We start from the raw sequence: 229927 nt of genomic DNA on the forward strand, positions 1-229927 counted from the left end.
CCTGCTCGGGGGACGCAGGCGCGCCGGTCGCCCCGCGGAGGTGGGCGAACTCCAGAACGCCTGACCCGCAAGTCCGTGAAGGCCTCCTTACCGGCTCTTATGGCCGGGAAGGAGGCCTTCACGGCTTTTACGCCGGGAGGTCGGCCGTGGTGCGTTCGGCGTCGCGGCGGGCGCCGAGCTTCGACGGGTCCGCGTTGCTCACGTGGACGAGGTGGGCGCCCGCGGCCAGGGGGACGAGCAGGCCGTCGAGGATCCCTTCCGGGCCGTCCCAGTCCCGGGTGGACAGTACGCGGTCGTCCGCGGTGAGGCCCAGCTTGGCCGCGCGCGCCCTGGCTTCCGCCAGTACCTCGTCCACAGTGGACTCGAAGAGTGCCGCCGTCGTGCCGGGGATCCGGAAGAGCGGGCTGAACTGGTCGCCCGCGGCCCGGGACTCCGTCAGGTAGTCGAACGCGCCACCGCCCGGCGGCTCGGCCAGCCCGCGGCCCATCGGGTCCAGCGTCACGACGGCGGTCGCGGCCGCGCCGGTCGGCTCCGGGTCGTCCGGCCCGACGAACGCCAGCCGTGCGCCGGCACCCTCGGACACCACGCGTGCCCCGCACCACCAGGACCCGAGCAGGACGCCGACGGTCTGCCAGTGCGCCGGGAGCTGCACGGCCACGGCGTCGCCCGGTTCGACGTCGAACTCCTCGGTCAGCCAGTTGGCCGTCTTCGCCGCCCAGTTGGCGGTCGTCGCCACGGACAGCTCGACGCGGCTGCCCAGCTGGTCGTCGTAATGGGTGATCAACGGTTTGGCGGGCGAGGCCAGCAGCGGCCGCAGCAGCTCGTCGGTCAGGCTCATGGGGACAAGGCTAAGGCGCGGACCACGGGCTTCGCCGGTTGACACCGGATCGGCGACCTGAGTAGCTTTGCTTTGCAAGCAAATCTATCTCGGAGTGGGGGTCTGCCATGACCGTTCTCGTCACCGGCGCGCGCGGGCACGTCGGGCGAGCCGTGCTCGACGCGCTCGTCGCCGCAGGTCAGGACGTGCGTGCCTCGAGCCGCGACGCCACGACGCTCGACGTCCCGGAGGGCGTCGCCAAGGTCAGCGCCGACCTGGAGGATCCGTCGACGCTGGACGCCGCGCTCGACGGCGTCACGTCGGTGTTCCTGTACACGCAGCGGCAGGGCATCGACGGCTTCGTGAAGGCGGCCGAAGCGGCCGGGGTGCGGCACGTGGTGCTGCTGTCGTCGAGCGCGACGCTCGAACCGGACGCCGCTCGGAGCCCCATCGCGCGCCTGCATCGCCTGGTGGAGGAGGCGCTGATCGCGGCGCCGTTCGGGGAGACGCTGCTCAACCCGGGGGCGTTCGCGACGAACGTCTTGGGCTGGCGCGCGGACATCGCCGAGGGTGTCGTCCGCACCCCGTATGCGGACGCCCGGATCGGTGCCATCCACGAGCAGGACATGGGCGACGTCGCGGCGAAGGTGCTCGCGGACGGCTCACATCTCGGAGCGGCGCTGCACCTGACCGGACCGGAGCCGATCAGCTTCCGGGAGCAGGCGGCCGTCCTCGCCGATGTCCTCGGCCGGCCGTTGCCGGTCGAGGAACTGACGCCCGAGCAGGCCACGGCGCGGATGGTCGCGCTGGGCTGGCCGCCCGAGGTGCCGCCAGGGGTCCTTCGGGCGTGGGAACGGACGACGCGAGAGCCGTCGGCGGTCACCGACGTCGTGCGCGAGGTGACCGGGCACGCGCCGCGGACGTTCCGGCAGTGGGTGGAGGACCACCGCGCCGACTTCAGTTGACGCAGGGGACCCCGGGGGAGTCCTGGAGCAGCGGCGCCGCGTCGGGGGCGGCGCCGCTGCCGGACCCGCCGCCGCCCGGGGCTCCGGCCGCCGCCGAGGCCGTGCGGCCCGCCAGGCTCGCCACGAAGTCGCGGACCGCCTTCGGGTCGATCTGGACGATGCTCTGGCCGTCTTCGCTCCGGCCGTTCGCCGTGATCACCGGGATCGTCGCGAACGTCAGGTCGCCCGAGGCGAGGCCCTTCGCCTGCTGCGCGAACTGGAGCAGGTCGAGACCCGGGTCCACGGTCAGCGACCGGTGCACCGCGTCCATCAGGTCGTTCAGCATGCCCGGGTCGGCCAGCGTGCCCGCCGACAGCAGCTGGTGCAGCGCCGACGACAGGAACGCCTGCTGCCGCACGATCCGGTCCAGGTCGCCGCGCGGCAGGTTCTTGCGCTGCCGGACGAACGACAGCGCTTCGCCGCCCGACACCGTCTGCTCGCCGCGGCGGAAGTTCGCTCCCGAGTCCTTGTCCTCGGTCGCGTGGTTCAGGCACACCTTGACCCCGCCGAGCGCCTCGGTGAGCAGGTAGAAGCCCAGCAGGTTGATCTCGGCGTAGTGGTCGATCCGCACCTGCGTCAGGTCCTGCACCGTCTGCACCAGGACCCGCCGGCCCTCGGTGTCGGAGTCACGCTCGATCTTCGCCTGGTCGCGCTCGCCCTGCGCGCGCAACGCCTGCGCGAAGTGCGCCTTCGCGATGCCGTACGCCGAGTTGATCTTGGCTTGGCCTCGGCCGGGGATGGCCGTCCACGTGTCGCGCGGGATCGAGACCGCCGACGGCTTGCCGCCGTTCTTCGGCACCCGCAGCAGCATCACCGTGTCGGTGTTCACCGCGCCGTTGTTCGCCTCGGTGCGCAGCTGCCGCAGCATCTTCGCCGGCAGCGGGTTGCCCTGCGCGTCCGTCCGCGCGTCGCTGCCGACGAGCAGGATGTCGTCCGCGCCGTCGTCCGCGGGCGGTGGCGCGGGCTCGCCGGCCCGCGGGGTGAGGGCGTCGGTCGTCGGGACCGTGCTCTGCAGCTGGTCCTTGGTGACGTAGGCGTAGCCGCTGGCGCCGAGCGCGAGCACGGACACCAGGCCGACGGCGACCCGGCGGGTCACCCGGCCGACGCGCCGCGCCCGGGAAGGGACCGGCGACGGCTCGTCGCTCTCAGTCACCGTCTCGGTGGCCGCGTCCGGCTCTTCCTGGTCGTCTTCCACGCTGGTTCACCCTCCCCGGCCACCCTGCGTACGCAGTCTAGTTGACGCAGGGCACGTCGCCCGCCGTGATCGGCGGCGCGGCGGGGGCGGTGGACGCGGGTGGCGAGGATGGCTTCGAGGCCGTCGACGCCGGCGCGCCGCCCGGTGCGGCGGCCGAGCTGCGGAAGTCCTTGCCCAGCAGGACGCGCACGTGCCCGGCGGTCACGTCCCGGTCCGGCTCGGCCTGGACCGTGGTGCCGAGGGCCTGCTTGACCAGGGCCAGCGCGGTGTCGTCGGCCGGGTTGTAGCGGACCACGGTGGTGTTGCGGGTGCTCAGCCGCTGGTCGGCGGCCAGCGTGAAGCCCTTGCCCTGCAGCATCGTGTGCGTCTGGCCGGCCAGCGACGGCGACCCCGAGCCGTCGAACAGCTCGATCGTGACGGCCTTCGCGCCGGGCAGCTGCGTCGACGTCGGTTCGGCTGGGCTGTCGCCGTCCGACGTCAGCCGCGCCACCTCCGCCGCCACCTGGGCCGGGTCGACGCGCAGCACGTCGGCGCCGCCGATGTTCGCGTTGCCGAGGGTGGGGATGGTCTGGAACTCGATGTTGCCGCCGGTCAGCCCGCGCATCTGCTCGGCGAACTCCGTCAGGTCCCAGCCCTGGGACAGCACGACGGACTTCTTCACCGCCGCGACCAGGTCGGCGATCTTCACCGGGCTCGTCAGCACGTCGGTCGAGATCACCTTGCGGGCCAGCCCGGAGAGGAACGCCTGCTGCCGGGCGATCCGGTCGAGGTCGAATCGGGGCAGGCCGTAGCGCTGGCGGACGAACGCGAGCGCCTGCACGCCTTCGATCGTCTGGCGCCCGCCCGGCAGGTCGACGCCGGACTTCGCCTCCTTGACCGGGCCCTTGAGACAGACCTCGACGCCGCCGATCGACTTGGTGATCTCGTAGAAGCTCGCCAGGTTGACCTCGGCGTAGCGGTCGATCATGCCCGGCTTGCCGATGAACTTCTCGATCGTGGCGATGAGGTTCTTCCGCCCGGCGACCTTCGCCTGCGCGTCGGCCTCCTTGAGGTCGGTCATGCCCTTGCGCTGCAACGTCCGGTAAGTGTCCGTGTACGCGTAGACGAACGCGCTGTTGAGCTTGTGCTTGCCGTAGCCGCCCGCCAGCTCCACCCAGGAGTCGCGCGGGAACGAGATCGCGATCGCCTGCTTCCCGTTCTGGGGGATGTGCACGAGGATCATCGTGTCGGTGTTCAGCTCGCCGTCGGAGACGCCGGCGTGCAGCATGTCCAGCACCTCGCGGGGCAGGGGATTGCCCTGCGCGTCGGTGCGGCTGTCCTGGCCCACCAGCAGGATGTCGACCGCGCCGTCGAGCGGTTTCGCGTGCGCCTCGGTGTCGGCGAAGACGTTCGTCGTGGTCAGCCCGCTGTTCGGGTCGCCGATGAAGTTCCAGCCGTACCAGGTCACGGCGAGGACGGCGACCGACAGCGCGGAAAACAGGACCTTGCCGCCGCGGCGCGCGAAGGTCGCGCCGCTGTGCTTCCGGCGCGCCGGGACGGTCGGCGCAGCCTCTTCGGTCACGCGCTTCCTCCCCTGTGAACCCCGTGCTTCCCCCAGGACACCCATGTGCGTCCAACCAGACTCTACTGAGACTGGTGTGGGACCTCCGTAGGCTGGGGGGCGAACGGCCCCGCCCGGGGCGTGAGGAAAGGCGGGATTATGCGGGTCCTGGTCACCGGTGGCGCGGGCTTCATCGGGTCGCACTACGTCCGGCAGGTGCTGACCGGTGCGTACCCGGCGCTGGATGACGCCGGGGTGGTCGTGCTGGACAAGCTCACCTACGCGGGCAACGAAGCCAACCTGGCCCCGGTCGCCGCCGACCCGCGCCTGGAGTTCGTCCGCGGCGACATCTGCGACACCGCGCTGGTCGCCGACGTGATGCGCGGGGTCGACCTGGTCGTGCACTTCGCCGCCGAGTCGCATGTGGACCGCTCGATCCTCGGCGCCGCCGACTTCGTGCTGACGAACGTCCTCGGCACGCAGAATCTGCTGCAGGCGGCCCTGGAAGCCGGGGTCGGCAAGTTCGTGCACGTGTCCACCGACGAGGTGTACGGCTCGATCGAGCACGGATCGTGGACGGAAGACCACGTCCTGGAGCCCAACTCGCCGTACTCGGCGTCGAAAGCGTCTTCCGACCTGGTGGCGCGCTCGTTCTTCCGCACCCACGGGCTGCCGGTGTGCGTCACTCGGTGCTCCAACAACTACGGTCCGTACCAGTTCCCGGAAAAGGTCATCCCGCTGTTCGTGACGAACCTGCTCGACGGCCGGAAGGTGCCGCTCTACGGCGACGGGCTCAACGTCCGTGACTGGCTGCACGTGGACGACCACTGCCACGGCATCCAGCTGGTCGCCGAATCGGGCCGCCCCGGCGAGATCTACAACATCGGCGGCGGCACCGAGCTGACCAACCGCGAGCTGACGGAGAAGCTGCTGGAGGCGGTCGGCGCGGGCTGGGACAGCGTCGAGCCGGTCGAGGACCGCAAGGGTCACGACCGCCGGTACTCGGTGGACATCACCAAGATCACCGAGGAGCTGGGGTACGCTCCGCGCGTGTCCTTCGAGGACGGTCTGGCCGCGACAGTGGCCTGGTACACGGAAAATCGCGCGTGGTGGGAGCCCTTGGCCGGGCGGGCCGCGCTCAAGAAGTAGAGGAAGTGCCTGTGCGGCTGACGGTGCTCGTGCCCGGGGGTTCCGGGCAGCTCGGCCGGGATCTCGCCGCGCTGGCGTCCCCTTCGGTGGACGTCGTGGCTCCGGGTTCGGCCGAGCTGGACGTCACCCTGACCGGCCAGGTGCTGGCGTCGGTCGGCGCACTGGCCGAGCGGGCGCGCGAGACCGGCTCGGCGCCGGTGGTGATCAACGCGGCGGCGTACACGGCGGTCGACGCGGCGGAAACCGACGAGGAGCGCGCGTTCGCGGTCAACGCCGACGGCCCGCGCGTGCTCGCGGCGGCCTGCGCGTCCCGGCGGGTGCCGCTGATCCACGTGTCGACGGACTACGTGTTCCCGGGAGACGCGGCACGGCCGTACGAGCCTTCCGACGAGCTGGGCCCGCGTTCGGCGTACGGCCGCACGAAGGCGGCGGGCGAGGACGCGGTGCTCGGGTCCGGCGCGTCGTCGTGGGTGGTGCGGACCTCGTGGCTCTACGGCAAGTCCGGGGCGAACTTCGTGAAGACCATGGCGCACCTGGAATCCACCCGGGACACCTTGTCTGTTGTGGACGATCAGGTCGGTGGTCCCACGTGGACCGCCGACCTGGCTTCCGGGCTCATGGAGCTGGCTTCCCGCGTCGCCGCCGGGGACGGGCCGGAGCGGCGGATCCTGCATTGCACGAACTCGGGTGCGGTGAGCTGGTGCGGCTTCGCGAAGGCGATCTTCACCCGGCTGGGCGCGGACCCGGACCGGGTGAAGCCGTGCACGACGGCGGAGTTCCCGCGCCCGGCACGGCGTCCGGCGTACTCGGTGCTGTCGCCGAACTCGTGGCGTGAAGCCTGGCTGACCCCGCTACGCCCGTGGGAAGAAGCGTTGGACGGCTACTTCGCGGCCGGTTCAGTGACGGCCTGAAGCGAGCCGGTACGCGCCGACCGTCAGTTCCGCGCACGTTCGCCACGTGAAGTTCGCCGCGTGGGCGCGGCGGGTCGCCGACGTCGACACCGCGTGCGGGTCCGTCACCGCCGTGCGCAGCGCCTCCGCCAGGCCGTCCACGTCGCCGTACGGGACCAGGCTCGCGCACTCGCCCGCCACCTCGCGCAGGGCCGGGATGTCCGTGCACACCACCGGGACGTCCGAAGCCATCGCCTCCAGCACCGGCAGCCCGAACCCCTCGTCGCGCGAAGGCAGCACCAGTGCCGACGCTCCCGCGACCACCGTGCGCAGGTCCACATCGGACAGATAGCCGGTCTGGACCCGCCGGGCTCCCCGGGGGAACGGGCCCGGGCCCGCGAACACCAGGTCCGGCAGGTCGGGCGCGGACTCGTGGGCGCGGGCCAGCCAGTCCAGGCCCTTCCGCGGCCCCGCCGCGCCGGCGAAAAGCAAGTAGCGAGCGGGCAAGCCGAGCCGTGCCCGGCGCTCGTCGTCCGGCGGGCGCGCGGTGAACCACGCCGGGTTCACGCCCAGGGGCGTGACCACGATCTTGTCGCGCGAGACGTCGAGGCGCTCGGCCACCGCGTCGGCCACCGCGGCCGTCGGCGTGCAGATCACGTTCGCCCGGCGTGCGCCGCGGCGCACGAGCTGCGGCAGGTCGCGGTCGCTCGGCGCCAGCTCTTCGGGATTGTCGAAGAAGGCCAGGTCGTGGATCGTCACGACGCCGGCGGCGCGGAACCGTCCCGGCAGCACGAAGTTCGTGCCGTGCACGACGTCGGTCGGGCCGGCGAACAGCTCCACCGGCGGGAAGTCCGAGCGCACCCACGCCATCCGCAGCAGCCGCGCCGCGACCGGCATCCCGCGGGCCTGCGCGCCGTACGGCAGCACGTGCCGCAGCCGCCGCCAGCCGCGCAGCGTGAACGCCACCGCGCGCGTGTCCACTTCCGGGATCGAGACCAGTTCTTCGCTCAGCGCGGCCGTGTACCGGCCGATCCCGGTGCGCGCGCCGAGGAGCGGGGTGCCGTCGAGGAGAACACGCAGGGATCTAGCCACGGCGGAGCCGTTGCTTGGCGACCTTCAACGCCCGGCCGCCGACGCGCCGCGCCAGCTCGCCGGGACCGCCCGCCGCGAGGTACTCGCGGACCAGGTCGACGTCCCGCCGCAGCAGCTCCCGGCCGCGCACCGCCGGCGTCTTCACCAGGTCCGCCGACCCGGGCAGCCGGTCGGCCGCCGGCCGCGGGTCCCGGCAGAACTCGACCAGCGGCTTCAGCGCTTCCGGCCACGCGTACCGCTGCGCGACGACGGCGATCCGCTCGACGCAGCCCGCGGCGAACTCCTCGTCGTACAACGCCTTTTCGAGCGCCTCGGCCAGCGCAGCGTCGTCCTCGGCCGGGACGACGACGCCGAGCCGCTCCGCCCGTACCAGGTCGGCGAAGGCGTCGCCGTCGGTGGTGACGATCGGCAGCCCGGCCCACAGGTAGTCCAGGACGCGGGTGCGGAACGCGAAGGTCGTCTCGACGTGCTCGTAGTGGGTCGTCACGCCGCAGTTCGCGTCGAGCAGCCAGTTCTGGCGGTCGTGGTAGGGCACCCACTGCTCGTTGAAGTAGACGTGCTTGCCGGTCAGCCCCAGCGAGTCCGCCAGGCGGATCGTCCGCGTGCCGATGTCCATCTCGGCGACCTCGGGGTTCGGGTGCTTCATGCCGAGGAACACGAGCCGGACGTCGCCGCGGTTCCGGCGCAGCCGGTCGATGGCGCGGACCAGCGTCAACGGGTCGAACCAGCTGTACACCCCGCCCGCCCACAGCACGACGTGGTCGGTCCCGCCGATGCCCAGCGACGACCGCAGGCCCGGCCCGGTGCGCACCGGCGGCTCGGGCGAGAGCCCGAAGGGGACGACCGCGAGCAGCGACTGCGTCGTCGGGTCGGCGTCGTAGAGGCGCGGCGACAGCCGGCCCATCGCGGCCAGGTGGCCGAGCCAGAAGTGGCGCTGCCGCTCGGACGCGCAGAGGAAGAAGTCGCCGCGTTCGAGCTGGGCGTCCAGGACGCGCGTGACGCCGGCGAGGTCGGCCGCGCGCTTGTCGTCGGCGACGCCCTTGCCCTGCTCCAGCAGCTCGAGGTGCATCGGGTCGTAGAGGTCGGCGACGACGATCTTGCTCGCGTGTTCCTTCTTCAGCGACGGCGCCAGTTCGAGCACGTGGCCCTGCAGGACGACGATGTCGGCCCAGGCGATCGGCGCCTCCAGCTCGCGGAACTTGCCCGCGCTGACCCGGAACGGCGCGGGCGGCGGCGTCGCGAGCGGGTTGGTGGTGACGAGGTGGACGTCGTGCTCGGCGGCCAGCGCGAGGGCGATGTTCCAGGCGCGGATCGCCGGGCCCGCCATCCGCTCGGTGAGCGCGTCGCCGGTGATCACGAGGATCTTCCGGCGCTGTCCGAAGGCCTTCTCGATGCCGAACGCCTCGACGAGGATGTCGTGCGCGGCGAGGTAGCGCGGCAGCGGGTACGCGGGCTCCAAAGCCTTGCGCAGCAAGGGAAGCAGGTCGGCGTCGGTCCGGACGCGGGCGGCCTGCTCGACGGCGCGCGCCTGGGCCAGCGACGGCAGCTGCTCGACGAACTGGTCGATGGCCAGGATCCCGGCGAGGGTGGTCCGCGGGATGGCGACGGCGCCGGACTCGATCGGGCCGACGCCCTGCTCGAGGTCCAGCTGGGTGGCGTCCAGCTCGCCGCGGGCGGTGGCGCGGCGCACGGCCAGGGCGAGTGCCGCGGGCAGCGCGCGGGCCAGGGTCTCGTCGGAAAGGTTCTTGTAGAGCGCGGCCAGGGCGTTGCGCTCCAGGAGGAAGGTCTCGCGGCCGGTCTCCGGCGCGTCGACCGCCGCCATCGTGCCGTGGTGGCGGTGGAACGCCCGCGACTCGGGCACGTACCGGACGCGCCAGCCGCGGAGGTTGAGCCGCCAGCCGAGGTCGACGTCCTCGTAGAACATGAAGAACCGTTCGTCGAAGCCGCCCAGCTCGGCGAACACGCTCGCCCGGACGAACATCGCCGAGCCGGTGCCGAACAGGACGTCCTTCGCGACTTCGTGCTCGGCCGCCGGGACGTCGGCCAGGGGCGAGCCCGCGTGGCGCTTGTAGCCCATACCGAACCAGGTCAGGCCGCCGTCGACGAAGTCGGTGCCGGTGCCGTCCCAGTCGAGGACCTTGCTCGCCACGGCGGCGACGCGGGGCTGCGCGCGCAGCTCGGCGACCGCGGTGGAGACCCAGCCCGGCGCCGGGCGCGCGTCGTTGTTGAGGAAAGCGAGGACAGTGCCCTTCGCGTGCTTCGCGCCGAGGTTGCAGCCACCGGCGAACCCGAGGTTGCACCCGGCCTCGATCACGCGGGCCTGGGGAACGGCTTCGCGCAGCCGCGCGGCCTCGTCGGAGTTGTCGACGCAGATCAGCTCGAGCTCGGGGTAGTCGTGCTCGGCGAGCGCGCGCAGGCAGGTGATCGTGTCGTCGGCGCCGCGGTAGTTGACCACGATCACCGAGACGAGCGGTTGCGGATCCCCCTGCGCCAAAGCCTGCTCCTCGTCGTTGATCCTGGCGCAAGCTTAAAGGCCTGCCCATGCCTCCCAGACCGCGCCTCGGCCCAGCGTCGCGCGGCGGGTGATCTTGCGACGGGCGAGCAACGTCCCGGGTAGCCGGACGGCCACTTCGACCAGTACGCGGGAGCGCAGGCCGAGCCGGAAGTTCGCCGCTTCCGGACGTCCCGGCCGCAGGGGCAGCACCGCCGTCAGCACGGCGAACTTGACCAGTTGCTTCACCGCGACGTCGAGCGGGGCGCAGCGCAGCAGCATGAGCAGGCGGTTGCGCTCGTTCCAGCGGTGGAACAGCGGCGAACCCAGTTCGCTGCTGACGCCGTGCGCGTGCCGGACGCGGGCGCCGGGCACCGCGACGACGTCCCACCCGGCCAGCCGCAGCCGCCAAGCCGTGTCGGTGTCTTCGTAATAACAGAAAAACCGGGCCGGGACGCCGCCGACGGCACGCAGGGCGTCGGTGCGCAGCAGGGCCGCGCCACCGCAGAAGCCGAACACCTCGCCGGCGGGCTCGGTGACGTCGGCGCCGTGGCCGTCGGCGGTCAGCCGCACGCCGGCGGACTGCGTCGTGCCGTCGGGCCGCACGAGCAGCGAGGTCGAGGCGGCGGCCAGCGGTGCCTTTTCGAGGGCGTCTTCCAGCGTGGCCAGCCAATCCGGTGACGGTTCGGCATCGTCGTTCAGCCACGCCATCAGCGGGGTCCGGACCATTTCGAGCGCGGCCGCGAGCGCGCCCGCGTAGCCGGTGTTGCGGGGCAGCCGGACTACTTGCGGGTGCGAAGGATGGGCCGCGAGCAGGGCCGCGGTGCCGTCGTCGGAGGCGTTGTCCACCACGAGCGTCCGATGTGGACGCGTCTGCGCGGCGAGCGCGTCGAGGCACGCCGTGACGTGGCCGGCACCCCGCCAGGTCACGACTACCACCGTGGTGGCGGGATTCGCGGTCACGTCCCGCACAATAGCCGCGTGCCCGAACTGGTCGTGCTCGCCGAGCAGCTCCTCGCGCCCGTGCCCGGTGGCACCGGGCGCTACACGGCCGAGCTGCTTCCCGCGCTCGCGAAGTCCGCGCCGCCGGGCTGGACGGTGTCCAGCGTCGTCGCGCGGCACGCCGACGTCGGCGCGGCCAGGCTGGACGGCGTCGACGGCCCCCGGGTGCTGCGGATCCCGCCGCGGGCGCTGGTCGCCGCGTGGCAGCTGGGCCTGCGCTGGTGGCCGGGCGGCGACGCGGTGCACGCGCCGACGCCGTTCGCGCCGCCGCGCGCCCCGGCCGGGCGGACGCTGAGCGTGACCGTCCACGACACCGTGCCCTGGACCCACCCCGAGACGCTGACCGCGCGCGGGGTGAGCTGGCACCGGTCGATGATCGCGCGGGCCGCGCGCCGCGCGTCCGGGCTGGTCGTGCCGACGCGGGCGGTCGCCGACGAGCTGGCGGTCCTCATCGACGTCGACGTCCCGGTGCGCGTGGTGCCGCACGGCGTGCGCGTCCCTTCGGGCTCGGCCGAGCTGGACCTGCCGGAGGAGTACGTGCTCGCGGTCGGGACGATCGAGCCGCGCAAGGGGATCGACGTGCTGGTCGACGCGGTCGTGGCGCTGGAGGGCACGGTGCTCGTGCTGGCCGGGCAGCCCGGCTGGGGCGGCGTCGACCCGGTCGCGCTGGCGGAGGAGCGCGGCCTGCCCGCGGACCGGCTGCGCGTGCTGGGGAAGGTGTCGGACGCCGAGCTGGCGACCGCGTTGCGCCGGGCGAGCGTGCTGGCGGTGCCGAGCCTCGCCGAGGGGTTCGGGCTGGGCCTGCTCGAGGCGATGGCGGCGGGCGTGCCGGTCGTGCACACCGACGTCCCGGCGCTGGCCGAGGTGGCGGGCGGGGCCGGGGTCATGGTGCCGCGGGGCGACGCCGCGGCGCTGGCTTCCGCGCTGCGTGAGGTGCTCGGTTCGCCGTCGAGGGCGGCGGAGCTGGTCAAGGCGGGGCGGGAGCGGGCCCGGGCCTTCACCTGGCGCCGTGCCGCGGAAGCCGTGTGGGCGATCCACCGGCGCGTGCACGACTAGGCCCGGTTTGCCAGTTCCCCACCATGACGCAGGGTCGCCGCCGTACCCTGCAGGGGTGAGCGATGATCCCCGGGTGCTGATCGACGCGACCGCGGTTCCCGCGGACCGCGGCGGCGTCGGCCGGTACGTGGATTCGCTCGTCGCCGCCCTCGACGCGGACGGGGCCCGGATCACCGTCGTCTGCCAGCCACGGGACCTGGGGCTGTACGACCGGCTGGCGCCGCACTCGCGCGTCGTGCCCGCGTCACCGACGACGACCACCCGCACCGCGCGGCTGACCTGGGAACAGGCGACGCTGCCGCGGCTGGCGCGCCGCCTCGGCGCGGACGTCGTCCACTCGCCGCACTACACGATGCCGCTGGCGACGTCGGCGGCATCGGTGGTCACGCTGCACGACGCGACGTTCTTCACCGACGCGGTCCTGCACTCGTCGGTGAAGGCCCGCTTCTTCCGCGCGTGGACGGCAACGGCGCTCCGGCGGGCGACGCTGTGCGTCGTCCCATCGGCGGCGACGGCCGCGGAGCTGGCCCGGGTCGCCCCGGTGCGGCACGCGTCGCTGGAAGTCATTCACCACGGCGTCGACAGCGAGCGCTTCCACCCGCCGTCTCCTGCGGAGGTAGCTGCGGCCCGGTCTTTTGTCGGGCTCGGGCGGACCCCGTACGTGGCTTTCCTGGGGGCGCTGGAGCCGCGCAAGAACGTGCCGGCGTTGATCCGCGGCTTCGCCCGGGCGGTGGCCGGCCAGCGGGACGCGCCGGCGTTGGTGCTGGCGGGCCAGCCGGGCTGGGACACGCAGGTGGAGCGGGCGTTGGACGCGGTCCCGCACCGGCTGCGCGTGATCCGGGCGGGCTACCTGCCGTTCGGGACGCTGGCGGGGTTCCTCGGCGGCGCGTCGCTGGTCGCGTACCCGTCGCTGGGCGAGGGCTTCGGGCTGCCGGTCCTGGAGGCGATGGCGTGCGGCGCGTGCGTACTGACCACGCGCAGGCTGTCGCTCCCGGAGGTGGGCGGCGACGCGGTGGCGTACTGCGGAGTGGGCGCGGGCGACGTGGCGGCGGCGATTTCGGAGCTGCTGGCGGATCCTTCGCGCCGGGCGGAGCTGGCAACGGCGGCTCAGCAGCGGGCGAAGGAGTTCTCGTGGGCGACGACCGCGGAGCGGCATCGGGAGGCGTACGCCAAGGCCTGGTCCCGCCACCTCCGCACCCGCTGAACGCTGTCGGCCCGGGCAACGGCTGTGGTGAGAGTGGTAAGATTGCTCTGCGAGGTCCCGGTGGGGCCGAGTATGAAAGCCCGTGACGCGTCCGGACGGTCGTCTCGCGGGCTTTTCGCTGTTCTAGGCTTCGATCGGTTCCGTGATCAGCCGGCCGGCGCGGCGCCTCCAGTCGCCACCGGCTCCGAAGCACCAAGCCACCGCGTCGGATACCCACAGAAGGGGCTCTGCCGTGGAGTCGACGTGCTCGTAGATCAGTTCGGTCTTGGACGGGCGGACGCCCAACGCTCGCTGCAGGGTATGGCGATCGTGGCTGTCGCGGTGGTCGCGTGTGTCGAGCACCAGCCGGTGGGCTCGCAGGGTGAGCAGATCTTCGGTGAGCAGGGCAAGACAGCGCTGTCGGGCGGATTCTTCGGTCTTGGGTGAACACGAGCCGAGGTAGAGCCGCGAGGTAACGGGCAGCGCGGCCATGCGGTCGATGAGCATCCTGCGGCGGGGTTCCTTCTCTTTCTTGAAGTGCAGTTCGCGTGCACCGCGGAGCAGGAGCGACATCAAGGCGCGCCTCGTCGGGGTCAGGTGCGCCGGTTCCACGATCGTCGCGCACAGCAGGTAGGCGCCGGGGCGTGCTGACTCGTCGACGAAGGCGTGCACCGTCATCACATCATCATCGCGCGGGTGATCGCGCTCTCCGCAATCGGGTGCATACTTACTGTGACATAGCGATCCGCCTGACCGGGTACGCCCTGTGGGGTGGCGGGGTTGCCCTGCGTGACGAGTGGACAATGGCCGGGTGACTGAGCACTCCCGCTATGGCGACGATGTCGGCGTCGTGACCGTGACCTACTTCTCCGAGGACACCATCGAGCGGTTCCTCGACACCCTCGAGAAGGCCACCGAGCGCGAGGTCAAGGTGGTCGTCGCGGACAACGCGTCCGTCGAAGGTGCCCTCGAGCGGGTCGTCGCCGAGCGGAAGAACGTGCAGCTGCTCGACATCGGGGAGAACGTCGGCTACGGGACCGCCGCCAACCGGGGCGTCGCCGAGCTGGACGACCGCTATGGCTGGGTCGTCGTCGTCAACCCGGACCTCGAATGGGAGCCCGGGTCGCTCGACGCGCTCCTCGAGGTCGCGCAGCGGTGGCCGCGCGGGGGTGCCTTCGGGCCGCTGATCCACGATCCCGACGGCACCGTCTACCCCTCGGCGCGGCTGCTGCCGTCCTTCGGGCGCGGGATCGGGCACGCCGTTTTCGCGAAGGTCTGGCCCGGCAACCCCTGGACCAAGCAGTACCGGCAGGAGACCGGCACCCCGGTCGAGCGCGTCTCGGGCTGGCTCTCCGGCTCGTGCCAGCTGATCCGGCGCGAGGCGTTCGACTCCGTCGGCGGCTTCGACACGCGCTACTTCATGTACTTCGAGGACGTCGACCTCGGCGACCGGCTGGCGAAGGCCGGCTGGCTCAACGTCTACGCGCCGTCCTCGCGGGTCACGCACGAAGGCGGCCACTCGACGTCGCAGGCGTCGGAGAAGATGCTCGCCGCCCACCACGCCAGCGCCTACCGCTACCTCGCCGACCGCCACCAGGGCCTCGCCTGGAAGCCGGTGCTGGCCGCCGTGAAGCTCGGCCTCGCGCTGCGGCTGAAGCTGGAGACCCGCTAGATCCCGTCGAGCCGGCGCGAAAGGTCGGACTTGCCGTTGTTCTGCGTCACCGTCGGCACCAGGCCGGTGTCCTCCGGGTCCGGCTCCTTCAGCGGGCTCGTGATGGGCTCGGCCTGGGGACGGCGGGACAGCGGAGCCGTGACCTGCGGCGCGGGCGTGCTCAGCGGTGTCGTCTGCTGCGGGCGGCGGCCGCCCGGGACCTCCAGCCGCCGGGTCGGCGACGAGCCGGCCAGCGGGTGGTCGTTCTCCTCGATCAGCGACGCCGGCAGCTGCGTCGTCGTGTCGGGATCACTGCTGCGGTCCAGCCCGTCGATCTGCGCTCGCGGGATCTGCTGGGTGTTCGACGAGTCCATCGGTGACGTCGCGCTGTCGGGTGTCACCACGAACACACCGCGCGCCTGGGCTCGTGCGAGCAGGGCGTCCGCCCGATCGCGGGGGTCCATCCCCTCGGCCTCCCGACTGACCCGGGGCCCTCTGGGGAAAGGCCCGCCTGTTTCCTGTCTAGGGTAGGCCCTCGGGGCGACCTCCGTCAGGGTTTCCCACGGCTTGTCGCTCAGCGGTGCGTGATACAAGAGGAGATTTCCGTGACGTCCGAGGTCCAGACCGACGCGGTCGATGCCGTAGTGCTCGTCGGGGGCAAGGGCACGCGCCTCCGGCCATTGACGCTGTCGGCGCCGAAGCCGATGCTCCCGACAGCGGGGACGCCGTACCTGAGCCACCTGTTCTCCCGCATCCGCGAGGCCGGCATCCGGCACGTCGTGCTGGGCACGAGCTACCGGGCGGAGGTGTTCGAGGAGTACTTCGGCGACGGCAAGTCCATCGGCCTGGACCTCGAGTACGTCGTCGAGGAGGAGCCGCTCGACACCGCGGGCGCGATCCGGAACGTGTCCGACAAGCTGCGCGCCGAGCAGGTGATCGTCTTCAACGGCGACATCCTGTCCGGCGCGGACCTGGGCGAACAGCTGCGGGTGCACCGCGAATCCGAGGCCGATGTCACGCTCCACCTGCAGCGCGTGCCGGACCCGAGCCGGTTCGGGTCGGTGCCCACCGACGAGACCGGCCGCGTCCAGGCGTTCCTCGAGAAGTCGCCGAACCCGCCGACCGACCAGATCAACGCCGGCTGCTACGTCTTCCGCCGCCCGGTGATCGAGGCCATCCCGGCCGGGCGGCGCGTGTCGGTGGAGCGGGAGACGTTCCCGCAGCTGCTGGAGCAGGGCGCGCACATCCAGGGGTTCGTCGACGCCTCCTACTGGCTGGACGTCGGCACCCCGGAGGCGTTCGTGCGCGGCTCGGCCGACCTGGTGCGGGGCGTCGCGCCGACGTCGGCGCTGCCCGGCCGGCCCGGTGAGTTCCTGGTGCTCGACGGCGCGTCCGTGGCCGAGGACGCCCAGCTGTCCGGCGGTTCGACCGTCGGCGTCGCGGCCGTGGTCGGCTCGCGCGCGAAGATCCACGGCTCGGTGCTGTTCGACGGCGCCGCCGTGTCGGAGGGCGCGGTGGTCGAGCACTCGGTGCTCGGGCACGGCGCGCGCGTCGGCGCCGGCGCGGTGCTGCGCGGCGTGGTGCTGGGCGACGGCGTGTCCGTCGGGGCCGGCTGCGAACTCCTCGAAGGCGCCCGCGTCTGGCCCGACGTCGTGCTGCCCGACGGTTCCGTCCGCTTCTCGAGCGACGCTTAGCCGATGTTCTGGCGTCCCGCGTTCGAGGTCGACCTGGGCCGGGTCCTGGGTCCGCTGAAGCGCGGCCGCGGGTCGCTCAACATCCTCACCGACGAGCGCGGCATCACCTGGCTCGCGTCCAACACGCCCGACGGCCCCGGCACCCTCGCCCTGCGCCGCCACTCGGACGGCCGCATCGAGGCCGCGGCCTGGGGAGAGGCGAAGGATCGCCTGCTCACCGGGGTGCCCGCGCTGTTGGGGGCGAACGACGACGACTCCGGGTTCGTCGCGCACCACGACGTCGTCGCGCGGGCCCGGCGGGCGAACCCCGGCCTGCGGCTCGGCGCGACCGGGGTGGTGTGGGACTGGCTGGTGCTCGCCGTGCTGGAGCAGAAGGTCGCGGGCAAGGAGGCGATCCGCTCGTGGGCGGAGCTGTGCCGCCGGTTCGGCACGCGCGCACCCGGCCCGGCGCCCGAGCGGCTGCGGGTGCCGCCGACGCCGGTGGCGCTGCGGTCGTTGCCGGAGTGGCACTGGCACCGCGCGGGCGTCGACATCAAGCGCCGGACGGCCCTGCTCAACGCCGCCCGCGTCGCGCCCCACCTGGAACGCGCGGTCGAGCTGGGCGGGCTCGAGGGACGGCACTGGCTGCGCCAGGTCCCGGGCATCGGCGTGTGGACGGCGGCGGAGATCGGCCAGCGCGCCTGGGGCGACCCGGACGCGGTCAGCTTCGGCGACTACAACATCCCCTCGATGGTCGGGAACGCCTTGCTGGGCACCAAACTCGACGACGCGGGCATGGCGGAGCTGCTGGCACCGTACGCGCCGCAGCGGCAGCGAGCGGTGCGCTACCTCGAGGCGGCTGGCCACACGCGCCCGCGGTTCGGCCCGCGGATCGAGCTGCGCGACTACCGCGCCATGTGAGGGCCGGGAAAGTCCATGAAGGGCACCTTCATGGCGTTCGGCTACTGCTGCGGCGGGGGATAGCCGCCCGGCGGGGGCGGGTACGGCGGCTGCTGGCCCGGGAAGCCCTGCTGCGGGTAGCCCGGCGGAGGCTGCTGGCCCGGGTAACCCGGCTGCTGCCCCGGAAAGCCTTGCTGCGGCGGATATCCGGGCTGCTGGTACTGCGGCGGGTACGGCGGCTGCTTCGGCTTGTTCGAGTTCACGACGAGCAGCACCACGCCGACGATGCCGGCGATGACCACCAGCCCGATCAGCAGCATCAGGACCGAAACTCCGAGCATCAGGCGGTTCCCTCGTCGAGTGCGGCGCGGACGATGGCCAGCGCCTCCGTGTCGGCCAGGCCCAGCTTGCGCGTGAGCGCAGCGTACTCGGCCGCGGCCTGCTGGGCTCGTCGGCGGCTCTGGTCACCGGACGCGGCGACGAAACTGCCCGCGCGGCCGCGGGTCTCGATCAGCCCCGCCTCCTCGAGCTCGCGGTACGCCCGCGCGACCGTGTTCGGGGCGATGCCCAGGTCGGCCGCGAGCTGCCGGACCGTGGGCAGTTTCGTGCCCACGGCCAGGCTCCGGTCGTTGATCCGCGTCGCGAGCCCGGACCGGACCTGCTCGAACGGCGGCACCGGCGAGCTGCTGTCGAAAGGGATGATCACCAGCTCTGCGGACCCGCTCCCGGACCCGGCGCCGGCTGCTGGTAAGGGCCCTGCGGCGCGTACTGCTGCTGCGTCGGCTGCGACGGCGGGAACCCCGGCTGTGGCGAAACGGCGGCTCCGGGCTGCTGCGGGAAACCGTGCTGCGGCGACGCCGGGAAGCCCGGCTGCGGCGGGAACCCTTGCTGCGGCGGCGCGAACCCCTGCTGCTGAGGCGGGAAACCCTGCTGCTGGGGTGGGAAACCCTGCTGGAAGCCCTGCGGCGGGAACTGCCCGCCGTTCTTCATCGCCTCTTCCCGGCGCATCTTCGACACCCGCACCGCCACCACGACGATGAACACGATGATCGCCAGGATCAGCAGGCCGACGACGATGTAGCCGAACACCCCGTCGCCGCCGCCGCTGCTGGTGTGGATGTGCACCCGCTCGGGGAACTGCGTTGCCATGTGGTCCCTCCCTGTCCGCGCTCCAGGTTAGTGACCGGCACCGACAGGAACGGCCGCTTTCACCGGATCGGCCAGATCTTCGGAGCCGGCCGGGAGCGCGTCGACCGGCCACCACCGCAGGTCGTCGGATTCGGCACTGCGCACCGGCGAGGCCCCGGGCGGGGCGTGCACCGCGAACCGGACGTCGAAGTGCCGGGTCGGCACCCCGAGCGAGCACGTGATCGGGTGGACGTCCAGGTGCACCGGCTCGGCGGAGATCCGCAGCCCGGCGATGCCGGACTCCTCGGTGGCTTCCCGCAGGGCGGCTCCGGCGAGCGAGACGTCGGAAGGCTCGCAGTGCCCGCCGAGCTGCAGCCACCGGCCGACCCGCGGGTGCAGCGTGAGCAGCACCCGCGTGCCCGTGTGGTCCAGCACGACCGCCGACGCCGTCAGGTGCCCGGCTTCGCACGACCGCTGACAGCTGTCCGGACGAGCGGCGAGGAACCCGAGGAACGCCTGCCGCAGCGACTCCTGGGACGAGACAGCGGGCCGCCACGCGGAAAGCGACGCGACGGCGTCCGTGTGCAGGCTCACCGCTCCAGCAGCCCTTCGCCGGGCGAGACCGCACCCCGCGGGGCCGGCGACTCCAGCGGCACGCCGATCGCGACCGAACCCAGCGGTTGCCAGCGTTCGTCGAGGCCCAGGACGTCCCGGACGATGTCCGCGGCGAAGATCGTCGACCCGATCCAGCACGAACCCAGGCCCTCGGCCGCCAGCGCGACCAGCAGGCCCTGCACCGCGGCCCCGCCGGCGACGGTGAACATCGTCTTCTCGCAGTCGTTGCGGCGGTCGTCGCGGTAGGTGTGCGCGCCGTCCGGCACGAGGAACGGGATGACGACTTCGGGCGCCCGGTACAGGATGTCGCCGCGGCTGAGCCGCTTCGCGATCTGTTCCTCGGTGAACTCGTCCCCGGAGAGGTCGGCCCGCCACGACTCGCGCATCGCGTCCAGGAGCTGCTTGCGCGTCCCGCCGTCGCGCAGCCAGACGAACCGCACCGGGTGCGTGTGGTGCGGCGCGGGCGCGGTCAGCGCGGACGCCACGGCGCGGCGCATCGCGGCGGGATCCACCGGCTCGTCCGCGAACTGCCGCACGGAACGCCGGGCCGGGACGGCTTCCCGCCGGCCCTGCGCGATGGCTTCTTCGGTGCCCAGCCGGAAGAGGTCCTCCTCCAGCGGACGCACCAGATCGCGCGCGGTCGAGCCGTCGTCCTCGAGGAAAAGCCCGCGGACGACGGCGACCGGCGTGCCGCCCAGCTTGCCCTTGACCAGGTCGGCGGCCGCGGCGACCTCGTCGGCGACGGCGACCTCGGTGACGGCCAGCTCGTTGCCCTGCCCGTCGACCTGCCCGCGGTAGGCGTGCAGCACGCGCAGCCCGGACGCGCCGATCGCGGCGTCGGTCTGCCCGACGCGCCAGGCTCGGCCCATGGTGTCCGTGATCACGACTGCCACCTCGACGCCGAGCCGCTCCCGGAGGCCGTTGCGCAGCGCCAGCGCCGAAGCGTCCGGGTCGGCGGGCAGCAGCGCGACCTCGTCACCGGCCACATTGGACGCGTCGATCCCGGACGCGGCCTGCACGATCCCGAGGTGGTTCTGCGTGATCACCGTCCGCGCGATCCGCGCGACGACCCGCACGGCCTCCTGCTCGACGAGCTTGCGGCGCTCGGCGTCCCGGACCTCGGGGTCCGTCGGCACGCGCACGAGCCTGCCTTCGGCCTTCGAGACGATCTTGCTGGTCACGACCAGGACGTCGCCGGACCGCAGCCAGGGCGCGGCGGCCACGATCGCGCCGGTCAGGTCGTCGCCCGGGCGGAACTCCGGGAGCCCGGTGACGGGCAGGATCTCCAGCTTGGGGGAAGCGTGGTCAGACAACAGGGGCTCCAGCCAGTTCGAGGGCGGCGCGGGCCATCGCCGCGGTCGCGTCCACATCGGACATCAGCAGCGGCACGTCCCGGACGGTCACGCCCGGCACATCGGCGGTCTCGCCCTCGGCGATCAGCCAGCCGTCGAGCACGCCGCCGTCCTTGCGCGAGCCGTAGTGGCGGCCTACCGCCTCGGCCGACGTCTCGACGCCGATCGCGGTCAGGCACGCGTCGGCCATCCCGCGCAGCGCCTTGCCGCCGATGATCGGCGACACCCCGACGACGCCGGCGGACGTCTTGCGCAGCGCGGCCCGGACTCCCGGCACGCCCAGCACGGTCCCCACGGAGACGACCGGGTTCGACGGCGCGAACAGCACGGCGTCCGCGTCCTCGATCGCTTCCAGCACGCCCGGCGCGGGCTTGGCCTCGTCGTTGCCGACGGCGACGATCGAGTGCGCCTTCGGCTCGGCGCGGTAGCGCACCCACCACTCCTGGAAGTGGACGGCCTTCTGCTGCCCGTCCTGTTCCGGGTCGTCGATCACGACGTGCGTCTCGACGCGGTCGTCGGACATCGGCAGCAGCCGGACGCCGGGCTGCCAGCGGTCGCACAGGGCCTCGGTGACCGCCGACAGCGGGTAGCCCGCGCGCAGCATCCGCGACCGGATCAGGTGGGTGGCGATGTCCTTGTCGCCGAGGCCGAACCAGGTCGGCTCGGCGCCGTAGGCGGCCAGCTCCTCCTTGACGACCCACGTCTCGCCCGAGTGCCCCCAGCCGCGTTCCTTGTCGATCCCGCCGCCCAGGGTGTACATGCAGGTGTCCAGGTCGGGACAGATCCGCAGCCCGTGCATCCAGACGTCGTCGCCGGTGTTGACCAGCGCCGTCACCTCGTGCTCCGACTCGGACGCACCCTCCGGGGCCATGCCCAGGGCCGCCTTGACACCCAGCAGGAAGCGGGCCCCGCCCACTCCGCCGACCACTACCACGATCTTCACGACGTCGAATCCTCGCACGAGCCGGGTGCGGGCACCCAGTACCGGTATCTGTGGTGCGGGGCGTAGCCGAGCCCCGCGTAGAGCGCGAGCGCGCCCGAATTCCCCTCCGCGACTTCCAACACCGCGCGGTCGGCCCCGTGTTCCGCGCCCCAGGTGTGCACCGCGGCCATCAGCGCTTTGGCCAGGCCACGGCGCCGGAAGGCGGGGGCGACCTCCAGGCGGCCGACGTGCAGCCAGCCGTCGACCAGGGCCCCGCGGACGGCACCGGCCGTGACGCCGTCGAGCGTCGCGACGCCGTAGCCGACCTTCCCGCCGGTCACGACGGCCCGCGCGGCCTCGCTGTCCTCGTCGCGGCCCAGCGTGAGCTCCCACCACTCCGGCGTCGGCTCGTCCGCCACTTTCACGTGAAAGCTCCCACCTGGGGGCCGAGCTTTCACGTGAAAGCTCGGCCTGGTGAGCACGACGACCTCGTGGCCGCGGCGGTGGCCCTTCGCCTCCACCCAGCCTTCGGCGGCGATCGCGCGCTCGGTCGGGCTGTCCCGGACCACCTGCGCCATCGGGGTGATCCCCCGATCGTGGGCGAAGTCACACACCGTCCGCAGTGCCTCCGGCACCGGGCGGCCGGGGTCGCCGACGGCGAGCACGCTGTTCGCGCGGCCGGTGAAGCCGTCCGCCCAGCGCAGGCGCCACTCGCCCAGGAGTTCCACGACGGGTGGTGGCCAGGCTCGGCTGCAGGCGACCTGGAGCGTTTCGGGGGCGTTCACGGCTAGATTGTCCCCAAGGCGGTGAAAGTCGCGGAGCGGATTTCGGCAGGAGGTGGCCGTGGGCATCCAGCGCAAGGACGAGCGGCACAACGAGAAGCTCGTCGACGAGATCTCCGAGGGTTTCAACCGGGCCGTGGGGGAGAAGAAGCCCGAAAGCAACACGGACGAAGCGCCCAAGCCGCGTTTCGTCATCACCGGCGACGCCCGGGCGACCCCGCCCCCGCGCCGCCGGCAGAGGTGAGCACTGGGACATACCTCGGGTATGGCTAAGGCTTGCCTCACCAACCGAACGGGTGCCCGAACCGCGTAGTGTCGGCACCGACTGGCTGTTTGCAGAGAAAAGCAGGAGTGCGCAGTGACCTACGTGATCGCCGAGCCCTGCGTCGACGTGCTCGACAAGGCGTGTATCGACGAGTGCCCCGTGGACTGCATCTACGAGGGCGAGCGGATGCTGTACATCCACCCGGACGAGTGCGTCGACTGCGGCGCCTGCGAGCCGGTCTGCCCGGTCGAGGCGATCTACTACGAGGACGACGTCCCGGACAACTGGTCGGACTACACCAAAGCCAACGTCGACTTCTTCGACGAGCTGGGCTCGCCCGGCGGCGCGTCCAAGGTGGGCAAGACCGCGCACGACCCGGCGTTCATCAAGGCGCTGCCCCCGCAGGGCGAATGAGCCACCTCGCCCTGCCCGACTTCCCCTGGGATTCGCTCGCCGAGGTCAAGGCCACGGCGCAGGCGCATCCCGGTGGGGTCGTCGACCTCTCCATCGGCACCCCGGTCGACCCGGTCCCGGCCGGCATCCGCGACGCGCTCGCGTCGGTCTCGGAGATCCCGGGGTACCCGACCACGCACGGCACCCCGGCGCTGCGCGCGGCCGCCATCGCCGCGCTCGGCCGCCGGCACGGCGTCACCGGCATCGAGCCGGACGCGGTGCTCCCGACGATCGGGTCGAAGGAAGCCGTGGCCTGGCTGCCGCGGCTGCTCGGCTTCGGTGCCGGTGACCTCGTCGTCATCCCGGAGCTGGCCTACCCGACGTACGAGGTCGGGGTGCTGCTGGCGGGCGCGACGCTCCTGCGGACCGACAGCACGATCGCGCTGGGCCCGCAGCGGCCGTCGATGATCTGGCTGAACTCGCCGTCCAACCCGACCGGCAAGGTGCTGCCCGTCGAGCACCTGCGCAAGGTCGTCGAGTGGGCGCGCGAACGCGACGTCGTCGTGGTCTCCGACGAGTGCTACCTGGCGCTCGGCTGGGAGACCGAGCCGCTGTCGATCCTGCACCCGGACGTCTGCGACGGCCGGACGGACGGGCTGATCGCCGTCCACTCGCTGTCGAAGTCGGCGAACCTGGCCAGCTACCGCGCCGGGTTCCTCACCGGCGATCCGCGGCTGATCAAGCAGCTGCTGGAGATCCGCAAGCACGCGGGCATGATCGTGCCGCGCCCGGTCCAGGAGGCGATGGTAGCCGCCCTGACCGACGACGAGGCGCTGGCGGCCCAGCGCGAGCGCTACGCCCGCCGCCGGCTCGCCCTGCGGAAGGCGTTCGGCGACAACGGGTTCCGCATCGACCACTCCGAAGCGGGCCTGTACCTCTGGGCGACCCGCGACGAAGACGCGCAGACCACGCTCGCCTGGCTCGCCGAACGCGGCATCCTCGTCGCTCCCGGCACCTTCTACGGCCCGCAGGGCGGCAAGCACGTCCGCGTCGCGCTGACCGCGACGGACGAGCGCGTCGACGCCGCCGTGGAGCGCTTGAGTCAGTAGTCGCGGCCGGTCAGCCCCCGGTAGACGAACCGGGTGAGCAGTTCGATCGCTTCCTCGTCGGTCGGCGGTGTCCAGTCCGGCGGTGAGCCGTGCAGCCACGTCGCCGCGAACGAGTCGACCAGGCCGTAGATGAGCATGCCGCAGCGGTCGGGGTCCGTCGGCAGGTGCAGGCCGGCGCGGGTGATGTACGCGAGGTGGTCGTCGAGGTCGGCCGCCTGTGTCGCCCCGAACTTCGCCACCGTGCGGGCGAACGACTCGCTGACCATCGCCGCCTGGCGCAGGGCCAGCATGGTCGCGGCGTTCTCCCGGTAGAAGGTCCAGTACTGCCGGACGTGCCAGCGCACGGCCGCCGGATCGCTGAAGTCGGTCAGGTGATCTTCGCTGTCCGCGCTCTCGTCGCCTGACGCGGCGATGTCCTGGAGCAGGGCTTCCAGGAGCTCTTCCTTGCCCGCGAAGTGGTTGTAGAACGACCCCGCGGCCCGGCCCGCCTCGGCGGTGATGTCGGTGATCTTCGTGTTCAGGTAGCCCTTCCGGGCGAAGACGCGCTTGGCCGCGGCCTTGAGCGCGCTCTCGGTCTCCGCGGCCTTCTCCTTGCGGTTCACCGCCACCTCCTTGACAGGGGACGCTAGCAGCGTCATTCTGAATCCAGATTCACTGAATCTCAATTCACTGGGAGGACGACATGGACACACGGGTGCTGATCGCGGGGGCGGGACCGACCGGGCTGACGCTGGCCATCGAGCTGGCGCGGCGGGACGTCCCCGTGCGGATCATCGACAAGGCCGAGACGTACTTCGCCGGCTCACGCGGCGATGGGCTCCAGCCCCGCACGATGGAGGTCTTCGAGGACCTCGGCGTGCTCGACGCGGTGCGGGCGCAGGGGGCGCCGCCGGTCCCGACGCGGGTCCACGTCGGCGGCGAGGTGGTCGACGAGCGCTTCATGTTCGACGTGGTCGAGCCGACGCCGACCACGCCGTACCCGGGCGCGTGGTTCCTCGGCCAGTCGCAGACCGAGGGCATCCTGCGCGACCGGCTGGCCGAGTTCGGCGTCCGCGTCGAGCTGAACACCGCGCTGACCGGGTTCGAGCAGGACGCCGACGGCGTCACGGCGACCTTGAGCACCGGCGAGACCGTGCGGGCGGAGTATCTGGTCGGCGCCGACGGCGGCAAGAGCTACGTGCGCAAGGCACTGGGGATCGCGTTCGAGGGCACCACGGACGAGTCGATCCGGATGCTGCTCGGCGACGTCCGGGCCGACGGACTCGACCGCGGCTACGGGCACTGGTTCGGGGCGGCGGACAACCCGATGCGGGGCATGATGTTCAGCCCGCTGCCGGGCACCCCGCACTTCCAGTTCGGGTCCCCGCTCGGCGACGGCGACCTCGACGCGGAGACGGCGCTGCCGGCGATCCAGGCCCGGCTCGACGCGCTCACCGGCGGCGGCGTCACGCTGTCCGACCTGGCCTGGTCGACGGTGTGGCGGCCGAACGTCCGGCTCGCGGCGCGGTTCCGCGAGGGCCGCGTCTTCCTGGCCGGCGACGCGGCGCACGTCCACCCGCCGACCGGCGGCCAGGGGCTGAACACCGGCATCCAGGACGGCTACAACCTGGGCTGGAAGCTGGCCGACGGCTCGCCCGAGATCCTCGACAGCTACGAGATCGAACGGCGGACCGTCGCGGCCCGGGTCCTGGGGGTCACGACGGGCCTGCTGCAGAAGTACGTCGACGGCGACGAGGACGCGCATCGGCGCGGCGAGGAAACCCAGCAGCTGGACATCACCTACCGCGGTGGTCCGCTGTCGCCGTCGGGCACGGGGTCGTTGCGGCCGGGCGACCGTGCGCCGGACGCGCCGCTGGTGGACGCGAACGGCAAGCGCGTCCGGTTGTTCGAGCTGTTCCGCGGCCCGCACGCGACAGCGCTGGTCTTCGGCGACGGTCCTGGCGAGGGCTACCGCATCCTGCCCGCGGGCAGCGTCGCGACGGGCACGGACCTGGTCGACGAGGGCGGCCACGCGTACGCGGCCTACGACGTGCAGCCGGGCGCGCGGGTGCTGATCCGCCCGGACAACTACGTCTGGTCGATTTCCCGCGGGGTTCTGACGTCTTGAACGACTCGTTCAGGACATCCGACGTCCTGAACGAGTCGTTCAAGACGTCCGGTCAGGCGTGCAGGGCCTTGGCGGCGGCGTCGACCGCTTCCCAGGAGCCCCGCCAGGCCGCGCGGGCTTCGGCGCGGCGGGCCAGCTCGCGCTCGGCGATCCGGCCGGCGACGAACCCGACCGGGCCGTCGACGGACTCCAGCACCGCGCGCATCCGCTCGGCGGCGATCACCGCGTCCTGGTGGTCGCCCAGCACGGTCTGGAAGTCTTTCGTCGCCTTGAGCAGGTCCTTGATCCGCGCGGCCTGCTTCTTCTTCGCCGACGTCTGGGCCAGCTCGGCGGCGTAGCGGAGCTTCTTGCCGTGGATGCGCAGGGCGTGCAGGTCGTCGTCCGGCGGGTCGGCGGGCAGCGCGCGGACGGCCTTGGCGAGCTTGCGATGCGGCTTCGCCAGGCCGGCGATCAGGTCGTGCTCGGCCGCCGCCTCCGCTTCGACCGCCTCGCGCTCCCGGGTCAGCAGGCTGACCTCCCGCAGCAGCGTCGAGTAGCGGGCACTGGACAGCGCCCGGGTCAGCCGCCGCTTCGCCGTCGCGCGTTCGGCGACGAACCGGGACACCAGACGGCGGCCGGGGGCCTGGTCGCGGACCTCGAAGCCGGCGATGACCTCGCGCAGGTGTCCGATGAGGACGTCGTAGTCCCGCACCTCGCCGAGGGACTGGCCGAGCCAGCCCAGCTCCGCGCGCACCGGCTCGGCGCCGTCCCCGACCAGCGAACCGGACAGCTTCAGCACGCTGCGCATCCGCCGCAGGGCGACGCGCATCTGGTGCAGGTCTTCGGGGTCGGCGCCCGAGCGGGTGCCGGACTCGTGGGCGAGCAGGGCGCGGATCTCCCGGTCGAGCTTGGCCCGCACGTGGTGGACCGCCGGATCGGCCGGGCGCGCCTCGATCGGCGCGTCCGGCAGGCCCAGCTCAGCGGGAGTACGAGGCAACGATCCGGTGGTCACCTCATGAATAGTAGGTGAACAAACCTCAGTCGTTGGCGTGCAGCATCGCGTTCAGCTCGACGCCGGTGCCGGTCCGCGGCACGACCTCGACCGCGCCGGTGGCCGAGTTGCGGCGGAAGACCGCGCCCGTGATGCCGTTGAGCTCGCGGGCCTTGACGACCTTGCCCTCGACGACGACCTTCGTCCCCGCCGTCACGTACAGGCCGGCCTCGACGACCGAGTCGTCGCCCAGCGAGATCCCGACGCCGCCGTTCGCGCCGATCAGGCAGCGCTCGCCCAGCGAGATCGTCTCCTTGCCGCCGCCGGACAGCGTGCCCATGATCGACGCGCCGCCGCCGACGTCCGAGCCGTCGCCGACCACCACGCCGGCCGAGATGCGGCCCTCGACCATCGACGCGCCGAGCGTGCCGGCGTTGAAGTTGACGAAGCCCTCGTGCATCACGGTGGTGCCGGAGGCCAGGTGCGCGCCGAGCCGCACGCGGTCGGCGTCGCCGATCCGGACGCCCGCCGGCACGACGTAGTCGACCATGCGCGGGAACTTGTCGACGCTGTACACGGTCACCGGGCCGCGCGCCCGCAGCCGCAGCCGCGTGGTCTCGAAGCCCTCGACCGGGCACGGGCCGTGGTTGGTCCACACGACGTTGGCCAGCAGGCCGAACATCCCGTCGAGGTTCTGGCCGTGCGGGCGGACCAGCCGGTGCGAGAGCAGGTGCAGCCGCAGGTACATGTCGTGCGTGTCCGCGGGCGCGTCGGCGAGCCTGCCGATCGTGGTGCGGACGGCGACGACCTCGACCCCGCGGTCGGTGTCCGGGCCGAGCAGCGCCGCGGCGGCCTCGCCGAGCAACTCGGTGGCCTCTTCCGCGCTGAGGCGCTCGGTGCCGGACGTCCCGCCCTCGGTCAGCTTGGGGTGCGGGTACCAGGTGTCGAGGACCGTCCCCTCGGGGGTGACGGTGGCCAGCCCGACGCCGCTGGCGCCGGTCGTTTCGGGGTTCGGGCTCTGCTCGCTCACGGCCCTCACCGTAGTGGAGTGACGCGGATCAACCACTCGTGGGCCGCGCGTCTACCTGCTTCTTCAGGCGCGAGAGCGCCCCGGCGATGTCGACGAGCGCCTGCGAGCACGGGCCGCCCGCGGCCGGCACGGTGGTGCAGCTCGCGCCGCGGAACTCCCCGACGGCCTTCTCCAGCCCGTCGGCCTCGGCGACCAGCTGCGGGTCGCGGTCGTCCGCGCGCTTGCGGGCCGCGCCCGGCACGTTCGCGACCTCGGTGACGTACTTCTCACAGCCCTTCGGCAGCTGGGTGCGCGGGCTCGCGTAGCACTGGTCCGCGGTCAGCGCGTCCAGCTTGGTCGGGAGCGCGTCCGGGCCGGGCTCGCCGCCCTGCTTGGGCGTCGGGCCCGCCTCGCTTCCGCAGCCGGACAGGACCACGACCAGCAACGCGCCGCCCACGGCGACCGGGAACCTACGCACACCCTCACGGTAGCGTGCCGGTCATGAGCCTCGACCTGCACGCCGATCCCGTGGACCTGACCGCAGCGCTGGTGGACGTCTTCAGCGTGTCCGGCTCGGAGGCCGAGCTCGCGACCCTCGTGCAGGAGGCGCTCGAGAAGCAGGCGCCGCACCTCGAGGTCGTCCGCAACGGCGACGCCGTCCTCGCGCGGACGAACCTCGGCCGCGCGTCGCGGGTCGTGCTCGCCGGGCACCTCGACACCGTGCCGGAGAACGGCAACTTCCCTTCGCGGCGCGACGCCGAGTTCCTGCACGGCCTCGGCAGCGTCGACATGAAGGGCGGCGACGCGGTCTTCCTGCACCTGGCGGCGACGCTTCCCGAGCCGAAGCACGACGTCACCTTCGTCTTCTACGACAACGAAGAGGTCGAAGCGGTCAAGAACGGCCTCGGCCGGATCGAGCGCGAGCTGCCGGAGTGGCTGGCCGGGGACCTGGCGATCGTCGGCGAGCCGTCGAACGGCGTGATCGAGGCCGGCTGCCAGGGCACCATGCGCGTCGAGCTGCGGTTTTCCGGCAAGCGGGCGCACACCGCGCGGGCGTGGATGGGCGAGAACGCGATCCACGCGCTCGCCGAGCCGCTGCGGCGGCTGGCGGAGTACGAGCCGCGGATCGTCGACATCGACGGGCTGACCTACCGCGAGGGCCTGCAGGCGACGGCGGTCAGCGGCGGGGTGGCGGGCAACGTCGTCCCGGACGCGGCGGTCCTGACGGTCAACCACCGGTTCGCCCCGGACCGCGACCCGGCGGCGGCCGAGCGGCACCTGCGCGAGGTGTTCGACGGTTTCGAACTGTCCGTTGTGGACCTTTCGCCGGCGGCGCTGCCGGGCCTGTCCGCCCCGGCGGCGGCGGAACTCGTGGCGGCGGCGGGCGGCCGCGCGGCGGCGAAGCTGGGGTGGACCGACGTCGCGCGCTTCGCGGCGCTCGGCATGCCGGCGGTGAACTTCGGCCCCGGCGACCCGACGCTGGCGCACACGCAGCAGGAGAACGTCCGGATCGCGGAGATCCGCCAGGTCGCCGACGTCCTCCGCAAGTTCCTGGCCTGACCTCTTAGTGGCGGTCGTCACACCGGACGGTGCTGAGCTGCGGTGACGCTCCGAGGTCGGACGTCGCCGCAACTTTTTCCCGCGGCGGGCCGTATTCCCTGGGGAAACGTGCAGCCGGGGGAGGATCCATGCCGAAAACCGCGAGACGGGCCGCGGCCGTCGCCGTGCTCGCCTTGGCGGTGGGCGGATGCGGTGGGGAAAGACAGCCCGTGGCCGCGCCGGCGGCCGGTCCGGTCGTCACCGCCATCGGGGACGCCACCTCGGTCCCGCCGCCGCCCGCCGAACGCGAGCCCGTCGTGCGGCCCGCGCCCGTCGAGGTCGCCATCACGTTCCCGCGGACCGGCTCCGGCCAGTGGATGTTCACCCCGGGCAGCGACGAGGTCGCCGGCACCCGCGGCAGGCTGATGCGCTACCGGATCGCGCTGGAGACCGACATCGACGGCGTCGGGCCCGCCGACTTCGCGCGGCAGGTCCGCGGAATCCTCGGCGACCCGCGCGGCTGGACCGGCGGCGGCCAGTGGCGGCTGCAGCAGGTCGGCCCGCAGGACGACGCCGAGTTCACGATCTACCTGGCCACCCCGGCCAGTCGCGACAAGCTGTGCGGCGGCACCCCGGACGGCTACACCTCCTGCCGCAACGGCAGCAACGTCGTGCTCAACGTCGCCCGCTGGGCCAACGCCGTGCCGAACTACGGCGCCCCCCTCGACGTCTACCGCCAGTACATGGTCACCCACGAGACCGGGCACCGGCTGGGCCAGGGCCACGAGCTGTGCCCGGGCCCGGGCCGCCCGGCGCCGGTGATGGAGCAGCAGACGCTCGGGCTGCACGGCTGCGTCCCGAACCCCTGGCCGTTCCCGGACGGCGACCGCGAATACGCCGGCCCGCCGGGCGAGTACAACGACCCGATCCCGGCGGGCGACTCCTAGCGCCCCTGCAGGGACTTGACGTTGGTGCCGAACGTCCAGCCCTTCGAGCCGTCCCAGTTGATCGACCAGTCCATCAGGCCCTTCAGGCCCGGAACCGAGCGCCACGCCTGGGAAACCAGGCTCGGCGACAGGTACCCGCCGCCCGCGCCGGGCTGCGCCGGCAGGCCGGGGACCTGCTTGTCGTAGGGAACGCGGATCGTCGTGCCCTGCACGACCAGGCCCTGGTTCAGGCACTGCGTCTGCACGGTGAAGCCCTGCACGGTCCCGGCCTGGTACGAATCGCCGTTGCAGCCGTACATCGAGCCGTTGTAGTACTGCATGTTCAGCCACCACAGGCGGCCGTTGTCCGCGTACTTCTTGATGATCGGCAGGTACGCGCCCCAGATCGAGCCGTAGGCGATGCTGCCGCCGGTCACGTACGCGGTCTCGGGCGCCATCGTCAGCCCGAAGTTCGGTGGCATCTTCGCGAGCACGCCGTCGATGATGCGGATCAGGTTCGCCTGCGACGCCGAGAGCGTCTTGATGTTCCCGCTGTTCGTCAGCCCGGTCTCGATGTCGATGTCGATCCCGTCGAAGTTGTACTGCTTGAGGATCGGCACGACCGTGGCGACGAACTTGTCCGCCACCGCCGAGGAAGACAGGTCGATCCCGGCGGCCGCACCGCCGATGGAGAGCAGGATCGTCGCGCCGGCGGCCTTCGCCGCGCACATCTCGGCGGGCGTGGACACCTTGACTCCGGCGTCCATCCCGTTCTCCCACAGCGCGGTCCCGTCGGAGCGGATCACCGGGAAGGCGGCGTTGACGACGTTGTAGCCGTGCTGCGCGATGCGGCTGTCGGTGATCGGGACCCAGCCCAGGCCGGGGTGGACGCCGTTCGCGGCGCCGTCCCAGTTCTCCCAGTACCCCTGCAGGACCTTCCCGGCGGGCCGCGACTTCACCGCACATGTGTCGGCCTGCGCCGCCCCCTGTGCGGGCGCAGTCCCGATCAGCGGAACGGCGAGCAACGCCGTCAGAAGGGTTCCGAGCCAACGGGTTCTCATTCCGGCTCCCATCATCGTCGAGGGGCGTCCGCCCAACATAAGCGCCGCACTCGACCCGCGACTACCGACGAACGGGTGGTCTAGACAACCCGAGCTTTCACGTGAAAGCTCGGGCCCCAGGTGGGAGCTTTCACGTGAAAGCTCCCACCTGGGGGTTGGTCAGACGGTCAGCGTCCAGGAGGACAGGTAGCCGGTGTCGGCCGGGCCGACGTCCTTGATCTGCAGTTTCCAGGCGCCGTTCGCGGCCTCCGACGAGGCGTTGACCGTGTAGGTCGTGTCGATGTTCGGCGTCGAGTCGCTGCTGGAGTTCTTCAGCCGGTACGCGGTCCCGTCCGGGGCGATCAGGTCGAGGACCAGGTCACCGCGGTAGGTGTGGGTGATGTGGACTTCGACCTTGGTGGTGCCGGACGCGTTGCGCGCGCAGCCGACGTTCGCCGTGCTGCTGACCGCGGCGCCCGGGTAGTCCGGGATGTCGAGGCGCGTCGAGTTGGTCACCGGCGCGCACGACGTGCTGCCGACACCGAGCGAGAACGACGCCGTGTGGTCGGCGTTCGCGCCGTCGGCCGTCACGGTGAGGGGGAAGGTGCCGGTCGGCGTGCTCGACGACGTCGTGATGGTCAGCGTCGAGGAGCCGCCGGAGGAGATGGTGGCCGGGCTGAACGTCGCCGTGGCGCCCGCCGGCAGGCCGCTCGCCGACAGCGAGATGGACTGCGCCGAGCCGGACGTCGTCGTGGTGTTCACCGCGACCTGGAGCGACTGTCCGGGTTGGACAGTGCCGGCCGCCGGGTTCACCGCGACCGAGAAGTCGTTGCCCTGCGGCGTGGCGACGGCCAGCTTCCAGAGCGCGTAGCCGATGGCGTCGCTGTTCTTCTCCAGTGGCGCGTCCGGGATGTTCGCCGTCGTGTCGCAGGCGCGGTGGTAGCAGTTGTCGAACGGCGAACCCGCGGTGCCGCCCCACTTCTGCGCCTGTGCCGAGCTCTTGATGTCGCCGGCGCCGGTGGCGAGGCCGCCGACCGGGATGCCCGCGCTCTTGAAGGACGCGTGGTCGGACCGGCCGTCGCCTTCGCTGTCGCCTTCGGTCGGGATGCCGATGGAGGTGAAGTACTCGTCGAAGATCGCCTTGATCGAAGCGACGTCGTCGTAGACGAAGTAGCCCCAGTTCTTGGAGCCGATCATGTCGAAGTTGAGGTAGGTCTTGATCTTCGTGCGCTCGGCGCTCGGCAGGTTGTTGACGTAGTACTTCGAGCCGACCAGGCCGGACTCCTCGTCGGCCCACCAGCCGAAGCGGACGCGCTTGGCCATCGCCGGGTTCGTCCGGGCCAGCGTCAGCGCGACCTCGAGGATCGACGCGCTGCCCGAGCCGTTGTCGTTGATGCCCGGGCCGGCGCTCACGCTGTCGAGGTGCGCGCCGAGCATGATGACCTGGCTCGCGTCGCCCTGCGGCCACTCCGCGATCAGGTTCTGCGACTGCCCGAGGCAGCTGGTGCAGGTCTGCCGGGTCGTCGTGTAGCCGGCGTTCTTGAGCAGGTTTTCCACATAGGACACCGAGGCCGCGTAACCGCCGCCGCGGGCCGAGCGTGTCCCGCCGTTGTTGTTCGCGATGGTCTGCAGCTGGGCGAGGTGGGTCTTGATGTTGGCCAGCGAGATGTCCGGCGCGGCGAGCGCGGTCGCACTTGCCGCGGGCGTGCTCATGACACCCAGCACGGCGGCGAAGGCGGTGACCCCGGCGCCGAGTCGTGTCTTCCACTTCATGGCGGTGAATTCCTTCGGTGGGGTGAGGAGATGGCCGTGAAGGACTCCTTACCGGCTTTTAAGGCCGGTAAGGAGTCCTTCACGGACTTGGGGTCAGACGGTCAACGTCCAGGAGGAGAGGTAGCCGGTGTCGGCCGGGCCGACGTCCTTGATCTGGAGTTTCCACGTGCCGTTCGCGGCCTCGGAGGAGGCGTTGACGGTGTAGGTGGTGTTGATGTTCGGCGTGGAGCTGCTGCTGGAGTTCTTCATGCGGTAGCTGGTGCCGTCGGGGGCGATCAGGTCGAGGACCAGGTCACCGCTGTAGGTGTGGGTGATGTGCACCTCGACCTTGGTGGTGCCGGACGCGTTGCGCGCGCAGCCGGCCACGGTGTTGGTGCTGCTGACGGCGGCACCCGGGTAGTCCGGGATGTCGAGCCGGGTCGAGTTGGTCACCGCCGAGCACGACGAGCTGCCGACCGTGAGCGCGAACTGCGCGGTGTGGTCGGTGCTGGCCCCGTCGGCGGTGATGGTGATCTGGCTGGTGCCGTTCGGGGTCGACGCGGAAGTCGCGATGGTCAGCGTCGAGCTGCCGCCGGAGGAGATGGTGGCCGGGCTGAACGTCGCGGTCGCGCCGGCGGGCAGGCCCGAGGCGGACAGCGTGATCGACTGGGCCGCGCCGGAGGTGATCGCGGTGCTGATCGTGGTGGTCGTCGAGGCACCCGGCTGCACCGAACCCGACGCCGGGTTCAGCGCGACCGAGAAGTCCGGCCCGCCACCGCTGCACGAGGTCGGCTCACCGCTGACGGTGGTGACCGAAACGGCGTCCCACGCGGCCTTGGTGGCGTTGTACTCGGCGCAGCTGCCGGGGAAGAGGGCGATCGCGGCTTCGAGGGTCGCCTTGCGGGCGGCCTTGTGGTTCCACGACGAGGTCTTCTTCAGCAGGCCGTTGTAGAAGATCTTGCCGGCCTTCTGGATGCCGATGCCGGTGACGCTCGAGTTGTTGCACGTCGGGCTGGACGGCTTGCCGCCACCCGGGTTCGAGCCCTCGGCGAGCAGGTAGAACCAGTGGTTCTGCGGGCCGGCCGCGGCGTGCACCTCGGTGCTCGGGATCGACGACGAGTAGCAGTTCGGGTCGCCGACCTTCGACGGCTGGTACATGTAGCGGATCGGGCCCTGGCCGACCAGGTTGACGCCCTCGCCGACCTCGTAGTCCGGGGTGTCCTTGGCGTTGTTCGCGTACGCCTCGGTGAGCGCGCCGAAGATGTCGCCGGTCGACTCGTTCAGGCCGCCGTTCTCGTTGCCGGAACCGGCACCGCCCGGGGTGAACTGGAAGACGCCGTGCCCGAACTCGTGGCCGACGACGTCCATCGACGTGGCCTGGCGCTGGTTGTCCTGCGAGTGCCCGAAGTGCGTCGAGGAGCCGTTCCAGTAGGCGTTGACGTCGTTCAGGCCGACGGACGCCGGGTAGCCGGTGCCGCTGCCGTTGATGCCGTTGCGGCCCAGCCAGTCGGCGAGCATCTTCCACTCGGTCTGCACGCTGTAGAGCACGTCGACGCAACCGGTTTCGAGGTCGGTGCCGGAGCCGTTGCCCCAGTTGTCGTCCGGTCCACTGTAGACCGAGCCGCCCTCGCGGCCGCAGCTGATGCCGGTGCGGCCCGGGTCGCGCATCGTGTACGTGCTGCCGGACTGCGTCGTGTCGATCGAGACGTTGCCGACGTAGTAGCTGTTGCCGGCACCGGCGAGGTTCACCGTGCCCGGCTGAGCCTGGCGTTTCGCTCCGGAGGCGAACGTCTTGACGTCGTCACGCCGGTCGAGCACCGCGCCGGTCGCCGCGTCTACGAAGACGTGCAGGTTGCTCGGTGCCGTGGCGGTGCGCCCGGCGACGACGACCTCGTAGGCCAGCTTCGGGCTCGTCCCGGCCAGCACCACCTTCTCCGGCGGGCTCACACTGTCCACAGTGGGCAGTTGAGCGCGCGCGGTGGCGGCGGCCTTCGCGGCGTCGACGAGTGCCTGCGTCCCGACGGTGATCGGCGCGGTCTCCGCCGAGCTGGTGCCGCGGACGCGCCCGGCGCCGTCGGCGACGACGACCGCGTCCCCGCCCACGACCCGCAGGCCCTGGTAAGTCCGCTGGTAGGCGCCGTAGAAGAGGCCGGCGCCGCCGGCGGTCAGGCCGATGCGCCGGAACGATTCGCCCGCGCCGCGGCGCAGGGCGTCGAGACCGCTCGCGGCCGCTTGGTCGGCGGCGCGGGCGGCGGCCGCTTCGGGAGCGGCCGGCTGGGCTTGGGGCGCTGCGCTCGCCGGGGTCACCGGTAACGCGAGCGTCATGGCGAGCCCGGCGGCGGCCGCCAAGCCCGTGCTGAACCCACGATGGGTCATCGAGGTCTTCCTTCCATGAAGGCAGAATCGAGGTCCGGTAAGGGAAAGGGGAGACGTGCCCGGGCCGCTGGCAGGGAGGTATGCGTCCGGACGCATCCGAGTAAAGGATCAGCGGATCGGGGCGTCAATGCGCCGAACGGACCAACAGTACGTTCCGGATTCAGGGATCAATTCGTACAAACCCCGCCGCAGCAGGGGATTCTCGGCGTGTTCCGCACCGAAACGACTTTCGTAGGGATTGTCCGGGACACCATCCGAACGCCGGACGATCTCGATCATCGGGATTCGTTAGTACTGCTCAGAAAAGGGTTACCCTCGGCTCGGCCTGCCTCCGCGCACCTGATCGAGCAACGCGGCCGCCGTCTCCGGCCGTCCCGCCGCGAGGTACTGCGCGGCGAGTTCGGCGGTGATCGCCGGGACGTCGTCCGGCCACGCCGTCTCCCGTGCGGCACCGAGGTCGGCCAGCGCACCCTCGACGTCGCCCGACCGGCCGCGGATCCGGGCCCTGGCCAGCAGGCAGCAGGCCACCGCCGGGTGCAGGGCCCGTTCCTGCATCAGGTCGTAGGCCGCGGCGACCGACGCGGCCGCGTCGGCGAACCGGTTCGCCGCCAGGTGGCTGCGGCACACCTCGACGTGGCCGCGGGTCAGTTCCGCCAGTACCGCCGGCCCGCCCCGGGTGAGCCGCAGCGCCGAGCGGGCGTACTCGGCCGCGCGCTCCAGGTCGCCTCGGCGCAGGTGCCGCTCGGCCAGGCAGGCCCGCAGCGTCAGCAGCATCGACGGCTGCGGGTAGCCGTCGCGCAGCAGCTCGGCGTGGCAGGTTTCCAGCAGGTGCACGGAGTGCCGGACGTCACCCCGGTCGCTGAGCACGGCAGCCCGCAGCGGGACGGTCATCGCCCGCACCGGCGGCGGTTCTCCCGACAACGTCGTCTCGGCTTCGGTGACGTAGTTCGCGCGGACGTCGCCGGTCGAGTGGCCGGCCAGCCACAGCAGGGCGATCCCGGCCGGCCGCGGCCGGCCCAGGTGTTCGGCGCGGCGCCGGATCCGCCGCATCCGCGGGATCGCGCGGCGGGCGTCGCCGGCGAGGAACCGTTCCGCCGTCTCGATCAGCTCGAGGTCCAGCTCGACCAGCTCCCGCGGGGAGCGGCCGCCGAGCAGCTCGCCGGGGTCGACGCCCAGCTGCCGGGCGAAGAACCGCAGCGCGTCCGCCGACGGCGTCCGCGCGCCGGTCTCGACCGACGACACGTACGCGGCGGAGTACCGCGGCCGGGCGAGTTCGCGCTGCGTCAGCCCGCGTCCGACGCGCAGCCCACGCAGGCGTTCGCCGACGCTTTCGCTCACACGGGTCCTTTCCGCGGGGGCGTCCAGGTTAGACACGCCCACAAGAAACCCCGACACCTACGGATGGTCTGAACCAATTCCGAACCGTGTATCGCAACACTCGTCCGGATGAATTTCCCGGCGATCCACGTTCATGGCCCCGTACCGAGCCCGCCATCGACGGCGTCGCGCCAGCGCTTCCCGCATTCTCACTGGCGCGCAGGCCGTAGCATGGCGAGGTGAGTGAACAATCCGAATGGCCGGACGGCCAGTACCCCGAACGCCCGGTAGAGCGCCACAAGGGCCCGGTGGTGCTCCGCCGCGACCGCCGCGACCAGGGCAGCACCACCGACCAGCGGCTCCTGGACTCGCGCGGCCCGAGCGACTGGGTGCACACCGACCCGTGGCGCGTCCTGCGCATCCAGGCCGAGTTCGTCGAGGGCTTCGGCGCGCTGGCCGAGGTCCCGCGCGCGGTCACCGTGTTCGGCTCGGCCCGCACCAAGCGCGACAACCCGGAGTACGAGCTCGGCCGCAAGATCGGCGGCGCGCTGGCCAACGCCGGGTTCGCGGTGATGACCGGCGGCGGGCCGGGCGCGATGGAGGCGGTCAACCGCGGCGCGGCCGAAGCCGGCGGCTTCTCCGTCGGGCTCGGCATCGAGCTGCCGTTCGAGCAGGGCCTGAACCCGTGGGTCGACCTCGGCGTCAACTTCCGGTACTTCTTCGCCCGCAAGACGATGTTCATCAAGTATTCGCAGGCCTTCATCTGCCTGCCCGGCGGCTTCGGCACGCTCGACGAGCTGTTCGAGGCGCTGACGCTGGTGCAGACGAAGAAGGTCACGAAGTTCCCGGTCGTGCTGTTCGGCAGCGCCTACTGGGGCGGGCTCTACGAGTGGATCAAGAACTCGGTGCTGGCCGAGGGCAAGATCAGCCCGCACGACCTGGACCTGCTGTACGTCACCGACGACATCGACGACGCCGTCCGCGTGGTGCAGGAGTCCTACCAGGCGTGGGAGGACACGCACTGATGCGCCGGATCTGCGTCTTCTGCGGCTCGTCGATGGGCTTCTCGCCGCGCTACGCCGAGCAGGCGGCCGCGCTCGGCAAGCTGCTGGCCCAGCGCGGCATCGGCCTGGTCTACGGCGGCGCGAGCGTCGGCACGATGGGCGTCGTCGCCGACGCGGCGCTGGCCGCGGGCGGCGAGGTGATCGGCGTGATCCCGGAGGCGCTTTCCAGCGTCGAGATCGCGCACGCCGGGCTGACCGAGCTGCACGTCGTCGCGGACATGCACGAGCGCAAGGCCAAGATGGCGGCGCTGTCCGACGGCTTCCTCGCGCTGCCCGGCGGCGCGGGCACCCTGGAGGAGCTGTTCGAGGTCTGGACGTGGGCGCAGCTCGGCCTGCACGGCAAGCCGATCGGCCTGGTCGACGTCGACGGCTACTACGCGCCGCTGCTGACGTTCGCCGACCACATGGTGACCGAGGGGTTCGTCAAGCCGGACTACCGCGGGCTGCTGCTGGCCGACGCCGACCCGGCGGTGCTGTTGGACCGGTTCGAGACGTACGAGCCGCCGGCCCCGCCGAAGTGGGCGAAGGAACCACCGGGGATCTGACCGGCGCGGCCGGACAACCCCGCTGAACTCGGAAAACCGCCCGAACGGCCTAGCCGCGTGCTCCGCGAAACGGACACTTCCGGGTGATCATTACGGGTATGTTGGGGTCTGTCGAGCCCCCGGTCGACGTGCCCGGAGTTGCTCGCGCGTCCCCTGGGTGAGACATCGTCACGTCTCTGGGGGGAGCGCATGGAAATTCGGGTACTCGGGCCGATCGCCGTGTACGAGGGCGACCGGGCGATTCCGCTGGGCGGGCCGAAACCCCGGACCCTGCTGGCCCGGCTGGCGCTGGCCGCGGGCCGGGTCGTTTCCGTCGAGGGGATCATCGAAGCGCTCTGGGGTCCCGACGCCGCGGACCGCGCGCGGGCGTCCGTGCACACCTACCTTTCGACGCTGCGCCGCATCCTCCTGCAGGGCAGTGGCGGCGAGGAGGTGATCGTGCGGGGGCCGGGCGGCTACCGCCTCGCCCCCGGCGCCGCGCGCACCGACCTGCACGTGTTCGAAACGCGCGCGCAGGAGGGCCAGGAGGCCGCCTCGGCCGGCCGGTTCGCGGACGCGGCGCCCCTGTTCGGCGAAGCGCTCGCGCAGTGGCGGGGAGCCGCGCTCGAAGGGGCCGAAGGGAGCTGGGCGGACTCGGAACGGAGCCGGCTCGCGGACCAGCGGCTCGGCGTCCTGGAGGACTGGTTCGCGGCGCGGCTCGCCGTCGAAGGCGGCGCGGAATCGGTCGGCGAGCTGTCGGCACTGGTGGCCGAGCACCCGCTGCGCGAGCGCCTGCGAGGACACCTGATGACGGCCCTGTTCCTGAGCGGGCGGCAAGCCGACGCGCTCGCCTGCTTCCACAAGGGCCGGGAAGTGCTGGTCGACGAGCTCGGCGTGGAACCCGGCCCCGAACTGCGCGCCGTGCACGAGCGCATCCTCCGCGGTGAGATCGCGCTGCCGGCCGAGGCTCGCGGCTTCCCCCGGCCGACGGCCGAGCCCGACGCCCCGCCGGAGCGCACCGACTTCGTCCCGGTTCCGCGGCAGCTCCCGCCGGACATCGCCGACTTCACCGGCCGCACGGCCGAGGTCGAGCAGCTGATGGACCAGCTGGTGAGCGACGGCGTCCCCGCCGGGCTGCGGGTCTGCGTGATCTCCGGCAAGCCGGGCTCGGGGAAGTCGACGCTGGCCGCGCACGTCGCCCACCGCCTGCGGCCGTGGTTCGACGGCGGGCAGCTCTACGTGAACCTCCGCGGGGTACAGGCGGTCACCGCCGACCCCGGCGAGGTGCTCACGCGGTTCCTCCGTGCCCTGGGGATCGCCGACCGGGCGATGCCGGCCGACCTCGACTCCCGCGTCGAGCTGTACCGGACGCTGCTGGCCGATCGCAAGGTCCTGATCGTGCTGGACGACGCCGCCGACGAACGGCAGATCCGGCCGCTGCTCCCGGGCGGCTCGACGTGCGCGGTGGTCGTGACCAGCCGCAACCGGCTGGCAGTGCTGGAAGGCGCCCGGCACGTCGACATGCAGGTCCTGGGCGAGGACGAGGCGACCGAGCTGCTCGGCAGGCTGGCCGGCCCGGAACGGATGGCCGCGCAACCGGCCCAGGCGCTGGAGATCGTGCGGCTGTGCGGGTTCCTGCCGCTGGCGGTCCGGATCGCGGGTGCCCGGCTGGCCGCCCGGCCGGGCTGGTCGTTGAACAGTCTCGCCCAGCGCCTGCGGGTCCAGCACCGGCTGCTGAACGAGCTGGCGATCGGTGACCTCGAGGTCCGGGGCAGCGTGACGCTCAGCTATGTCGGCCTCGGCGAGCAGGAGCGCGTCACGCTCCGCAGGCTCGGCTGGCTGGGCACCGGGGACTTCGCCCACTGGCTCGTCTCGGCGCTGCTCGCGGAATCGGCGGAACGAACCGAAGGAATCATCGAGAACCTGGTCGACGCGCAGCTGCTCGACATGGTCGGGGCGGCGGGCTCCGGCGCCGTGCGCTACCGGCTGCACGATCTGGTCCGTGCCTTCGCCCGTGAGCGGGCGGACGAGGAAGAGGACGACACCGAGGTCGTGGCGGCGGCCGGCCGGGTCGCCGAGACCGCGCTGCGGCTGGTGGAGCGCGCCGGCGCGAGGATTCCCAGCGGAACCACGCACGCGGGCACGCCGGCCCACCCCGCGGATTCCGCTCAGGTGCCGGGGAATGCCGTCGAGACGGTCCTGGGCGATCCCGCGGCCTGGGTCGACGCGGAGCTGACCACGCTGGTCGACCTGGTCGAGCGGTGCGCGGAGCTCGACCTCGTCGACGTGGTGACCCGGCTGACCACGGCCCTCGCTTCGACGTTGTCCGCGCACAACCGGTTCAGCGAGTGGTGGCGCACCCACTCCGTCGCGATCGAAGCGGCTCGCCGGGCCGGCGACCGGGCCAGTGAGGCCCGGCTGCTGTCGGGACTGGGCTGGCTGCGTTCCGAACAGGACCGCTACGACGAATCCGTCGAGTTCCACGAACAAGCGCTGGCGGCCTTCATCGACACCGGCGACGTCGAAGGGGAAGGGCTGACCCGGCTCGAACTGAGCCTGGTCCAGCGTGACCAGGGCCGGCTGGCCGACGCGCTCGCCTCGCTCGACGCCGCGATGCCGGCGTTGACGCGGACAGGCAACCAGCTCTACCTCGCCCGCGCCGTGCACAGCCGCGGATCCATCCTCACCGAGCTGGGCGAGCTCTCCGCGGCGGTGCGAGCCTGCGAAGACGCCGTTGCCGCGTACCGGCGGCTGGGTGACGGCTGGGCCGAGGCGCTCGCACTGCGGTCCCTGAGCGTCGCCCACCGTGCGAACGGCCGGCTGACCGAAGCCGCCGAGTACGCCGAAAAGGCGCTGGAACACCTGAAGACCTTCGACAACCCGACCATGGTGGCCTACGCGGCCCAGTCGCTGGCCAAGGTGCGGATCCGGCAGGGGCTCGGGGCGTCCGTCCGGGAGTCCCTCCACGATTCCCTGACCGCCCGCCACGAGATGCAGGACGGTTTCGGGCAGGCGCTGCTGCTGCGGACACTCGGTGAGCTCGAACTCGCCGAAGGAGAACTGACGGAAGCGCACACGTACCTCGTCCGGTCGCTGGAGTGGTGGACCGCGCTCGGCGTCCCGCTGTGGCAGGCGCGCACCCTGCGTGATCTCTCGACGGTGCTGGACGGTCTGGGCAGAACTCAGGAAGCGGACAACGCCTGGGCGAAGGCCAGGGTGATCTTCGAACGCCATGGCAGCCGGGAAGCGCGAGAACCACGGCGGCGCTATGTCGCACCGTCCGTGGCGAAGCGTTCTGCCGGCCGGAACTGAACTAGCGGGAGCAGGCCCCGGCCCCCCGGCCCGGGGCCTGCTCCCTGGTCTCAGCCGACCCGGACCATGCGGTCGCGGTTCTGGACGTGCTTGACGTCGCCGCCGCCGGCCATGGTCAGCCAGGGTCCGTCGAGGGCTTCTTTCATGCCGAAGTTGCCGTCGAGCACCGCGCTGATGTTGCTGCCTTCGAGCTGCCATTCGGTGGCGCGGCCGTCGGGGTTGAGGACGTGCCAGTTCCCGTAGACCTCGTCCTTCGCGAGGATCGCGCCGGCGCTGTTGCTGAAGGCGATCCGGTTGCCGTTCAACGCGATCTGCTTGACGTCACCACCCGTGGCCATGGGCAGCCAGCTGCCGTCGAGGGTTTCCTTCATGGCGAAGTTGCCGTCCAGGATCGCGCCGATCCGGTCGCCCTCGAGCACCCACTGCGTCGCCCGGCCGTCCGGGTTGAGCACGTGCCAGGTCCCGTAGGTGTCGTCCTTGGCGAGGATGGCGCCCGCGCTGTTGCTGAAGGCGATCCGCTTGCCCTTCAAGGCGATCTGCTTGACGTCACCGCCGGTCGCCATGGGCAGCCACGGCTCGTCGAGGTTCTCCTTCATGGCGAAGTTGCCGTCGAGGATCGCGCCGATCCGGTTGCCTTCGAGCGTCCACTGGGTGGCGCGGCCGTCCGGGTTCAGCACGTGCCAGTCGCCGTCCAGCTGGTCCTTGGCGAAGATGATCCCGGCACCGTTGCTGAAGGCGATCCGGCCGTTGTTCAGGGCGATCTGCTTGACGTCGTGCCCGTCCGCCATCAGGTGCCAGCTGTCGTAGAGACCGTTCTTCAGGAGGAAGTTGCCGTCCAGGATCGCGCCGATGCGGTCGCCGTCGAAGACCCACTGCGTGGCCCGGCCGTCGGGGTTGAGCGTCGCCCAGGAGCCGTCGCGTTCGTCCTTGGCGAGGATGACGCCGGCGCCGTTGCTGAAGCCGTAGCGGGTGACCTTCGCGTACTTCGGCGGCACGGGTGCGGCTACCTCGTTGAGCATCGAGGTCGCCTTGGCTTCCGAATCGTTGTAGCGGCCCCGCAGATCGGCCCGCGGCCGCTGCACGTCGGCGGCGACATCGCCGGCGCGGTAGGCCGGATGGGTCCGCTCGACGTTCATCGCGGCCTGGAAGAACCGGGTCGCGGCGTGGGTCACGTCGAGGATCTCGGCCGCGGTCCCCCAGCCCTGGCTGGGCCGCTGCTGGAAAACGCCCAGCGAGTCGGCGTCACCGCAGGTGAGGTTGTTCATGTGGGACTCGACCCAGCCGGTCTCGAAGCCGGCCAGCATGACCTTCGGCGAAACCCCGAGCCCGGTGCCGACCTGGTAGACCGTCCGGGTCACGTTCAGGTCCCGGTCGGACGGCACGGCGCAGACGACCGACGCGGTCGCCGCGGATTCGGCGGCGGTGGCCATCGGCGTGCCGGTCAGGGCGACGGCGACCGTGAGCCCGGCCAGGACAGCGGATCTCTTCGGGAATTGGGCAGGAAAAGACATCGGATTCTCCTCGGAAGTGTTGGGGGGAAAGGAAGTCAGCCGACCTGGACCATGCGGTCGCGGTTCTGGACGTGCTTGACGTCGCCGCCACCGGCCATGGTCAGCCAGGGTCCGTCGAGGGCTTCCTTCATGCCGAAGTTGCCGTCGAGGATGGCGCTGATGTTGCTGCCTTCGAGCTGCCATTCGGTGGCGCGGCCGTCGGGGTTGAGGACGTGCCAGTTGCCGTAGACCTCGTCCTTGGCGAGGATGACGCCGGCGCTGTTGCTGAAGGCCATCCGGTTGCCCTTGAGCTGGATCTGCTTGACGTCGCCGCCGGTGGCCATGGGCAGCCAGCTGCCGTCGAGGGTTTCCTTCATGGCGAAGTTGCCGTCGAGGATCGCGCCGATGCGGTCGCCTTCGAGCGTCCACTGCGTCGCGCGGCCGTCCGGGTTCAGCACGTGCCAGGCGCCGTCACGGTCGTCCTTCGCGAAGATGATCCCGGCGCCGTTGCTGAACGCGATGCGGCCGTTGTTCAGCGCGATCTGCTTGACGTCACCACCGGTCGCCATGCTGATCCACGGACCGTCGAGCTCTTCCTTCAGCGCGAAGTTGCCGTCGAGGATCGCGCCGATCCGGGCGCCGTTCAGCACCCACTGCGTCGCCCGGCCGTCCGGGTTCAGGGTGTGCCAGGGTCCTTCGAACTCGTCCTTGACGAAGATGATCCCCGCGCCGTTGCTGAAGGCGATCCGGCCACCGTTCAGGGCGATCTGCTTGACGTCGTGCCCGTCCGCCATCAGGTGCCAGCTGTCGTAAAGGCCGTTCTTGAGCAGGAAGTTGCCGTCCAGGATGGCGCCGATCCGGTCGCCGTCGAAGACCCACTGACCGGCCCGGCCGTCGGGGTTGAGCGTCGCCCAGGAGCCGTCGCGCTCGTCCTTGGCGAGGATGACGCCGGCGCCGTTGCTGAAGCCGTAGCGGGTGACCTTCGCGTACTTCGGCGGTGTCGGGCCGTCGTCGACGATGTTGTTGTATCGCATGGAAGCAAAGGTGTTCGCGTAGGCGACGGACCACGCGCGCTCGACCGCGACGTGGCCGTAGTCGTATTCCTCGCGGACGACGGGGCTGGTGTGGGCCGCGTCGTTCCAGCGCATGAACAAGGCGACGTGCTGCACGCTGGCGTCGCGGCGGAACAGGGCGTCCCCGGGTTTCAGGTCGGATCTCGCGATGGTGTGCATGACGTCGGGCAGGTTGCCCGTGTAACGGGGGAACCCGAGGTGCCAAGCCATGGACACGTATCCGGAGCAATCCGGCCGGTAGGAGCCGTACTGGTTGGTATGGGTTCCTGTCTGGCTGTAGGGCACTTGCTCGTCGATCCACGACTGGGACCGCGTCAAGACCTCGCTGCGGGTGATCTGGCCATCGGCCACCGAGTCGGAGGCCGCCGAGGCCGTGGACACCGCGGCGACGGCGGCGGGAGCGCTCACGACGTTCACGACCCCGCCGAGCGAGAGAGCGGTCATCGCGGCGGCGAGCACGATCTTCCGCCGGCCGAGCGAGGGGGTTCGGGGGAGTTTCATGGCCAGGCCTTTCGTCGGGGATTCCTGGTGCTCCCCAAGGTTGGGTCCGGCCCATTCGAAAAAGTTCAAACCGCAGGTCAGCGCCCGATCGCGCGGATTTCCCGCCGCACGAGCCGGGTCACGGACCCGGCAGACGGCGTCGTTCGGGCCCTGACCAGCGCTTTTGTGTGTCTTTGAGAGAGTTTTGAGACCGCCGGGACGCCCTGCTCAGGCGACGCCCTCGCTCGGGCGCTTGTGGTAGGTGTCGACGTATTCCTGGCCGGAGATCTCCAGGATCGCGTACATCACCTCGTCGGTGACCGACCGGCGGATCGCCGGCGCGTAGTCCTGGCCCTCGTAGCGGGAGAAGTCCAGCGGCTTGCCGAACGTGATGCCGATCTTCGCCAGGCGCGGGATGCGGGCGCCCTTCGGCTGGAGCTTTTCGGTGCCGGTCAACGCCACCGGGACCACCTTCGCGCCGGTCGCCAGGGCCAGCGCCGCGACGCCGGTGTGGCCGCGGTGCAGCCGTCCGTCCAGCGAGCGGGTGCCCTCCGGGTAGATCGCGAAGACGCCGCCCGCGTCGAGGACCTTCCGGGCCGCCTCCAGCGCGGCGAGCCCGGCCTGGGCGTTGCCGCGCTCGACCGGGACGTACCCGAGGCCGCCGAGGAACCCGGCCAAGGCCTTGCCCTTGAGGCCCTTGCCGACGAAGTACTCCGCCTTGCCGAGGAACTTGACCTGCCGCGGCGTCGCGAACGTGATCACGCCGGTGTCGAGCGCCGCCCGGTGGTTGGCGGCCAGGAGCACCGGACCGGTCGCGGGCACGTTCTCCACGCCGTGCACTTCGGGCCGGTACACCGCCCTGACCAGCGGTCCCAGTACGAACCGGACAAGCAGCGCGATCAACGTGTCCTCCTCCTCGGTAGCGGTGCCCCCAGCATGGCACGATCGTTACTCGTGAGTTGGTTCGAGCGGCGTACGTGGCAGGAGCCCGGTTGGACCCCCGCGGACATCGTCGCCGCGAAGGGTGACCGGACGGTTTCGGTCGTGCTACCGGCGCTGGACGAAGAGCGGACCGTCGGTGACGTCGTCGCGTCGGTGCGACCGCTGGTCGGCGGGGTCGTCGACGAGCTGGTGGTCATGGATTCGGGTTCCGCGGACGCCACGGTGGAAACGGCCGAGGCGGCCGGCGCGCGGGTGGTCCGCCGCGAGGACGTCCTGCCCGACCTGCCGCCGGTGCCCGGCAAGGGCGAGGTGCTGTGGCGGTCACTGGCCGCGACCAGCGGCGACTTCGTCGTGTTCCTCGACTCGGACCTGGTCGACCCGGACCCGGCGTTCGTGCCGTCGCTGCTCGGGCCGCTGGTCTCCGAAAGCGGCGTTCACCTGGTCAAGGGCTTCTACCGGCGCCCGCTGCGGCTGGAGAGCAGCGGCGGCGGCCGTGTCACCGAGCTGCTCGCGCGGCCGGTGCTTTCGGCGCTGCGCCCCTCGCTCGGCGGCCTGGTCCAGCCCCTCGGCGGCGAGTACGCGGGCACGCGCGAGTTCCTCGAATCGGTGCCGTTCGCCGCCGGGTACGGCGTCGAGATCGGGCTCCTGCTCGACGCCGAAGCGCGGTACGGCCTCGACGGGCTCGCGCAGGTCAACCTCGGGGTCCGCAAGCACCGGAACCGCTCGTTGCGGCAGCTGGGCGCGATGTCCCGGCAGATCCTCGGCACGGCCCTGGACCGCTGCGGCGTCCCGGCCGCCGACGCGCCGTTCACGCAGTTCGTGCAGGTCGACGAGGAGTGGCTGCCGGACGTCACGGAGGTCCGGGTCGCCGACCGGCCGCCGATGCGGGACGTACTCGCCCGTCCTCGAGGGTGAGGACCTCGTCGAAGCCGTCGAGGTGCTCGGGCCGGTGGGTGACGAGGACCACGCTGCCCTTCGCCTTCGCGAGGACCCGGGCCAGGACGGCGTCGCCGTGGGCGGGGTCGAGGCCTTCGACGGGCTCGTCGAGCACCAGAACTCGTGGCGCCGCCAGGACGGCCCGGGCGAGGATCAGCCGCTGCCGCTGACCGCCGGACAGGGCGTCGCCGTCCGGGCCGGTGTCGCGGTCGAGGGCCAGGTCGAACCCGGCGGTTTCGCAGGCTTCCTTCAGCTCCTCGTCGCTCGCTTCGGGCTTCGCGAGCAGGAGGTTTTCGCGCACCGTCGTGTGGAAGACGTGGGCATCGGCCTCGGCGCCCGAGATGACCCGGGAGAGGTCGGCGTACTCGCCGAGCGGGTGGCCGTCGAGGGTGACGCGGCCTTCGGTGGGGGTTTCGCTGCCGAGCAGGAGGCGCAGCAGCGTCGTCTTGCCGGCGCCGCTGGGGCCGAGGACGCCGACGCGCTTGCCGGGCGGGAGGTCGAGGTCGATCTCCTTGAGCGCCGGGGCCCGGCCGAGGTGGCGGACGCCGGCCTTTTCGAGCCGGAAGTGGCCTTCCGCGGTGGTGCGCGTCCCGGCCGGGACGGCGGGTTCGCTCAGCACGGCTCGCACCCGCGCGGCCGACGCGCGGATCTCCGGCACGCGCCGGGCGGCGCCGATCAGCGGGAGGACGACCTCGAAGGTGGTCATGGCGGCGAGCGTCAGCGCGGCGGTCCCCGGCACCGAGTGGTGGGCCAGCAACCCGACGGCGACGGTCGTGAGCAGCTGGACGAGCACTCCGGCGGCGGTCAGCAGGGCCGTCTTGGCGGACGTGGTGCGTTCGCCGCGGGCGAGGTCGCCGACGACTCCGGCCGCCCGGTCGCGGTGCTCGCCGAGGGCGCCCGCGGCGACGAGCTCGCGGCGCCCGGTGACGAGTTCGACGGCGCGTTCGGCCAGCTCGGCGCGTTTCGGGGCGCTCTCCCGGGCGGCGCCGCCGGTGGCGCGGACGACCAGCCACGGCAGGAGCCCGCCCGCGACGACCAGCCCGGCCGCGAGCGCCAGGGCAGCCGGAACGGACGTGACGGCGGTGGTCCCGACGGCGACGAGCCCGACGATCGCGGCGACGCCCGCGGGCAGCAGCCACCGCAGCACGGCGTCCTGCAGAGCGTCCACATCGGACACGAGCCGGGTGACGAGGTCGCCGCCGGAGTACCTCGATCCGGGCAGGAGGGCTTGGTAGACCCGGCCACGCAGGGCAGCGAGCCACCGGAGGACGACGTCGTGCCCGGCGAGGCGTTCGGCGTACCGCAGGCCGCCGCGGAGCAGGGCGAGCGTCCGGACGGCGACGATGGCGAGGGTGAGCGCGGCGAGCGGCGGCCGTTCGGCGGCCCGGAGAAGCAGCCAGGCGGCGGTGGCCATGAGCGCGAGGGCGGCGAGCTCCGCCCCGGCACCCAGGAGCGCGGCACGGAGGAGCCGGAGTACGTCCTTTGTGGACGCGGTCCACCGGGTTCGGGTCCGCTCGAGCCGGGACGCTTGTCCGCTCGCCGGAGTGTGCGGTGGTCGTTGTTGCGCGCGGCCGGTAAGTGTCCTGAACGACTCGTTCAGGACCTCGCAGGTCCTGAACGACTCGTTCAGGACATTCGGAAAGGGGGCCGCTCGGCGATCAGTGGACAACTGCCGCCTCCGGCGGGCAGATCCGGCCGCCGCGCAGCTCGATGACGCGCGAGGCCGGCGAAACCATGGCCGGCCGATGGGCGACGAGCACCGCCGTCCGGCCCGGCAGCAACCGGCGGGTCGCCGCGAGCACCGCCGCTTCCGTGCGGGCGTCCAGCCGGGCCGTCGGCTCGTCGAGCAGCACCAGCCCGGCCGAGGAACGTGCCAGCGCCCGAGCCACCCCCACCCGCTGCCGCTGACCCGCCGACAGCACCGAACCCAGTTCGCCCACCGGGGTGTCGAACCCCAGCGGCAACCCCGCCGCCACCGGATCGAGGGCCGCCGCGCGGGCCGCCGCGGCGACGTCCGCCGACGGCACGCCAAGAGCGATGTTCGAAGCCAGCGAGCCCCGGAACAACGTCGGCCGCTGCGGGACCCAGGCCACGTCGGCCAGCCAGTCGGCGGAAGACAGCGACCGCAGGTCGACGCCGTCCACCAGCACCCGCCCCGAGGTGGGCGTCACGAACCCCAGCAACACCGACAGCAACGTGCTCTTCCCCGACCCGCTCGGCCCCACCAGCGCGACACTCGAACCGGCAGGCACCACCAGGTCCACCTCGGACAAAGCCGGCACACCGTCGTAGGAAACCGAAACCCGCTCCAAGACCACCGAAGGCGCACCCCGCCGCCGGACAACCGTGCCCGAACGGGAAGCGGCCATCGGGACCGCGAGAGCCTCCCGCAACGCCGCCAGCCCCTCCTCGGCGGCGTGGAACTTCGCGCCCGCCGCCCGCAGCGGCAGGTAGGCCTCGGGCGTCAGCAGCAGAACCACCAAGGCCGTCCGCGCGTCCATGCTCCCGGCCAGCAACCGGAACCCGATCGGCACCGCCACCAGCGCCACCGACAGCGTCGCCACCAGTTCCAGCACCAACGCCGAAAGAAACGCCACCCGCAGCGTCTTCACCGTCGCGGCGGCGTGGGCGTCGGCCATGGCACGGACTGTCCGCGCCTGCGCCCGAGCCCGCCCGAACACCTTCAGCGTGCCGAGCCCGCGCACGACGTCGAGGAAGTGCCCGCCCAGCTTCGTCAGCAACTGCCACTGGACGGACGCCCGCGTGTGTTTCCCGACGAGGATCGCGAACACCGGGATCAGCGGCAGCGTGCCGACGACGACCAGCGCCGACGTCAGGTCCGTCGTGCACAGCCGCGCGATCACCGCGACCGGCACGACCACCGACACGACGAGCGACGGCAGGTACCCGGTCAGGTAGCTGTCGGTCGCGTCGACCCCGCGCGTCACCTGGGTCGCGACGACGCCGGCGCGGTCGGAAGAGGAATCGAGCAGACGTCGCCGCAACCCGGCGCGCACCGTGGCGGCGAACCGTCCACTAAGGACGCCGTGGCCTTGCGAAAGCAGCACCCGCGCCGCGATCGCCACGACCAGGAAGACCGAAACCCCGCCGCCGGTCAGCAGCGTGGCGAGACCTTCGGCCTGGAAGAGCACCGCCGAAGCGGTGAGCACCCCGAGCAGGCTCAACGCGGCGAGATACCGCCGGAGTCCGGGCAGTGCGGGCACGACGTCCTCCTAGAAGTGCAGCAGCGAGTGCTGGTCGACGGGACCGCGGTGGGCGCGCCAGGTCAGCCACTGCACCACCAGCAGCACCAGCACGGCCGGCGGCGCGAACCAGGCCAGCACCGCGAACGTCTCCGGCGCGGTCGCCGCCTGCTCGAGCGTCAGCGTGTCCCGCGCCGACACCAGCACGGCCGGGAACCGCAAGGTGCCCACGAGCAGCGCCGGGCAGGCCGACAGCACCATCGACCCGACGAGCGCGACCCGGTACCGCCGCACTGCCAGCCCGGCGCGGGTGACGGCGAAGGCCGCGAAGGCCAGGACGACCGCCCCCGAACCGAGCACCGAAACGCCGTGGAGCGCGAAGTACCCCCACACCGAGGCGATCACCAGGAACGCGAACACCGGTGCCGAGAAGGCGCGAGCCAGCCGGGCCGCCCGGCCCGCCAGTTCGGCCGGCGCCCGCACCGCCAGGAAAGCCGCGCCCTGCAAGCAGAACAACGCGACGAACCCCAGTCCCCACAGCACCGCGTACGGGGTGAAGAGGGCGAGCACGTCGCCGACCGGCGGCAGCCCGACGACCAGGTTGCCGAGGAACAGGCCCCACGACAGCGCCGTCACCAGCGCGCCGCCGACGATGCCCGCCGTCCACGCGCCGCGCCGGGCGTCCGGGCGGCGGCTGCGCAGCTGCATCGACGCCGTGAACGTCACCAGGCCGAGCAACATCGTCACGACCAGGACGTACGCCCCGGCGAACACCTTGCCCTCCAGGTGCGGGAACGCGCCGAACAGCAGGCCGACCGCGGCCACCAGCCACACCTCGTTGGCCAGGAAGAACGGCCCGAGCGCGCCGAGTGTCTGCCGTCGCCGCCGCTCGCCGGCCTCGAAGCCGGGCAGGAGGATGCCGACGCCGTAGTCGTACCCCGCCAGCGCGAAGTACCCGCAGGTCAGCAGGCCCAGCACGCACCACCAGAAGGTCGCCATCGGTCAGACTCCGCTCAGGACGGGCAGTTCGGCGGGCTCGCCGGCCGGGTCCGGGCCGCGCTTGGCGACGCGCGCCATGAGCACCCAGTCGGCCACCGCGAGCGCGGCGAACAGCAGTGAGAAAGCGATGAAGGAGAACAGGATCTGGCCGGCGGGGACCTCCGCGACCGCGTCGGCGGTGCGCAGCTTCCCCCAGACCAGCCACGGCTGACGGCCGAGCTCGCGCACCAGCCAGCCCATGATCGCCGCGGCGAACGGCAGCGGGATCGCCGCGACCATCAGGTAGTGCAGGAACCGCGCCCGGGTGAGCCAGTTCCTGATGAGCAGCAGCGCACCCAGGAGCGCGCAGAGCAGCATGAGGAACCCGAGCATGATCATGATGCCCAGCGGCAGGCCGACCCCGCCGGCCTTGAGCTTGTCCGGCTGGTACATCTTCAGCTGACCGAACTGCGCGAAGCCCTGGTTGACCACCAGGATCGAGCCGAGCAGCGCCGCCACCACGCCGATCCGCATCGAGCGGCGGAAGAACTCGACCTCGCCGGTGCGCTTGAGGAAGTGCCACGCGCTGACGCCGACGACGAAGAACCCGCCGGTCACGATCGCCGCGCCGACGACGTGCGGCAGGGACGCGGCCAACGCCGGGTTGGCGAACAACGCGCCGAAGTCGTCCAGGCGCAGCGTGCCGTTCTCGACGTGGCTGCCGACCGGGTTCTGCAGGAACGAGTTCGCCAGCATGATGAACAGCGCTGACGCGTACGCGGTCAGCGTGACCAGCCAGATCAGCGCCAGGTGCAGCCCCTTCGGCAGCCGCCCGAAGCCGAAGATCCACAGGCCGAGGAAGGTCGACTCGAGGAAGAACGCGACCAGCGTCTCGATGGCCAGTGGCGCGCCGAAGACGTCGCCGGCGAAGGCGGACAGCCCGGTCCAGGTCAGCCCGAACTGGAACTCCATGACGATTCCGGTGGCGATCCCCAGCGCGTAGTTGATCACGTAGAGGCGGCCCCAGAAGCGCGTCATCCGCAGCAGTTCCGGCTTGCCGCCGAAGGTCCAGCGCGTCTGCATCACGGCCACCAAGGTGACCAGCCCCAGGGTGAGCAGCACGAACAGGAAGTGGAACGAGGTCGTCGTCGCGAACTGGAGCCTCGCGATCGGGAGTGCGTTCATGTAGGCAGGCTACACGTAGCTCGGCTACATGTAGGGAGCCGACGTGTAGACTGCGTACCCATGAAGCCGGACACCTTGCGCGGACACCTCGACGCGTTGCTGCTGGCCGTGCTCGACGGCCGGAAACTCCACGGCTACGCCATCATCGAGGCGCTCCAGCTGCGCAGCGACGGCGCGCTCGACCTGCCGACCGGCACCGTCTACCCGGCGCTGCGCCGGCTCGAGCGGGCCGGCTGGCTCGCCAGCGAGTGGGACGTCGTGTCCGGCCGCAAGCGGCGCACCTACCGCCTCACCCGCACCGGCCAGCAGGCCCTGCAAGCCGAGCGCGCCGAGTGGCGGGAGTTCACCACGGTCATCGCGGGAGTGCTCGGCGCATGATCGACGAATACCTCGCCGACCTCGACCGTCGGCTGCACGGCTGCGGCCGCTTCAAGGCCGACCTGCTCACCGAGGCCCGCGACGGCCTGCACGACGCCGCCGACGCCTACCGCGCCGGCGGCTGGAGCGACGAGGACGCACAGCTCCGCGCGGTCGCCGACTTCGGCCCGGCGGACGTCGTCGCCCACGACTACCAGGCCGAGCTGGCCATGCTCAGCGGCGTCCGCACGCTGTGGAAGCTCGTCCTCGGCATCCCGGCGATGCAGATTTCGTGGGACTACGCGCGGATCCTCACCTTCGGCGAGTGGACGAGGCTGTCGACGCCGACGCCGGAGTGGTACCGCGTGATCGCGCACGCCACGCACGGCGCCGTGTTCGTCGTGCCGGTGATCGGCCTGATCGCCCTGGTCGGCATCCGGTGGCTCTCGCGCCGGCTCGACGCCGTCCGGCTCGCCCGGTTCTGCGGCGCGCTGATCGCGCTGGCCGTCGGCATCAACCTGGCCTCGGTCGGGCTGGTGATCGGCTCGACCGGACTCGTCGACGTCTCCCGGCTGTTCCTGAGCGTCCCGTGCGTCCTGCTGATGCTCGCCTGGGTGGCGCTTTCGATCCGGCTCGTCGTGCTCGCGAGACGTTCCTGGGGCAGGTATGCCACGATCGTCGCGTGACGACCGCGCTGATCTACCTCGTAGTCATGCTGCTGGTGGCGGCCGTGGTGTTCCTGCTCGCCGCGGTGGTGTTCGGCCGGGGTGAGGAGCTCGCCCCGCTGCCCCCGGGCAGCTCGCCCACGCGGCTGCCCGCCGAGGACATCACCGGAGAGGACCTGTCCGAGGTCCGGTTCCAGCTGGTCCTGCGTGGCTACAAGATGTCCGAAGTGGACTGGGTGATGCGCCGGCTCGGCGTCGAGATCGACGAGCTGCGCGCCCGCGTCGCCGAGCTGGAGCAGCGTGAGCACGAGCGGGAGAGCACGCCCTCGCCCGAGGCTTCCCCGTGACGGACCTGATCCTGTCGGTCGACGTCCGCGCCCCGGCCGGGACGACCTGGCTCGCGCTGACCGACTGGACGCGTCAGGGCGAGTGGATGCTCGGCACCGACGTCGAGGTCGTCGAGGGCAACGGCCGCAGTGTCGGGTCGCGGCTGGCGGCGTTCACCGGGGTGGCCGGCATCGGCTTCACCGACACCATGGAGATCACCAGCTGGGAGCCGCCGGTGCGGTGCGCGGTCCGGCACCTCGGCAGCGTCGTCCAGGGCACCGGCGTGTTCCAGGTGGTGCCGAAGGGTGCGACGCGCTCGACGTTCGTCTGGGCCGAGCACCTGCGGCTGCCGTTCGGGCCGCTGGGCAGGCTCGGCTGGCCGGTGGCGCGGCCGGTGTTCGCGCTGGGGGTGCGCCAGTCGCTGCGGCGGTTCGCGCGGTTCGCGGAGAACTATTCGGTGGGTGGGGATGAGTGAGCTTTTCGGCGCCGACGGCGTCGCGCGGTGCAGCTGGGGCAATTCGGCCCCGGACTACGTCGAGTACCACGACACGGAGTGGGGCGTGCCGCTCCACGGCCAGGACGAACTGTACGAGCGGTTGTGCCTCGAATCGTTCCAGTCGGGCCTGTCGTGGATCACGATCCTGCGCAAGCGGGAGGCGTTCCGGAAGGCGTTCAAGCGGTTCAAGCCGGCGAAGGTGGCGAAGTTCGGCGACGCCGACGTCGAACGGCTGATGCAGGACGCGTCGATCGTGCGGAACCGGGCGAAGATCCTCGCCGCGATCAAGAACGCGCAGGCCATCGCCGCATTGGACACGCCGCTGGACGACCTGCTGTGGTCGTTCGCGCCTTCGTCGCACCAGCGGCCCGCGACGATGGCCGACGTCCCGGCCGTCACCGACGAGTCCAAGGCGATGGCCAAGGAGCTGAAGAAACGCGGGTTCGTCTTCCTCGGCCCGACGACGTGCTACGCGCTGATGCAGGCCACCGGCATGGTCGACGACCACGTCCAGGGCTGCTTCCGGGCCGGCTGAGCCCGGAAGCAGCCGCGACGTCACTTGCCCTGGAAGGACGGCTTGCGCTTGCCGACGAAGGCCTCGACGGCTTCGGTGTGGTCGGCGGTCGCGCCGAGCGCGGTCTGGGCGGCGTCCTCGGCGGCCAGTGCCTCGTCGAACGTCGACTGGGCGGCCAGGGTGAGCACGCCCTTGATCTTCGCGTAGGCGACGGTCGGCCCGGCCGCGAGCTTCGCCGCGATCCGCTGGGCGCGGGCCGGCAGCTCCTCGTCCGGCACGACCTCGCCGACCAGGCCGAGCCGCAGCGCCTCGGCCGAGTCGACAGTGCGGGCGAGCAGCATCAGCTCGGCGGCGCGGCCGTAGCCGACCAGCCGCTGCAGCGTCCACGACGCGCCGGAGTCCGGGCCGAGCCCGACGTTGGCGAACGCCATCAGGAACGACGAAGATTCGGCGGCGATCCGCAGGTCGCTGGCGTAGGCGAAGGCGGCCCCGGCACCGGCGGCCGTGCCGTTGACGGCCGCGACGACCGGCTTCGGCATTTCCACGATCGTCTTGACGATCGGGTTGTAGTGTTCCTTCACCGTGTGTAGCGGAGCGGGGTCACCCGCTTGCAGCAGTCCCACGTGCTCCTTCAAATCCTGGCCGGCGCAGAACGCCTTGCCGGAACCGGTCAGCACGACCGCGCGGACTCCCTCGTCGTCCGCCGCCTCGCGCAGCGCCGCGAGCAGTGCTTCCTTCAGCTCGACGGTCAGCGAGTTGTACGCCTGGGGCCGGTTGAGGGTGAGGGTGCGCACCCCGTCGGCGTCGGCGGTCAACAGGACGTCGGATGTGGTCACGTCTTCTCCTTGCGCGGAAAACTTCGGTCGGCCGAGAGTCTTTCACCTCGCGCGGGCCGCATACCAGCACCGATACGGCGGCAAAAGATCCCCTCCGCTGATGCGCCCGGCCGCTGATGAGGGACAATGGACACCAGACCCGGCTGGCTTTCACGCGAGCGCGACCCGGGCGCGCCGGTTGAGACGGAGGGAGCACGCTATGGCGGCCATGAAGCCCCGGACCGGAGATGGTCCCCTCGAAGTGACTAAGGAGGGGCGGGGCCTCGTGATGCGCGTACCGCTCGAGGGTGGTGGGCGGCTCGTCGTCGAGCTCTCCGCGGAAGAAGCGAAGGACCTCGGCGCCGCGCTGGCGGAGGTCACCGGCTGAGCCGGCCTCCTCGATCCGTCCTTCCGTCGCACCCCGGTCTCCGTTCGGAGGCCGGGGTCGCGGTTCCTCTGCGCCCGAAGGTTGCTCACTGTGCGTAATCCGCTACCGCCCGTTCCGACTACTCTGCTCGACATCGAGGTCGTGGCGGAGCTCCGCCGCGGCGTCCCGACGGCCCGGCTGGTGGCGGCTCCCGACAACGATGACGTCGAGCCGTTGGAGATCGAGGGCGTCCGGATCAGCGGCAAGGCGGGCGACGTCCAGACGGTGCCCGGCGACGGTCCCCGCTGGGTCGCGGGGCTCGGCGGCGGTGAGCCGAAGGAGTACCGCAAGACCGGCGCGGCGCTGGTCCGCGCGGTGAACGCGGCCCTGGCCGAGGACGTCGATCACGGCGGCAAGGCGTTCCGCGCGGTGCAGCTGGCGCTGCCCGAAGAGGCGGACGGCGAGCACGTCACCGAGCTGGCGCTGGGGCTCCTGCTGGGCGGCTACCGCTACAAGGTGTCGGGCGAGAACGTGAAGCCGTCGGTGCGCACGATCCGGCTGGTGACCGAGAACGAGGCAGCGGCTTCGCTGGTCGAGCGCGCTTCGGCGCTGGCCGCGGCGACGGCGCTGACGCGCGACCTCGCGAACACGCCGTCCAACGTGAAGACGCCGGCGTGGCTGGCGGACACGGCCGCTCGCGTGGCGGGTCCGCGCGTCGACGTGACGGTCCGGGACGAGAAGTGGCTGGCGGCGCAGGGCTTCGGCGGCGTCCTGGCGGTGGGCGGCGGTTCGGCCCGGCCGCCGCGGCTGATCGAGCTGGCCTACCGGCCGCCGGGCGCGTCCCGGCATCTGCTGCTGGTCGGGAAGGGCATCACGTTCGACACGGGCGGCCTGTCGATCAAGCCCGCCGACGGAATGCACCTGATGCGCACGGACATGGCGGGCGGCGCGGCGGTGATCGCCGCGACCCGCGCGATCGCCGCGCTGGAGCTGCCGATCCGCGTGACGGCCCTGGTCCCGGCGGCGGAGAACCACGTCTCGGGATCGTCGTACCGGCCGGGCGACATCGTCCGCCACTACGGCGGCAAGACGACCGAGGTGGCGAACACGGACGCGGAGGGCCGGATGGTCCTGGCCGACGCGCTGGCGTACGGCATCGAGCGGTTCACCCCGGACTACGTGGTCGACGCGGCGACCTTGACGGGCGCGATGAAGGTCTCGCTGGGCCTGCGCACGGGCGGCCTGTTCGCTTCCGACGACTCGCTGGCGGCGCTGGTGTCCGAGGCGGGCTCGAGGGTCGGCGAGGCGTGGTGGCGGATGCCGCTGGTGGAGGACTACGCGGACAACGTCCGCGGCGAATTCGGCGACGTGCGCCAGACACCGCCGGGCCCGGGCGGCATCACGGCGGCGCTGTTCTTGCGCGAGTTCACGGCGGGCCTGCCCTGGGCGCACCTGGACATCGCGGGACCGGCCCGGTCGGAGAAGAACTACGACGACGTCGTCCCGGGCGCGACGGGCTTCGCGGCGCGGACCCTCGTGGAGCTGGCGGCTTCCCTGGGCTGAGTGCCCCTCATGGACTGGTGTCCGCTGTCGTCAGGACGTGGTCGCGGAAGCCCGTCACCGCCGGGGTCATCGGCTCGTCGGCCCGCCACGCCAGGCCGATCGTCCGGTACGGCCGCGGGCTCAGCGGCACCTCCGCCACGCCCGCCGGAGTTCCGGGTCCGAACCGCGGCAGCAGCGCCACCCCCAGCCCCGCCGCCACGAGGCCGCGTACCGTGTCCGACTCCTGGCCCTCGAACGCGATCTTCGGCGTGAAGCCGGCCGCCGCGCAGAGCTCGTCCGTCAGCGTCCGCACCCCGTAGCCCGGTTCGAGCAGCACGAACTCCTCGTCCGCCAGCTCCGCGACCCGCACCGAGCGCCGTCCCGCCAGGCGGTGGCCCGCCGGGACCGACAGCAGGATCTCCTCGTCCACCAGGCCGGCCGAGGCCAGAGCCGGCTCCACGGGCAGCGGGGCCAGCAACGCCAGGTCCAGCTCGCCGCCGGCCAACCGGTCGACCATGTCCTGCCGCGAGCCCTGGACGAGCGTGAACCGCACGCCCGGGTGCCGCGCCCGGTGGCCGCGCAGCAGCGAAGGCACCAGCGACCGCCCGAGCAGGTGCAGGAACCCGAGCACGACGTGCCCCGACTCCGGCGACACCTCCTCGCGCGCCAGCCGGACGCCGGTGTCGACCGCGGCCAGGCCGCGTGAAGCCGCCTCCGCCAGGAGTTCCGCCGCGCGCGTGAGCCGGATCCCGCGGCCGTCGGGCACGGTCAGCGGCGCTCCCAGCGCGTCGGTCAGCGCGGCGAGACGGCGGCTCACCGTCGGCTGCGGCACGCCCAGCAGCTCCGCCGCGCGTGTGATGTTCCTCGTCTCCCGCAGCGCGGCGAGCAACGGCAGGTGCGGCGCGACCTGCGCCGACAGCGAGTCATACGTCACCGTATGAATCATTCCAGACAAGCGCATTGGACGTATTGATTAGCCTTCCTTACTTTCAGGCTGTGACCACCACGCGCCGAGTCAAAACCGCTGTCGCCGCGGCCGGGATCTCGTCTTTCGCCCTGCTCTACGCCCCGCAGCCGGTGCTGCCGCAGCTCGCCGCGCAGTACCACCTCGACCCCGGCGGCGCGGCGCTGGCGATCAGCGTCGCGACCGGCGCGCTCGCCATCGCGGTCCTGCCGATCGCCGCGTTGTCCGAGGTCACCGGCCGCCGGCCGGTGATCGTGACGTCCGTGGTGGCGTCGGTGGTGTTCGGGCTGCTGGTGCCGTTGATGCCGACGTACCCCGCGCTGCTCGTCCTGCGGGCGCTGCAGGGCGTCGCCATCGCCGGATTCCCCGGGGTCGCGGCGGCCTACCTGGCCGAACGGCTCGGCCGAGCGGGCGTCGCGGCGGCGGTGGGCGCGATGATCGCGGGCAACACGGTCGGCGGCATGCTGGGCAGGCTGGCCAGCGGGTTCACCGCCGGCCCGCTCGGCTGGCGCGGCGCCCTGTACGTGGTCGTGGGGGTGGGCGCGGTGTGCTCGGCGATCACGGTCGTGACGCTGCCGCCGGGCACCAGCCGCGGCGACGTCCGGCTCAAGGCCGTCGCGACCGGCCTGGTCACGGCGCTGAGCCGCCCGGTGCTGCTGGCCCAGTACGCCGTCGCGCTGCTGGCGATGGGTTCGTTCGTCGCCCTGTACAACGCCGCGGGCTTCCGGCTGACCGGCGATCCCCTGCACTTGTCCCCGGCGGTCGCGTCCCTGGTGTTCCTGGCGTACGCGACGGGTTCGATGTCTTCGGCGGCGGCCGGACGCCTGGTGGCGCGGGTGGGCCGCCGCCGGGCGCTGATCGGCTCACTGCTGCTGACGGCGGCAGGCGCGGCGCTGACGCTGCCCGATTCGCTGCCGCTGGTGATCGCCGGTTTCCTGCTGCTGACGTGCGCGTTCTTCGCGGCGCACGCAGTCGCGAACGGCTGGGCGGCGGCCGAGGCCCCCGAGGACGCGCGTGGCCAGGTGGGCGGCACGTATACGGCGTCGTACTACCTCGGCAGCAGCGTGGGTGGCGCGGCCGGGGCGTGGGTGTACGGCCACGCGGGGTGGCCTTGGCTGATCGCCGTGGTCGCGGTGTGGCTGCTGCTCGCGGTGGCGGTGGTCGGCGCCGCGACGCGGGTGCGCGTAGTACGGCGGGAGCTGGTGAACGCGAGCTGACCCGCCCTCTCCGGCAGGCTCCAGTGCCCACCACCCCGAAGCCCGATTGTGACTACGGACGGCAGTGCCGGGTCAAGGCGGGAAAGCGTGCCTGACCCGGCACTGCCGTCCGTGTGCTGGCTTCGTATCGGGGTTGCGGGGGCCTGGGTGATCCCGGGGCCGGTCATCCCTCAGTGTGCGGTTCACGCCGTTCTGCGCCTGCGGGGCTCTGGTCGCAGCGGGGCCGGGAGGCACCGAGCCCGCGTCGCGAATGACTCATTCGGGACGCGGGAGGTCCCCAATGACTCATTCGCGACACCATGCCCGGTTGCAAACGACCGGTTGTCCACAACGCGCCAGGCCTGTGGGCAACCGCTCAAATAGCGGCCGCGACCAGCAACCCGCCACCGACCGGCAGCAGGGCCGGGACCAGGCGTTCGTCCTCCCGGAACGCCCGCGCGACCTCGCGCAGCGCGAGCGTCTCGGGATCGCGGTGGGAAGGGTCGATGACCCGGCCGCCGGCCAGCACGTTGTGGAACGCGATGATCCCGCCGCGCCGCAGGAGCGACACGCCCAGCTCGTAGCAGCCGGGGTACTCGATGTGCGCGGAGTCGACGAACACCAGGTCGTAGCCGCCCGGCGTGAGCCGCTGCAGCACGTCCAGTGCCCGGCCGATGATCAGGCGGGTGCGGCCCGGCGCGAACCCGGCCTCGCGGAACGTCGCGCGCGCGGCCCGCTGGTACTCCGGTTCGACGTCGATCGACGTCAGGACGCCGTCGGGCGCCATCCCGCGCAGCAGGCTCAGCCCGCTCACCCCGGCGCCGGTGCCGACCTCGACGACCGCCTTCGCGCACAGCGTCGCGGCCAGGAAGCGCAGCGTCGCGCCCGCGCCGGCGCTCAGCGGGGTGCAGCCCAGGTCCTCGGCCCGTGCCCGCGCCGAAGACAGCACCTCGTCGTCGGGCAGGTACCCGTCGACGAACCCGGAATCGACCGGCGCGGCCGCAGGGGTGGGCGTGTTCACGCACGGAGGTTAGCGTTGGTTGTCGATAAATCCGCGCAGGCTCCCTGGTAAGCACCCGGGAAGAAGTTCTCAGCCTGCTCTCAGTCCAGTCTCACTAGAACCATAAGGAACCCGGAGAGACTGAAATCCGAACACACGGGAACACCGTGCCGAGGACCCGCGTTGGGTGGAGCAGACAGGAGATACGCAGATGGAGGTGCCTGCTCCCGCGATGCAGAACGCCGTTGCCGATGACGCTGTCGCGGTTCAGCCCGTGACCCTGGACGAGGCGGCCTGGACGCCGCCGTCCTGGGACGAGGTCGTCCGCGAACACGGTGACCGGGTCTACCGGCTCGCCTACCGCCTGACCGGCAACACGCACGACGCCGAGGACCTGACGCAGGAGACCTTCATCCGGGTCTTCCGCTCGCTGGCGTCGTACAAGCCCGGCACGTTCGAGGGCTGGCTGCACCGGATCACCACCAACCTGTTCCTGGACATGGCCCGCCGCCGCTCGCGCGTGCGGATGGAGGGCCTGCCCGAAGACACCGACCGCATCGTGGGCGACGACCCGAGCCCCGAGCAGGTCTATTCGGACACCCACCTGGACCCGGACCTGCAGGCGGCGCTCGACGAGCTGCCCCCGGAGTTCCGCGCCGCCGTCGTGCTGTGCGACGTCGAAGGGCTGTCGTACGAGGAGATCGGTGCGACGCTGGGTGTCAAGCTGGGCACGGTCCGCAGCCGGATCCACCGTGGCCGCCAGGCGCTGCGCGCTTCGCTGGAGCGTAGGCGCGCTTACGCACCGGAGTCTGCGAAGGTGTCGGTATGACCGCACCGCGAGGCTGGGGACTCCCCGAGTCGCACCTGCTGCCGGACGTCGTGGTGGCGTTCGTCGACGGCGAGCTCTCGCACGGCGCCCGCGACCGCGCGGCGTCGCACATCACCCGCTGCCCGGCATGCGCGGCCGAAGTGCGCGCGCAGCGTCAGACGATGGAGGCGGTCCGCCGCGCGTCGGCACCGTCGATGTCGGCGGGCTTCCTGGCCAGCCTGCAGTCGATCCCGCAGCACACGGAGCTGCCGAGCACCCCGGACAACCTGGCGATCACGGCCGACGGCCAGCTGGTCGCGGTCCAGCGTCCGGACCGCGTCGCGGGCCTGCGTGACGCGGGCGTCCTGGGCGGCGTGGCACCGCTGGGCTCGTCGGCGCCACTGGGCCAGTCCCCGAACGTCCTCGGCGGCGGCCGCTTCAAGCGCCGCGCGGCGCAGGGGGCGGGCGTGGTGGTGTCCGGTCTGGTGCTGAGCGCGCTGGCGCTGGTGGGCACGTCCGCGGACGGCGGAGACGGCGTTCCGGAGACGGGCGGCGGAGTGCCCCAGCCGGCGAACCTGCTCCCGGCCCAGATGGCGGTACCCCAGCAGCAGGCACCGGCGTCGACGGCGCCGACAACCACGCCGGTCGCGGTTCCGGCCGGAATTCGCTGAGCCGGCTTAGGGATCTTTGAGGGCCGCTGTGAGGAAATCCTCGCGGCGGCCTTCGTTGCGTGCGCCTGCCGCCACGCCAAGAAACAGCCACTTCACCGGCGGACCGGCAGACTCGGAGCACTGGGCTTGGGTATCGTCACGCCCAGCCACCTGATCTTCAGCACCGGGGAATGATGACCGAGCCGAACGAGAATCCCGAGCAGCCCGGCGCGCGCGAAGCCGACCGGCTGGGTCCGCGGCCGCTCGCGCGGCCGGCTGTCGATCCGGCGCAGGCCGCCGTGTTCGGCAGGCCGCACGGGGTCGACGGGGCGTTCGACAAGCTCTACACCCCGCAGAAGACCAACGGCGTCAACCTCGCGCCGCCCGCGCCCGAGTCGCTCGCCGAGGCCTTCCGGCGGCCGCCCGGGGCCGAAGGCGTCCTCCTCGAACGGCCGCGGGAAGCCACCGGTGACGCGCCGGGAGCCGAACCGCCCCTGTGGACCGGGACCGGCGATCCGTGGCGCGATCCGGGGGCCGCCGCCGTTCTCGCCGGGCCCGCGATGCCCGCCGAGGACGAAGAGAAGCCCGCCAAACGGCCACCCGGGGCCCTGCTCAGCCTGCCCGAGGTGCTCTTCGGCCGCCGCGTGCAGCCGAAGGCTCTTGTCCTGCTCGGCGTTGTCGCGCTGCTCGTCGGTGCGGCCGGGGGACTCGTCGGCTGGTGGGTCGCCGACACCGGCAGCGAGCTCACCGGCTCCGCCACGATTTCCGAGGCCGAGGTGGGCAAGGAGCGCCCGGCCGGGTCGGTCGCCGACATCGCCAAGCGCGTCGCGCCCGCCGTCGTCTCGCTCGAGGTGTTCAAGCCCGGTGCGGACTCCGGTGAGCAGGGCTCCGGCGTGATGATCGACCCGCAGGGCTACATCCTCACCAACGAGCACGTCATCGCCTCCGCCGCCGCGGACCCGGGCGTCAAGGTCACCGCCGTCTTCATCGACGGCACCCGCACCGAGGCCAAGCTGGTCGGCGCCGACCAGAAGACCGACCTCGCCGTCGTGAAGGTCAACGTCACCAACCCGACCGTCCTGCAGATCGGCAAGTCCTCGGACCTGCAGGTCGGCGACACCGTGATGGCGATCGGCTCGCCGCTGGCGTTGCAGAACTCGGTGACCGCCGGGATCGTCAGCGCGCTGAACCGGCCGATCACCGCGGGCGGCGACAACGGCGCCCCGCCGGTCACCTACGAGGCCATCCAGACCGACGCGGCCATCAATCACGGCAACTCGGGCGGCGCGCTCGTCGACTCCACCGGCGCCCTGGTCGGCATCAACTCGTCGATCCGCTCGGCCGGCGCGGACGGCGGCAGCATCGGCATCGGCTTCGCCATCCCGAGCGACTACGCGATCAAGATCGCGAAGGCGCTGATCAAGGACGGCAAGGTCCAGCACGCCGACATCGGCATCAACGCCTCCTCGACGGTCGCCGGCTCGGCCACGATGGGCGCGCAGGTGAAGAACGTCGCGCCCGGCGGCCCGGCCGCGAACGCGGGCATCAAGGAAGGCGACGTGATCACGAAGATCGGCAACCGGCTCGTCCGCGACTCCGCCGAGCTGACGGTCGCGGTGCGCGCGCACAACGTCGGCGAAGTGGTCCCGGTGTCGCTGGCCCGCGACGGCGCGAGCTTCGTCGTCGACGTAACCCTGGCTTCCGACTGAGTTCCCGCGTTCGGCCTGCCTTTACGCGGGCCGGGGCGGGTACCCTGGGCGGGTAGGTTCCGAGCGGAGGTAGACGGGTGTTCGACAGCGTCGGATGGGGGGAGATCCTCGTCCTCATCATCGCCGGTCTCTTCATCCTCGGCCCGGAACGGCTGCCGGAGGCGGCGTCCTGGCTCGCGAAGAGCGTGAAGAAGGTCCGCGACTTCGCGACCGGTGCGCGCGAGCAGCTGCGCGAGGAGATGGGCCCGGAGTTCGACCAGCTGCGCAAGCCGCTGGAGGACCTGCGCGGGCTGCGCAACTTCGACCCGAAACGGGTGGTGACGCAGCACCTCTTCGACGGCGACGCCGACCCGCTCGGCCTGAAGGGCATCACGAACGGCAGCCCGAACCTGGGCGGGACCAACGGTTCCAACGGCTCGAACGGCTACACGGCCCCGGCGCAGTCCCAGCCCGAGCCGCTCAAGCCCGGCGAGCGCCCGCCGATCGACCCGGACGCCACGTAGTCCGGTTTCGCGAGGAGGCCGCGTTCCGCGTGGCGGCCGCTGCGATGTCCTGAACGACTCGTTCAAGTCGTCGGATGTCCTGAACGACTCGTTCAGGACATCGAGCGAGCCACCCGGCCCGGCGTGAACGGCACGTTGAGGGATGACCTGCACCCCGGACCACCCAGACCTCCCCGCAACCCCGATACGAAGCCGTTGTCACAATCCGGCTTCGGGGTGGTGGGCCAACGGGAACGCCAGCCGCTCAAGCCCGGCGGGCGCCCGCCGATCGACCCGGACGCCACGTAGCTTCCGCAGTTCTCATGCGCCCCAATGTGGCGTTGGGTGCGTTGGACGCACCGAACGCCACATTGGGTGCGTTGGACGCACCCAATGCCACATTGGGGCGCTTGGGGCTAGCGGCCGGCCGGGGTGACGTTCAGCATCATCCCGGCCAGCCCGCGGGCCCGGACCGAGAGCTTCTTCGCCACGTCGCCGAGCACCACGGAGGCCGGTGCCTCCGGCTCGGACAGCACGATCGGCGTACCCGCGTCGCCCTGGGCGACCACCCGCGGGTCCATCGGGACCTGGCCGAGCAGGGGCACCTCGGAGCCGATCGACTTCGTCAGCGAGTCGGCCACCGTCTGGCCGCCGCCGGAACCGAAGATCTCCATGCGCTCACCGGAAGGCGTCTCCAGCCACGACATGTTCTCGATGACCCCCGCCACGCGCTGACGCGTCTGCAGGGCGATCGCGCCGGCCCGCTCGGCCACCTCGGCCGCCGCCTGCTGGGGTGTGGTCACCACCAGGATCTCCGCGTTCGGGATCAGCTGGGCCACCGAAATCGCGATGTCGCCCGTGCCCGGGGGCAGGTCCAGCAGCAGGATGTCCAAGTCGCCCCAGAACACGTCCGCCAGGAACTGCTGCAACGCCCGGTGCAGCATCGGGCCTCGCCACACCACCGGGGTGTTGCCCGGGGTGAACATGCCGATCGAGATCACCTTCACGCCGTGGGCCTGCGGCGGCATGATCATCGTGTCGACCTTCGTCGGCTTCTCGCGCGCGCCCAGCATGCGGGGGATCGAGTGGCCGTAGATGTCCGCGTCCACGACGCCGACCGAGAGGCCGCGCGCCGCCATCGCCGCCGCCAGGTTCACCGTCACCGACGACTTGCCCACGCCGCCCTTGCCCGAGGCCACGCAGTACACCCGCGTCATCGAGCCCGGCTGCGCGAACGGGATCACCGGCTCCGCCGCGTCGCCCCGGAGCGACTTCCGCAGCTCCGTGCGCTGCTCGTCGCTCATCACGTCCAGCTCGACCCGGACGTCGACCACGCCCGGCAGCTTCGAGACCGCCTCGCGAGTGTCGTTGGTCAGCGTCGCCTTCAGGGGGCAGCCCGCCACCGTCAGGTAGATCCCGACCGTCACGACGCCGTCGTCGCCGACGGCCACGTCCTTGACCATCCCCAGGTCCGTGATGGGTTTCCGGATCTCCGGGTCTTGCACGCTCTTCAGCGCGCTGCGGACGTCGTCGACGCTGGGGAGCTGCTGCGTACTGGTCACCCAGTCCATGTTACGAGCCGGTAGGAGTGCGGGACTTCTTGGGCTTGACGTCCAGGTCCTCCCGCAGCCGGTCGAGTTCGCTGCGCAGGTAGTCGCGCGTCGCCACCTCGCCGATCGCCAGCCTCAGCGCCGCCAGCTCCCTGGCCAGGTACTCCGTGTCCGCCTTCGTCTGGGCCGCGCGGTTGCGGTCCTCCTCCAGGGAGACGCGGTCGCGGTCGTCCTGGCGGTTCTGCGCCAGCAGGATCAACGGCGCCGCGTACGCCGCCTGCGTCGAAAAGGCCAGGTTGAGCAGGATGAACGGGTACGGGTCCCACTGCAGCGACACCGCCGTGATGTTCAGCACGATCCACACCACGACGATCAGCGTCTGCCAGAACAGGTACTTCCCGGTGCCCAGGAACCGCGCGATCCGCTCGGTGAACCGGCCGAACGAGTCCGGGTCGATGTTCAGCTTGAACCGGGCTTGGCTGCGGGGCTGGTCGAGCCGCCGTCCCGAAGTCAGCTCAGGCACGGTCTTCCTCCAAGGTGTCGTGCAGCCCGGTCTCGCGCCAGTCCTCCGGCAGCAGGTGGTCGAGGACGTCGTCGACGGTCACGGCGCCGATCAGGTGGTCCTCGGTGTCGACGACCGGCCCGCAGGTCAGGTTGTAGGCCGCGAAGTACCGCGTGACCTCGGCCAGCGGCGCGCCCGGCTTCAGCGGCGGCAGACCGGTGTCGACGGCGCTGGCGACCAGCTCCGCCGGCGGCTCCCGCAGCAGCCGCTGGAAGTGGACGACGCCGACGTAACGCCCGGTCGGCGTCGCCGTCGGCGGGCGGCAGACGAACACCATGCTGGCCAGCGCCGGCGGCAGTTCGGCGTTGCGGATGTGCGCCAGCGCCTCGGCGATCGTCGTGTCCGGGGTCAGCACCACCGGCTCCGGCGTCATCAGGCCGCCGGCGGTGTCGGAGGAGTACTCCAGCAGCCGCCTGACCGGCGCGGACTCCTCCGGCTCCATCAGCTCCAGCAGCCGGCTCTGGTCGGCCGGGGCCAGCTCGGCGAGCAGGTCGGCCGCGTCGTCGGGGTTCATCGCCTCCAGGACGTCGGCCGCGCGCTCCTCGGCCAGGTAGGCCAGCAGCTCCTTCTGGTCGTCGTCCGGCAGCTCTTCGATGACGTCGGCGAGGCGCTCGTCGTCCATCGCGTCGGCCACCTCGTGCCGCCGCTTCAGCGGCAGGTCGCGGACCGTCGCCGCGATGTCGGCCGCGCGCATGGTGTCGAACAGCATCAGCAGCTGCCCGGCGCCCTGGGGCTGGCCGGTGAGGTCGGTCAGGCCCAGCCCGGCCACCTCCGCCCACGGCAGCACCTGCATCGCCGAGCGGCGGCGGCCCAGGCCCCCGCGCCGCTCGCGGATGGCGAGCTTGGCCAGGACCCAGTCACGCGTGCGGGTCGGTTCCATCCCGGCGTCGACGACCGTGATCCGCGTGTCCGACCCGGCCAGCGTGGCGTGCGCGTCGAGCAGCTGGCCGAGCACCAGGACCTCGTTGGGCCGCTGGTTGAACTGGCGCATGTTGACCGAGCCGGTGGCCAGCGTCACCGCGGTCGGTTCGATCGACGTGACCCGCAGCATCGGGACGAAGACGCGCCGCCGCGTGGTCAGCTCGACGACCAGGCCGAGGATCCGCGGCGGCTGCGCGTCGAGGCGCAGCCCGGCGACCAGGTCGCGGACGCGGCCGATCGACTCGCCATCGGGGCCGAATACCGGCAACCCGGACAGCTGAGCTGCGAAAACCCTGTTGACGGCGGCCATGCCGCTGACACTATCGGCTGGCCGCCCAGACAGCGATTTCCGGCACTGTGACGTAGGCCGGGTCGTCGCTGTCCGCCGACTCCTCGAGCATCCAGATCCAGTTCTGCACCGCCCGCACGAGCGTCCAGGCGCGCGCCTTCTTCGCGTCCAGTTCCTGTGAAGCGACGATGAGCGCGAACCGTTCGTCCAGTGTGGACTCCGTGAAGCGGTTCCAGAACAACGGGATGACACCCCATTCGAGGTCGCCCGCCAGGGGTTTCGGGTCGATGACGAGCCACGGCTCGCGCGTGCCGGCCAGGACGTTCTCGAAGTGCAGATCCTCGTTCACCAGCAGTTCACCCGCCGACGGCCCGAGTTCGCGGCAGATCGCGACGGCGTCGTCGACCAGCCGCCGCTCGAACGGCCCGCCGAGCGCGGCCCAGCGGAGGGGAAGCTCTTCGGTCAACCGCGCCGCTTCGTCGCGCAGCCGTCGCCGCATCGACGATGGCGCCGGGACCGCCAAGCGCCGCGCCAAGCCGCCGATGAGCGGGATCGCCGAGCGCAGCGGGAGGTCGTCGAGTGTGCGGCTCGCGTCCAGCCGTTCGAGCAACAGGACGCCGTCGTCCGGCGCGGACTCCAGCAGCAGCACCGCACCCCGACCGGCCCATGTGGACAGTGCGAGCGGCTCGTCGGCGGACTCTTCATCGCGCCAGCCCAGTTTCAGCACCACCGGTGTGCCGTCGGCGCGGCGCGCGGGCTGCACGACGCCGACGTAGCCGTGCATCGCCTCGCCCTCGAACGTCAGGCCCCACTTCCCGGCGTATTCCGCGGCGAGGTCCGGCAGGGCCGCGAGCCACGGGACGGCCTCCGCGCCGAGCACTCGCGGGGCGCGGGCGGCGAACAACCGGGGTACGCGGAGATCGTCCACCACCCCATCGTGGCGGTCGTGTCCAGTGCGTTTCGTCGGGGTCCGCACCGGCGTACGCTGGGATTTCACGGGATAACGCAACCCCGGGAGCAGTCATGGTGGTGGAGATTCTCAGCGCCGTCGTCGTCGCGGGTGGGGCCTGGCTCGCGGCCAGCGTGCGTGTGGTGAAGCAGTACGAACGTGGCCTGGTCTACCGGTTCGGCCGGGTGCGCTCGCGGATCGCGGAACCCGGCCTGATGCTGCTGGTCCCGTTCGCGGACCGGCTGCAGAAGGTCAACATGCAGATCGTGACCATGCCGGTGCCGGCCCAGGACGGCATCACCCGCGACAACGTCACGGTCCGGGTCGACGCCGTCGTCTACTTCAAGGTCATCGACCCGGTCGTCGCGGCGGTCAACGTGCAGGACTACCGGTCGGCGGTCGGCCAGGTCGCGCAGACGTCGCTGCGCTCGATCATCGGCAAGAGCGACCTCGACGACCTGCTCTCCAACCGCGAGCGCCTCAACGAGGGCCTGGAGCTGATGATCGACAGCCCGGCGCTGGACTGGGGCATCCACATCGACCGCGTCGAGATCAAGGACGTCGCCCTGCCGGAGGCGATGAAGCGCTCGATGTCGCGGCAGGCCGAGGCGGAGCGGGAACGACGCGCGCGCGTCATCTCCGCCGACGGCGAGCTGCAGGCGTCGCACAAGCTCGCGCAGGCCGCGGCGACGATGGCCGACACCCCCTCGGCGCTGCAGCTGCGGCTGCTCGAGACCGTCGTGCAGGTGTCGTCGGAGAAGAACTCGACGCTGGTGCTGCCGTTCCCGGTGGAGCTGCTGCGGTTCCTGGACGCGCAGACGCCGAAGCCCGCGGCCGCGGCACCCGCCGCCGAGGAGCCGAAGCCCGAGGTGAACGGCCACGCGGCGCCGTCGCCGCGCAGCCCCGGTGACGCGGTGCTGCCGACCGCGGACTAGTCCAGGTAGCCGTTGGCGCCCAGGATGATCAGGGTGGTGAAGAAGCCGGTCCACAGCGCGATCACGACGTAGCCGACGATCACGGCGGCCGTGGCCAGCCCGCGGCCGCCCGCTTCGCCGCGGTTCGTCTTGCTCAGCGCGATGTGGCCCATGATCAGCCCGGCGAGCGCGGTGACGAGGGAGCAGAAGCCGAGGATCGAGCAGACCAGGGCGCCGATCGCGAGCGCGTTGTCCTGCTGGCGCGGCGCGGCCGCGTACGGCTGCCCGTACGGCACTTGCGGCGGGTACGGCTGCCCGTACGCCGGTGGGTAGGGCTGCTGGTAGGCCGGCTGCGGGAACTGCGGCTGGTACACCGGCTGCGGTTCGCCCGGAGTGGCGTACGGCGTGCCGGGGATGTACGCGGCGGGCGTCTCGTACGCGCCGGGCGGCAGCTGACCGGGCTGTTCCGGGGCGGCCGTGGTGTCCTGGGCGGCCGAGGTGCCTCCGGTGCCCGGGCCGGGCGCCGCCGAGACGCTCGTGCCGGCCGCCGACGTGTCGGAGACGCCGGTGTCGGAGACGACCGTGTCGGAGGTGCTCGTGTCGGCGACGACCGTGTCGGACACCATCGTGTCGGACACCATCGTGTCGGACACCGTCGTGTCGGACGCTGCCGGCTCCGCGACCGGCGGGTCGTAGTTCTCCGGCGCGTACGGCGCCGGGTCGGCGGTCGGCGGCGGGTCGTACGGCGCGGTCGGGTCGGCGGCCGGACGGTCCTTGTCCCCGGACGGGTCGGTCATGACGGGTCCCCTCGATGCGTGCTGGGCTCCCACGTTAGCCGCCCGGCGGCGGCCGACGGCGGGAGATCCGCCGACCGTGGCCGCCGGGAGCGTGAGCGTCCTCATAGCAGGGTTTCGGCTTTCGGGTCATACTCACCGGTAACCCAGCGCCGGGAGCGGCGTCGTACTCCGGAAAGGGAGCCGTGATGGCCCGTCTCGCCCAGACCGCCGGCCTGTCCGACGTGCAGTCGGAGATCCTCGCGACCGTCCGCCAGTTCGTGGACAAGGAGGTCATCCCGCACGCGCAGGAGCTCGAGCACGCCGACACCTACCCCGCCGACATCGTCGAGGGCATGAAGGAGATGGGCCTGTTCGGGATCACCATCCCGGAGGAGTACGGCGGGCTCGGGGAGTCGCTGCTGACCTACGCGCTGGTCGTCGAGGAGATCGCGCGGGGCTGGATGAGCGTGTCCGGCGTGATCAACACGCACTTCATCGTGGCGCACATGATCTCCCGCCACGGCACGGAAGCGCAGAAGCAGCACTTCCTGCCGCGGATGGCGACCGGCGAGGTCCGGGGCTCCTTCTCGATGTCGGAGCCCGACCTCGGCTCGGACGTCGCCGCGATCAAGACGAAGGCCAAGAAGACCGACGACGGCTACGTCATCGACGGCTCGAAGATGTGGCTGACCAACGGCGGCTCGTCGAACCTGATCGCGCTGCTGGTGCGCACCGACGAAGGCGCCGAGAAGCCCCACCAGAACCTGACGACGTTCCTGGTCGAGAAGCCGGAGGGCTTCGGCGAGGTGGCGCCCGGGCTGACCATCCCCGGCAAGATCGACAAGATGGGCTACAAGGGCGTCGACACGACCGAAGCGGTCTTCGACGGCTACAAGATCGGCGCCGACATGGTGCTCGGCGAGGCGCCGGGCAAGGGCTTCGCGTACATGATGGACGGTGTCGAGGTCGGCCGCGTCAACGTCGCGGCGCGCGCCTGCGGCATCGCGATCCGGGCGTTCGAGCTCGCGGTCGAGTACGCCCAGCAGCGCAAGACGTTCGGCAAGGCGATCGCCGAGCACCAGGCCGTGGCGTTCAAGCTGGCGGAGATGGCGACCAAGGTCGAGGCGGCCCACCTGATGATGGTGAACGCGGCCCGGCTCAAGGACTCCGGCGCGCGCAACGACGTCGAGGCCGGGATGGCGAAGCTCATCGCGTCCGAGTACTGCGCGGAGGTGACGCAGGACGCGTTCCGGATCCACGGCGGTTACGGGTACTCGAAGGAGTACGAGATCGAGCGGCTCATGCGCGAGGCGCCGTTCCTGCTCATCGGCGAGGGCACCAGCGAGATCCAGAAGACCATCATCAGCCGCGGCCTGCTGCGGGAGTACAAATCGCGGTCCTGAACGGCACATGTCGCTCTGTCGACAATTCGCCGCCCGGCCTTTCGGGGTAAGCGGCTCGCACGGCCGGGGTGTTCTTGACAAGATGGACACCCAGGACCACGAGTGCGCAGGTGATGATGGTGAGTAGTCCCTTTGGCGGGGGCCGGGCGCCCGGCGGCCTGCCGCGGCTGCCGACCCCGCCGACCGGCTGGCCGATCGGGTCGTACGCGACCTACGGCGAAGCGCAGCAGGCGGTCGACTTCCTCGCGGACAGCGAGTTTTCGGTCAGTGACGTCACGATCGTCGGCGTCGACCTGATGCTGGTCGAACGCGTCATCGGGAAGCTCAGCTGGGGCCGCGTCCTCGGCACCGGCGCGGTGTCCGGGGCGTGGTTCGGCCTGTTCGCGGGGCTGCTGCTCGGGTTGTTCGTCAACCAGGGCTTCGCGCTCCAGCTGCTGACCGGGCTGGTGCTCGGCGTGCTGTCCGGGCTGATGTTCGCCGCCATCGGGTACAGCATGTCGCGGGGACGGCGGGACTTCTCGTCGGCGAGCCAGCTCGTCGCCGGCCGCTACGACGTCCTGTGCCAGCCGCGTTCGGCCGAACAAGGCCGGGAACTGCTCGCCAAGCTCGCTTTGAAACCGCCGTCCGCGAACGCCTGAAAAAGCGGGCCTCTAGCAGGGAAAAATCACGATTCGGCGCGCGGTGCGCTGAATCGTTACCGATACTGCTTGCGGGGTGTGATCGCCCGGCATAAGTTGGCCGACACCAGTCGGGCGGCCTCGCCCAACCAGCGCGGCGGCCCGAGCACTAGCACGTCGGGGTGCTGGCGCGGTTCGCCTCATCGCGTCGCGGTGCCCACCGGGGTACCGCGGTAACCGGCGTGCACGCGGGTGAGGAGGCCTGATGGGGAAGAGGATCGGCGCGGGCAAACGGGGACGCTCGCCCGGCCGCACCGCGGCCCTGCTGGGGGCAGGGGCTTTGGTGACCGGCATGCTGGCCGGGTGCGGAACGAGTTCCGGACTCAAGATCAATATCTACATGTCACCCGAGGACAACTTCCAGAAGGTTGTCGACGCCTGCAACGTGAAGGCGGCCGGGAAGTACGAGATCGTCTACAACAAGCTGCCGCGCGGGGCGGACGACCAGCGGCTGCAGATGGCGCGCCGGCTGGCCGCGGGCGACACCGCCATGGACATCCTGGGCCTCGACGTCACGTGGGTCTCGGAGTTCGCCGAAGCGGGCTGGGCCGAGGAATGGACCGGCCAGAACAAGGTGGAGGCTTCGCAGGGCGTCCTGCAGGGTCCGCTGGACACGGCGACCCACAACGGGAAGCTGTACGCGGCCACGAAGAACACCAACGTGCAGCTGCTCTGGTACGACGACCGGGTGACGCCCACGCCGCCGAAGACGTGGGACGAGATGATGCAGAAGTCCCAGGAGCTCAAGGGACAGGGCAAGCCCTACGAGATCGTGTTCACCGGCGCGCAGTACGAAGGCCTGGTCGTCTTCTACAACACGCTGGTCGCGTCGATGGGCGGGCACATCCTGTCCGACGACGGCAAGTCCGTGGTGATGGACGACGGTGCCGTGAAGGCGCTGGAGCTGCTCAAGAAGGTCTCGACCTCGGGGCTCACCGACCCGTCGCTGAGCAACATGAAGGAGGACGACATCCGGCAGGCGTTCCAGCGCGGCCAGGCGGCGTTCCAGCTCAACTGGCCGTACGTCTACGCCGCCTACGCCAAGGACAAGAAGGCGGACCTCCCGCACTTCAAGTGGGCCGTCTACCCCGAGGCCCAGGCCGGCATGCCCGCCCGGACCACGATCGGCGGGTTCGACCTGGCGGTGAGCACCTATTCGCAGCACAAGCCGGAAGCCTTCGAGGCGGCGTTGTGCCTGCGCAGCCCGGAAAGCCAGAAGACCTCCGCGATCAACGACGGCGTGCCGCCGAGCATCGAATCGGTGTACCACAACGACGTCCCGCTGGACCCGGGCAAGCCGGCGTCGGCCGACAACCCGAACATGGCGATCCAGTACCCGATGCGCGACGCGATCCTCGCCGCGCTCAAGACCGCCGCGGTGCGCCCGCTGACCCCGGCGTACCAGAACGCCTCGACGGTGATCTCGAAGATCCTTTCGCCGCCGCAGGACATCGACCCGCAGGCCACCGCGGCCAAGCTGCGGGAGCAGCTCGGTGACGCGCTCCAGTCGAAGGGAGTGATCCCGTGACCGTCCAGGACTCGACCCCGGCCACCGTCGCCGAGGAGGCGACGCCGGCCAAGCGGGGCAAACCCGCGCTCTCCGAAGGGAAGAAGGCCGAGCGCAGGCTCGGGCTGTGGCTGTGCGCGCCCGCGTTCATCGTGATGATCGCGGTCACCGGCTACCCGATCCTCTACTCGCTCTGGCTGTCGCTGCAGCGGTACGACCTGCGGTTCCCGGCGCAGCAGAAGTTCATCGGGTTCGACAACTACGCGGCCGTGCTGTCCAGTTCGTACTGGTGGACGGCGTTCGGCACCACGATGTTCCTCACCGTGGTGTCGGTGGCGATCGAGTTCGTGCTCGGCATGGCGCTGGCGCTGATCATGCACCGGACGCTCGTCGGCCGCGGCCTGGTCCGCACCGTCGCGCTGATCCCGTACGGCATCGTCACGGTCGTCGCGGCGTTCTCGTGGTACTACGCGTGGACGCCGAAGACCGGCTACCTGGCGAACTTCCTCGCCGCCGACGCGGCCCCGCTGACCCAGCAGTGGCCGTCGCTGTTCATCATCATCGGCGCCGAGGTGTGGAAGACCACGCCGTTCATGGCGCTGCTGCTGATGGCCGGCCTGGCGCTGGTGCCGGACGACCTGCTCAAGGCCGCGGCGATGGACGGCGCGACCGCGTGGCAGCGGTTCACGAAAGTGATGCTGCCGGTGATGAAGCCGGCGATCCTGGTGGCGCTGCTGTTCCGCACGCTCGACGCGTTCCGCATCTTCGACAACATCTACGTGCTCACCAACGGAGCGCAGGACACCGGGTCGGTGTCGATGCAGACCTACGACAACCTGGTCAAGGGACTCAACCTCGGCATCGGGTCGACGATGGCGGTGCTGATCTTCATCACGGTGGCGATCATCGCGTTCATCTTCATCAAGGTGTTCGGCACGGCCGCACCGGGTTCGGACGACGGGGGTAAGCGCTGATGACGATGGGAACCGTCACGACGGGCCGCAAGGTCAGGTGGGGCCTCGTCGACATCCTCGTGCTGGTGTTCGCGCTGGTGCCGGTGCTCTGGGTGGTTTCGCTGTCGTTCAAGACCAAGGACACGATCACCGACGGGGCGTTCATCCCGCAGTCGTGGACCTGGCAGAACTACGCGGACATCTTCCAGACGTCGGAGTTCCTGCTGGCGCTGGTCAACTCGATCGGCATCGCGATCATCTCGACGGTGATCGCGGTGGTGCTGGGCACGATGGCCGCGTACGCGGTCGCCCGGCTCGACTTCCCCGGCAAGCAGGTCCTCGTCGGGCTGTCACTGCTGATCGCGATGTTCCCGCAGGTGTCGCTGGTGACGCCGCTGTTCAACATCGAGCGGAACATCGGGCTGTTCGACACGTGGCCGGGGCTGATCCTGCCCTACATCACGTTCGCGCTGCCGCTGTCGATCTACACGCTGTCGGCCTTCTTCCGGGAAATCCCGTGGGAGCTGGAAAAGGCGGCGAAGATGGACGGCGCGACGCCGGCCCAGGCGTTCCGGAAGGTGATCGCGCCGCTGGCCGCGCCGGGCGTGTTCACCACGGCGATCCTGGTGTTCATCTTCTGCTGGAACGACTTCCTGTTCGCCATCTCGCTGACGTCGACGACGGCGTCGCGCACGGTGCCGGCGGCGCTGTCGTTCTTCACCGGGTCCTCGCAGTTCGAGGACCCGACCGGGCAGGTGTGCGCGGCCGCGGTCGTGATCACCATCCCGATCATTGTGTTCGTGTTGTTCTTCCAGCGTCGCATCGTGGCGGGGCTGACCTCCGGTGCGGTGAAGGGGTAACGCCATGGCAGAAATCGTGCTCGACAAGGTGTCGAAGAAGTACCCCGACGGCGCCCTCGCCGTGTCCGAAGTGGACATCACGATCAACGACGGCGAGTTCATCATCCTGGTCGGCCCGTCCGGCTGCGGGAAGTCGACGACGCTGAACATGGTCGCCGGCCTGGAGGACATCTCCTCCGGCGAGCTGCGCATCGACGGCCAGCGCGTCAACGAGAAGGCCCCGAAGGACCGGGACATCGCGATGGTGTTCCAGTCCTACGCGCTCTACCCGCACATGAGCGTCCGGGAGAACATGGCCTTCCCGCTGCGGCTGGCCAAGGTCGACGACAAGACGGTGCGGGCGAAGGTCGAGGAAGCCGCGAAGATCCTCGACCTGACCGCGCACCTGGACCGGAAGCCGGCCAACCTCTCCGGTGGCCAGCGCCAGCGCGTCGCGATGGGCCGGGCGATCGTGCGGAGTCCCAAGGCGTTCCTGATGGACGAGCCGCTGTCCAACCTGGACGCCAAGCTCCGCGGCCAGATGCGGACGTCGGTGTCGAAGATCCAGAAGCAGCTCGGCACGACGACGCTGTACGTGACGCACGACCAGACCGAAGCCATGACCCTGGGCGACCGGGTCGTGGTGCTGCGGGCCGGGTACGTGCAGCAGATCGGCTCGCCGCAGTTCCTCTACGACAACCCGGCGAACCTGTTCGTGGCCGGGTTCATCGGCTCGCCGTCGATGAATTTCGTCCCGGCGACGCTGGAGAACAACGAGCTGCGGAGCGCGCTGGGCACGACACCGCTGACGGACCGCGTCCGGCAGCTGGTGGAGAAGGCCGGCGCACCGCGTGACGTCATCGTCGGCATCCGGCCGGAGCACTTCGAGGACGCGGCGCTGGTCGCGGACAAGACCGGCGGGGGGACGTTCACCGCGCACATCGACGTGCTCGAGTCGATGGGTTCGGAGAAGTTCGCCCACTTCACCCTGGAAGGCGAGACGGCGACGTCCGAGGAGCTGGCGGAACTGGCCGCGGACAGCGGCTCGTCCGACGTCCCGGGCGCGGAGTCCCAGGTCGTGGCCCGCCTCTCGGCGGAGTCGTCCGCGACGGAGAACGCGGACCTCGAGATCTGGTACGACGCGGACAAGATCAAGCTGTTCGACCCCTCGAACGGCAAGAACCTCACCTACGAGGACTGACCGAAGTCCGTGAAGGCCTCCTTACCGGCTCTTATGACCGGTAAGGGGGCCTTCACGGCTGTCCGGGGGTCGGGAGGCGGGGGAGGATCGACGTCGCCGCCGCGCGGGCCAGGGCGCACGTGCCGTCGCCCGCGGTGCCCGCGGTTTCGACGACGCTGATCTCCGCCAGCTCGCGGCGTCCGGGCAGGCCCGGCGCCGGCTGGGTGGTGTCGACCAGGCAGAACGCGCCCGCGATGCGGACCCGGGCGTCGCGGCCGCCCAGCTTCTCGGGCGGGGTGCCCGTCGCCTCGACCGTTTCGACGGTCAGCTTCAGACTGACCTTGCCGCGGATGCAGCTGTGCCCGGTCAGGCCGGTCGTCGGCCGGCTGCCCGCCCCGGCGGCGGCGTCGAGGTCGTGGTTGTCGAGCAGGACGCACGGCGCGACCCGGCCCCACGAGCGGTCCGGGAACGTCAGCCGCCGGACCTTGCCCGCGGTGATCGCGGCCAGTGCCGAGCCGACGGTGGCGTCCGCGATGCCGCAGCGCGAGGCCTGGTCGTTGCCGGTGTCGGTGACCGACAGGTCGAGCCGGTTGCCGTCGGCGAAGGTGATCGCGCGGGTGCACGCGCTGCGGTCGTTGAAGTTCGACTCCTGGATCGCGACGCCGTCGGGCACCGTCCCGAGGTAGGCGTAGGGCTTGATGTTCGGGTCGGAGTCGAACGCCAGCGGCCCGACGAGGATCGTGCGCGGCCCGAGCGTGGCCCGGCAGCTTTCGAACGTCGGGACGGCGACCGCGCCGGGCGCCACCTCGGGCACGTCCAGCAGGCTGCAGTAGTCGACGCTCCCGAAGTCGCCGAGCGCGGCGGAGGCGGTCAGCGGGGTGGGCCCGGAACTCTGCTGGGGCGCGGCCTGGGTTTTCGCGCAGCCGGCGGCGAGCAGGGCGCAGAGCATCGCGACGACCAAGGTTTTCGAACGCGGGTACACGGGGTGCAAGTATCACCACATCGGACCGAAAAACCAGCCCTGACGGGGACATGTCTCACTATTGACCCGACATCGGGAGAAGAACGCGCAGGTCATCGGATTTCCGGCCCGATTTCGCCCGGTTCGCCGGTCGGCTGAACGATTTTCGGATTTACCCTCCCCTAAGGGAACGATCCTTCCCGCGAGCGATGCGGAAGCGGGTACTCCGGTGGTGAAGTAGCGGTATCGGAACTTCGAGGAAAGGGAAAAGACGATGAGCGCACCGGTCACGCGACGGCTGTCCCGTCCCCGCAACGGCCGCATGATCGGCGGCGTCTGCGCGGGCCTGGCCCAGAGGTACGGCATGAAGCCCGGCACGGTCCGGCTGCTGGCCGTGCTGTCCTGCCTGCTGCCCGGGCCGCAGTTCGTGGCCTACCTGATCCTGTGGGCGGTCATTCCGTCCGAGTGACCCGGGGCCAGTGTCGCGAATGAGTCATTCGGGACGTGCGAGGTCCCCAATGACTCATTCGCGACCTTTCGGAGTCCCGTCAGGGGCGCCAGCAGGACATCGCTTCTTCGATCTCTTCCTCGTCGAGCGCGGGGTGCGGCAGCTCCGACGGCTTGCCGGGTTGGGCGCGCAGCCCGTCGAGCAGCATGCCGAGGCTGCGGCGCCACAGGTCCGGGTCGACCGCGCACGTGAACTCGACCACCGAGCCGACCATCATGTGCAGCAGGGCCATGTCCGACGGGGCGAAGTCCGGCCGCAGCCCGCCCGCCTCCTTGGCCCGGTCGACCAGCTGTGTGATCAACGGCACCATGCGGGCTTTTTCGGCGGCGACGTGCTCGTGGCCGAACTGGTTGGACAGCATGATCTCGCGCAGCCCGCGGTCGGTGGAGTGCAACTCGGCCGCTTTCCACGTGAAGTCCACGAACGCCTGCCACGCGTCTTCGGCCTTCAGCGATTGCTGCGCGAGTTCGACGATCTCTTCCATCCGCTCGGCGAACATGGCCTCGACCAGGTGTTCCTTGCTGGGGAACCGGCGGTAGACCGTGCCGACGCCGAGGCCGGCGTGGTGGGCGATGTCGTCCAGCGTGGCCTCGAGCCCGCGCAGGCCGAACACTTCGCGGGCCGCCGCGAGGATGCGACGGCGGTTGAGTTCAGCGTCACGCCGCAGCGGCCGCGCCGGTGCGGCGGGACCAGCGTCCCGTGCCATGCCGTCCAGTCTAACGCCTCAAGTAGAGGCGCTCTCTCCACTTCTTGTGTACCTTGGGTCGCGTAAGGGGAGATACCTACTCCACATAATCCTGTGATCACTTTTCGTGAGGACACCCCATGACCGAGTCCACGCTCGCCGTCGCGCCGTCGGGGGACACGCGCGCCGCCGAGAACCCCCACCACGCCAGACGGTGGCTGATCCTGGTGATGATCGGGATCGCGCAGCTGATGGTCGTGCTGGACGCGACCGTCGTGAACATCGCGCTCCCGTCCGCCCAGGTCGACCTCGGCTTCTCCAACGACGCCCGGCAGTGGGTCGTCACCGCGTACGCGCTCGCGTTCGGCAGCCTCCTGCTGCTCGGCGGGCGGCTCGCCGACCTCTTCGGCCGCAAGAACGCCCTGCTCGTCGGCTTGGCCGGCTTCGCCGCGGTGTCCGCGCTCGGCGGCGCGGCGACCAACATCGAAATGCTGCTCGTCGCCCGGGCGGCCCAGGGCGTGTTCGGCGCGCTGCTCGCGCCCGCCACGCTTTCGCTGCTGACCACGACGTTCACCGACCCGAAGGAACGCGGCCGCGCGTTCGGCGTGTTCGGCGCCATCGGCGGTGGCGGCGCGGCGGTCGGGCTGCTGCTCGGCGGCGTGCTCACCGAGTACCTCGACTGGCGCTGGTGCATGTTCGTGAACATCATCTTCGCGGTCATCGCGTTCGCCGGCAGCTCGGTCCTGCTCCGCAACCAGAAGGACGACGGCCCGCGCCCGAAGCTGGACCTGCCGGGCACGATCACCGCGTCGGCCGGTCTGTTCGCCCTGGTCTACGGCTTCGCGAACGCCGAGTCGGACTCGTGGTCGTCGGTGTCGGTCTGGGGCTTCCTGGCCGGGGGTGTGGTGCTGCTGGGCGTGTTCGTGTGGCTGCAGCAGCGCGTCGAACACCCGCTGCTGCCGCTGCGCGTGCTGCTCGACCGGGACCGCGGCGGCTCGTACCTGGCGATGTTCCTGCTCGCCATCGGGATGTTCGCGATCTTCCTGTTCCTGACGTTCTACGTGCAGCAGAACCTGCAGTTCACGCCGATCCAGAGCGGCGTCGGCTTCCTGCCGATGGTGGCGACGCTGATGCTGTCCGCCACGACGGCGACGGCCGTGCTGCTGCCGCGCTTCGGCCCGAAGCCGCTGGTGCCGACGGGCATGGCGATCGCCGCCGCGGGCCTGTTCTGGCTCAGCGGCATCGGCCTCGACAGCACGTACGCCTCGGGCGTACTCGGCCCGCTGCTGGTGATGGGCTTCGGCATCGGGCTGGCGATGGCGCCGGCGATGAGCGTCGCGACGTTCGGCGTCGAGGCGCACGACGCGGGTGTCGCGTCGGCGGCGGTGAACACGATGCAGCAGGTCGGTGGCTCGATCGGCACGGCGTTGCTGTCGACGCTCGCCGGCAACGCGGCGACGGCCTACCTCGCGGGCAAGGTCCCGACGCCGCAGCTCGCGGCGGAGGCGGCGATCGAGAGCTACACGACGGCGTTCACCTGGGCCGCCGTGATCTTCGTGGCGGGTGGCGTGTTGAGCGCGCTCCTGCTGCGCCCGGGCGTCCCGAAGGGTGAGGCGGCGCCGGGCGCCGTGCACATGTAGTTCCTGGTGACGTGACCGGGTCTCCCGGTCACGTCACCAGTCCGTGGCGGTAGGCGTAGACGACCGCCTGGACCCGGTCGCGCAGCTCGAGCTTGGTGAGGATGCGCGACACGAACGTCTTGACGGTCTCCGGGCTGATCACGAGACTCGCGGCGATTTCGCTGTTGGACAGGCCGTCCGCGATGAGCCGGAGGACCTCCAGTTCGCGTGGCGTCAACGGAACCTCGGGTGTGGTGCCTGCGGGCCGGATGCGGGCCGCGTGCCGCCCCACCAGCTGGCGCGTCACCTCCGGGGCCAGCAGGGCCGCGCCGGAGGCGACGGTCCGGATCCCGTTCAGCAGCTGGTCCGGCGGCGCGTCCTTGAGCAGGAACCCGCTCGCGCCCGCGCGCAACGCCTCGTAGACGTACTCGTCGAGGTTGAACGTCGTCAGCACGAGCACCTTCACCGGGTGCGGGACACCGGCTCCGGCCAGCAGGCGGGTGGCTTCGATGCCGTCGAGCACCGGCATGCGCACGTCCATCACGACGACGTCCGGGCGCAGTTTTCCGGCGAGGTCGACGGCGGCGCGCCCGTCCCCGCATTCGCCCGCCACCTCGAAGTCGGGCTGTGCGCCGATGATCGTGACGAGCCCGGTGCGGATCAGCATCTGGTCGTCGCAGACCAGGACCCGGATCGGCGCGGTCACGACCGGTTCCCGGTGGGAATCCGCGCCCGCACGAGGAAACCGGCGCCGGCCGGCTCCGCGCTGAAGTCGCCGCCCAGGACGCGAACCCGTTCGCGGAGGCCGGCGAGGCCCCGCCCGCTCCCGCCGGGGGACGCGTCCCCCGAGCCGGAACCGTCCGTGCCGACCTCCACCTCGATCTCCCGTTCGTCGTGGCGGACCCGGACCGACGTCCGGCTGCCGTGCGCGTGCTTGAGGGCGTTCGTCAGGGCTTCCTGCACGACCCGGTAGGCGACGAGGTCGGCGCTGCCCGCCGACTCAGCCGCCGTGCCTTCCTCGGCGAACTCCACCGGCTGCCCGGCCTCGCGCGCGTGCTCGACGAGTGTGCGCAGGCCGCCGGGCGGCGGCGTGATTTCGGGGCCGTGGTCGGGGTTGAGCAGGTCGAGCAGGTGCCGCAGGTCGGCGATGGCGCGGCGGCCGGTGCCGGTGATCGCGGTCAGCGTCTCCTCGAGGCGCTCGGGCGCGGCGGTGAGGTACCGGGCCGCCTCGGCCTGCACGACCATCGCCGTCACGTGGTGGGTGACGACGTCGTGGAGCTCGCGGGCGATGCGGTTGCGTTCGGCGGCCCGGGTGTCGTCGGCGACGCGGTGACGGCGTTCCGCTTCCGCGGCCCGGGTGGCCCGCAGCCAAGCGCCGGTTCCCCAAGCGAAGACCAGCAGCGCGAAGAAACTCACGAACTCGGTGACCGGCTCCGAACCGAGCCGGGAGAGAAGGATCGCGAGCGGCACGTATGCGACGGAGAACAGCAACGCGGTGACGCGCCGTCGTCGCTCCAGGTGGGCTCCCGCGCTCATCAGCGCGACGGCCAGCGCCGCGCTCGTGACCGAGTGGTAGCCGCGGAGCTGGTCGACGGCGAAGCCGAGCGCCACCAGCGTGAGGCACAGCGCCGGCCACCGCCGTCGCCCGGCGAGCGGGAGCGATTCGGCGAGGACCACCACGATCGCCAGCGCGTCGAAGGGACGGGCCGGCACGCCGCCCAGCTGCGTCCCGTGGCTCTGCAACGCCGGCACGAACGACGCCGCCAGGAACAGCAACCCGAGCGGGAGGTCCCGGACCACGACGTCGAGCCGGCGCCACCGTGCCAGGGCCGCCCGGTGCTCGATCACCGGGAAAGTGTAGTGACGTCGGCGCGCCCGGCGTTCCGGCGAGGCACCAGATTGCCGCGCCGGCGGGCCAGCCACAGGAGAGCGCACGTCGCCAGGACACAGAACAGCACCGAGTAAAGGCTGCCCTCCGGGCCGAACTTGCCGCCGGTGATGGCGACCGGCCCCGACGTCACGGCGTCCAGCAGGCCCTGCGGGGTGCCGTTGCCCGAAACCACCGTGCCGAAGATGCCCGCCGCGGCGAAGTTCCAGCCGAAGTGCAGGCCGATCGGCAGCCACAGCTTGCGGGTGGCGACGTACGCGGCGGTCAGCATGCCGCCGGCCTCGATCGCGATGGCGATGGCGCCCCACAGCGTCGCGTCCGCGTTGAACAGGTGCACCATGCCGAACAGCACGCCGGTCAGCACCAGGGCGATCCCCGTGCCCGTGCGCTCTTCGACGATGCGGAACAGGATGCCGCGGAACAGCAGTTCCTCCGTCACCGCGGCGGCGGCCATGAAGCCGACGAGCCCCACCGCGGCCGGCACCGAGCCCCAGCCGCGGATCTCGTAGTCCCCGAGCAGGGCGATGTTCGCGATGACGAGCCCGAACATCGCGACCCCGGCCAGCGCGCCCCGGCCGAGCGCGGGCCCGGCACCCGGCCTGGCCAGCTCGACGACCGGGCGGTGCTCGGTCCGCCGCACCACCCAGCGGTAGACGACCACCGCGAGCACGGCGGTCAGCCCGCCGAAGAACAGGGTGAGCCACGGATTTCCGTCCACCGCGCTGACGCACAGCTGACCGAGGAACGCGACCGCCGCGACGGCCACCAGCTGCCACACGAGCCTCATGAGAACCCCTTTTCGCCGAATCCGCTGTTTCGCGGCTGGGAAGAACGCTAGGGATCCGGCGGCCGGGAATCGTCACCTCGCGGTGGACACCCGCGCGTAGCTCGCACGGGGGACAATCGCTTGAACCTTTCCGGCCCTCCGCGCACTAGTAAGGGGGAGAGCGGGCGAAGGAGGGCACGGTGGCGACGTCGAGAGACCTCGATTTCAGCGAGTACTTCGCCGCGCGCGTCCAGCGGTTCCGCCGCGTGGCGTTCGCCCTCTGCGGCGACTGGCACGGCGCCGAAGACCTCGTCCAGGCCATGTTCGTCCAGCTGTACCGGCGCTGGCGGCGGGTGCGGCCGGACACCGTCGACGCGTACGCGCGCCGCATCCTGCTGAACCTGTTCCTCGCCGGGCGGCGGCGGTCCGGGTGGGAGTACGTGACGTCCTTCCCACCGGACTCGGCGTCACCTCCGGGTCGGGACACGTCTCTTCGGCTCGACGTCGAGCGCGCGCTCGCCGAGCTGACGCCGCGCCAGCGCGCGATGGTGGTGCTGCGGTTCCTCGAAGACCTCCCGGTGACGGAGGTCGCGGCACTGCTGGGCGTCGCCGAAGGCACGGTCAAGTCCCAGACGGCCCGCGGGGTCGAGGCCTTGCGCGCGGCCCTGCCGGCGCCGACGACGGAGGAGTCGTGATGGAAGACGTCCGGTCCGCGTTGACGGCGTATGTGACCGAAGGCGAACCGCCGATCGGCCTGTCCGGGGAGAATGTGCTTGCGGCGGCACGCCTTTCCCGCCGGCGGTACCTGCTCACGGGAGCGGTGGCCGTTTTGGTCGTCGTGCTCGCCTTGGGGCTGGCGGTGGTGGTGCTGCCGCACCGGGCCGAGGTCGCGAGCCGCCCGTGCCCGACGGCCTCGGACACGCGTGCGGCCCTGGTCGACCGGCTGAGCTGCTTGGTGGGCCGCGCGGTGCGTTCCCTCCTGCCGTCGGACGCGCAGATCTCGCGGTTGACGATCCCGGGGGAGACTCCCCCGGACGACCCGTTCCGCCTGATCGCCGACCCGGCCGGGGACGCGCCCGCGGACGCGTTGTTCCACATGGGCGTCCGGGTGACCGACGCGCGGGGGACGGGCTCGGTGTACGTCCTGATCCTGCCCGGCGGCGGAGGCGGCCCGCCCTGCGGCGATCCGGAAGAGATCTCCTGCCGCACGGAACCGACGGCCCAGGGCTTCATGTGGCTGGCGACACTGCGGACCGGGGACGTCGTGACCCACCGCGTGGGGCTCGCGACACTGAACGCGCACGTGCAGTTCTGGTCGAACAACAGCGGGGTGCTGCAGCAGATGGGCGTCCACCTGCCGAAGCAGCGCCCGGAACCGACGTTGACCCTCGACCAGGTGCGGCAGCTGGCTCTGACACCGGGACTGGACCTCTAGGTCACGGGACCAGGGCCACGAAACCGAGGCCCGTCGTCCGCTCCGCCAGCTCGAGGGCGCCCGCCGGGTCGTCCAGGCCGGCGGTCAGCAGCTCGACCGCCGAGAGGTCCAGCAGCCCGGCGCGGACCAGGTTCCACACCGTGGTCACCGTCTCCGCGTCGCTCATCCAGGAGCCGCGCAGGGTGAGCCTGCGGTGCATCAGGTCGCCGTACGGGATGGTGAGGTCCTGGCGCACACCGCCGACGAGTACCAGAGTTCCGCGCACCCGCAGGCTGTCGTAGCCGGCCATGGTCGCGTCCGCCGTCGGGGTGGCGCCGAGGGCGTCGAGGGCGACGTCGACCGGGCCGACGCCCGCCGCGTCCGCCGTCCGGTCGCCGGTCAGCCGGTGGACGCGCACGCGGGGGCCGAGTTCGGCCAGGCGGTCGAGCGCCTTTTCGTTGCGGCCCACCGCCGTCACCGTCGCCGCGCCTTCGGCGAGCGCCACCAGCACCGCCGCGCCGCCCAGCTGGCCCGTCGCCCCGACCACCGCGACGTCGCGGCCGGTCAGCGGACCCGCCGCGTGCAGGCCCGCGGCGGCGATGCAGAGCCACGGCAGGAACGCCAGCCGGGCCGGGTCCGGATGGTGTTCGGCACCGGGCAGCTTGACCAGCGTTTCCTTGGCACAGAGCGCTTTCTCCGCGAAAACGCCGTCGCGCCACACCGCGCGCATGCGATCGGTGCGCTCGCTGCCGGCGCCGGCCCCGCCGAGACCGACCCAGCCCACCAGGACCTCGTCGCCACCGCCCGCGTCGAGCAGCGCCGTGTCCAGCACGATGTCGCCCGGATCGACGTGGAACACGTCCGGCGCGACGTCGATCACGCGTCCGACGCAGGAGGGGCCGAGGGTCAGGGGGACCGGCAGGGCGCCGCGGTTCCCCTTGACCACCGCTTTCGTGTACGCGGGGAGGTGCGCGGCGAGCACCTCCACGATGACGCCACCGCCCTGGAGAGTGGGGGCCGGCACCTCGGAGAGGCGTACGTCGTCTTCTTGTGCAGCAACAGTCCAAGCTCGCATGGGACCAGCCTCGCGGTGTGGGAAGCTGGTATCCAGAATCGCGTTATTCTGGTACTGGAGGTTCCAGGATGAGCAGTGAGCTGGGCGCGTTCCTGCGCAGCCGCCGGGAGCGGATCGCCCCGGCCGACGCGGGCCTGCCGGTCACCGGCCGCCGCCGCACGCCCGGGCTGCGCCGCGAAGAGCTGGCTCTGCTGGCCGGGATCAGCGCCACCTGGCTCACCTACCTCGAGCAGGGCCGCGACGTCCGCCCCTCCGGCCAGGTGCTCGACGCGCTGGCCCGGGCGCTGCGGCTGACCGGCGCCGAGCAGGAGCACCTGCACCGCCTCGCCGGTGGCGGAGCGGCGCCCGAGGAGGACACTCCCGAGGAGGCCGCACCCGAGGTCGCGGGCGTCCCGGCACTGCTGGGCGACAACCCCGCGTACGTCACCGGCATCTGCTACGACATCCTCGCGCACAACGACGCCGCCGCGGAGTGGTTCCGGGGCATCGGGCCGGGCGGCAACGTCGTGCGCTGGACGTTCACCGACCCCGCCGCCCGCGAGGTCCTGGTCGACTGGGAGCGGGAAGCACGCACGGTCCTGGCCCGGCTGCGCGCGATCGCGGGACGGCATCCCGGCCACCCCCGCGTGACGCGGCTCGTGGCCGAGCTGACCGAGGCGAGCCCCGAGGTGCGCGAGTGGTGGCCGCGGCACGACATCCAGTTCAGCCACGCGGGCCGCAAGCGCTTCCGGCATCCCCGGCTGGGCGTGGTCACCGCGTCGCACGCGGCGTTCCACGTCGCCGAGCGGCCCGAGCAGACGCTGGTGGTCTACCACCTGCCCGGGGCCTCGGCGTCTCGATGACGGCGCCCGAGGAAGCGCCCCAATGTGGCGTTCGGTGCGTCAGACGCACCGAACGCCACATTGGGTGCGTCAGACGCAACCAACGCCACATTGGGGCGCATCCCGGCCGGCTGTCAACGAACCTTGGACGCGCGACACCAGCGGCACCACCACCACGAAAACCGCGTCCACAAGGAGCCGGGAGAATTCCTCCCGGCTCCTTACGCGTACGGGTGACGACGGCCGAACCTTGAGCGCCGAAGACCGCCCGGGTAATATCGGCGATCGCCGGAACAGCCGAAAAACGACGTGCCGTTCTGTTGCCGGCGATTTCTCTTTTTATCGACCGCCCGAGCCGTTCGCGCCGCGAAACGCCCAGTGGGAAGTGCCGATGTCGACTCAGATGACGTTGTTTGACGAAGTGTGCCGGGTGCTGGTCGCGATGCTCGGCGAGGACGGGGCGGCCGGCCGTCCCGACCTGTCGCCGTCCACGCCGCTCCAGTCGCTCGGCATGGATTCGATGAAGTACATCAACCTGCTGCTGAGCCTGGAGGACATCATCGGCCGGGAGCTCGACGAGGTCGCCGAGCACATCGACCTCGCCCGGATCGTCACGGTCGGCGATCTGGTCGCACTGGTGGAGCGGTTGCGGGAGCTGTGACGGGAGCCGGGTCATGACGAGCGACGACGAACTCGACGTGCGGGTCCTGCCCACGGCGGAGGACATCGCCCACTACCGCGAGAACGGCTACTACGTCTCCGGGAAGATTCTCGGCGACGACTTGATCGCGCGGGCGCTGGAGGGCAGCGAGCGGCTGTACCGCGGCGAGTACGACGAGCGATTTCCCTGGAGCGGCAACCGGAAGGTGGATCCCAACTTCGGTGTGCCGTTCACCGACCGCACCCGCAGCCGGGCCGACGGCTACGCCTCCTTCCACAGCCTGGCGCTCCGGGCCCTGGCCCGGCAGCCGGTCATCGCGGCGATCGCGGCCGCGCTGACCGGCGCCACGGAAATCCGGTACTGGAAGGACCAGCTGATCTACAAGGCACCCGCGCGCGGTCCGCGCGAAACCGAAGGCGTCACCGGATTCCACCAGGACAAGCGCTACTGGCCGACCTGCCGGTCCGACCGCATGATCACCGCCTGGATCCCGCTGCACGACTGCTCGACCCGGAACGGGTGCCTGGTGGTGATCAAGGGCAGCCACCGGTGGCGCAACAACCACGCGCTGGTCACCTTCGACGAAAAGAACCAGGACTTCATCAAGTCGAAGCTGATCGACAGCGAGGGTGACGAGCTGGTCGAGGTGCCCTTGCAGCTCGAACGCGGCCAGGTCAGCTTCCACGACTGCTACACGATCCACGGCAGCTACCCCAACGTGTCCGGCTCGCCGCGGCGGGCGCTGTCGGTGCACCTGCAGGACGGGGAAAACCGCTATCGCGACCTGAACTTCCTGAACAAGGCGAAGCCGGTCTACCAGCACTCCCACGACCTGATCTGCCGGCGGGCGGAGAACGGCTTCCCGGACTACAGCGACCCCGAGATCTTCCCGACGCTCTACCGCCGCGCGACCGGCTGACCGGGCGGGCCCGGGCGGATCCCCGACTCCGGAGACGGCATGATCGACATCCACGTTCACCTGGCCGACGCGCGGTGCCTCTCGCCGGGTTTCATCGCGGGCATCGCGGAGTCGATCCTCGACGACGGCCAGGCCGGCGGCAGCCGCGTCAAGCGCGTTCTGCCCCTCTACCTGCAGGACCGGGACGGCGGCCGGCTCCTGTCCCAGATGGCCGCGCACGGGATCACCAAGTCGATCCTGCTCATCGCCGACTTCGGGGCGGCGCTCGGCGAGCCGGCGCTCACCATCGAGGAGGTGCACGAGCACCACGCCTCGGTGGTCCGGGCGTCCGACGGGCGGCTGGCCTTCTTCGCCGGCTTCGACCCCTCCCGCGGGCCTTCGGCCCTCGAACTCGTCCGGTACTGGACGGCCCGGCCCGAGTGCGAGGGCGTCAAGCTGTACCCGCCCTGCGGCTTCGAGCTGGACGACGAGCGGTTGCTGCCGCTTTGGCAGCACTGCAACGACAACGGCATCCCCGTGCTGACCCACTCGGGGCCGTCGCTGCCCCGGCTGGCCCGCGCGCGGCGGTACCCGCACAGCCTCGAGACGGTGGTTCGCCGGTTCCCGGACATCCGCATCGCCCTGGCCCACGGCATGGTCTGGGACCTCGAGGGCACCGTGCGGCTGCTCCAGCAGTACCCCGGCAACCTCTACGCCGACATCTCCTCGTTCCACCAGCTCTCCGAGGACGAGCTGGAGCTGATGCTGGAGGGCTGCGCCAAGGTGCCCGGCCAGGTCCTCTTCGGATCCGACGCGCCGCTCTTCGACTTCTCCGGCAACCTGCGGGAGGCGATCGACCGGATGCGCCGCCACCTTTCCCCGGCGCTGCAGGCGGGGCTGTTCGACCTGAACGCGCGCCGGTTCCTGAGCGGTGCCGATGCCTGAAAAGCCGATGCCTGAAGAACAGCCGGGCCGGAGGACGACGGTGTGAGCTTGGAATCGATCTACTTTTCCCCCGAGGTGACGGCGTTCCGCGAGCGGACGCGGCAGTTCCTGCGCCGGCACGTCGTCCCGCGGCTCGACGAGTGGGAGCGCGACCGGCGGATTCCCCGCGAGGCCTGGAAACTGCTCGCCGCGGAGGGGCTGCTGGGGCTGCACCACCCCCGTGCTCACGGGGGCGGCGAACGGCCGTTCTTCCATTCGGTGGCCTACCTGGAGGAGCTGGGCCGGCTCGGCCACGGCGGCTTCCGCGGCGCGATGTCCGTCCACAGCTACATGGCGACCGCCTACCTGCGGCTGGCCGGCGACCACGAGCAGAAGTCGCGGTACCTCAGGCCGGCCGTCGAAGGGGACATGATCGCGGCGCTGGCGATCACCGAACCCGAGGCGGGATCCGATGTCGCGGGCATCGGCTGCCAGGCGCGGGCGGACGGCGACGGGTACACCGTCCGCGGTACCAAGGCGTTCGTCACGAACGGGATGAACGCGGACTTCCTGGTCACCGCGGTCCGGATGGCCGGCGGGCCGGCCACCGGCTCCGCGAACATCTCCCTGCTCGTGGTCGACGCGCGGGCGCCGGGGGTGACGCGGACCCCGGTGGACACGCTCGGGTGGCACTGCTGCGACATCGCGACCGTCCGGTTCGACGACGTCGTGGTGCCCGGCCGCAACCGGCTGGGCCGCGAGAACACCGGGTTCGTGTGGATCATGAAGGCCTTCCAGCTGGAACGGCTCGCGGCGGCCGTGCTGGCCATCGGCGAGGCCGACTGCGCGCTGGAGCTGGCCCGGCGGTACACGGGTGAGCGCCGGGTCTTCGGCCAGGCGCTGGCGAGCCACCAGGTGGTGCGGCACCGCCTGGCCGAGCTGGTGAGCCACGTCGAGGCGGCGCGCCAGCTCACCTACCACGCGGCCTGGCTGTACGACCGCGGCAAGCCGGCGATGTCCGAGTGCGCGATGGCGAAGCTGCGGGCCACCGAGCTCGCCGTGGAGGTGACGGGCCAGTGCCTTCAGCTCTTCGGCGGACGCGGGTACCTGGCCGAGGCCCCGATCGCCCGCCTGTTCCGGGACACCCGGCTGGACACGATCGCGGGCGGTGCCAGCGAGATCATGCGGGAGATCATCGCGGACACCGACCTGTGACCGCCGTCAGCACTTCTGCAGGACGAAGCAGCCCCACCGGAAGTAGCCCACCGTCAGGCAGGTGAAGGTCGCGCCGGCCGCCACGGGGTTCGCGGTCGCGTAGTCGGTGAGGTTGATCAGCACGTCGCACGAGAACACGTGGCCCAGCCGCGGGAGGTTGTCGAGGTAGAACGCCTCCTTGCCGGTGCCCAGCTCCCGCATGAGGCTGCGCTGGATCAGCGTGTTGTAGTTGCCGCAGAACACTTTTTCCATCTTTTCCCGGGGGAGTTCCGGGGGAATGGCCCGCCACAGCCGGCCCAGGTTCTTCACCGAGTTGTCCACGAACTCCAGCACACCGAACGTCCGGGTGAGGTGGGACAGGTCGCTGGTGGTGGCGAGGTGTTTCAGCTCGTAGTCGCCCCCGCCGCGGGACAGGACGAACGAAAGCGCCCCGTCGCTGAGGATGGATTCGGCCGAGTCCATGAACCGGTCGCGGTCCCGGGCGCACTTGTCGCCCACGATGATCAGCACATCCGAACAGCCGCCGCCGCGCAGCAGGCTCGACCCCAGTTCGAGCGCGGCCGAAAGGTTGGCGCACTTGGAAAAGGTGACTCCGTAGAACTTGGCGCCGGCCAGGCCGTGGTCGCCCAGGATCTGCGCCACCTCGGGGTAGTCGAGGTCCAGCGCGTGGATGGAGTTGACCGTCGGGGCGAGCAGCACCGCGCCGATGTCCGCCGGGGCGACGCCGCTCGTCCGCATGGTCTCCCCGGCCGCGCGGCTGCACAGCTCCGGCAGGCTCAGCGGGCTCTTCCGGTAGTGGTGCAGGCCGAGCTTGGTGAAGACCTGCACCTGTTCCGGATCGCCGCCCTCGATCAGGGTGAGCGGCACGGCTTCCCCCACGGTGTAGGCGATACCGCGCAGGTAGAGCGATTCTCCGAGCATTCTCGACGTCCCTTGGGATTGAGGCGGAAACCGCGGGCGGGGAATTCGGTCACCGGCGCACCGGCCGGCGCGAGTTCGGTACAGTGCACGGATTATGAAGTCGCTGTTTTCCGTGATCCGGCAGGTGGCGCCCCCCTCGGCCGTCGTGGCCGGCCTGATTTCGGTGCTGGTCGGCACCACCAGTTCCGCGGCGATCGTCTTCTCCGCCGCGAAGGCCGCCGGTGCGTCTTCCGGTGAGCTGGCCTCGTGGATGCTCGCGCTGGGCATCGGCATGGGCGCGACGTGCATCGGGCTGTCCCTACGATATCGCACCCCGGTGGTCACGGCGTGGTCCACGCCGGGCGCCGCGGTCCTGGCCACCAGCCTGCTCGGCGCCACCATGGCGCAGGCGATCGGCGCGTTCGTGGTGTCCGCGGCGCTGATCACGATCAGCGGCCTCACCGGCTGGTTCGGGCGCGTGATGGACCGCATTCCGGTGGCCATCGCGGCGGCGCTGCTCGCCGGGGTGCTCGCCGAGTTCGGCACCGGCCTGTTCACCGCCATGCACTCCAGTTTCGGCGTGGTTTTCCCGATGTTCGTGGTGTACCTGGTGTGCCGCCGGTGGTGGGCGCGGTACGCGGTGCTCGCCGCTCTGGTCACGGGCGTCGTCGCGGCGTCGGTGTCCGGTTCGATCCGGCTGGACCACGTCGACCTGGCCGTCGCCACCCCGGTTTTCACCGTGCCGCACTTCTCGTGGCCGGTCATCATCGGCGCCGGCCTGCCGCTGTTCGTGGTGACGATGGCGTCGCAGAACCTCGCCGGCGTCGCGGTGCTGCGCAACGACGGGTACCAGGTCCCCGTGTCCCCGCTGATCGGCTGGACCGGTGCGGTGAACCTGGTGCTCGCGCCCTTCGGGTGTTTCGGGCTCAACCTGGCGGCCATCACCGCGGCGATCTGCACCGGCCGCCAGGCGCACGAGGATCCCGGCCGGCGCTTCCTGGCCGGGGTGTGGGCCGGGGTGTTCTTCCTGTGCCTGGGGGTGCTCGGCGGCACCGTCGGCTCCCTGCTGACCGCCCTGCCGATGCCCCTGATCGCGGGGATCGGCGGCCTGGGGCTCCTCAACACCATCATCAGCTCGCTGTCCTCGGCGCTGGCGGACGAGCGGTGGCGCGAGTCGGCGGTGGTCACGTTCCTGGCGACCGCGTCCGGGGTGACGCTGCTGGGGATCGGCTCGGCTTTCTGGGGCCTGCTCGCCGGTGTCCTCACGGCGGTGGTGACGCGGAGCAGGCGGAAATCACGGCCCGCCGAGCCGTCCGCCGGCTCCGGCGCGGCCGACGAGGATCCCGTCAGCCGCACCGGCACGCGGGGATGACCGGGCGGCCGTCCTCAGCCGTCGACGAGTGCGCCGGCGGCGGGGACCGTGCCGACCCAGCGGTGGTAGGCGTCCATGTCGACGTTGCTGCCACAGAGAATGGTCGCCACGTGCTTGCCGGCGAAGCGGTCGCGGTCCTCGAGGATGGCCGCGATCCCCAGCGCCGCCGACGGTTCGACCACCAGGCCGGCGTGGTCGAGCAGGATCCGCATGGCTTCGGTGATCGATCGTTCTGAGACCAGGACGGCGTCGTCGGCCACGACGAGGATGTCCGCGAGGGCATCGGGGTTCGGGACCCGGCCCGCGACCCCGTCGGCGATCGTGTCCGTCGAATCCGTGGTGATGACGCGCTTTTCGTGCCAGGACAGGGTCATCGCCGGCGCGCCCTGCGGCTGCACGCAGATCACCTCGACCTCGGGGGCCAGTTCCTTGACCGCGTACCCGACGCCGCCGGCGAGCGCGCCGGTGCCGAGCGCGACCAGGACCGCGTCGAACCGGGCGGAGCCGGAGACGAGTTCGAGGCCGATCGTCGCCGCGCCTTCGCAGGTTTCGATGTCGACGCTGTCCTCGATCCGCCGGATGCCGCGCTCTCGCGAGATGACCGCCGCCTGTTCGCAGGCGACGTCGTAGTCGCCGTCGACCAGCACGAGTTCGGCGCCGAGCGCGCGGATGCGGTCGAGCTTGACGGCGGGGGCGAGGCGGGACGCCACCACGGTGACGTCGAGCCCGCGGCCGCGCCCGGACCAGGCGAGGGCCTGGCCGAGGTTTCCCGCGCTGGCGCACACCACGGCCCGCCGGCCCGCCGCCGCGAGCCGGCTCGCGATGATCTCGGTGCCGCGCGCTTTGAAGCTGCGCACCGGATTCACGGTTTCGAGCTTGAGGCTCACGGTGCACCCGAGTCCGTCCGCCAATCCGGCGCACGGGTAGAGCGGGGAGTCGAGGAAAATCGGGTCGATCGCTTGACGAGCCGCCTGTACCCGGGCTAGGTCGAGCCGTGTTTTCACCATGACGAGACAGTGTAATTCAAGAACATGCACACCCTTGAGTCGATGCGGTGTCGCCGGTAGCATCGGTTCCCGACCGCAGCATGGGGCGATGAAAATTGGGGCCATGCGTAATCAAAGAATGATTTCAGTCGGTATCAAGCTCAGTCATGACGGCGGCGTCTCGCTCTTCGAGGACAATCGGCTCGTTCGTTGTCATGAAATGGAAAAGCTCGACAACAACCCCCGTTACTCCGAGTTCCGGCTGACCCGGGACGAGCTGTCCGGCCTGCTCGCCGGCGTCGGCTGCGAGTGGGGCGAAGTGGACTCGCTCGTCATCGACGGCTGGCACACCACGCCGTTTCCGGTGACGCTGGGCGGGGAAGTGGTGCCCTTCGAGGTCGCCGAGTACGGCCACCTCTACGACGTCCGCGCGAATCCACTGGCGGGCAAAGCGGCGTTCAGCTCGTACTTCGGGCGGGAGTACACGAGCTACCACCACATCGCCGGGCACATCTTCTCGTCCTACTGCAGTAGTCCGATGGCCCGGCGGGGCGAGCCGTCGTACGTGCTCTCCTGGGACGGCATGTCCTTCCCGCAGCTCTTCCATTACGACCGGGACGGCAGGCTCGAGTGCCTGGGCTACCTGTTCCCCATGAGCGGGTTCATCTACACCTACTTCGCCGTCAATTTCGAGCCGTACCGGGACTACCGCCCGAACGACCTCTCGCTCGCCGGGAAGTACATGGCCTACATCGCGAAGGGGCGCAAACAGCCGTCGCTGCTGGCCGGCTTCCACGCGATCTTCGACCGGCTGGTCGCCGGGAACGGCCCGGTCACCACCCACGAGCAGATGCTGGAGTTCGAACGCGCGCTGCTGCTCAAGCTGGTCTTCCGCGCCAAGGCGAGCGGCTCGGCGGACTCCGACATCCTGACGACCTTCCACTGTTTCCTCGAGGAGGTCCTGGTCCGGACGCTGTCCGCCCGGCTCGACGAGCTGGACAAGGGCCCGAGGAACCTGTGCTATGCGGGCGGTTGTGCGCTGAACATCAAGTGGAACAGCGCCATCCGGCGCTCCTGCGGCCTGGCGGAGCTGTGGATCCCGCCGTTCCCCAACGACGCCGGCAGTGCCATCGGCACGGTGTGCACCGAGCTGGTCGCCAAGCACGGGTACGAGTCGATCACCTGGGACGTCTACAGTGGACCGTCCATCCGGGACACCGCGTGGGACTCGCCGGACTGGTCCGCGCGCGACTGCACGCTGGCCGAGCTCGCGCGGCTCATCCACGAGTCGCAGCAGCCGGTGATCGTGCTCAACGGCCGGGCCGAGCTGGGCCCGCGCGCGCTGGGCAACCGCAGCATCATGGCCGCGCCGACGTCGCCGGAGATGAAGACCCTGCTCAACCGGATCAAACGGCGGGAGTCGTACCGGCCGGTCGCGCCGATCTGCACCGAGGAGGACGCGCCGCGGTTCTTCGACCCGGGCACCCCGGATCCGTACATGCTCTACGACCACCGGGTCCGGCCGGACGCGGCCGGCCGGCTGCCCGCGGTGTGCCACCTCGACGGCACCGCGCGCCTGCAGACGGTCGGCGAGCGCGAAAACCCCCGGATCCACGAGCTGCTGCGGCACTACGAGCGGCTCAGCGGGGTGCCGGTGCTGTGCAACACCAGCGCGAACGACCTCGGCTCCGGCTTCTTCCCCGACGTGCGCAGTGTCGCGGAATGGGGCCACGTGAACCACATCTGGAGCGACGGACGGCTCCACACGCGAACGACGGATGCCGAGTGACCAGTGATTCCCGGCGGTGAAGAGGAACAGATGGCAACCAGCGCGAACGCCACCCCCGGAGCCGGGGGTGGGCTGCACGAGGTCTTCCGCCGTCAGGCGGCGGAGACGCCCTCGCGAACCGCCGTCGAGTGCGGCGGCGAAAGCCTGACCTACCAGGAGCTCGACCACCTGTCCGACCGGCTCGCGAGCCACCTGGCCGACGACGGCGCCCGGCCCGGCGAAGTGATCGGCCTGGCGTTCCCGCGGGGGATCGACATGGTCGTCGCCGTGCTCGGCATCCTGAAGGCGGGGGCGGCCTACCTCCCGATCGACGCGGATCACCCGGCGCCTCGCACCGCCCACATCGTCGAGCACAGCCGGGTGCGGCGCGTCGTGGCGGATCCCGGCCTGGCCGGCGCGTTCGACCGGCCGGGTCTGACGGTCACGGCCTACACGCGCGACGCTTTCGACGGCGAGCCCGGCCGGGTCCCGGTGCCGCCCGGATCGCCCGCGTACGTCATCTACACCTCCGGCACGACCGGCACGCCGCACGGCGTCGTGGTCACGCACGGGAACGTGGACCGGCTGTTCCGGGAAACCGAAGGCTGGTTCGGCTTTTCCCCCGACGACGTGTGGACCCTGTTCCACTCGATCGCCTTCGACTTCTCCGTGTGGGAGCTCTGGGGTGCCCTGCGCTACGGCGGCAAGGTCGTCGTGGTGCCCGCCGCGACCACCCGCACGCCCGAGCGCTTCTACGACCTCGTCGCGGACAAGGGCGTCACGGTGCTGAGCCAGACGCCGACCGCGTTCCGGGCCTTCGACGCGGTGGACGCCCGCCGCGGGGCGGACCTGGCGCTCCGGCACGTCGTCCTGGGCGGCGAGGCGCTGGACGCCGACGCCGCCGCGGCCTGGCTGGCGCGCCGCGGGGACACCCGCCCGCGCCTGGTGAACATGTACGGGATCACCGAGACGACCGTGCACGTGACCTACCGGCCGCTGACCGCGGACCTCCTCGCGGCGTCGGAGCACTCGCCGATCGGCGTGCCGATCCCCGACCTGACGCTGCGCCTGCTCGACGAGGGCGGGCGGCCGGTTCCGCACGGCGAGGTCGGGGAGATCCACGTCGGCGGACCGGGAGTCGCGGCGGGCTACCTGCACGACCCGGAGCTCACGGCGGCCCGGTTCACGCGCTCGGACTCGGGCGAGGTGACCTACCGCACCGGCGACCTCGGCGTCACGAGTGACGGGATCGAGTACTTCTACGTCGGGCGCGCCGACACCCAGATCAAGCTGCACGGCTACCGGATCGACCCGCGGGAGGCCGAGGCGATCGCGGACGCGGAACCGGACCTGTCCGGCTCCGTCGTGCTGAAGGTGTCCCCGCCCGGCGGCGAGCCCCACCTCGTGCTGTTCTCGTTGTGCCGCAACGGGTCCACGCCCGAGCGGCGGCTGGCCGTGCTGGCCCGGATCCGCGAGTTCCTGCCCGCCTACGCCTGCCCGGCGCAGTGCGTCCTGCTCGCCGAGCACCCGAGGAACCACCACGGCAAGGTCGACCACGACGCGCTGCGGGAGATCTACCTGGCGCAGCAGCGATCGCCGCGGCCGGAGCCGGCCGACGGCCACGCCGAGACGGTGCGGGCCATCTGGGAGCAGGTTCTCGGGCGCCCGGTCACCTCGTCGCGCACCGACTTCTTCGAAGGCGGCGGCACGTCGCTGGACCTGATCCGGATCATGCAGGAGACCCAGAAGCAGCTCTCAGTCGAGGTCGACCTGGGCGCCTTCGCCGACGGTCTGACGCTCGACGTCTACGTCGACCACGTCGGCGCGCAGTGCGCGGCCAGGAACCGGAGTTGATGTCATGAACAAGTTCAGCCTCACGCCCGACGAGCTCGCCGACTTCCGGAAGAACGGCTACGCCGGCCCCTTCACGCTGTACGAGCCGGAGGAGATGGCCGAGCTCTGGCGCCGCGAGCGGCTGAAGCTGCTCGACCGCAGCCACGCCGTCTACCCGGACGCCGAGGCGATCTCGCAGGGCACCAACATCTCCAACTACGACCGCCACCTCGACAACGCCTTCCTGGCCGAGCACATCGCGCGGCCGGAGATCGTGCACCGGGTGGCGAGCATCCTCGGCAACGACGTCATCTGCTGGCGGTCGGAGTTCTTCCCGAAGTACCCCGGGGACGAGGGCACCGACTGGCACCAGGCGGACACCTTCGCCAACGCCGGCGGCGAGCCGCAGATCGTCTGGGAGGAGGACCGCGAGTACGGCGGCACGATCACGGTGTGGACCGCCTTCACCGAGGCCACCACCGAGACCGCCTGCCTGCAGTTCATCCCGGGCACGCACCGGCAGATGTTCTACGACGAGACCCTGGGCATGCACTACGACCCGGAGGCGAACCGCGACAAGACCAAGAACGGCGTGCGGCGCGGCTTCTTCGGCTACGACTACCGCCAGCTGCAGATCGACCCGGACTGGTCGCCGGACGAAAGCCAGGCCGTGTCGATGGAGATGCGGGCGGGGCAGTTCATCGTCTTCTGGTCGACCCTGATGCACGCCTCGCACAGCCACGCGGGCAAGACGCAGGAGATGCGCCTGGGCTTCGCCGGCCGTTACGTCCCCGCGTCGGTGCACGTCTACCCGGGGCTGTCGGAGATCCACGAGTACGGCGGCCGCATCTCGCTGGAGAACTTCGGGTGCGTGCTGGTGTCGGGGGAGGACAGGTTCGGCCGCAACCGGCTGCTGACGAGCACGACGACCGGCGTCCCGTTCGCCAAGAACTGACCGTGACCGGGTTCGGGGCGTGGGCGGCGACGGCCGTCGAGGTGTTCGGCGAGATCAAGCCGCTGGCCGGCCGGTTGCCACAGGACCGCTTCGAGGTGGTCGTGGCCGACGACGAGCCCCACGGGGACGCCGCCCGGCGGCTGCTCGGCAGTGTGGCCCGGGAGGTCGGCCTGCGGCAGGCGGTCGACGTCCGCCACGGCCGGGAACGGGCCGCCAGCTCGTTCGCGCTGGCGGTGGAGCGCCGGCTCCGCGGCCTGCTGCGGCAGGCCGGGCCGCTCGAGGACTGGGTGCGGGCCGAGGGGGACGCCCCGATCGGGCACGCCGCGGCCCGCGCGCGTGCCCTCGCTCCCCGGGCCGTGCGGGTCGGCACCCCGAGCGGGCTGGTGCTGGAGGCGTTCACCGCGGGCGACCGGCGGCGTCCCGCGGTGGTGCTGGTGCCCCCGTGCGGCATGCCCGTCGAGCTGTCCCACCGGTGGTTGCGGGCGCTCGGCGAAGACTGCTTCGTGGTGACGTGGCAGTCCCGGGGCCTGTTCGCCGCGGACGGTCCCCGCGGCGGCATGGCGGCCGGCGTGGCCGAGCAGGCCGGCGACCTGCTGGCCGTCATGGACGCGCTCGACCTGCCGGTGAGCCACGTGATGGGCCTGTGCGGCGGGGCGGTGATCGCGCTCGACGCGGTCCACCGGTACCCGGAGCGGTTCCGCTCGGTCAGCCTGTGGCACGGGGACTACGACTTCGGCCCCGGCTCGGCCAAAACCGATCACCAGCGCGACGTCCAGGCCCTGATGGAGCTGGGGGCCGGCAGCCTCGAAAAGGCCACCGGCTACCAGAAGCTCATGCACCGCCCCGCCGCCCTGGCGAAGATCCCCGAGCGGGTCGCGCCGCTGGTGCTGTACCCGTACGCGACCCCGGTGCTGTTCCACCACTACTGCCGGCTCAACTCCGCGATCATGTCCTACGACGTCACGGAGCTGCTCGGGGACATCGGGCACCCGGCGCTGGTGGTGACCAGCCGGACCGACACCACCGCGCACCCGGCCGGCTCCCACCGCGTGGCCCGCGAGCTGGCCCGGGCCGAGCTGGTCGAGGAGCCCACCGGCGACCACCTGTCCGTCTTCGACACCTCGCCCCGACTGACCCAGCTGGCCGCCGGCTTCGTGACGGCGCAGCACTCGACCACCCCGGGACACCGATGACCGACACAGCTGCCTTCGCAGTCCAGCACCTCGACCACCGGATCGGCGAACTCGCCGAGGAATGCGTCCTCGTGCGGGACGCGGCCGGCGACCGGCGGGTCGAGGCGGTGCTCGCCGTGCCCGGCCCGGCCGCCCCCGCCGTCCGGCGAGCGGCCGTTCTCGGCGCGGAGGCCGGCGGCGAGCTTGCGCTGTTCGAGCCGGACGACGACCTGATGCTCTTCCACCGCAACCGGCGGGAGGCCGACTTCATCTTCCGCGAGGTGTTCCGGGACAACGAGTACCTGCGCCACGGGGTGACCCTGCCCGAGCGCCCGACCGTGGTCGACGTGGGCGCGAACATCGGCGGGGCGTCCGTGCTGTTCGGATTGGTCCGCCCGGACGCCCGCGTCTTCGCCTTGGAACCCGTTCCGCAGCTGTGCCGGGCCATCGAGCTGAACGCCCGGCTGCACGACCTCGACGTGGTGGTCATCCCGGCCGCGGTGGGCGACACGCCGCAGCGGACACAGGTCACCTTCTACCCGAACAACACCGCGATGTCGGGCCTCCTGGCCGATCAGGCCGACCGGGAGGTGCTCAAGATCTACCTCGCCGGGCAGGAGGGGGCCGCCGCCGACGCCGGGCTCGACACCGTGGTCGCCGAGCTCCTGGCCGGCGAGTCCGTCGAGTGCGAAGTGCGGACGCTGGGCCAGGCGCTGGCCGGGCACGCCGTCGACCGCATCGACCTGCTCAAGATCGACGTCGAGAAGGCCGAATGGCAGGTCCTGCGCGGGATCGACGACGCCCTGTGGCCGCGCATCGACCAGGTGGTCATGGAGGTGCACGACATCGACGGCCGGGTCGCCGCCGTCGTGGCCCTGCTGGAGGCCCGGGGCTTCACCGTCCTGGTCGACCGCAACCAGGACCTGCTCGACACCGACATGTACGGCGTCTACGCCCGCCGGGGGCCGGTCACGCCGGACGTCGCCGCCCCGGCCTGGCGCAAGCCGCTGTCGAGTCGCCGGGCGCTCGCCGCGGCGCTGCGCGCGGAGCTCGGGGGCGAGGTGGCCGCCCTGCCGGTGGAGCGGTTCCGGTTCGTCGCGGCGCTGCCGCGGGACGAGCGCGGCGGGATCGACGCCGGCGCCGTGCTCGCCGCGGTCCCGGCCGGAGCGGACGCCGAGGCGGCGCCGGCGGCCGAGATCGAGCGGAAGCTCGCCGCCATCTGGCGCCGGGTGCTGAAGGTGACGGACTTCGCCCCCTCCGACGACTTCTTCGACCTGGGCGGCACTTCGCTGAAGTCGGTGCGGATGGTGCTGGAGGTGGACGAGGCCTTCGGCGAGAACGTGCTGCCGCCGGACCAGCTGTTCGCGGGCAGCCGCTTCGACCAGGTCGTGGCGATCATCCGCGGGAACCTGGCATGAAACGGCAGTTCTTCGCGGCGCTGGAGCGGCTGGCGGGCAACGACCGCAACGACGTCGTCTACCGCGACGGCGGCCGGGTCCGCAAGAGCTGGGCCGAGCTGGCTCGCGACATCGACCGGGCCGTCGGCCGGCTGGCCGCGCTGCGGCCGGAGGGCCGCGTGTTCACCGTGGGGCTGATCGGGCCGACGTCGTACGAGTGGATGGTGCTCGACCTCGCCTGCGTCAAGGCGGGCTTCCGGTCGGTGGCGGTGCCCGAGTTCCTGACCGGCCGCGAGATCGCCGGCCTGCTGCGGGAAGCCGGCGCCGACGTCGTGCTGGCCGACCGCGCGCTGGCCGGCCGGCTCGCCGAGGCCGGCCGCCCGGTGTGGTACTTCCGGTCCGGCGGGAGCGCGCCGGCGGCGGACGACTTCGACGGCATCGACGGCGTGCCGTGGACGTGCACCGCCGAGAAGGTGCTCGACCACTACTCGATCGGCTACTCGTCGGGAACCTCCGGCACGGTCAAGCGGATCGACCTCACGTTCCCGCCCGAGCAGCCGTCGGCGAACCTCCGGCACGTCCTCGGGATGGCCGTCCAGTACTACCGCTACCGGACGAGCTTCTGGAGCCGCAAGGACAACAAGCTGTTCATCTTCATGCCTTTCTCGCACCTGCAGCAGCGGGCCTTCGTACGGCTGGCGCTGATGCGGAAGATCAGCATCGTGCTCTCCGATCCCGGGCGCTGCGTCCAGGACCTGGTCGTGGAGAAGCCCAACATCATGGTGAGCGTCCCCATGATCTACGAGGCGCTGGCGACGCGGATCGAGCAGAAGCTCACGCAGCTCGACGCTCGCCGGCAGGCCGTCTTCCGGCTCTACCTGCGTCTGGGGATCAACCGGCTGGGCAACGGGAACCCGGTCAAGCGCCTGTTCGGCCGTTACCTGTTCGCCAAGGTGCGCAAGGTCTACGGCGGCCGGGCGGACTACTTCGTCACCGGCAGCGCCCCGATCGACCGGCGGACCCTGAGGACCTTCTACCGCGTGGGCGTGAAGATCTACGAAGGCTACGGGCAGAGCGAGCTGCCGCGCATCATCTCCATGAGCTCCGAAAAGGACTTCCGCATCGGCAGCGTCGGCAAGCCGCGGGTGCCGGTGAAGATCGGCGAGGACGGCGAAATCCTGGTCAAGATCGACCGCGCCGAGCTGGCCACCCCGTCCGCCGTCACCTTCGACCGGGACGGGTACATCCACACCGGCGACCTCGGCCACCTGGACCGCGACGGCTTCCTGTTCATCGACGGCCGCAAGGACGACGTCATCGTCCTCGACAACGGCAAGAAAGTCTTCCCCGCGGCCGTGGAGACCGTGTTCCGCGAGCTGAAGGCCGAGGCCTCGATCTGCGTCACCTCGTTCGACGGCAAGCGGGTCGCCGCCGTCGCGCACTGGCCGGCCGAGCGCGGCGGCCGGGAGGCTCTGCGCCGCTACCTCGCCGAGGGCAACCCGAAGCTGCCCGAGCACGAGAAGGTGACGCTGTTCGCGTACGCCGAGGAGCCGTTCACGGAGGAGAACGGCCTGCTGACCGGCACGAGGAAGCTCCGGCGCCGCCGGATCCGGACGGTGTTCGGCGCGGCGGAGCTGGAGCGGGTCGATGCCTGAGGGCACGGGCCCGGCGGTCGCCGCCCACAACTTCGGCTCGGTCCTGGGGCGGCGTGCGGCCGAGTCACCGGGCAAACCGGCGTACACGTTCCTGCGCGACGGCGTGGCCGACGCGCACACCCTCACCTACCGGGAACTGCACGACTCCGTGTGCGCCCTGGCGGCCCGCCTGGCCGGGCCCGCCCGGCCGGCGCGGGCCCTGCTGCTCTACCCCCACGGGCCGGAGTTCGTCCGCGCGTTCTGGGCCTGCCTGCTCGCCGGCGTCGTGCCCGTGCCGTGCTACCCGCCGCGGGACGCCCGCTCGGCCGGCCGCGTCCTCGCCATCGCCGCGGACTCCCACGCCGCCCTCGTCCTGACCAGCCGGGCGGTGCTGGACCGCGTCGGCGACCGGCTCGCCCCGGTCGTGCGCTGCCTGGTCACCGAGGACGTCACCGGCGACGGCCCCTTCGCCCCCGCCGTCGTGTCGCCGTCCGCCACCGCGTTCCTGCAGTACACGTCCGGCTCCACCGGGGCGCCCAAGGGCGTCGTCGTCTCGCACGGGAACCTGCACCACAACCAGGAGCTGATCCGGGCGGCGTTCGGCCAGGACGGCGACTCGACGATCGTGTCCTGGCTGCCCTTCTACCACGACATGGGGCTCATCGGGAACGTCCTGCACGCGGTCCACGTCGGTGCGCACGCGGTGTTCCTGCCGCCGGCCGAGCTCCTCCGCCGGCCCCTGTCCTGGCTGGAGGCGATCAGCCGCTATCGCGCGACGGGCAGCGGCGGTCCCAACTTCGCCTTCCAGCACTGCGTCGACCGGATCGGCGACGAGCAGCTCGCCGGGCTCGACCTGAGCCACTGGCGGGTGGCCTACTGCGGGGCCGAGCCCGTCCGCGCGGCCACGCTGCGGTCCTTCGCCGACCGGTTCGCGGCGGCCGGGTTCCGGGCCGAGGCGTTCCGGCCCTGCTACGGCGCGGCGGAGGCCACGCTGCTCGTCTCGGCCGCGGCCGGGTCCGGCACGCGAGCGGCCGTCGGCTCCGGCCAGCCGACGGTGTCGTGCGGCGTCCCCCGCGGCTTCGAGTGCGTCGTCGTGGCCGGGGACGGCACCGAGTGCCCCGAGGGCGAGGTGGGGGAGGTGTGGCTGCGCGGGGAAAGCATCGCCGGCGGCTACTGGCACAACCCCGAAGCGTCCGCGGTCTTCGGTGCCGTCACCCGCGACGGCCGGGGCCCGTTCTACCGCACGGGGGACCTGGGGTTCCTGCGGGCCGGCGAGCTGCACGTCACCGGCCGGATCAAGGAACTGGTGATCATCCGGGGTCGCAACCACCACCCGTACGACCTCGAGCGGGCGATCGCCGAGGGCGCGCCGGGCGTGGCCCGCGACGGCTGCGTGGTGTTCTCGGCGGATCGCGAGGACGGCGAGCACCTGGTCGTGCAGTGCGAGTACGACCGCTCGTGCGGCCTGCCCCACGCCGAGGTCATCCGGTCGGTGCGGGCCGTGCTGCTGGAGGAGTTCGGGATCGCGCCGACGGAGGTCTTCCTCGTCGGGCCCCGCCGGCTGCCGCGCACCAGCAGCGGGAAGCTCCAGCGGGTGCTGTGCAGGTCGGTCTTCCTCGCCGGGCAGGCCACCGGGATCGCGCACTGGGCCGCGGCGGACGGCGAGCCCGCGAGCGTGGACCGGACCCCGTTCCCGGCGGCCTCGGACGCCGAACGGCTGGTCGTGCGGGCGGTCGAACGCCTCCGGGGCGAGATCCCGATCGCGCGCGACGACACGTTCTTCGGCATGGGCTTCGACTCCCTCGGCGTGGCCGAGCTCGCGGCCGCGGTGTCGGCGGAGTCGGGCCGGGCGGTCGACCCGGCGCTGGTGTTCGAGCACCCGACGATCCCCGGACTCGCCGCGCGGCTGGCCGGTCTCCCGCCGGCGGTCCCGCCGCCGGACCGGACCGGGCCGCCGCCCGCCGGCGGCCTGCTGCCGCTCAGCTCGATCCAGGAGGCGATCTGGGTCGACCACCAGTCGCGGACGCCGGACAGCCGCTACAACATCCCGATCCGCGTCGGCTTCCCGCCCGGGATCCCGCGTGACCGCATCGAAACGGCGGTCGCCGCCGAACTCCGCGCCGCGGAGCTGCCGCGCTGCCGGGTCGTCCGGCGGGACGGACGTCCGGGCCTGCTGCCCGCGGACGAAGAGAAGTACCGCCTCGACCTCGTCGACCTGTCGGGAACGGACGCGCGGCAAGCGGCCGCGAAACTGGACGCCGCCGCGAAAGCCCTCGTCCGGAACCCGTTCGACCTCGGCGAACACCCGCTGTTCCGCGCCCTGCTGGCGCGGCTGCCCGACGGCGGCCACACGCTGGTCTTCGTCGCCCACCACGTGATCTGCGACGGGTTCTCGCTGAACGCCTTCGCCGGGCGGCTGCTCGCCGCGGTCCAGGGGACCGCGCCTTCGCCGTCGCGGCCGGACACCTCCTACCGGGCCTACGTGCGGCGGCAGCGTGACCTGCTGGAGCGGGAAGGCCGGGAGGCCGGGGAGTACTGGCGACGGCAGCTGACGGACGTCGTCCCGCTGCGGCTGCCCCCGGACCGCTCGCCCGGCGGCGGTGCTCGCGGACCGGTGGCCACCCACTGGCTGCACCTGGGTGAGGAGCGGTCCCGGTTGCTCGCCCGGCTGGCCCGCCGGTGGGGCACCACGCCGTTCGCGGTGGCCCTGACCGCGTTCGCGACCGTCGTCGGCCGGATCACGCGACGCTCGGACGTCGTCCTCGGCGTCCCCCTGCTCGACCGCGACCTGCCCGCCATGGCGGGCACCTTCGGGCCCTGCGTCAACCCGGTCACGCTGCGGTGCCGGCTCTCGGACGGCGATTCCGGCACCGACCGGGTGGCGGCGGTCGGCGGCGTGCTGGCGGAGGCGCTCGCCCGCCGGGCAGTGCCGGTGCGGGAGGTGGCCGGGGAAGCCGGCGGGCGGCTTCCGCTCACCTCCGTGGCCTTCAACGGCCTCACCTTCGCCGCGGGCGACCGGATCGCCGCGGGCTTCCTGGGAGACCAGGGGCTCACCGCCCGCCTCGACCTCGACGTCTACGCGATCCTGGACGAGGACGGGCCCGGATCGCTGCGGTGGGACTACGACTCGGCGCTGTTCGAGCCGGACACGGTGCGCCTGTGGGCGGCCGGGTTCGAAACCTGCCTGAGCCGGCTGCTCGGGCAGCCGGACGAGCGGCTGGACGCCGAACCGCTGCTCGTGCCGCCCCGGCGCGAACAGTCGCGTGTGGACGGACACACCGGGGCCGCGCGGCCGCTGACCGACGCGATCCGGGACACGATGGCCCGGAACGCAGGGCGGGTGGCGGTGGTGACCCCGAGGGGCGAGACGACGTACGGGGAACAGCGCGAACTCGCCGGCCGGGTGGGCGCCTGGCTGCGGCAGGAGGCCGTGGCCGGCCCGATCGGCCTGTACTTCCGCGCCGGTGACACCGCGGCCGCGATCGCGGCGATGGCCGGCGTGCTGGAGAGCGGGCGCCGGTACGTGTTCCTCGAGCCGCGGGATCCCGTGACGAGGCTCCGGCGGATCGTCGCGGACGCGGGCGTCCGCCTGGTGCTGGCGGGCGAGGAGCCCCCGTGGCCGGCCGGCGCGGGACCGCGGGTCGTGCGCGTCGGCGAGATCGGCGCGGCCGGGCCCGGCGACGGCGCCCTGGCCGGCTCGCCACCCGGATACCTGCTCTACACCTCCGGCACTTCGGGGACGCCGAAGGGCGTGATCCAGGAGGCGGGCAACGTCCGGTACTTCGTCGAGCAGTACCGGCGGCAGCTGTCGATCACCGAGCACGACCGGCTCAGCCTCGTGTCCTCCCTCGGCTTCGACGCCGCGGTGCTGGACGTCTACACGGCCCTGGTCACCGGCGCCCAGCTGCGGGTCCTGGCCCTCCACGACAACGCCGGGCACCACGACCTCCGGCAGTGGGTGGCCGGCCAGTCGATCACGGTCCTGCACGCCACCCCCTCGCTGTACCGGAAGATCATGGCCGGGCGCGCCGTGCCGGGCGCCGGTGAGCTGCGTGCCGTCGTCCTGGGCGGCGAGCCCGTGCTGCCGGCCGATGTGATGCGGCACTTCGAGCTGTTCCCCGGCGTGGCCCTCTACGGCCTCTACGGCCAGGCGGAAAGCACCTTCAACTCCTTGCGGCGCTTCGACCCCGGGCACCCGTCGCGGACCGTCACCCTGGGCGTCCCCTGCGAGGGGACCACGTTGGCGGTGCGCGCCGGGCACGGCGGCCGTCCGGAGGTGTACGAGGTCGGCGAGATCGTCGTCGGGTCGCCGCACGTCGCGAAGGGCTACCTCGGCCGGCCGGAACTGAGCGCGGAGAAGTTCCGGGAGGCGGAGTACCGCACCGGCGACCTCGGCCGGCTCCGGCCGGACGGGGAGATCGAGCTGGTCGGCCGGGCGGACCGGCAGCTGAAGGTGAACGGCCACCGCGTGGAGCCGGCCGAGCTCGAGACGGTGCTGGCCGAACACCCCGCCGTCAGCCGGGCGCGCGTCGTCAAGTACCGGGCAGCCGACGGCGGCGAGGCCCTGGCGGCGTACGCCGAGGTGCCCGACGAGCGGCAGCGCACCGCCCTGGACCCCGCCGAGCTGCGTGCCCTGCTGGCCCGGACGGTGCCCGCCGCCGTCGTCCCGGCCACCGTCCGGGTGCTCGGCGCCTTCCCGCTCACGCCCAACAACAAGCTCGACACGGCGAAGCTGCCCGCGCCGGGGGAGCCCGTCCCGGACGAGCGCCCCGTGCGGCCGATGACCGAGCGGGAGCGTGCCGTCGCCGGGTGCATGGCGGAGGTCCTGGGCGTCGCGCCCGCCGGCCCCGGAGCGTCGTTCTTCGAGCTGGGCGGGAGCTCGCTCGGTGTCGTCGAGCTGCTGCACCGGCTGGAGAAGACGACCGGGCTCACGCTCTCCTTCAAGGACGTCTTCGAGGCACCGACGGTGGCCGCCATGGCCGCGCGGCTGGTGCCGGTCACCGATTCGCCGTGGCCGGTGCTCACTCGGCGGCCGTCGCGCGCCGAGTACCCCGCGACGTCCAGCCAGACGCGGATCTGGGTGCAGGACCAGCGCACGTCCTACAACGTGCTGGCGTCGATCCACGTCGCCGGCGGGCTGGAGCCCCGCCGGCTGGAACGCGCGGTCGACGCCGTGGTGGCCCGCTACGAGATCCTGCGCACCCGCTTCGCCCGGCGTGAGGACGAGGTGGTGCAGCGCGTCGACGACCGGCCGCCGGCCGGCGGGGTGCGGGTCGAGGCCGTGCCCCCGGACGGCGACCAGGAGCAGGCCCTGACCGCGATCGAACGGCGGGAGCTGCACCGGCGGTTCGACCTGGCCACCGGTCCGCTGTTCCGGGTGACGTACGTGACCGGCGTGCACCCCGGCGACGTGCTGATGCTGTCCATGCACCACATCGTGTGCGACGCGATCTCCGTGGCCCTCTTCGCCGAGGAGGTGCTGAAGGCGTACGCCCGGCGGGATTCGCCGCCGGAACCCGCGCTCCAGTACGGCGACTACGCCTTGTGGCTGCACGACCTGCGCGAACGCGGGCTCCTGGAGCCGAGCCGGGCCTACTGGGAAGAGAAGCTGAAGGATGGTGTCCCCGCGCTGAAGCTCCGGACGGACCGGCCGCGCGGGCCCGTGAAGTCGTTCGCCGGAGCGGTCTTCCACGGCGCCCTCGACGAGGCGACGACCGCCCGCGCCCACGACTTCTGCCGGACCGAGGGCGTCACCCTGTTCACCCTGCTGCACTCGGCCATGGTGGCGACCCTGTACCACCGGACCGGTCAGACCGACATCTGCCTCGGGACACTGTCGACCGGCCGCGAGTTCTCCCCCGATCTGCAGGGGCAGATCGGGTTCCTCGCCGGCACCCTGGCCCTCCGGACGACGTTCCGGGCGGACACGACCTTCCGCGAGCTGCTGGCCGTGGCCAGGGCGGAGTTCCTGGAGTCCCACGCCCGGCAGCTGTACCCGCTGGAGCAGCTGGCCGACGTGGTCCCGCGCCCGGAGCCGGGCCGCGGCTTCCTGTTCGACGTCCTGCTGGTGCTGCACGACCTGGGCGGTGTCGAGGACCGCGTCCGCCGGGAGACCGGCGTGGAGATCAGGCTGCGTGACCGGCGCGAGTGCGTGGCCAAGTTCGACCTGACCTTCAACTTCACCGTCCGCGGTGGACGGATCGAGGCGATGGTCGAGTTCGATTCCGCCCTGTACGACGAAGAGTCGGTCGCGCTGCTCTGGCGGCGGTTCGCGGCGCTGCTCGCGGAGGCGGTGGACGCACCGGAGCGGCCGCTCGCCGGGTACGGCGGGCAGGTCGAAGAAGAGCTGGCCGCCGCCGCTCACCACGAGATCGACTTCGACTTCTAGGACGAGACGATGACCGAGAAGACCCTGGATCCGCGCATCGCCCTCGACTTCTGGGTGCGGAAACTCGGCGGCTGCGAACCGTCGGACCGGCCGGTGGCGCTGACCCCCACGGGCCGCGCCGGCGGCCGGGGACGCTGGTCGGTCACCGCGTCCGACGCGGATCTGGCCTTCCTGCGGAAGGCCGGCCGCGGCGACGCGCAGGCGGAGATGGTGCTGTACAACGCCCTCTACCGCTTCCTGCTGTCGTTCTACTTCGGACCGGACGCCGGCGTGGTCGCCGTGGGCGGTCTCGCACCGGCCTCCGAGGCGCTCATGTTCCACACCGGACGGTTCGACGAGGACGAGACGCTCCGGGACGCGATCGGCGCGACCCGGGCCGAGACGCTCGCGTGCGCGCCGTACCGCGACTACCCGTGGGACCGCCTGCGCGACTGGATCGACGCCCAGGGGGACGCGCTCGACGTCATCCGGTTCGGGCTGGTGGGCGGGGACTCCCCGGCGGTGAACCCGTGGCTGGCGGCCCGGGCGGCCTACTGCCTCGAGGTGCCGGTCACCGGGCAGGGCAACGAGTTCACGCTGACCTGCGGCCCCGGGTGCGACGGGCGGGCGGCGGCCCAGTTCCTGCGCCACTTCGTCGGACTCGTGCGCGGCTTGCGGGACAACCTCGACCGGCCGCTGCGGCGGATCGCCGTCCTCACCGCCGCCGAGGCCGGCCGGCTCGCCGGCGCGCTGACCGGCCCGGCCCCGGACCCGGAGCTGCCGGCCGGCCTGCTCGTGGACTTCCGGAAGCAGGTCGCCGCCACCCCGGACGCCGTGGCGGTCGTGGACGCCACCGGCACCCTCACCTACCGGCAGCTCGACGAAGCCGCCAACCGGCTCGCCCGCTTCCTCCGGGACGAGCACGGTCTCGGGCGCGGGGACTTCGTCGGGGTCGCCCTGCCCGCCGGCCGCGACCTGGTCGTGGCCATCTTCGCGACGCTCAAGGCGGGTGCGGCCTACGTGCCGATCGACCTGCGCTACCCGGCGGACCGCCAAGCGCTGCTGATCGAGCAGAGCCGCGCGGCCGCGGTGGTGGTGCGGGAGCCCGGCGACCTCGCGGCACCCGTGGCGAACGTGATCGCGCTGACCCGGCTCGCGGACCGGATCGGCGAGTACCCGGGGACCGATCCCGGGACGGTCGTCCGGGCGGACGACAGCGTCTACGTGATCTTCACGTCCGGGTCGACCGGCACGCCGAAGGGGGTCGCCGTCGAGCACGGGGCCTTCCGCAACCTCCTGGCCTGGTACCTGCGGGAGGTGTGCGACCGGGAGCGGCCGGACTTCCTGCTCATCGCCCCGGTCAGCTTCGACCTGGCCCAGAAGAACCTGTTCGCGCCGCTGCTGTGCGGGGGACGGCTGCACCTGCCGGGCACGGCCCTGGACGACTACTCCGCCATCGTCCGGTACGTCGACGCGCACGGCATCGACGTCGTCAACTGCGCGCCGAGCGCCTTCTACCCGCTGCTGGAGTTCGGCGGCGACCGGGAATTCCACGCGTTGCGGTCGCTGCGCCACGTCGTGCTCGGCGGGGAACCGATCGACGCCGCGAAGCTCGCCGCGTGGACCGGCTCGCCCCACTTCCGGGCGAGCATCATGAACTCCTACGGCCCCACCGAGTTCACCGACGTCGTCAGCTACCACCGGCTCGACACGACGGACCTGCGGCCGGACGGCGGCCCGATCCCCATCGGCCGCCCGATCGACGGCATCCGCCTGTTCGTCCTGAGCCCGCACGGCCGGTTGTGCGCGCCGCACACGGTCGGCGAGCTGTACCTCGGCGGCGCGGGCCTGTCCAAGGGCTACCTCAACGACCCCGAGCAGCAGGCGCGCCGGTTCGTCCGGCTCGACCCGGCCGAGACGGGCTTCGACGGCGTGCTCTACCGGACCGGGGACCTCGTCCGCTGCGACGCGGGCCACCGGCTGGAGTTCCTGGGCCGCGCCGACGACCAGGTGAAGATCAACGGCTTCCGGATCGAGCCGGGTGAGGTCGAGCGGGCGGTCCGCGCGCTGGACGGCGTGGACGACGTGGTCGTCTGCGCCAAGCCGGTCCGGGGCGAGCACGTGCTGGTCGCCTACTACCTCGCCGAAGCGCCGCTGGACCCGCGGGCCCTGCGGGAGCAGGCCGCACGGACCCTGCCGCCCTTCGCCATCCCGACCCACTTCGTCCGGCGCACGTCCTTCCCGCGGTCGCCGAGCGGCAAGCTCGACCGGCGGGCGCTGCCCGCTCCCCGCGGCGACGACCCGGCGGCCGCGTCCGAACCGCCCGCCACCCCGGCGGAAGAACGGCTCGCCCGGCTCTGGGCGCGCCTGCTCGACCGCGAGCGGGTGGCCCGGCACGACGACTTCTTCGCGCTCGGCGGGCACAGCCTCACCGCGATCCGCCTGGTTTCCCACATCTCGAAGGACTTCGGCGTCGAGCTGAGCCTCGGGACCGTGTTCGAGCACTCCCGCCTCGACGACCTGGCCGGTGTCGTGAGCGCCGCCGCCCCGGGACGGTTCGCCGGCATCCCCCGGCTCCCGCCCGCCGACGACTACGAGCTGTCCAACGCGCAGCGGCGGCTCTGGTTCGCCTCGCAGTTCGGGTCCGCGTCCCAGGCCTACAACCTCTGCTCGGTCTACGAAATCCGCGGCGAGGTCGGGCCCGCGCGGCTGGAGCGCGCGCTGCTGGACGTCATCGGCAAGCACGAGAGCCTGCGCACGGTGTTCCGCGCGGGCCCGGGCGGCGAGGTGCGGCAGGTGATCCGTCCGGCGTCGGCGACGGGCTTCCACCTCGAGCACCTCCCGTCCACCGGTGAAGAGGCGGTGGCGGAGTTCGCGGGACGGCCGTTCGACCTCGCCCGGGGACCGCTGCTGCGCGCGGCCCTCGGCGAGACCGCGGACGGGGGCCACGTCTTCGCCTTCGCCGTCCACCACAGCGTCTGCGACGCCTGGTCGCTGGGGGTGTTCGTGAGCGACCTGCTGAAGTTCTACGATCCCGCGCCGGCGGGCCCGCCGGTCGCCGGGCTGGACATCCAGTACAAGGACTACACCGCCTGGCAGCGGGACCGCCTGGCGTCCCCGCACCACGACGACCACCGCGCCTTCTGGCGGGCCACGCTGGCCGGGATCGACGCCGTCCCGCCGGCCGGCCTGCCGGGCGCCAAGCCCCGTCCGGTGGTCAAGACCCACGCCGGCGCGGTCGTCGAGCACACCTTCACCGCGTCCTTCGCCGCCCGGCTCGACCAGCTGGCCGCCGAGCACGGGTGCACGCTGTTCATGGTGCTGGTGGCGGCGCTCAAGGCGACCCTGTTCCGGCAGAGCGGCCAGCCGGACATCACGCTCGGCACCCCGGTCGCCGGGCGGGACCACGTCGACCTCGAAGACCAGATCGGGTTCTACGTCAACACGGTCCCGTTGCGGACCACAGTGGACACCGGCGACACGTTCGCCGAGCTGCTGGCCAAGGTCAAGGCGGGCACCACCGCGGCGCTGGAGCACCGGGCCCACCCGTTCGACGCCATCGTCGACGACCTCGCGCTGCGGCGCGATCCCGGCCGCAGCCCGGTGTTCGACCTGCTGGTCGTCCTCCAGAACGCGACCGACAACCACGCGCTCGACCACATCGAGGGCCCCGGCTTCCGGCTCCGGCGCCGGTCCGCCCCGCAGCGGTTCAGCAAGTTCGACGCGACCTTCACCTTCGTCGAGCGGGGCCCGGACGCCGGGCTCGCCATGGAGGTCGAGTACAACACCGACCTCTACGGCGAAGGCGCCGTCCGCCGGTTCGCCGGCGCGTTCGAGACGGTGCTCGCCGACGCGTGCGACGACCCCGGCCGCCCGCTGGGGCGGCTGCGGTGCGTGCCGGCGGCCGAACGGGAACTCGTGCTGGCCTTCGGCCGCGGCCGCGCCGACCCCGGCGGTCCGCCGTTCGCGACCCGGTTCGCCGATCGGTGCGCCGCCTCGGCGGGCGACCCGGCGCTGCTCGTCGACGGCGAAGTGGTGACCTACGCGGAACTGGACGCCCGGTCCGACCAGTTCGCCGGGTTCCTCGCCGGGGAGCTGGGCGTGCGCCCCGGGGACCACGTCGCGATCCTCCTCGACCGCGACGACTGGCTGGTCGTGTGCCTGATCGGCGTCCTCAAGGCCGGCGCCGCCTTCGTCCCGCTCGACCCGGCCTACCCCGACCGCCGGATCGAGTTCATCCTCGGCGACTGCCACTGCGACGTCGTCGTGGACGCCCCCCTCATGCGCCGGTTCCGGGCGGCCCCCGGCCGGTGGCCCGCCGTCCCGGCCGTGCCACCGTCACCCGAGGCGACCGCTTACGTCATCTACACCTCCGGGTCCACCGGGGACCCGAAAGGCGTGCAGATCACCCACGACAACCTCGCCGCGTTCCTCCAGTGGTGCCTGCGCGAGTTCGCCGGCACCGACGCCGAAGTGGTCTTCGCCGCCACCTCCATCTGCTTCGACCTGTCGATCTTCGAGCTGTTCTACTCCCTGGTCGCGGGCAAGGCCGTGCGGCTCGTCGAATCCCCGGCGCACATCGGCGAGTGGCTGGGGACGCACCGGCGCGTCCTGCTCAACACCGTGCCCTCGGTGATCCTGGAGCTGGCCCGCGCCGGCCACGACCTGTCGGGCGTCACGGCGGTCAACGTGGCCGGCGAGCCCGCGCCGCCCGCGCTCCGCGAGGTGCTGGACGTCGGCCGCACCGAGGTCAGGAACCTCTACGGCCCGTCGGAGGACACGACCTACAGCACGGTCTACCGCTTCGACGGCGGCACCGGGGCCATCCCGATCGGCCGGCCCGTCGACAACACCCGGGTCTACGTCCTCGACGCCGCCGGGCACCCGGCCGGCATCGACGTGCCCGGGGAGATCCACCTCGCCGGCCGGGGGCTCTGCCGCGGCTACGTCAACCGCCCCGACCTCGACGCGGCGGTGTTCACCGAGCACCCGGAGTTCCCCGGCGAACGGCTGTACCGGACCGGCGACCACGCCCGGTGGCGGCCGGACGGCAACCTGGTGTTCCTGGGCCGCCGCGACGCCCAGGTGAAGATCCGCGGTCGCCGCATCGAGCTGGGGGAGATCGAGGTCGCGCTGCAGCGGCTGCCCGGTGTCCGGCAGGCGGCCGTGCTGGCCAGGGGCGAGGGGAGCGCGGCGGAGCTGGCCGCCTACTACGTCGCGGACGGGCCGCGGGCCGAACCGGACGACGTCCGGCGCTCGCTCGCCGCCGCCGTGCCGGGCTACCTGGTGCCCGCCTGGATCGTCCGCCTCGGCGAGCTCCCGCTGACGCCGAACGGCAAGGTGGACCGGCGGGCGCTGCTCGCGCGCGAGGCCCCGGAGCGGACGGGACCACCCGCGGTCGCGACGGCGCCGGAGACCGAGCTCGAGCGCCGGGTCCTGGAGGTCTGGCAGTCCGTCGTCGCCGCGCCCGCGGCCGGCATCGACGACTCGTACTTCGACCTGGGCGGCGACAGCCTCCGCGCCATGACGATCATCGCCCGGCTCAACGAGGAACTGGACGCCGGGCTGCGGATCAGCGACCTCTACCACCACCCGACCGTGCGCGCGCTGGCGGTGAAGATCCGGAACGGTGCCGGCGACCGCGCGCCACGGGTGCCGTCCCCGGCGGCCGGTGGCGACCGGCCGCCGGCGACCGAGTACCCGATCACGACGGCCCAGGCCGGCATCTACTACCTGCAGCGGCTCGACCGGCGCAGCACGGCCTACAACATCCCGCTGTCGTTCGCCGTCCGCGGCCCGCTCGACGAGACCCGCTTCCGCGCGGCCGTGCGCGAGCTGGTCCGGCGGCACGACGCCTTCCGGACGCGGTTCGCCATCCGCGACCGGAAGGTCGTCGGCCTGGTCGAACCCGCCGCCGAGGTCCCGATCGAGCGCGAGGAGCTCCGCCCGGGTGCGGAAACCTCCGTGCTGCACGGCTTCGTGCGGCCGTTCGACCTGGCGGAGGCGCCGCTGATGCGCATCAAGCTCGCGAAGCGATCGGACGTGGAGCACTACGTCGTCATCGACGTCCACCACATCGTGTTCGACGGTGCGTCGGTCGCGCTGCTGTTCACCGAGCTGATGCGCTTGTACCGCGGCGACGCCGTCGACGAGCCGGGGCTGGGCTACGCCGCCTACGCGCTGCTCACCGGGGAAGAGGCCGCGGACGAGCGGGCCCGGCAACGGGCCTACTGGCACGGGAAGCTCGGCGGCGAGCGAACGCCGCTCGCCCTGCCGTTCGACTTCCCGAAGGGCAAGGTCCAGCGGTTCAGCGGCGACTACGTGGACGTGTGGATCGGCGCGGAGCGGCGCAAGCAGGTGGAGTCGCTGGCCCGGGCGGCGGGCACGACCGTGTTCTCGGTGCTGTTCTCGCTGTTCGCCGGCGTGCTGGCGCACCTCGGCGGCCAGGACGACGTCACCGTGGGCATCCCGGTGGAGTGCCGGCGCGATCCGCGGATCCGGGCCACCATCGGCATGTTCGTGAACACCCTCGCCGTCCGCGTGCCCGTGGATCGCACGCGGCCGGTGCGTGACCTGGTCCAGGCCCACGCCACCGAGCTGTTCGCGGCCCTGGACCACCAGGAGTACCCGTTCGAGACGCTGGCCCGCGAGCTCGGGATCCCGGCCGGCGGCGACCACCCGCCGCTGTTCGAGGCCATGTTCGCCTACTACCCGCGGCTGCCGGTGGCGGAGCTGTTCCGCGGCGAGGGCCTGGCGGTCGAGCAGTACCACGTCGACCGGCCCCGGATCAGCAAGTTCCCGCTGACCTTCCTGGTCGACGAGACCGAGGACGGCTTCCGCGTGAGCCTCAACTACGACCGCTCGCTGTTCCGGCCGGAGACGGCGGGGGCGATGGCGGACGTGGTCCGCGCGGCCTTCGACCTGGTGGCGAACCCGGCGGAGCCGCTGTCGAAGCTCCCGCCCCTGTGACCGCCTCCCGGAGTCCGACCGCGAAGGGCAGACAATGCAGACCGAGGACGAAGTGCGGGCCACGATCAGCGAACTCTGGTCACAGGTCCTGGAGAACGACCAGCTGACGGGGGACACCGACTTCTTCGCGGCGGGCGGCAGCTCGCTGAAGTCACTCGTCATGCTGACCGAGCTGAACGACGCCTTCGAGACGGAGTTCGAGATCGCCGACCTGGTCGACTGCCGGACCATCGACCAGCAGGTCACCGCGGTCTGGAACCGGCTCACCCGCGGGACGTCGGTGACCAGGGACGGCCACGCCGTCCTCGTGCCGCTGACCAGGGATCCCGGCCGGTCGGACGTCACCTTCGTGGCCATCCACGACGTCGGCGGCGACGTCTACGGCTACCTCGGCCTGGCCGGGGAGTTCTCCGGGCGGGCCGGCCTCTACGGCCTCAAAGCGGCGCACGAGGGTTTCGAGGTGCCCCGGACGCTGTCGCTCGCCGGCCTGGCCGAGGAGTACGTGGCGACCCTGGAGTCGCAGCTCGGGGCCGGCCGCCGGTTCGTGCTCGTGGGCTGGAGCCTCGGCGGCCTGATCGGCTTCGAGATGGCGAAGCTGTTCGACGAGCTCGGCCGCCCGGCCGAGCGCCTGGTCCTCGTCGACTCACCGTACGAGCTCGACCTCCCGAGCCCGGACGACGCCGGGCTGTTCACCCCCGAACACGAGCGGGCCCTCCTCGCCGGTTTCGCCTGGGACGGCGCTCCGCCGGGCGCGTCCGTGGCGGAGATCTGGCGTGCGGTCCGCGCGGGCCTCGACGCCCCCGCCAAGGACCGCCTGGCGGCCGAGCTCCACCGGCGGTTCCCCCTCCTCGCCCGGGTGATCCCCCACCTCGCCGGCCTCAACGACACGGAGTTCGTCTGCTACGTCAACAGGTTCCGCTCGGTGTTCCAGGCCGGCCGGAAGCACCGGCCCGAGGGCCGCACCACCGCACCGGTCGACCTGCTGACGGCGTCCCGCTCGCGGAACTTCGACGCCCGGTGGGCGGAACACACTTCGGCGGCGTTCCGCCGGCTGTCACTGGACGGCGACCACTTCTCCGTCCTCGACCGCGCCTCCGCCCCGGCCACCGCCCGCACCATCCTCGCCCTGGCCGCCGGGTAGGCCCTCGGACCCGCCCCGGGATCGATGCTGTGAGAGGGGTGTCGAACCGGGGCCATTGCCCCTTCCCCGCGCGTGATCAGCCGATCAGCAGGGCGACGATGGCGGGCCCGAAGGCCGCACCGAGCAGGTAGCACAGGGTGAACAGGCCGATGCCGGCGGACCGGCAGCCGTCGGGGACCGCCGCGGTGGCGCGAACCGCGAACACCCCCTGACCGGCTGCCGCGGCGATCGACGAGACCGCCGGTGCCAGCAGGAGGACCAGCGGCGTGCCGCTCGAAACCGCGATCAGCACGGCCACGCCCCCGGCGATGGCGAACCCGGTGATCAGCGGGCCGAACCGGACCCGTGCGGTGACCGCCACCACCACCCACGATCCCGCGCCGCCGAACAGCAGCGGCCACAGCATGGCCGTCCCGATCTGGTGGGCCGTCCAGCCGGCGTGGCGGGAAAGCAGCACGGGGATCGCGTAGAACATGCCGAAGTTGATCACCGCGAGGGTGAAGGCGAGCCCCGCGCAGATCAGGAACCGGGGCGTGCGGACGACGACGGCGGGGACGAACCCGTCCGGCCGACCGCGGATGTGCCGGCCGAGCAACACGCCGGCGGCGATCGCGCCCACGGCGGATTCGAGCGGCCACTGCGGGACGAAGACCAGGGCCGTGACCACGGCGGTGAGCAGCACCGCACCTGTGCCGTCGAACCGGTCGCCGGCCGTGGTGGCCGTCGGGGCGCGGCGGAGGGCCGCCGGTACCGCGAGCAGGCTCACGCCGGGCAGCGCCAGGGCGGCGTGCCACGACAGGACGTCGCTGACGAGCGAGCCGACCAGGGGCGCCGTCGCGCCGAACACCGCGAGCGAGGCCGTGACGAGCCCCATCACGCGGGCCGATCTCGCCAGGTTCATCGCGGCCGCGACCAGGCCGGCGGCGCCGAGGCCCTGGACCGCGCCGGCGACGGCCAGCACCGGCAGGACGTCGCCGGTGGCGACGGCGACGGCCCCGAGCAGGGCGAGTACCGCGCTGACGGACAACGCCGCACGGGCTCCCCGGTGCCGGAGGAGCCCGGCCGTCAGCGGCGTGCCGACCGCGATGCCGAGGCCGAACGCCGTCACGATCCAGGTGGCCGACCCGACCGGCGTGCCGAGCGCACGAGCCACGTCTCCGAGGATGAGGGCGGGCCCGGCGATGCCGAACGACAGGGGGCCGGCGAGCAGGGCCAGCCACGGGGCGGCCGGCGCCGGGGCCCGTGCGGAGGTGCCGGCGAGCGAGGTCGTCATCGTGACTCCAACGTCGGGTAGTCGGTGTAGCCGCGGTGGTCGCCGCCGTAGAAGGTGTCCGGGTCGGCCTGGTTGAAGGGGCCGCCCGCCCGGATGCGTGCCGGAAGATCGGGGTTGGCGAGCCAGAGCGTGGCGAGGCTGACCGCGTCGCAGAGCCCGGCTCGCAGGGCAGCGGCGGCCGATTCGGCGTCGGCGGTCCGCTGCTCCGCCGTGGGGTGGGGGTTGAGCACCAGCGCCCCGGGCCATTCCGCCCGCAGCACCTCCGTCAGGTCCCGGTTGTTCGTCTCGACCAGATGCAGGTAGGCGAGGCCGAACGGGGCGAGTGCCCGGGCCAGCGCGGGGTACAGCTCGGCGGTGTCGGTTTCGGCGATGCCGTTGTAGGTGATGCCCGGCGAGATGCGGATCCCGGTCCGATCCGGGCCGATCGCGTCGCTCACCGCCTGGACGGTCTCGACGGCGAACCTGATCCGGTTCCCGATCGAGCCGCCGTAGGCGTCGGTGCGCGCGTTGGTGTTGCCGGACAGGAACTGGTGGACGAGGTAGCCGCTGGCGCCGTGCAGCTCCACTCCGTCGAACCCGGCTTCCATCGCGTTGCGCGCGGCGGACACGAAGTCCTCGACGGTCCGGTCGATGTCGGCGAGCGTCATCGCCCGCGGTGTGGGGCGGTCCAGCATCCCGTCCGGCGTGAACAGCTGTCCCCCGGACGGAATCGCCGAAGGGGCGAGCGGCAGCGCGCCGTCCGGATACAGGCACGGGTGGCCGACCCGGCCGGCGTGCATCAGCTGGACGAAGATCCGGCCGCCCCGGTCGTGGACGGCGTCGGTGACCCCGCGCCAGGCCTCGACCTGCTCGGGCGAGTGCAGGCCGGGGGTGTCGATGTCGCCCTGGCCGAGCACGCTGGGCTGGGTGCCCTCGGTGATGATCAGCCCGGCGCCGGCTCGTTGCGCGTAGTACTCCGCGGTCAGCTCGCCGACCACTCCGCCGGAGGCCCGGCTGCGGGTCATCGGAGCCATGACGAGGCGGTTGGGCAGGTCCAGTTTGCCGAGCCGCGACGGCTCGAAGATCTCGGGCACGGCGTCCTCCCCGTCAAGTGCTCCGCAGTTGAATCGGCTGCTCACGACGCTAGAGGCCCGGGACGTGCGGGCGAATCGGTAAGGTTTCTGGTCTCGTTACCGGGGTTTTCGGGTACGTAGTGCTCGTGCTCTACGGCAGATCCGCCGAGCAGGCGGCCATCGAGCGGTCGATCGCCGCGGCGGGCGACGGCCACAGTACGGCGCTGGTGCTGCGCGGTGAGCTGGGGATCGGCAAGTCGGCGCTGCTCGCCTGGGCCGCCGACCAGGCGTCCGAGGCGGGCCTGCGGGTGCTGCGGATGACCGGGGTCGAAGCCGAGGCGGACCTGGCCTTCGCCGGGCTGGTCCAGCTGCTGTGGCCGCTCCAGGACCGCATCGACGGGCTGTCCGGGCCGCAGGCCGGCGCGCTGCGGGCGGTGCTCGGTTCCGGCCGGGCCGGGCAGGACCGCTTCCTGCTCGGGCTGGCGGTGCTCAGCCTGCTCGCCGGCCTGGCCGAGGAAGGGCCGGTGCTCTGCGTCGTCGACGACGCCCACTGGCTCGACCAGGCGACCGCCGACGCCCTGCGGTTCGCCGCCCGCCGGTTGGCCGAAGACGGCGTGGCGATGGTGTTCGCGGCCCGGGGCGAGGGCTTCGCCGCGCCCGGGATCACCGAGCTGCGGCTGGGCCGCCTCGACGACGGCGACGCCGGGCGGGTGCTGGCCGACCGGGGCCTCGACCCGGCCCGCCGCGACCGGGTGATCGCCGAGTCCGCGGGCAACCCGCTCGCCCTGGTCGAGTTCGGGGCGGCCCAGCGTGACCAGCCGGCCGGGCCGGTGCCGCTGCCGGTCGCCGACCGGGTGCTGGCCTCGTTCCGCGCCCGGATCAGCGGGCTGCCCGAACGGACGCGGCTGATGCTGGTGATCGCCGCGGCGGAGGGCCGGGGCCACCTGCCGACGCTGCTCGGCGCGGCCACCGCGTTCGGCGTGGACGCCGGCGATCTCGCGGAGGCCGAGACCGCCGGGCTGGTGCGGGTGGCCGGGGACACCGTCTCGTTCCGGCACCCGCTGATCGCGACGGCCGCCTACCAGGGCTCGGTGCTGGCCCGCCGGGTCGCCGTCCACGAGGCGCTCGCCGGGGCGGCGAACGACCCCGACAGCCGGATCCGGCATCGCGCGGCGGCGACCATGGGGCCGGACGAGAGCGTGGCGGCCGGGCTCGCCGAAGCCGCCGAGCGGGCCCGCCGCCGGGCCGGGCATGCCGCGGCGGCCGGCTGGTACCAGCAGGCCGCGCGGTTCACGCCGGTACCGCGGGAGCGGGCGGGCCGGCTGGCCGAGGCGGCGGCGCTGGCGCTGGCGGCCGGGCAGGCCGCCCGGGCCGGGGAACTGGCCGAGCAGGCCGGACAGCTCGTCGACGGCTTCGCGGAGCCTGCCGGCCTCCCGCAGGTCCGGGCGGCCGTGGAGTTCGAGCTGGGGGAGCCGCGGCCGGCCGCCCGGCTGCTGATCGAACGGGCGGCCCGGGCGGACCCGGACCGGGCCGCGGCCATGCTGCGCACCAGCGCCGGCTACGCCTGGTTCTGCGGTGACGCCGACTCGATCCGCGTCGCCGCCCGGATGGGCGACGACCTCGGCCGGCCGGACCCCCTGGTGACCGGGATGGCGCACCTGGTCGACGAAGACTACGCGCGTGGCCTGCCGCTGCTGGCCGAGTTCGTCGCCGAGGAGCAGGCGGCGGCGGACGACGCCGCCCGGGCCAGGGCCGCCTTCACCGGGATGCTCATCGGGGACGACGCCACGACCCTGCGGCTGGCCACCGCGGAGGTGGCGCGCTGCCGCCGGGAGGGCCGGATCGGTGCGCTGCCCCAGCTGCTGCAGGACCTGGCGGGCGCTCAGGTCAGGGCCGGGCGGCACCGCGACGCGGAGGCGACGGTGGCCGAAGCGGTGGAGATCGCCCGGGACACCGGGATGCACCCGCGCGTCACCCGCCTCAACGGCGTGCTGGCGAGGATCGCCGCGATCGAGGGCGACGAAGAGCGTTGCCGCCGGCTCGCCGAGGACACCCCGGACGCCGCCGGGGCGGCGGGCGACGGCGCGCTGATCCTGCTCGACCTGGCCATCGGCGACCACGAGGCCGTGCTCGGCCGGTTCGACACCGCGCGCCGCCGGCCGGGCAGGCACACCGCGGTGCTCATGGCCGCCGTGGCCGACCTGGTCGAAGCGGCCGTCCGGGCCGGCCGGCCCGAACGTGCCGAGCAGCCGCTGCACCGGTTCGAAGCGTGGGCCCGGGCCGGGGGCCAGGACTGGGCGGTGGCCGTCGCCCTGCGCTGCGGTGCGTTGCTGACCGGGCGGGAAGAGCCGTACCGGAAGGCCTTGCGCCACCACGCGCGGGCCGGCCGGCCGTTCGAACGGGCCCGCACCGAGCTGCTGTACGGCGAATGGCTGCGCCGGGCCCGGCGGCGGGGCGACGCGCGGACTTCACTGCGCTCGGCCCTGGAAACCTTCGAGGGGCTGCGCGCCACCCCGTGGGCGGAGCGGGCCCGGACCGAGCTGCGGGCGGCTGGTGCCTCCGTGGCGCTGCCCCGGCCCGCCGAGGCGAACGTGCTGGATCTGCTGACACCGCAGGAGCTCCAGGTGGTGCGGATGGCCGCCGAGGGCCGCAGCAGCCGGGAGATCGCCGCCGCGCTGTTCCTCAGCCCCCGGACCGTCGAACACCACCTGTACAAGGCCTATCCCAAGCTGGGGATCAGTTCGCGCCGCGAGCTGTCCCGGCTGGACCTCCGCTCCTGACGTCCACACCTGACGGACTGCCGTCGCCGTGATGGTGTGGCCCCGGTGGACACTGCGATAAACGACACCATGGGTACATTCGAACGGCGAAGCCTGGCTGATTTACTGGCCGTCGAAGCAGTTCGCCAGTCCATCGTCCGCGAGCGGTGGGCACGCGACATCGGCGACTGGGACGAGATGGCCCGCTTCTACTACGACGACACGCGGATCGCGGTCGGCTGGACGACGTGCAGCGGTGCGGAGTTCATCGAGCACACCAAGAAACTCGCGGCGACCGGCACCCGCGGTCACGGCCTGCACCAGCTCGGCCCGATCCAGGTCCGGCTCGAGGGCACCCGTGCCGTCGCGGACCTGCCCGCGCAGATCGCCATGCCCGTCGAGATCCACGAGACCGAGATGACCATCCTGGTCTGGGAACGCATGTGCTTCCGGGTCGAGAAACGGGAAGACGACTGGCGCATCGCCGAGTTCCGGGCGGTCTACCTGCGCGACACCCTCGTCCCCGACCACGTCGGCGACGTGGTCCGCTTCGACGAGGAACTGCTGCGGTCCTGCCGCCCTTCCTACCGCTACACCCAGTACTGGTCCAACAAAGCCGGCTGGGGCAACCACCCCGACCGGCCGGGGCTCGACCGGCCCGACCTCATCCGCGACGTCTACGAAGCCAACGAGAAGTGGCTGTCCGGCGCGTGAACCGGCCGGGCAGGCGCCCGGTATGTCCACAGTGGAGCAAGCACGGCGACGACCGGGTGAACCGGCGCGACCCAGCACGAGAAGGAGGTTACTGACGTGACCGAGACGGTAGCTGCCGATCAGCTGGAACCCACCGCCGAAACCCCACCGCACCCGTTGCCCGAGCTGCTCGCGAACAGCAGCAGGTGGACCGACGACATGGTCGCCGGGGCCGGGATTCCCGTGCAGGACTCCCCGATCGCCTCGGTGGGCGGTGGAATCGGCTCGTACATCCTGACCGACTACCTCCGGGTGGCGGGCGGGGTACCCACGTCCGGCCTGCGGGTGGTCTCCAACCTCGGCCACCCCTGGCAGACGTACGAGCGCCTGGCGACGGCGTCGCAGATCTCGAGCCACGACCGGATCCGGTCGGACTCCGCGTCCCGCCCGGACAACATCTGGGGTTTCCCGTCCTACGCCCTGCAGGAGGCCGTCCAGGAGCGCAGCCTCGCGCCGCTGGCGCAGGTGTTCCTCGAGCCGGTCTTCGACGACTTCTACACGCCGCGCCTCGGTGTCGTGATGCGGTCCATCAGGAAAGAGGCGCAGCGGATCCGCTATTGGGACATGCTGGTCCGCGGCGAGGCGCAGCTGGTGCGCAGGCGAGCCGGCGGCGGCTACTTCGTGCTGTTCCTCGACCCCCGGGCGGAGGATCCGCGGCCGATGGCGCTGCGGGTGCGGGACGTGCACCTGGCGGTGGGCTATCCGGGCCTGAAGTTCCTCCCCGAAATCCAGGAGTTCCGCCGGCTCAAGAACGACTTCCACCGGGTGGCCAACGCCTACCAGAACCACGAGCACATCTACCAGGCCCTGCGCCGCCGTCCGGGCACGGTGCTGGTCCGCGGCGGCGGGATCGTCGCGTCCCGGGTGCTCGAACGGCTCATCCTGGACCGGGAACGGCACGGCCACCCGACCCGCATCATCCACCTGCTGCGGACCTACGTGAACGGCCCGCACGGCCCGCACCGGTGGGCTCGCCGCCCCGGCCGGGACGGCTTCGCCTACCAGGGCTTCAACTATCCGAAATCCGTGTGGGGCGGCCAGTTGCGGGCGCGGACGGCCGCGCTGGACGGGGCGGAACGGGCCGAGGTCTACGACGAGATCGGCGGAACGACGACCGCGTACCGGCGGGAATGGCAGCGTCAGCTCCGGAAGGCCCGCGCGGAGGGCTGGTACCACGCGGTCTGCGGGACGCTCGCCGAGCTGCAGGACGACGGCGAGACGCTGACCGCCCGGATGAAGGTGGCGCAAGGCGAGTTCGAGATCGAACCGGACTTCGTCATCGACTGCACCGGGCTCAACGCCGACGTTTCCGGCCACCAGGTGCTGCGCGACCTGCTCCAGCACGGCGGGGCGCGGCGGAACCCGCTGGGGGGCATGGACGTCAAGCGCAGCTTCGAGCTGATCGGCGCCCAGAGCGGCGTGGGCCGCGTGTATGTGACCGGTGCGGCCGCGCTCGGCGGGCCCTTCCCCGGCGTGGACACCTTCCTCGGGCTGCAGATCGCGGCGCAGGAAGTCGTCGACGACATCGCCGGGCGCGGGTTCTGCCGCAAGCTGGGGCCCGTCACCTCGACGTTCGAATGGCTGCGCTGGGCCGCCGGCCGGCGAATCTGACCGAGATGGGAAGAGTGTGACATGGTACCGACCCTGTTCGGCCGCATCCAGACGCGGCTGTGGCTGCTCGCCGTCGTCGGCGGCCTGGTCACGGTCCTGCTGACGCCGGTCTTGCCGGTGCAGGCGGCCGTCGCCGACAAGTACCGGACGACCTTCGTGGTGCTCGGCGCGGTCGCCGTCATCGGCGTCGCCTGGGAACTGGTCTACCACCTGCTCATGCAGTGGCGGTGGGAGAAGGACTGGCCGACCCTGTTCGGTCTGGTGACCGCGATTCCGGAGGGGGTGCTGGTGGGCTGGCTCGCCACGCAGGGGTTGCTGCCCTTCCTGCCGGGACCGGTTCCGCCGGAGGTCTTCGCCATCCACTTCGCGGTGGTGTGGTTCGTTGTCTGGCTGGTCGCGAACGGCCCGATGCGGGTTCCGTTCGTCCGCTGGCGTTTTCGTGGTGGGAGGTTGCTGTGAACGAGACGACCCTGATGAACCGGGCCATGCGGCTGCGAGTGGGGAGCGGGGTGCTGGCGAGGCACGAGGACCTCGTCCTGCTGTGCGAGCTGCCACCCGACGCCGAGACGAGCGTGCGGAACATCCTCGACGAGGTGAAGGCCGCGGCTTCCGCCGAACAACCCGGGCGGCACATGGTCCGGCGGCTGGTCACCAGCCTGGCGGCCGCCACCGACCGGTTCCCGTCCTTGTGCGCCTTCGGCGCCGTCGGCGACGGCATCGCGGTCGCGGTGCACGGGAAGGCCAGGCTGCGGGTCACCACGACCGACGGCGAGCTGAGGCTGGACGGTGCGGAGGCGGTGACCATCCTGGACCGGGTGGTCGCCGGACCGGTGATGTCGGTCAGCGGCGAGATCGGCGACCGGACTCCGGAACTCTGCCCGTGGAGCGAGCTCACCTCGGGCGTGGTCCGGGCGGACGCGCTGCAGTTCGGCGCGTTCCGCGAGCCCGGGGCCGAGGAGGAGGCGAGACCACCGGCGGAGCCGGAAGAAACCGCGGTGGACGAGGGGCCGGAGAACCGGTCGCAGGTCATCGGGGTGAGCTGCGCCAAAGGACACTTCAACGACCCGGCCGTCCCGTACTGCGCCGTCTGCGGCATCGGGCTGACGCAGGCCGGCCATCACTCGGCCGAGGACGACCGCCCTTCGCTCGGCGTGCTGGTGCTCGACGACGGCACGCTGCTGCCGATGAACAAGGACTACGTCATCGGCCGGATGCCGGAGGGCGCCGCCGACGCGAGCGACCGCGACGTCATGCTGCTTCGCCTGCTGGACCCGCAGATCTCGGCGGTGCACGCCCGGATTCGGCTGGACGGCTGGGAGGTCTCGGTTTCCGACGCGGATTCGGCCAACGGCACCTTCGTGCGGGAACCCGGTTCGGACTGGTGCGTCCAGGTGCCCAGCGGAGGCCGGGCCGTGCTGCAGCCGGGTGCCATCGTCACCATCGGCCGTCGCCAGTTCCGGTACGACTCGTACCGCCGGCCGTGAGGAGCCGGCCGTGACCAATCTCCTGACCCTCTTCGACATCGCTGTCATCGTGCTGGCCGCCAAGCTCGCGGGCATGGTGGCCCGCAGGATCGGGCAGCCCGTGGTGGTCGGCGAGATCGCCGTCGGCGTCCTGCTCGGTGCCCTCCTGCACGTCGGCGAGATCGCCCAGGTGGTCGTGCCGGGCACCGTGCGGACCGCGTTGAACGCGGTGGCGGCCATCGGGCTGGTGCTGTTCATGTTCACCGTCGGGCACGAATGGGATCACCGGCTCCTGCGCGGGAAGACCCGGGCCGCGGCCGGGATCGCCATCGGCTCGACCCTGCTGCCCTTCCTCCTCGGGGGCGCGACCGCGTTCTGGCTGGCGACGACCCGCTACCACCCGGCCGCCCCCGTGGTGTTCGTGCTCTTCGTGGGCGCCGCGATGTCGATCACGGCACTGCCGGTCCTGGCCAGGATCCTCGTCGACCGCGGCCTGTCCGCGACCTTGGTGGGCCGCCTGTCCATCGCCGGTGCCGCCGCGGTGGACGCCGCCGCCTGGGTGCTGCTGGCCCTGATCGTGGCGTTCGCGGGTGGGTCCTCGCCGTGGCAGATGCTGCTCCTGGTGCCCTTCGGGCTGGTCATGGTGTTCGGGGTGCGGCCGTTGCTGTCCACCGCGTTGTCGCGGTGGACCGGCAAGGGCGGGTTCGGCCTGATCTTCGTCGGCCTGTTCCTGTCCGCCGTCGTCACCGAATGGCTCGGCCTGCACCTGGTGTTCGGCGCCTTCCTCTTCGGCGCGATCCTGCCCGGCCGGGACAACCCCGAAGTGCGCCGGCACGTGGCCGAGGTCGACCGGCTCTGCCGGAGCTTCCTGCTGCCGGTTTTCTTCGTCACCGCCGCGATCGACGTGGACCTGACCGGCCTGGGCGCGGCCGGCCTGGCCGAGCTGCTGGTGATCCTGGCGGTGGCGGTGGCGGGGAAGCTGCTCGGCGCCTACCTCGGAGCACGTTCGGGCGGCGTGGAACACGGCCCGGCCGCGGGGGTCGCCGTGCTGATGAACGCCCGGGGCGTCACCGAGCTCGTCGTTCTCCAGCTGGGACTGCAGATCGGGGTGCTGGACCGGAAGCTCTATTCGATCATGGTGCTGATGGCCCTGTTCACCACCGCGCTCACCGGGCCGCTGCTGGCGCTCGTGCGGCGGCGGTACGGGCCCGTGGCGGAGCTCGGGACGTTCGTCCCCGACGCACCGGCCGTCCCGTCCGGTGCGCGTGACGGGTAAGTCTTCAGCGGCGTAAGAGGAAGCCCGGCCGGTTTCACCGGCCGGGTTTTCTCGTGCGTTCCGGCTCGGTGTGCCCACCACCCCGAAGCCGCAATTGTGACTACGGACGGCAGTACCGCGTCAAGGCGGGAAAGCGTGCCTTGACCCGGCACCGCCGTCCGTGTTCCGGCTTCGTATCGGGGTTGCGGGGAGGTCTGGGTGGGGCGCCGGTTGGTCTTCAGCGTGCCGTTCACGCCGGTGAGGCCCTGCCCTGATGCGTGCCCTGATGCGCCCCAATGTGGCATTGGGTGCGTTGGATGCACCGAATGCCGCATTGGGTGCGTTGGATGCACCGAATGCCGCATTGGGTGCGTTGGATGCACCGAATGCCGCATTGGGTGCGTTGGATGCACCGAACGCCGCATTGGGTGCGCTGGACGCACCCAACGCCACATTGGGGCGCTTCCCGCCTCGGGACGTGCCGCGGGACCCGAGATCTCGAAGGGGCGGCCTGCCGGCGGTGGGCACGACAGAACTCGGCCGGTTGCGCTCCCCCTGGGGAGAGCGCAACCGGCCGAGTAGCGGGCGGTGCGGGTCAGCTCACCACGCCGTGATGCCCATCGGCGCCGCCTCGCCGCCCATGCCGAACGGCTGCTGCGGGAACACCGAGTGGTTTTCCACGTAGGTCAGCTTGCCGTCGGGATTGACCTTGAAGACCCACAGCGAGCCCTCGACCGAGTTGAGCTGGTACAGGTAGTCGGTGTTCCGGCTCAGGGCCTCGTCGCTCAGCCCGTCCTTGACGACGTCGTTGTTCACGTCCTTGCCGTCCGGCGCCGAGGCGACCGGGTGCAGCATCTCCAGGCCGCCGTCGTCGCGGACCCGGTAGGACGTGATCGCGCCGCCGCCGAACGCGCTGGTCGCGAAGGCCAGCTTCTGGTCGCGGGTCACCGTGATCCAGCAGGTGTCCGTCTGGCCGTTGTTCACCGTGCCGTTGACCGGCCGGAGCGTGTCGTCCGGGTTGACCCCGTAGGACACCGCGCCGCCACCGCCGGGGTTGGCCATGGCGCCGTTCTGCTCGGAGACGATCATGGTGCCGTTCTTCAGGAAGTTGAAGCCGAACGGACCGGCACCACTCGGGTCGAGCGCGCGCATGGCGCCGAGCTGGCCGTCGAAGCGGACGTCGAAGAGGTCGATGACGCCCTTCTTGGGCTTGCTCTGGCCCGGAGTGCTCGCCGTGCGCTCGGTGACGACCAGCTTCTTGCCGTCCGGCGTGAACGACACCTGCGAGCAGCCCGACAGGCCACGGCCGGCCAGCTGCCGGGTCGAGCCGTCGATCTGGGTGAGCGCGCCGTCCGGGGTGACCCGGAAGCCGGTCACCGAAGGACGGTCGCCGCTGCTGCAGTTGTTCAGCAGGTCGTTCGGCCCGAGGACCAGCCGGCGGTCGGTCTCGCCGCTGTTGAGCACGTACACCAGGCCGTTGTTCACCGTGACGCTCACCGGGCGCTTGCCGCCGGAGGGAACCTGGCTGACCAGGTCGAGACCGTCCTGGTCGACCCGGAACACCGAGATCGTGCCGCTGCCCGCGTTGACGGCGAACAGCAGCTGCGCCTCGTCGACGTTCTGGATCGGCGAGGCCTCGCCGTTGGCGGAGCCGAGCACCAGCCCCTGCGCGGCGTCCTCGAAGCTGCCGCTGCCGGCGCCACCCGTGGGGTAGCGGCCGACCTCGTTCAGCGTGCCGTCCGGCTTCCGGGAGAACGCCACGACCTCGTTGGCGGTGGCGTCGTTCGACTGCAGGAAGACCGCGCCGTCACGCAGGTTCCCCGGCGCCCCCGGGCCGGCCGGGATGTTCTGCGGCGCGTTGTTCCCCTGCTGGGCCGCGGGCGGCGGGGCCTGCTGGTTCGCCGGGCCGTTCTGGGCCTGGGGAGCCGCGGCGGGACTGCCGGTGTCGACGATCGCCGAGGTGACGAAGGCGGTACCGGTCACCACCCCCGCGGTCAGCACCACGACGAGAGCGACGACGAGTCCCCGGCGGCGCCGCTTCGGCTCCGGGGCCGGCGGTACCGCCCACGAAGGCGGTTCGGTGGCACCGCCGGCCGCCGACCCCGGGAGCGGCGCGAAGGCCTGCGGTTCACCCGGTCGCGCTTCGGGGTTCTCGTTGTTTTCTGCCATAGCGATCTCCTTGGTGTTGCGAACTTGCCGGGTCGGTTATCGCAGTGCCGCGGGTGCGGCACCAGACCCGGCGACGAGGATCTGTCAGGTGGCGGCCGCTTTCCGGAGCGGACAGGCCGATGACCGGCTGACAGCCGAGCGGATCGCCCCGACGACCGCGGTCCACGGAGGCAGCTTGGTGCCGTGGACGGGGCATTTCCGCCAGCGGAGGCCGTTTCCGCCGCCGCGCAACGCCGGCAGCGGCAGCGATGTTCCCGGCTCGGACCACTCGATGCCCGCCCGGGTCAGGTCGTCCCATGTGGACGGACGAAGCGGGATGCGCGGCTGGGTGAGGAAGATCCAGCACACGCCGGGGTCGCGCAGCTCGACGACCGGCGCGCCGAGCAGGCTCTGCACGAGGGTGTGGTCGACCTCGGCGGCGAGCGGGGCGCGGACGGCCAGCGCGTCGACGACGTCTCCGAGGCGGAGCCGGACCCCGGCCGGGCCGGCGACCGCCGGCCACGCGAACGCGACGCGGTAGTACCGCGCCAAGGCACGATCGGTGAACGAGATCGAACGCGGTTTGCGCTCGTACGCCGGCACGACGGTCATGGCAACTCCTCGGTGGAGACGGCCTAGGGATCCAGATCCGGCCGCAGGACCAGCTTCGTGCTGCTCGTGCCGCCGGCTTCCACTCGGCGATGGGCTGACGCGGCCGCGCTCAGCGGCAACGTCTCGGTTTTCCGGGCTCGCAGGCACCCCGTGGCGAGCGACCGGTTGATGGTGCCGGCCGCGTGGGCCAGCTCCGTGGTGGTGGCCTGCGAGATGGCGAACCCGACGACGGAACGGTCCCGCAGGTACAGCGGTCCCACGGGCAGGACCGGCCGCGTCCGCATGCCGGCGAGCACGACGATCCGGCCGCGGTTGGCCAGCAGGTCGACCGACGAGGACAGGTCGTTCCGCCCCGCGGTGTCGATGAAGACGTCCACGCCGTCCGGGGCCGCGGCCCGAACGCGTTCGGGCACGGCGGGATCGGTGTAGTCGATGACCTCGCTCGCGCCCAGGGACCGGCAGTAGCCGGCGTCCCGGGCCGCGGCGGTGGCGATGACCCGGGCGCCGGCCGCGGCGGCCAGCACGACGAGCGCGCTGCCGACGTTCCCCGCGGCACCCGCGACCACGACGGTCTCCGAGTCCCGGAGCCGGCCGTGGGTGAAGAGGGCCAGGTGCGCGGTCGCCGCCGGATGGGCCACCGCGACCACTTCGGCCGCGCTCACCCCGTCCGGCATCCGGTAGAGCCGGTCGACCGGCACCACGGCCCGCTCCGCGGCGGCGCCCTGGCGGCCCGCGTGGCCGAGGCTGTTGCACCACACCGGATCGCCGGGCCGGAAGCCGTGGACGTCCGAGCCGGTCTCGACGACCGTGCCCGCCAGGTCGCGGCCGATCACGAAGGGGAAGTCGATCGGCGTACGCCACGCACCGGACCGCACGAAGGTGTCCACGTGGTTGACCGCCGTGGCGGTCACGTCGACCAGCACGTCCGCCGGGCCTGGCCGTGGCGTGGCCAGCTCGCCGTAGTGGATGGCCTCCGGCGGGCCCAGTCGTTCGATGAAGGCAGCACGCATGAGGGGATTCTCCGGCCGCCACCGCGCCGGCCGGGAGGGCCGGCGCCCGACTCCGTCAACTCCGCGACTTGACGGACCCGTATCGAAGCTCACCGGGTGAAAGCCCGCGCGTGGAAGCATTTCAGCCATGACGAACTCAATCATCGACACCGCACCACTGTTCGACCTCCGAGCGGACATCCAGGTCGCCGCGACGCCGGTGGAGGTCTACGGCGTGGTCAGCGACCTCACCCGCAGCGGCGAGTGGAGCCCGGAGTGCCTCGGTGGCGAATGGGTTTCCGGCACACCGTCCACTGTGGGCGCGGTCTTCCGCGGCAAGAACCTCCGCAGCGAGCAGGTGGTCGGCTGGGCGCCGCTGGTCCGCGGCATCTGGCACACCGAATGCCGGATCGTCGAAGCCGAGCCCGGCCGCACGTTCCGCTGGATGATGCTGAGCCACGCCAACGAGGACCAGGAAAGCGTCTGGGGTTTCGACATGGCGGACGCGTGCGGCCACTGCACGCTGACCCACCACTTCCGGATGGGCAAGGCGACCGCCGGCATCCACAAGATCGTCGCGGAGCTCGACGAGCCCGCCCGGAAACGGTTCGTCGAAGAGTGGACCGCCAAGCTGAACCAGGACCTCACGGACACCCTCAAGCGGATCAAGGACGTCGTCGAGCTGCGCTGAGCAGCGCGCCGTCCACCGAATTCCCGTAGGCGCAAGAAAGGCGAAGCACGTGATTCTGCAACGCATCGGCAACAAAGGGATCCGGCTGGGCACGCTGTTCGACCGGGCGGCCGCCCGGCACCCGGCGAACCCGGTGATCCTCGACCACGACCTGGACATCGCTCCGCACGGGGGCCGCCGGTGGACCGTGACGGGGATCGCGGACCTGGTGGCCGACTTCGCGTCCCGGCTCTGGGCGGCCGGGATCCGCCCCCGTGACCGGGTGGTCGTCCACAAGACCGACGGCTTCGACATCACCCTGCTCGCCTGTTCGATCGCGCGGACCGGTGCGATTCCCGTGCTGCTCTCGCCGAAGCTCGACGGGGCGACGGTCGTGGAGCTGCTGCGCCGGCTGGACCACCCGGTCCTGGTGACCGATCAGGCCAAGCTCGAGTCGTCCCTGCCGGCCGAGGTGTTCGACCTCACGCGGCTGACGCTGCTCGCGTCGGGCAGCCACCCCGGCACCACCGAACTCGCCGCCCTCGCCGGCGCCGAGCGCGTACCGCCGGTGCGGATGCCCCCGAACCACCCGACGCTCGTGACCCACACCTCGGGCACGACGGGAACGCCCAAGCTGGCCGTCCACACCGGACACACCTTCCAGGCGCGCTACCGCCCGCAGGCCACGTTGGCCTCGCTCGCCGGGCGGCGGGAACCGCTGGCGATCCACGTTTCGTTCGTGCACTCCCGGCTGTTCACGGCGATGCCGATCGGCGTGCTGCAGGGACATCCGCTGATCATCCTCGCGGACGACGACCCCGCCGCGGTCGGCGAGATCTTCGCCGAGACACCGCCCGGCATGATCGAGGCGCACCCGAACACCTTCGTGAAGTGGGAAGAACTCGCCGACGACCCGGCCAAGCCGCTGGCGAACGTCAAGTACTTCAGCAGTACCTTCGACGCCATCCACCCGCGGACGGTGCACCGCCTGCTGGCCGCGTCGGAACGCCGGTCGCCCCAGTTCGTGCAGATGTACGGGCAGAGCGAGGTGGGCCCGATCGCGGGACGCACGTACACCAAGAAGCGGGGCATGGCCAACGGCCGGTGCGTCGGCATCCCCTTCCCCGGGATGACCGGGGTGCGGATCGTGAGCCGGGACGGGAAGAAGCCGTCGCCGTCCTCGCCCGGTGACATCGAGGTGCGCAGCGACGGCCGGATCGTCACGTACGTGGGCGAGCACGGGCGCTGGGAGAAGCAGGTGCACGACGGCTGGTGGAAGATGGGGGACGTCGGGTTCCGGACCAAGTGGGGCTGCCTGCACCTGCTCGACCGCGCGGTCGACGTGATCCCGGGCATCGACAGCACCCTGGCCATGGAGGACGCCCTGCTCGCGCGGGTTCCCTCGCTCGTCGAGGTGATCATCATCCCGAACGAGGACGGGCTGGCGGTGCCGGTCGTGTGCACGAAGGACGACGTGCCCCTCGACCCGGCCGAGTGGAAGGCGGCGATGGCGGACCTGCCGCCGACGGCCGATCCCGTCCAGTGGCGGCTGAACGACCTGCCGCACACGGCGACCACGAAGATCAAGCGTCTCGAGCTGGCCCGGTTGCTGGCGACCGGGAGCAACGGAGCCGGGCATGACCACCAGTGACGTCGAAATCTGCGTCATCGGCGCCGGGCCGCGCGGCTTGTCCGTGCTGGAACGGCTGTGCGCCAACGAACGCCGCTCCCCGTCGCATTCCTCGGTGACCGTGCACGTCGTCGACTCGGCACCGGCGGGTGCCGGTGCCGTGTGGCGCACCGATCAGTCGCGGCACCTGCTGACCAACACCGTCGCGTCGCAGATCACGGTCTTCACCGACGACAGCGCCCGGATCGACGGGCCGATCGAGCCGGGACCGAGCCTGTACGACTGGGCCGCGAGCCTGGCCCTGCTCGGCGAACCGGGCGACTACGACGCCGAGGTGCTGGCCGAGGCACGCGCCCTGGAGCCGAACTCGTATCCGAGCCGCGCCTTCTACGGCCACTACCTGCGTGACGCGTTCCAGCGGATCGCGGCGGAAGCCCCGCCCCACCTCACGGTGCGCGTGCACCACTCGCGGGCCGTCGCCATCGCCGACACCCACGGTGTCGCCGGTGGGCCGCAAGGTGTCCGTCTCCTGAACGGCACGCGGCTCAACCACTTGGACGCGGTCGTGCTGGCCCAGGGCCATGTACCCGCCCGCCTGTCCTCTCGCGAGGCGAGAACGGCGAGCCTGGCGCGGATCCACCACCTCACCTACGTCACTCCGGAGAACCCGGCCGACGTCGATCTGGACGCGATCCAGCCCGGCCGGCCGGTTCTGCTGCGCGGGCTGGGCCTCAACTTCTTCGACCACATGGCGCTCCTCACGGCCGGCCGCGGCGGAACGTTCGTCCGCGAAGGCGATCGCCTGGTCTACCGGCCGTCCGGGCGGGAGCCGCGGCTGTACGCGAGCTCCCGCCGCGGCGTCCCGCACCACGCGCGGGGCGAGAACGAGAAAGGGGCGTTCGGCCGCCACCTGCCCTGGGTGCTGACTCCCGAGGTCATCGCCGGCCTGCGCGGCCGGGCGGCCGCGGGCGAGGAGGTCCGGTTCGACACCGACGTCTGGCCGCTGATCGCGCGGGAGGTCGAGTGCGTGTACTACTGCACGCTGTTCGAATCCCGGGGCCTCGGCACCACCGGCCAGGACCTCCTCGACGAGTACCTGACGCTGCCGATCGGGCAGGACCCGGGCCGGCTGCTGGACAGGTACGGCGTCGAGCCGGAGGACCGGTGGGACTGGGACCGGCTGGCCCGGCCCCACCTCGGACGGCGGTTCGCCGACCGGGCCGAGTACCGGACCTGGCTGCTGGAGTACCTGGCCCGCGACGTCCGGCACGCGCGGGCGGGCAACGCCAGCGACCCGCTCAAAGCGGCGCTCGACGTGCTCCGGGACCTGCGCAACGAGATCCGGCAGGTGGTCGACCACGGCGGAGTCGCGGGCTCGTCGTACCGGGACGACCTGCAGCGCTGGTACACCCCGCTCAACGCCTACCTGTCCATCGGGCCGCCCGTCTCCCGGATCGAAGAGATGATCGCCCTGATCAGGTGCGGCATCCTGGAGATCCTCGGCCCGGGCACGCAGTTCCGCATCGACATCGACGACCCGGCCTTCGTGGCCGAGTCGGACCTGGTCGCCGGTCCGCCGGTCCGGGCGGGCGTCCTGATCGAAGCCCGGCTGCCGGAGCCCGACCTGCGCCGCACGAACGACCCGCTGCTGCGGCACATGCTCGACACCGACCAGTGCAGCTCGTACCGCATCCCGGACGTGCACGGAACCAACTACGAGACCGGCGGGCTCGCGGTGACCGGCCGCCCGTACCACGTCGTGGACGCGCGGGGGCACGCCCATCCCCGCCGGTTCGCCTACGGGGTACCGACCGAGTCGGTGCACTGGGTGACCGCGGCGGGGATCCGCCCCGGCGTGGATTCGGTGACGCTCGGCGACTCCGACGCGATCGCCCGGGCCATCCTCGGCCTGCCGCCGGTGGCCCACGCGCCGGCGGACGCGGTCGACGTCAACGTCGGCGGGGTGATCGTGTGACGACCCCACCCGACGCGGCCACGATCGACGCCGGGCTGCTGTCGCCCGTGCGGGCGGGCACGCCGATCGAGGCGGCGGTCAGTGACACCGCCTGGCTGCAGGCCATGCTCGATGCCGAAGCGGCCCTCGCCCGCGCGCAGTCCCGGATCGGGACCGTGCCGGCGTGGGCCGCCGAGGCCATCACCGGCGCGGCCCGGGCCGGGCGGTTCGACCTCCGGGCCCTGGCGGTCGCCGCACGCGAATCGGCCAACCCCGTCGTCGGTCTCGTCGCGGCGCTGACCCGGGCCGTCCACCCGGACGCGGCCGAATACGTGCACCGGGGTTCGACGAGCCAGGACATCCTCGACACCGGCGCCATGCTGGTCGGCCGGCGGGCCCTGGAGATCATCCGGGCCGATCTGGCCACGATGGCGGAGGGGTTGCACCACCTCGCGCGGACGCACCGGGACACGCTCATGGCCGCCCGGACGCTGGCCCTGCACGCGGTGCCCACGACCTTCGGCCTGAAGGTCGCCGGCTGGCGGGAGCTCGTGCTCGACGCCCACCGGCGGATCGGCCGGGTCCTGCACGACGGCCTGCCCGTCGCGCTCGGCGGTGCCGCCGGCACCCTGGCCGGATACCTGGAGTACGCCGGGGACGGCCGGGCGGGCGATCGGGGCGGCTACGTGGACGAGCTGGTCGACGCGTTCGCCGGCGAGACCGGGCTGGCCCGGCCCGCGCTGCCGTGGCACGTGCGGCGCACTCCGGTCGCCGACCTCGCTGGCGTGCTCGCGTTCACCGCCGGTGCGCTCGGGAAGATCGCGGTCGACGTGCTGCTGCTGACCAGGACCGAAACCGGGGAGCTCGCGGAGCGGGCGGCGCCCGGGCGCGGCTCGTCGTCGGCCATGCCGCAGAAGCGGAACCCCGTGCACGCCACGCTGGTGCGCAGCGCGGCCCTCCAGGTCCCGGTGATCGCGGCGGGGCTGACCCAGTGCCTGGTCTCGGAGGACGAACGTTCGGCGGGAGCGTGGCACGCCGAGTGGCAGCTGCTGCGCGAGTGCCTCCGGCTGACCGGGGGTGCCACCCGCACCGCCGTCGAGCTCACCGAAGGCCTCGAGGTGCGTCCGGACCGCATGCTGCACAACCTCGGGCTCACCGGAGGCCAGGTGGTTTCCGAGCGCGTCGCGGCCGTGCTGGCCGCCCGGCTCGGCAGGCGGGCGGCCAAGGAGCTGGTCGCCGAAGCCGCGGCCACCGCGAGCTCGACCGGCCGGCCGCTGCACGAGGTCCTGGCGGCTGCCCCGGAGCTGGCCGGCCGCTTCAGCGCCGGGGAGCTGGAAAGCCTCGGCGATCCGGCCGCCTACGTCGGCGCGGCCGGCGCGCTGGTCGACCGGGTGACCCGGGCGGAGAGCGACGTGAACGGCTGAGCCGCCACGCGAAAACGGGTGCTGCCGAAGCAGCACCCGTTTTCTTCGCGCGAGTCCGTTGTGGACGATCAGCTTTCGTACGGGTCCTTCTCCCTGGCGTCCTTCAGCGCCCGGCACCACCAGGCGAGCTGGTCGAGCAGGCGCTTCGCGCGGGCGGCCCACCGGGCCTCGTCGCAGCGCAGCCCGCCCGGGGCGAACTCGTCCCACGGGTCGCTGATGCTCACCGTTTCCCGCAGGGTCATCGCGTGCGCCTCGGCGAAGACCGGGCGCAGCTGCTCGACGGCGCGCGAACCGCCCGACTGCCCGCCGTAGGACACGAAACAGACCGGCTTGGCCTGCCACTGGCCGGTGTTCCAGTCGATCGCGTTCTTGAGCGCGGCGGGATAGCCGTGGTTGTACTCGGGCGTGACGACGGCGAACGCGTCCGCCTCGGCGAGCCGGGCGGCGAACGCGTCGCCGTCGTGGTCGGCCGTGCTCGACATGTCGAGCGGCAGCCTGATGTCCGCGAGATCGACGACGTCGAGGTCGAACCGGCCGTGCCGGCCCGCCTCGCCGGCGAACCAGCGAGCCACCCTGGGGCCGACCCGGCCTTCCCGGACGCTTCCGATGAGCACGGCGAGCCGCATGGTGTCTCCTGTCATGCCACCGAAACTAGAGCGGCGGCGGCCGGTGGTGAAGCGCGCCGGGCGCACCCTGTCAGGTCGGCGAGGGTTCCGGCAGTGTTTCCAGCAGCCGCGAGACGAACCCGGCGATGATGCGGTCGCCGTTCATGCTGAGCACCGACTCGGCGTGGAACTGCATGGACGAGAAGAACGGCCCGCGCAGTGCGTGCACCTCGCCGGTCGCGCTGTCGCGGCACACCTCGATCGCGCCGATGCCCTCGCGCTCGATCTCGTCCCGCGGGCTGTCCGCGGCGAAGGTGTTGTAGAACCCGACCCGTTCCCGCGAGCCGAACAGGTCGATCTCCTTCTGCACGCCCTGGTTCGGCTCGGGCCGGCGGGCGACCTCCAGGCCGAGCCGCAGGCTGAGCACCTGGTGGCTGAGGCAGACCGCGAGGAAGGGCCGGCGCTCGGCGAGCAGCGTGCCGATGGCCGAGCGCAGGTGGGCGAGCTTGGGGTGGTCCCGGTCGTGGGGGTCGCCGGGACCGGGACCCATCACCACGAGGCCGTAGTCGTCGAACGAGTACGGCTCGTCGAACCGGCGCACCGTCACCGCCAGGCCGAGGGACCGGAGCTGATGGGCGAGCATGGACGTGAAAGTGTCCTCGGCGTCGACGACCAGCACCTCTCGGCCGGCGAACTCCGGTCGTGGCCGGGGCCGGTGCGTGCTTTCGGCCAGCCAGAACCCGGCGAGCCGGGTGTTGCGGCCGTGCAGGGCGGCGCACACGCTGGGGTGGTCGCCGAAGCGAACCGGTCCGCCCGCTTCGATCGCGGTCCGCAGCCCGGCCGCCTTGGCGCGGGTCTCGGCGACCTCCGAGGCGGGATCCGAATGGCGGACGAGCGTGGCCCCGACCCCGATGCGCATCCGGCCGGCCCGGTCGATGTCCGCGGTCCGGATGAGGATGGCCGAATCCAGGGTCCGGCCGCCCGCGTCGCGGCCGATCAGCGCGATGGCCCCGCTGTAGTAGCCGCGGCCGTGCGGTTCGTAGCGGGCGATGACGCGGCACGCGCTTTCCAGCGGGCTCCCGGTCACCGTCGGGGCGAACAGGGTGTCGCGCAGGATGGTGCGCGGGTCGCGGTCGGTGCGTCCCCGGATGAAGTACTCGGTGTGCGCGAGCCGCGCCATCTCCTTGAGGTACGGGCCCACGACGCGGCCGCCGGAGTCGCAGATCCGGGCCATCATCTTCAGCTCTTCGTCGACGACCATGAACAGCTCGTCCGCTTCCTTGCGGTCGGCCAGGAACGTCATCACGCCGGCCAGGTCCGGCCCGGCCGGCGGGTAGCGGTAGGTCCCGCTGATCGGGTTCATCACCGCGGTACCGTCGTGCACGCTGATGTGCCGCTCGGGAGACGCGCCGACGAAGGTCCGCGACCCGGTGTGGACGACGAAGGTCCAGTAGGCGCCGTTCTCCTGTTCGAGGAGGCGGCGCAGCAAGGTCAGGGCGACGCGCGGCGGGTGGCCGGTGATCTCGGCGGTGAACGAGCGTTTGAGCACGAAGTTGGCGCCTTCGCCGGTGCCGATCTCGTCGGTGACGATCTTCCGGACGGTTTCGGCGTACGTCTCGTCGTCGACGTCGAAGTGCTCGTCCGCCAGGGTGATGGGTTCGTCCGGCAGCCGGTGCATCGCCTCGGCCAGCGGCAGCCGGTCCTGGCCGGTGACGGTCATCGCGATGAGCGGCGATCCGTCGTCCACGCAGGCGAACCCGCGCTCGGCGATCTGCCGGTACGGGATGACGACGAGCGCCTCCTGCCGCGGCTCGCCGCGGTGCTCGCCATCCGGTTCCGGGAGGGGCACCTGCGCGATCGTGTCCGGTGTGGACACTTCGCCGACGAGGACTTCCAGTGCGGGCGGGCCGTTCGTCTCCGGGCGGTACAGCAGGGCGAACGGGGGAGGGGTCGGCTCGAGGATCTTCGCGAGCAGGGCTTCTCCGTGGTCGCCGCTCATCGTGATCTCCTTCCGGTCAGCACGGACCTGTCGGGGCGGTGTCGCTCGCGGGCGTCGTCAGGTGGGCGAGAATGGTGCTCGTGGTCGCCACGACGGCACAGCGGCTCGCCGCGTACTCCATGGTCAGCCGGTGGTGACCGGGGGAGAAGTCGGCCACCGCGTCGGCGACCAGGAACGTCTGGATGTCGTTGGCGAAGGCCTCGAGCGCCGTGGCCAGGACCCCGACGTGCCCGTACACGCCACAGACGATCAGCTGGTCGAGACCGTGGTCCCGCATCCGCGCCAGCAGGTCGGACCGGGAGAAGGCGCTGTAGCGCCACTTGGTGAACACCCAGTCGTCCGGAGCAGGCGTGAGCGGCTCGACGATCTGCCGGTCCGCCGGGTCGACGCGCATTCCCGGGCCCCAGAAGTCCCGCAGCAGCCCGCGTTGCCCCTCGGTCATGCCTCCGGGCTGGGCGGTGTAGGCCACTTGCGTGCACGACCGGCGGCAGGTTTCCCGCAGCATCGCCACGTTGCGGACGAGCGCGTCCCCCGGCTGGCGGCCGGACGGGAACGGCTGCAGGAAATAGCGCTGCATGTCGTGCACGAGCAGCAGGGCCCGGTCCGGGTCCGCGGTCCACGTGGCGGTGTTGCCGGGCAGGTCGGCCTCGGCCGGCATCGGGTAGGGCGCTATCACGGGGATGCCCACGTGTTCTCCTCTCACTCGCTCAGACGCCGAGCGTGGCGCCGCCGTCGACGGTCAGGTTGTGCATGGTGATGTGCCCGGCCTGGTCGGAAAGCAGGAAGGCGACCGCGTCGGCGACGTCCGCCGGGCGGGCCAGCTTGCCGAGCGGGATGCCCACCCGGTGGGCGTCGAGGCGCCCGCCGATGGTCGCGTCCCGGTCCGCGTCGTCGCGCCACATCGAGCTGAGCATCGGCGTGTCGGTCGAGCCGGGAGCGACGAGGTTGCAGCGGATCCCGTACTGGGCCACCTCCAGGCCGAGGCACTTGGTGAACGCCGTCGCCGCCGCCTTGGACGCCGCGTAGGCGGCCATCGCGGTCCGCGCGGTCCCGGCCGCGTTCGACGCCACGGTGACGATCGCCCCCTTGGCCCGGGGCACCATCCGGTTCACCGCGGCCCGGGACATCAGGAAGACACCGTTCGCGTTGACCGCGAAGGTTTCCGCCCAGGCCTGGTCGGTGAGGTTCCGCACCTCGCCCAGCCGCAGCACCCCGGCGGCGTTGACCAGGAACTCGAGCGGCCCCAGTCCTCGTTCGACCGCGTCGACGACTTCCTCGACCTCGTGGACGCTCGTGACGTCGGCGGGACACGCCACCACGTCCAGCTTGTCCGCGGTCAGCTTCGCCACGGTCTCGTGCAACCGGGCCACGTCCTGGTCGACCGCCGCGACCACGGCGCCGCGCTCACCGAGCGCACGCGCGACAGCGGTTCCGATCCCGCTCGCCGCACCGGTGACGACGGCCACCTTGCCATCCATTGCAGACCTCCTGAGGTTCCGGGAGAGGGAAGAGCGGTCAGCCCCGCCACGCGGTCACCACCGACACCGCCTGTGCCGGGTTGAGCCGCGGATCGCAGAAGCTGGTGTACTTGGTTCCGGCGTCCCCCATGCAGGACTCGTCGCGGACGCATTCGGTGACTTCGTCGGGAGTGCTCTCCAGGTGAAGCCCACCGGGAACGCCGCCGCCGGCCCGCACGGCCGACTGGAACTGCTCGACCTCTCGCACGATCGTGTCCAGCAGCCGCGTCTTGAGGCCGTCCTGCGCGGTGACGGTGTTGCCGTGCATGGGATCGGTGAGCCAGATGACCGGATGTCCCGCGGCTTGCACGGCCGCGACGAGCGGCGGCAGCCGCTCGGCCACGGAATCGGCGCCCATCCGCGCGATGAGGGTGAGCCGGCCCAGCTCGCGCCCGGGGTCGAGCCGTTCGCAGAGGGTGAGCAGCTCGTCGGCCCGCATGGCCGGGCCCACCTTGCAGGCGACCGGGTTGACGACCTTGGCGAGCAACGCGACGTGGGCGCCGTCGACCTGGCGGGTCCGCTCGCCGATCCACGGCCAGTGCGTGGAGGTGAGCAGCCACCGCCCCTCTTCGTCGCGGCGCGTCATCGGGATCTCGTAGTCGAGCAGCAGCGCCTCGTGGCTCGTCCACACCGGCGGGTCGATCGCCGACCGGCCGGACGGTCCCCACCAGCCGAGGTGGTGCATGGCGTCACTGGCGGCCCGGTAGCCGGCCAGCAGCCGGTCGGGGTCGGGCCGGCGGCGGTCGGGATCGGGTTCCGGGCAGTTGACCATGTGTCCCCGGTAGACGGGGAGCTCGCAGTCCCCGACCCACTCGGTCGGCTTCGAGCGCGGCTTGGCGAACTGGCCCGCGATCCGGGCCGACCGGAGTACCGGCTTGTGCGTGATCAGCTTCATGGTGCCGGCGAGCACGTCGAGCAAACCCGCTTTGCGGGCGATGTACCCGGCCGTGCACTCCGCGGGGTCCTCCGCGCAGTCGCCCGCCTGGACCACATGGGCTTCCGCCGTGGCGACCTTGACGAGCAGGCTGCGCAGCCGGCGGGTGTCCGCGGCGGAGACCAGCGCGGGCCGGGCCGCCAGCTCTTCCCGCACTCGCTGGACCTGGGCCGCGTCCTCCCACTCCGGTTGCTGCGGAGTCGTTTCCCTCCGGACATCGAGTAGAGCTTCCACTGGTGTCTCCCAATACGATCGGACCCCTGTGCGCGAAAAGGGTGGTAGCTGTTCCTGGTTCGCCTCGCCGACTGTGTGGATAGTGAACGGGGGGACGGCCGGGCTCCGCGACCGGCCCGGTGCTACGTCGTCAGGTCGGTGCTACTGCGTCAGGTCGGCCGACGTGACACAGTCGGGCGGCTCGGCAGGGGGAGCCGGGGCCTCGGCGCCTACGCTGGGTTATCGAGGTTCGTCGAGAGAGGAGCCATGGCCGAAGCAGAGAACGACGGGATCCGGCGGCTGGCCGCCGAGGGCGTCTCACCGTGGCTGGATGGCACCTCCCAGGAACTGCTCAGGTCCAGCCGGCTGATGTCCCTCATCGAGGAAGGCGTGCTGCGCGGGGTGACGTCCAATGTGGACACCCTGAGTGCGGCGGTGGCGGACGACTGGCACTACCGCGAGCGGCTGAAGTCGCTGGCCGAGCGGAAGGTGTCCGCCGAACTGGCCGTGCGGTCGTTGTCCGCCTACGATGCCCGCTTGGCCTGCGCCGAGCTGCGGCCGCAGTTCGAGACCGGTGGCCAGCTCGACGGCTGTGTGTCGATCGACCTGGGGCCGGTGCCGGCGGGGGACGTCGAGCCGGCCGTCCGGGAGGCAGTCGAACTTTCCCGGCTGGTGAACCGGCCGAACCTGCTGGTCAAGATCCGGGCCGCCGAGCAGACCCTGCACGTCATCAGGAAGTGCCTGGGCGCCGGGATCGGCGTGCACGTCTCGGACATCGTCTCCGTGCGCCGGTACCGCGATGTCCTCGACGCCGGTTTCGACGGCCTGGAGCTCGCCGCCGACATCGGCCTGCCGCTGCCCCGGATCGGGATGGTGACCTCGCTGCCGGTCGGCCGGATCGACGCGGAGTTCGACGCCCGCCTCGACGTCGTCGGCACGACGGCCGCACGGGCCCTCCGCGGCCAGGGTTCCCTCGCGATCGCCCGCCTGGCCTACGGGGTGTACGACCGGCGGCTCGGCACCGACCGGTGGCGAGCCCTGCGAGGTGCGGGCGCCCGCCCGCCGCGTCTCATGTGGACGGACACGGCCATGTCCGACCCGGCCCGTCCGGCCACCTGGTACGCCGACGAGTTCGTCGCCTGGGGAACGGCGAGTGCGATGTCGCCGGCCACCCTCGACGCGGTCGGCCGGGGTTCGAAGTTGCACGGGGACACGCTGACCGGCCAGGACGACCAGGCCTCGGCCGTGCTCGCGGAGTTCGAACGGCTCGGTGTTTCCGGCTCCGCGGTGGCCGACCGGCTCGACAGCACCACCGCGCGCAGGCACGCCCACGCCTGGCGGAAGCTCCGGGACCAGGTGTCGGTCCAGCTGCACGCGGCGGGCTGGACGCCGCACTGACCCCGCGGGCACCGGCGGCGCCTTCGCCTTCACCTCAGCGGCTTCCGGTCCCCGCCGGTCGCGTGCGGCCGGCCGATCCGGGAAACCCGGCGCCGGTGAGGCGCGCCATGGGTGCCGCCTTGACGGCGGTTTCCTCGAACTCGTCGTCGGGATCCGACAGCGCGGTGATCGCGCCACCGATCCCGTAGCGGACCCGGCCCGGCGTCACGACGGCGGTGCGGATGGCGACACTGAGATCGGCCGCGCCGGTCAACGAGAAATAGCCGATGGCCCCCGAGTACACCCCTCGGGCGCCACCTTCGAGCTCGTCCAGGATCCGCATCGTCCGCAGCTTGGGCGCGCCGGTCATCGACCCAGGCGGGAAGGCGGCCCGCACGCAGTCCATCGCGTCGTGGCCGGCGCCGAGCTTCGCCCGGACGGTGCTGACGAGCTGGTGGACCGTGGCGTAGGTTTCGACCTGGAAGAGCCCGGTCACCTCGACCGAACCCACCTCGGCGCAGCGCCCGAGGTCGTTGCGGGCCAGGTCGACGATCATGAGGTTCTCGGCGCGGTCCTTTTCGCTGCCGGCCAGGTCGGCCACGAGCTCACGGTCTTCCGGATCGGTGTGCCCGCGTGGCCGGGTTCCCTTGATGGGCCTGGTTTCCGCGACTCCCTCGCGATCGACGCGCAGGAACCGCTCGGGGGAGGTGCTGAGCACCGACACCTCGCCGAAGCCGAGCAGCGCGCCGAGGGCGGTGGGGCTCGTCCGCCTGAGCAGCCGGTAGCCCTGCCACGGGTCGACGCCCTCGGATTCCGCCATGTTGGTCAGGCACACTTCGTAGGTTTCGCCGGCGGCGATCTGCTGCCGGCAGTGGCCGATCATCCCCAGGTAGGAGCCGCGGTCGTGCCGCAGCCGCAGTTCGCCCGGCGGCCGCGGCGAAGACACCGGGCCCGGCTCGCGCCCGGCGAGCCGGCCGAGCCGGCTGGTGGCGTCGTCCAGCCAGGAGCGGGCCGCCCGCTCGTCGCCGTCCTCGGCGAGGGCGAGCAGGTAGGTGGTCCCGGTGTGGTGGTCGAGGACCACCGCGCGGTCGCTGAAAACCATGACGGCATCCGGCTGCTCCGACCGGTGCACCCGGTCGCCGCCGCACTCGGCCTTCAGCTCGTAGCCGAGGTATCCGACCCAGCCGAGCGCGAAGTCGAACGGCAGCTCGGGAACCTCGGTCCGGGTCCGGCGCAGGTCCCGCGCGAGCCAGGGCAGGAACTCGCCGCTGACGATCCGCGTGGCAGCCGGGCGGCCCGCGGCCGACGGTTCGACGGTGATCGTGCGAGTGAAGACGTCCGCCTTGGCCACCCGTCCGGCCGGGCCGTCGGCGTCGCCCATGATCGAGAACCGGCCCGCCGGGTCGTCCTGGCGGGTGCTGTCCAGCCAGTACGCGTGTCCGCTCCGGCGGAACAGCCCGTCGAACGCGACCTCGTCGTCCCACCTGGTGTCCAGCGTCCGCGTCAGCACCCGCAGCCGGCGCGGCCGGGTGTGCTCGTCCCGGAACCGGTCCGGCGCGACCACCACCCGAGGTGAACGCCGGGCGGGCCGGCGACGTCGCGCGGACAGGCACCGGAAGTTCTCGAGCAGCCGGTGCCCGTGGTGACTGCCGATCGACTCGGGGTGGAACTGCACGCCCCACAGCGGTCGTTCCCGGTGCTGCAGCCCCATCAGCACGCCGTCGCGCGTCCACGCGGTCGGCTCGAGCTCGGCCGGCAGCCCGTCCACCGCGAGCGAGTGGTACCGGACGACTTCGAACTGGGACGGCAACCCGGCGAACAGCTCGGTCCCGGTGTGCCGGATCGTCGAAACCCGGCCGTGGTAAGGCTCCGGCGCCCGGACCACCCGGCCGCCGTGCGCCGCGGCGAGCCCCTGGTGCCCGAGACAGACGCCCAGCGCGGGCAACCGCGAATGCCGCAGGACCTCGTGGCAGATCCCCAGGTCGGCCGGTCGTCCCGGGTGACCGGGCCCGGGCGACACGACGACGTTGTCGAACGCGTCCAGGTGCCCGGGCCGCCACCGCGGATCGTCGTTGACGACGACCTCGGGCTCCGTGCCGTTCACTTCGGCCAGGTACTGGAAAAGGTTGTAGGTGAAGGAATCGTAGTTGTCGATGAGCAGCGTGCGCACGGTTTCCTCGCGGTCGGTTGTGGTGGGCGGAAGATTGGCCGCGCCGGCCCGGTTTCACGAACCGAGGACGGCGGGCCGGGCGGCACGTGTCACGTCGACCAGCATGTGTTCGACGGCGACGTCGCCTTCCTGGATCACCTGGCTGTGCCTCATGTGCAGCGCGAGACCGTACTCTCCGGCGGTCCGGAGCAGGCCGGTCAGATCGCCCCTCGTGCTGAAGTGCAGCTGGATGACCCCGTCCGGGGTGAGCCAGCGCGGCGCTTCGGCGAGGAACCGGTGGTGCGTCCGGTAACCGGGGTCCACATAGGCCTGCTCGTGCGGATTCCGGAATTCGTATCCGGCGGGCGCGGCCACGTAGTTGGAGCTCCAGAAGATCGTGTCGAAACGTTCGTCCGGGTCGAGCCGGTCGAACAGGTCACTGTGCGTCGCCGTGAACCGGTCGCCGACGCCGTGCCGGGTGGCGTTCATGGCGGCGTTCCGGACCGCGGCGGGATTGATGTCGGTCGCGACCACCCGGTCGCACCCGGCCAGTGCCGCGGAAACGGCGATCAAGCCGGTGCCGCAACCGATCTCGAGGAAGGAACCGGTGCGTGGAGCGCCGGGCGATTTTCCCAGCCCGAGGAAATTCATCGCCACGTCCGTCGATCGCGAATAGATCGGAGCGAAGACATCGGGGAGCAGATCCCACTCGCGGTCGTACATCGTGAACACCGACGGGCGGTCGGGGCGGGTGCGCGCCCGATGGCTGCGCTCCAAGGAAAGCAGGTAGTTCTTGACGGCTTGCATCGTCGTCCCCTCGGTCGTCGTGATCGGTTTCGAGGAATAATCTTTGCCGGACGCGCACTTCGCGGGGAAGGTCACCTGGCAACACACCTGTCGGCGGCGGTGGTGACTGAATCACCGGTGTCGCGCTGATGGCGGACGTGGCGAGCCGGTTCGAAACGCGATCGTTGCCGTCGGCGGCGATTATCGAGCCGGATTGGTCTTCGGCGGGCCGTGTGATGCGGAAAATGATCAACGCGGCGCCCCGGTGGGCGTGTCCCGGTCAGTGGGAAATTCGCGGTTCGCGCCGGTAGCGGAAAGTGAATTTCGATGTGCCGGCGGGCGAGGCGTGGGGAAGATGCGTGTTGACCATGTATTCCGGAAAGCCGCACGGTACCATGCACGTAAGCGCCGGCGGGATGGGAAACATGTCTGATGAGCTGACTGTCCTGGAGCTCCTGGTCACCGAGGCCGCGCCCGGGCAGTTCGAATCGCTGGTGACCGAAGCCCGTCGAAGCGGTTCTGGCGCGCGCGTGGCGAATGTGGAGCGTGCCAAGCAGCTGGGGCTGGAAATCCGGTCTTTGCTGGAGCGGCGCCAACAACGCGAAGCCTCGCTGGCGGCCCTGGTCGACGCCGCGCGCGACCTGGCCGTGCCGGATGATCTCGACACCCTGCTCGTCCTCGCGACCAGACGGACGCGGCTGCTGCTGAACGCCGACATGGCCTACGTCAGCTTGCCCGACGAGAGCCGGGGCGACGTGGTCATCCGGGCCGCGGACGGGCACACCTCGACGCTCAGCGTGGGACTGAGACTACCGCGCACCGGCGGCATGGGCAGCACGGTCCTGGCGGATCCCTCGCCGTTCTGGTCGCCGGACTACCTTGCCGACGAACGCTTTCCGCACGACGAGCTGATCGACGAGGTGGTGCGGACGGAAGGCCTGCGCGCCGTGATGGCGGTACCACTGACCTTCGGCACCGAGACCTTCGGTGTGCTTTACGCCGCTGACCGGAGCGTGCGCCACTTCAAGGTGGACGAGATATCGCTGATGAGCGCTCTCGGCGGCCTGGTCGGCGTCACGATCGACCGGGCGGTGCGGTTCGGCAAAGCCGCCGAGGAGACGGCCGGCTTCCGCCGGAGCATTGCCGCCGCGGAGGCCGGGCTGGCGGGGCTCGGGGAGGTCAACGCCATCCATCGCCGGCTCATCGACGACGTCCTGGGCGGGAGCGACCTGTCCGGACTGGCCGACAAAGCGAGCGCGCTGCTGGACAGCGCCGTCCGGATAACGGCCGCCGACGGCGGGATCCTGGCCGCGTCCGGCGGAATGCCCGAAGAGCGGGAGAGCGCGCTGTCGGCCACGGTGGACGCGCACGTCGCCCGCGAAACCGTCCAGTTACCCGATGGCCGGTGGGCCGCACCGGTGTTCGCGGGGGAGGAGTACCTCGGCACGCTGCTCGTGCGTCCGAACGATGTCTTCACCGACCGCGACCGGCAACTGCTGCTGGTGGTCGCCCAGGCCGCCGGTGTCCGTCTGCTGCTGGACAGCAAGGCGGTCGTCGCGGACTCCGACACCCGCAGCGATCTGCTCGACGATCTGCTCGCGAGCACACCCCGTCCGCTGCGGCAGCTGAAGAGACGCGCCCGCAGACTGGGTGTCGATCTGGACGTGGCACACGTGATCGTCGTCGTGCGCGGGGACGGGTCGAGCCGGGGCAAGGGGGTGGTCTGGGCCGCGTCCTACGCCCATCGCATGGGCGGGCTGAGCACCACCAAGGACGGTGACAGCGTGCTGCTGTTGCGGGGAACGGATGCCGGCGCCGCGGCGCGGGCGGCGTTGAGCCAGCTGAAATCGCTGCTGGCGCCGCCGATGACCGTGAGTGGGGCCGGGCCGGTGTCCGACGCGGGCTCGGTCCGCCACCGTTTCCTGGAAGCCGTGCGGTGCCTCGACGCGATGGCCGTCATCGGTGCGACCGGCCGCGCGGCGTCGGCGAGCGAACTGGGCTTTCTCGGTGTCCTGCTTTCCGACAGCCCGGACGTCGACGGGTTCATCGGCACGACCATCGGGCCGGTGATCGACTACGACCGGCAGCGCTCCACCGAGCTCTGCCGCACCCTCGAAGCGTACTTCGAGACCGGCGGCAGCCCCACCCATTCGGCCCAGCGGCTGCACGTCCACGCCAACACCGTGGCCCGCCGCCTCGACCGGGTCGGTGAGCTGCTCGGGCCCGGCTGGCAGTCGCCGGGGCGGGCACTGGACATCCAGCTCGCGCTGAGGCTGTCGCGGCTGCGTCACCACTTCGAGGGTTCCGGGCCGGGTCACGACACCTGACTGGTCACGGCGTTGTCCCGGCGGGTGATGGCGGAGACGACGTGAGCGGCCGACGCGAGCGTCATGTGCCGGTGCCACCCGCCGAAGGAACGTCCCGCGAAGTCGCGCACGCCCACTTGGTCGGCGATGTTCGCGAAGTTGTGCTCGAGGCAGTCGACCAGCGTGGTCAACCGCGCGAGTGCGGTGAGGTCGGTGCCGGTCAGGTTGGTCAGCCAGAGCTGTGCGGGCCGCTTCTTGCCGACCTCGGCCGTCGCCAGGAGCAGGAGATCGCCCTGGCACGAGGAGAACGGCACTTCGCGGGGCAGCCGGACCCGGACACCGGCCACCAGCCGGGTGCGCGGGAGCGCGTCCGCACTGCCGTCCCGCCACGTCACCGGGCGCCGGAAGTGCTTGGCCGCCCTCGCGATGTGGTGCGCCGGCAGCACATCGGCGTGGTGCCCGGTCAGCGCCGGATCGGTCACCGCCAGCCGCACGCCGCCGTCGATCCTGGCCAGCACGGGAAGGTGTGCCGCACGCATCCTGCGCATGACCTTCGTGGCGTCCAGGTCACGGGCGTCGAGCACGACCGGCCGGGTGGGGAGTGCGGAGCGTGCCATCATGTCGAGGAAGGCGTTGATCGCGCAGTCGCTCATCGTCTCGCTGATCCTGGTGTCCGGGAGGGCGGCCCGGGCGCGCCGCTTCCGGTCGTGGTCCCACGCCCGCGGCAGGCACAACCGCCAGTTCACCGGGGTGCACAGCTCCTCGGACGCGGCCCAGACCCCGACCGCCCGCTGCGCGTTGAGCACGTGACCGATGTCGGCGAAGAACTGCCGGTCCACCCCGACCGAATGCTCCCCGGCCTTCGGGATGATCATGGGCCGCAGCACCCAGGCCTGCGGCGGCGCCACGCGGACCACGAACTCGGAAAGCGCATTCCGCACCGGCCCCCAGTCCCAGGTGGAGCTGCAGACGAAGTGGTGCAGGCTCTGTTCGGCGGCCTGTCTGCGGAACAGCGCCGCGATGTTGCGGATCGACTTGCGCCCGCTGGCGGCCAGCAGGCCGAACACGTACTCCATGCCCTTGCGGCGCTGGTCGCGGCGAGGCAACGTCCGGAACATCGCGGAACAGACCTCGGTGAGCAGCGCGTCGTGGATCCCGTAGGCGGACGCGCCGGTCAGCTCGCGATCACACTCCGGGTCGCGGGTAAGGACACTCATGACTCACTCCTCGGCTGACGGGCCGCTCCGGTCGGTTCGGAGCGCATCACCAACACTGCGCGGAGCGTCTCGCCTGGCCTAGATGCGCTCGGACCCGACTCCGGCGGCTTCGCGGTGACGACCGCACTGTCCGGGCCGTGCGCCGGCCGGGAGGACCGGCCGAGCGCCCCGGCCGACGTGTGGTCCCACCACCGTCCGAGCCCCCGCCGGCGGGTTACGGTTGTGCTCTCGCCATCGCGGTTGAAAGCGTTTGACGCGGGCGAGGGAACTCCCGGGCGAACGCTTTCAGCGCCGTTGTCGGCGCGCTGAGCTTCGGCGACGATGGTTCGGGGCCATCGGCGTTTCGGAGGTGGGGGAGGGGATGGCGGGTTGAGCACCCAGGACACGGCGACCCGGCGGGTGCTGGTCGTCGCCTACGACGACGCACAGATCCTCGATGTCGCGTGCTCGACCGCGACGTTCGAAATCGCGAACGAATACCGGGCGAGCCCCGCCGTACGCGATCGAGCTCGCGTCGGTGACCGGGAAACCGGTGCGCAGTTCGTCCGGGATCGGACTCACCGGGATCCGGCGGCTGGCGTCCGTGACCGGCCGGCTCGACACCATGCTGGTCGTCGGCGGCCACGGCACGCAGACGGCGATGACCGACGACGGGCTGCTGACGCAGGTGCGGCGCCTCGCGCCGCGCAGCAGGCGGATCGCGTCGGTGTGCACCGGCGCGTTCGTGCTGGCGGCGGCGGGTCTGCTCGACGGCCGCCGGGCGACGACGCACTGGGGCTACAGCGAGCTGATGGCGTCGGTGTTCCCGACCGTCACCGTCGACTCGGCCCCCCTCTACGTTCGCGACGGCAACATCTACACCTCCGCCGGCGTCACGAGCGCACTCGACCTCGCGCTCGCGCTGGTCGAGGACGACCACGGCCCCACGCTGGCCCGCGAGGTCGCGCGGGAAATGGTCGCCTACCTGCATCGGCCGGCCGACCAGGCGCAGATCAGCACGTTCCTGGCGCCGCCACCGGGCGACCGCGTCGTGCGGGACCTGGCGGGGTACATCGCCGCCCATCTCGCCGAGGACCTCAGCCCGTCGGCGCTGGCGGCTCGCGCCGGGATCAGCACCCGCCACCTCAACCGGCTGTTCACGAGCCAGTGGGGCGTCACGCCGGCGCACGCGGTTCGCGTGGCACGGACCGAAGCGGCCGCCCACCTGGTGCGCGGGAGCGAACTGTCCCTGGCCGCGATCGCCCGCCGCTGCGGGTTCCGGTCGCCGGAGACCCTGCGTCAGGCTTTCCTGAGCCACTACGGGATGACCGGGGACAGGATTCGCAGGATGGCGGACATGCCACCACCTCGGGACCGGGAGGTTCGCCGAAACTCTCCGCCGTAAGAACAACCCGCTTCGGACATCGGAGAGAAAGCCATGAGCACGAACAGCAAAGCGGTACGACGAGGACTGGGTCTGGCGGGCCTGGTGGTGGCGCTGGCGTTCAGCGCGGCCGCCACCGCCCAGGCCGCGCCGGCGGCGCCCGCCACGGCGACGTCGAGCGACGGGGTGACGGCCGACTGCACGTACGTGGCCATCAGGAACACCGTCGTCAGGAGCGGAGCGGGCGTGCAGTACCCGGTCGTGCGAACCAAGACGACGGGCCAGCACATGACCGGACCGGCCCCCTGCCTGGCCTTCAACGGCTGGTTCACGGTGTACCTGAGCACCGGCACCCTCGGCTACACGCCCGCGGCGGACGTCCGTTACGTCGGCTGATCGCCCCGGACCGCCCGCGGCCCCGCCGCCCGGGGGCCGCGGGCGGCCTCCGCCCCTCGGTGCCAGGAGCGGAAACCGCGCCACGACAAGGAGAACGGCGCCCGGTGGGTGGCCAGCTCCCGCCACCTGCGCCGACGGCGTACTCCTGCGCGGGGCAGCGGCCGAAGCGCTCGCGCCGGGTGCGCCCTGGATTGACATGTCGACATCCATGCGCTGCACGTGACACCGGCGTCGGACTGGGCGGGCGCGGCGATCGAGGCAGTTCGGGAAATCTCGGGGGCGATCGAGTTCAAGCTCTGCCGTCGGAAGCGGAGGTCGCCGAAATCCTGCATTCGGTTTACTGAGTTCCGCCCTACGGGCGGCGGCCTCCGGCCGCCTGGCGGAGCGTGGTGCTCCGGAAATGCCCCAGCAGTGACCCGGCGTGCCGATGGTCAACGTGGCCGGAGCTGTCGAACGTCCGCGCCATCGCAGTCGCCGCAGGGGCTCTCGGTGCGATGCGGCTCGAGCGCCGCGAGGAATTTCTCGGCCTGGTGGGCGAAAAGGCGGGCTTCGCGCTCAAGGGACAGTGCCCGTGCTCGCTCGGCGGCGGCACGGACGGTGTCGGCGGGCTCACCGCGGGCTTGGAGCAGCCGTGCTCGCAGCAGGAGGAGCATGCTCTCCGCGTCGCGCCGGCCGGTGGCCTCGAGGAAGAACTCGGCCCGCTCGAGAGCCGCCGCGGCGTCGTCCGGCAGTCCTGCCGCGAGCGACATCTCGCCGATCAGCCCGTAGTGGAACGGTAGTCCCCACTGCAGTGGGTCGAGCAGCGCCGGGTCATGGCCTGCCAGGGCCCGGTTGCCGACGACGACGGTGAGGACCGGCGGGGTTGGCGGTTCCGGCTCCGCGGGGACGGCCGGCGTGCGGATGCCGGCTGAGCCGGTGTGTCCGAGGGCATCCGCGATGAGCAGACGCAGCCGGCTCCCCCGCGAGGGCGGTGTGGTTTCGGCGACCGATTCGCGGACCAGGTCGTGGGTGAAGCGGAACGAGAACGGGTCGTCGGGAGCAGGGGTGAACAGACCGAGTGCGTCCAGGGGTTCGAGGCGGTCCAGGCAGGTCGCGATGTCCAGGCCGGCGGCTCGGGCAAGCAGGTCGAGGTCGACCTCGCGCCCGATGAACGCCGCGAGCCGGAGGAGATCGCGGGAGTCGTGGTCGAGGCCGGCCAGGCGGTCGTGGACGATGTCGTGCACGGTGGACGGCACGCCGGCTCGTGCGGCGTCCGCGGTGAGACGGCCTGCGAGCGACCGGGCAAGTTCCCGGACGAAGAACGGGTTGCCGGCGGTGCGGGCGTGGATGGTGCGGGCGGCCTCCGGATCGGGGTCCTGACCGGTCTCGCGGCGCAGGAGCTCGGCCACCTCGTCCTCGCCGAGCGGGCCGAGCCGGACGCGGTGATGGCCGGGGATCCGGCCGGCCGCGGCGAGCGTGCGCGTCAGCTCCCCGCGGTGGGCGGGCGCACGGTCGCGGAGCGCGCCGATGACCACGACACCCCGGGGCAGCCGAGCCGCCAGATGACCGAACAGCCGCAGTGCCGCGGCGTCGGCCCACTGCAGGTCGTCGATGACGAGCACGACCGGTCGCCGCGCCGAGACCTGGCCGATGACGGCGACGACCCGCTCGAACAGACCGAACCGGTCGCCCGGGCCGTTCTCGCGCGGACCGACGAGGTGGCGGAGTTCTCCGCTCAGGCTTTTCTCCCGCGCCGCGATGGGCAGGTCGTCGAGGACCGTGCCGATCGCCTGTTCCCACGGCCACATCGGCGGCGTGCTGTCGTCGTCGAGGCAGCGACCCCACGCGACGAGCGCGCCGCGTCGTTCCGCCTCGGTGGCGGCCTCCTCCAGCAGGCGCGTCTTTCCCACTCCGGGCTCGCCCTCGACGATGACGATCCCGCTACCGTCGGCGAATCCCGGCGCCACCGCCCGGTGCAGCACCGCGAGCTCCTCGACCCGGCCGACCAGACCGCTTACCCGCGGTGTCCCCGATGCGGGGGCTACGGCCCCGGTCCGGCACAGCACCCGTTGGTACGCGGCCCGGAGAGCAGGGCCGGGATCGATGCCGAGGTCCTCGGCGAGGCGCGTGCGTACCGTGTGGAACGCCGCGAGCGCTTCCGCCTGGTGCCCGGCCTCGGCCAACGCGGTGACGAGGCTCGCGTGCACCGACTCGTTCAAGGGCGCCATCGAGGCGGCCAGCCGCAAGGGCGGCAGTATTCGATGGGGGTGGCCCAAGGAGATCGCCAGGTCGGCAGCGGCACCGCACGCGTCGAGGAACTCCCCGTCGAGGGCGGTGAAGACGGGCATCGCCGCTGAACCGTGGGTGAGTCCATGGCCTGCGGGGCCCTGCCACAGTCCCAGCGCCTCGGCGTAGTGGTCGAGAGCGGTCTGGTCGTCGTGGCGGGTGAGGTGGGTTCTGGCGGTCTCGACGTGCCGGCGGAACGTGATCAGGTCGAGCATGCCGTGGGTGGTGGTGAGCCGGTAACCGTTTCCGTGCCGGTGCAGGTAAGAACCGGCATCGCGGGGCGGGAGTTCGGGTTCGAAGATCCGGCGCAGGGCACCGATGTACTTCTGGACGACGTTGACGGCGCTGGCGGGGGAGTCGTCGTCCCAGATCAGATCGATCAATACGCTCGCGGAGACCGGCCGGCCGCCGTGGGCCAGGAGCAGGGCGAGCAGGTAGGCCTGCTGGCGCGGGCCGGGGTCGAGTTCGACGCCGTCGCGCAAGAGTCGTAGCGGACCGAGAACCTGGAGACTCAGGGAGCTGCTCACGACCGGCTCAGCCTCGCCATCGATAGAGTGGGGACGGATGCCTCCCGGTATAGCGACGCGGGGATTGTCCAGCAGCTGTGCCGACCACCCGGACAAGGAAGTCCGCTGTTCGCCGTGGTGTTGTCCAGTGCCTCGAGGGGAGCTGGACAACGCGCGACGAGCCGTGATCCGTGCCTGTAACGGGTCGCCGGCTCCTGGCGATCTCCAGTTTTTCCGGGAAGGCTCCCATGACCCAGTCAGGAAGACGTGAGCGTCCACTCGATGCGGAAGAGGGAGCTCTGCAGCGTTTCGCCGCGGAGTTGCGGCAGCTTCGGTCCGCCGCCGGCGGGCTGAGCTACCGGGAACTGTCCAAGCGCGCGCGGTACTCGGTGACCGCGCTGTCCGAAGCGGCCGGCGGGCAGACGTTTCCGTCGCTTCGCGTGACGCTCGCCTACGTCAAGGCCTGCGGCGGCGATCCGGACGTCTGGCGGGAACGCTGGGAGAAGACCTGCCTCGACCTCATGCCGGACACCCAGGAGAACGATCCGGCGAAAGCGCCGTACCTGGGGCTCGCGTCGTTCCAACCCGAGGACGCGGACCGGTTCTTCGGCCGGCGGGACCTGCTCGAGGAGCTGTGCGCCCGGCTCGCGGAGTCTCCGTTCCTCGCGGTCTTCGGCGCCTCGGGCAGCGGCAAGTCGTCGCTGCTGCGGGCCGGCCTGCTGCCCGCGATCCGGCGAGGGGACATCGCGCCGGGCGAAGCCTGGCCCACGATCCTGCTGACACCGGGCACTCGTCCGGTCGAACAACTCGCGATCCACCTCGCCAACCTCGGCGGGATCTCCGCGGCGTCGATGGTCACCGACCTGCGCGCCGACCCCGGCGCCGTCCGTGTGCTGTCGCGGCAGGTCCTCGCCGGCCGGGCGGAGACGGTGCGGCTGGTGATCCTCGTCGACCAGTTCGAGGAGGTCTTCACGCTGTGCCGCGACGAGGACGAACGGCGCGCCTTCGTCGACTGCCTGCTGACTGCCGCCGGCGAGGACAGTCCGGCCCGCGTCGTGCTGGGTGTGCGGGCGGACTTCTACGCGCGGTGCGCTCAATATCCCGCGCTGGTGACGGCGTTGCGCGACCGGCAGGTGCTCGTCGGCCCCATGGACGCGGACGACCTGCGGGCCGTGGTGCGGGAACCGGCCGTCCGCGCCGGGCTGACCGTGGAGAACGCACTCGTCGAGGCGGTCGTCGCCGACACCGCGGACGAACCGGGTGCGCTGCCGCTGATGTCGCATGCGCTGGTGGAGACGTGGAAGCGCCGGTCCGGCGACCGGATGACGCTCGCCGCCTACCGGCAAGCGGGCGGTTTGCGGGGCGCGATCGCCCGGACGGCCGACCGGGTGTTCGACGAGTTCGACCCCGGTGAACAACAGGTCGCCCGGGACGTCTTCCTGCGCCTGACCGCGCTCGGCGAGGGGACGGAGGACACGAAACGGCGCGTCGCGCGGAGCGAGCTGCTCGACTGCGCGGGCGCGGAGTCCGTGGCGAAGGTGCTGGCGAGGTTGACCGAGGAACGTCTCGTGACCGTCGGCGGTGACACCGTGGAGGTCGCGCACGAGGCACTGATCCGGTCGTGGCCGCGACTGCGTGCCTGGCTCGCCCAGGATCGTGAAGCCCTGTTGGCGCACCGGCGGCTCACCGAGACCGTCGCCGAGTGGGAGCGCCACGACCGCGACGACGACCTGCTGTACCGGGGCGCGCGGCTCACCGCGTGGCGGGACGACTCCCGGCAGCGGCTCAACGACGCCGAACGGGAGTTCCTGTCCCGGAGCTTCCAGGTCGCCGACCGCGAACGCCGGACCCGCAGACGGCGAACGCGCGCTGCGTTCGGCTTCTTCGTCACGGCCACGGCCGTGGTGACCGTGCTCGCGGTGCTCGCGCTGATCCTCGCCGGCAAGAACGCCGAGGAACGGGAGCTCGCCTACAGCCGCCAGCTGATCGCCGAGGCGCGCACGCAGGCGCAGCTGGACCCGGAGCTCGGGCTTCTGCTGGCCCGGGAGGCCTACCGGGTTCGCCCCGGCGCGGAAACCGAGGCGGCACTGCGTCAGGCCGCCATGGACTCGCACGTCCGGGCCGGCCTCACCGGACACGAGGGCAAGATCACCGGCGTCGCGTTCAGCACGGACGGCCGGCAGCTGGTCACCAGCGGCGCGGACGGCGCGCTTCGGGTGTGGACGTGGACGAACGGGGGAGTACCGGAGAAGGATCCCGTCGTGCTGCGCGGCCACCGCGGCGAGGTGTGGACCCCGGTGTTCAGCAGGGACGGAACCCGGATCGCGGCCGCCGGCGGCGACGGTGTGGTGTCGGTGTGGGACTTGAAGACCGGCAGGGCGGTCCTGCTGCGCGGGCACCAGGACGCCGTTTGGGCCGTGTCGTTCAGCCCGGACGGACAGCGGGTCGCGAGCGCCGGGCAGGACGGCACGATCCGGATCTGGCGGGCCGACGGCACCGGCGAGCCGGACGTGCTGCGTGGTCACGACGGGCGCGTCCTCGGGATCGCGTTCAGCCCGGACGGCCGGAGCCTGGCCAGCAGCGGCGGTGACGGCACCGTCCGGATCTGGCCCCTCGACCGCGCCGGTGCCCCGATCGTGTTGACCGGACACCGGAACTCGGTCGAGATGGTCCAGTTCAGCCCGGACGGACGGCACGTGGCGACGGCGAGCACGGACGGCACGGTGCGGCTGTGGGACGTGACGGGTTCGGGTGATCCGGTCGTGCTCGGCAGTCATGACGGCACCGCGGAAGGCCTCGCGTTCAGCCCCGACGGCAGGCTGGTCGCCAGTACCGGCGACGACGGCACGATCCGCGTGTGGAACGCCGGGACCCGGGCACCCGCCATCGTGTTGCGCGGGCACCGGGGCACGGTCTGGGCCGCGGCGTTCAGCCAGGATGGGAAATTTCTGGTCAGCGTCAGTGACGACGGCACGGCTCGGGTGTGGGACCTCGAGCCGGCCGCTGACCTGGTGGTCCTGCGCGGCCACACGGGCAAGCTCTGCTGCGCGGCGTTCAGCCCGGACGGCCGCCGGGTGGTCAGCGCGGGCAAGGACGGCACGCTCCGCTTCTGGGATCTGTCCGGGCGGACGGATCCGCGGGTGCTGCCCGGCGGCGGCCCGATGACGCACGTCGCGTGGAGTCCGGACGGCACGCGGGTGCTCGGCGTCGCCGAGGACGGCATGGTGCGGGTGTGGCCGGCGGACGGGGGCGCGGACCCGGTCGTGCTGCGGGGCCTCGGCGACAAGGCGCCCCAGGCCACCTTCAGTCCGGACGGTCGGCGGGTCGCGGTCGCGAACGGTTCGGACGTCCTCCCCGTCTGGGACTCGACCGGCGCCGGCAAGCCGATGGAACTTCGGGCGTCGGTGACCGGGTACCTGTACGTGGACTGGAGTCCGGATGGGAAACGCCTGGCCGCGTCCACCGACACGGGGGAGATCGTGGTCTGGGACCTCGCCCGTCCCGGTGAGCCCGTGGTGCTCCGTGGTCATCGTGGCGCGGTGTGGCGGCTGTCGTTCAGCCCGGACAGCACCCGCGTCGCCAGCGCCGGCAACGACGGCTCGGCACGGGTGTGGCGGGTGAGCGGCGACGGCGACCCGGTCGTGCTGACCGGACACCAGGGGCTGGTGTGGAGTGCGACGTTCACGCAGGACAACCGGTACGTGATCACCAGCGGCAACGACGGCACCGTGCGACGGTGGTCCCTCGACCGCCCCGGCGAGTCCCTGGTTTTCCGCGGCTTCCGTGCCTCGGTGGAGCGGGTGACCACCTCCGCCGACGGCCGCTACCTGTCCGCCCACGACGACGGGACCGTACGGACCTGGCGCTGCCCGGTCTGTGGCCCCATCGGGGAGGTCCTCGCCTACGCCGACCAGCACGTGACTCGCGAGCTGACCCCCGAGGAGCGCAGGGCGTTTCTGCGCCGGCCGGAGTGAGTCAGGACTCGTAGAGGTCCGTCTCGCTCAGGACCGGGCTGCTGTCGTAGGAGCGCCCCAGGCGGGCCGCCGAACCGAACAAGGGACCTCGGGCGCGCTGGACCCCGGCGAAGCGCCCGAACCCGATCGGCTTGGGCACATCGTCGTAGACGGCCTCCATACCGCCCTTGAGGGAGTACGTCTCGTGCCAGAAACCGGTGCCGCCGGAGTCCTTCAGGAAGTCCAGCCACCATTGCCGGTGCGGCTCCGACCGGGCGAAGTCGAGCAACGAGGGCAGGTCCCGCCAGTACTGGCGCATCCCCATGTTCATCGGGAAGAACGAGTAGTACACGGGCTCGTGCAGCAGCAGGCCGTCCGGCTCGTCCACGACCGACTTGCCGATTTCCCGGCCGAAGCCGAAGAAGGTCCGGATTCCGTACAGGCGGTTCACCCGCATACCGAGGTACACGACGATGAGGTCCGGATAGGCGGACAGGTCGACGGTCTGCCGGCTCACTCGGGTTGTCATCCGGCGCTCCCCGGTTCGGTCGCGCATGGGCTGATCGGACAGAGCATCGTGGACTCGCTCAGCACGCGGCGCGCTTGATGAGCTCGGCCGTCGCGGCGGGCTGCGAGATCATCGCGACGTGGGAGGAGCTGACCTCGACAGTGTGCGCGCCGGCCCGCTGCGCGGCGAACCGCTGTCCGGCGGCGGGAAAGACGTTGTCGTCGCGGGCGACGAGGTACCAGGAGGGAATGGTCTTCCAGGCCGGAACGCCGGACGGTTCTCCCAGGGCGCGTACGTCGATCGGCCGCTGGCCGGCCCACATCGGGTCGGTGGTCGCCTTGGGCACGTCGCCGGCGAAGACGTCGTGGAACACCGCTTTCTTGATGTAGGCGTCGACGCTCTCCCCGTTGGGACGGAAGTCCAGCGCCGTCTCGTCGACCCTGCTGCCCGGGTACTTCGTCTGCAGGTCTTTCAGCGACTCACCCTGCTCGGTGGCGAACGCGGCCACGTAGACGAGCGCTTGGACGTTCGGGTTGCCGGTGGCGGCGTTCGTGATCACGTTGCCGCCGTAGGAATGCGCGGCGAGGACGAGCGGACCGCCGAGGGTGGCGAGGATGCTCTTCAAGTAGGCGGTGTCGGGGGTCAAGCCGCGCAGCGGGTTCGCCGGGGCGATGACCGGATAACCGGCGTGGCTGAGGTGGTTGGCGACGGCGTACCACCCGGACGCGTCGGCGAACGCCCCGTGCACGAGCACCACGGTGGGCTTCTGCTTGCCGGCGGGACGGGGCTGGGCCTGCGCCGCCGGTGCTCCGGCAGTGGTTCCGACGGCGGCCGCGGCCGCGATCGCGGCGGATCCGGCCAGCAGGCTTCGGCGAGATGTGGTCATCGATGTGTCCCTCGTGGTCCGTTTCCCGGAAGTGATCGCGGATCAGTGTGGAACCGGGTTGTTGACGAAGACTGAACGCGCTGTCCGGACCGGCGCCACCTTGTTGACGCCCACTTGACGGGCAGTGGATCGCCCGCCGTGGTCACTCACAAAGAATCGTGTCGGATCTCGTTGGCTGCGGGTGGACCGAGAGAGAGGAACGACGCGATGCCCTTCATCACCACCTCCGACGGCGTGGACATCTTCTACAAGGACTGGGGTACCGGCCGGCCGATCGTCTTCAGCCACGGGTGGCCGCTGTCGGCCGACGACTGGGACCCTCAGATGATCTACTTCCTGCGCAAGGGCTACCGGGTGATCGCGCACGACCGGCGTGGCAGCGGCCGGTCGTCCCAGGTCGGCACCGGTAACGACATGGAGCACTGGGTGGCCGACCTGGCGGCGTTGACCGAGCACCTCGACCTGCGCGACGCCGTGCACATCGGGCACTCGACCGGCGGTGGCGAGGTCGCCCGCTACGTCGCCCGGTACCAGGACCGCGTGGCGAAAGCGGTGCTGGTCGCCTCGGTGACGCCGAACGTGGTGCGGACCGAGGACAACCCGGCCGGGCAGCCGCCGGAGTGGTTCGACGCGGTGGAGGCGGCCATCCTGGGCAATCGCCCGGAGTTCTACCGGCAGGTGGCGGAAGGCCCGTTCTACGGCTACAACCGGCCGGGTGCGGTGCCCTCGGAGGCGGTCATCGCGAACTGGTGGCGGCAGGGCATGGCCGGCAGCATCCAGGCCTCCTACGAGACGGTGTCCTCGTGGAAGGAGGACTACACCGCGGACCTCGAGCGGATCACGGTTCCGGTCCTGGTCATGCAGGGTGAAGACGACCAGATCGTGCCGTTCGGCAGTGGGGCGCCGAGGGCGGTCGAGCACCTGAAGAACGGAACGCTCAAGACGTATGCGGGATACCCGCACGGCATGCTGACCACGCACGCCGACGTCCTCAACCCGGACCTGCTCGCGTTCATCCAATCCTGACCGGAAGACAGCCGGGAACGGCCCGCGACCGCTTCGGTCGCGGGCCGTTCCGCTCATCCGGCCGTGTCCTCGACGGGGGAGTGCGGTCTACGTCACGCAGAATATTTTCGACATAGCGTCGATTTTTCTCGGCACTGTGTCATAGTGGGGTCGTGGCAGCGAAACGTCGTGACACGCCGACCAAGGGCGACCTGCGGGAACAGGCGATCCTGGACGCCGCCGAGGTCCTGCTCGAACGGGAACACACCGAGCCGATGACCGTCGAGTCGATCGCCAAGGGTGCGGGGATCTCGCGCGGCTCGCTGTACTTCTACTTCGGGTCGAAACAGGAGGTTCTCGCCGCGCTGGTCGCCCGCACCGTCGCCCGGTTGCACATGGACGACCAGTCCGCCGACCCGGGCTTGCCCGCGCGCGACACCGTGCGAAGGGCGGTGGAGAACACGGCCCGCACCTGGCGTGAGCACGGACTCGTGATGCGGGCGGCGGTCGAGTTCGGCCCCGAAGTGCCCGAGATCGCCCGGCTGTGGCGCGCCACCGTCGCCAACAACGCCGAGGCCATGACTCGTGTCCTCGTGGCGGCCGGCCTGCCGGACGGGAACGGCCCGGCCGGCGCGGCGGCGCTCGCCGAGGCCTTGTGCTGGATGACCGAACGCAACTTCTACCACGCGTCGACCAAACCCGGCGGCCTGGATCGCGTGACCGAGACGATGGTCGAGATCTGGTGCCGCGTCCTACCTGGAGGGTAGCCATGCTTTTCCTGATCACCGGTGTCAGCAGCGGTCTCGGCCGGGCGTTCGCCCAGGGCGCGCTGGATGCCGGGCACACCGTCGTCGGCACGGTCCGCCGGGCAGAGGACGTCGCGGCGTTCGAGGCGCTCGCGCCGGGACGTACGCACGCGCGCCGGCTGGATGTCACCGACGACGACGCGGTGTTCTCCGTCGTCGGTGAGATCGAGACGCATGTCGGGCCGATCGACGTGCTCATCGCGAACGCCGGATACGGACACGAGGGAGTGTTCGAGGAATCACCGCTGTCCGAGCTGCGGGCGCAGTTCGCCGTCAACGTGTTCGGGGTGGCCGCCACGGTGCAGGCGGTGCTGCCGTTCATGCGTCAGCGTCGTGCGGGGCACGTGTTCGCGGTCAGTTCCATGGGCGGGCTGATGACCGTACCGGGGCTGGCCTACTACTGCGGCAGCAAGTACGCGGTGGAGGGCATCCTGGAGACCGTGGCCAAGGAGGTCGCGGACTTCGGCGTGCACGTGACGATCATCGAACCCGGCTCGTTCCGCACGGACTGGGCGGGGCGATCGATGGTCCGCACGCAACGATCCATCCGGGACTACGACCCGCTGTTCGAACCCATCCGCGCGGCCCGGCAAGCGGCCAGCGGCAACCAATTGGGCAACCCGGCCAAAGCTGCCGAGGCTGTCCTGAAGGTCCTGGAGGCCGAGAAGCCGCCGGTGCATCTGGTCCTGGGCTCGGACGCGCTGCGCCTGGTCACGGCCGGCCGCGCGGCGGTCGACAAGGACCTGAACGAGTGGGAGGAACTGTCCCGCTCCACCGACTTCCCCGACGGCCACCAGATCGCTTCGAACTGACCGGCGGCGCAGAACTCAGCCGCTGGACCGGGGTGTGCCGCTCGGCGCGACGTCCGGCGTCGGCTGGTCGCGCAGATTCCTTCACATCCTGTAGCGCTTCGCTTCTCCGCTGCGACTTCCCCGAAGCCGGCAGACCGCACGGGGAGGCGGGAATTGGTACATCCAGATGACGCGAGTCGCAGATTCCGGTGGCTGGCTCGCTGGCGGGACGCGGTCATTCGATTCATGGAAAGTGTCGACGTCGAACCGGTCAGCGAGCTCGCTCCCGGCGTGCTGCTGGATTGGGACAGCGCGATGGCCGACGGATTCGAGCTGTGGACCGCCCGGCTCGCGTTGGAAGTCATGCTGGACGAGTCGCTGGCTCGAGAAGACATCAAGGCTGCTTTGCGCGCGGAGGCCATCCGCGCCGAAGATGCCAAGCGAGCGGTGATGGGCAGCGAAACCGCCTTGGCTCGGGTTCGCATGGCGCAGGACGAGTACGCACGGCGGGCGGATTCGGCGCAGCGCTCGTCACGCCTGAGCGATCTGACGCCGAAAAAGATCGGATGGCTCTTCGTCGCCGGGATGATCGGTCTCGGCTACGTGGCGGTGCTCGCCTACTGCGGCCCGCAGCTGACCGTGGGGTTCTCGGCGATGGGGGTCGTGGGTTTGGCGGGGGTCGCGCTGTTTTCCGTCTCGATAGTGCTGCGGCACGTTCCGAAGTTTTTGCCGTTCGACAGCCTTTTCGAGATCGGCCGGATGGTTCCGCACGAGGACCTGATCGGCCTCGGCTCGCGGCGGCAGGCAGTGCAGACCGAGGTGGTGATCCCCGAGATCCGGGAGTTCGTCCGCCGGAACCGCGTGCTGGTCTACGGCGGAAGCCTGATCTTCCAGGAGATCCACGGTCTGTACGGCGAAGCGGAGTCGAACATCGTCCAAACCGCCGGGACCAGGCGGCTGGCCAGGGTACTGAGCCGTGCGGATTCCGTCGCCGTGGCGCTGGCCGGGCACCGCGGGGTCGGGAAGACCACCGCGATCCGCTCGATCGCCCGCGGCCTGCACACCAGCCCGGGAAGCCCGGCACCCTTCGTCGTCGTCGCGTCGGCACCGGCGAACTACGAAGCCCGGGACTTCGTCTTGCATCTGCACGCTCTGCTCTGCCGCGCGGTCCTCGAGCGAGTGGGTTCGCCGCGGCCGGAGAAGGGCTGTGGTCTGCGCGCCGCCGCACTCCGGATCGTCCTGGGCCTCGTCTTCGTCTTCGCCTGTGCCGACACGGCCTTCCTGCTGTGGAACACCGACCTTCCCCGGTTCGGCGCCGACATCGCCGGGCTGATCCGGCGTGCGATCGCCGGCTTCCCGAACGACGTGGACCGGCTGTGGTCCGGCCAGTCACCGGTGCACCTCGTCGCGTTGGCGGTCCTCGCCCTGGTCCCGCTCGTCGTGATCGGCTGGCTGCTCCTCTCGATCACGAACGCGATCGCCGGAATTCCGCGGCGGCGAAGGGTGCGCGGGCTGGCGGTGCTGCAGCGGCAGACCAGAAAGCAGCTCGACCAGATCCGGTTCCTGCAGACCTACACCACCGGCTGGTCCGGCAAGCTCAGCATGCCGCTCAAAGGAGAGGCAGGCCGAACCTGGTCCACCCAGCGCGCCGAACAGCAGCTGACCCATCCGGAGGTCGTCGACAAGTTCCGGGAGTTCGCGGGCTTCGCCTCGCGGCGCCTGCAGGAAGAAGGCGTGTCCGAGCATCATCTGATCATCGCCATCGACGAGCTCGACAAGATCGGCGAACCGGAGAAGGCGCACCAGTTCATCAACGACATCAAAGCGATCTTCGACGTCCCCGGCTGCCTGTTCTTCGTGTCGGTCTCCGACGACGCCGTCCTCAACTTCGAGCAGCGAGGTCTGGCCGTTCGCGATGCGTTCGACAGTGCTTTCAGCGAAATGATCCGCCTCGAACACTTCACCCTGGACGAAAGCAGGCTGTGGATCGCCCTCCGGCTGATCGGTCTTCCGGAGCAGTTCGGTTACCTCTGTCATTGCGTCTCAGGTGGGCTTCCTCGCGATCTCAAGCGCTACACGATCGAAATGATCGACATGGCCGCCGCGGTCTACCGCCCGTCGCTCGCCCAGGTCGCCCGGGCGTTCGTGGCCCGGGAGCTGCAGAGCAAGGCCCATGCGCTGGCCGGCGTCGCCGGCGCCTTGCCGCCGACCGCCGAACTCGCCGAGCTGACCGGGCAGATCCTGCGGATCAGACGGATGCAGGAACCGGCCGAACTCGCGGAGTTCGCTGCCGGCGTCCGTGCCGACGAAGCCGAGGCCGACCTGGCCGATCCAGTGACGCGCCTGCGTTCGCAGGCTGCCTGTTTCGCGCTGTTCTGCGCCACCGTGCTGGAGGTCTTCACCGACCAGCTCGAGGAGACGGAGCTGACCGACGACCTCCACCTGATAGCCGTGACCCGCCAGCGCATGGCGTTCTACCCACACCTGGCGATGCAGACGATCGTCGACTTTCGCCGGCGGTTCGGCCTCGACGCCTGACTTGGCGGTCATGCTCGTCGCCCGTTCACGCACCCTGGGGTGATGCCTGGGGTCTGCCCCCAGTGCCCCCAGCAGGCCTGCCCGGCAGGCTGACCATCACTTGCCACGCACGGACTCCGTGTCGAGTAGCGGCCGCACAGAACCCGGTACAGCGCCAAGCCGGACGGTGGTCTGAACGGTCGACCCGGCACATCACAACGAGAGGAAACCACGCATCATGTTCGATTTCCTGCGGCGACTGGTCGTCACGAGCGCACTGGTCGCCACCGCCGGCGGCGGGGCGCACGTGTTCGCCGGCCCGGCGGATGCCTTCGGCCCCCCGAACGACGACATGGCGAACGCGGCGAGCCTGGTCGGCGTCAGCGGCCAGTACGCGCCCTCGCTGAACAACAGCAACGCGTCGGCTGAGCCCGGCGAGCCCGCGCACTACCTCAACGGCCAAATCGTCAAACCCGCGAACCACTCGGTGTGGTTCAAGTGGACGGCGCACGCCACCGCCGAGGCCATCTTCCGGACTCAGGGCAGCAAGTTCGACACCGTACTCGCCGTGTACCGCCGGGTCGGTCCGGGCTTCTCCGGGCTGGTCCAAATGGGTTCGAACGACGACGCCGACTTCAACGAAGGCCACCGGTTGCAGAGCCAGGTGTCGTTCGTCGCGAGCCAGGGCCAGGAGTACCTCGTCGCCGTGGACGGCTACAACTCGACCGACACCGGAGACGTCACGCTGACGTGGACGGGCAACGACAGCTTCTACGGCGCCCAGCCGCTGAGCGGCCCGCCGCCGGGCAGCAGCTCGCTCGTCGGCTCGATCAACGAGGGCGCCACGCACGAGATCCAGGAGCGGCCCCACGCCGGCGACCCCGCGACGCACACGGTCTGGTTCTCGTGGCAGGCGCCGCGCACCGGCATGGCCACCTTCCAATCCGGCTTGGACAACTACGACACCCAGCTCGCCGTGTACACCGGTGACAACGTGGCGGCGCTGAACCTGGTGACCGAGAACGACAACAACCCCAGTGGCCGGCAGGCCCGGGTGACGTTCCCGGCGGCAGCGGGCACCACGTACATGATCGTGTTGGACGGCGTCGGCGACCAGCGCGGGCGCACCGTGGTCCAGTACAGCCTGCCGTAATCGGTTTCGCCGGGCGGCGCTCTTGTGCTGAGCTTGTCACCGTGACCAGGCCCGGCCGGCAATCGACCGAGCGCCGTCACTCCAGACGGACAGAGCCAATTGCCATCCAGGTCCCGGTCCAGCACCAGCACGTCGTAGTCGTGCAGGGCCGGCCGCTCCTGCGCGTCGAGGCCATTGTGGACAACATCGACGGCCATCGCTTCGGCCCGCAGCCCGGACGCCACCAGCCCGGCGAGCAGTCGCGCACCCGGCCGGTCCGGGCTCGCCGGGCTGGCGTTCCCGCCGGATCCGCGCGGTCCTGACGAGAACGTCCTCAGGCGGGACAGCTGAAGTCGTGCGGTGACGTCTTCAGCGCCAGCAGGTAGTCGTCCACCACGCCGCGGGTGCAGGCCGTGCGGGTGTAAACCCCATGGCCCGAGCCTTCGTAGGTCAGCAACGTGGTGTTCGCCGGGGCCTGGCGGTGGATGTTCACCGCGAAAGCGTACGGCGTCGCCGGGTCGTAGCGGGAGTTCATCACCAGGATCCGCGGTGCCCGTGGGATGGCCAGCCGGTGCGGCGGGTTCGCGGGCGGGCCGGGGACGCCGAGGCACGCGGCCACTTCGCCGTGGCCCAGCGGGGTGCCCCGCATGATCGGCGACCGGCGCAGCTCTTCGGCGTACACGGCCGAGTAGTGCGCGAAAGTCCCGATCCGGAGGTCGAAGTCCTGGCAGACGACGGCCAGGCGGATCGAGTAGTAGTTCAGCTCGAACCGGGCGGTCACCGGCGATCGGCCGGCCGCGGTGTCGGCGATCACCTGCGCGGCGTCGTCCCAGTCCGGGCCGTACATGTCCGAGAACACGCGGTCGCGCAGCCAGTTGTGCGGCAACGGCATCCCGTCGGCGGCGGCCTGCGCCCGCCGCCAGGTCGCCAGGACGTCCTGGCCGTGCAGCACGCAGGTCGCGGTCCGGGCGCACCACGCGGTGAACTGCCCGAACAGCTCGTCCAGGGCGGCGGCCCGGTCGCCCACGAAGCGTACGAGGCCGGCGCTGTGGTCGATGGTGCTGTCCAGCACCATCGCGCGGACCCGGTCGCCGTGCAGTTCGGCGTACTGCTGGCCGAGCAGTGTGCCGTAGGAGATGCCGTGGAAACTGATCTTCTCTTCGCCGAGCGCGCGGCGGACCGCGTCCAGGTCCTGGGCGTTGACGGCGGTGTTCGCGTGGTCGAAGACCGGCAGGTTGCGGGCACGGCAATCGGCGACCGCCTGGCGGCTGTACTGACGCAAGGCATCGAACGCGGCCCGGTCGGCGGGCTCGTCACCCGGCGGCTCGGTAGTGGGGTCGGCGCACCGGATGAACGCGCTGCGGCCGGTCCCGCGCAGGTCGAAGCCCACGATGTCGAACCGGGCGCGGATCTCCGGGCTGAAGTAGCCGGAGGACAGCGCGAACTCCACGCCCGACGAGCCGGGGCCGCCGGCGTCGGCGACCAGCACGCCGAGGCGGCGCCCCGGATCGCCGGCCCGGTGCCGGGCCACCGCGAGGTCGATCGACGGCCCGTGCGGCCGGTCCCAGTCCAGTGGCACCCGCAGCGTGCCGCATTCGCCATCCGGGGCCTGGGGGCTGTCCGGGTCATCGGGACAGGTGGTCCAGGCGATCGGCGACGGCGACCAGCCCGGCCCGGCGACGGCCGGTGTCGCGCCGGTCAGCAGGAAAGCGCTTGCCAGAACAGCTCCGAGCACCCGCACAGTCAGTCTCCCCGCATCGGCTGAACCCCGACGGTAGCGGTGCTCAGGTTCAGACCACAAGGAAAACCGGGTTCGTGCGCATGGTCCTCGGGGCTCGTTCTTTCGTGAAAGGTCTCCACCATGGGACAGCCCGGGGAGTCACGAAGCCGCGGCAACCGCCGAGGGGGTGAACCGGTGCAGCCTGCGCGCCGGAGGCGGCCGCCAGAGTCACTTCCGCTCCGGCGCCTGGCTGAGCACCAACGCCGTGAATGTGTCGCGGCTGGGTGATCTCACGACGTTGCGGCGCCGAAGCGGGTCCGGGCGATCGACACCCGCGTGGTCGTCAACACCCGGCAAGTTCCGCAGCCGAGGGCTCGCCGGCCGTACGATCTGCGGCATGCCTGCGTGTCGACGTGGCCGGCGGGTGGCGTGATTTCAGCCCAGGTGGCGCTGCGGGCAGGACACTCGGTGACCGTGCTGCACGAGGTATACGCCAAGGAATGCCGCCCGGTCCCGCGCCTCGGCCCCGCGGAGCACGAGCCGCTCGGCTCTGATCGGCGTAGGTGGCCAGATGACGGTGCCGGACTCGGACATGTCGCCAACGTATCGCGTGGCCTGCTCGGATGTCCGGCGCGCGCTCATGCCGATGAGCGAGCTGAAGGCCAGCCTGATCATGCAGATCGCGGAATGAGTTCCGCTGCGGGCGAGGCTGCTTGGCTTGTCGGTGAGTTACGACCGGAGAGGTCGCAGCCCGGCAGGTGCGCTCCTGACCCCGGCGCTGGTGGTCAACCCCGGGTTGGCGCGCCGCCAAGGTCGGCTGCACGGTGACCTTCACCGCCCGCCGACGCACGTCTGACTACCGGTATTTCGTCGGCAGCCGGAGGATCGCGGATGTGCGCGGCAACAACCAGGGGCCCCGGCGACGGTGGCGTGCATCGATGTGCCGGTGAGTGGGGTTCACGCGGCCCGGGAGCGGCGCGGTTCCCGGGCCGCAACTGTCCGCGGTGGAGGGTTTCACCGGTCGTCGGCAGAGCCGGCGTGGTGGCGCTGGTGTTCGGTGATGTCGGCGAGCATGCGTGTGAACTGCCGGTACTGCCGCGGTCCGAGGCGGTCGGCGTGTCGCTGCTGTATGCCGGCCATGATCGCGTCCGCGGTGCGCATCTGGGCGAGTCCCCGGTCGGTGGGGCAGATCAGTTTCGCGCGGCGGTCGCGGGGGTCGGGCCGGCGGTGGACGTACCCGAGTGACTCCAGTTCGTCGATCAGGGTGCCGATGTTCTGCTTGTACTGGCCGGAAAGCCGGGACAGCTCCGAGGCCCGCACGCCGTCCGGATCGAGGTAGGCGAGCACCGCGCCGTGGCGGGGTTTGAGGTCGCCGAACCCTTGCCGGGCCAGTGTCGAGAACAGTTCGCGCTGCACTGCGAACAGCAACCGGCCGGCCAGGACGCCGAGGTCGGGGTCGGTCGCGTTGCGTTCGGCCCGGTTCACCGGTCCTCCCGACGGCTGAGGGTGTCCTGGATCCAGCCGGTGATCTCCGGCCAGACCGGGTGGCCGGGGTGGACGACGTCGAAGTGGGTGCCGTTCTCGACTTCGAGGTAGCGGGCCCGGCCGCCTTCGGCGGTGGTCTTCTCGGCGTAACGACGGCTCCAGCCGGCCGGGACGGCCTCATCGGCGGTCCCGTGCACCGCGAGTACCGGGACGCCGGCGCCGGGGAGTGCGAGGGGCGAGGTCCAGGCGTAGTGCTCCGGCCCACCCACCAGGAGCGGGACGATCCCGTCGCCGGCGGCCGCCGCGACGGCGGGCCAGACGTCGGGTCGCGCGGGCTCGGGCGCGTCTTTCGGCGGTTCGGCGGCCGGGTCGGCGAGAACCGCGCCGAAGCTGGAGGCAGCGGCTGTCTCGAGGTCCAGGGCGCCGGCGAGGGTGATCACGCCGGCCGGCGTGATCTTGGGCCCGGCGCCCGGGGCTTCGGGTGGGAGGACGCCGCGGTGGGCGGCCCAGGTGGCGAGGTGGCCGCCGGCTGAATGACCGAGGAGCACGACGCGGCCGGTGTCGAGCGCGGGATCCATGCCATCGAGGGCGTCGACCGCGGCGGCCACGTCGAGGAAGGTGCCGGGCCAGCCGCCTCCGGTTTCCCCGATCCGGCGGTACTCGATGTTCCAGACCGCGTAGCCGCGGCCGACCAGATCGTCGGCGACGCCGGTGATCTGGCGCCGGTCCCACATGGCGGCCCAGTAACCGCCGTGCACGAGCACCACGACCGGGAAGGGGCCGTCGCCCTCGGGCAGGTAGAGCTCGCCGACCTGCGAACGGTGGGGACCGTAGGCGACGGTCCGGGCCCGGCGAGTGCCGTCTTCGGCGTCGTCGTAGCGAACACCACGTTCGGCTCCGACGAGGGAGTCGATCGTGCCGAAGAAGGCCGCGATGGCGGGAAGGTTGGCTCCCTTGGCCTTGGATTCGTCCCACGCGGCGTCGTCGGTCCACTCGACGAAGTCCAGCCACGTCGTCTCGTCGAGCCGGACGAGCCGCGCGGAGAGGAATCCCCGCCGGTCGTCCCGGAAGGCCGACACCATCCCCGGCCGCGCGTCCAGCATGGCCTGCGTCTGTTCGGGGACCACGGTGAAGGTGGTCAGTTCGATGACCGACATCGTCTACTCCTCGTCTCCGCTCCGCACCGGTTGGTCCGGATTCATGATAGTCATGAGAAGCGACCAACCCGGGGAGTTATTCCCGCCCCGGCGCCGGCAGGTCAGCTCGCGGCGGCAGGTGGACCCCTGTGAGAGTCACGGCGTCGGCCGTCGCTGTCGCCGGTCGCGTCGGCGGTGAACGCACGGCCAACGCACTCTCATGCCGCTGACCGGTCGTCCGTCGGGACGCGCTCTCATGCCGACGAGCGCCGGAGCGGGAACCCCGACACCTCCCGTCGAGGAGTGGGTTCCCCGGACCCGGCCCGGCTCGAACGGGCTGCCACCCCCACCAAGCGACGGGCAGGACGCACCCTTACCGGGTAGATGCGCCTTGGGCGGGTTCCTGGAGAGAGTAGGTCGGAGTCAGCTGCTGCAGCGACCGAATTTGCTCGCGGCAGAGCCGCGCTCATGCCGATGTGCCTGCAGCCCGTGAATCGACTTCGACAGCACTCCTGCCACGTGTCGCCAGCGAGGATGGACAGGCGGTAACAGGCCGTTGGCCGCTCGCGACTTGGCAGGAGGAGTCATGTCGACGAGGGGTAGCTGTCTATGAGTCCGGCTGTCGTAAGCGTCGGCCCTTGGCTTGTCCAAGCCGTCCCCGACATCTCCAGCAATCTGATCGCGGCAGCTATCGGTGGCATGCTGGTCTGGTCGGCGACGAATGCGCGACGACGCCTCAAACTGGTTCGAGCACGAAGGTTCTGGCGAGCGCTGGGTGGCCGCCACCCGCTCATCGTTCTGGGAGCGCATGACTTCGGGCCGCATCGGCGGTGGGCCAACGCCGGCGTGGTGGGCATGGGTGACATCGGGGCCCTCGTGGAGATCGAAGCACAGCTCCGCAGGCTGGGCTTCGCCGGGAAAATCACCGAGTCGAAGCAATTGTCGCCGCGTGAGCTGAGTTCGGACCTCGTCCTGGTCGGCGGCCCAGTGGCGAACGCCGTGACGAGAACAATGATGGCGAAGCTACGCGGAACAACCTCCTACGATTTCGCCGAAGATCCAGAGCACGAGGCAGCCATGGTGCAGGATCTGAGAACCGGCCGGTTACTGATACCGCAGTACGATGAGTCGGGCTACCCGGTCAGCGACCACGCTTTGATCATCCGCACGCCAAACCCCCTCGCGCCCGACACCTCAGAACTCGTCATCGTCGCCGGATGCTTCGAACACGGCACTGAGGCCGCTGCCGAGAAGCTCGGAGACCAGAAGTTCCTCCGCCGACTCAAGAAAATGAAGCACTTCGAGGCACTCGTCGAGACCACCGTCGTGAACGGTGCCCACTACAACACCAAGCTCGTCGAAACCCGGCACATATCAGCAGGCTCTGGCGGCCCACGGCACGCAGACGATCGCCTCCGCCGGCAACGGCCACTCCGCCGCGACGAGGCTGAGCCGATCCCCGTAAGGAAAACGATCACCCTCGTCGGCAGGTAGCGGACCGCGGACGAAGCACCGATGCAGCAGAAGTTCGCGTCGCTGGTCCAGCGGTCAGCGCGAGGCACCTTTCGACCGGCGCCAGCCCGGCCGCAGTGGCGGCGGCGATGAGCGGACTGGTCAGGTCAACCAGCGAGCCGTCCGGGTGCCGGAGCGGTCGCGCGTTGACGGCTGAGCGGTTTCCGAGCCGCCTTATGCCACCGAACTCTCCTTACCGTTGCCCGCACCTTACAACGTATGGTTACCTTACGCGGTAAGGTTTAGCAGGCGTGAAGGGGTGTCGCATGAAGGCTGCGGTGCACACCAGGTACGGCCCGCCGGAGGTCGTTCGGATCCGCGAGGTGGACAGGCCGGCGGTCGGGGACCGGGACGTGCTGGTCCGGGTGCACGCGACGACGGTGAACCGGACGGACTGTGCCTACCGGGCGGCCAGGCCCTTCTTCATGCGACTGCTCACCGGCATCACCCGGCCTCGGCGGACGATCATGGGAACCGAGTTCGCCGGAGAGGTCGAGGCCCTCGGCCGTGGTGTCACGTCCTTCTCGGTCGGCGACCGGGTGTTCGGGTACAACGAGGGCGCATTCGGCGCGCACGCCGAGTACCTGGCAGTGCCGGAGCACGGCTCGATCGCGACCGTGCCGGCGGGCGTGACCTTCGAGCAGGCCGCTCCCGGCACCGAGGGGGCGCACTACGCGCTCGCGGCCATCAGGCACGCGGGGATCCGGGCCGGGCAGGACGTCCTCGTCTACGGCGCGACCGGCGGGATCGGCTCGGCGGCCGTGCAGTTGCTGAAGAGTCTCGGCGTCACCGTGACCGCGGTGTGCGCCACGGAGAGCCTGGCGCTGGTGAAAAGCCTGGGCGCGGACCGGGTCGTCGACTACACAGCCGGGGATTTCACCGAAGACGAGCAGACCTACGACGCGGTGTTCGACGCGGTGGGCAAGAGCACGTTCGGCCGCTGCAGACGACTGCTCAAACCCGGTGGTGTGTACCTGTCCTCGGAGCTGGGGCCCTGGGCGCAGAATCCCATGCTGGCATTGGTCACCCCACTGCTGCGCGGCCGGAAGGTGAAGTTCGCGTTCCCGCGGGACAACCAGGCCATCGTTCGCCACCTGCGAGAATTGATCGAGTCCGGGGACTTCACACCGGTCATCGACCGCCGGTATGCACTGGACCAGATCGTCGAGGCCTACCGGTATGTGGAGACCGGACAGAAAATCGGCAACGTCGTCATCACCGTCGCGCAAGTGGACTGACCGACGACCCCGGAAGATTTCCTGGCGCCAGAACAACACCGGGACATCGGACAATGCCGTCGCCCTGTTCCCCAGCACCGCCCGCCTCGACGGCGCCCGATCGGCGGACGTCACGTCGCCCACCGACGTTCGTCATCGCGCACCCCGTCCGGACCACATTCGCCGACGGACATCCGGTCATGCCGACGAGCGGACGTTGGCGCCGGCCGATTCCGCCAACGACCGCACGGTGGGTGGCTTCAGGGCAGGCCCGGTCGAGGTTCGAGCGGATGGTCCCGGTTGTGGGGTTGGTCAGGTGCCGGCACCTGTTCACAGAGGTGTCGGGTTTCGCGAACCCCGGGGTGCCGCACCGGTCCAGCGCAGGTGGTCGAGACAGAGGTCCAGTGCACTCTCCAGGTAGCGGGCGGACCCGGTCGACATGAGGATCGTGACGCCACCCTGGATCGCCGTGATGATCGCCATCGCCGTGGAGCCGGGATCGACGTCCGCGTGGACGTTTCCGCTCTCGCGCATTGTCTCGATTCCGGCACGGACCTGCGCCTCCCATTGCGCGAGCAGCTGCCCGGTGACCTCCTGCGCTGCCGGGGTGGTTCTGCCCAGTTCGGTGATCAGGATGCCGAGCGGGCAGTGCACCCCCTGCCGCCGGTATCGCTCGACGACGGCGTCGCGCCAGCTTTCCCAGGCCTGCCACGTGGTCAGCCGGCCGAGGTGTGGCTGCTGGTCCTCGAGCACCCGGTCGGCTTCCCGCCGGGCCACCGCGAGGAGGAGTTCTTCCTTGCCGTCAGGGAAGTAGTGGAAGAGCTGGCTCTTGCCGGTTCCGCTGCGCCGGCACACGTCGTCCAGTGTGGTGGCGTTGACGCCGTGCTCGCGGATCTCCGACGCCGCGGCGTCGATGATCCGCAGGCGGGTCGCGGCGCCCTTCTTGGTGAGCAAGTCCGACCTCCAGGATTGTACTTGCGGGTACATTTTAGGCGGACGACACTGGCCTGGTCAACCGAGATCACCACTGACGGAACCGGGGAAAACCATGCAGGCCATAGTCATCGAGGAGCTCGGAGGGCCGGAGGTCCTCGTCGCGCGGGAGGTTCCGGAGCCGGAACCCGGGCCGGGCGAAATCCTCGTCGACGTCACGGTAGCGGGCGTCAACTTCATGGACACCGGCGTGCGGCGGCACGGCCCCGTGGGCGGAACGGTGCCCTTCGTCCCCGGGGTCGAGGGGGTGGGGGTGATCCGTGCCCTCGGCGCCGGCGTCACCGGATTCGCGGTCGGCGACCGGGTCGCCTGGGTCTACGCCTACGGCAGTTACGCCAAGAAGATCGTCCTCCCTGCGGCATCGGCGGTATCCGTACCGCCGGAGATTTCCGACGAAGCCGCCGCCGGTGTGATGATGCAGGGCATCACCGCCCACCACTTCACCACTGAGGTGTACCCGGTCCAGGACGGGGACGTCGTCCTCGTCCACGCCGCAGCCGGCGGACTGGGCCGGTTGATCACCCAGATCGCGAAGCACCGCGGCGCAGAAGTGATCGGTGTGGTTTCGCGCGAGGAGAAGGTGGCCCCGGCCAAGGCCGCCGGCGCCGACCACGTGATCGTCTCGACCGGCGACGCGTTCGTCGATGGCGCCCTGCGAGTCACCGGCGGCGAAGGTGTCCACGCGGTGTTCGACGGCAACGGCGAGTCCACCTTCCGAGCGTCCATGCATGCCCTGCGCCGCAACGGCACCCTGCTCTACTACGGCCCTTTCATCGGGAAAGTCCCGAAGATCGGCATGCAGGAACTCCCGCGCAGCATCAAAATCTGCTACCCGGTCTTCCACGACCACATCACCACCCGGAGCGAACTGCTGAACCACACCGCGGATCTCTTCACGATGATTGCCTCGGGGAAACTGACTGTTGCAGTGGGCGGGCGCTACCCGCTCGCACAGGCGCCTCAGGCACACCGTGACCTCGAATCACGCCGCACAACGGGAAAGCTTCTGCTGCTCGCCGCGGAAACACCATCCACAGAGGACTGACAGCGCCCGCACGCGGCCGCGGACGAGGCCACCAGTCCACCCGTGACAACCTCGCCTTGTCGCGGGTTTGCTCGTCCGAGCAGGCTCGGCCGCCACCGGCGTCAGTCCCACTCCGCGCCTTGCCGAACATCCTCTTCTGCCGCATACAGCGCGCGATCTCCGACCTGGAAGCCCTGGACCGTAGAGAAGGCCAGGATCACCTCACCCGGTGGCCGCCCGTTGCGGCCTTGACCGCCAGGCGTTCTTGCGCTCGCTCATGCCGGTGTGCGGGCTGTTCATTGCGAGTATCGTAGCGAAATCAACGGAAAGGGCGTCTCCGCTGGGCGGCGGGGAAGGGTTTCCGGCTCCGCTGCGGCATTCCTCGTCGGAGGGCAGCGCGCCGGTCGCCAGGTAGCTGTCGATCGCGTCTGCCGCGCATGGTGCGTTGTCCAGTGCGCCGTGCCCGGCTACGGGCGCGATCAATACATGGGATCCGGCGATCCGCGCTCCGATGTCGGCGGTCCATGCCGACGGGTTGATGGGGTCGTCCTCGGTGGCGGTGACGAGAACCGGTGTTGCCGGGGCGAGACGGCCGGGCAGCCGTTCGGTCAGGCTCGGACCGTCCGGCCAGCCGGTGCACGACACGAGCGCGTCCCAGTGCAGTGAGATGCCGCCGGTGTGCGGTGCCAGCGCGTGGACACGTTGGGCGAGTCCGGCCAGGCGGCCGGGGGTGCTCGGGTGATCGGCGCAGGTCTGGGCGTGGCTGGCCGTGTAGTCGGGTTCGGTGTAGGTCAGCGCGGCGTAGGGCGCGAGCTCGCTGCCGTCGCCTTCGCGCGCTGCGGCGAGCGCGTGGGCGATGCCGGGCCAGGCGACGGGGTAGCCGAGGAGGAACTGCCCGACGGCGATGCGCACCTCGTCGCCGGTCAGGCCGGGCACGCCGCGGGTGACGACTTCGTCGAGGACGGCCGGGACGTCCTGGCCGGCCAGGGGGCACCGATCGGGCGCTCCGGCGCACCAGGCGGCGAACCGGGTGAACGCAGTCTCCTCGGCGCGTGCCACGTCGAGCACCCGCCGGGCGGCCGGCAGGAACGGGTCGATCGCGGTGTCCAGGACGATCCGGCCCGCGTGGGCCGGGTGCCGCGCGGCGTACACCACCGCCAGCTCGGCGCCTGTCGCCTGGCCGAGGAAGTCCAGCCGGGGCGCGCCGAGGGCCGTGCGGACGGTTTCGAGATCGTCGGCCTGTTCGGCCAGGCCGGTGCGGGCGATCAGCGGGCCGGTGGCGGCGGCGCAGCGGACGTACACCGCCCAGCCGTGCGCGGCGATCTGCGCGGTATCCCGTGGCGTGGCGGGCAACTCGGGCAGCGCGGGGTCGTGCGCGGACGTCGGGCAGCGCACCGGCGTGCTCCCACCGAGCCCACGGGGATCGGCCAGGACGATGTCGTGGGTGCGGTGGGTCCGCGGAAGCCGGGCCAGGTAGTTGTCGCCGTGCCTGAGGAAGAAGTCGATCTGGCTGCCACCGTAGCCGTCGATCTCCTGCGAGTCGGCGAGGACCGGTCCTTGCGAGGGCCCGGTCGACGGTATCCGCAGCAGCGTGAGCGTCACCCCGCCGCTGACGAGAGTGGCGCATTCCGCGTGGTATTTCGCGGCCTGCGGCTGCGGGCGGGACGCCCAGGCGAGACCCGGTGCGGCGGTCGCGGGCGTGGGGACCGCCGCGAGCACGAGCGCGGCTACGACGGCCATGGTCTTCGCGAGCACGACACCTCCATAATGTTTGACGATCAAACACTATACTGGCCGACATGCCCGATCGTGAGGCGGTGACCGCCGCACTCGGCGCGGCCATGGCCGACCTGCAGGCCGCCATCGACGCCGACGACCAGGCGCTGGCCGACCACCTCGGTGTGCATCGCACCGACCTGCGCTGCCTGGACCTGGCGTTCCGGCACGGACCGCTGCCTTCCGGCCGGCTGGCCCGGATGCTGGGCTTGACGCCGGGCTCGATGACGGCGCTGGTCGACCGGTTGATCAAGGCCGGCTACGTACGCCGGGAACCCGACCCGGCACACGGCAGGCGGGTGCTGGTCGTGCCGACCGAACATGCCGTCCGGATCGTCACCGACTCGTTGCGGGACCGGCTGGCAGAGGCCCACGCGGAGCTCGATAAGTTCAGCGACGCCGAACTCGACGCCATCGTGCGATTCCTGCGCTCGGCGACCGATCGGCACGAACGGGCCGCGGCCCGCCTGCGCGGAACCAGCCACCACGACAGGCATCGCTGACCAGCCGGCATCAGGACACCCGGTACGGACCGCGGAAACTCGCGCCGCTCACAACGCACGCGAACGCGCCCCAGGCACGACACGCGGACCGCCTGCCCGCTTCGCCAGACGCGGCGACCTGTTCCCGTCTACCTGAAGTCACACCACACCGCTCGAACATCCTCTTCTGCCGACGAGCGGATATTCAGCACCGCTGCCGGCCGGCTTCGCAACGACCGCACGGTGGGGGCCGGCAAACCGGTCTGTCGCCGTAGAGCAGGGCGAGGTTGGCTTCATACCGGATGACTTCGCGAAGATGTTCACGCGGGAAGTGACGGCTTCCGTCCCCGGCCGGCGGGTGCCAGGGCTATCGTTCGTCGCCTCGTCACCACGTACTGAGGAGCCTTCGCGTGCCACTCTCCGTCCGAGATGCGCTGATCGCCATCGCCACCCTGCTCGCCCCTGGGGCTGACCCGTTTTGACGGCCAGCACCCTCGGCGTCGCATCACGTGCTCGGACGCAGTTACAAGTGAGCCGCGCTCACGTCACGTCCGAATCCTGGATCGGCACAACGCCGGCAGTCGCAGTCGGGCAGACGTCCGCTCATACCGCCGACCGGTCGTTCGCCGCACGCCCTCGAAGGAGGCGAACCCCATCCAGCAGACTGGCCGTCATGAACCCTACCGCTCGCGAGTTCACGCGGTTGCGAGACATCATCGAACGGCTGCTCCCCGGCACCGCGCCCTTCCTGCCCGGCGCGACCGATCACGACCTCGACCGGCTCGCCACCGAAACCGGCCTCGCCCTCCCGGACGACCTGTGCGCGCTGCTCCGCGCGTCGGCCGGCCAGCACGACCCCGGCCAGCTCTACGGCCCGCTCAACTTCCACCACTTCCTCACCGTCGACGAAATGGTCGGGATACACCGCATGCTGACCGAGGCCGTCGGCGACCTGGCCACCCCCGTCGAACAACCCGCCTACTACCGGTGGACCGTGTGGTCGGAGTCCTGGCTGCCGTTCCTCGCGTTCGAGGGCGATTGCTACTTCCTGGACCTGGACCCGGGCGAACGCGGCACCGTCGGCCAGGTCGCCTGCCGCCCCAACGTGCCGGACCTGGGCAAGCCGCTGGCGCCATCGCTCACCGCGTTCCTCGCCCGCGCCGCCGACCTCATCGAAACCGGGCACGCCACCACCGAAGAGAGCACACTCGTCCTCCTCGACCTGTATTGAACCCGCCCGGCGTGCTCGACCGGGCTGCCACCCTCACCTCGCGACGGCGGGACGCACCGTGCGCCTTGGCCGGGCTCTCCACGAAAGCAGGTCGGGAACCTTGCCGCAGCGACCTGGTTCCACCCCTGGAGATAGGCGCGCTCATGCCGACGAGCGCGTATCCCTCGCCCCACCGTGGCGGTCCGCGAGACAGGTGCGGTGGGCTCTCGCAAGTCGCTCCGGCGTTGGGTCGACTTCCCTCAGCCGCGGCCACGAACATGGCTAGCTTGCCGGGCCTTTGTCCTTCAGACCCCACGCTTCCCAGCGCCGTCCGGCTGGGTCGAGCCGCCCGTACAGCATGCTGGTGTGTTCTGCCTGCGTGAGCACCACCATTGCCGACTGCTGCTGCCGATGCAGCAATTCCACCTCCGTGCGCAGTGCGATGATGCGGCGGCGTACCCGTAGGCGTGTCCGCCAGGGGCGCCAGAGCACTTCCAGCAGTAGGCCGGTGGCGGCCGCCTGGTACTCCTGGGTCGCGCGGACAAGCCGATCCGATTCGGCACCGAGCACGCCGCCGATGTGGCGGTCGATCGTCACCATCAGCGTGCTTTCGAAGAGGCGCTCGTGAGCACCCCCGGCGAAGTCGGCCACCCGGCGCGGCATGCCGGCGACGAGGACAGCGGTCAGCAGGTCGGCGAGCGCGGCACGCAGTGCATGATGAGCGTCGGTACCGTCACCCAGGAGCGCGGTGACACCCAGCTCGACGGCGATGGATGGCCGGCGGTCGTCGCCGGACGGCCGTGGGGCCGCGCCGATCTCGATACTGCGGATACCGCCGCTGATTTCTCGCACCTTGGCCAGGTGGCGATAGACCTCAGCGCGCAACTGGCGCCGCTCCTGGATCTTGGCGAAGTAGTTGGTCAGCACCGCACCGACGACGCCCCCACCGGTGGTGTAGGCCAGTTCGACCAGACCGGGCACTGAGACCACCTTTCCGCCGAGCGAGGTGACACGGGTCCGAACATCGTGTCAGAACGCGATCCAGCTCCTGCTTGCTCGGCGATCGTGGACAAACCTGGCCGCATGCATGACCTCGGGTGTTGCCGGCGATGACGACGCCCACCCCGGCTGCCACGACTTACGGCAGGGCCAAGGCCCGAGACGTTAGGCTTTCACCGGTGGCGACAGAGAGCATCGATTGGGGCGGACAACGCGGGGGTCAACCGACCGGCGCGGAACTTGCTTTCGCGAGGTCGCTGAATTCGCTGGTTCCGGGGTTGGACTACTGGCTGCACGCCGATGACGACGGCAGTCCCTGGCTGTTGGTGTCCTTGGATTTCATCGAGATGCGCGCCGTTCGTGCCACCCTGCGCCTCGACTTCGACGAGCGCGGTATCCGCGGCGGCTGGAGCCCGTCTTGCCTGAACTGGGACGACGGAGTGCGGGCCGAAGAGGCGTTGATCGACCTGACGGGGCCCGACGGTCTGGTCGTCCCGGTGGCCGGAACGACGGTCGAGGACTTGGCCCGCCGCGGCGCGGAGTGGTTCGCCGGCCCCAAGAGGGGGCGGTGGGCCGACCATCCCGCCACGTAAGCGTGCTCCGTCCTCAGTCGGGAACTCGCTTCGAGCTGCCGTCCCCCGACATTTCCGAGCACGGCCGCCGGTGCCCGGCTCGCCGAATCCGCCGAGGGTTGACCTTCACCTTCGGGGAAGCCCCAGAGTGGTCGTGACCGGGCGCCCCGCCCGGCACGAGGAGCCTCCATGAACATGGTCAGCATCGGCGAGTTCTCACGGCTGTCACGGCTGTCGGCCAAGGCACTGCGGCTGTACGACGAACTCGGCCTCCTGGTGCCGGCTCACGTCGACGCGGAAACCGGATATCGCTGGTACGCGGTCACGCAGTTGGACCACGCGCGCCTGGTGGCCTCGCTTCGCCGGGCCGAAGTCCCGCTTGCCCGGATCAGGGACATCCTGGCCCTGGACCCGGCATCGGCCATCGAGGCGATCAGGGGCCACTGGGCCGACGCCGAAGCCGAGCACTCCGCCCGGCGCGTTCTGGTGGGCCGCCTCGTTGATCACCTTCAAGGAAAGAAGCCCGGCATGTACGAGGTCACTGTCCGCGACATCCCCGAACGCAGCCTGCTCAGCCGGATCAGCAGGGTGCATCAGGACGAACTGGAATCCCTGACGCGGGAACTGTTCATCCACCGGTTGCGCCGCGGCGGTGTGCCGCGCGTCGAGGGGATGGCCGGCGCGCCGTTCGTGATCTATCACGGGGAGGTGAGCGGCGACAGCGACGGCCCGGTGGAATGGTGCTGGCCCGTCCCGGAGGACCGAGCCGCCGAGATCGCGGCCGGTTTCCCCGATCTGACCCTGCGCACAGAGCCCGCCCACCGGGAAGCGTTCGTCCGCCAGGAGACGCCCGGCCGGTGGGCCGCCGGATCTCAGGTCGAGGTCGCCGTGGGCGCCCTCTTCGCCTGGGCTGCCGAGCGGAAACACCATCCGTCCGGAGGCGTGCGCGGCGTACTGGTCCCCGCCGCCGGCACCGAACGGACCGGGCCGTACGTCGAATTCGCCCTGTCGCTGAGCTGAGCGGGCCTTCGAGATCACCACACGTATGCGACGAGCCGGGTGCGGTTCGCTGCAACACAGCGACCGCACCCGCCGCGCTGGCCCAGTCGTCCACGATCGGGTCTCCAGCACCGGCAGAGCCTAGTCACTCGTCGAGACCGTCGAGGGTTTCTCACTGTCCATTCCACGGGCTCGCCTTCCTCGAGCGGAAGCTGTTGCCCTGGGCCGAAGAACACCGGTGATCGACGCGCCGGCGCCGCGCCCGCGGTTCAGTGGTGGTTCGTGTGGAAGGCCCAGGCGTCGGCGACGATGTCGCGCAGTTCGGGCTTGGCCGGCTTCCAGCCCAGGTCCTTGTGCGCCTTCTCGCTGCTCGCGACGGTGGTCACCGCGTCGCCGTCGCGCCGGGGGGCCACGACCACCGGGATCGGGTGACCGGTGACCTCGCGGGCCGCTTCGACCACCTGCATGTTGGTGTAGCCGTTGCCGTTGCCGAGGTTGTAGATCTCGTGGCGTCCGGGCTCGATCGCTTCCAGGGCCAGGACGTGCGCCGCGGCCAGGTCGGCCACGTGGATGTAGTCGCGCACGCACGTGCCGTCCGGGGTCGGGTAGTCGTCGCCGTACATCTGCAGCCGGTCCCGCTTGCCCGCGGCGACCTGCAACACGATCGGGATGAGGTGGCTTTCCGGATCGTGCCGTTCCCCGAGCTCGTCGACGGCGCCCGCCGCGTTGAAGTAGCGCAGGCTCGTCGCCCCGAGACCGAACGCCGTGGCCTCCGCGGACAACATCAGGTCGACCATGAGCTTGCTGGCCGCGTAAGGGTTGCGCGGTTCCACCCGGGCGGTCTCGGCGAGCTTCTCGTCGCCGTCGGCCCGGTACATCGAACCCGTCGACGAGAAGATCATCCGGGGGACCCGGGCCGCCCGGATCGCCTCCAGCAGCGCGAGGGAGCCGCGCACGTTGACGTCCCAGTAGATGTCCGGCCGGGCGACGGACTCCGCGACCTCGATCCGGCCGGCGAAGTGAAGCACCCCGTCGAAGCCCGCTTCGGGAGTCAGCACGCGGGCCGCGTCGTGCACGGACATCTGGTGGAACACCACGCTGCCGGGGACGCTCTGGCGGTGACCGGTCGACAGGTCGTCCAGCACCTCGACCTCGTGCCCGGACGCCAGCAGGGCCCGCGTCACCACGCTCCCGATGTAGCCCGCGCCACCCGTGACCAGCAGTTTCACCGTACGCTTCCTCCTCGTCGATCGGCGCGGCCAGTCTAGCCATGCGAAAGCCCGGACACGCAACCGGCTTCCCACTCGGAAATGCGGCGTTCCAGATCTTCGGCCACCACCGGGCCGTTGTCGCCGCGGAACACCTGTTCGTGATCGCCGGGCAGCACCAGTACTTCGCCGCGCAACCGGAAGTGTTCCCCCCAGCCGTAGTCCACCGCGCCGGGGCGCTCGGAGCAGCGGTAGAACGCGACGTCCGCGTCCAGCCGGCCGGGGTCGTACGCGGCGGCCGCCGCCAGGGTGTAGTCGTACATCTCCAGCATCCGGTTCAGCGAAGCCGCGGAGTAGTCGGCGGGGAGCGTGCCCTTCGCCTTCGCCATCGCCATGATGGCGGCCACGCGCGCGGCGGGTTCGACTTCGCGGAGACGCTGTTCGTCCTCTTCGCCGAGTTCCAGGCCGATCCGCAGCTTCCCCAGGCGCACCTGGCCGTCCGCGCCCTCCGCGGCGAAACCCTTGGGGGGTACGCCGATCGACGCGTCCGCCAAGGCCACCATGCCCAGCGGGAGGTTCTCGGCCAGCAGCTGCCTGGCCATTTCGAAGGCGATCTTCCCGCCCAGCGAATAACCGAGCAGGTGGTAGGGGCCGTCGGGGTTCAGGACGCGCATCTCGGCGATGTACCGGGCCGCCATCTGCTCGATGGTCCGGTCGGGTTCGCGGTGCGGCTCCAGGCCGTAGCACTGCATCCCGTAGAGCCGCCGCGCTCCGCGGTAGGCGTTGGCGAGCGAGATGTACTTGAACACCGTGCCCGGCATGGGGTGCGTGCAGAACAGTGGCGGGACGTCCAGCGGGCCGTCCTTGAGCAGCACCGTGCACGGCGTGACGGGCTCGGGCGTCCGGACGCGGACGAGTTTCGCGTATTCGTCCACCGTGGGGTGTTCGACCAGGAGCTCCGCCGGCAGGTCGGTGCCGAAGTGGGCGTTGATCCGCTCGGTCAGCTCGGCCGCTTTGTCCTTGGTCCCCCCGCGGGCGAAGTAGTCGTCGTACAGCCCGATCACCCCGCTGCCGGCCGAACCGGTGAACAGGGCGCACAAGGTGATCTCGATGGCGTCGCGGCCGGTGGTCCGCCGCGGTGTTCCCGTCTGGGTCATGGTCGTCCCTTCCTCGATGTGCGAATGGGCTTCACCTGTCATGCGAAAGCTGCCGAAGCGGTCACACGAACACCCCGTTGCCGAGCAGGGGACGCAGACCCGCCCACCACCAGTGGTCCCCGGTGAACGCCGACCACGGAGGGCGCCGGTAACCGCCCGCTACCGCCCGCTCGACCTTCCGCAGGGTGATCAGCCGCTCCACCAGGGGCTCGCCGCGCTTGGCGCGCAGCTCGGCGACCGCGTCGTGGAGGGAGTCCCACTCCGGGAGGCAGGCGCCCCGCGTGGCGGCCAGCCGCCATTTGTACGGCGGGGGCCACTGGCCGCTCTGCAGGTACGCCAGCTGGACCAGGGTGTGCAGCGCGGCGTCGAAGCAGTCCTCGGCGGCCATCGGCTCTTCCCGGAGAACGCCCTGCTTGATCGCCGAGTACACCTGCTTCCCGTAGGTCTCCAGCGCGTACCCGGCCATGCCGAGGGCGTCGGCGGTCAGCCGGGCCCGCGCGCGGTCGATGATCGTCCGGAGCTCGCTTCCCGGCACCTCGGCCAGCACCAGGTAGTGGTAGAGGGAATGGATCTTCTCCAGGTACAGCTCGTCCAGGTTCGGTTCCTGGCTCGCGAAGCGCCGGACCCGGTCCACGGTCATGTGCTTGAGGTCGATGTCGAGCCCGTGGGAAAGGTGCCGGTGTTCGAGGAAGTACTCGCGCCGCCGCACCGGGGTCCGGGTGCCGAACGCGGCCGACCACCGTGCGGCGAACTCGTCCGGCGAGCACAGTTCCGCGTGCCAGTACACGAAGATGTCGAGGTCCGAGAAAGAATCGACGGTGTCCGCGGCGTAGGCGATGCTGCCGCCGAGGCACACCGCGGACACCTCGGGGAACGCGGCCGTGATCCGCTGGGCCAGTTCGGTCGCGACCGCGACCGCCGCTTCCTTGTTCATCGTTTCCTCCCGGTCCGGCCGGCTCCGGTGATCCCGAGCACGCGGCGCAGATGGTCGTTGACGAATCGCCCGTCCGGGTCCATGACGGCCCGGACCCGCTGGAACAGCTCCCACCCCGGATAGCGATCCCGGATGTCCCCGGCGGTGGCGAAGTGCCGTTTCCCCCAGTGCGGGCGGCCTCCGTGCGCCCGGCAGGCGGCGTCGAACCGGCGCAGCACCGCGACGTCTCCGGCGGTGTTCGGCGCCGCGAAGTTGAGGTACATCGTCGGCCGTCCGGCGGCCAGGCTGAGCGCGGCGTCCTCCGCCGCGGACACCCGCACGGTGAACGGGTACGGTGACCTCGGCTCGTGGCCGGCCAGGGCATCGCGCACCGCGACGAGCACCTCACGGCCGCCCGCCAGCGGGAACGCGTATTCGCACGCGGTGAACCGCGCCGGTTCCCACACCGTGAACGCGTGCCGGCTGTCGGTCACGTAGTCCCGGGACGGAATCCTCCCGGCCCGCTTCGCCGCCGTGCGGACCTGGGCCACCGTGCCGGCGAACCGGATCAAGCCGGCTCGCGGTGACGGCTCGTCCGGCACCGGCGACATGTGTCGCATGTGGACTTCGGTGTCGTCCGGCCCGAACGAGAAGTAGGTGTGCTCGGCCTCCTCCGGCCACTGTGCGAACCGCTCCAGCACCGCGGCGAGGGGTTCGGGCCGTTCGGTGACCCGGAGCCGGAACGCCGGGCGGACCCGCAGCGTCACTTCGCTGAGCACCCCGAGCACGCCGAGCGCGGTGCGGACGCAGCGGAACGGGTCACCGCCGGCGGAGGTCAGGTTCACCACGCCGCCGTCCCCCCGCACGAGCCGGACGGCGGTGACCTCCCCGGCCAGCGGCGGGTGGGTCCGGCCGCTGCCGTGGTTGCCCGTGGAGATGGCGCCGCCCAGGGTCTGCCCGGCGAGGTGCCCGAGGTTGGCGACGGCCAGCCCGGCCCGGTGCAGCGCCGTGTTCAGCGCGCCGATCGTGGTGCCGGCCCGGACAGTCACCTCGCCGGCGTCCCGGTCGATCGAGACGATCCCCCGGTGCCGCCTGAGGTCCAGCCGGACGCCGCCGGTACAGGCGATCGCGTTGAACGAGTGTCCCGACCCGGTCACCCGGATCTCGTGGTCACGGTCCGCGGCGGCCCGGACCGCGGCGACGATGTCGTCTTCGTGCCGCGCGGCGACGGTCGTGCCCGGCGCACACGATTCGGTACCGGCCCAGTTGCGCCACCGCCGGGTTCGCGAACGCGTCCCTGTCACGAGGCGACCTCTTCGTGGTCCGGCTCGGCCGGCGTCACCGGGGACAGCGCGTTGCGCTTGCGGCGCAGCCACGGCAGTTCCAGCCATCGGTAGGAGATGGCGGTGAGGCCGAACAGGACGGCGAGGAACACCACGAGGGACACCGGACCGGGCGCCCCCGCACCGGAGGATCGCCCGCCGCCGCGCTGGCTCAGCAGGACGAGGGCGAGCCCGATCAACGGCACGTGGATCAGGTAGGCGCCGTACGACACCTTGCCGATCCAGGCGAGCGGGGCCCACCCCACGGCACGAGCGGCGCGACCTGGTGTGCTCAAGGCGTAGGTGACGGCCCCCGCGGCGAACGCGATCAGCGAGTACTGCCAGATCCAGCCGGCGCCGGCGCCCAGCATGTTCGGCCAGCCGAGGTCCGCCGGCACCCGGTGTGCCCGGCCGAACCCGGTCACCACGGAGACGAGCGAGACGACCAGCAGCGCCCCCAGGGCGACCGTGACGACCACGGCCGGCCGGGGCAGCTTCGCCCGGACCTCCGGCAGCGCCACGCACGCGCCCACCGCGAAGGCGTCGAGGTAGGAGAACGGCAGCAGGTAGACACCCTGCACCGCGCGCCCGCCGGAAAAACCGGCCGCGATCAGGAGAAGCCAGACCAGCACCCGCACCGCCGGGCCGGCCAGCACCAGGGCGGGCATGACCCGCGCCAGTGAACGCCGGGACAGGCACAGCACCAGGGGCGCCCACAACAGGTAGACCTGCACCTCGACGCCGAGCGACCAGACGTGGTTGTAGAGCAGCAACGCGTTCGGCGTGTAACCGGGCAGCAGCGGGCGGACGTTGTAGGTCCAGGTCCAGATGTAGGGCAGGTCGCCGGGCAGCGACCGGCCACCGCCGCCGCACGCGGCCAGCACGGTCAGCGCCACGCAGAACACCAGGTAGAGCGGAACCAGCCGCAACGCCCGGTTCCGGAAGAAGTCCCTGGCCCGCGGTCCGCGGGGCGCGCCGGGCTGCTGCAGCAGCGTCCGGGTGATGAAGTGCCCGCTGAGCACGAAGAACACCGGCACCCCGAGCCAGCCGGGCTGGAACAGGCCGAGGTGGAACAGGATCACGGAGAGCACCGCCCCGGCACGCAGCCCGTCGAGTGCGGGCGAGTGCTTGCGGGCCGCGGACGCCGGCTGCTCGGTGGTCGCCATGGTCGCCTAGCCCCGGTTCGCGTTCGCCAGCAGCACCGGCAGGTCGGTGAGCGTGTCCAGCACGAACCGGCAGTGCCGGGAGGTCTCGGTGTCCCGCAGGATGTATCCCCACGGGCCGCGGCGGATCCACGCGGTGGCGAGACCGCACCGCTGCGCCGGCCGGACGTCGTTGTCCAGCCGGTCGCCGACGTAGAGGATCCGCTCGGCGGGTACCCCGGCGACCTCGACGACCTTCTCGAAGAACGCGTCCTTCGGCTTCTCCACGCCCCAGTTCTCGGACGTGCCGATGAAGTCCACCGGGAGATCGAGACCGTGCAGCGTGCGCTCGTTGCGGGCGGTCTGGTTGCCGGCCAGGCCGACGCGGACGCCGAGCGCGCGCAGTGCCGACAGGCAGCCGATCGCGTCCGGGTAGAGGTCGTCCGCCGTGAACACTTCGGGGACGCCGAGTTCGGCCCGCTTCTTGCGTTCCTCGTGCAGGTCGAACCCCGGGCGGAAGCGCTGGAAGGTGTCCCGGTAGTCCCCGCCGGTCGCGATCACGGCACCGAACACCGAGGAAAAGGTCTGCCGGGGCACTCCGAGCCAGTCGGCCCAGGCGCCGTACTCCCACGTCTCGTCGAGGATCGTCTCCCCGACGTCGAAGACGACCGCTTCGATGACAGCACCGTTCTGGGACATCAGCTTCCTCCGTCGTGTCCGGCTGGGCGTAGCGGCGCGTCCGGCAGCGCGCCAGGGGATGGGGGCGGCGAAGACCGGCCGTGGATGGCCGCGTGCATGCGGAAGAGCTCGGCGTAGTAGCCGTCCCGGGCCACCAGCTCCGTGTGGCCGCCGATTTCGTGGATCCGCCCGTCGCGCAGCACCACGATGAGGTCGGCCGTGCGGACGGTGGCGAACCGGTGGGACACCAGCACGGTGACCGTGCCGTGCTCGCGGGCCAGCCGCCGTGCGCTCTTCGTGTAGTTCTCGAACAGCGCCTCTTCGACGGCCGGTGCGAGACTGGCGGTCGGCTCGTCGAGCATCAGCAGCACCGGGGCGTCCCGCATCATCGCCCTGGCCAGGGCGAGCTGCTGCCACTGACCGCCGGAAAGCCCGGTGCCGCCGGAGAGGTGCTCGTCGAGGCCGGCCGGGTGCGTCGCCGCGAGACCGCTCCCGTCCGCGCGGGCCAGGGCGGCGCGGACGGCGTTCTCGTCGTCGAGCCGGGGCAGGTCGCCCACGCCGACGTTCTGCCCCACCGTGAGCTCGTAGCGCGCGAAGTCCTGGAAGGCCACCGAGATGCGGTCGTGCCAGGTCGCGGCCGGCACGGTGGCCAGGTCGACGCCGTCCACGAGCACGGTGCCGTCATCCGCCTGGTACAGCCCGGCGAGCAGCTTGACCAGCGTGGTCTTGCCCGCGCCGTTCTCGCCCACGATCGCGACCGTCGTGCCCGCGGGGATGCGCAGGTCCAGGTCCCGCAGGACCGGCCGGGTCCGGTCGAACCCGAAGGTCACGGACCGGAGTTCGATGCCGGAACGCAGCGAGGACGGCAGCCGGCCGGCCGCGTCCGAGGCCCGAGCGCCCGCCCGCGTCGCGTAGTCCTCGAGCCAGCGGAGGCTGTGCACGGTGGACGAGATGGTGCCCAGCCGGCCGACGGTCTCGCCGATCTGCGCGAACTGGACCTGAGCCCGGCGCACCAGCACGATCGTCATGAGCAGCTGCCCGAGGCTGGTCTCGCCCTCGGCGGCGCGCACGATGACCAGGGCGATCCCGGCGAGGAACAAGCCGGCGAAGATCACCCAGCCGAGCGCGCGCAGCGAGCCCGACGCGGCGGCACCCACGGCCGTTCCGCGCGTGATCCGGTCCGACAGGCGGAGATGCCTGCGCAGCAAGTCGTCCGCGGCCCGGTAAGTCCGCAGTTCAGGGCCGTATGCGGGCGTGACGGTCACCGTGAACAGGTCGTCGGCGAGCCGTCGCTGCTCCCGCAGGGCGTCGTCGAGGCGTCGCTGCGGCCGTTCGGCGACGCGGTCGGCGAAGTAGGGAATCAGGCCGGCGAACGCGAGCGCGGCCAGCGGCGGATACACGGTGGCCAGCAGGATCACGACCACGGCCAGCCGCACCACCACTCCGAGCAGCGCGATGGCCTGGCGGGGGTAACCCGAGAGCAGCTTCACCCGTTCCTGCACCAGCTCCAGGTGCCGCAGGTAGCCGGGCCGCTCGAAGTGCTCGATGCCCGGCACCGAGTTGATCAGGCCGGCGATCCGGCACCTCAGCTGCATGCCGGCGCGCTCGGTGAGCCCGGCGACCAGGTTGGCGCCGAGACCGCCGCACACCCAGCCCGTGACGTAGAGCAGGGCCATCAGGATCGCGCCGAGCACCACCGCCGATCGGTCGTCGGCGAGGAAGCCGTCGGTGAACATCCGCAACCCGAACGGGTACAGCGACAGGCTGAGCGCGCCGGCGACACCTACCGTCGTGGCCGCCCACGTCCAGCGCGGCGCCGTACCCCGGCTGAGCTCGTCGAGCAGCCGCAGGTTCCCGGGAGACCGGCTCACGGCGACTCCACGGCGAACCGGCCGGCCTGGAGCCGGAACATTTCCGCGTAGTGGCCTCCGGCGGAGACCAGTTCGTCGTGGGTGCCGCTCTCCGCGACGCCGGTTTCGCCCAGCACGTGGATGCGATCGGCCAGCCGCACGGTCGGGAAGCGGTGCGAGATGAGCACCGTGGTCACACCCCGGGTGAGGTCGAGGAAGTCCCGGTAGAAATCCGCCTCGGCCCGGACGTCGAGAGCCGCGGTCGGCTCGTCGAGCACGAGTACCGTGGCCCCTTGCCCGAGGGCGAACATGGCACGCGCCAGCGCGATGCGCTGCCACTGGCCGCCGGACAGGCCGACGCCGCCGGGGTAGGAGGCGGAAAGCCTGGAGCCGGTGCCGTCCGGCAGCCCGGCCACGAACGCGGCGGCGCCGGCCCTGGCCAGCGCGGCCCGGACGTCCCGTTCGTCGGCCGCGACGGCCCCGCCCAGGGCGACGTTGTCCCGCACGGACAGGGGCAGGCGCAGGAAGTCCTGGGTGATCAGGGCGATGCGCTGCTGCCACTGACCCGCGTCGAGCTCCCTCAGGTCGACGCCGTCCACGGTGATGCGTCCGTCGACCGGCTCGTAGAGCCGGGCCAGCAGCTTGACCAGCGTGGACTTCCCGGCCCCGTTGGTCCCGACGATCGCGGTCGACCGGCCGGCCGGGATGGTCAGGCACAACCCGTCGAAGACCGCCTTCTTCGCCTTCGGGTAGCCGAACCGCACCCCGGAGAACTCGATCGCGGTGCGTACCTCGGCCGGTGCCGGGCGGGTGCCGGACAGCGCCGAGGCGGCCCGGCCCAGCCGGGCGTCGAGCCCTTCCAGGCGCCGCAGCCCGTCGGACATCCATTCCAGGGCGATGTCGTGGTAGGAGATCCCGCCGACGGCGGAGGTCAGCAGCAACGACGGCACCAGCAACCCGATCCGCGTCAGGCTCAGCTCGCCCTTCAGGGCGGCGTCCGCGAGCAGCCAGCACACCAGCAGGTACACCACGGCCATCGCGGCGCCGATGCCCAGCACCACCCGGGTCAGCCCGGTGCGCGAGCGCCACACCTCGCGCATCCCATCCAGCCAGAGGGCGCGGTACCGGTCGATCAGCCAGTTCGCCAGGCGGAAGACCCGGACCTCCTTCGCGAACTCCGCGGCACCGGCCACCCGGGCGAAGTAGCGGGCGCGGTGCACCAGCGCGGCGTCCTGCTGCAGGGCGACGGTCTGGCGGGCGATGATGCGTCGCAGCGGGACCCGCGCCGCCTGCCATGCGCCGAGCAGGAGGAGCCCGAGCCACCAGTGCCAGGTCGCGACGATGGCGCAGGCGAGGACGCCGCTGAGCCGGTCGCTCATGATCCGCAGCAGCATCAGCGGCGCTTCGGCCGGCGCGAAGTTGGTCAGCGCGCCCTGGGCGATGGCCAGCCCCGTGGTCACTTCCGGAAGCTCGAGGTGGCTCACGTCGGGAAGACGGTTCAGCGACGAAGCCAGCCTGCGCTGCAACGAGTACGTGAGCCGGACGGCGACGATCGAGCCGATCGAATCGACCGCGACGTCCACGACCATGGCGCTCACCAGGACCACGGCGGCCACGGCGAACGTGCGCCACAGCTGCGTCGCTTCGGCGGAGTCCAGGCCGGCCCGCACCACGCCCGGCACCCGGCCGGCGAGCACGGCCATCAGGACGACGAAGGCCGCGGGCAGGACGGCGGTGAGCACGGCGCACAGCGCCAGCGCGCTGCTGGCCAGCGGACAGTGCCGGAAGCTGAGCCGGACGACCAGCCAGTAGCCGGGCAGCACGGCACGGATTCCCGCCCGGCCCGGGCGTTCAGCGGCCATCGCGGGTCCTCGACGGCAACCCCGCGGCCGCCCCCAGCAACCGCTCGGCCCGGTTCGCCGCCTCGGCGTCGTCTTCGGCGAACCGGTCCTCCAGGTCCTCGGGCGAGAACGGGGAGGCGTCCTCCGGGGCGTCGTTCCCGCGCACCGCACCTTCGATCGCGCGCAGCCGGCGTTCCACGCGGCCGCGTGCGAACTGTTTGGTGACCCGCCTGCCGAACCGGAACGGCGTGTCGTTCATCTGGTCGAACACCCAGTCCAGCGCGGACATCGCGGCCGGCCGCAGCTCGGCGAAGGTCCGCTCGGCGATCGCCCAGTTCGCCCGGTCGGCCGCGACGTGCCGGCGGCACGTGTGGGTTCCCCAGGCCATGTGCCGGCGCTCGTCCTCGCCGATGAGGCGGATCAGCTCGGCCATGCCGGGCAGGATGCCGAGGCTGCGGCAGAACACCCCGAACGAAAAGTAGCCGGTGAGGGCGAGCGTGCCTTCGACGATGTGGTTGTAGATCACCGAGGCGACCACCTGGTTGGCCGGCGAAGGATCGTCGTCCAGCGCGTGCAGGGCCGCGGGCAGCCGCCGGTAGAAGATCTCGCGGTAGCCGGGGTTGCCCGCGACGTAGCCGTGCAGGTCCTCGGTCAGCCCGACGGCGTTCAGCCAGCGGCAGAACACTTCGGTGTGCCGCGCTTCCTCGAAGGCGAACTGGGTGAGGTACAGGGAATCGCCCAGCCGCCCTTCGGCCGAGATCGCCCGCGCGAAGGGCTGGATGTCGGTCGCCACCGCTTCCTCGCCCGCCACGAACATGGCGACCTGGAAGGTCAGCGCACGCCGGTAGGACTCCGGGAGCCGGGTCCAGTCGGACGCGTCTTGCGCGAAGTCCAGGTCGGCGGGGTTCCAGAACTTGCGGTTCCCTTTGGCCAGCAGGCGAAGCGGCAGCGAGTCCCAGTCCAGCCGTCGCTCGGTGAGCACCTGGAAGCCGGTCCGTGTGGTCATCCCGGCGTCCCCGCGTCGAGGGGGAGGAGCTCGCCCGCGAGGTACCGCTGCCACATGGTCCGGCGCCGCGGCTTGCCGCTCGTGGTGCGTTCGATGGTGCGGAACGGCCCGCGGACGACGTCGATCGCGACGCCCGCGGTGAGGTGTGCCAGCAGCTTGGTCACCCGCGCCACCATGTCCTCGGGCACCTCTTCCAGCACGGCGACCGCGACCGGCTCGGTCCCGCGGCTGCCCAGCAGCACCGCGACCGCGTGACCGGGCATGCCCAGTTCACGCAGTGCCACTTCGAGGTCTTCGGCGAACAAGGCCCGCCCGCGGACCTTCATGCTGTCGCCGAGCCGGCCGACCGGGAACAGCTCGCCGTCGAGCAGCAGCCCGGCGTCGCCGGTCTTCAGCTCCGCACCGGCGAACGCCGTCAACGACGCCGAATCCGCCACGTTCGAGACGTACCCGTCCGCCAGGGACGTGCCCGACACGACGATCTCACCGACCGTGCCTTCCGGTACCGGGTTGCCGTCGTCGTCCACGACGCGGACGTCGACGCCCTCGACCGGCGTGCCACAGCCGACGAGCGCACCGGGTGTGCCGCCGGTGTCCACGGCCCGGCCCTCTTCGTCCAGCCGGACGTAGCGCGGCTCGCGCCGCCGGGTCAGGCCGCTGACCGCGAGCGTGGCTTCGGCCAGGCCGTATGCGGGCGTCAACGCGGACCGCTCGAACCCGAACGGCGCCAGCAAGGCGGTGAACTGCTCGAACACCACCGGATCCAGCCGTTCCGCGCCCACGACGACCGACCGCCAGGAGGAAAAGTCCATTCCGGACAGCCGGTCGGGGGTGACCCGCCTGATCACCTGGTCCAGCCCGAAGTTCGGCATGGTGCCGATTTCCGCGCCCCCCGCCTCGCCGAAGCAGCGCAGGTAGGCGAGCGGGTCCCGCACGAAGTCACCGGGCCGCAGGCTCCAGCAGTCGGCCTGGTGGGCCGCCGGCATCAGCAACCCCCCGATCAGCCCCATGTCGTGGTGGAACGGCATCCAATGCGCCGAGCGGGGGCGGTCGCCGAGGTCGAGCCAGTGGTGGATCGCCCGCATGTTGCTCGCCAACGCGCGCCTCGACACGCGGACGCCCTTGGGGTTCCCGCTGGAACCGGACGTCAGCTGCAGCAAGGCCAGCTCGGCCGGCTCGGTCCGGAACGGCTCGCCGCTCGCCAGCAAGTCTTCGTAGCTGACCAGCTCGCTGCCCGCGGCGGTGACCGCATCCGAGAACTGCGCGACTTTCTTCGCTTCGGTCACCACCTTCTTCGGGCGGGCGACGCCGAGCACCCGGGTCAGGTGGGCGTTGTACTGACCGCTCTGGTGCCAGACGGCCGCCGGTGCCACGGGCGACACGGTGGCGCCGGCCAGCATCGCGCCGAAGAACGTCACCACGAACTGCGGGCCGGACGGCAGCACGGCCACGACGACATCGCCCGGCTCGACACCGGATCCGGCGAGCGCGCCCGCCATCAGGCCGGCGCTCTCGGCCAGCCGCTGGTAGGACCAGAAGTCCCAGCCGTCGGAACCGAGAAAACTGATGCCCTGGTCGGGTCGCGGGTCCTCGGTCCAGGACAACACGTCGGCCGGCTCACGCATCGACGACTCTCCTTTCGGCGGAAGTTCCGCGCTGTTTCGTCGGGGGCGGCGAATCGCCGCGGTTCACACGTCGGGGAAGTAGCGCAGCTGCGACCACTGATCGACGTGCCGGGTGATGACGTCCTCCACGGCGGGAGCGAGATGGTCGAAGAAACTTTGTGCGTCGTCCGTCGGGGGAGTCAGCTCCCGATACTCGAAACGCACGGTGCCCGCTTCGGTCAGGACCGAATAGCCGAGCACGACCCGCAGCCCGTGCCGGCGTGCCATCTCGTAGGGCAGCACCGAAACGTTCCTGCGCAGGCCGAACAGCGGCAGTTCGGCGGTGTTCCGGGACACGTCGGCGCCGACCGCCGTGTCCGGCTGCCACACCATCGAGAACCCGCGGCGAACCGCTGTGTGCAGGAAGCGGCCGACGAACGGGTTGGGGACGGGGAGCAGGCGGATCGCGGCGCCGGGAGGGAAATCCAGGAGATCGGCGATCTTGGACAGCAGCAGGAAAGGCGCGCCCTGCGGGCTTTGGTTCCGGTAGACCGGCATCACCACGCGGCCCCCCAGCAGCGCCATGTGCAGCGGGACCGCGAACAGCGGCCCGATGTGGGGGGTGACGAGCAGCGCCGGTCCGCCGGCTGCCGACGGTGTGTCGCCCCGCGCCGGAAATTCGTTCGTCCCTTCGAACTCCGCCAACGTCCGGAGCAGCCCGCTCGCCCGGTGCCGCACCAGCCACGTGATCGAATCCGCCATCGCGCGGTGCCCGCCGTGCGCGTCGACCGCCGCGCGCAGCCGGTCCGGCAGCAGGTCCGGGGAGGGGAGCCGGATCTCGCGATTGGCGACCTTCGCGCTGATGTTGCCGAACTTCCGGGCGACGGCGGCGAGCCGGTCGGCCACCGGCAGCCGGGCCAGCGCACGGCCTCCGTCCCGGCCGTGCAGATCGAGGTCGATCACCGCGGGCAGGGACTGGCCGGCGCTACGCAACGTCTCATCGGAGAGCACCGAAATGGACACGGCGCTGTCGTTCCCGCTCACGCGGCGGCCACTTCGCCGGGCGCCGACCGCAGGACGAGCGCGCTGTTGTGCCCGCCGAAGCCCAGGTTGATCTTCAGCAGCACCCGGATGTCCCTGGTGATCCCGTGCCTCCCGGCCAGGTCCATGCCACAGTCCGGGTCGGTGCGGCGCAGGTTCGCGATGGGGGGCGCGAACCCGTTCCGGAGCGCCAGCAGTGCCGCTGCCGTCTCCAGCGCGCCGCACGCGCCGAGCGTGTGTCCCAAGATCGACTTGCCCGCCGAAAAGGTGACCTGGTCGGCCCGGTCGCCCAGTGCGGCACGGATGGCGAGCGCTTCGACCGGGTCGTTGTCCTTGGTCGAGGTGCCGTGCGTGTCCACGTGGTCCACATCGGACGGTGCGATCCCGGCGTCCGACAGGGCGAGCCGGATCGCCTGTGCGGCCTGCTGCCCGCCGGGCAACGGCCGGGTCGGGTGGTGGGCGTCGCAGGTCGACCCGGTGCCGACGATGAGTCCGTAGATGCGGGCTCCCCGTGACACGGCCGAGCCGACCGATTCCAGATGCAGCGCGGCCGCGCCTTCGGCCGGCACAAGACCGTCACGGTCCACGTCGAAGGGACGGCTCGCTGTCGCGGCTTCTTCGCCCGATCGCTTGCTCACCGCGCCCAGCCTGCTGAACGACCGCAGGGCCAGGCTCGAGATCCAGCACTCCACCCCCGACGCCACGACCTGTTCGGCACGGCCGAGCGCGATGTGGTCGCACGCGAGCGCGATCGCGTCGGTGGACGCCGCGCACGCGGTGCCGATCGTCAGGCAGCGGCCGCCGAAACCCAGTAACTGGGCCGTCACGGTGGCGGGCGTGTGCGAGAGGATCTTCAGCGGAGCGAGACGATCGGTGCTGCGCCACACCCCGTCCCGGACCGAGAACAGTCCGGGCATCTCGGAGAAGCCGCCGAGCGACGTGCCGCACACGAGCGCGTGGCCGGCGCAGTCCTTGACGCCGGCGTCCACCAGCGCCTTGTGGACGACCGCCAGGTGCATCTGCTGGAACCGCGACATCCGGCGCAGTTCGGAGCCACCCACCACGTCGGGCTCCTCGAAGTCGACCACCCCGCCCACCGCACACCCCGATGCCTCGGCGAGCTCTCCCGGCAGCGCCCGGTGTCCCGACCGGCCGGAGCGCACCGCGGACCAGAACCCGTCCAGATCACTGCCCACACACGATTCGACGCCCAAGCCGGTGACGGCTATCGGTTGCACGGCCCCCGCCCCCTTCACTCACCGGTCCGGTTCAGTCGACGGCGGTGGCCGGCGCGGCGATCAGCTCGTTGACCAGGTCGATGACGTCCTGGACGGTCACAAGCCGCTCGAAACTCAGCTCGTCGTCGTCGATGTCCAGGTCGAGCTCGCGTTCGAGGATGGTGAGCATCTCCAGCGCCCCGATCGAGTCGATGCCCAGCTCCTCACTGTCGAAGAGGCGGGCGTCCAGCCGGACCTCGGCGCCGGCGTCCAGATTGCCGACCGAACGCACGGCGTCCAGCACGACATCAACCACGTTGCTCATCGTCCGTTCTCCTGCCCCTGAGTTTGGCCGCCGTCCCGCCGCGCCACCACCAGCAGGTAGTCGCGCCGGACGCCGGCGAGGTCCACTTTCGACGCGACCTCGCGCACCGACTCGATCAACGCCGGCCCGGCCACCTCCGGGTCGACACCCGTGAAGACACCCGAGGCGAACATCTCCGAGCCCACCGTCGCCTCGGCCAGTTCCTGGTCGAACGACAAGGCGAGCACTTCTTCGGCGAGCGTGGTGAATCCGGCCGCACCGAGCCACGAACGCAGATCCGCCCGGTTCAGCTGGAGCCGCCCGGCCGCGAAGCGGTCGAGCCGCACCCCGGTCACGCCGGCGCGTGCCATCCGTTTCATGGCGCCGCGAAGCACCTTTGCGTACACGGGCACCGCGCTTGCGCTGACGGCCCCGTCGAAGTATCCGCTGAGCAGGGCGAACAGGCCGCCCGGCGCCAGCATGGCGGCCACCGACCGCACCGCGTCCGGCACACTTTCCGCCAGGTGCAGGGAGTTCGCGGCGAAGACCCGGTCGAACCCCCGTTCCGGCACGACGCCGGTCATCTCCTCGAAGCCGCAGCGGTAGGTCGCGTGCACCGTCTTCCGGTGGGCCCGGGTGAAGGCGAGCATGCCCTCGTCGGGGTCCAGCGCGGTGACCGCGACCCCGGCCGGGCCGTGCTCCTCGATGACCGACGGCACGATCCCCGTGCCCGTCCCGACGTCGAGCACCCGGCAGCCGGCCGTCAGTTCGGCCCGCTTCACCATGACCTCGCACATCCCGCGGTATCCCGGGTGGTCGTCGACCTTTTCCCAGCGGGCGATGCTCATTCCGCCGCGCTCCGGCTTTCCGCGGCCGCGTCCAGTTCTTCGAACGAGGTGTTCACCGCGGACTGCGAATACGCGCCGTGGCCGTCGGGCGGGGACTTGAGCAGGGCGGCCGCGGCGGGGACGAAGCCCTTCAACCCGATCCGCCGGGCGGCCACCGCGATCCGCACGAGGTCGATGATCACGCCCGCCGCGTTGCTGGAGTCCTGGACGCGCAACCGCAGTTCCAGGTTCACCGGGGTACCCGCCCAGCCGATGCCGTCCAGGCTGACGTAGGCGACTTTCTGGTCGCGCAGCCCGGCGACGTAGCCGCCGGAGGGGATGATGTCGACCCGGTCCAGCGAGAGCCCGTCCTGGGCGATGGCGTTCAGTTTGGACGCTTTCTTGCTCTCGCCGTGCTCACGCAGGTTCCGGAAGTCCTCGTTCCCGCCGATGTTGATCTGGTACGTCTGGTCCAGGGTGATGCCGCGTTCCCGGAGCAGGGCCAGCAGCGAACGGTGCACGATCGAAGCCCCGAAGTGCGAGGCGAGGTCGTCGCCCAGCACCGGAACACCCGCGGCGACGAACGCGTCGAGCATCCGCTGGTCCCGCGAGACCAGCTCCGGCGTGCAGTTGACCAGCGCCACCCCGGCCGCCGCCGCGGCGGTCGCGTAGGCGGTCGCGGCCCACTGCAACCCGGTCGGCAGCGAGTACACCAGCACTTCGGCGCCGCTGCGGCGGAGTGATTCGGTCACCCGCCGCACGTCGGCGTCCGGGTCGTGCTCGCGGATACCGGGTTCGACGCACACTCCGGTGGCGGGCAAGGTGACGTCGAGCCGCGGATAGTTGTTCTTGCCGGCGAGGATCGCGTCGGCCACGTCGAGGCCGATCTTGGCCGGACTGACGTCGTAGGCCGCGACGAATTCCACGTCGTGCGGACGCAGTGCACCGATCACCGGCCGGCGGATGCCGGGCAGCTCGGGATCTTCCCCGGCCGACCGGCCTTCGTAGTAGCGAACACCCTGGACCAATGCGGAAATGTTGTTGCCGACCCCGGCCACGGCGACTCTCGCCTGAACCACGGAATTCCCCCATCTCTAGAACCGCGCGAATATGAATTCGCCCCATGGATAAATGACTTGACCACGGTCCGGCAAAGCAATCGACAATGACCGCGCGGCGGACTGGTTCGGCTTCAGGCGCTCGAACGGCACCAATACTGCTGCCACGAGAAAGGTGACGTCACGGACAAATGCGACATCACTGTGATTGATCACCCCCATGATCAACAAATCCACCCCTGAACCCGCCGAGGCGGGTTCTCAGCACACTGCCCGACCACACGTTACCGCGCAATCTGCCATTTGGGGTACTTGGTCATGAGTTCCCGCGTGGTCCGGCGTTCCGTCCATGACCGCCGGGTGTGGGCGGATGTCCGATATCCGGCGAATTCGCCCGAATCGGCCGGTTGGCCGGCGGGTTGACAAGGCCCGGCCGGGTCATATACTCGATTTTCATTTGGCCGAGATCCACTTCGGTCTTCCAGGGGGAATCAACGACTTCGACCGCGCCGCCGCGGTCGTATATGGACATTCGCGACATACTCGTCCGCCGGGCCAAGGGGGTGCCCCGGCTGGTGACGGATCTCGGTTGTGACAAAGGGATCGCCGTCGTCTCACGTCGGATCGACCGACGCCGAACGGCGTCGAGTACGCGCGCCAGAAGGGGGTGCCGTGGTGGGCAATGGCCTGGACGCCGGTGTGCTGAGCCGCCGGCTGCGCGAGTTTCTCCGCTCGTCGTCGCCGGAGGTCACGATGTTCCGGCACATGGAGGACATCGTGACGCGGCACCGCACGCGCGGGTGGGCGCGGACGGCCCGGGAATCGCCGTTGCGCTTGTTCCTGGCCGGCTATTCGGGAACCGGCAACATCGGCGCGGACATCCGGGTGGCGGAGATGGTCCGGCAGCTGCGGTACCTGTTCGGGCCGCGGGCGATCGCGTTCGAGCGGCTGGCCGTCGGCGATCACGGGGCCGCGGAGCCGGTTCCGGATGTCGGTGTCGTCAAGGTGGACCGCTACCTGCCGGAGGTGCTGGAGGATCGGGTGACGGCCGCGGACGGGGTCGTGGCCTGTGAAGGGTCCATGTTCAAGTCCTCCTTCTCCAACGTGCTGGCGTTGTTGCTGACCGGGAGCCTGGCGTTGGCTTCGGCACAGCACAAGCTGGCGGTCGCCTGGGGAGCCGAGGCGGGCGAGATGGACCCGCTGCTGAGCGACTTCGTCGAGCGCTTCTGCGCCGAAGCCCTGACAGTGGCCAGGAATCCGGCGAGCGAGCGGCTGCTGGCCGGGCTCGGCTTGCGGACGTACCTCGGTGCCGACCCGGCCTGGACGTACTGGCCCGCGCCCCGCGAGCGCGCCGAGGAGCTGCTGCGTTCGGCCGGTTGGGACGGCACCCGGCCGATCACCTGTGTCTGCCCGGTGAACCCGTTCTGGTTCCCGGTCCGGCCGGACGTCGGCCGGGTCCGGGAACTGGCCGGCGCCGCGGAAGACCCCGCCGACCACTTCGGAGCACTCCTGTTCCACGAGAAGTCCCCGGAGTCGGCTCGCCGGTACCACGCGTACCTCGACCAGCTGGCGGCCGCGTTGCGGGAACACGCCCGCTCCACCCGGTTTCTCGTCCTCGTCGGGATGGAGCGGCTGGACCGGCGGGCGTGTGCGGATCTGTCGGAGCGTCTCGGCGGGGCCGTGCCGATCCTGACCGCCGACGAGCTGTCCGCCGCCGAGACGGTGGCCGTGCTGCGCAGAGCGGACCTCCTCGTCAGCTCCCGCTACCACGCCGTCCTCACCGCGACTCCGGGGCTGGTGCCGACCGTCGGCGTCGCCACCGACGAGCGGATCCCCAACCTCATGCACGAGCTGGGCCGTCCCGACCTCTGCGTGGCGGCGGACGCCCCCGATCTGGAAACCCGGCTGGGACAGGCCATCGCGGCGGCGGGTTCCGACATCGACGGCCTGAACGCGGCGCAAGGCCGGCTCGTGGCCGGACAGATCACCCGGATCGGTTTCGGTGGCCGGCGCGTCGCCGAAGAGCTGGCGCGGCTTCACCCCGGCTTCCACCGGCTCGACACCGGCGCGAGCTGGGAGCGGTTCGTACCGGACGTCGACCCGGCCGTGGCGGGACTGCTGGAGTCGAACGCATGACCGCGGTGGACACCCGGTCCTGGGTCGACGACTACAACCCCAACGCCCTGTGGAGCCGGCTGCTGGTGGAACAGCTCGTCGCCGCCGGGATCCGCGATGTCGTGCTCTGCCCCGGTGGGCGGTCCGCCGCGATGGCCCTGCAGATCTTCCACGACCCGAGGCTGGCCACCACGGTGCAGACCGACGAACGCATCGGCGGGTTCACGGCGCTCGGCATGGCACTGGCGAGCGGCCGGCCGGCCGCGGTGTGCACCACTTCCGGCAGCGCGGTCGGCAACCTGGTTCCCGCGCTGCTCGAAGCCGACGCGTCGAAGATCCCCCTGGTCGTGCTCAGCTGTGACCGTCCTGTCGGGTACCGGGGAACCGGCGCTTGGCAGACCACCGACCAGCTGGCCATCTGCGCCCCGTTCGTCCGGGCCGCGGTCGATCTGCCGGAACCCGGCGACGACGTCCCGGCCATGAGGGACGCGCTGCGGGAAGCGGCGGCGACCTTGGCCCGTGCCACGCGCGGGGGAGACGAGGGCCCGGTGCAGCTCAACATCCCGTTTCCCGGGGCGTTGTGCCCCACGGCCGAGCAGCCGGGCTGGCTCGGCGCGCCGGCCGGACCCGCCGTCTCCGCCGTGGGAGTGCCACCCGTCGACGGACCGGCGCCGCGAACCGAGGCCGTCACGGAGCTGCTCGACGAACTCGGCGTGGGGCCCGGCCTGCGGGGGCTGATCGTCGCCGGGCCGGGCTTGCGGGTGCCGAGGTCCGCGGTGGACATCCTCGCCGAGACGACCGGTTATCCGGTGCTGGCGGATGCCGCCAGCGGCCTGCGCCGTCCCGCGGTGCGGAACGTCGTCTGCGAGGCGGACGCCCTCGTCTTCCATCCGTTCCTCGCCAAGACCAGGCCGGAGCTGATCATCCGCCTCGGGCAGGCTCCGGTGTCGCACACCGTGCACAGCTACCTGAAAGCTCAGGACTGCCCGCAGCTGCGGGACGTGGGCACCGATGTCCCCGGAGACGTGCTCAGCGATGCCTCGCACGCGCTCGGGCCGGTGGACGCGGCGGTCGCGCGGCGGCTCGGTGAGCGCCTCGGCCCCGGCGACGAAGAATGGCGGACGTGGTGGGAAGACTCCGCCGCGCGTGCCCGGCGCGGGCTCGAGCACGGGCTGCGCAAGCTGGCCTGGGGCGAGTCCAGGGCGGTGGCCACGATCTGCCGGGCCGGCGACGGTTTCGGCTTCGTCCACCTCGCCAATTCGATGGCGATCCGCAACGGCAACCTGCACCTCGGCCCGGAGCCGGTGGCACAGCCGGTGTTCGCCAATCGTGGTCTCAACGGTATCGACGGCACCATCGCCACGTTCGCCGGGGAGCTGATCGCCACCCAGGCACGGGGACTGCTGCTGATCGGCGATCAAGCGGCCTGCCACGACCTCTCGGCGCTCGGCGCGTTGAGCCAGGACGGGTTGCGCGGCTGTGTCTGCGTCGTCAACAACGGCGGTGGCGCCGTGTTCGACTTCGTGGCCTGCCACCGGCTGCCCGGATACCAGGAGGCCATCCGCCATCCCCCGGCCGTCGATTTCGCCGGCGCGGCGCGGGCCTTCGGGCTGCCGTTCCGCCGTTGTCTCGATCAGGCCCAGCTCACGCGGGCTCTGACCGATCCGGACCTCCGGGCCACTGTCACGCTCGTCGAGGTGGTGGTCCCGCCGGACTCGCTGGCCGGTGAACTCGACCGGCTGTTCCTGAGCATGGTTCGCCGGCGCCGGTGAGCGCGGAATGCGCGACCGGCCCAGTGCCTTGGAGGAGTGTCGATGACCGAGACGCCCGGCTCGGCGGCCGTTGTGCGGGACGCGGCCGCCCAACCGCTCGGTGGCATCAGGGTGGTCGCGCTGGAACACGCCGTCGCCGGACCCCTGTGTTCGCGTCACCTGGCGGACCTCGGCGCCGACGTGGTGAAGGTCGAGCCACCGGCGGGTGACCTCGCGCGGCACTACGACACCGTGGTCAACGGCCAATCGACGTACTTCGTCTGGGCCAACCGGGGAAAACGCAGTGTCGTGCTCGACCTCAAGTCCGAGCGGGGAAAGCGGGTCTTCCGCCGGCTCCTGGACAGCGCCGATGTCTTCGTCCACAACCTCGGTCCCGGCGCGGTGGACCGCCTCGGATTCGGCCGTGACACGCTCCGGGAACGCTTGCCCCGGCTGGTCCACTGCGCGATCTCCGGCTACGGGCTCGACGGTCCGTACCGGGACCGCAAGGCTTTCGACTTGCTGATCCAGAGCGAGGCCGGGCTCTTGTCCGTCACCGGAGAGCCCGGGCAGCCGGCCAAGGCCGGGGTTTCGGTCGCGGACATGTGTGCCGCGGTCTACGCGATGGCGGCGATCGTCGCCGCGCTCCGCCGCCGGGACGTCACCGGCAACGGCGCCTTCCTCGACATCTCGATGCTGGACTGCCTGAGCGAATGGATGGTGCCGCCCGCCTACTACCGGCTTTACGCCGATACGCAGCTTCCCCGGGCCGGCGCCCGGCACAACATGGTGGTGCCCTACGGCGTTTACCCCACCGGAGGCGGTGAGCACGTCAACTTCGCCGTGCAGACGGCCGCGCAGTGGCAGCGGCTGTGCGAACGGGTTCTCGATCGGCCGGAATGGGCCGGCGATCCCCGGTTCGCCACGAACGAGCTCCGCGTTCGCCACCGGGCCGAGCTGGAACCGCTGATCGAGGCGGAATTGATCGGCCTGGGCACGGAAAAGGTCACCGAGCGGCTGCTGGCCGCGGGCATTCCCACGGCGGCCGTGAACGACCTCGATGGCCTGGTGAAGCACCCTCAGCACGCGGCGCGGGGCCGGTGGACCTTCGCCGACTCGCCGGGTGGCCCGGTCCGGGTGCTGCGTTCGCCGTTCACCATGGACGGAACCGCGGAGCCCGCCGGCGCCGTACCGGGCCTCGGTGAACACACGGACGAAATCCTGGCGGAGCTCGAAGGGAAGGCCGTCGGCGTCGACGAGATTTCCTGAACGGCCGGTATCGGCGGTGGCAGTATCCGGGTAGGCAGGCGCTACCTGGGGGATGGGGGGCTTTTGTCTTTGTTCGTCAAGGTGTCGCCTCCGGGTGCGGCACTTCTCGATGGTGAAAATCCGTATGTGCCCGAGAGCCGTTTTCCGCGGCATCCTTTCCCGGGCGCCGTCGACGATTTTCCGCCGGGGGCATGCGCTGCCGTCGACTGTTTCCGGCAGTCCGCGTGGGCGTGGTTCGACGGCCGCCTCGACGCCGCACTCGGCTACGCGGCGGCGGCCGCGGGTGCCGGCTGTGCCGGCACGCACGAGCCGTGTGAGCTCGCGCCCCACTGGTATGTCGCGCTGCTGAGCAAAGCCCGGGAATTCGAAGCCGCCTGGCGGGCGTACGGCAGGCTCCGGCCGCGCCGTACCACGGCGGAATCGCCACGGGCGGCGGCGGCGTCCCGCATCGTGCGGGGCGAACTGCTGTGCGCCATGGGCCGGGCGGACGACGGGCTGGCCGAGGTGGCCGCCGGAGCGCGGATCGCCGAGCGGGCCGGTGTCCGGGCATTGCTGCCCGCGGCCTACGTGATCGTGGCTCTCGGCGCGCTGCGGCGCGCCGACATGCGCGTTTGCCGGCATTTCGTGGACAAGCTCACCACCGAGGCATTGCTGGGTTACTTCGGCCAGGCAGCCGGCGCGTGGGTGACCGCGCTGGCGGCGGAGGCACGCGGCGGGGTGGCCGGTGCGGCCGGGCTGATCACCGGCATCGTCACCAATCCCGTCGCCCTGCGGCAGTTGCTGGTGTCCGAACCCGCGGCGGCGTCGTGGCTGGTGCGCGCCACCGGGAAGCTGGGGGAGCGCGATCTGGCCGGGGTGGTCGTGGCGACGGCGGCCGAGGTCTCGGCCAAGCATGCGCGGTTCCCGGTGACCAGGGCGGCGGCCCTGCATGCCGCGGGAATTCGCGAAGGCGATTTCCCCCGGCTGTCGGAAGCGTCGAATCTCTATCCCGACCGGTGGTGCGGCGCCTCGGCTTTGGAGGACATGGCCGGAGTGCTGGCCGCACGACGGTCCGAACGCGCGAACGCGATTCGTGTTCTCGAGTCCGCATTGGACACGTACACCGCTGTCGGCGCCAACCGGGACGCCGCCCGCGTGGTGAACAAGCTCCGGGACTTCGGGGTGCGGCGAGGCGTGGCCCGCGCCGGGGAATGCGAGGGCAACCTTCCGCACGGGCTGACCGGCACGGAGTTCGCGGTCGCCGAGCTCGTGAGCCGCGGCCACACCAACGACGAAGTGGGCCGGCAGCTGTTCATCTCCCGGCACACCGTGGCGTTCCACCTCAAGAAGGTGTACCGGAAGATGAATGTCACGTCCCGGGTCGAGCTGGCGGTCAACTGGAACACGGCTCGACCCGAAGGGGTTCGCACATGACCGAGATCAGGCCGGCGTCGGCCACCACCGCCGACCGCCTCAAGGAGCTGTACCGCCGCACCGAGGAGGCTGTCGCGCACGGTGCGGCCCGCGCGGCCGAGCGCCAGCAGCCCCTCGGCCGGATGACCGCGCGGGAACGCATCGAGCGGCTGCTGGACCCCGGGTCGTTCGTCGAGCTCGACGCGTTCGTCCGGCACCGGTCGACGAACTTCGGCCTGGACCGCAACCGGCCGCTCGGCGACGGGGTGGTGACCGGGTACGGCGATGTGGACGGCCGGCCGGTCTGCGTGTACAGCCAGGACGCCAGCGTGTTCGGCGGGTCGCTGGGCGAGACGCACGGCGGCAAGATCGTCAAGGTGATGGACCTCGCGGTGCGCACCGGCCGGCCGATCGTGGGCATCAACGACGGCGCGGGCGGGCGGTTGCAGGAAGGCGTGGTGGCGCAGGCGATCTACGGTGAGATCTTCCGCCGCAACGTCCGGGCGTCGGGCATCGTGCCGCAGATTTCCCTGATCCTGGGGTCCTGCGCGGGCGGGGCCTCGTACTCGCCGGCGCTGACCGACTTCGTCGTGATGGTCGACGGCAACTCGCACATGTTCCTCACCGGACCGGGCGTCATCCGGGGCGCGACCGGCGAGGAGGTGGGCATGGAGGAGCTGAGCGGCGGGCTGACGCACAACACCCGGTCGGGCAACGCCCACTACCTCGCCACGAGCGAAGAGGACGCGATCGGCTACGTGCAGCAACTGCTGTCGTACCTGCCGGCCAACAACTTGACCGATCCGCCCTCCTACGCCCCCGCCGGCGTGCCCCTGGACGCCGTCGACCTGGACACGCTGATCCCGGACCTGGCGACCCAGCCCTACGACATGCGCGACGCGGTGCGCGCGGTGGTCGACGACGGCGAACTCCACGAGGTGCAGGAGTTGTACGCACCGAACATCATCGTCGGCTTCGCCCGCGTCGAGGGCCAGAGCGTCGGCGTCGTCGCCAACCAGCCGGCGTACCTGGCCGGCTGCCTGGACATCAACGCGTCGGAGAAAGCCGCGAGGTTCGTCCGCACCTGCGACGCCTTCAACGTTCCGATAGTGACGTTCGTGGACGTGCCCGGTTTCCTCCCGGGCACCGAACAGGAGTGGAACGGCATCATCCGGCGTGGTGCCAAGCTCATCTACGCCTATGCCGACGCGTCCGTCCCGCTCGTCACCGTCGTGATGCGCAAGGCGTACGGCGGTGCCTACGACGTAATGGGGTCCAAGCACCTCGGCGCCGACCTCAACATCGCGTGGCCCACCGCGCAGATCGCGGTGATGGGCGCCGCCAACGCGACCGACGTGCTGCACCGCAGGGCGATCGCCGAGGCCGCCGCGCAAGGCCACGACGTGGCGGCACTGCGCGCCAAGCTGGCCCAGGAGTACGAGGAAACCCTCCTCACCCCCTACCTGGCCGCCGAACACGGCTACCTCGACGCCGTCATCCCGCCGGCCCGGACCAGGGAGTACGTGGCCACCGGGCTGAGGGGCCTGCGGGGCAAGCGAGATCTCCGGCCGCCCCGCAAACACGGGAACATCCCCTTGTAGCGCTCGGCGGATCTCTTCGGCAGGGCGCCGGGCAGGGGGTCATCCGGAGGTGTCCTGCCCGGTCAGCCTGCCGATCTCGGCGACGAGCACGTCCAGGGCCGTGCCGGTCGGGAAGACCGCCGCCGCGCCCGCTTCCCGCAGCCGGGGCACGTCCGCGCGCGGGATCGTGCCGCCGACGACCACGGCGATGTCGCCGGCGCCGGCGGCCCGCAGCCGCTCGACGACCCGTGCCGTCAACGACAGGTGCGCGCCGGACAGGATGCTGAGCCCGACCAGGGCGACGTCCTCCTGCACCGCGGCGGTCACGATCTCGTCGACCCGCTTGCGGATGCCGGTGTAGATCACCTCGAACCGGGCGTCGCGCAGTGCGCGGGCGACGATCTTCGCGCCCCGGTCGTGGCCGTCCAGACCGGGTTTGGCGATCAGCACCCGGGCCGGCATCAGAACACCACCGGCTGGCGGAACTCGCCCCAGACCGCCGTGAGCGCGCCGGTCATCTCGCCGATCGTGCAGTAGGCGTTGGCGCAGTCGATCAACGCCGGCATCAGGTTTCCCGTGCCTTCCGCGGTCGCCGACAGGGCGGCCAGGGCGGCGCGCACCGCGGTGGCGTCCCGCTCGGCCTTCACCCGGGCCAGCCGTTTCACCTGGCGGTCCGGGCCTTCGGCGTCGAATTCGTCCCTGGCCGGTTCGGGCGGTTCTTCGTCCGAGGTGAAGCGGTTGACGCCGACGACCGGGTGCGTTCCCGCCTCGGTGTCCCGGTGCAGCCGGTACGCCTCGTCGGCGATGAGCCCCTGGAGGTAGCCGTCCTCGATGGCGCGGACCATGCCGCCGTGCGCCTCGAGGCCGGCCATGATCTCCACGATCCGTTCCTCGGTCGCGTCCGTCAGCGCCTCGACGAAGTAGGAACCGCCGAGCGGATCCACGACGCGAGCCACCCCGGTCTCGTACGCGAGGATCTGCTGGGTCCGCAACGCGAGCGTCGCCGATTCTTCGCTCGGCAGGGCGAACGGCTCGTCCCAGGCGGCGGTGAACATCGACTGCGCCCCGCCGAGCACGGACGCCATCGCCTCGTAGGCGACGCGGACGACGTTGTTGCTCGCCTGGGGCGCGTACAGCGAGGCTCCGCCGGCGACACAGCCGAAGCGGAACATCGCCGCCCGGTCGGTCTTCGCGCCGTACCGCTCGCGGACGATCGTCGCCCAGCGTCGCCGGCCCGCCCGGTACTTGGCGATCTCCTCGAAGAAGTCGCCGTGCGTGTAGAAGAAGAACGAGATCTGCGGGGCGAACTCGTCGATCGTCAGCCGGCCCCGGGCCAGCACGGTGTCGCAGTAGGTGATCCCGTCGGCGAGGGTGAAGGCCATCTCCTGGACGGCGGTCGCGCCGGCGTCCCGGAAGTGCGCGCCGGCCACCGAGATCGCGTTGAACCTCGGCACTTCGGCCGCGCAGAACTCGATGGTGTCGGCGATCAGCCGCAGTGACGGCTCGGGCGGCCAGATCCAGGTGCCGCGTGCGGCGTATTCCTTGAGGATGTCGTTCTGGATCGTGCCGGTCAGTTTCGCCCTGGGCACGCCGGCGCGCTCGGCGGCGGCGACGTAGAACGCCAGCAGGATGGCGGCCGTGCCGTTGATCGTGAAGCTCGTGCTGATCCGGTCCAGCGGGATGCCGGCGAACAGGACCTCGGCGTCGGCGAGCGTGTCGATCGCGACCCCGGCCCGGCCGACTTCCTCGGCCACTTCCGGATCGTCGGAGTCGTAGCCGCACTGGGTGGGCAGGTCGAGCGCGACCGACAGGCCGGTACCGCCCTGCTCCAGCAGGTAGCGGTACCGGCGGTTGGACTCCTCGGCCGTGCCGAACCCCGAGTACTGCCGGAACGTCCAGAGCTTCCGGCGGTAGCCGGTGGCGAAGTTGCCCCGCGTGAACGGGAACGTGCCCGGGTCCGGCGGATCGCCGGCCCGGTCCGCCGGACCGTAGACGGCGCGGACCGGAATGCCCGACGGGGTGCGGAGGCCGTCATCCATGGCCGGTCACGCCGTTTCGCTCGCGGCGACGGGACCGGCGCCGACCAGTGCCATTTCGAGCGGGCCTTCCTCTCGGTGTCCGACGGGGTGCGGACGTACCCACCTGGTCAGGTTCACCGAAGCCGGGCGACGGGGCCATTACCAAGGTGGGTAGTTCTGCGTGCTGGCGGATGTCCTTATCTTCAGGACATGTCGAGCGAACCCGTTGTCACCGCGATCGACCACGTCGGCATCGCGGTCCCCGACCTGGACGAGGCCATCGCCTTCTACACCGGCGCCTTCGGGCTGGTGGTGACGGCGATCGAGGTGAGCACGGAACAGGGGGTGCGCGAAGCCATGCTGCGCGCGCCCGGGGACGACGGCACGGGCACCGCAGTCCAGCTGCTCGCGCCGCTGACCCCGGGCTCGCCCGTCGGCAGGTTCCTCGCCCGCAAGGGGCCCGGCCTCCAGCAGCTCGCCTACCGGGTGGCGGACGTGGAGCGGATGTCCGCGGCGGTCAAGGCGCACGGCGGGAAGGCGATCTTCGACGGGCCCAGGCGCGGCACCGCGGACAGCCGGGTGCAGTTCTTCCACCCCAGGTCCACCGGCGGCGTGCTGGTCGAACTGGTGGAGCCGGCTCCGGACCGAGGCCGCAGACGCTAAGCGGGGCGTGAAGCGGCCATCGACGGGCCATCACTGCGCGCATCCCGCCTGGCTCGCGAAAGCCTCTACTCGTACTACGCGGAACTCGTCGACCCGGCCGACCTGGTCCGCGAATGCGGAGGCAAGGTCCCGAGCTGACCGGTTGCTCCCGCGGTCGCTGTGAAACACCGCGTTGTGGGCGATGAGGCCGCGGGCGGCGGCGAGGTCGATGGCGTCGCAGACCAGGGTGGTGCGCATGTGGTCGGCCATGGCGTGGCCGATGATGTTCCCGACCAGTCGTTGTCCCGGCGCCGATGCGGTGAACTCCCGCCGAATCAGGTCCTGTACTGGGGTGATCGGGCCAGCGGCGAAAACCGGAGCCATCGGCGAACCGCCTTGTCCGGCTCAACGAAACGGTCAGCCGGCTAAGGATGTGCGCGGATCATGTAACCCGTGCGTCGGGTGTGGGTGCCGGCTGGGCTGCGGTGCTCGTCGCGTGGCGGCGCGGAGTAGCCGATGACGATGCCCGCCTGCGCGCCGGAGATGGCCGTCGACGCCCAGCGCCAGGCCGTCAATGTCGGGGCGCCGTCCGCTGGCCAGAGTCACCTCCGCCCCGGCCAGGTTACTCGTCGCGGCGGCTGGTGAGGTGGCGGCGTGCCATGGCCGCGAAGTGCTGGATCTCGGGCATGGTGCGGTGACGGGTGTAGGCGAGCGCGACGATGACCGGTTCGGCGCCGTGGATTTCGACAGCCGTGACGTCGTCGCGGCGGTAGTAATGCGCAACGCCGGCGGGGAGAACGCAGAATCCCTCTCCGGCGGCGACGGCTTCCAGCCGTTCTTCGACGGCGACGAGCGGACGTCGGCGGGGTGCGCTGTCGCCGCGCCAGCCCGGGAGCGAACCGGGGTCGTCGACCAGCGGCATGGTTCGCAGGTCCTCCAGGGACAGAGTGGTGGATCGGGTCAGTGGGGAGGACGCTGGGACTACGGCGACCCGGGGTACGTCGAGCAGTTCGACGTGGCGCAGTTCGCGGGATTTCAGCGGTAGCCACACGAAGCTGACGTCCACGGTGCCGTCCAGCAGGTAGGGCTCTTGCTCGACGATGGGGACGTAGCGGGCGTCGACCGACACATCCGGGTGTGCGGCGCGGAACTCGGCCAGCAGGTCGGTGAACGGCACACCGGGCATGAAGCCGATGGTGAACTCGTTGCCCAGCCGTGCGGCGGCGCGGACCCGGCGTTCGAGGGCGACGGCGGAGGCCAGCAGTGGTACCGCGTCCTCCAGCAGCTGACGGCCGGCGCCGGTGAGTGCGGTGCCGCGGCGGTCGCGGGTGAACAGCGTCACGCCGAGGGACTGTTCGAGTGCCTGGATCTGGCGGCTCAGGGCCGGCTGGGTGATGTGGAGTTCCGCCGCGGCCCGGACGTAGCTCTGGCTCTGGGCGACCGCGACGAAGTAGCCGAGCTTCCGGAGGTCGAGGGACATGCCGGGAGCCTATGCCAACCCCATGCCGGTCGAGTTGCCGTTCTCATGCCGGGAAGGCATGAGAGGGGCGGAAAGAAGCATTGGCGGGACCGGCCGCCCCCAGGCCAACCTCTGAGGTACCTCCCACTCGGGAGAACGTCACCTCACCTCGATTCAAGGAGCTTTTGTGGGCATCTTCGGCCGCCACCCATCCCCGCCCGCCGACGGGGCCAAGCCGACCATCGTGGTCGTGCACGGCGCGTTCGCCGACGCCACGGCCTTCGGCGACGTCGCCGCCCGGCTGATCGGCGACGGCTTCCCGGTCATGGCGGTGGCCAATCCGCTGCGCGACCTCCACGGCGACGCCGCCTACGTCCGCTCGGTCCTGGACACCGTCGCCGGGCCGGTCGTCCTGGTCGGACACTCCTACGCCGGATCGGTCATCACCCAGGCCGCCGCGGGCGCCGGGAACGTCAAAGCGCTCGTCTACGTCGCCGCCTTCATCCCCCAGGCCGGCGAAAGCTCGGCGGAGCTCAACGGCCGGTACCCCGGTTCGCAGCTGACCCCGGACAACCTGATCCTGGTGCCCACCCCGGACGGCCGCACCGACCTGTACATCAAGCCGGAGCGCTACGAAGAGGTCTACGCCGGCGGGTTGAGCGCCGAGCAGGTCCGGATCGCCGCGTTCGCCCAGCGTCCCATCACCAGCGAAGCCCTGGGCGGCGTGGTGTCGGAGGTTCCCGCCGATGACCTCCCCAAGTGGCAGGTCGTCGCCACCGAGGACCACGCGGTTCCGGCCGAACTGCAGCGGTCCCTGGCCGACCGCGCCGGCGCGAAGATCATCGAGGCCGACTGCGGCCACGACGTGGCCGCCGCCCGGCCCGAGCAGGTCATCGAAGCCGTGCTCGCGGCGGCCGCCGCATGACCGGCGAGCCTGTGGTGCCCGGCTGGATCCAGGAGTACGTCGACGCCTGCAACCGGCACGACGCCGCGGCGGTGGTCGCGATGATGACCGAGGACGTGCAGGTGGTCGACACCGCGTTCGGCGGGGAGTTCACCGGCCGCGAGGCGGTGCGGCAGCTCCTGCTCGGCATGGACGCGGGCCTGTCCAGCGACTACCGGTTCACCGTCCGCAAAGTCGTCACCTCGGGGACGGACTACGCCTTCGAATGGGTGCTGACCGGAACCCACGACCGGGCCAACCCGGAACTCGGGCTGCCCGCCACCGGCAAGGCGTTCGCCGTTCCCGGGCTCACGATCGGAAGCCGGCGCAACGGCATGATCACGCAGAACCGGGACTACTGGAATCTCGCCGGGTTCCTGACCCAGGTCGGGCTGATGCCCGCGCCCGGCCAAGGTGACTGACCCAGTCTGCCGAGCCGGCCCGGCCCCGAAAGCGGGAAACGATGAGGAATTGGTGGCGCATGGTGGACGAAACGATCATCGGAGCGGTGATCTCCGCGCTGACCTGCAAGCTGACCGAGGGCCGGTCCCGCCAGGGCTTCGCCCGTTGCCGGCGGGATCAGCCCGGTCATCCGGCTCACGGATCGCCGGCAGCCAGTCGGAAGTCCGGCTGACGCGTGTCCAGGTCATGGGGACAGTGGTGCCGGCTGAGCTGGGTTCGATCGTGGCGTGATCGGCCAGGTGTGGATCAGCGGCAGGCCGCGGCCGCCCAGCAGGCCGGAGCGGGGAGCAGGCTGCCATTGGTCGTGGTCGCGGATGGTGATGGTCACGGCCGTCCCGGCCTGGAGGGTGGAGGTGCCGGGGCGGTCGGGATAGGCGTGGACGACGACATCGGCCATGGCCTCGTGCACCGCCCGCAACAGGCCCGGACCCGTCCGGCCGGCAAACCGGCGCTGGTAGCCCATGCGGCGAGCTGGTCGCGCAGAACGCTCAGCCGGGCCGGGGCGGCCAGGACGTTCCGGTGGTGCAGATCCGCGGTGGTGGCGGAGTCTGCTGAATGACCGGCGGTGAAGGTCATTGCGGCAGGGCTGCGGCGAGCGCGTCCGCGTGGCTGGTGAACACCGGCAGCAGCTGATCCAGCCCGCTCCGCTGGGTGCGGCTGCGCTGGCCGTGGTGGCCACGCTCGGCGTGGTGACATCGGCCTCCGCTGACTCCAACGGACAGTGGTGCTTCAAATGGAGAGGGCTCTGGGCGAGACGATCGAGGGGCATACAGCCCGGCCGGCCGGGCAGGGCCCTGTTCGGAGCCGAGCTGGTCGGCGGCCTTGGTGTAGAGCTCGGTGGCGTTCTTCTCCGTCCCACCATGGCCACCGCCATCGCGGCGGCGGCGACCCACCAGCTCATTCCCGGCGTGCGGCGCCCGTTCACCCGTCGCCGGGCCACGGCGAACAGGGCCAGCGGCACGGCGATCGGACGCGCCCACCGGCTCAGTGCGGGCCAGTCCACCCACCCGGACAGCACCACCCTCCCGGCCAGTAGCGCCACCCCGCTGAGCACCAGCGCCCGCTCGCCGGGGTGGTGGCCACGCCGTCGGCGGCGGCCATCGTGCTGTGCCGCGGCGGCTTGGCCGGCGGGCTGTCGCCGCGCCGATCGGCCCGGGTTGCGGTGATCTTCGGCGTGGTGTGGGCAGCGTGGGTGGGGGCGAGCGCGGCGCTGGCCGCGGACGGCGTCCACCACGACCCGGACGCGGCGGTGCCGTGGCTGGGGATCGCCGCGTTCGCCGCCGCGCTGCTGGCCGCGCGGTTTCCAGGGCCGGCTCGCATCCTGGCCACCTCGGCCACGACGATGCGGCCGGCGTGGCCGCACGCGGTGCGGGTGGTGGGTGTGCTGTTCTGATCACCATGGCCCAGGGCACGCTTCCGCCCGTGTTCGCGCTGCCGGCCGGGCTCGGCGACATGGCGGTCGGCGTCGCGGCTCTTCTGCTGGGTCGCCGGTGGACCCCGCGTCGGGCGTTCTGGTTCAACGTGTTCGGCCTCGCCGACGTCGTCGTCGCGGTCACGCCGGGTCTGCTCGGCGGCCTGGCCACGCACCCGGTCCTGGCGGTCTCCCCGTCCACAGCGGCCATGTCCCCGCTGCCGCTCGCCTTGATCCCGACCACGGTGGTGCCGCTCGACGCGGCACTGCACGTGCTGTCGCTCGCCCGGCGGCGTTTCGCGATACGCACGGCCACGGCGCCGGCCGCTACATCGCGGTCGAGGACAACTCCATGATCGTCCAGTCAGCGGCGCGACCGAGCGACGTCACCGACAGGCCCACATCAGCGGCCAGCTCACGCACCTGTTCCATCGTCCGTTCCTTTCCTCCGTAGTACATCAGCATGCGGAGGTCGGTTTCGGAGTCGGTTCGGACGCCTTCCTCAGCCGCGAACTCGTCGACCACGATGACCTTGCCCCGCGTTCCGGCCGCGTCGGCGCAGTGGCCCAGGATGGTCCGGACGCCGGCGTCGTTCCAGTCGCTTTGGATCCGCGACACTATGTATCCGCCGGCTCCCAGGGGCAGTGGCTCCAAGAAACTTCCGCTGAGGGCTTCTGCTCTGTCGCTCAGCCCGGCATCGCGGAAGGTCCGGGTGGCGGGGCCGGCATCGCGGTCCACCAGCGTGCCCCGGAGACTTCCGTGTGCTCGCAGCAAGCCCGCCAGCAGTGTTCCGTTGCCGCCGCCCACGTCGACCACGCTGCCGAGCGCTCCCCAATCGTAGGACTCGGCGATCTCCTGGACTCTCTTTTTCATCCCCTCGGCCATCACCCGGTCGAAGTGGGCGGCCGATGACGGTTCTTTACCGAGATCTTCCCAGAAACTCGAGCCGTACTGGGCCGAGTAAGCGACGATGGTGCCGTTCCGGACGACGTCCGGAAGACGGACGAAAGACAGCTCGGCGCGCCCGGCCACGGTGCCGAGATCCAGGAAATCGGGATTCACGCCCTTGTCGTCTTCGACGAGCAGCTGATCACCGACGCGCGTCAACCCGAACCAGCCACCATCGTCTCGAGTCAGCACTCCGGCGCTCACCAAGTGGAGAAGGACGCGTTCGAGCACATCCGGATCGCTGTTCGTGTCCGCCGCCAGCGCTTGCGCGGTCAGTCGGCCCGCCGCGATCTTCTGCGGGATGCGCAGGGTGACCGCCACCCTGATCGACATCGGGGTGATCAGATCGGACATCTCTCGCAGGGTCCGGTCCGATTCCCGTTCGCTCGCGCTCCGTGCGGTCGTCGGAGTCTCAGCTGTCGCCATGTCTGCCTGTTCTCCTCAACGCCTGTTTCGGCACTCTGCCGTGGACGCCGGCGCTCGGCGGCTCGATGCCGGCTTCGCTTCGGCATCGAACCGCCGAGTTCCGTGGCGACTGTCAAGTCCTACCAACGCCACCGTCCGGGTGGCTTGGTGCCGAGGATGCGGCGCAGCTTGGCGATCATGGGTCGTTCACCTCCTTCCGGTGTCGGCGGTCTCCGTCTCAGGTGAGGGTGCGGAGGACGGTGAACGGCCGGGGAACGGCGCCTTCGACCATGGCCGGCCGGGCGTCGGCTCCGGTGACGGCCAGCCGGGCGTCCCTCGTGAGAGCCGTCAGCGTTTCGGTCATCAACGACAGTGCTACCGACGCGCCGACACAGGTATATGGCCCCGCGCCGAACGGGATGTAGGGCCCACGCTCACCTGATTCCGCCCATCGCTCAGGCCGGAAGACGTCGGGGTCGGCCCAGTGGTGCCGGTCGTGGTGCACCAGGAACGGGCTGACCGAGAGGACGTCGCCGGGCCGGAAGGGGAGGCCGCCGAATTCGGCCGGCCGGACGACGGTGCGGCCGACCATCCAGACCATCGGGCGGTGCCTCATCGCCTCGCGCACGATCCACGTGGCGGGCCACGGCCACGGGGAATCCGACGGGTGGTGCAGGCAGGTCAGCAACACCGACCAGGCCAGCGTGGAACTGACGGGCGCCACGATCGACCGGAACAGCACCAGGAAGACCTCGGCGACGGTGCGGTCGGCGAGGGCGTCCGGGCAGGCACCGAGCACGGCGTCCAGAACATCACGCGACCGCTCGAGCGGGCCTTCCCTGCGAGAGGCCACTTCTTCGGTGACGGCGGCGATCAGCTTTCCGCGCAGTACTTCCGCACGCGCCCGCTGCCACACGTGCGGCGGGCGAAACATGACGCCGCCGTGCAGGGCTTCATCCATCAACCGCCGCGGCCCGGCGGAACTCCCTGGGTGCAGCAGCACGTTTGCCAGGCCGCGGTATACGAGTTCGGACGCCGTGGCCGGCCAACGGCTCACGGCTGGCAGGTCTGCCAGTGCTCCGGCGAGTGCGTCCCGGTACTCGGGCACACCTGCGCGCAAGAAGTTCCGCGCCGCCTGGCCGATGGCGACCTGCGCGGCCCGCGTCGGCAGCAGTTCCCTGAAGAACCCGGACGCGCCGGTGTTGAATTCGGGGCTGCGCAGCAGTTCGCCGGCCAGTTGCACGTCGCTCACGCACCAACCGCCCCAGGGAAGCCGGATGATCCCCGTCGTGGTGCGACAGCGGAGGTCCGTGAGGTATTCGAAGGGATCCCGCCTGAGCCGGCGCCGGTACCCCATTCTCATGGAGCGGGCGAGCCGCTCGGCGGGAATCCGTCAAGGATGACCGCATCCCTGGGCTGGCGTGGTGTGCCGGAAGCCGACAGGCTCAGCGTCATGACCGGGCTCTCCCCCTCCCCGTTGAGCTGCACCGATGCGTAGATCATTCACTGGTGCAGCCCATCGTATTTTGCTCTCCTGGCCGAGCCTCGTCAAGAACGGCCACCGTGTCTGTTGTGGACAGACGGTGTACGGTGATTCACCGCGAAAATCTCCGGCCTTTCGACGATGGGAAATCGGGTTGGTGCGCCGAAGAGGTGAACACGCTGCGCGGGCAGGGATCACCGTGGCCCTACACCGGCCTCGTCCGCAACCCCACCGCGCGCACCAGGGCCGAAACTGCGTTTCGTGAAACCGAGGTAGTCACAGGAGGCCCGCTTGGTGCAGTTTCAAGAGTCCGCCGGCGACGCCCGGAGCCAAGCCGACCAGCAGCATTCGCAGAACCCGTACGGCGCGGTCGCCCCGGCGGTGATTGCGGTCGAGCACCGCGACCACGACGACGAACGATATCAGCAGCAGCACATAGCCGACCGCCGCCGCGATGAGCCACTTCGGCATCGCACACCTTCCTCACCTGAAAGATCAGGTGAGGCCACAACCTTCGGGGCTCGCTTCGCTTTATACACGGCCGAGCATGCTCTGAGTCCCGCCATCCGGGGGTATCGACCCGATCGAACCTGGTGCGGTCCGGACACTGCTGGGTCATGGTGTCGGCGCAGCATCCGCACCCGGTGCCGGCGCTCTCCGGACACCGCCGATCGAGTAACCGGGCCGGGAATGCTCTCCTCCGCTTGGTGCCGCGATCACGCACGATCCGCGCGAACGGTCCTCCGGCGCCAGGCCACGATCAAGACCACCGCCGGCAGCAGCAGCGACGGCAGGCCACCGATGAGCCAGCCATCGCCGGGAGTCACCGGCGAGATGTCCGGGGGCACGCCGGCGTGAGCCGGCGTCAGGTTCTGGGCCGGTGGCCCGCCCGCGGACCCGTTCTGGGTGTGCCAGTGCGCCCCGACCGCGTATTCGATGGCAGTGGGCATTCCGCATCCCTCCTCCGCCAAGGCGAGTCCGTGGTCAGTGTGACGGCACCGGCCGCGGAACTCCACACCCGGCGGATCAGCACGCCGGTTTCCCGGCCGGCGCGTGGGTCCTCGCGGCAGCAATCCACCCGTCTGCGGCCATCCGCTCGGGGCCGAACCGGTGCGTCACCCCGGTCAGCGTCAGCGCTCGCGGGCCGGGCCTGTTTCGACCCGAAGAAGGCGGTGGGCAAGACCTCGATGGAAGCGTGTGGCCCCGTGCGGTCAACCTGTGATTGGAGAGGCTCGGCCGTGAACGCACCAGCTCCGCAGGGCTTCCCGCCGTACCCTATGGGGTGCCTCGGCCGCCGAAGCGTGGCCTCGCGGTCGGCTGGATCATCGCTCTCGGGATGGTCGTCGTGGCCGGTGCCGGCGTGGCGGTGTTCGCGCTGCTGAACCGAGGCAGCGGCTACGACGCGGTCGAGGGCAAGTACGGGGCCGGCCCGCTGGCCAGTTGCGACGACTTCGCGGCCCGCGTGGGGAACTTGCCGCCGAAGCGGTCCGACACGCCGCTGGGAGGTACCCAGGGCTGGCTGTGCACCTTCACCGACGAAGAGAGCACGGTGACGGTCCACCCTGGACGTGGAAGTGACCAACGCGGCACGGCAACGCACCGGATTCGACGCCCTGACCGCGTCGGCCGGCTACGTGGTGGACCCGGCAGCGCACCTGGGGAGCGCGCCGCGTGGGGACCGATCGCCACCGGCCGGTCCTGCGAACTGATGGTGCTGGACAGCAACGCGACGTTCAAGGCCGGGCTCGACGACGGGAACGCCACACAGACCTGCAAGGACCGGGTGAAGGCCATCGCCCAGGCGCTCGACGACGTGATGCAACCGCGGTGAGGCGAGGTCTGGAACAGGTGTGCGTGGCCGCCGCGATACCTCGTCGGACCACTTGCCCCTAGTCGGAGCTTTCTGCGCGGGTTGATTCGCGGTTGAGCAGGGGGATGGCGATGGCGGCGATGGTGGATGCGGTGGCGGCGGCGAGGAGGGCGACGTGGTAGCCGTGGGTGATCTGCCACGTCGGTGTGCCGGTGGTGTGGCCTGCGGTGGCCTGGGCGATGGTGCTCAAGCCCGCGACGGCGAGGGCGCCGGAGAGGTTGGTGGATGTTTCGTGGATGCCGTAGGCGACTCCTTTGTGGACGAGGGGTACGTCCTTGCCGGCGGCGGCGTTGAGGGCGACCGCGGCGACGGCGGTGGTGAGGCCGAGCAGGACCAGTGCGGGGATGAACACGGGGATCAGGTCGTCGCGGGAGTTGGTGAGGCTGAGCAGGACGAGCCCGGCGGCGCAGCCGATGAGTGTGGTGGAGGCGACGGTGGTCCAGTTCAGCCGGTTGAGCAGCCGGGTGGCGAGGGGGGATCCGCAGAGCACGGCGATGCCGAGCGGGACGAAGGCCAGGCCTGCGGTGGCGGGGCTGAGGCCGAAGGCTTGCTGGAGCAGGAGTAGTCCGATGTAGACGGTTCCTTGGTAGGCGAACTCCTCGCCGGGCATGCCGGCCACGGAGGCGCGCAAGGCCGGCAGGCGCAGCAGCGGCCAGTGGATCAGCGGGGTGGTTGCGTGTGCTTCGCGCACTGCGAAGAGGCCGAGCAGGATGAGGGCTGCCGCGGCGGAGGTGAGGGTGACGGGTGCTGTCGCGCCGTAGCGGTCGATGGCGGTGAGGGCGAAGACCAGTGCCATCAGGCCGGTGACCGACAGTGCGGCGGAGACCAGCCCGAGCCGGGTCGACTGGTGCTGTGGCTGGTCGCGGGGGAGTACCCGGTCGCTGCCGAGGGCGGCCGCGGCGGCGATGAGCGCGGAGAGCCAGAACACCCATCGCCAGCCGAGTCCTTCGGTCACCAGCCCGCCGAGCACGGCGCCGAAGGCGGCGCCGCTGCCGCCGGCGATCGCGACGACGCCGAACCATTTGTTCCGGCGCGCCGGATCGGCCTGCGCGCTGATCAGGGCGAACGAGCTGGGCACCGCCAGCGCGGCGCCGATGCCCTGCAGGGCGCGGGCGCCGAGCAGGAACCAGCCGGTGGGGGCCAGGCCGGCCAGGACAGCACCGGCGGTGAAGGTCCATAGACCGGCACGCATCGTCCGGTGGGTGCCGAACCGGTCGCCGCAGCGGCCGCCGGCGAGCAGCAGGCCGCCGAGGGGCAGGGCGTAGGCGGTGATCACCCATTGGGCGGTGAGCGCGTCGAGGGTGAAGCGGGCTTGGATGGCCGGCAGCGCGACCACGACGACGAAACCGTCGAACACGGCGAGGAAGTTCGTCGCGGCGAGGATCGCGCCCACCAGTCCGGGGCGTTTCCGCTGGACGGCTGTCGTGTCCATCATTCGAGGCTAACCGGACGACGCGGAGCACGCAGAGGTCTTCGCCAGGTAGGTCCCCAGCGGCTCGGAGGCGGCTTCGGGGCGCTCCAGCTGTGCCCAGATGTTTCAGTCCGTGACGCTATCGGTCGTGGTGCAGGCGGGCGGGTGACTGCGCCGAGTCGTCGACGGGGTCGGCGTGGCGGTGCACGATTTTCCACTCGCCGTTTTCGCGCCGCCAGGTAAGCGAAGTCTTCCCCGACGTCGGCGGCGATCACTTCCCACTCGCACGAACGGCAGTTCGAGAAGCGGGCCGCGAGTTTCTCGAACATCGGACCGACCTCGGCCCACCCGATCGGGCTGAACGCCGCGCCGAAGACGGTGACCGGATCGGTGTGCGACCACATTTCGAAACGCGGACCCGCGTCACCGTTGTGGAGCGCCGTTTCGGCGTGGTGAATGCGTGGCATCACTTCGTCGAGGAATTGCTTGGTGTCGCTCATTCGACCTCCTCGGTGCCGATCGGGGAGCGGCCCAGCCGGTGCAACAGCTGATCTTGCCGGGACGCGGTGCGCGGTAGGCCGGCGTGCGCCGGTGCGAACGCGTGTTGCCGGGGGCCGAGATCGAGGCCGGCGGTGTAGGCGAGGAGGAAGGCCACGACGTCCTCGTCGAGGGTTTCGTCCGCGCCGATCGCGCGAGCGAGATCCCACGCGTGGACCGCGGAGTCGAGGATGCGCATCGACAGCAGTTCACGCCCCGTCCGGTCACCGGCCACGTGATGCGCGATGCGGTCGAAAACACCTTCCTCGCGAAAGCACGCGACAACGCCGTCCGCGGTCGCGATGAACGACGCCGGCGCGTCGTCGCCGAGGTGATCGACGTCGCGAGTCGCTTCGACCCGCTCGGTCGACGCGCCCCGCAACAACAGCCGGTACCGGACATTCGCGCCGACGACGTGATTGACGAGCGCGCGGACATTCCACTCCGAGCACGGCGTCGGTCGCCGCCAGTCGCCGGCTCCGACGAGGCGCAGCCGTCGTCCGAACTCGTCGTGGGCGACGACGAGCAGCTCGAGAGGATCTCTCGGCACCGTCACCTGTGGATTGTCGCGCCGTGGCGGGTGGCGGGCAAGGCGGCGGACAGGTGTGTATTTCAGCGTTGCCGGGTGGGGTGCGTGTCAGCTTTACAGCCTTACGGCGCCAATCCCCGGTCGCCGCGCGGCTGGACACGTTGAAGGTGGTGTTGAGCATCGCGGTCGGCAGCGGCGGCGGACCCGGCAGTGGCCGGCGGCTGGCGTGCCGCCGGCGCTGCGTGGCTACCTCAGCAGTTCGGGCCGCTGTAGGGGTTGTAGAACGTCCGGGCTCCGTCCAAATCGGAGCCGGCCGCGTAGACGTGGACGGTGACCGCCCAGACCCCGCAGCCGCGGGTGTCTTCGCCGGAGAAGGCGCCCCACGTCGTTTTCGAGCCGCAGCCGCCGCTGTTCGCGCGGTCCTTGCCCCACCAGTTGTCCTTGTCGATGTAGGTGGAAATGTAGATCCGCCACGAGACGGACTTCCCGTCACACTTGTTGTCGACCAGGGCCGACGACGTGATGGTGAAATGCTTGTAGCTGTCCCACTGCAGGTTGCCGGACAGGATCGCCGCGGTCTTGCTGATGCCGATGTTGTCGTCCGCGAGGGCCGCGCCCGCCGAGAACACCATCAGCACCGCGACGATCGGGACCACGAACAGGGCACGCAACTTCCTCATCTGTCTCCTTCGGACGGTGTTGGATCACACCCCTCATCGCCACGGTCTCGACCGCCGTTATCACGTTCGGTGAACAGCGCCGATGATCATGGAACAGCTGCGGGTAATCGTGAACCGCCGGAGATCATGTTCCTCGGTCGCGCAGCGGGCTCACGCCGTGAAGCCGCCGTCGACCGGGACGACCACGCCGCTCAAGTGGCTCGCCCGGTCGCTCAGCAGGAATGCCGCGGTCGAGCCGACTTCCGTGCCCGTGCCCGCTTTCCGCAACGGCGTCGCCGCGATGCGCGCCTCCACCCCGCCCGGGATCGTTCGGCGCAGCTCATCCAGCATCGGGGTCTCCGTCGGGCCCGGAGCCAGCACGTTGACGCGGATGCCGAGCGGCCCGAAGTCGTGCGCGGCGGTGCGGGTCAGGCCGATCACGGCGTGCTTGCTCGCCTGGTAGGCGCCCATGCCCGGGCTGCCGCGCAGGCCGCCGATGCTGCTCACGTTCACGATCGAACCGGACCCCTGCGCCGCCATCACCGCGACCTCCGAACGCAGGCACAGCCACGTGCCCTTGACGTTCACCGCCATGATCCGGTCGAAGTCCGCTTCGGACACCTGGTCGAGCCGGCCGGCGCCGCCCATGGCCGCGTTGTTGAACGCGCCGTCGAGGCGGCCGAAGCGGGAGACCGTCGCCGATACGAAAGCGTCCACATCGGACGCCGACGACACATCGCCCGTCGTGTAGGCGACGTCGTGGCCGGACAGCTCCGCGGCCAGCTTCGCCAGGGGTTCCTCGTGCCGCGCCACCAGCATCACCGAGGCGCCATCGGAAGCGAACACCCGCGCGGCGTCCGCGCCGATGCCCGAACTGGCCCCGACGACCAGGATCACCTTGCCGGTCAGCAAGCTCATGCCGTTCCTCCTCGCAGTGCCAGCATCGCGCGGGCGTCGGCCGGCGTGGCGATCGGTTTCCCGAGGTCCTCCACCACTGCCCGGATCTTCCGGACCTGCTGCGCGTTGCTCTCCGCGAGCCGCCCCTTGCCGATCCACAGGCTGTCCTCCAGGCCGACGCGGACGTGCCCGCCGAGCCACGCGCTGTGCGTGCCGAAGCTCAGCTGGTCGCGCCCGGCGGCGAACGCCGAAAACACGTAGTCGTCGCCGAACAGCTTGTCCGCGATCCGCACCATGTGCTCCAGGTTCGCGTGGTCGGCGCCGATCCCGCCGAGGACGCCGAACACGCCCTGGATCAGCAACGGCGGTCTCGCCAGGCCCAGCTCCACGAAGTACGCCAGCGAGTACAGGTGCCCGATGTCGTAGCACTCGTACTCGAACCGCGTCCCGGACTCCCCGAGCGTCCGCAGTGTGTGCTCGATCTTGTCGAAAGTGTTCACGAACGGCTTCGAGTACGTGTTGAGCACGTACGGCTTTTCCCAGTCGTGCTTCCACTCGGTCACCTTGCCGGCGATGCCGGAGTAGACGAAGTTCATCGACCCCATGTTCATCGACGCGAGCTCGGGCCGCAGCCGGTGGGCGGCCGCGAGCCGTTCGTCCATCGTCATCGAGGACGCGCCGCCCGTGGTGATGTTGACGACGGCGTCGGACTCCGCGGTGATCCGCCCGGCGATCTTCTCGAAAACGCCGGGATCGGGCGTCGGGCGGCCGTCCGGCTCGCGGGCATGCAGGTGGACGATCGCCGATCCCGCTTCGATCGCCGCCAAGGCGGCGTCGGCGACCTCGTCGGCGGACAGGGGCAAGTACGGGCTCTGCGACGGGATGTGCACCGAGCCCGTGATCGCGGTGGTGATGATGACCTTCTCGGCCGTGCGCATCAATCCTCCTGGGTGCGAGCCGCGTCCCGGAACGCCCGCACCAGGCCGCGGGCGGCTTCGGCCAGCATTGTCGTGTCGTTGCTGAGCAGGACGAAGTCGCAGCCGTCCCGGACCGCTCGCGCGGCCTTCTCCGGAACGCCGCCGAACGCCAGCCCGCACTTCTTCCCGGCGTCGTGCGCGGCCGTGATCGCCGAGGCGATGAGGTCGAGCACGTCGGGGGACGCGGGCGTCGACCCCGTGGACATCGACAGGTCCGCGGCGCCGACGAACACCGCGTCCACGGTGTCCAGTGCGAGCATCTCCGGTGCGGCCTTGATCGCCTCGACGCTTTCCAGCTGCGGGATGCAGAGGACCTCGTCGTTGCCGATCGCGAGGTACTCGGGGTTGGGGCGAAGTCCCCATGCCCCGGCCCGGCTGGTGCCGCCGGCGCCGCGGCCGCCGTGCGGCGGGAACCGGCAGGCCCGCCCGACCGCGGCCGCTTCCTCGACCGTGTCGACGTGCGGGACGAGGATGCCCATGGCGCCGGCGTCGAGGATCTTCTGGATCGTCGACGGCGTCTTGTCCGGCACCCGCACCAGCGGCGTCACGCCGAGCGCGGCGGCGGTGTTGATCAGCCGGTACGCCGTCACCAGGTCCAGAGGCGAGTGCTCGAGGTCGACGACGACGAAGTCGAACCCGGCGAAAGCCATGATCTCGGCGGGCTCGGTCGAGGCGATCTTCAGCCACGTCCCGACAGGAGTGACGGGACGGCTGAACAGCCCGCCCCCGGTGCGCCCGCTCACGGCTGTGACATCCGGGGCTTCGCCCCGGGCCGGGGGCTCCGCCACCCGGAGCCCCCGGAAAGCGGCCTCGGATAATCGTCGGCGTTCAACACCCAGCCCGGCTTCTCCGAGAAGTCCACCCGCGGCGGGCTGAAGATGTCGATCAGCTGGTTCACGCCCGGGTCGATCGCCGCGGAGGTGTGCACGGTCGGCGGCGGGATGATCGTCACCGACGGGCTGCCGATCCGGACGTGCTCGTCCTCGCGCCAGGTGGTGCTGTCGGGTAACCACGGCGTCCGGATGTGGTGCACGTATTCCCCCTGCACGGCCAGGGAAAGCTGCTCGAAGTCGTCGTGGTGGTGCGGCGAGAGCTTGCGCGGGTCACGCGGGCCGTTCTGCGGCGGCAGGAAGTTCACCATGAACGACCGCGTGCGGAAGATCCGCCCGAACCGCTTCGGGTCGTCCGGGACCTCGGACAGCGGGTAAAAGCGGACACGCTGCTCGGCGGGCGCCGGCCAGCGCTCCAGCAGCGCCACCCGCGGGTGGTCCTCGGCGTAGGCGTCCGCGTTGGCGACGCGGTCCCGCCAGGCCGGTTCGGTGGCTTCGACCAGCCGGACCAGCGGCCCGTCGCCGTGCACGCTGATCCGCGACGCGCCGGGCGGCACCACGACGAGCCCTGGTGAGTCCACTTTGGTCGTGCCATCGCCGCTGAGCACGGTGAACGCGGGGGAGGCGTCGGTGACGATGATCGCCAGCTCGCCCTCGAGGGTGCCGTTGTCGAGGTCGTCGCCGTCGCGGGCGTCGGTGTGGACGAGGATGACGTTCTGCGCCCGCACGACCGGGGTTTCCCACAGGTCGAGGTACTGCGCGGCGGCGATCGCGGCGCCGCTGTCGGGCCGGGGCGCGGTGGCCAGGGCCGAGCGGGGATCGTCCTTTTCGTACACGAGCGGGTCCTTTCAGGCGTCGAGGTTCAGCAGGTACGCCGGGTTGTCGCGGACCATCCGCCGCAGATCCTTCTCCGGCAGGCCGAGGTCGAGCAGCGCCTCGCCCACGCGCAGCCACGCGTCGACCGGCTTCGGATTGGCCTTCTGACCGAAGTCCGACGCCAGCACGGTGTGTTCCGGGCCGAGCGCCTCGATCCAGGCCAGCAGGTTCTCCGGGGCCCACTTCTGCGTGCCCTCGGGGTCGTACATGCCGACCTCGTGCTCGACGAACGCGCCGAGTTCGATCAGCTCGCGGCACAGCGCCGGGTCGGCGCCGATGACGAAGTCGGGGTGGCTGACGACCATCCGCTCCAGCCCGCGCTCGTGGGCCTCCTGGAACAGCGTCTTGATGTATCCGGGGTACATGTGGCCGCCGTTGAGCACGGCTTGCTGTTCCTTGATCTCGTCGAGGATCTCGAGCGCCTCGGGCTTGAGCGCGCCCGCGTCGTCGACGATGTCGATGCGCTCCAGCGTCAGCGGGACGGTGGTGGTCGGGAAGGCACCGTCCTCGGGGTGACAGTCGATGTGCCGTCCGGAGGAGATGGTCGGGAACCAGACGACCTTGCCGCCCATCCGCAGCGTCATCCGCACCGCGTGGACATTGAGGCCGCCGACCGTGCTGTTCAGCGCGATGCCGCCGAAGGCCTGTGCTTTGACCTCGGCGAGGCGGCCCTTCATCGCGAGGATGTCCATCTGGGTGTTGTGGTGGTGGGACTTCGCGACCATGGCGCGCATCCCGATGCGCGCGCCGTCCCGCGCGGCCTCGACGTGGTCGAAGCGCCGCGGGAACGGGCTCGGACCGGAATGGACGTGCATGTCGACCAGGCCGTCCAGGACTGAGGCGATGGCGGGACGCGGGCTCATGAGCGGCCTCTCGGTTCGCATAATGAAGTCGAAGTTCACTATAAGACCGCCTGTCAAGCCTGTGGCCGGTCTTGTGCATCGACAGACGCCTATCTAGAGTGTCCGCTGTTCACTTTGTGAACATTCAGTTCGGAGCAACGGAGGACGCTGATGTCCACACCGCCCACTGCCGCGGAGGCGGCCGCACGTTCCGGCACCCCGCACGGCCCGGACATGACCAAGGTGCGTGCCGCGGTCCGCGGCGGGACGCTCGCCTACTTCGTCGACCAGTTCGACATCTACCTCCCGATCGTCGTGCTGGCGCCGGCGACGGCGTACTTCCAGGCGGCGAACCTGAGCGCGAGCACGACCGCGGTGCTGGCCTCCCTGGTGTTCGCCTCGACGCTGATCGGCAGGCCGCTCGGCGCGATCATCTTCGGCCACTTCGCCGACACCGTCGGGCGCAAGCGCACCACGCTGGTCGCCGTCGGCGGGTTCGGCACCATCACGCTGCTGACCGCGTGCCTGCCCGGGCACGAGACGATCGGCATGTGGTCGGTCGGCACCCTCATCGCGCTGCGGTTCGTCGACGGGATCTTCCTCGGCGGCGAATACACGACCGCGGTGCCGCTGGCGATGGAGTGGAGCCCCAAGCACAAACGCGGGCTCTACGCCTCGATCATCACCGCGACCTCGCCCGCCGCGTACGCGCTCATCGCCGCGATCACCCTGCTGATGCTGCAGCTGCTCCCCGCCGCCGGATTGCACAGCGCGTACGTGCAGTGGGGCTGGCGGATCCCGTTCCTCGTCGGCGCGCTGCTGGCCGCGGTGCTGTTCCGCTACTACCTCAAGCAGGTCCACGAGCCCCCGGCCGAGCTGACCGGCGAGAAGCACAAGCTGCCGTTCGTCCGGCTGCTCAAGAAGTACCCGCGGGCGCTGGGGCAGGTGTTCGTGCTGATGACCGGCACGTGGCTGGCGACCAACATGGAGGCCGCCGTGACCCCCGCCCAGCTGAAGGCGCACCTCGACCTCTCGAGCAAAGAGGTCACGATGACGATGCTCGTCATCAACGCGGCCGCCGCGCTGTCCTACCCGGTGTTCGGCGTGCTGTCCCAGCGCATCGGACGGCGGCGGTTCTACCTGGGCTACGGCCTCTCGATGGTCGTGATCGGTGCAGGTTCCTACGCGCTCCTGATGACCTCGAACGGCGGCTTCGGCGCAGCGCTCGGCTTCGGCGTGCTGATCGGCGTGTTCACCGTCGGCACGTTCGGCCCGATCGCGGCGTACCTGACCGAGCGGTTCCCGGCGAGCATCCGCTCGACCGGCTACGGCGTCGGCTACAGCCTCGCGCTCATCGCGCCCGCCTTCTACCAGTTCTACCTGCAGCGGTTCGACGGTGTGCTGCCCGCGTACCTGGCCCCGGCGGTCCTGCTCGTCCTCGCCGGCCTGCTGGTCAGCCTCGGCGGGTTCCTGGGCCCGGAGACCAAGGACGTCGACATGGCCGACGACAGCACCATCCCGGCTCTGTCCTGAATGGACCTCGTCGCGCTCGCCGGGGCTCCCTACACCGCTCGCCGGAGGTCGTCGGGCCGGTAGTGGCCGCCCAGCTCCTGGGTGAGCTCCCGGGCGGTGTCCACCACGACCCGCAGCTCGGGCGTGTCGTCGCCCATCGACAGGGTGTTGTCCGGGCCGACGATCGCGATCGTCGCGCAGATGCCGTACTCGTCGAACACCGGCGCCGCCACCGCGACGATGCCGGGCGTGCTCATCGCGGTGCAGTAGCCGACTTCGCGCACCCGGTCGACGTCCGCGCGCAGCTCGTCGCGGGCCGTGCCGGAGAGGTTGCCGATCAGCCGTTCCATCGAAAGCTGGTCGGCGTGGTAGGCCAGGAACACCTTGCTCTGCGCGGTGTCCAGCGGCAGGTGGCTGCCGACGCGCACGGACACGATGACGATCGTCGACGGGTTCTCCTCCACCCGCGAGACCACCGGGCCGGTGAGCCCCCACAGGCTCAGCACGACGCTGGTCTGCGTGGCGCGCGAGAGCGCCTGCATGTGCCGTGGCGCCAGGTTCACCACGCGGCGGTGCCCGATGGCGAACGCGCCGAGCTGCAGCAGCAGCGCGCCGGGCAGGTAGCCGCCGTCGGCGCTGCGCTCCAGGAGCCCGGCCGCGACCAGCGACGTGCAGTACCGGTAGGCGGTGGTGCGGTTGAGCCCGAGCCGCTCGGCGACCTCCGCGGCCGTCACCTCGGGGGTGGCCGGGTCGAACAGCGACAGGATCTGGCTGACCCGGCTCACCGCCTGGATGTCGGCCTGGTCCGCGCGGGCGTCCGGGGACCGCGTCGGTTTGGTCACGGGAGCCTCCGCCGGAAGTCTGGTACGGCTGTTCACTTCGTGAACAGGGACCTCAGGCTACCGGACCGGACGCCGGCCTGGTCTGGCGACCGAGGCAGCCGGTCTCCGCGATTCCCTACCTGGCCGGCCACTTCGAGGAGCCACCATGCGGAGCTCTCGCGCCGTCACCACGGTCGCCGCCGCGCTGCTGCTCGCGGCGGTGGGCCTGGCCACCGGCACGAGCGCGGCACGAAGGCCTTCTGCCGCCGTGGCCGGGCGGCGATGCGGTCGTACCTGGTGACCGTGGGGCAGTTCGCCGACATCGCCGAGCAGGAGATGTACCGCGAGCTGGGGCGGGACCTGGATTTGACCACGGTGCTGCGGACGGGCGGCGACCGCCGCGAACGGTCTTGCACAGCACCGGGGAGCGGATCACGTGACGACCGTGCTGAGCGTCCGGCCGGACCGGGCAACTCGATGCCTCGCCTCGCCGCGGCCGGCCCAGGCGCGGCCGCCCCCGAGGCGGCGGCGATCGTCAGCACGACCAGGCCGGCCGTACGAAGGACGCCGGGCCGGGCCCCACACCACCGCCGTGCCCGGGCGATCCGGACTCCCCGCCGGCATCGACGTCCCCCTCGCCGCGTTCCTCCGCACTCGCCGCCCGGCGTCCGGTCCCACCGGCGTCGCGGGCCAGGCGGTTCCGGTGACCGGAGCCGGTCACCGGAGCCGCCGGGTCGTCATGTCAGCTGGTGACGAGGCAGGTGGCCCGGTCCTGCCAGCTCACCCCGCCGAGCCGGAGATCGGCGCTCTGGTCGATCCACGTGCTGCGCGTGCCGGTGCTGGGGCAGTCCCGCGCGTCGAAAAGGCGGACGTCGCACTGGTGGGCGGTGTGCACCGAGCTCGCCCGGTTGTCCCAGCCCCAGCCGCTGAGGTTGTACAGGCCCTCGATGTCCGTGGTGGACGTCGTGCAGCTGCCGTACCGGTAGAAGGTGATGCAGCTTCCGGAGTATCCCGTGTTGTCGTAGAGCGTGAACGCGTCGACCGTGCCCGAGACGTGGCCGACGCTCGTGCACGCGAGTCGATCGAAACGGACGCGGCGGTGACCCTGCGCCCGGTCGACGGCGCGCCGACCATCATCAAGATCGAGCTGACCACGCAGGGCCGCGTCGCCGGTGTCGACGAGAAGCAGTTCCAGGAGTACGCCGAGCAGGCCAAGGCGAACTGCCCGGTCAGCCGCGCGCTCGCCGGCGTGCCCGAGGTGACGCTGCAGGCGAGTCTCGCGCGCTGACCCGGTCCGTGGCGGCGCCCGTCAGCGCTACCACGGACGGTGCCGCTGGTCGAGCCCGGCACCGGCACCGCCACCATCGCCTACCTACCGGTCGCCGGAGCACCGGTGGTCACCATCGCCGCCGACGGCCGGTCCACAACGATCTACGCCCGACGCCGCCACCACGTCGAGCAGATCGCCCGGGCGCGCTGAAAGACACCTCGATGTACGGGGGCGTGAGTACAAGCGCGAGGATACGGCGGGCGTCATGCCCCAACCGGGCGAACAGCACCGGCTCGCTCCCGGCGGCCCACTCCAGGCGAACCGCTACCCCCAGCGGATCCACTTCACCTATCGCGACCCCGGACGATCCGGGCAGCCGGGCTACTGGCTGGCGGGCTGAGGCTGAACATCGTGCGTAAGCGCGCCACGTTCGTCGTCCTCACCGCGGTGCTGGTGGCCGGCGCCGTGGTGGCGACCACCGGTCCCGGGCCGCGCACCACACCGATGCTGGCGCCGGCCACCGAACAGCTCACGCGGGATCGGTCAGCGCTGCACGAAAACGCTGTTGGCGGCGAACGTGATCGAAGGCTTCTGCGAGTTGCCTTCGATCAGGAACGGGTGGCCGGTGCAGTTGTCGCTCTGGAACATCGCGGCGGCTTTGCTGCTCGTGTTGATCGCCGACCTGACCCGGTTTCCCCAGCCGTGCTCCACCAGGTTGACGCACGCACTCGGGTTGGGCGGCAACGGCAGGACGTTCATGGAGGCACCGTTGAAGTCGGGCTGGTCCCACATGCACAGTGTGTCGGTGAACGGGCAGGTGCCTGCGGCGCTCGCCGGTGACGCGGTGACGACCTGAGTGGTGACGGACGCCAGCAGGATCGCGAGTGCTACGCCGGACTTCATGAGTGCTCTGCGGTTGCGCATCGAATCTCCTCCTCGGTTTCACGTACTGATTGCCTGGTCCATCGAGGCCACGCCGGTGCGTGAACTCGCCGAATCCGGGAAAAACAGGTGCGGAAGGGAGAACGACGGTATTCCGTCCGGAGGACGGCACCCCAGTTCCTCAAGTGAGGATACCAGTTTGCCGGGAATGCCGGGTTCCGGTGATCGTCCGGCAACGCTTTCTGC

202 protein-coding genes and 4 pseudogenes are annotated in these 229927 nt (G+C 71.3%); 100 read left to right on the forward strand and 106 right to left on the reverse strand.

The window, feature by feature from the left end:
* Window positions 1-127: 127 nt before the first annotated feature.
* Complete coding sequence (locus AB0G28_RS09435) at window positions 128-838, reverse strand: TIGR03089 family protein (RefSeq protein ID WP_361085316.1); 711 nt, start codon at window positions 836-838, stop codon at window positions 128-130.
* A gap of 107 nt (window positions 839-945) precedes the next feature.
* On the opposite strand from AB0G28_RS09435, the gene AB0G28_RS09440 reads away from it, so the two are divergent.
* Complete coding sequence (locus tag AB0G28_RS09440) at window positions 946-1782, forward strand: NAD(P)H-binding protein (RefSeq protein WP_361085319.1); 837 nt, start codon at window positions 946-948, stop codon at window positions 1780-1782.
* Here AB0G28_RS09440 and AB0G28_RS09445 read toward each other — a convergent pair.
* Window positions 1775-3016 (reverse strand): LCP family protein, encoded by a 1242-nt coding sequence (locus AB0G28_RS09445; RefSeq protein WP_361085322.1) that lies wholly within the window; start codon window positions 3014-3016, stop codon window positions 1775-1777. The genes AB0G28_RS09440 and AB0G28_RS09445 overlap by 8 nt on opposite strands.
* Window positions 3017-3053: 37 nt before the next feature.
* Complete coding sequence (locus AB0G28_RS09450) at window positions 3054-4577, reverse strand: LCP family protein (protein WP_361085325.1); 1524 nt, start codon at window positions 4575-4577, stop codon at window positions 3054-3056.
* Window positions 4578-4715: 138 nt separating this feature from the next.
* Here AB0G28_RS09450 and rfbB point away from each other — a divergent pair, with 138 nt between their 5' ends.
* Window positions 4716-5705, forward strand: a complete 990-nt coding sequence (gene rfbB, locus AB0G28_RS09455) for a dTDP-glucose 4,6-dehydratase (protein WP_361085328.1) — start codon at window positions 4716-4718, stop codon at window positions 5703-5705.
* An 11-nt stretch (window positions 5706-5716) separates the two neighbouring features.
* Entirely contained in the window at window positions 5717-6616 is a 900-nt protein-coding gene (rfbD, locus tag AB0G28_RS09460; protein ID WP_361086262.1) for a dTDP-4-dehydrorhamnose reductase, read from the forward strand.
* Here rfbD and AB0G28_RS09465 read toward each other — a convergent pair.
* The 3 genes from AB0G28_RS09465 to AB0G28_RS09475 are packed head-to-tail and all read right to left on the reverse strand — an operon-like array spanning window position 6602 to window position 11150.
* Window positions 6602-7687, reverse strand: coding sequence for a glycosyltransferase family 1 protein (locus AB0G28_RS09465; RefSeq protein WP_361085331.1), 1086 nt, complete (start codon window positions 7685-7687; stop codon window positions 6602-6604). The genes rfbD and AB0G28_RS09465 overlap by 15 nt on opposite strands.
* The gene (locus AB0G28_RS09470; RefSeq protein ID WP_361085334.1) at window positions 7680-10181 is read right to left on the reverse strand and encodes a glycosyltransferase; all 2502 of its coding nucleotides are present in this window, start codon (window positions 10179-10181) and stop codon (window positions 7680-7682) included. The genes AB0G28_RS09465 and AB0G28_RS09470 overlap by 8 nt, the downstream gene beginning before the upstream one ends.
* A 33-nt stretch (window positions 10182-10214) precedes the next feature.
* Window positions 10215-11150, reverse strand: a complete 936-nt coding sequence (locus AB0G28_RS09475) for a glycosyltransferase family 2 protein (RefSeq protein WP_361085337.1) — start codon at window positions 11148-11150, stop codon at window positions 10215-10217.
* A gap of 9 nt (window positions 11151-11159) precedes the next feature.
* On the opposite strand from AB0G28_RS09475, the gene AB0G28_RS09480 reads away from it, so the two are divergent.
* Both AB0G28_RS09480 and AB0G28_RS09485 read left to right on the forward strand, forming a co-directional pair.
* Complete coding sequence (locus tag AB0G28_RS09480; RefSeq protein WP_361085340.1) at window positions 11160-12236, forward strand: glycosyltransferase family 1 protein; 1077 nt, start codon at window positions 11160-11162, stop codon at window positions 12234-12236.
* Window positions 12237-12309: 73 nt separating this feature from the next.
* Window positions 12310-13440, forward strand: a complete 1131-nt coding sequence (locus AB0G28_RS09485) for a glycosyltransferase family 1 protein (RefSeq protein WP_361086265.1) — start codon at window positions 12310-12312, stop codon at window positions 13438-13440.
* 123 nt (window positions 13441-13563) lie between these two features.
* Here AB0G28_RS09485 and AB0G28_RS09490 read toward each other — a convergent pair whose 3' ends face one another.
* Entirely contained in the window at window positions 13564-14097 is a 534-nt protein-coding gene (locus AB0G28_RS09490; RefSeq protein ID WP_361085343.1) for a hypothetical protein, read from the reverse strand.
* A 133-nt stretch (window positions 14098-14230) separates the two neighbouring features.
* Between AB0G28_RS09490 and AB0G28_RS09495 the strand changes: the two genes are divergently transcribed.
* The gene (locus tag AB0G28_RS09495; RefSeq protein ID WP_361085346.1) at window positions 14231-15091 is read left to right on the forward strand and encodes a glycosyltransferase family 2 protein; all 861 of its coding nucleotides are present in this window, start codon (window positions 14231-14233) and stop codon (window positions 15089-15091) included.
* Here AB0G28_RS09495 and AB0G28_RS09500 read toward each other — a convergent pair.
* Window positions 15088-15534, reverse strand: coding sequence for a hypothetical protein (locus AB0G28_RS09500; RefSeq protein ID WP_361085349.1), 447 nt, complete (start codon window positions 15532-15534; stop codon window positions 15088-15090). The genes AB0G28_RS09495 and AB0G28_RS09500 overlap by 4 nt on opposite strands.
* Window positions 15535-15675: 141 nt before the next feature.
* Between AB0G28_RS09500 and AB0G28_RS09505 the strand changes: the two genes are divergently transcribed.
* Both AB0G28_RS09505 and AB0G28_RS09510 read left to right on the forward strand, forming a co-directional pair.
* Window positions 15676-16764, forward strand: a complete 1089-nt coding sequence (locus tag AB0G28_RS09505) for an NDP-sugar synthase (protein WP_361085352.1) — start codon at window positions 15676-15678, stop codon at window positions 16762-16764.
* A 3-nt stretch (window positions 16765-16767) separates the two neighbouring features.
* On the forward strand, window positions 16768-17664 hold the full coding sequence (locus AB0G28_RS09510; protein ID WP_361085356.1) for a DNA-3-methyladenine glycosylase 2 family protein: 897 nt from the start codon (window positions 16768-16770) through the stop codon (window positions 17662-17664).
* A gap of 41 nt (window positions 17665-17705) precedes the next feature.
* Here AB0G28_RS09510 and AB0G28_RS09515 read toward each other — a convergent pair whose 3' ends face one another.
* Genes AB0G28_RS09515 through AB0G28_RS09545 form a run of 7 tightly spaced genes read right to left on the reverse strand, consistent with a single transcriptional unit; the run spans window position 17706 to window position 22445 of the window.
* Complete coding sequence (locus tag AB0G28_RS09515; protein WP_361085359.1) at window positions 17706-17984, reverse strand: hypothetical protein; 279 nt, start codon at window positions 17982-17984, stop codon at window positions 17706-17708.
* Window positions 17984-18349 (reverse strand): GntR family transcriptional regulator, encoded by a 366-nt coding sequence (locus tag AB0G28_RS09520; protein WP_361085362.1) that lies wholly within the window; start codon window positions 18347-18349, stop codon window positions 17984-17986. The genes AB0G28_RS09515 and AB0G28_RS09520 overlap by 1 nt, the downstream gene beginning before the upstream one ends.
* Window positions 18346-18792 (reverse strand): hypothetical protein, encoded by a 447-nt coding sequence (locus AB0G28_RS09525; RefSeq protein ID WP_361085365.1) that lies wholly within the window; start codon window positions 18790-18792, stop codon window positions 18346-18348. The genes AB0G28_RS09520 and AB0G28_RS09525 overlap by 4 nt, the downstream gene beginning before the upstream one ends.
* Before the next feature lie 27 nt (window positions 18793-18819).
* Window positions 18820-19365: an NUDIX hydrolase gene (locus AB0G28_RS09530; protein WP_361085368.1), complete on the reverse strand. Its 546-nt coding sequence runs from the start codon at window positions 19363-19365 to the stop codon at window positions 18820-18822.
* Window positions 19362-20756, reverse strand: coding sequence for a coenzyme F420-0:L-glutamate ligase (locus AB0G28_RS09535; protein WP_361085371.1), 1395 nt, complete (start codon window positions 20754-20756; stop codon window positions 19362-19364). Before AB0G28_RS09535 ends, AB0G28_RS09530 begins: the two co-directional genes overlap by 4 nt.
* Window positions 20692-21681, reverse strand: a complete 990-nt coding sequence (cofD, locus tag AB0G28_RS09540; protein WP_361085374.1) for a 2-phospho-L-lactate transferase — start codon at window positions 21679-21681, stop codon at window positions 20692-20694. The genes AB0G28_RS09535 and cofD overlap by 65 nt, the downstream gene beginning before the upstream one ends.
* Complete coding sequence (locus AB0G28_RS09545; RefSeq protein ID WP_361085377.1) at window positions 21678-22445, reverse strand: GNAT family N-acetyltransferase; 768 nt, start codon at window positions 22443-22445, stop codon at window positions 21678-21680. Before AB0G28_RS09545 ends, cofD begins: the two co-directional genes overlap by 4 nt.
* A gap of 58 nt (window positions 22446-22503) precedes the next feature.
* Here AB0G28_RS09545 and AB0G28_RS09550 point away from each other — a divergent pair, with 58 nt between their 5' ends.
* The 3 genes from AB0G28_RS09550 to dapC all read left to right on the forward strand — a co-directional run bounded on the left by AB0G28_RS09550 (window position 22504) and on the right by dapC (window position 24209).
* Window positions 22504-22686, forward strand: coding sequence for a hypothetical protein (locus AB0G28_RS09550; protein WP_361085380.1), 183 nt, complete (start codon window positions 22504-22506; stop codon window positions 22684-22686).
* A 114-nt stretch (window positions 22687-22800) separates the two neighbouring features.
* Complete coding sequence (gene fdxA, locus AB0G28_RS09555) at window positions 22801-23121, forward strand: ferredoxin (protein ID WP_003083029.1); 321 nt, start codon at window positions 22801-22803, stop codon at window positions 23119-23121.
* A complete protein-coding gene (gene dapC, locus AB0G28_RS09560) occupies window positions 23118-24209 on the forward strand; it encodes a succinyldiaminopimelate transaminase (RefSeq protein ID WP_361085383.1) in 1092 nt (363 codons plus the stop codon). Before fdxA ends, dapC begins: the two co-directional genes overlap by 4 nt.
* Here dapC and AB0G28_RS09565 read toward each other — a convergent pair.
* A complete protein-coding gene (locus tag AB0G28_RS09565) occupies window positions 24203-24847 on the reverse strand; it encodes a TetR/AcrR family transcriptional regulator (RefSeq protein ID WP_361085386.1) in 645 nt (214 codons plus the stop codon). The genes dapC and AB0G28_RS09565 overlap by 7 nt on opposite strands.
* A gap of 44 nt (window positions 24848-24891) precedes the next feature.
* On the opposite strand from AB0G28_RS09565, the gene AB0G28_RS09570 reads away from it, so the two are divergent.
* Window positions 24892-26316: an FAD-dependent monooxygenase gene (locus AB0G28_RS09570; RefSeq protein WP_361085389.1), complete on the forward strand. Its 1425-nt coding sequence runs from the start codon at window positions 24892-24894 to the stop codon at window positions 26314-26316.
* 52 nt (window positions 26317-26368) lie between these two features.
* Here AB0G28_RS09570 and AB0G28_RS09575 read toward each other — a convergent pair whose 3' ends face one another.
* The 3 genes from AB0G28_RS09575 to AB0G28_RS09585 are packed head-to-tail and all read right to left on the reverse strand — an operon-like array spanning window position 26369 to window position 28752.
* Window positions 26369-27307: a CHAD domain-containing protein gene (locus AB0G28_RS09575; protein ID WP_361085392.1), complete on the reverse strand. Its 939-nt coding sequence runs from the start codon at window positions 27305-27307 to the stop codon at window positions 26369-26371.
* A 25-nt stretch (window positions 27308-27332) separates the two neighbouring features.
* Complete coding sequence (gene dapD, locus AB0G28_RS09580) at window positions 27333-28316, reverse strand: 2,3,4,5-tetrahydropyridine-2,6-dicarboxylate N-succinyltransferase (RefSeq protein WP_361085395.1); 984 nt, start codon at window positions 28314-28316, stop codon at window positions 27333-27335.
* Window positions 28317-28344: 28 nt separating this feature from the next.
* Window positions 28345-28752: a hypothetical protein gene (locus tag AB0G28_RS09585; RefSeq protein ID WP_361086268.1), complete on the reverse strand. Its 408-nt coding sequence runs from the start codon at window positions 28750-28752 to the stop codon at window positions 28345-28347.
* 44 nt (window positions 28753-28796) lie between these two features.
* Here AB0G28_RS09585 and dapE point away from each other — a divergent pair, with 44 nt between their 5' ends.
* Window positions 28797-29855, forward strand: a complete 1059-nt coding sequence (dapE, locus tag AB0G28_RS09590; protein ID WP_361085398.1) for a succinyl-diaminopimelate desuccinylase — start codon at window positions 28797-28799, stop codon at window positions 29853-29855.
* Between the two features lie 128 nt (window positions 29856-29983).
* Window positions 29984-30781, forward strand: coding sequence for a DUF3152 domain-containing protein (locus tag AB0G28_RS09595; protein ID WP_361085400.1), 798 nt, complete (start codon window positions 29984-29986; stop codon window positions 30779-30781).
* Here AB0G28_RS09595 and AB0G28_RS09600 read toward each other — a convergent pair.
* From AB0G28_RS09600 to AB0G28_RS09620, 5 genes are all read right to left on the reverse strand, one after another.
* On the reverse strand, window positions 30778-31821 hold the full coding sequence (locus AB0G28_RS09600) for a chitinase (RefSeq protein WP_361085403.1): 1044 nt from the start codon (window positions 31819-31821) through the stop codon (window positions 30778-30780). The two genes, AB0G28_RS09595 and AB0G28_RS09600, sit on opposite strands and share 4 nt — an antisense overlap.
* A 159-nt stretch (window positions 31822-31980) precedes the next feature.
* Window positions 31981-33573: a M28 family metallopeptidase gene (locus AB0G28_RS09605; RefSeq protein ID WP_361085406.1), complete on the reverse strand. Its 1593-nt coding sequence runs from the start codon at window positions 33571-33573 to the stop codon at window positions 31981-31983.
* Between the two features lie 93 nt (window positions 33574-33666).
* Window positions 33667-35928 carry a M4 family metallopeptidase gene (locus AB0G28_RS09610; RefSeq protein WP_361085409.1) on the reverse strand — a complete coding sequence of 754 codons (2262 nt, stop codon included), beginning with the start codon at window positions 35926-35928 and terminating at the stop codon, window positions 33667-33669.
* 108 nt (window positions 35929-36036) lie between these two features.
* Complete coding sequence (locus tag AB0G28_RS09615; protein ID WP_361085412.1) at window positions 36037-36207, reverse strand: hypothetical protein; 171 nt, start codon at window positions 36205-36207, stop codon at window positions 36037-36039.
* Between the two features lie 30 nt (window positions 36208-36237).
* Window positions 36238-37266, reverse strand: coding sequence for a helix-turn-helix transcriptional regulator (locus AB0G28_RS09620; RefSeq protein WP_361085415.1), 1029 nt, complete (start codon window positions 37264-37266; stop codon window positions 36238-36240).
* Between the two features lie 218 nt (window positions 37267-37484).
* Between AB0G28_RS09620 and AB0G28_RS09625 the strand changes: the two genes are divergently transcribed.
* The 3 genes from AB0G28_RS09625 (at window position 37485) to AB0G28_RS09635 (ending at window position 42145) form a co-directional block, all read left to right on the forward strand.
* Window positions 37485-38270, forward strand: a complete 786-nt coding sequence (locus tag AB0G28_RS09625) for a TIGR00730 family Rossman fold protein (RefSeq protein ID WP_361085418.1) — start codon at window positions 37485-37487, stop codon at window positions 38268-38270.
* A complete protein-coding gene (locus AB0G28_RS09630) occupies window positions 38270-38854 on the forward strand; it encodes a TIGR00730 family Rossman fold protein (protein WP_361086270.1) in 585 nt (194 codons plus the stop codon). Before AB0G28_RS09625 ends, AB0G28_RS09630 begins: the two co-directional genes overlap by 1 nt.
* A gap of 189 nt (window positions 38855-39043) precedes the next feature.
* Window positions 39044-42145, forward strand: a complete 3102-nt coding sequence (locus tag AB0G28_RS09635; protein ID WP_361085420.1) for a BTAD domain-containing putative transcriptional regulator — start codon at window positions 39044-39046, stop codon at window positions 42143-42145.
* Window positions 42146-42195: 50 nt separating this feature from the next.
* Here AB0G28_RS09635 and AB0G28_RS09640 read toward each other — a convergent pair whose 3' ends face one another.
* From AB0G28_RS09640 to AB0G28_RS09650, 3 genes are all read right to left on the reverse strand, one after another.
* Window positions 42196-43656 (reverse strand): hypothetical protein, encoded by a 1461-nt coding sequence (locus AB0G28_RS09640; RefSeq protein WP_361085423.1) that lies wholly within the window; start codon window positions 43654-43656, stop codon window positions 42196-42198.
* Between the two features lie 35 nt (window positions 43657-43691).
* Window positions 43692-45209, reverse strand: a complete 1518-nt coding sequence (locus AB0G28_RS09645; RefSeq protein WP_361085426.1) for a hypothetical protein — start codon at window positions 45207-45209, stop codon at window positions 43692-43694.
* A 207-nt stretch (window positions 45210-45416) separates the two neighbouring features.
* Window positions 45417-46091 carry a lysophospholipid acyltransferase family protein gene (locus AB0G28_RS09650; RefSeq protein WP_361085429.1) on the reverse strand — a complete coding sequence of 225 codons (675 nt, stop codon included), beginning with the start codon at window positions 46089-46091 and terminating at the stop codon, window positions 45417-45419.
* Between the two features lie 51 nt (window positions 46092-46142).
* Here AB0G28_RS09650 and AB0G28_RS09655 point away from each other — a divergent pair, with 51 nt between their 5' ends.
* Window positions 46143-47045 (forward strand): glucosyl-3-phosphoglycerate synthase, encoded by a 903-nt coding sequence (locus AB0G28_RS09655; RefSeq protein WP_361085432.1) that lies wholly within the window; start codon window positions 46143-46145, stop codon window positions 47043-47045.
* On the opposite strand, the pseudogene cydC reads toward AB0G28_RS09655, so the two are convergent.
* From cydC to AB0G28_RS09675, 4 genes and pseudogenes are all read right to left on the reverse strand, one after another.
* Window positions 46981-48555 (reverse strand): annotated as a pseudogene (gene cydC, locus AB0G28_RS09660) (thiol reductant ABC exporter subunit CydC); the annotation flags it as partial. The gene AB0G28_RS09655 and the pseudogene cydC overlap by 65 nt on opposite strands.
* Before the next feature lie 169 nt (window positions 48556-48724).
* Entirely contained in the window at window positions 48725-50290 is a 1566-nt protein-coding gene (gene cydD / locus AB0G28_RS09665) for a thiol reductant ABC exporter subunit CydD (RefSeq protein WP_361085435.1), read from the reverse strand.
* Between the two features lie 9 nt (window positions 50291-50299).
* Complete coding sequence (locus tag AB0G28_RS09670) at window positions 50300-51268, reverse strand: cytochrome d ubiquinol oxidase subunit II (protein WP_361085438.1); 969 nt, start codon at window positions 51266-51268, stop codon at window positions 50300-50302.
* A 3-nt stretch (window positions 51269-51271) separates the two neighbouring features.
* Window positions 51272-52432, reverse strand: coding sequence for a cytochrome ubiquinol oxidase subunit I (locus tag AB0G28_RS09675; RefSeq protein WP_361085441.1), 1161 nt, complete (start codon window positions 52430-52432; stop codon window positions 51272-51274).
* A gap of 60 nt (window positions 52433-52492) precedes the next feature.
* Between AB0G28_RS09675 and AB0G28_RS09680 the strand changes: the two genes are divergently transcribed.
* The 5 genes from AB0G28_RS09680 to AB0G28_RS09700 are packed head-to-tail and all read left to right on the forward strand — an operon-like array spanning window position 52493 to window position 54812.
* Window positions 52493-52810 carry a helix-turn-helix transcriptional regulator gene (locus tag AB0G28_RS09680; protein ID WP_361085444.1) on the forward strand — a complete coding sequence of 106 codons (318 nt, stop codon included), beginning with the start codon at window positions 52493-52495 and terminating at the stop codon, window positions 52808-52810.
* On the forward strand, window positions 52807-53475 hold the full coding sequence (locus AB0G28_RS09685; protein WP_361085447.1) for a permease prefix domain 1-containing protein: 669 nt from the start codon (window positions 52807-52809) through the stop codon (window positions 53473-53475). Before AB0G28_RS09680 ends, AB0G28_RS09685 begins: the two co-directional genes overlap by 4 nt.
* Entirely contained in the window at window positions 53472-53801 is a 330-nt protein-coding gene (locus tag AB0G28_RS09690) for a DivIVA domain-containing protein (RefSeq protein ID WP_361085450.1), read from the forward strand. The genes AB0G28_RS09685 and AB0G28_RS09690 overlap by 4 nt, the downstream gene beginning before the upstream one ends.
* Window positions 53798-54256, forward strand: a complete 459-nt coding sequence (locus AB0G28_RS09695) for an SRPBCC family protein (RefSeq protein WP_361085453.1) — start codon at window positions 53798-53800, stop codon at window positions 54254-54256. Before AB0G28_RS09690 ends, AB0G28_RS09695 begins: the two co-directional genes overlap by 4 nt.
* Entirely contained in the window at window positions 54249-54812 is a 564-nt protein-coding gene (locus AB0G28_RS09700) for a DNA-3-methyladenine glycosylase I (RefSeq protein ID WP_361085456.1), read from the forward strand. Before AB0G28_RS09695 ends, AB0G28_RS09700 begins: the two co-directional genes overlap by 8 nt.
* 20 nt (window positions 54813-54832) lie before the next feature.
* Here the strand turns inward: AB0G28_RS09700 and AB0G28_RS09705 are convergent, their stop codons facing one another.
* Window positions 54833-55627: an enoyl-CoA hydratase-related protein gene (locus AB0G28_RS09705; protein WP_361085459.1), complete on the reverse strand. Its 795-nt coding sequence runs from the start codon at window positions 55625-55627 to the stop codon at window positions 54833-54835.
* A gap of 199 nt (window positions 55628-55826) precedes the next feature.
* On the opposite strand from AB0G28_RS09705, the gene AB0G28_RS09710 reads away from it, so the two are divergent.
* Entirely contained in the window at window positions 55827-55994 is a 168-nt protein-coding gene (locus tag AB0G28_RS09710) for a DUF3117 domain-containing protein (RefSeq protein WP_013222969.1), read from the forward strand.
* Window positions 55995-56084: 90 nt separating this feature from the next.
* Entirely contained in the window at window positions 56085-57536 is a 1452-nt protein-coding gene (locus AB0G28_RS09715; RefSeq protein WP_361085462.1) for a M17 family metallopeptidase, read from the forward strand.
* Window positions 57537-57543: 7 nt separating this feature from the next.
* On the opposite strand, the gene AB0G28_RS09720 is transcribed toward AB0G28_RS09715, so the two are convergent.
* A complete protein-coding gene (locus tag AB0G28_RS09720; RefSeq protein ID WP_361085465.1) occupies window positions 57544-58461 on the reverse strand; it encodes a LysR family transcriptional regulator in 918 nt (305 codons plus the stop codon).
* A 50-nt stretch (window positions 58462-58511) separates the two neighbouring features.
* On the opposite strand from AB0G28_RS09720, the gene AB0G28_RS09725 reads away from it, so the two are divergent.
* Window positions 58512-59696, forward strand: a complete 1185-nt coding sequence (locus tag AB0G28_RS09725; protein WP_361085468.1) for an MFS transporter — start codon at window positions 58512-58514, stop codon at window positions 59694-59696.
* A gap of 355 nt (window positions 59697-60051) precedes the next feature.
* Here AB0G28_RS09725 and AB0G28_RS09730 read toward each other — a convergent pair whose 3' ends face one another.
* The gene (locus AB0G28_RS09730; RefSeq protein ID WP_361085471.1) at window positions 60052-60696 is read right to left on the reverse strand and encodes an O-methyltransferase; all 645 of its coding nucleotides are present in this window, start codon (window positions 60694-60696) and stop codon (window positions 60052-60054) included.
* Between the two features lie 190 nt (window positions 60697-60886).
* Here AB0G28_RS09730 and sigE point away from each other — a divergent pair, with 190 nt between their 5' ends.
* The 4 genes from sigE (at window position 60887) to tatB (ending at window position 64345) form a co-directional block, all read left to right on the forward strand.
* A complete protein-coding gene (gene sigE, locus AB0G28_RS09735) occupies window positions 60887-61504 on the forward strand; it encodes an RNA polymerase sigma factor SigE (RefSeq protein ID WP_361085474.1) in 618 nt (205 codons plus the stop codon).
* The gene (locus tag AB0G28_RS09740) at window positions 61501-62154 is read left to right on the forward strand and encodes a zf-HC2 domain-containing protein (RefSeq protein WP_361085477.1); all 654 of its coding nucleotides are present in this window, start codon (window positions 61501-61503) and stop codon (window positions 62152-62154) included. Before sigE ends, AB0G28_RS09740 begins: the two co-directional genes overlap by 4 nt.
* Window positions 62155-62324: 170 nt before the next feature.
* Window positions 62325-63842, forward strand: a complete 1518-nt coding sequence (locus AB0G28_RS09745) for a trypsin-like peptidase domain-containing protein (RefSeq protein ID WP_361085480.1) — start codon at window positions 62325-62327, stop codon at window positions 63840-63842.
* Window positions 63843-63919: 77 nt separating this feature from the next.
* Entirely contained in the window at window positions 63920-64345 is a 426-nt protein-coding gene (gene tatB, locus AB0G28_RS09750) for a Sec-independent protein translocase protein TatB (RefSeq protein ID WP_361085483.1), read from the forward strand.
* Between the two features lie 395 nt (window positions 64346-64740).
* Here tatB and AB0G28_RS09755 read toward each other — a convergent pair whose 3' ends face one another.
* The 4 genes from AB0G28_RS09755 to AB0G28_RS09770 are packed head-to-tail and all read right to left on the reverse strand — an operon-like array spanning window position 64741 to window position 68577.
* On the reverse strand, window positions 64741-65886 hold the full coding sequence (locus tag AB0G28_RS09755) for an Mrp/NBP35 family ATP-binding protein (protein ID WP_361085486.1): 1146 nt from the start codon (window positions 65884-65886) through the stop codon (window positions 64741-64743).
* A 10-nt stretch (window positions 65887-65896) separates the two neighbouring features.
* Window positions 65897-66397, reverse strand: coding sequence for a DUF1003 domain-containing protein (locus AB0G28_RS09760; protein ID WP_361085489.1), 501 nt, complete (start codon window positions 66395-66397; stop codon window positions 65897-65899).
* Window positions 66390-67667, reverse strand: a complete 1278-nt coding sequence (locus AB0G28_RS09765) for a CBS domain-containing protein (RefSeq protein WP_361085492.1) — start codon at window positions 67665-67667, stop codon at window positions 66390-66392. The genes AB0G28_RS09760 and AB0G28_RS09765 overlap by 8 nt, the downstream gene beginning before the upstream one ends.
* A 10-nt stretch (window positions 67668-67677) precedes the next feature.
* The gene (locus tag AB0G28_RS09770; protein ID WP_361086273.1) at window positions 67678-68577 is read right to left on the reverse strand and encodes an aminoglycoside phosphotransferase family protein; all 900 of its coding nucleotides are present in this window, start codon (window positions 68575-68577) and stop codon (window positions 67678-67680) included.
* A 92-nt stretch (window positions 68578-68669) separates the two neighbouring features.
* Here AB0G28_RS09770 and AB0G28_RS09775 point away from each other — a divergent pair, with 92 nt between their 5' ends.
* Window positions 68670-69530: a slipin family protein gene (locus AB0G28_RS09775; RefSeq protein WP_361085495.1), complete on the forward strand. Its 861-nt coding sequence runs from the start codon at window positions 68670-68672 to the stop codon at window positions 69528-69530.
* On the opposite strand, the gene AB0G28_RS09780 is transcribed toward AB0G28_RS09775, so the two are convergent.
* Window positions 69527-70306, reverse strand: a complete 780-nt coding sequence (locus AB0G28_RS09780) for a DUF4190 domain-containing protein (RefSeq protein WP_361085498.1) — start codon at window positions 70304-70306, stop codon at window positions 69527-69529. The genes AB0G28_RS09775 and AB0G28_RS09780 overlap by 4 nt on opposite strands.
* Window positions 70307-70491: 185 nt before the next feature.
* Here AB0G28_RS09780 and AB0G28_RS09785 point away from each other — a divergent pair, with 185 nt between their 5' ends.
* The 6 genes from AB0G28_RS09785 to ugpC all read left to right on the forward strand — a co-directional run bounded on the left by AB0G28_RS09785 (window position 70492) and on the right by ugpC (window position 76865).
* A complete protein-coding gene (locus tag AB0G28_RS09785; RefSeq protein ID WP_361085501.1) occupies window positions 70492-71688 on the forward strand; it encodes an acyl-CoA dehydrogenase family protein in 1197 nt (398 codons plus the stop codon).
* Between the two features lie 113 nt (window positions 71689-71801).
* On the forward strand, window positions 71802-72326 hold the full coding sequence (locus AB0G28_RS09790; protein WP_361085504.1) for a general stress protein: 525 nt from the start codon (window positions 71802-71804) through the stop codon (window positions 72324-72326).
* 244 nt (window positions 72327-72570) lie between these two features.
* Window positions 72571-73893, forward strand: coding sequence for an ABC transporter substrate-binding protein (locus AB0G28_RS09795; RefSeq protein WP_361085507.1), 1323 nt, complete (start codon window positions 72571-72573; stop codon window positions 73891-73893).
* Window positions 73890-74846, forward strand: coding sequence for a sugar ABC transporter permease (locus AB0G28_RS09800; protein ID WP_361085510.1), 957 nt, complete (start codon window positions 73890-73892; stop codon window positions 74844-74846). Before AB0G28_RS09795 ends, AB0G28_RS09800 begins: the two co-directional genes overlap by 4 nt.
* Entirely contained in the window at window positions 74846-75685 is an 840-nt protein-coding gene (locus AB0G28_RS09805; protein ID WP_361085513.1) for a carbohydrate ABC transporter permease, read from the forward strand. The genes AB0G28_RS09800 and AB0G28_RS09805 overlap by 1 nt, the downstream gene beginning before the upstream one ends.
* A 4-nt stretch (window positions 75686-75689) precedes the next feature.
* Window positions 75690-76865 carry a sn-glycerol-3-phosphate ABC transporter ATP-binding protein UgpC gene (gene ugpC, locus AB0G28_RS09810; protein ID WP_361085516.1) on the forward strand — a complete coding sequence of 392 codons (1176 nt, stop codon included), beginning with the start codon at window positions 75690-75692 and terminating at the stop codon, window positions 76863-76865.
* A gap of 52 nt (window positions 76866-76917) precedes the next feature.
* On the opposite strand, the gene AB0G28_RS09815 is transcribed toward ugpC, so the two are convergent.
* Complete coding sequence (locus AB0G28_RS09815; protein WP_361086276.1) at window positions 76918-77793, reverse strand: hypothetical protein; 876 nt, start codon at window positions 77791-77793, stop codon at window positions 76918-76920.
* 286 nt (window positions 77794-78079) lie between these two features.
* Between AB0G28_RS09815 and AB0G28_RS09820 the strand changes: the two genes are divergently transcribed.
* A complete protein-coding gene (locus AB0G28_RS09820; RefSeq protein WP_361085519.1) occupies window positions 78080-78274 on the forward strand; it encodes a PspC domain-containing protein in 195 nt (64 codons plus the stop codon).
* Window positions 78275-78353: 79 nt separating this feature from the next.
* Here the strand turns inward: AB0G28_RS09820 and AB0G28_RS09825 are convergent, their stop codons facing one another.
* On the reverse strand, window positions 78354-79019 hold the full coding sequence (locus AB0G28_RS09825; RefSeq protein ID WP_361085522.1) for a helix-turn-helix domain-containing protein: 666 nt from the start codon (window positions 79017-79019) through the stop codon (window positions 78354-78356).
* 119 nt (window positions 79020-79138) lie between these two features.
* Between AB0G28_RS09825 and AB0G28_RS09830 the strand changes: the two genes are divergently transcribed.
* Window positions 79139-80638, forward strand: coding sequence for an MFS transporter (locus tag AB0G28_RS09830; RefSeq protein ID WP_361085525.1), 1500 nt, complete (start codon window positions 79139-79141; stop codon window positions 80636-80638).
* Between the two features lie 28 nt (window positions 80639-80666).
* Here AB0G28_RS09830 and AB0G28_RS09835 read toward each other — a convergent pair whose 3' ends face one another.
* The 3 genes from AB0G28_RS09835 to AB0G28_RS09845 are packed head-to-tail and all read right to left on the reverse strand — an operon-like array spanning window position 80667 to window position 83292.
* On the reverse strand, window positions 80667-81323 hold the full coding sequence (locus AB0G28_RS09835) for a response regulator transcription factor (RefSeq protein ID WP_361085528.1): 657 nt from the start codon (window positions 81321-81323) through the stop codon (window positions 80667-80669).
* Window positions 81320-82465, reverse strand: coding sequence for a histidine kinase (locus AB0G28_RS09840; RefSeq protein WP_361085531.1), 1146 nt, complete (start codon window positions 82463-82465; stop codon window positions 81320-81322). The genes AB0G28_RS09835 and AB0G28_RS09840 overlap by 4 nt, the downstream gene beginning before the upstream one ends.
* Window positions 82462-83292 (reverse strand): CPBP family intramembrane glutamic endopeptidase, encoded by an 831-nt coding sequence (locus tag AB0G28_RS09845; RefSeq protein WP_361085534.1) that lies wholly within the window; start codon window positions 83290-83292, stop codon window positions 82462-82464. The genes AB0G28_RS09840 and AB0G28_RS09845 overlap by 4 nt, the downstream gene beginning before the upstream one ends.
* A 179-nt stretch (window positions 83293-83471) precedes the next feature.
* On the opposite strand from AB0G28_RS09845, the gene AB0G28_RS09850 reads away from it, so the two are divergent.
* Window positions 83472-83966, forward strand: a complete 495-nt coding sequence (locus tag AB0G28_RS09850; RefSeq protein WP_361085537.1) for a SigE family RNA polymerase sigma factor — start codon at window positions 83472-83474, stop codon at window positions 83964-83966.
* Window positions 83966-84706, forward strand: coding sequence for a hypothetical protein (locus AB0G28_RS09855; protein WP_361085540.1), 741 nt, complete (start codon window positions 83966-83968; stop codon window positions 84704-84706). Before AB0G28_RS09850 ends, AB0G28_RS09855 begins: the two co-directional genes overlap by 1 nt.
* Before the next feature lies 1 nt (window position 84707).
* On the opposite strand, the gene AB0G28_RS09860 is transcribed toward AB0G28_RS09855, so the two are convergent.
* Complete coding sequence (locus AB0G28_RS09860) at window positions 84708-85709, reverse strand: zinc-binding dehydrogenase (protein ID WP_361085543.1); 1002 nt, start codon at window positions 85707-85709, stop codon at window positions 84708-84710.
* 119 nt (window positions 85710-85828) lie between these two features.
* Between AB0G28_RS09860 and AB0G28_RS09865 the strand changes: the two genes are divergently transcribed.
* The 5 genes from AB0G28_RS09865 (at window position 85829) to AB0G28_RS09885 (ending at window position 90279) form a co-directional block, all read left to right on the forward strand.
* Window positions 85829-86602 (forward strand): helix-turn-helix transcriptional regulator, encoded by a 774-nt coding sequence (locus AB0G28_RS09865; RefSeq protein ID WP_361085546.1) that lies wholly within the window; start codon window positions 85829-85831, stop codon window positions 86600-86602.
* 229 nt (window positions 86603-86831) lie between these two features.
* Window positions 86832-87242 (forward strand): acyl carrier protein, encoded by a 411-nt coding sequence (locus tag AB0G28_RS09870; RefSeq protein ID WP_361085549.1) that lies wholly within the window; start codon window positions 86832-86834, stop codon window positions 87240-87242.
* 13 nt (window positions 87243-87255) lie between these two features.
* A complete protein-coding gene (locus AB0G28_RS09875) occupies window positions 87256-88161 on the forward strand; it encodes a phytanoyl-CoA dioxygenase family protein (protein WP_361085552.1) in 906 nt (301 codons plus the stop codon).
* Window positions 88162-88200: 39 nt separating this feature from the next.
* Window positions 88201-89085 (forward strand): amidohydrolase family protein, encoded by an 885-nt coding sequence (locus AB0G28_RS09880; RefSeq protein WP_361085555.1) that lies wholly within the window; start codon window positions 88201-88203, stop codon window positions 89083-89085.
* A gap of 42 nt (window positions 89086-89127) precedes the next feature.
* A complete protein-coding gene (locus AB0G28_RS09885; RefSeq protein ID WP_361085558.1) occupies window positions 89128-90279 on the forward strand; it encodes an acyl-CoA dehydrogenase family protein in 1152 nt (383 codons plus the stop codon).
* A 6-nt stretch (window positions 90280-90285) separates the two neighbouring features.
* Here AB0G28_RS09885 and AB0G28_RS09890 read toward each other — a convergent pair whose 3' ends face one another.
* Window positions 90286-91200: a hypothetical protein gene (locus AB0G28_RS09890; RefSeq protein ID WP_361085562.1), complete on the reverse strand. Its 915-nt coding sequence runs from the start codon at window positions 91198-91200 to the stop codon at window positions 90286-90288.
* 94 nt (window positions 91201-91294) lie between these two features.
* Between AB0G28_RS09890 and AB0G28_RS09895 the strand changes: the two genes are divergently transcribed.
* Window positions 91295-92551, forward strand: a complete 1257-nt coding sequence (locus AB0G28_RS09895; protein WP_361085565.1) for a benzoate/H(+) symporter BenE family transporter — start codon at window positions 91295-91297, stop codon at window positions 92549-92551.
* Window positions 92552-92565: 14 nt separating this feature from the next.
* Here AB0G28_RS09895 and AB0G28_RS09900 read toward each other — a convergent pair whose 3' ends face one another.
* A complete protein-coding gene (locus tag AB0G28_RS09900; protein WP_361085568.1) occupies window positions 92566-93558 on the reverse strand; it encodes a pyridoxal-phosphate dependent enzyme in 993 nt (330 codons plus the stop codon).
* Window positions 93559-93676: 118 nt separating this feature from the next.
* Here AB0G28_RS09900 and AB0G28_RS09905 point away from each other — a divergent pair, with 118 nt between their 5' ends.
* From AB0G28_RS09905 to AB0G28_RS09945, 9 genes are read left to right on the forward strand one after another with little or no spacing between them, the layout of a single operon-like run.
* Window positions 93677-95326, forward strand: coding sequence for a carbamoyltransferase N-terminal domain-containing protein (locus tag AB0G28_RS09905; RefSeq protein ID WP_361085571.1), 1650 nt, complete (start codon window positions 93677-93679; stop codon window positions 95324-95326).
* 30 nt (window positions 95327-95356) lie between these two features.
* The gene (locus tag AB0G28_RS09910; RefSeq protein ID WP_361085574.1) at window positions 95357-97159 is read left to right on the forward strand and encodes a non-ribosomal peptide synthetase; all 1803 of its coding nucleotides are present in this window, start codon (window positions 95357-95359) and stop codon (window positions 97157-97159) included.
* Window positions 97160-97163: 4 nt separating this feature from the next.
* Entirely contained in the window at window positions 97164-98093 is a 930-nt protein-coding gene (locus AB0G28_RS09915) for a chlorinating enzyme (RefSeq protein WP_361085577.1), read from the forward strand.
* A gap of 2 nt (window positions 98094-98095) precedes the next feature.
* Window positions 98096-99286, forward strand: a complete 1191-nt coding sequence (locus AB0G28_RS09920) for an alpha/beta hydrolase (protein ID WP_361085580.1) — start codon at window positions 98096-98098, stop codon at window positions 99284-99286.
* Window positions 99283-100683, forward strand: coding sequence for an FkbM family methyltransferase (locus tag AB0G28_RS09925; RefSeq protein ID WP_361085583.1), 1401 nt, complete (start codon window positions 99283-99285; stop codon window positions 100681-100683). Before AB0G28_RS09920 ends, AB0G28_RS09925 begins: the two co-directional genes overlap by 4 nt.
* A complete protein-coding gene (locus tag AB0G28_RS09930; protein WP_361085586.1) occupies window positions 100680-102317 on the forward strand; it encodes an AMP-binding protein in 1638 nt (545 codons plus the stop codon). Before AB0G28_RS09925 ends, AB0G28_RS09930 begins: the two co-directional genes overlap by 4 nt.
* The gene (locus tag AB0G28_RS09935) at window positions 102310-108684 is read left to right on the forward strand and encodes a condensation domain-containing protein (RefSeq protein ID WP_361085589.1); all 6375 of its coding nucleotides are present in this window, start codon (window positions 102310-102312) and stop codon (window positions 108682-108684) included. The genes AB0G28_RS09930 and AB0G28_RS09935 overlap by 8 nt, the downstream gene beginning before the upstream one ends.
* 9 nt (window positions 108685-108693) lie before the next feature.
* A complete protein-coding gene (locus tag AB0G28_RS09940) occupies window positions 108694-115632 on the forward strand; it encodes an amino acid adenylation domain-containing protein (protein ID WP_361085592.1) in 6939 nt (2312 codons plus the stop codon).
* Between the two features lie 34 nt (window positions 115633-115666).
* A complete protein-coding gene (locus AB0G28_RS09945) occupies window positions 115667-116773 on the forward strand; it encodes a thioesterase domain-containing protein (protein WP_361085595.1) in 1107 nt (368 codons plus the stop codon).
* A 76-nt stretch (window positions 116774-116849) separates the two neighbouring features.
* Here the strand turns inward: AB0G28_RS09945 and AB0G28_RS09950 are convergent, their stop codons facing one another.
* Together AB0G28_RS09950 and AB0G28_RS09955 are read right to left on the reverse strand one after the other, a co-directional pair.
* Window positions 116850-118046: an MFS transporter gene (locus AB0G28_RS09950; RefSeq protein WP_361085598.1), complete on the reverse strand. Its 1197-nt coding sequence runs from the start codon at window positions 118044-118046 to the stop codon at window positions 116850-116852.
* Entirely contained in the window at window positions 118043-119119 is a 1077-nt protein-coding gene (locus AB0G28_RS09955) for an alkene reductase (protein WP_361085601.1), read from the reverse strand. The genes AB0G28_RS09950 and AB0G28_RS09955 overlap by 4 nt, the downstream gene beginning before the upstream one ends.
* Before the next feature lie 125 nt (window positions 119120-119244).
* Here AB0G28_RS09955 and AB0G28_RS09960 point away from each other — a divergent pair, with 125 nt between their 5' ends.
* The 6 genes from AB0G28_RS09960 (at window position 119245) to AB0G28_RS09985 (ending at window position 126960) form a co-directional block, all read left to right on the forward strand.
* On the forward strand, window positions 119245-121878 hold the full coding sequence (locus tag AB0G28_RS09960) for an AAA family ATPase (protein ID WP_361085605.1): 2634 nt from the start codon (window positions 119245-119247) through the stop codon (window positions 121876-121878).
* Between the two features lie 69 nt (window positions 121879-121947).
* Window positions 121948-122571, forward strand: coding sequence for a nuclear transport factor 2 family protein (locus AB0G28_RS09965; protein ID WP_361085608.1), 624 nt, complete (start codon window positions 121948-121950; stop codon window positions 122569-122571).
* Between the two features lie 96 nt (window positions 122572-122667).
* Window positions 122668-124221 carry a hypothetical protein gene (locus AB0G28_RS09970; protein WP_361085611.1) on the forward strand — a complete coding sequence of 518 codons (1554 nt, stop codon included), beginning with the start codon at window positions 122668-122670 and terminating at the stop codon, window positions 124219-124221.
* A gap of 21 nt (window positions 124222-124242) precedes the next feature.
* Window positions 124243-124680: a hypothetical protein gene (locus tag AB0G28_RS09975; RefSeq protein ID WP_361085614.1), complete on the forward strand. Its 438-nt coding sequence runs from the start codon at window positions 124243-124245 to the stop codon at window positions 124678-124680.
* Window positions 124677-125705, forward strand: a complete 1029-nt coding sequence (locus AB0G28_RS09980; RefSeq protein ID WP_361085617.1) for an FHA domain-containing protein — start codon at window positions 124677-124679, stop codon at window positions 125703-125705. The genes AB0G28_RS09975 and AB0G28_RS09980 overlap by 4 nt, the downstream gene beginning before the upstream one ends.
* A 10-nt stretch (window positions 125706-125715) precedes the next feature.
* Window positions 125716-126960, forward strand: a complete 1245-nt coding sequence (locus AB0G28_RS09985; RefSeq protein WP_361085620.1) for a cation:proton antiporter — start codon at window positions 125716-125718, stop codon at window positions 126958-126960.
* 579 nt (window positions 126961-127539) lie between these two features.
* Here AB0G28_RS09985 and AB0G28_RS09990 read toward each other — a convergent pair.
* The 3 genes from AB0G28_RS09990 to AB0G28_RS10000 all read right to left on the reverse strand — a co-directional run bounded on the left by AB0G28_RS09990 (window position 127540) and on the right by AB0G28_RS10000 (window position 130709).
* Entirely contained in the window at window positions 127540-129108 is a 1569-nt protein-coding gene (locus tag AB0G28_RS09990) for a hypothetical protein (RefSeq protein ID WP_361085623.1), read from the reverse strand.
* 84 nt (window positions 129109-129192) lie between these two features.
* The gene (locus AB0G28_RS09995; RefSeq protein ID WP_361085626.1) at window positions 129193-129699 is read right to left on the reverse strand and encodes a hypothetical protein; all 507 of its coding nucleotides are present in this window, start codon (window positions 129697-129699) and stop codon (window positions 129193-129195) included.
* Window positions 129700-129722: 23 nt separating this feature from the next.
* A complete protein-coding gene (locus tag AB0G28_RS10000; protein WP_361085629.1) occupies window positions 129723-130709 on the reverse strand; it encodes an NADPH:quinone reductase in 987 nt (328 codons plus the stop codon).
* Window positions 130710-130836: 127 nt separating this feature from the next.
* On the opposite strand from AB0G28_RS10000, the gene AB0G28_RS10005 reads away from it, so the two are divergent.
* From AB0G28_RS10005 to pcaB, 4 genes are read left to right on the forward strand one after another with little or no spacing between them, the layout of a single operon-like run.
* A complete protein-coding gene (locus tag AB0G28_RS10005; protein ID WP_361085632.1) occupies window positions 130837-131379 on the forward strand; it encodes an SRPBCC family protein in 543 nt (180 codons plus the stop codon).
* 49 nt (window positions 131380-131428) lie between these two features.
* Window positions 131429-133009, forward strand: coding sequence for an AMP-binding protein (locus tag AB0G28_RS10010; RefSeq protein ID WP_361085635.1), 1581 nt, complete (start codon window positions 131429-131431; stop codon window positions 133007-133009).
* The gene (locus tag AB0G28_RS10015; protein WP_361085637.1) at window positions 132996-134963 is read left to right on the forward strand and encodes an FAD/NAD(P)-binding protein; all 1968 of its coding nucleotides are present in this window, start codon (window positions 132996-132998) and stop codon (window positions 134961-134963) included. Before AB0G28_RS10010 ends, AB0G28_RS10015 begins: the two co-directional genes overlap by 14 nt.
* Window positions 134960-136366 carry a 3-carboxy-cis,cis-muconate cycloisomerase gene (gene pcaB / locus AB0G28_RS10020; protein WP_361085640.1) on the forward strand — a complete coding sequence of 469 codons (1407 nt, stop codon included), beginning with the start codon at window positions 134960-134962 and terminating at the stop codon, window positions 136364-136366. Before AB0G28_RS10015 ends, pcaB begins: the two co-directional genes overlap by 4 nt.
* A gap of 68 nt (window positions 136367-136434) precedes the next feature.
* Here pcaB and AB0G28_RS10025 read toward each other — a convergent pair whose 3' ends face one another.
* The 5 genes from AB0G28_RS10025 to AB0G28_RS10045 are packed head-to-tail and all read right to left on the reverse strand — an operon-like array spanning window position 136435 to window position 141655.
* Window positions 136435-137007, reverse strand: a complete 573-nt coding sequence (locus AB0G28_RS10025; RefSeq protein WP_361085643.1) for an NAD(P)H-dependent oxidoreductase — start codon at window positions 137005-137007, stop codon at window positions 136435-136437.
* 55 nt (window positions 137008-137062) lie between these two features.
* The gene (locus AB0G28_RS10030; protein WP_361085646.1) at window positions 137063-138970 is read right to left on the reverse strand and encodes an anthranilate synthase family protein; all 1908 of its coding nucleotides are present in this window, start codon (window positions 138968-138970) and stop codon (window positions 137063-137065) included.
* A 16-nt stretch (window positions 138971-138986) separates the two neighbouring features.
* Complete coding sequence (locus AB0G28_RS10035) at window positions 138987-139658, reverse strand: isochorismatase family protein (protein ID WP_361085649.1); 672 nt, start codon at window positions 139656-139658, stop codon at window positions 138987-138989.
* A gap of 19 nt (window positions 139659-139677) precedes the next feature.
* Entirely contained in the window at window positions 139678-140448 is a 771-nt protein-coding gene (locus tag AB0G28_RS10040) for a 2,3-dihydro-2,3-dihydroxybenzoate dehydrogenase (protein WP_361085651.1), read from the reverse strand.
* Between the two features lie 37 nt (window positions 140449-140485).
* Entirely contained in the window at window positions 140486-141655 is a 1170-nt protein-coding gene (locus AB0G28_RS10045; protein WP_361085654.1) for a 3-deoxy-7-phosphoheptulonate synthase, read from the reverse strand.
* Window positions 141656-141901: 246 nt separating this feature from the next.
* Here AB0G28_RS10045 and AB0G28_RS10050 point away from each other — a divergent pair, with 246 nt between their 5' ends.
* Window positions 141902-143032, forward strand: a complete 1131-nt coding sequence (locus AB0G28_RS10050; protein WP_361085657.1) for a transaldolase family protein — start codon at window positions 141902-141904, stop codon at window positions 143030-143032.
* 34 nt (window positions 143033-143066) lie between these two features.
* Here AB0G28_RS10050 and pabB read toward each other — a convergent pair whose 3' ends face one another.
* The gene (gene pabB, locus AB0G28_RS10055) at window positions 143067-145181 is read right to left on the reverse strand and encodes an aminodeoxychorismate synthase component I (protein ID WP_361085660.1); all 2115 of its coding nucleotides are present in this window, start codon (window positions 145179-145181) and stop codon (window positions 143067-143069) included.
* Window positions 145182-145235: 54 nt separating this feature from the next.
* Entirely contained in the window at window positions 145236-146042 is an 807-nt protein-coding gene (locus AB0G28_RS10060; RefSeq protein WP_361085663.1) for a class I SAM-dependent methyltransferase, read from the reverse strand.
* A gap of 221 nt (window positions 146043-146263) precedes the next feature.
* Here AB0G28_RS10060 and AB0G28_RS10065 point away from each other — a divergent pair, with 221 nt between their 5' ends.
* Window positions 146264-148273 carry a GAF domain-containing protein gene (locus tag AB0G28_RS10065; protein ID WP_361085666.1) on the forward strand — a complete coding sequence of 670 codons (2010 nt, stop codon included), beginning with the start codon at window positions 146264-146266 and terminating at the stop codon, window positions 148271-148273.
* On the opposite strand, the gene AB0G28_RS10070 is transcribed toward AB0G28_RS10065, so the two are convergent.
* Window positions 148261-149469 carry a transposase gene (locus tag AB0G28_RS10070; protein WP_361085669.1) on the reverse strand — a complete coding sequence of 403 codons (1209 nt, stop codon included), beginning with the start codon at window positions 149467-149469 and terminating at the stop codon, window positions 148261-148263. The genes AB0G28_RS10065 and AB0G28_RS10070 overlap by 13 nt on opposite strands.
* Window positions 149470-149868: 399 nt before the next feature.
* Here AB0G28_RS10070 and AB0G28_RS10075 point away from each other — a divergent pair.
* Window positions 149869-150853: pseudogene (locus AB0G28_RS10075) on the forward strand (DJ-1/PfpI family protein).
* Between the two features lie 33 nt (window positions 150854-150886).
* Window positions 150887-151228 (forward strand): hypothetical protein, encoded by a 342-nt coding sequence (locus tag AB0G28_RS10080; protein ID WP_361085672.1) that lies wholly within the window; start codon window positions 150887-150889, stop codon window positions 151226-151228.
* A gap of 431 nt (window positions 151229-151659) precedes the next feature.
* Here AB0G28_RS10080 and AB0G28_RS10085 read toward each other — a convergent pair whose 3' ends face one another.
* Window positions 151660-153975, reverse strand: a complete 2316-nt coding sequence (locus AB0G28_RS10085; protein WP_361085675.1) for a BTAD domain-containing putative transcriptional regulator — start codon at window positions 153973-153975, stop codon at window positions 151660-151662.
* 344 nt (window positions 153976-154319) lie between these two features.
* Between AB0G28_RS10085 and AB0G28_RS10090 the strand changes: the two genes are divergently transcribed.
* Window positions 154320-157973: a hypothetical protein gene (locus tag AB0G28_RS10090; protein ID WP_361085678.1), complete on the forward strand. Its 3654-nt coding sequence runs from the start codon at window positions 154320-154322 to the stop codon at window positions 157971-157973.
* 1 nt (window position 157974) lies between these two features.
* Here the strand turns inward: AB0G28_RS10090 and AB0G28_RS10095 are convergent, their stop codons facing one another.
* Both AB0G28_RS10095 and AB0G28_RS10100 read right to left on the reverse strand, forming a co-directional pair.
* Window positions 157975-158481: a DUF4188 domain-containing protein gene (locus tag AB0G28_RS10095; protein ID WP_361085681.1), complete on the reverse strand. Its 507-nt coding sequence runs from the start codon at window positions 158479-158481 to the stop codon at window positions 157975-157977.
* Between the two features lie 58 nt (window positions 158482-158539).
* The gene (locus AB0G28_RS10100) at window positions 158540-159346 is read right to left on the reverse strand and encodes an alpha/beta hydrolase (protein WP_361085684.1); all 807 of its coding nucleotides are present in this window, start codon (window positions 159344-159346) and stop codon (window positions 158540-158542) included.
* A 207-nt stretch (window positions 159347-159553) separates the two neighbouring features.
* On the opposite strand from AB0G28_RS10100, the gene AB0G28_RS10105 reads away from it, so the two are divergent.
* The 5 genes from AB0G28_RS10105 to AB0G28_RS10125 all read left to right on the forward strand — a co-directional run bounded on the left by AB0G28_RS10105 (window position 159554) and on the right by AB0G28_RS10125 (window position 165618).
* Window positions 159554-160372 carry an alpha/beta hydrolase gene (locus AB0G28_RS10105; protein WP_361085687.1) on the forward strand — a complete coding sequence of 273 codons (819 nt, stop codon included), beginning with the start codon at window positions 159554-159556 and terminating at the stop codon, window positions 160370-160372.
* A gap of 152 nt (window positions 160373-160524) precedes the next feature.
* Window positions 160525-161118: a TetR/AcrR family transcriptional regulator gene (locus AB0G28_RS10110; RefSeq protein ID WP_361085690.1), complete on the forward strand. Its 594-nt coding sequence runs from the start codon at window positions 160525-160527 to the stop codon at window positions 161116-161118.
* Between the two features lie 2 nt (window positions 161119-161120).
* Complete coding sequence (locus AB0G28_RS10115; RefSeq protein ID WP_361085693.1) at window positions 161121-161969, forward strand: oxidoreductase; 849 nt, start codon at window positions 161121-161123, stop codon at window positions 161967-161969.
* A 225-nt stretch (window positions 161970-162194) separates the two neighbouring features.
* Window positions 162195-164486 carry a P-loop NTPase fold protein gene (locus AB0G28_RS10120; protein ID WP_361085696.1) on the forward strand — a complete coding sequence of 764 codons (2292 nt, stop codon included), beginning with the start codon at window positions 162195-162197 and terminating at the stop codon, window positions 164484-164486.
* A 217-nt stretch (window positions 164487-164703) separates the two neighbouring features.
* The gene (locus AB0G28_RS10125; protein ID WP_361085699.1) at window positions 164704-165618 is read left to right on the forward strand and encodes a hypothetical protein; all 915 of its coding nucleotides are present in this window, start codon (window positions 164704-164706) and stop codon (window positions 165616-165618) included.
* Between the two features lie 107 nt (window positions 165619-165725).
* Here AB0G28_RS10125 and AB0G28_RS10130 read toward each other — a convergent pair.
* The 4 genes and pseudogenes from AB0G28_RS10130 to AB0G28_RS10145 all read right to left on the reverse strand — a co-directional run.
* Window positions 165726-165857: pseudogene (locus tag AB0G28_RS10130) on the reverse strand (response regulator transcription factor); the annotation flags it as partial.
* 74 nt (window positions 165858-165931) lie between these two features.
* Window positions 165932-167332: an alpha/beta hydrolase gene (locus tag AB0G28_RS10135; protein ID WP_361085702.1), complete on the reverse strand. Its 1401-nt coding sequence runs from the start codon at window positions 167330-167332 to the stop codon at window positions 165932-165934.
* A 999-nt stretch (window positions 167333-168331) separates the two neighbouring features.
* Window positions 168332-168802, reverse strand: coding sequence for a MarR family transcriptional regulator (locus tag AB0G28_RS10140; protein ID WP_361085705.1), 471 nt, complete (start codon window positions 168800-168802; stop codon window positions 168332-168334).
* Entirely contained in the window at window positions 168799-169959 is a 1161-nt protein-coding gene (locus AB0G28_RS10145) for an alpha/beta hydrolase fold domain-containing protein (protein ID WP_361085708.1), read from the reverse strand. Before AB0G28_RS10145 ends, AB0G28_RS10140 begins: the two co-directional genes overlap by 4 nt.
* Window positions 169960-170793: 834 nt before the next feature.
* Between AB0G28_RS10145 and AB0G28_RS10150 the strand changes: the two genes are divergently transcribed.
* Both AB0G28_RS10150 and AB0G28_RS10155 read left to right on the forward strand, forming a co-directional pair.
* On the forward strand, window positions 170794-171432 hold the full coding sequence (locus AB0G28_RS10150) for a hypothetical protein (RefSeq protein ID WP_361085711.1): 639 nt from the start codon (window positions 170794-170796) through the stop codon (window positions 171430-171432).
* 284 nt (window positions 171433-171716) lie between these two features.
* Window positions 171717-172688 (forward strand): NAD(P)-dependent alcohol dehydrogenase, encoded by a 972-nt coding sequence (locus AB0G28_RS10155; protein WP_361085714.1) that lies wholly within the window; start codon window positions 171717-171719, stop codon window positions 172686-172688.
* A gap of 309 nt (window positions 172689-172997) precedes the next feature.
* On the opposite strand, the gene AB0G28_RS10160 is transcribed toward AB0G28_RS10155, so the two are convergent.
* Window positions 172998-173621, reverse strand: a complete 624-nt coding sequence (locus AB0G28_RS10160; RefSeq protein ID WP_361085716.1) for a TetR/AcrR family transcriptional regulator — start codon at window positions 173619-173621, stop codon at window positions 172998-173000.
* Between the two features lie 94 nt (window positions 173622-173715).
* Between AB0G28_RS10160 and AB0G28_RS10165 the strand changes: the two genes are divergently transcribed.
* Window positions 173716-174705, forward strand: coding sequence for a quinone oxidoreductase (locus AB0G28_RS10165; protein WP_361085719.1), 990 nt, complete (start codon window positions 173716-173718; stop codon window positions 174703-174705).
* Window positions 174706-174906: 201 nt separating this feature from the next.
* Here the strand turns inward: AB0G28_RS10165 and AB0G28_RS10170 are convergent, their stop codons facing one another.
* Window positions 174907-176439 (reverse strand): alpha/beta fold hydrolase, encoded by a 1533-nt coding sequence (locus tag AB0G28_RS10170; protein ID WP_361085722.1) that lies wholly within the window; start codon window positions 176437-176439, stop codon window positions 174907-174909.
* 44 nt (window positions 176440-176483) lie between these two features.
* Here AB0G28_RS10170 and AB0G28_RS10175 point away from each other — a divergent pair, with 44 nt between their 5' ends.
* Together AB0G28_RS10175 and AB0G28_RS10180 are read left to right on the forward strand one after the other, a co-directional pair.
* Window positions 176484-176963 (forward strand): MarR family transcriptional regulator, encoded by a 480-nt coding sequence (locus AB0G28_RS10175; RefSeq protein WP_361085725.1) that lies wholly within the window; start codon window positions 176484-176486, stop codon window positions 176961-176963.
* 652 nt (window positions 176964-177615) lie between these two features.
* Window positions 177616-178173, forward strand: a complete 558-nt coding sequence (locus tag AB0G28_RS10180) for an SMI1/KNR4 family protein (protein ID WP_361085728.1) — start codon at window positions 177616-177618, stop codon at window positions 178171-178173.
* A gap of 261 nt (window positions 178174-178434) precedes the next feature.
* Here AB0G28_RS10180 and AB0G28_RS10185 read toward each other — a convergent pair whose 3' ends face one another.
* The gene (locus AB0G28_RS10185) at window positions 178435-179133 is read right to left on the reverse strand and encodes a hypothetical protein (RefSeq protein WP_361085730.1); all 699 of its coding nucleotides are present in this window, start codon (window positions 179131-179133) and stop codon (window positions 178435-178437) included.
* A 197-nt stretch (window positions 179134-179330) separates the two neighbouring features.
* Between AB0G28_RS10185 and AB0G28_RS10190 the strand changes: the two genes are divergently transcribed.
* Both AB0G28_RS10190 and AB0G28_RS10195 read left to right on the forward strand, forming a co-directional pair.
* The gene (locus AB0G28_RS10190) at window positions 179331-179744 is read left to right on the forward strand and encodes a hypothetical protein (RefSeq protein ID WP_361085733.1); all 414 of its coding nucleotides are present in this window, start codon (window positions 179331-179333) and stop codon (window positions 179742-179744) included.
* Window positions 179745-179912: 168 nt separating this feature from the next.
* On the forward strand, window positions 179913-180743 hold the full coding sequence (locus AB0G28_RS10195) for a helix-turn-helix domain-containing protein (protein ID WP_361085735.1): 831 nt from the start codon (window positions 179913-179915) through the stop codon (window positions 180741-180743).
* 248 nt (window positions 180744-180991) lie between these two features.
* On the opposite strand, the gene galE is transcribed toward AB0G28_RS10195, so the two are convergent.
* The 16 genes from galE to AB0G28_RS10275 all read right to left on the reverse strand — a co-directional run bounded on the left by galE (window position 180992) and on the right by AB0G28_RS10275 (window position 198127).
* Entirely contained in the window at window positions 180992-181951 is a 960-nt protein-coding gene (gene galE / locus AB0G28_RS10200; RefSeq protein WP_361085738.1) for a UDP-glucose 4-epimerase GalE, read from the reverse strand.
* A gap of 35 nt (window positions 181952-181986) precedes the next feature.
* Entirely contained in the window at window positions 181987-183087 is a 1101-nt protein-coding gene (locus tag AB0G28_RS10205; protein WP_361085741.1) for a non-ribosomal peptide synthetase, read from the reverse strand.
* Window positions 183088-183148: 61 nt separating this feature from the next.
* Window positions 183149-184021 carry a hypothetical protein gene (locus tag AB0G28_RS10210; RefSeq protein ID WP_361085743.1) on the reverse strand — a complete coding sequence of 291 codons (873 nt, stop codon included), beginning with the start codon at window positions 184019-184021 and terminating at the stop codon, window positions 183149-183151.
* Complete coding sequence (locus tag AB0G28_RS10215; RefSeq protein WP_361085746.1) at window positions 184018-185304, reverse strand: D-arabinono-1,4-lactone oxidase; 1287 nt, start codon at window positions 185302-185304, stop codon at window positions 184018-184020. Before AB0G28_RS10215 ends, AB0G28_RS10210 begins: the two co-directional genes overlap by 4 nt.
* A complete protein-coding gene (locus AB0G28_RS10220; RefSeq protein WP_361085749.1) occupies window positions 185301-186488 on the reverse strand; it encodes an acyltransferase in 1188 nt (395 codons plus the stop codon). The genes AB0G28_RS10215 and AB0G28_RS10220 overlap by 4 nt, the downstream gene beginning before the upstream one ends.
* A 6-nt stretch (window positions 186489-186494) precedes the next feature.
* Complete coding sequence (locus AB0G28_RS10225; protein ID WP_361085752.1) at window positions 186495-187163, reverse strand: HAD family hydrolase; 669 nt, start codon at window positions 187161-187163, stop codon at window positions 186495-186497.
* Window positions 187163-189013, reverse strand: coding sequence for an ABC transporter ATP-binding protein (locus AB0G28_RS10230; protein ID WP_361085755.1), 1851 nt, complete (start codon window positions 189011-189013; stop codon window positions 187163-187165). The genes AB0G28_RS10225 and AB0G28_RS10230 overlap by 1 nt, the downstream gene beginning before the upstream one ends.
* Window positions 189010-190854, reverse strand: coding sequence for an ABC transporter ATP-binding protein (locus AB0G28_RS10235; RefSeq protein ID WP_361085758.1), 1845 nt, complete (start codon window positions 190852-190854; stop codon window positions 189010-189012). The genes AB0G28_RS10230 and AB0G28_RS10235 overlap by 4 nt, the downstream gene beginning before the upstream one ends.
* Window positions 190844-191839, reverse strand: a complete 996-nt coding sequence (locus tag AB0G28_RS10240) for a R2-like ligand-binding oxidase (protein WP_361085761.1) — start codon at window positions 191837-191839, stop codon at window positions 190844-190846. The genes AB0G28_RS10235 and AB0G28_RS10240 overlap by 11 nt, the downstream gene beginning before the upstream one ends.
* Complete coding sequence (locus tag AB0G28_RS10245) at window positions 191836-193464, reverse strand: AMP-binding protein (protein ID WP_361085764.1); 1629 nt, start codon at window positions 193462-193464, stop codon at window positions 191836-191838. The genes AB0G28_RS10240 and AB0G28_RS10245 overlap by 4 nt, the downstream gene beginning before the upstream one ends.
* Window positions 193465-193527: 63 nt before the next feature.
* Entirely contained in the window at window positions 193528-194487 is a 960-nt protein-coding gene (locus tag AB0G28_RS10250; RefSeq protein ID WP_361085767.1) for a hypothetical protein, read from the reverse strand.
* The gene (locus tag AB0G28_RS10255; RefSeq protein ID WP_361085770.1) at window positions 194484-195740 is read right to left on the reverse strand and encodes a beta-ketoacyl-[acyl-carrier-protein] synthase family protein; all 1257 of its coding nucleotides are present in this window, start codon (window positions 195738-195740) and stop codon (window positions 194484-194486) included. Before AB0G28_RS10255 ends, AB0G28_RS10250 begins: the two co-directional genes overlap by 4 nt.
* A 13-nt stretch (window positions 195741-195753) precedes the next feature.
* Complete coding sequence (locus AB0G28_RS10260; protein ID WP_361085773.1) at window positions 195754-196026, reverse strand: phosphopantetheine-binding protein; 273 nt, start codon at window positions 196024-196026, stop codon at window positions 195754-195756.
* Window positions 196023-196853 (reverse strand): class I SAM-dependent methyltransferase, encoded by an 831-nt coding sequence (locus tag AB0G28_RS10265; RefSeq protein ID WP_361085776.1) that lies wholly within the window; start codon window positions 196851-196853, stop codon window positions 196023-196025. Before AB0G28_RS10265 ends, AB0G28_RS10260 begins: the two co-directional genes overlap by 4 nt.
* The gene (locus tag AB0G28_RS10270; protein ID WP_361085779.1) at window positions 196850-197911 is read right to left on the reverse strand and encodes an inositol-3-phosphate synthase; all 1062 of its coding nucleotides are present in this window, start codon (window positions 197909-197911) and stop codon (window positions 196850-196852) included. The genes AB0G28_RS10265 and AB0G28_RS10270 overlap by 4 nt, the downstream gene beginning before the upstream one ends.
* A 15-nt stretch (window positions 197912-197926) precedes the next feature.
* Complete coding sequence (locus AB0G28_RS10275; protein ID WP_361085782.1) at window positions 197927-198127, reverse strand: hypothetical protein; 201 nt, start codon at window positions 198125-198127, stop codon at window positions 197927-197929.
* 435 nt (window positions 198128-198562) lie between these two features.
* Between AB0G28_RS10275 and AB0G28_RS10280 the strand changes: the two genes are divergently transcribed.
* From AB0G28_RS10280 to AB0G28_RS10300, 5 genes are all read left to right on the forward strand, one after another.
* The gene (locus AB0G28_RS10280) at window positions 198563-200026 is read left to right on the forward strand and encodes a polysaccharide pyruvyl transferase family protein (protein ID WP_361085785.1); all 1464 of its coding nucleotides are present in this window, start codon (window positions 198563-198565) and stop codon (window positions 200024-200026) included.
* Window positions 200023-201777: a 2-succinyl-5-enolpyruvyl-6-hydroxy-3-cyclohexene-1-carboxylic-acid synthase gene (menD, locus tag AB0G28_RS10285; protein ID WP_361085788.1), complete on the forward strand. Its 1755-nt coding sequence runs from the start codon at window positions 200023-200025 to the stop codon at window positions 201775-201777. The genes AB0G28_RS10280 and menD overlap by 4 nt, the downstream gene beginning before the upstream one ends.
* A gap of 42 nt (window positions 201778-201819) precedes the next feature.
* Window positions 201820-203025 carry a CaiB/BaiF CoA-transferase family protein gene (locus tag AB0G28_RS10290; RefSeq protein ID WP_361085791.1) on the forward strand — a complete coding sequence of 402 codons (1206 nt, stop codon included), beginning with the start codon at window positions 201820-201822 and terminating at the stop codon, window positions 203023-203025.
* A 126-nt stretch (window positions 203026-203151) separates the two neighbouring features.
* On the forward strand, window positions 203152-204438 hold the full coding sequence (locus AB0G28_RS10295) for a helix-turn-helix transcriptional regulator (RefSeq protein WP_361085794.1): 1287 nt from the start codon (window positions 203152-203154) through the stop codon (window positions 204436-204438).
* Complete coding sequence (locus AB0G28_RS10300) at window positions 204435-206018, forward strand: acyl-CoA carboxylase subunit beta (protein WP_361085797.1); 1584 nt, start codon at window positions 204435-204437, stop codon at window positions 206016-206018. The genes AB0G28_RS10295 and AB0G28_RS10300 overlap by 4 nt, the downstream gene beginning before the upstream one ends.
* Window positions 206019-206057: 39 nt before the next feature.
* Here AB0G28_RS10300 and AB0G28_RS10305 read toward each other — a convergent pair whose 3' ends face one another.
* Both AB0G28_RS10305 and AB0G28_RS10310 read right to left on the reverse strand, forming a co-directional pair.
* Window positions 206058-206459 (reverse strand): cobalamin B12-binding domain-containing protein, encoded by a 402-nt coding sequence (locus AB0G28_RS10305; protein WP_361085800.1) that lies wholly within the window; start codon window positions 206457-206459, stop codon window positions 206058-206060.
* Entirely contained in the window at window positions 206459-208036 is a 1578-nt protein-coding gene (locus AB0G28_RS10310; protein WP_361085803.1) for a methylmalonyl-CoA mutase family protein, read from the reverse strand. The genes AB0G28_RS10305 and AB0G28_RS10310 overlap by 1 nt, the downstream gene beginning before the upstream one ends.
* Window positions 208037-208225: 189 nt before the next feature.
* Here AB0G28_RS10310 and AB0G28_RS10315 point away from each other — a divergent pair, with 189 nt between their 5' ends.
* A complete protein-coding gene (locus AB0G28_RS10315) occupies window positions 208226-208678 on the forward strand; it encodes a VOC family protein (protein ID WP_361085806.1) in 453 nt (150 codons plus the stop codon).
* 144 nt (window positions 208679-208822) lie between these two features.
* On the opposite strand, the pseudogene AB0G28_RS10320 reads toward AB0G28_RS10315, so the two are convergent.
* Both AB0G28_RS10320 and AB0G28_RS10325 read right to left on the reverse strand, forming a co-directional pair.
* Window positions 208823-208999, reverse strand: a pseudogene (locus AB0G28_RS10320) (IS3 family transposase); the annotation flags it as partial.
* 280 nt (window positions 209000-209279) lie between these two features.
* Window positions 209280-210137, reverse strand: coding sequence for a LysR family transcriptional regulator (locus AB0G28_RS10325; protein ID WP_361085809.1), 858 nt, complete (start codon window positions 210135-210137; stop codon window positions 209280-209282).
* Between the two features lie 166 nt (window positions 210138-210303).
* Between AB0G28_RS10325 and AB0G28_RS10330 the strand changes: the two genes are divergently transcribed.
* Together AB0G28_RS10330 and AB0G28_RS10335 are read left to right on the forward strand one after the other, a co-directional pair.
* Complete coding sequence (locus tag AB0G28_RS10330) at window positions 210304-211041, forward strand: alpha/beta hydrolase (RefSeq protein WP_361085812.1); 738 nt, start codon at window positions 210304-210306, stop codon at window positions 211039-211041.
* Window positions 211038-211481 (forward strand): nuclear transport factor 2 family protein, encoded by a 444-nt coding sequence (locus AB0G28_RS10335; RefSeq protein ID WP_361085814.1) that lies wholly within the window; start codon window positions 211038-211040, stop codon window positions 211479-211481. The genes AB0G28_RS10330 and AB0G28_RS10335 overlap by 4 nt, the downstream gene beginning before the upstream one ends.
* 224 nt (window positions 211482-211705) lie before the next feature.
* On the opposite strand, the gene AB0G28_RS10340 is transcribed toward AB0G28_RS10335, so the two are convergent.
* Window positions 211706-211984, reverse strand: coding sequence for an ATP-binding protein (locus AB0G28_RS10340; RefSeq protein WP_361085816.1), 279 nt, complete (start codon window positions 211982-211984; stop codon window positions 211706-211708).
* A gap of 612 nt (window positions 211985-212596) precedes the next feature.
* Here AB0G28_RS10340 and AB0G28_RS10345 point away from each other — a divergent pair.
* Together AB0G28_RS10345 and AB0G28_RS10350 are read left to right on the forward strand one after the other, a co-directional pair.
* Window positions 212597-212914, forward strand: a complete 318-nt coding sequence (locus tag AB0G28_RS10345) for a hypothetical protein (protein WP_361085819.1) — start codon at window positions 212597-212599, stop codon at window positions 212912-212914.
* A 5-nt stretch (window positions 212915-212919) separates the two neighbouring features.
* Window positions 212920-213288, forward strand: coding sequence for a hypothetical protein (locus tag AB0G28_RS10350; protein WP_361085822.1), 369 nt, complete (start codon window positions 212920-212922; stop codon window positions 213286-213288).
* Here AB0G28_RS10350 and AB0G28_RS10355 read toward each other — a convergent pair.
* The 4 genes from AB0G28_RS10355 to AB0G28_RS10370 all read right to left on the reverse strand — a co-directional run bounded on the left by AB0G28_RS10355 (window position 213260) and on the right by AB0G28_RS10370 (window position 216718).
* Complete coding sequence (locus AB0G28_RS10355; protein WP_361085825.1) at window positions 213260-214234, reverse strand: methyltransferase; 975 nt, start codon at window positions 214232-214234, stop codon at window positions 213260-213262. The genes AB0G28_RS10350 and AB0G28_RS10355 overlap by 29 nt on opposite strands.
* A gap of 289 nt (window positions 214235-214523) precedes the next feature.
* Window positions 214524-215537 carry a cytochrome P450 gene (locus tag AB0G28_RS10360; protein WP_361085828.1) on the reverse strand — a complete coding sequence of 338 codons (1014 nt, stop codon included), beginning with the start codon at window positions 215535-215537 and terminating at the stop codon, window positions 214524-214526.
* 507 nt (window positions 215538-216044) lie between these two features.
* Window positions 216045-216239, reverse strand: a complete 195-nt coding sequence (locus AB0G28_RS10365) for a hypothetical protein (protein ID WP_361085831.1) — start codon at window positions 216237-216239, stop codon at window positions 216045-216047.
* Window positions 216240-216484: 245 nt separating this feature from the next.
* On the reverse strand, window positions 216485-216718 hold the full coding sequence (locus tag AB0G28_RS10370) for a hypothetical protein (RefSeq protein ID WP_361085834.1): 234 nt from the start codon (window positions 216716-216718) through the stop codon (window positions 216485-216487).
* A 386-nt stretch (window positions 216719-217104) separates the two neighbouring features.
* On the opposite strand from AB0G28_RS10370, the gene AB0G28_RS10375 reads away from it, so the two are divergent.
* Window positions 217105-217599 (forward strand): hypothetical protein, encoded by a 495-nt coding sequence (locus AB0G28_RS10375; protein ID WP_361085837.1) that lies wholly within the window; start codon window positions 217105-217107, stop codon window positions 217597-217599.
* A 58-nt stretch (window positions 217600-217657) separates the two neighbouring features.
* On the opposite strand, the gene AB0G28_RS10380 is transcribed toward AB0G28_RS10375, so the two are convergent.
* The 9 genes from AB0G28_RS10380 to AB0G28_RS10420 form a co-directional block, all read right to left on the reverse strand.
* Window positions 217658-219070, reverse strand: coding sequence for an MFS transporter (locus AB0G28_RS10380; protein WP_361085840.1), 1413 nt, complete (start codon window positions 219068-219070; stop codon window positions 217658-217660).
* The gene (locus AB0G28_RS10385) at window positions 219070-219549 is read right to left on the reverse strand and encodes a hypothetical protein (RefSeq protein ID WP_361085843.1); all 480 of its coding nucleotides are present in this window, start codon (window positions 219547-219549) and stop codon (window positions 219070-219072) included. The genes AB0G28_RS10380 and AB0G28_RS10385 overlap by 1 nt, the downstream gene beginning before the upstream one ends.
* Window positions 219546-220142, reverse strand: a complete 597-nt coding sequence (locus AB0G28_RS10390) for a TIGR03086 family metal-binding protein (protein WP_361085846.1) — start codon at window positions 220140-220142, stop codon at window positions 219546-219548. The genes AB0G28_RS10385 and AB0G28_RS10390 overlap by 4 nt, the downstream gene beginning before the upstream one ends.
* A gap of 224 nt (window positions 220143-220366) precedes the next feature.
* On the reverse strand, window positions 220367-220795 hold the full coding sequence (locus AB0G28_RS10395; protein WP_361085849.1) for a hypothetical protein: 429 nt from the start codon (window positions 220793-220795) through the stop codon (window positions 220367-220369).
* A 150-nt stretch (window positions 220796-220945) separates the two neighbouring features.
* Window positions 220946-221692, reverse strand: a complete 747-nt coding sequence (locus tag AB0G28_RS10400; RefSeq protein ID WP_361085852.1) for an SDR family NAD(P)-dependent oxidoreductase — start codon at window positions 221690-221692, stop codon at window positions 220946-220948.
* Window positions 221689-222609 (reverse strand): 3-keto-5-aminohexanoate cleavage protein, encoded by a 921-nt coding sequence (locus tag AB0G28_RS10405; protein WP_361085855.1) that lies wholly within the window; start codon window positions 222607-222609, stop codon window positions 221689-221691. Before AB0G28_RS10405 ends, AB0G28_RS10400 begins: the two co-directional genes overlap by 4 nt.
* Window positions 222609-223391 carry an aldolase/citrate lyase family protein gene (locus tag AB0G28_RS10410; protein WP_361085858.1) on the reverse strand — a complete coding sequence of 261 codons (783 nt, stop codon included), beginning with the start codon at window positions 223389-223391 and terminating at the stop codon, window positions 222609-222611. Before AB0G28_RS10410 ends, AB0G28_RS10405 begins: the two co-directional genes overlap by 1 nt.
* Window positions 223388-224314 carry a hypothetical protein gene (locus AB0G28_RS10415; protein ID WP_361085861.1) on the reverse strand — a complete coding sequence of 309 codons (927 nt, stop codon included), beginning with the start codon at window positions 224312-224314 and terminating at the stop codon, window positions 223388-223390. Before AB0G28_RS10415 ends, AB0G28_RS10410 begins: the two co-directional genes overlap by 4 nt.
* A gap of 12 nt (window positions 224315-224326) precedes the next feature.
* On the reverse strand, window positions 224327-225217 hold the full coding sequence (locus AB0G28_RS10420) for a DUF6282 family protein (RefSeq protein WP_361085864.1): 891 nt from the start codon (window positions 225215-225217) through the stop codon (window positions 224327-224329).
* Window positions 225218-225367: 150 nt separating this feature from the next.
* On the opposite strand from AB0G28_RS10420, the gene AB0G28_RS10425 reads away from it, so the two are divergent.
* A complete protein-coding gene (locus tag AB0G28_RS10425; RefSeq protein WP_361085867.1) occupies window positions 225368-226729 on the forward strand; it encodes an MFS transporter in 1362 nt (453 codons plus the stop codon).
* A 29-nt stretch (window positions 226730-226758) separates the two neighbouring features.
* Here AB0G28_RS10425 and AB0G28_RS10430 read toward each other — a convergent pair whose 3' ends face one another.
* On the reverse strand, window positions 226759-227550 hold the full coding sequence (locus AB0G28_RS10430; protein WP_361085870.1) for an IclR family transcriptional regulator: 792 nt from the start codon (window positions 227548-227550) through the stop codon (window positions 226759-226761).
* A gap of 145 nt (window positions 227551-227695) precedes the next feature.
* On the opposite strand from AB0G28_RS10430, the gene AB0G28_RS10435 reads away from it, so the two are divergent.
* The 5 genes from AB0G28_RS10435 (at window position 227696) to AB0G28_RS10455 (ending at window position 229199) form a co-directional block, all read left to right on the forward strand.
* The gene (locus AB0G28_RS10435) at window positions 227696-227830 is read left to right on the forward strand and encodes a hypothetical protein (RefSeq protein WP_361085873.1); all 135 of its coding nucleotides are present in this window, start codon (window positions 227696-227698) and stop codon (window positions 227828-227830) included.
* A 448-nt stretch (window positions 227831-228278) separates the two neighbouring features.
* Complete coding sequence (locus AB0G28_RS10440; RefSeq protein ID WP_361085876.1) at window positions 228279-228515, forward strand: hypothetical protein; 237 nt, start codon at window positions 228279-228281, stop codon at window positions 228513-228515.
* A 68-nt stretch (window positions 228516-228583) separates the two neighbouring features.
* The gene (locus AB0G28_RS10445) at window positions 228584-228817 is read left to right on the forward strand and encodes an OsmC family protein (protein WP_361085878.1); all 234 of its coding nucleotides are present in this window, start codon (window positions 228584-228586) and stop codon (window positions 228815-228817) included.
* A 39-nt stretch (window positions 228818-228856) separates the two neighbouring features.
* A complete protein-coding gene (locus AB0G28_RS10450; RefSeq protein WP_361085881.1) occupies window positions 228857-229009 on the forward strand; it encodes a hypothetical protein in 153 nt (50 codons plus the stop codon).
* A gap of 55 nt (window positions 229010-229064) precedes the next feature.
* Window positions 229065-229199: a hypothetical protein gene (locus tag AB0G28_RS10455; protein ID WP_361085884.1), complete on the forward strand. Its 135-nt coding sequence runs from the start codon at window positions 229065-229067 to the stop codon at window positions 229197-229199.
* Window positions 229200-229342: 143 nt separating this feature from the next.
* On the opposite strand, the gene AB0G28_RS10460 is transcribed toward AB0G28_RS10455, so the two are convergent.
* Window positions 229343-229723, reverse strand: a complete 381-nt coding sequence (locus AB0G28_RS10460; RefSeq protein ID WP_361085887.1) for a peptidase inhibitor family I36 protein — start codon at window positions 229721-229723, stop codon at window positions 229343-229345.
* Window positions 229724-229927: the final 204 nt, after the last annotated feature.

It is taken from the genome of Amycolatopsis sp. NPDC021455, assembly GCF_040640995.1.
Lineage (GTDB): Bacteria > Actinomycetota > Actinomycetes > Mycobacteriales > Pseudonocardiaceae > Amycolatopsis.

Coding starts and splice junctions, on each gene's coding strand:
- AB0G28_RS10355 (WP_361085825.1), bottom strand. CDS start 214,234: ATGTCCGATCTGATCACCCCGATGTCGATCAGGGTGGCGGTCACCCTG.
- AB0G28_RS09995 (WP_361085626.1), bottom strand. CDS start 129,699: ATGACCGTCGTGCCGGCGTACGAGCGCAAACCGCGTTCGATCTCGTTC.
- rfbB (WP_361085328.1), top strand. CDS start 4,716: ATGCGGGTCCTGGTCACCGGTGGCGCGGGCTTCATCGGGTCGCACTAC.
- AB0G28_RS09595 (WP_361085400.1), top strand. CDS start 29,984: ATGCCGAAAACCGCGAGACGGGCCGCGGCCGTCGCCGTGCTCGCCTTG.
- AB0G28_RS10000 (WP_361085629.1), bottom strand. CDS start 130,709: ATGCGTGCTGCCTTCATCGAACGACTGGGCCCGCCGGAGGCCATCCAC.
- AB0G28_RS09680 (WP_361085444.1), top strand. CDS start 52,493: ATGAAGCCGGACACCTTGCGCGGACACCTCGACGCGTTGCTGCTGGCC.
- AB0G28_RS10300 (WP_361085797.1), top strand. CDS start 204,435: ATGACCGAGATCAGGCCGGCGTCGGCCACCACCGCCGACCGCCTCAAG.
- AB0G28_RS09635 (WP_361085420.1), top strand. CDS start 39,044: ATGGAAATTCGGGTACTCGGGCCGATCGCCGTGTACGAGGGCGACCGG.
- AB0G28_RS09525 (WP_361085365.1), bottom strand. CDS start 18,792: ATGGCAACGCAGTTCCCCGAGCGGGTGCACATCCACACCAGCAGCGGC.
- AB0G28_RS10040 (WP_361085651.1), bottom strand. CDS start 140,448: ATGGATGGCAAGGTGGCCGTCGTCACCGGTGCGGCGAGCGGGATCGGA.
- AB0G28_RS09905 (WP_361085571.1), top strand. CDS start 93,677: ATGATTTCAGTCGGTATCAAGCTCAGTCATGACGGCGGCGTCTCGCTC.
- menD (WP_361085788.1), top strand. CDS start 200,023: ATGACCGCGGTGGACACCCGGTCCTGGGTCGACGACTACAACCCCAAC.
- AB0G28_RS09915 (WP_361085577.1), top strand. CDS start 97,164: ATGAACAAGTTCAGCCTCACGCCCGACGAGCTCGCCGACTTCCGGAAG.
- AB0G28_RS09710 (WP_013222969.1), top strand. CDS start 55,827: ATGGCGGCCATGAAGCCCCGGACCGGAGATGGTCCCCTCGAAGTGACT.
- AB0G28_RS09570 (WP_361085389.1), top strand. CDS start 24,892: ATGGACACACGGGTGCTGATCGCGGGGGCGGGACCGACCGGGCTGACG.
- AB0G28_RS09515 (WP_361085359.1), bottom strand. CDS start 17,984: ATGCTCGGAGTTTCGGTCCTGATGCTGCTGATCGGGCTGGTGGTCATC.
- AB0G28_RS10400 (WP_361085852.1), bottom strand. CDS start 221,692: ATGAGCTTGCTGACCGGCAAGGTGATCCTGGTCGTCGGGGCCAGTTCG.
- AB0G28_RS10235 (WP_361085758.1), bottom strand. CDS start 190,854: ATGGCCGCTGAACGCCCGGGCCGGGCGGGAATCCGTGCCGTGCTGCCC.
- AB0G28_RS09965 (WP_361085608.1), top strand. CDS start 121,948: ATGGGTACATTCGAACGGCGAAGCCTGGCTGATTTACTGGCCGTCGAA.
- AB0G28_RS09780 (WP_361085498.1), bottom strand. CDS start 70,306: ATGACCGACCCGTCCGGGGACAAGGACCGTCCGGCCGCCGACCCGACC.
- sigE (WP_361085474.1), top strand. CDS start 60,887: ATGGAGGTGCCTGCTCCCGCGATGCAGAACGCCGTTGCCGATGACGCT.
- AB0G28_RS09865 (WP_361085546.1), top strand. CDS start 85,829: ATGAGCAGTGAGCTGGGCGCGTTCCTGCGCAGCCGCCGGGAGCGGATC.
- AB0G28_RS10095 (WP_361085681.1), bottom strand. CDS start 158,481: ATGACAACCCGAGTGAGCCGGCAGACCGTCGACCTGTCCGCCTATCCG.
- AB0G28_RS09605 (WP_361085406.1), bottom strand. CDS start 33,573: ATGAAGTGGAAGACACGACTCGGCGCCGGGGTCACCGCCTTCGCCGCC.
- AB0G28_RS10335 (WP_361085814.1), top strand. CDS start 211,038: ATGACCGGCGAGCCTGTGGTGCCCGGCTGGATCCAGGAGTACGTCGAC.
- AB0G28_RS10080 (WP_361085672.1), top strand. CDS start 150,887: ATGAGCACGAACAGCAAAGCGGTACGACGAGGACTGGGTCTGGCGGGC.
- AB0G28_RS09775 (WP_361085495.1), top strand. CDS start 68,670: ATGGTGGTGGAGATTCTCAGCGCCGTCGTCGTCGCGGGTGGGGCCTGG.
- AB0G28_RS09510 (WP_361085356.1), top strand. CDS start 16,768: ATGTTCTGGCGTCCCGCGTTCGAGGTCGACCTGGGCCGGGTCCTGGGT.
- AB0G28_RS09610 (WP_361085409.1), bottom strand. CDS start 35,928: ATGACCCATCGTGGGTTCAGCACGGGCTTGGCGGCCGCCGCCGGGCTC.
- AB0G28_RS09825 (WP_361085522.1), bottom strand. CDS start 79,019: ATGGCACGGGACGCTGGTCCCGCCGCACCGGCGCGGCCGCTGCGGCGT.
- AB0G28_RS10195 (WP_361085735.1), top strand. CDS start 179,913: ATGAACATGGTCAGCATCGGCGAGTTCTCACGGCTGTCACGGCTGTCG.
- AB0G28_RS09645 (WP_361085426.1), bottom strand. CDS start 45,209: ATGAAACTCCCCCGAACCCCCTCGCTCGGCCGGCGGAAGATCGTGCTC.
- AB0G28_RS09675 (WP_361085441.1), bottom strand. CDS start 52,432: ATGAACGCACTCCCGATCGCGAGGCTCCAGTTCGCGACGACGACCTCG.
- AB0G28_RS10030 (WP_361085646.1), bottom strand. CDS start 138,970: ATGAGCGGCGACCACGGAGAAGCCCTGCTCGCGAAGATCCTCGAGCCG.
- AB0G28_RS09975 (WP_361085614.1), top strand. CDS start 124,243: ATGGTACCGACCCTGTTCGGCCGCATCCAGACGCGGCTGTGGCTGCTC.
- AB0G28_RS09700 (WP_361085456.1), top strand. CDS start 54,249: ATGAGTGAGCTTTTCGGCGCCGACGGCGTCGCGCGGTGCAGCTGGGGC.
- AB0G28_RS09805 (WP_361085513.1), top strand. CDS start 74,846: ATGACGATGGGAACCGTCACGACGGGCCGCAAGGTCAGGTGGGGCCTC.
- AB0G28_RS10070 (WP_361085669.1), bottom strand. CDS start 149,469: ATGAGTGTCCTTACCCGCGACCCGGAGTGTGATCGCGAGCTGACCGGC.
- AB0G28_RS10155 (WP_361085714.1), top strand. CDS start 171,717: ATGAAGGCTGCGGTGCACACCAGGTACGGCCCGCCGGAGGTCGTTCGG.
- AB0G28_RS10240 (WP_361085761.1), bottom strand. CDS start 191,839: ATGACCACACGGACCGGCTTCCAGGTGCTCACCGAGCGACGGCTGGAC.
- AB0G28_RS09600 (WP_361085403.1), bottom strand. CDS start 31,821: ATGAGAACCCGTTGGCTCGGAACCCTTCTGACGGCGTTGCTCGCCGTT.
- AB0G28_RS10180 (WP_361085728.1), top strand. CDS start 177,616: ATGAACCCTACCGCTCGCGAGTTCACGCGGTTGCGAGACATCATCGAA.
- AB0G28_RS10310 (WP_361085803.1), bottom strand. CDS start 208,036: ATGGATGACGGCCTCCGCACCCCGTCGGGCATTCCGGTCCGCGCCGTC.
- AB0G28_RS09945 (WP_361085595.1), top strand. CDS start 115,667: ATGCAGACCGAGGACGAAGTGCGGGCCACGATCAGCGAACTCTGGTCA.
- AB0G28_RS10015 (WP_361085637.1), top strand. CDS start 132,996: ATGACCACCAGTGACGTCGAAATCTGCGTCATCGGCGCCGGGCCGCGC.
- ugpC (WP_361085516.1), top strand. CDS start 75,690: ATGGCAGAAATCGTGCTCGACAAGGTGTCGAAGAAGTACCCCGACGGC.
- AB0G28_RS10125 (WP_361085699.1), top strand. CDS start 164,704: ATGTTCGATTTCCTGCGGCGACTGGTCGTCACGAGCGCACTGGTCGCC.
- AB0G28_RS09845 (WP_361085534.1), bottom strand. CDS start 83,292: ATGAGGCTCGTGTGGCAGCTGGTGGCCGTCGCGGCGGTCGCGTTCCTC.
- AB0G28_RS10260 (WP_361085773.1), bottom strand. CDS start 196,026: ATGAGCAACGTGGTTGATGTCGTGCTGGACGCCGTGCGTTCGGTCGGC.
- AB0G28_RS10175 (WP_361085725.1), top strand. CDS start 176,484: ATGCCCGATCGTGAGGCGGTGACCGCCGCACTCGGCGCGGCCATGGCC.
- AB0G28_RS10350 (WP_361085822.1), top strand. CDS start 212,920: ATGGCCCAGGGCACGCTTCCGCCCGTGTTCGCGCTGCCGGCCGGGCTC.
- AB0G28_RS10100 (WP_361085684.1), bottom strand. CDS start 159,346: ATGACCACATCTCGCCGAAGCCTGCTGGCCGGATCCGCCGCGATCGCG.
- AB0G28_RS10375 (WP_361085837.1), top strand. CDS start 217,105: ATGGTCGTCGTGGCCGGTGCCGGCGTGGCGGTGTTCGCGCTGCTGAAC.
- AB0G28_RS09795 (WP_361085507.1), top strand. CDS start 72,571: ATGGGGAAGAGGATCGGCGCGGGCAAACGGGGACGCTCGCCCGGCCGC.
- AB0G28_RS10290 (WP_361085791.1), top strand. CDS start 201,820: ATGACCGAGACGCCCGGCTCGGCGGCCGTTGTGCGGGACGCGGCCGCC.
- AB0G28_RS10005 (WP_361085632.1), top strand. CDS start 130,837: ATGACGAACTCAATCATCGACACCGCACCACTGTTCGACCTCCGAGCG.
- AB0G28_RS09935 (WP_361085589.1), top strand. CDS start 102,310: ATGCCTGAGGGCACGGGCCCGGCGGTCGCCGCCCACAACTTCGGCTCG.
- AB0G28_RS09900 (WP_361085568.1), bottom strand. CDS start 93,558: ATGGTGAAAACACGGCTCGACCTAGCCCGGGTACAGGCGGCTCGTCAA.
- AB0G28_RS10435 (WP_361085873.1), top strand. CDS start 227,696: ATGCGGAGCTCTCGCGCCGTCACCACGGTCGCCGCCGCGCTGCTGCTC.
- AB0G28_RS10385 (WP_361085843.1), bottom strand. CDS start 219,549: ATGAGCGACACCAAGCAATTCCTCGACGAAGTGATGCCACGCATTCAC.
- AB0G28_RS10370 (WP_361085834.1), bottom strand. CDS start 216,718: ATGCCCACTGCCATCGAATACGCGGTCGGGGCGCACTGGCACACCCAG.
- AB0G28_RS10420 (WP_361085864.1), bottom strand. CDS start 225,217: ATGAGCCCGCGTCCCGCCATCGCCTCAGTCCTGGACGGCCTGGTCGAC.
- AB0G28_RS10460 (WP_361085887.1), bottom strand. CDS start 229,723: ATGCGCAACCGCAGAGCACTCATGAAGTCCGGCGTAGCACTCGCGATC.
- AB0G28_RS09740 (WP_361085477.1), top strand. CDS start 61,501: ATGACCGCACCGCGAGGCTGGGGACTCCCCGAGTCGCACCTGCTGCCG.
- AB0G28_RS10120 (WP_361085696.1), top strand. CDS start 162,195: ATGGAAAGTGTCGACGTCGAACCGGTCAGCGAGCTCGCTCCCGGCGTG.
- dapE (WP_361085398.1), top strand. CDS start 28,797: ATGAGCCTCGACCTGCACGCCGATCCCGTGGACCTGACCGCAGCGCTG.
- AB0G28_RS09815 (WP_361086276.1), bottom strand. CDS start 77,793: ATGCTCTGCGCCCTGCTCGCCGCCGGCTGCGCGAAAACCCAGGCCGCG.
- AB0G28_RS09535 (WP_361085371.1), bottom strand. CDS start 20,756: ATGTGGACGCGACCGCGGCGATGGCCCGCGCCGCCCTCGAACTGGCTG.
- AB0G28_RS10115 (WP_361085693.1), top strand. CDS start 161,121: ATGCTTTTCCTGATCACCGGTGTCAGCAGCGGTCTCGGCCGGGCGTTC.
- AB0G28_RS10150 (WP_361085711.1), top strand. CDS start 170,794: ATGGGTGACATCGGGGCCCTCGTGGAGATCGAAGCACAGCTCCGCAGG.
- AB0G28_RS10205 (WP_361085741.1), bottom strand. CDS start 183,087: ATGACCCAGACGGGAACACCGCGGCGGACCACCGGCCGCGACGCCATC.
- AB0G28_RS10325 (WP_361085809.1), bottom strand. CDS start 210,137: ATGTCCCTCGACCTCCGGAAGCTCGGCTACTTCGTCGCGGTCGCCCAG.
- AB0G28_RS09880 (WP_361085555.1), top strand. CDS start 88,201: ATGATCGACATCCACGTTCACCTGGCCGACGCGCGGTGCCTCTCGCCG.
- AB0G28_RS09490 (WP_361085343.1), bottom strand. CDS start 14,097: ATGACGGTGCACGCCTTCGTCGACGAGTCAGCACGCCCCGGCGCCTAC.
- AB0G28_RS10425 (WP_361085867.1), top strand. CDS start 225,368: ATGTCCACACCGCCCACTGCCGCGGAGGCGGCCGCACGTTCCGGCACC.
- AB0G28_RS10405 (WP_361085855.1), bottom strand. CDS start 222,609: ATGCGCACGGCCGAGAAGGTCATCATCACCACCGCGATCACGGGCTCG.
- AB0G28_RS09930 (WP_361085586.1), top strand. CDS start 100,680: ATGAAACGGCAGTTCTTCGCGGCGCTGGAGCGGCTGGCGGGCAACGAC.
- AB0G28_RS09440 (WP_361085319.1), top strand. CDS start 946: ATGACCGTTCTCGTCACCGGCGCGCGCGGGCACGTCGGGCGAGCCGTG.
- AB0G28_RS09720 (WP_361085465.1), bottom strand. CDS start 58,461: ATGATTCATACGGTGACGTATGACTCGCTGTCGGCGCAGGTCGCGCCG.
- AB0G28_RS09630 (WP_361086270.1), top strand. CDS start 38,270: ATGCGCCGGATCTGCGTCTTCTGCGGCTCGTCGATGGGCTTCTCGCCG.
- AB0G28_RS10455 (WP_361085884.1), top strand. CDS start 229,065: ATGCCCCAACCGGGCGAACAGCACCGGCTCGCTCCCGGCGGCCCACTC.
- AB0G28_RS10395 (WP_361085849.1), bottom strand. CDS start 220,795: ATGAGGAAGTTGCGTGCCCTGTTCGTGGTCCCGATCGTCGCGGTGCTG.
- AB0G28_RS10050 (WP_361085657.1), top strand. CDS start 141,902: ATGGCCGAAGCAGAGAACGACGGGATCCGGCGGCTGGCCGCCGAGGGC.
- AB0G28_RS09950 (WP_361085598.1), bottom strand. CDS start 118,046: ATGACGACCTCGCTCGCCGGCACCTCCGCACGGGCCCCGGCGCCGGCC.
- AB0G28_RS10145 (WP_361085708.1), bottom strand. CDS start 169,959: ATGTCGGTCATCGAACTGACCACCTTCACCGTGGTCCCCGAACAGACG.
- AB0G28_RS09830 (WP_361085525.1), top strand. CDS start 79,139: ATGACCGAGTCCACGCTCGCCGTCGCGCCGTCGGGGGACACGCGCGCC.
- AB0G28_RS10245 (WP_361085764.1), bottom strand. CDS start 193,464: ATGCGTGAGCCGGCCGACGTGTTGTCCTGGACCGAGGACCCGCGACCC.
- AB0G28_RS10225 (WP_361085752.1), bottom strand. CDS start 187,163: ATGTCCCAGAACGGTGCTGTCATCGAAGCGGTCGTCTTCGACGTCGGG.
- AB0G28_RS10165 (WP_361085719.1), top strand. CDS start 173,716: ATGCAGGCCATAGTCATCGAGGAGCTCGGAGGGCCGGAGGTCCTCGTC.
- AB0G28_RS09940 (WP_361085592.1), top strand. CDS start 108,694: ATGACCGAGAAGACCCTGGATCCGCGCATCGCCCTCGACTTCTGGGTG.
- AB0G28_RS09435 (WP_361085316.1), bottom strand. CDS start 838: ATGAGCCTGACCGACGAGCTGCTGCGGCCGCTGCTGGCCTCGCCCGCC.
- AB0G28_RS10305 (WP_361085800.1), bottom strand. CDS start 206,459: ATGCCGGCCCGGGTGCTGATCGCCAAACCCGGTCTGGACGGCCACGAC.
- AB0G28_RS09670 (WP_361085438.1), bottom strand. CDS start 51,268: ATGGCGACCTTCTGGTGGTGCGTGCTGGGCCTGCTGACCTGCGGGTAC.
- AB0G28_RS09895 (WP_361085565.1), top strand. CDS start 91,295: ATGAAGTCGCTGTTTTCCGTGATCCGGCAGGTGGCGCCCCCCTCGGCC.
- AB0G28_RS09500 (WP_361085349.1), bottom strand. CDS start 15,534: ATGGACCCCCGCGATCGGGCGGACGCCCTGCTCGCACGAGCCCAGGCG.
- AB0G28_RS09790 (WP_361085504.1), top strand. CDS start 71,802: ATGATGGTGAGTAGTCCCTTTGGCGGGGGCCGGGCGCCCGGCGGCCTG.
- AB0G28_RS09925 (WP_361085583.1), top strand. CDS start 99,283: ATGACCGACACAGCTGCCTTCGCAGTCCAGCACCTCGACCACCGGATC.
- AB0G28_RS09890 (WP_361085562.1), bottom strand. CDS start 91,200: ATGCTCGGAGAATCGCTCTACCTGCGCGGTATCGCCTACACCGTGGGG.
- AB0G28_RS09855 (WP_361085540.1), top strand. CDS start 83,966: ATGGAAGACGTCCGGTCCGCGTTGACGGCGTATGTGACCGAAGGCGAA.
- dapC (WP_361085383.1), top strand. CDS start 23,118: ATGAGCCACCTCGCCCTGCCCGACTTCCCCTGGGATTCGCTCGCCGAG.
- AB0G28_RS09615 (WP_361085412.1), bottom strand. CDS start 36,207: ATGATCGAGATCGTCCGGCGTTCGGATGGTGTCCCGGACAATCCCTAC.
- AB0G28_RS09745 (WP_361085480.1), top strand. CDS start 62,325: ATGATGACCGAGCCGAACGAGAATCCCGAGCAGCCCGGCGCGCGCGAA.
- AB0G28_RS10340 (WP_361085816.1), bottom strand. CDS start 211,984: ATGGGCTACCAGCGCCGGTTTGCCGGCCGGACGGGTCCGGGCCTGTTG.
- AB0G28_RS09685 (WP_361085447.1), top strand. CDS start 52,807: ATGATCGACGAATACCTCGCCGACCTCGACCGTCGGCTGCACGGCTGC.
- AB0G28_RS09785 (WP_361085501.1), top strand. CDS start 70,492: ATGGCCCGTCTCGCCCAGACCGCCGGCCTGTCCGACGTGCAGTCGGAG.
- AB0G28_RS09565 (WP_361085386.1), bottom strand. CDS start 24,847: ATGACGCTGCTAGCGTCCCCTGTCAAGGAGGTGGCGGTGAACCGCAAG.
- AB0G28_RS09820 (WP_361085519.1), top strand. CDS start 78,080: ATGAGCGCACCGGTCACGCGACGGCTGTCCCGTCCCCGCAACGGCCGC.
- AB0G28_RS10220 (WP_361085749.1), bottom strand. CDS start 186,488: ATGGCGACCACCGAGCAGCCGGCGTCCGCGGCCCGCAAGCACTCGCCC.
- AB0G28_RS09640 (WP_361085423.1), bottom strand. CDS start 43,656: ATGTCTTTTCCTGCCCAATTCCCGAAGAGATCCGCTGTCCTGGCCGGG.
- AB0G28_RS10025 (WP_361085643.1), bottom strand. CDS start 137,007: ATGACAGGAGACACCATGCGGCTCGCCGTGCTCATCGGAAGCGTCCGG.
- AB0G28_RS10210 (WP_361085743.1), bottom strand. CDS start 184,021: ATGAACAAGGAAGCGGCGGTCGCGGTCGCGACCGAACTGGCCCAGCGG.
- AB0G28_RS09875 (WP_361085552.1), top strand. CDS start 87,256: ATGACGAGCGACGACGAACTCGACGTGCGGGTCCTGCCCACGGCGGAG.
- AB0G28_RS09910 (WP_361085574.1), top strand. CDS start 95,357: ATGGCAACCAGCGCGAACGCCACCCCCGGAGCCGGGGGTGGGCTGCAC.
- AB0G28_RS10265 (WP_361085776.1), bottom strand. CDS start 196,853: ATGAGCATCGCCCGCTGGGAAAAGGTCGACGACCACCCGGGATACCGC.
- AB0G28_RS10380 (WP_361085840.1), bottom strand. CDS start 219,070: ATGGACACGACAGCCGTCCAGCGGAAACGCCCCGGACTGGTGGGCGCG.
- AB0G28_RS10105 (WP_361085687.1), top strand. CDS start 159,554: ATGCCCTTCATCACCACCTCCGACGGCGTGGACATCTTCTACAAGGAC.
- AB0G28_RS09990 (WP_361085623.1), bottom strand. CDS start 129,108: ATGGCAGAAAACAACGAGAACCCCGAAGCGCGACCGGGTGAACCGCAG.
- AB0G28_RS09765 (WP_361085492.1), bottom strand. CDS start 67,667: ATGGCCGCCGTCAACAGGGTTTTCGCAGCTCAGCTGTCCGGGTTGCCG.
- AB0G28_RS10365 (WP_361085831.1), bottom strand. CDS start 216,239: ATGCCGAAGTGGCTCATCGCGGCGGCGGTCGGCTATGTGCTGCTGCTG.
- AB0G28_RS10315 (WP_361085806.1), top strand. CDS start 208,226: ATGTCGAGCGAACCCGTTGTCACCGCGATCGACCACGTCGGCATCGCG.